Origin of the sequence: Chlamydiifrater volucris (assembly GCF_902806995.1) — a bacterium.
In the GTDB taxonomy this organism is placed as follows: domain Bacteria; phylum Chlamydiota; class Chlamydiia; order Chlamydiales; family Chlamydiaceae; genus Chlamydiifrater; species Chlamydiifrater volucris.
On the sequence record NZ_LR777654.1, the window covers coordinates 403,701 to 634,386 of the forward strand.

The 230,686-nt window shown below is 39.5% G+C and carries 206 protein-coding genes, 8 tRNA genes and 1 other RNA gene (2 of these 215 only partly in view); 103 read left to right on the forward strand and 112 right to left on the reverse strand.

The window, feature by feature from the left end; translation table 11 throughout:
- Window positions 1–3,680 carry the final stretch of a LifA/Efa1-related large cytotoxin gene (locus KJA62_RS01700; protein ID WP_213318315.1) on the forward strand. It extends 6,196 nt beyond the left edge of the window, so 3,680 of the gene's 9,876 nt are visible here — the last part of the coding sequence; its start codon lies off the left edge, out of view; the stop codon is at window positions 3,678–3,680.
- Window positions 3,681–3,809: 129 nt separating this feature from the next.
- Here the strand turns inward: KJA62_RS01700 and KJA62_RS01705 are convergent, their stop codons facing one another.
- Window positions 3,810–5,147: a sodium:solute symporter family protein gene (locus KJA62_RS01705; protein ID WP_213318316.1), complete on the reverse strand. Its 1,338-nt coding sequence runs from the start codon at window positions 5,145–5,147 to the stop codon at window positions 3,810–3,812.
- 399 nt (window positions 5,148–5,546) lie between these two features.
- Here KJA62_RS01705 and KJA62_RS01710 point away from each other — a divergent pair, with 399 nt between their 5' ends.
- A complete protein-coding gene (locus KJA62_RS01710; protein WP_213318317.1) occupies window positions 5,547–6,212 on the forward strand; it encodes a hypothetical protein in 666 nt (221 codons plus the stop codon).
- Window positions 6,213–6,285: 73 nt separating this feature from the next.
- Here KJA62_RS01710 and KJA62_RS01715 read toward each other — a convergent pair whose 3' ends face one another.
- The 6 genes from KJA62_RS01715 to KJA62_RS01740 form a co-directional block, all read right to left on the reverse strand.
- Window positions 6,286–7,281, reverse strand: coding sequence for a hypothetical protein (locus KJA62_RS01715; RefSeq protein WP_213318318.1), 996 nt, complete (start codon window positions 7,279–7,281; stop codon window positions 6,286–6,288).
- Between the two features lie 118 nt (window positions 7,282–7,399).
- On the reverse strand, window positions 7,400–8,242 hold the full coding sequence (locus tag KJA62_RS01720) for a hypothetical protein (protein WP_213318319.1): 843 nt from the start codon (window positions 8,240–8,242) through the stop codon (window positions 7,400–7,402).
- A 76-nt stretch (window positions 8,243–8,318) separates the two neighbouring features.
- The gene (locus KJA62_RS01725) at window positions 8,319–9,542 is read right to left on the reverse strand and encodes an OmpH/Skp family outer membrane protein (RefSeq protein ID WP_213318320.1); all 1,224 of its coding nucleotides are present in this window, start codon (window positions 9,540–9,542) and stop codon (window positions 8,319–8,321) included.
- A 186-nt stretch (window positions 9,543–9,728) separates the two neighbouring features.
- Window positions 9,729–10,625 carry a hypothetical protein gene (locus KJA62_RS01730; protein WP_213318321.1) on the reverse strand — a complete coding sequence of 299 codons (897 nt, stop codon included), beginning with the start codon at window positions 10,623–10,625 and terminating at the stop codon, window positions 9,729–9,731.
- Between the two features lie 99 nt (window positions 10,626–10,724).
- On the reverse strand, window positions 10,725–12,362 hold the full coding sequence (locus KJA62_RS01735) for a DUF648 domain-containing protein (protein ID WP_213318322.1): 1,638 nt from the start codon (window positions 12,360–12,362) through the stop codon (window positions 10,725–10,727).
- 166 nt (window positions 12,363–12,528) lie between these two features.
- Entirely contained in the window at window positions 12,529–13,347 is an 819-nt protein-coding gene (locus KJA62_RS01740; RefSeq protein ID WP_213318323.1) for a hypothetical protein, read from the reverse strand.
- 252 nt (window positions 13,348–13,599) lie between these two features.
- Here KJA62_RS01740 and KJA62_RS01745 point away from each other — a divergent pair, with 252 nt between their 5' ends.
- The gene (locus KJA62_RS01745; protein ID WP_213318324.1) at window positions 13,600–14,304 is read left to right on the forward strand and encodes a queuosine precursor transporter; all 705 of its coding nucleotides are present in this window, start codon (window positions 13,600–13,602) and stop codon (window positions 14,302–14,304) included.
- A gap of 137 nt (window positions 14,305–14,441) precedes the next feature.
- Entirely contained in the window at window positions 14,442–15,560 is a 1,119-nt protein-coding gene (tgt, locus tag KJA62_RS01750) for a tRNA guanosine(34) transglycosylase Tgt (protein ID WP_213318325.1), read from the forward strand.
- On the opposite strand, the gene KJA62_RS01755 is transcribed toward tgt, so the two are convergent.
- Together KJA62_RS01755 and KJA62_RS01760 are read right to left on the reverse strand one after the other, a co-directional pair.
- A complete protein-coding gene (locus KJA62_RS01755; protein ID WP_213318326.1) occupies window positions 15,557–16,003 on the reverse strand; it encodes a disulfide bond formation protein B in 447 nt (148 codons plus the stop codon). The genes tgt and KJA62_RS01755 overlap by 4 nt on opposite strands.
- Window positions 15,996–16,697 (reverse strand): thioredoxin domain-containing protein, encoded by a 702-nt coding sequence (locus tag KJA62_RS01760; RefSeq protein WP_425513828.1) that lies wholly within the window; start codon window positions 16,695–16,697, stop codon window positions 15,996–15,998. Before KJA62_RS01760 ends, KJA62_RS01755 begins: the two co-directional genes overlap by 8 nt.
- A gap of 182 nt (window positions 16,698–16,879) precedes the next feature.
- On the opposite strand from KJA62_RS01760, the gene KJA62_RS01765 reads away from it, so the two are divergent.
- A complete protein-coding gene (locus KJA62_RS01765) occupies window positions 16,880–18,157 on the forward strand; it encodes a hypothetical protein (protein WP_213318327.1) in 1,278 nt (425 codons plus the stop codon).
- 5 nt (window positions 18,158–18,162) lie between these two features.
- Here KJA62_RS01765 and KJA62_RS01770 read toward each other — a convergent pair whose 3' ends face one another.
- From KJA62_RS01770 to KJA62_RS01795, 6 genes are all read right to left on the reverse strand, one after another.
- The gene (locus KJA62_RS01770; RefSeq protein ID WP_213318328.1) at window positions 18,163–18,774 is read right to left on the reverse strand and encodes a hypothetical protein; all 612 of its coding nucleotides are present in this window, start codon (window positions 18,772–18,774) and stop codon (window positions 18,163–18,165) included.
- 11 nt (window positions 18,775–18,785) lie between these two features.
- On the reverse strand, window positions 18,786–19,484 hold the full coding sequence (locus KJA62_RS01775) for an ABC transporter ATP-binding protein (protein WP_213318329.1): 699 nt from the start codon (window positions 19,482–19,484) through the stop codon (window positions 18,786–18,788).
- 37 nt (window positions 19,485–19,521) lie between these two features.
- Window positions 19,522–19,595 (reverse strand) — tRNA-Ile (locus KJA62_RS01780).
- A gap of 3 nt (window positions 19,596–19,598) precedes the next feature.
- Window positions 19,599–19,671 (reverse strand) — tRNA-Ala (locus tag KJA62_RS01785).
- Window positions 19,672–19,769: 98 nt separating this feature from the next.
- Window positions 19,770–20,687, reverse strand: coding sequence for a 5'-methylthioadenosine/S-adenosylhomocysteine nucleosidase family protein (locus KJA62_RS01790; RefSeq protein WP_213318330.1), 918 nt, complete (start codon window positions 20,685–20,687; stop codon window positions 19,770–19,772).
- Window positions 20,688–20,806: 119 nt separating this feature from the next.
- Window positions 20,807–21,502 carry a hypothetical protein gene (locus KJA62_RS01795; RefSeq protein WP_213318331.1) on the reverse strand — a complete coding sequence of 232 codons (696 nt, stop codon included), beginning with the start codon at window positions 21,500–21,502 and terminating at the stop codon, window positions 20,807–20,809.
- A 162-nt stretch (window positions 21,503–21,664) separates the two neighbouring features.
- Here KJA62_RS01795 and kdsB point away from each other — a divergent pair, with 162 nt between their 5' ends.
- The 5 genes from kdsB to pgl are packed head-to-tail and all read left to right on the forward strand — an operon-like array spanning window position 21,665 to window position 26,850.
- Window positions 21,665–22,432: a 3-deoxy-manno-octulosonate cytidylyltransferase gene (gene kdsB, locus KJA62_RS01800; RefSeq protein ID WP_213318332.1), complete on the forward strand. Its 768-nt coding sequence runs from the start codon at window positions 21,665–21,667 to the stop codon at window positions 22,430–22,432.
- Window positions 22,408–24,009: a CTP synthase gene (gene pyrG / locus KJA62_RS01805; protein WP_213318333.1), complete on the forward strand. Its 1,602-nt coding sequence runs from the start codon at window positions 22,408–22,410 to the stop codon at window positions 24,007–24,009. Before kdsB ends, pyrG begins: the two co-directional genes overlap by 25 nt.
- A gap of 2 nt (window positions 24,010–24,011) precedes the next feature.
- Window positions 24,012–24,452 carry a Holliday junction resolvase RuvX gene (gene ruvX, locus KJA62_RS01810; protein ID WP_213318334.1) on the forward strand — a complete coding sequence of 147 codons (441 nt, stop codon included), beginning with the start codon at window positions 24,012–24,014 and terminating at the stop codon, window positions 24,450–24,452.
- Window positions 24,453–24,488: 36 nt separating this feature from the next.
- Window positions 24,489–26,039: a glucose-6-phosphate dehydrogenase gene (gene zwf, locus KJA62_RS01815; protein WP_213318335.1), complete on the forward strand. Its 1,551-nt coding sequence runs from the start codon at window positions 24,489–24,491 to the stop codon at window positions 26,037–26,039.
- Between the two features lie 16 nt (window positions 26,040–26,055).
- Complete coding sequence (pgl, locus tag KJA62_RS01820; protein ID WP_213318336.1) at window positions 26,056–26,850, forward strand: 6-phosphogluconolactonase; 795 nt, start codon at window positions 26,056–26,058, stop codon at window positions 26,848–26,850.
- Between the two features lie 4 nt (window positions 26,851–26,854).
- Here the strand turns inward: pgl and KJA62_RS01825 are convergent, their stop codons facing one another.
- From KJA62_RS01825 to KJA62_RS01835, 3 genes are all read right to left on the reverse strand, one after another.
- Window positions 26,855–27,328 carry a hypothetical protein gene (locus KJA62_RS01825; protein ID WP_213318337.1) on the reverse strand — a complete coding sequence of 158 codons (474 nt, stop codon included), beginning with the start codon at window positions 27,326–27,328 and terminating at the stop codon, window positions 26,855–26,857.
- Between the two features lie 81 nt (window positions 27,329–27,409).
- Window positions 27,410–28,510, reverse strand: a complete 1,101-nt coding sequence (locus tag KJA62_RS01830) for a hypothetical protein (protein ID WP_213318338.1) — start codon at window positions 28,508–28,510, stop codon at window positions 27,410–27,412.
- 128 nt (window positions 28,511–28,638) lie between these two features.
- Window positions 28,639–29,592: a hypothetical protein gene (locus KJA62_RS01835; protein ID WP_213318339.1), complete on the reverse strand. Its 954-nt coding sequence runs from the start codon at window positions 29,590–29,592 to the stop codon at window positions 28,639–28,641.
- Window positions 29,593–29,745: 153 nt separating this feature from the next.
- On the opposite strand from KJA62_RS01835, the gene KJA62_RS01840 reads away from it, so the two are divergent.
- The 3 genes from KJA62_RS01840 (at window position 29,746) to KJA62_RS01850 (ending at window position 32,289) form a co-directional block, all read left to right on the forward strand.
- On the forward strand, window positions 29,746–30,390 hold the full coding sequence (locus KJA62_RS01840) for an adenylate kinase (protein ID WP_213318340.1): 645 nt from the start codon (window positions 29,746–29,748) through the stop codon (window positions 30,388–30,390).
- A gap of 94 nt (window positions 30,391–30,484) precedes the next feature.
- Complete coding sequence (locus KJA62_RS01845) at window positions 30,485–31,342, forward strand: RluA family pseudouridine synthase (protein ID WP_213318341.1); 858 nt, start codon at window positions 30,485–30,487, stop codon at window positions 31,340–31,342.
- A 17-nt stretch (window positions 31,343–31,359) separates the two neighbouring features.
- Entirely contained in the window at window positions 31,360–32,289 is a 930-nt protein-coding gene (locus KJA62_RS01850; RefSeq protein ID WP_213318342.1) for a C40 family peptidase, read from the forward strand.
- Between the two features lie 38 nt (window positions 32,290–32,327).
- Here the strand turns inward: KJA62_RS01850 and rpsI are convergent, their stop codons facing one another.
- The 5 genes from rpsI to rpmG all read right to left on the reverse strand — a co-directional run bounded on the left by rpsI (window position 32,328) and on the right by rpmG (window position 35,737).
- Window positions 32,328–32,735 (reverse strand): 30S ribosomal protein S9, encoded by a 408-nt coding sequence (gene rpsI / locus KJA62_RS01855; protein ID WP_213318343.1) that lies wholly within the window; start codon window positions 32,733–32,735, stop codon window positions 32,328–32,330.
- 14 nt (window positions 32,736–32,749) lie between these two features.
- Window positions 32,750–33,202 (reverse strand): 50S ribosomal protein L13, encoded by a 453-nt coding sequence (gene rplM, locus KJA62_RS01860; protein ID WP_213318344.1) that lies wholly within the window; start codon window positions 33,200–33,202, stop codon window positions 32,750–32,752.
- Window positions 33,203–33,322: 120 nt separating this feature from the next.
- Window positions 33,323–33,991: an ABC transporter ATP-binding protein gene (locus tag KJA62_RS01865; RefSeq protein ID WP_213318939.1), complete on the reverse strand. Its 669-nt coding sequence runs from the start codon at window positions 33,989–33,991 to the stop codon at window positions 33,323–33,325.
- Window positions 33,991–35,520: an ABC transporter permease gene (locus KJA62_RS01870; protein ID WP_213318345.1), complete on the reverse strand. Its 1,530-nt coding sequence runs from the start codon at window positions 35,518–35,520 to the stop codon at window positions 33,991–33,993. The genes KJA62_RS01865 and KJA62_RS01870 overlap by 1 nt, the downstream gene beginning before the upstream one ends.
- Before the next feature lie 58 nt (window positions 35,521–35,578).
- Entirely contained in the window at window positions 35,579–35,737 is a 159-nt protein-coding gene (gene rpmG / locus KJA62_RS01875) for a 50S ribosomal protein L33 (RefSeq protein ID WP_213318346.1), read from the reverse strand.
- 135 nt (window positions 35,738–35,872) lie between these two features.
- Between rpmG and rimO the strand changes: the two genes are divergently transcribed.
- Window positions 35,873–37,279, forward strand: a complete 1,407-nt coding sequence (gene rimO / locus KJA62_RS01880; RefSeq protein ID WP_213318347.1) for a 30S ribosomal protein S12 methylthiotransferase RimO — start codon at window positions 35,873–35,875, stop codon at window positions 37,277–37,279.
- Here rimO and KJA62_RS01885 read toward each other — a convergent pair.
- The 6 genes from KJA62_RS01885 to KJA62_RS01910 all read right to left on the reverse strand — a co-directional run bounded on the left by KJA62_RS01885 (window position 37,245) and on the right by KJA62_RS01910 (window position 40,828).
- Complete coding sequence (locus KJA62_RS01885; protein WP_213318348.1) at window positions 37,245–38,219, reverse strand: hypothetical protein; 975 nt, start codon at window positions 38,217–38,219, stop codon at window positions 37,245–37,247. The genes rimO and KJA62_RS01885 overlap by 35 nt on opposite strands.
- Window positions 38,220–38,239: 20 nt before the next feature.
- Window positions 38,240–39,124: a hypothetical protein gene (locus KJA62_RS01890; RefSeq protein WP_213318349.1), complete on the reverse strand. Its 885-nt coding sequence runs from the start codon at window positions 39,122–39,124 to the stop codon at window positions 38,240–38,242.
- 1 nt (window position 39,125) lies between these two features.
- Complete coding sequence (locus KJA62_RS01895; RefSeq protein WP_213318350.1) at window positions 39,126–40,037, reverse strand: hypothetical protein; 912 nt, start codon at window positions 40,035–40,037, stop codon at window positions 39,126–39,128.
- A 90-nt stretch (window positions 40,038–40,127) separates the two neighbouring features.
- Window positions 40,128–40,210: transfer RNA gene (locus KJA62_RS01900), tRNA-Tyr, on the reverse strand.
- Between the two features lie 28 nt (window positions 40,211–40,238).
- A tRNA-Thr gene (locus tag KJA62_RS01905) sits at window positions 40,239–40,311 on the reverse strand.
- A gap of 58 nt (window positions 40,312–40,369) precedes the next feature.
- On the reverse strand, window positions 40,370–40,828 hold the full coding sequence (locus tag KJA62_RS01910) for an SEC-C metal-binding domain-containing protein (protein WP_213318351.1): 459 nt from the start codon (window positions 40,826–40,828) through the stop codon (window positions 40,370–40,372).
- Window positions 40,829–41,000: 172 nt separating this feature from the next.
- Between KJA62_RS01910 and KJA62_RS01915 the strand changes: the two genes are divergently transcribed.
- The 5 genes from KJA62_RS01915 (at window position 41,001) to KJA62_RS01935 (ending at window position 44,060) form a co-directional block, all read left to right on the forward strand.
- Window positions 41,001–41,768 carry a tRNA 2-thiocytidine biosynthesis TtcA family protein gene (locus KJA62_RS01915; protein WP_213318352.1) on the forward strand — a complete coding sequence of 256 codons (768 nt, stop codon included), beginning with the start codon at window positions 41,001–41,003 and terminating at the stop codon, window positions 41,766–41,768.
- Between the two features lie 177 nt (window positions 41,769–41,945).
- Entirely contained in the window at window positions 41,946–42,785 is an 840-nt protein-coding gene (gene surE, locus KJA62_RS01920) for a 5'/3'-nucleotidase SurE (protein WP_213318353.1), read from the forward strand.
- Between the two features lie 192 nt (window positions 42,786–42,977).
- Window positions 42,978–43,050, forward strand: a tRNA-Val gene (locus tag KJA62_RS01925).
- 2 nt (window positions 43,051–43,052) lie between these two features.
- Window positions 43,053–43,126: transfer RNA gene (locus tag KJA62_RS01930), tRNA-Asp, on the forward strand.
- Window positions 43,127–43,154: 28 nt separating this feature from the next.
- On the forward strand, window positions 43,155–44,060 hold the full coding sequence (locus KJA62_RS01935) for a YitT family protein (RefSeq protein WP_213318354.1): 906 nt from the start codon (window positions 43,155–43,157) through the stop codon (window positions 44,058–44,060).
- Between the two features lie 15 nt (window positions 44,061–44,075).
- Here the strand turns inward: KJA62_RS01935 and KJA62_RS01940 are convergent, their stop codons facing one another.
- Together KJA62_RS01940 and KJA62_RS01945 are read right to left on the reverse strand one after the other, a co-directional pair.
- Window positions 44,076–44,666 carry a flavin prenyltransferase UbiX gene (locus tag KJA62_RS01940; RefSeq protein ID WP_213318355.1) on the reverse strand — a complete coding sequence of 197 codons (591 nt, stop codon included), beginning with the start codon at window positions 44,664–44,666 and terminating at the stop codon, window positions 44,076–44,078.
- Between the two features lie 10 nt (window positions 44,667–44,676).
- Complete coding sequence (locus KJA62_RS01945; RefSeq protein WP_213318356.1) at window positions 44,677–45,555, reverse strand: UbiA-like polyprenyltransferase; 879 nt, start codon at window positions 45,553–45,555, stop codon at window positions 44,677–44,679.
- A gap of 300 nt (window positions 45,556–45,855) precedes the next feature.
- Here KJA62_RS01945 and KJA62_RS01950 point away from each other — a divergent pair, with 300 nt between their 5' ends.
- Complete coding sequence (locus tag KJA62_RS01950) at window positions 45,856–47,037, forward strand: ABC-2 transporter permease (RefSeq protein WP_213318357.1); 1,182 nt, start codon at window positions 45,856–45,858, stop codon at window positions 47,035–47,037.
- 86 nt (window positions 47,038–47,123) lie between these two features.
- Entirely contained in the window at window positions 47,124–48,245 is a 1,122-nt protein-coding gene (locus KJA62_RS01955; RefSeq protein ID WP_213318358.1) for a hypothetical protein, read from the forward strand.
- 19 nt (window positions 48,246–48,264) lie between these two features.
- Here the strand turns inward: KJA62_RS01955 and KJA62_RS01960 are convergent, their stop codons facing one another.
- Together KJA62_RS01960 and KJA62_RS01965 are read right to left on the reverse strand one after the other, a co-directional pair.
- Window positions 48,265–49,236: a dipeptidase gene (locus KJA62_RS01960; RefSeq protein ID WP_213318359.1), complete on the reverse strand. Its 972-nt coding sequence runs from the start codon at window positions 49,234–49,236 to the stop codon at window positions 48,265–48,267.
- Between the two features lie 6 nt (window positions 49,237–49,242).
- A complete protein-coding gene (locus tag KJA62_RS01965; RefSeq protein WP_213318360.1) occupies window positions 49,243–50,127 on the reverse strand; it encodes an L-threonylcarbamoyladenylate synthase in 885 nt (294 codons plus the stop codon).
- A 124-nt stretch (window positions 50,128–50,251) separates the two neighbouring features.
- Here KJA62_RS01965 and KJA62_RS01970 point away from each other — a divergent pair, with 124 nt between their 5' ends.
- Complete coding sequence (locus KJA62_RS01970) at window positions 50,252–50,968, forward strand: alpha/beta hydrolase (RefSeq protein WP_213318361.1); 717 nt, start codon at window positions 50,252–50,254, stop codon at window positions 50,966–50,968.
- Here KJA62_RS01970 and KJA62_RS01975 read toward each other — a convergent pair.
- The 7 genes from KJA62_RS01975 to KJA62_RS02005 form a co-directional block, all read right to left on the reverse strand.
- On the reverse strand, window positions 50,961–51,833 hold the full coding sequence (locus tag KJA62_RS01975) for a hypothetical protein (RefSeq protein WP_213318362.1): 873 nt from the start codon (window positions 51,831–51,833) through the stop codon (window positions 50,961–50,963). The two genes, KJA62_RS01970 and KJA62_RS01975, sit on opposite strands and share 8 nt — an antisense overlap.
- Window positions 51,830–52,450, reverse strand: coding sequence for a dTMP kinase (gene tmk / locus KJA62_RS01980; protein WP_213318940.1), 621 nt, complete (start codon window positions 52,448–52,450; stop codon window positions 51,830–51,832). The genes KJA62_RS01975 and tmk overlap by 4 nt, the downstream gene beginning before the upstream one ends.
- 11 nt (window positions 52,451–52,461) lie before the next feature.
- Complete coding sequence (gene gyrA / locus KJA62_RS01985) at window positions 52,462–54,960, reverse strand: DNA topoisomerase (ATP-hydrolyzing) subunit A (RefSeq protein ID WP_213318363.1); 2,499 nt, start codon at window positions 54,958–54,960, stop codon at window positions 52,462–52,464.
- A 13-nt stretch (window positions 54,961–54,973) separates the two neighbouring features.
- Entirely contained in the window at window positions 54,974–57,385 is a 2,412-nt protein-coding gene (gene gyrB / locus KJA62_RS01990) for a DNA topoisomerase (ATP-hydrolyzing) subunit B (protein ID WP_213318364.1), read from the reverse strand.
- On the reverse strand, window positions 57,372–57,743 hold the full coding sequence (locus KJA62_RS01995) for a DciA family protein (protein WP_213319027.1): 372 nt from the start codon (window positions 57,741–57,743) through the stop codon (window positions 57,372–57,374). Before KJA62_RS01995 ends, gyrB begins: the two co-directional genes overlap by 14 nt.
- Window positions 57,744–57,955: 212 nt before the next feature.
- Window positions 57,956–58,396 (reverse strand): hypothetical protein, encoded by a 441-nt coding sequence (locus KJA62_RS02000; RefSeq protein WP_213318366.1) that lies wholly within the window; start codon window positions 58,394–58,396, stop codon window positions 57,956–57,958.
- 116 nt (window positions 58,397–58,512) lie between these two features.
- Window positions 58,513–60,279: a CT214 family putative inclusion membrane protein gene (locus KJA62_RS02005; protein WP_213318367.1), complete on the reverse strand. Its 1,767-nt coding sequence runs from the start codon at window positions 60,277–60,279 to the stop codon at window positions 58,513–58,515.
- Window positions 60,280–60,434: 155 nt separating this feature from the next.
- On the opposite strand from KJA62_RS02005, the gene KJA62_RS02010 reads away from it, so the two are divergent.
- On the forward strand, window positions 60,435–61,484 hold the full coding sequence (locus KJA62_RS02010; RefSeq protein ID WP_213318368.1) for a class I fructose-bisphosphate aldolase: 1,050 nt from the start codon (window positions 60,435–60,437) through the stop codon (window positions 61,482–61,484).
- Between the two features lie 16 nt (window positions 61,485–61,500).
- Window positions 61,501–62,889: an amino acid permease gene (locus KJA62_RS02015; RefSeq protein ID WP_213318369.1), complete on the forward strand. Its 1,389-nt coding sequence runs from the start codon at window positions 61,501–61,503 to the stop codon at window positions 62,887–62,889.
- A gap of 14 nt (window positions 62,890–62,903) precedes the next feature.
- Here KJA62_RS02015 and KJA62_RS02020 read toward each other — a convergent pair whose 3' ends face one another.
- Together KJA62_RS02020 and KJA62_RS02025 are read right to left on the reverse strand one after the other, a co-directional pair.
- The gene (locus tag KJA62_RS02020; RefSeq protein WP_213318370.1) at window positions 62,904–64,421 is read right to left on the reverse strand and encodes a CT214 family putative inclusion membrane protein; all 1,518 of its coding nucleotides are present in this window, start codon (window positions 64,419–64,421) and stop codon (window positions 62,904–62,906) included.
- A gap of 4 nt (window positions 64,422–64,425) precedes the next feature.
- Window positions 64,426–65,931, reverse strand: coding sequence for a CT214 family putative inclusion membrane protein (locus tag KJA62_RS02025; protein ID WP_213318371.1), 1,506 nt, complete (start codon window positions 65,929–65,931; stop codon window positions 64,426–64,428).
- A gap of 302 nt (window positions 65,932–66,233) precedes the next feature.
- Between KJA62_RS02025 and KJA62_RS02030 the strand changes: the two genes are divergently transcribed.
- From KJA62_RS02030 to KJA62_RS02040, 3 genes are all read left to right on the forward strand, one after another.
- Window positions 66,234–66,833, forward strand: coding sequence for an LOG family protein (locus KJA62_RS02030; RefSeq protein ID WP_213318372.1), 600 nt, complete (start codon window positions 66,234–66,236; stop codon window positions 66,831–66,833).
- A gap of 128 nt (window positions 66,834–66,961) precedes the next feature.
- The gene (locus KJA62_RS02035; protein WP_213318373.1) at window positions 66,962–68,395 is read left to right on the forward strand and encodes a hypothetical protein; all 1,434 of its coding nucleotides are present in this window, start codon (window positions 66,962–66,964) and stop codon (window positions 68,393–68,395) included.
- 121 nt (window positions 68,396–68,516) lie between these two features.
- Window positions 68,517–69,647 carry a coiled-coil domain-containing protein gene (locus tag KJA62_RS02040; RefSeq protein ID WP_213318374.1) on the forward strand — a complete coding sequence of 377 codons (1,131 nt, stop codon included), beginning with the start codon at window positions 68,517–68,519 and terminating at the stop codon, window positions 69,645–69,647.
- Between the two features lie 92 nt (window positions 69,648–69,739).
- Here KJA62_RS02040 and mgtE read toward each other — a convergent pair whose 3' ends face one another.
- From mgtE to KJA62_RS02055, 3 genes are all read right to left on the reverse strand, one after another.
- Entirely contained in the window at window positions 69,740–71,206 is a 1,467-nt protein-coding gene (gene mgtE / locus KJA62_RS02045; protein WP_213318375.1) for a magnesium transporter, read from the reverse strand.
- Window positions 71,207–71,222: 16 nt separating this feature from the next.
- Window positions 71,223–73,310: a tetratricopeptide repeat protein gene (locus tag KJA62_RS02050; protein WP_213318376.1), complete on the reverse strand. Its 2,088-nt coding sequence runs from the start codon at window positions 73,308–73,310 to the stop codon at window positions 71,223–71,225.
- 148 nt (window positions 73,311–73,458) lie between these two features.
- Window positions 73,459–74,532: a hypothetical protein gene (locus KJA62_RS02055; protein ID WP_213318377.1), complete on the reverse strand. Its 1,074-nt coding sequence runs from the start codon at window positions 74,530–74,532 to the stop codon at window positions 73,459–73,461.
- Between the two features lie 111 nt (window positions 74,533–74,643).
- On the opposite strand from KJA62_RS02055, the gene KJA62_RS02060 reads away from it, so the two are divergent.
- The 6 genes from KJA62_RS02060 to KJA62_RS02085 all read left to right on the forward strand — a co-directional run bounded on the left by KJA62_RS02060 (window position 74,644) and on the right by KJA62_RS02085 (window position 82,037).
- Complete coding sequence (locus KJA62_RS02060) at window positions 74,644–75,858, forward strand: dicarboxylate/amino acid:cation symporter (protein ID WP_213318378.1); 1,215 nt, start codon at window positions 74,644–74,646, stop codon at window positions 75,856–75,858.
- Window positions 75,859–75,878: 20 nt separating this feature from the next.
- Complete coding sequence (locus tag KJA62_RS02065; RefSeq protein WP_213318941.1) at window positions 75,879–77,345, forward strand: sodium-dependent transporter; 1,467 nt, start codon at window positions 75,879–75,881, stop codon at window positions 77,343–77,345.
- 87 nt (window positions 77,346–77,432) lie between these two features.
- Window positions 77,433–78,068, forward strand: a complete 636-nt coding sequence (incB, locus tag KJA62_RS02070) for an inclusion membrane protein IncB (RefSeq protein WP_213318379.1) — start codon at window positions 77,433–77,435, stop codon at window positions 78,066–78,068.
- A gap of 26 nt (window positions 78,069–78,094) precedes the next feature.
- On the forward strand, window positions 78,095–78,733 hold the full coding sequence (locus tag KJA62_RS02075; RefSeq protein WP_213318380.1) for a hypothetical protein: 639 nt from the start codon (window positions 78,095–78,097) through the stop codon (window positions 78,731–78,733).
- A 90-nt stretch (window positions 78,734–78,823) separates the two neighbouring features.
- Window positions 78,824–81,595, forward strand: coding sequence for a hypothetical protein (locus tag KJA62_RS02080; protein ID WP_213318381.1), 2,772 nt, complete (start codon window positions 78,824–78,826; stop codon window positions 81,593–81,595).
- A gap of 25 nt (window positions 81,596–81,620) precedes the next feature.
- Window positions 81,621–82,037: a cyclic nucleotide-binding domain-containing protein gene (locus KJA62_RS02085; protein ID WP_213318942.1), complete on the forward strand. Its 417-nt coding sequence runs from the start codon at window positions 81,621–81,623 to the stop codon at window positions 82,035–82,037.
- Window positions 82,038–82,102: 65 nt separating this feature from the next.
- On the opposite strand, the gene acpP is transcribed toward KJA62_RS02085, so the two are convergent.
- The 4 genes from acpP to KJA62_RS02105 all read right to left on the reverse strand — a co-directional run bounded on the left by acpP (window position 82,103) and on the right by KJA62_RS02105 (window position 85,097).
- Entirely contained in the window at window positions 82,103–82,336 is a 234-nt protein-coding gene (acpP, locus tag KJA62_RS02090) for an acyl carrier protein (protein ID WP_213318382.1), read from the reverse strand.
- A gap of 64 nt (window positions 82,337–82,400) precedes the next feature.
- Window positions 82,401–83,153 carry a 3-oxoacyl-ACP reductase FabG gene (fabG, locus tag KJA62_RS02095; protein WP_213318383.1) on the reverse strand — a complete coding sequence of 251 codons (753 nt, stop codon included), beginning with the start codon at window positions 83,151–83,153 and terminating at the stop codon, window positions 82,401–82,403.
- Between the two features lie 12 nt (window positions 83,154–83,165).
- Window positions 83,166–84,092: an ACP S-malonyltransferase gene (gene fabD, locus KJA62_RS02100; RefSeq protein ID WP_213318384.1), complete on the reverse strand. Its 927-nt coding sequence runs from the start codon at window positions 84,090–84,092 to the stop codon at window positions 83,166–83,168.
- A gap of 6 nt (window positions 84,093–84,098) precedes the next feature.
- Window positions 84,099–85,097 carry a beta-ketoacyl-ACP synthase III gene (locus KJA62_RS02105; protein ID WP_213318385.1) on the reverse strand — a complete coding sequence of 333 codons (999 nt, stop codon included), beginning with the start codon at window positions 85,095–85,097 and terminating at the stop codon, window positions 84,099–84,101.
- A gap of 137 nt (window positions 85,098–85,234) precedes the next feature.
- On the opposite strand from KJA62_RS02105, the gene recR reads away from it, so the two are divergent.
- The 7 genes from recR to KJA62_RS02140 all read left to right on the forward strand — a co-directional run bounded on the left by recR (window position 85,235) and on the right by KJA62_RS02140 (window position 94,016).
- On the forward strand, window positions 85,235–85,837 hold the full coding sequence (recR, locus tag KJA62_RS02110; RefSeq protein WP_213318386.1) for a recombination mediator RecR: 603 nt from the start codon (window positions 85,235–85,237) through the stop codon (window positions 85,835–85,837).
- A 181-nt stretch (window positions 85,838–86,018) separates the two neighbouring features.
- Entirely contained in the window at window positions 86,019–88,382 is a 2,364-nt protein-coding gene (gene bamA / locus KJA62_RS02115) for an outer membrane protein assembly factor BamA (protein ID WP_213318387.1), read from the forward strand.
- A 66-nt stretch (window positions 88,383–88,448) separates the two neighbouring features.
- Window positions 88,449–88,970, forward strand: coding sequence for an OmpH/Skp family outer membrane protein (locus KJA62_RS02120; protein ID WP_213318388.1), 522 nt, complete (start codon window positions 88,449–88,451; stop codon window positions 88,968–88,970).
- A 30-nt stretch (window positions 88,971–89,000) separates the two neighbouring features.
- On the forward strand, window positions 89,001–90,071 hold the full coding sequence (gene lpxD, locus KJA62_RS02125) for a UDP-3-O-(3-hydroxymyristoyl)glucosamine N-acyltransferase (RefSeq protein ID WP_213318389.1): 1,071 nt from the start codon (window positions 89,001–89,003) through the stop codon (window positions 90,069–90,071).
- Window positions 90,072–90,691: 620 nt separating this feature from the next.
- Complete coding sequence (locus tag KJA62_RS02130; RefSeq protein ID WP_425513829.1) at window positions 90,692–91,735, forward strand: thiamine pyrophosphate-dependent enzyme; 1,044 nt, start codon at window positions 90,692–90,694, stop codon at window positions 91,733–91,735.
- Window positions 91,728–92,717 (forward strand): pyruvate dehydrogenase complex E1 component subunit beta, encoded by a 990-nt coding sequence (locus tag KJA62_RS02135; RefSeq protein ID WP_213318390.1) that lies wholly within the window; start codon window positions 91,728–91,730, stop codon window positions 92,715–92,717. The genes KJA62_RS02130 and KJA62_RS02135 overlap by 8 nt, the downstream gene beginning before the upstream one ends.
- Before the next feature lie 6 nt (window positions 92,718–92,723).
- A complete protein-coding gene (locus KJA62_RS02140; protein ID WP_213318391.1) occupies window positions 92,724–94,016 on the forward strand; it encodes a pyruvate dehydrogenase complex dihydrolipoamide acetyltransferase in 1,293 nt (430 codons plus the stop codon).
- Between the two features lie 78 nt (window positions 94,017–94,094).
- On the opposite strand, the gene KJA62_RS02145 is transcribed toward KJA62_RS02140, so the two are convergent.
- Complete coding sequence (locus KJA62_RS02145) at window positions 94,095–96,557, reverse strand: glycogen/starch/alpha-glucan phosphorylase (RefSeq protein WP_213318392.1); 2,463 nt, start codon at window positions 96,555–96,557, stop codon at window positions 94,095–94,097.
- Between the two features lie 233 nt (window positions 96,558–96,790).
- On the opposite strand from KJA62_RS02145, the gene KJA62_RS02150 reads away from it, so the two are divergent.
- Window positions 96,791–97,165: a hypothetical protein gene (locus KJA62_RS02150; RefSeq protein WP_213318393.1), complete on the forward strand. Its 375-nt coding sequence runs from the start codon at window positions 96,791–96,793 to the stop codon at window positions 97,163–97,165.
- 14 nt (window positions 97,166–97,179) lie between these two features.
- Here KJA62_RS02150 and dnaA (KJA62_RS02155) read toward each other — a convergent pair whose 3' ends face one another.
- The 3 genes from dnaA (KJA62_RS02155) to lgt all read right to left on the reverse strand — a co-directional run bounded on the left by dnaA (KJA62_RS02155) (window position 97,180) and on the right by lgt (window position 101,976).
- Window positions 97,180–98,562 (reverse strand): chromosomal replication initiator protein DnaA, encoded by a 1,383-nt coding sequence (gene dnaA / locus KJA62_RS02155; RefSeq protein ID WP_213318394.1) that lies wholly within the window; start codon window positions 98,560–98,562, stop codon window positions 97,180–97,182.
- 62 nt (window positions 98,563–98,624) lie between these two features.
- Window positions 98,625–101,015 carry a membrane protein insertase YidC gene (gene yidC, locus KJA62_RS02160; RefSeq protein WP_213318395.1) on the reverse strand — a complete coding sequence of 797 codons (2,391 nt, stop codon included), beginning with the start codon at window positions 101,013–101,015 and terminating at the stop codon, window positions 98,625–98,627.
- 97 nt (window positions 101,016–101,112) lie between these two features.
- A complete protein-coding gene (lgt, locus tag KJA62_RS02165) occupies window positions 101,113–101,976 on the reverse strand; it encodes a prolipoprotein diacylglyceryl transferase (RefSeq protein ID WP_213318396.1) in 864 nt (287 codons plus the stop codon).
- Between the two features lie 90 nt (window positions 101,977–102,066).
- On the opposite strand from lgt, the gene KJA62_RS02170 reads away from it, so the two are divergent.
- Both KJA62_RS02170 and acpS read left to right on the forward strand, forming a co-directional pair.
- Window positions 102,067–102,513, forward strand: coding sequence for a hypothetical protein (locus tag KJA62_RS02170; RefSeq protein ID WP_213318397.1), 447 nt, complete (start codon window positions 102,067–102,069; stop codon window positions 102,511–102,513).
- A 17-nt stretch (window positions 102,514–102,530) separates the two neighbouring features.
- Window positions 102,531–102,899: a holo-ACP synthase gene (gene acpS / locus KJA62_RS02175; RefSeq protein ID WP_213318944.1), complete on the forward strand. Its 369-nt coding sequence runs from the start codon at window positions 102,531–102,533 to the stop codon at window positions 102,897–102,899.
- Window positions 102,900–102,906: 7 nt separating this feature from the next.
- Here the strand turns inward: acpS and trxB are convergent, their stop codons facing one another.
- Window positions 102,907–103,842, reverse strand: a complete 936-nt coding sequence (trxB, locus tag KJA62_RS02180; RefSeq protein WP_213318398.1) for a thioredoxin-disulfide reductase — start codon at window positions 103,840–103,842, stop codon at window positions 102,907–102,909.
- 183 nt (window positions 103,843–104,025) lie between these two features.
- Between trxB and rpsA the strand changes: the two genes are divergently transcribed.
- The 5 genes from rpsA to truB all read left to right on the forward strand — a co-directional run bounded on the left by rpsA (window position 104,026) and on the right by truB (window position 111,046).
- Window positions 104,026–105,813, forward strand: a complete 1,788-nt coding sequence (gene rpsA / locus KJA62_RS02185; RefSeq protein WP_213318399.1) for a 30S ribosomal protein S1 — start codon at window positions 104,026–104,028, stop codon at window positions 105,811–105,813.
- An 83-nt stretch (window positions 105,814–105,896) separates the two neighbouring features.
- Complete coding sequence (gene nusA, locus KJA62_RS02190) at window positions 105,897–107,201, forward strand: transcription termination factor NusA (protein WP_213318400.1); 1,305 nt, start codon at window positions 105,897–105,899, stop codon at window positions 107,199–107,201.
- Window positions 107,158–109,899, forward strand: coding sequence for a translation initiation factor IF-2 (infB, locus tag KJA62_RS02195; protein ID WP_213318401.1), 2,742 nt, complete (start codon window positions 107,158–107,160; stop codon window positions 109,897–109,899). Before nusA ends, infB begins: the two co-directional genes overlap by 44 nt.
- Before the next feature lie 14 nt (window positions 109,900–109,913).
- Window positions 109,914–110,315 carry a 30S ribosome-binding factor RbfA gene (gene rbfA, locus KJA62_RS02200; RefSeq protein WP_213318402.1) on the forward strand — a complete coding sequence of 134 codons (402 nt, stop codon included), beginning with the start codon at window positions 109,914–109,916 and terminating at the stop codon, window positions 110,313–110,315.
- Window positions 110,312–111,046, forward strand: coding sequence for a tRNA pseudouridine(55) synthase TruB (truB, locus tag KJA62_RS02205; protein ID WP_213318403.1), 735 nt, complete (start codon window positions 110,312–110,314; stop codon window positions 111,044–111,046). Before rbfA ends, truB begins: the two co-directional genes overlap by 4 nt.
- Window positions 111,047–111,088: 42 nt before the next feature.
- Here truB and ychF read toward each other — a convergent pair whose 3' ends face one another.
- Window positions 111,089–112,183 (reverse strand): redox-regulated ATPase YchF, encoded by a 1,095-nt coding sequence (gene ychF, locus KJA62_RS02210; protein WP_213318404.1) that lies wholly within the window; start codon window positions 112,181–112,183, stop codon window positions 111,089–111,091.
- A 230-nt stretch (window positions 112,184–112,413) separates the two neighbouring features.
- Between ychF and sctU the strand changes: the two genes are divergently transcribed.
- From sctU to KJA62_RS02250, 8 genes are all read left to right on the forward strand, one after another.
- Window positions 112,414–113,493 (forward strand): type III secretion system export apparatus subunit SctU, encoded by a 1,080-nt coding sequence (gene sctU, locus KJA62_RS02215; protein ID WP_213318405.1) that lies wholly within the window; start codon window positions 112,414–112,416, stop codon window positions 113,491–113,493.
- On the forward strand, window positions 113,493–115,625 hold the full coding sequence (sctV, locus tag KJA62_RS02220) for a type III secretion system export apparatus subunit SctV (RefSeq protein ID WP_213318406.1): 2,133 nt from the start codon (window positions 113,493–113,495) through the stop codon (window positions 115,623–115,625). Before sctU ends, sctV begins: the two co-directional genes overlap by 1 nt.
- Before the next feature lie 36 nt (window positions 115,626–115,661).
- Window positions 115,662–116,858, forward strand: coding sequence for a type III secretion system gatekeeper subunit SctW (gene sctW, locus KJA62_RS02225; RefSeq protein ID WP_213318407.1), 1,197 nt, complete (start codon window positions 115,662–115,664; stop codon window positions 116,856–116,858).
- 18 nt (window positions 116,859–116,876) lie between these two features.
- A complete protein-coding gene (locus tag KJA62_RS02230) occupies window positions 116,877–117,317 on the forward strand; it encodes a CesT family type III secretion system chaperone (protein WP_213318408.1) in 441 nt (146 codons plus the stop codon).
- Complete coding sequence (locus tag KJA62_RS02235) at window positions 117,314–118,963, forward strand: 4-alpha-glucanotransferase (protein WP_213318409.1); 1,650 nt, start codon at window positions 117,314–117,316, stop codon at window positions 118,961–118,963. Before KJA62_RS02230 ends, KJA62_RS02235 begins: the two co-directional genes overlap by 4 nt.
- A 121-nt stretch (window positions 118,964–119,084) precedes the next feature.
- The gene (gene rpmB, locus KJA62_RS02240) at window positions 119,085–119,357 is read left to right on the forward strand and encodes a 50S ribosomal protein L28 (protein ID WP_213318410.1); all 273 of its coding nucleotides are present in this window, start codon (window positions 119,085–119,087) and stop codon (window positions 119,355–119,357) included.
- A gap of 34 nt (window positions 119,358–119,391) precedes the next feature.
- On the forward strand, window positions 119,392–121,125 hold the full coding sequence (locus KJA62_RS02245) for a UbiD family decarboxylase (RefSeq protein ID WP_213318411.1): 1,734 nt from the start codon (window positions 119,392–119,394) through the stop codon (window positions 121,123–121,125).
- 107 nt (window positions 121,126–121,232) lie between these two features.
- Complete coding sequence (locus tag KJA62_RS02250) at window positions 121,233–122,384, forward strand: phospholipase D-like domain-containing protein (RefSeq protein WP_213318412.1); 1,152 nt, start codon at window positions 121,233–121,235, stop codon at window positions 122,382–122,384.
- 50 nt (window positions 122,385–122,434) lie between these two features.
- On the opposite strand, the gene KJA62_RS02255 is transcribed toward KJA62_RS02250, so the two are convergent.
- From KJA62_RS02255 to ltuB, 3 genes are all read right to left on the reverse strand, one after another.
- On the reverse strand, window positions 122,435–122,914 hold the full coding sequence (locus tag KJA62_RS02255; protein WP_213318413.1) for a hypothetical protein: 480 nt from the start codon (window positions 122,912–122,914) through the stop codon (window positions 122,435–122,437).
- A 26-nt stretch (window positions 122,915–122,940) separates the two neighbouring features.
- Entirely contained in the window at window positions 122,941–124,719 is a 1,779-nt protein-coding gene (locus KJA62_RS02260) for a hypothetical protein (RefSeq protein WP_213318414.1), read from the reverse strand.
- 373 nt (window positions 124,720–125,092) lie between these two features.
- Window positions 125,093–125,422, reverse strand: coding sequence for a late transcription unit protein LtuB (ltuB, locus tag KJA62_RS02265; protein WP_213318415.1), 330 nt, complete (start codon window positions 125,420–125,422; stop codon window positions 125,093–125,095).
- Between the two features lie 236 nt (window positions 125,423–125,658).
- Between ltuB and mreD the strand changes: the two genes are divergently transcribed.
- From mreD to KJA62_RS02280, 3 genes are read left to right on the forward strand one after another with little or no spacing between them, the layout of a single operon-like run.
- Window positions 125,659–126,177: a rod shape-determining protein MreD gene (gene mreD, locus KJA62_RS05225; protein ID WP_213318416.1), complete on the forward strand. Its 519-nt coding sequence runs from the start codon at window positions 125,659–125,661 to the stop codon at window positions 126,175–126,177.
- Window positions 126,174–127,055 (forward strand): tetrahydrofolate dehydrogenase/cyclohydrolase catalytic domain-containing protein, encoded by an 882-nt coding sequence (locus KJA62_RS02275; RefSeq protein WP_213318417.1) that lies wholly within the window; start codon window positions 126,174–126,176, stop codon window positions 127,053–127,055. Before mreD ends, KJA62_RS02275 begins: the two co-directional genes overlap by 4 nt.
- Window positions 127,010–128,032: an FAD:protein FMN transferase gene (locus KJA62_RS02280; RefSeq protein ID WP_246481882.1), complete on the forward strand. Its 1,023-nt coding sequence runs from the start codon at window positions 127,010–127,012 to the stop codon at window positions 128,030–128,032. The genes KJA62_RS02275 and KJA62_RS02280 overlap by 46 nt, the downstream gene beginning before the upstream one ends.
- Here KJA62_RS02280 and smpB read toward each other — a convergent pair.
- Window positions 128,010–128,465: an SsrA-binding protein SmpB gene (gene smpB / locus KJA62_RS02285; RefSeq protein WP_213318418.1), complete on the reverse strand. Its 456-nt coding sequence runs from the start codon at window positions 128,463–128,465 to the stop codon at window positions 128,010–128,012. The genes KJA62_RS02280 and smpB overlap by 23 nt on opposite strands.
- 121 nt (window positions 128,466–128,586) lie before the next feature.
- On the opposite strand from smpB, the gene dnaN reads away from it, so the two are divergent.
- The 3 genes from dnaN to KJA62_RS02300 all read left to right on the forward strand — a co-directional run bounded on the left by dnaN (window position 128,587) and on the right by KJA62_RS02300 (window position 131,806).
- The gene (dnaN, locus tag KJA62_RS02290; RefSeq protein WP_213318946.1) at window positions 128,587–129,690 is read left to right on the forward strand and encodes a DNA polymerase III subunit beta; all 1,104 of its coding nucleotides are present in this window, start codon (window positions 128,587–128,589) and stop codon (window positions 129,688–129,690) included.
- A 3-nt stretch (window positions 129,691–129,693) separates the two neighbouring features.
- The gene (gene recF, locus KJA62_RS02295) at window positions 129,694–130,791 is read left to right on the forward strand and encodes a DNA replication/repair protein RecF (protein ID WP_213318419.1); all 1,098 of its coding nucleotides are present in this window, start codon (window positions 129,694–129,696) and stop codon (window positions 130,789–130,791) included.
- Window positions 130,792–130,867: 76 nt separating this feature from the next.
- Window positions 130,868–131,806 (forward strand): esterase/lipase family protein, encoded by a 939-nt coding sequence (locus KJA62_RS02300; protein WP_213318420.1) that lies wholly within the window; start codon window positions 130,868–130,870, stop codon window positions 131,804–131,806.
- Here the strand turns inward: KJA62_RS02300 and KJA62_RS02305 are convergent.
- The 6 genes from KJA62_RS02305 to KJA62_RS02330 form a co-directional block, all read right to left on the reverse strand.
- A complete protein-coding gene (locus KJA62_RS02305; protein WP_213318421.1) occupies window positions 131,796–133,694 on the reverse strand; it encodes a site-2 protease family protein in 1,899 nt (632 codons plus the stop codon). The genes KJA62_RS02300 and KJA62_RS02305 overlap by 11 nt on opposite strands.
- A 22-nt stretch (window positions 133,695–133,716) precedes the next feature.
- On the reverse strand, window positions 133,717–134,865 hold the full coding sequence (dxr, locus tag KJA62_RS02310) for a 1-deoxy-D-xylulose-5-phosphate reductoisomerase (protein WP_213318422.1): 1,149 nt from the start codon (window positions 134,863–134,865) through the stop codon (window positions 133,717–133,719).
- A gap of 154 nt (window positions 134,866–135,019) precedes the next feature.
- Window positions 135,020–136,030 carry a metal ABC transporter permease gene (locus tag KJA62_RS02315; protein WP_246481883.1) on the reverse strand — a complete coding sequence of 337 codons (1,011 nt, stop codon included), beginning with the start codon at window positions 136,028–136,030 and terminating at the stop codon, window positions 135,020–135,022.
- Window positions 135,966–137,306 (reverse strand): metal ABC transporter permease, encoded by a 1,341-nt coding sequence (locus KJA62_RS02320; RefSeq protein WP_213318424.1) that lies wholly within the window; start codon window positions 137,304–137,306, stop codon window positions 135,966–135,968. Before KJA62_RS02320 ends, KJA62_RS02315 begins: the two co-directional genes overlap by 65 nt.
- A gap of 4 nt (window positions 137,307–137,310) precedes the next feature.
- Window positions 137,311–138,102: a metal ABC transporter ATP-binding protein gene (locus KJA62_RS02325; protein WP_246481884.1), complete on the reverse strand. Its 792-nt coding sequence runs from the start codon at window positions 138,100–138,102 to the stop codon at window positions 137,311–137,313.
- Complete coding sequence (locus KJA62_RS02330; RefSeq protein WP_213318425.1) at window positions 138,089–139,069, reverse strand: metal ABC transporter solute-binding protein, Zn/Mn family; 981 nt, start codon at window positions 139,067–139,069, stop codon at window positions 138,089–138,091. Before KJA62_RS02330 ends, KJA62_RS02325 begins: the two co-directional genes overlap by 14 nt.
- Window positions 139,070–139,619: 550 nt before the next feature.
- Between KJA62_RS02330 and ddbA the strand changes: the two genes are divergently transcribed.
- The 3 genes from ddbA (at window position 139,620) to lepA (ending at window position 143,828) form a co-directional block, all read left to right on the forward strand.
- Window positions 139,620–140,120 carry a DNA binding protein DdbA gene (ddbA, locus tag KJA62_RS02335; RefSeq protein WP_213318948.1) on the forward strand — a complete coding sequence of 167 codons (501 nt, stop codon included), beginning with the start codon at window positions 139,620–139,622 and terminating at the stop codon, window positions 140,118–140,120.
- 181 nt (window positions 140,121–140,301) lie between these two features.
- A complete protein-coding gene (gene npt1, locus KJA62_RS02340) occupies window positions 140,302–141,876 on the forward strand; it encodes an NTP/NDP exchange transporter (RefSeq protein ID WP_213318426.1) in 1,575 nt (524 codons plus the stop codon).
- A 140-nt stretch (window positions 141,877–142,016) separates the two neighbouring features.
- Complete coding sequence (gene lepA / locus KJA62_RS02345; protein ID WP_213318427.1) at window positions 142,017–143,828, forward strand: translation elongation factor 4; 1,812 nt, start codon at window positions 142,017–142,019, stop codon at window positions 143,826–143,828.
- 63 nt (window positions 143,829–143,891) lie between these two features.
- Here the strand turns inward: lepA and gnd are convergent, their stop codons facing one another.
- Window positions 143,892–145,334 carry a decarboxylating NADP(+)-dependent phosphogluconate dehydrogenase gene (gnd, locus tag KJA62_RS02350; protein WP_213318428.1) on the reverse strand — a complete coding sequence of 481 codons (1,443 nt, stop codon included), beginning with the start codon at window positions 145,332–145,334 and terminating at the stop codon, window positions 143,892–143,894.
- Window positions 145,335–145,359: 25 nt separating this feature from the next.
- Window positions 145,360–146,598 carry a tyrosine--tRNA ligase gene (tyrS, locus tag KJA62_RS02355; RefSeq protein ID WP_213318429.1) on the reverse strand — a complete coding sequence of 413 codons (1,239 nt, stop codon included), beginning with the start codon at window positions 146,596–146,598 and terminating at the stop codon, window positions 145,360–145,362.
- Window positions 146,599–147,042: 444 nt separating this feature from the next.
- On the opposite strand from tyrS, the gene KJA62_RS02360 reads away from it, so the two are divergent.
- Entirely contained in the window at window positions 147,043–147,348 is a 306-nt protein-coding gene (locus KJA62_RS02360) for a hypothetical protein (protein ID WP_213318430.1), read from the forward strand.
- Here KJA62_RS02360 and KJA62_RS02365 read toward each other — a convergent pair.
- Together KJA62_RS02365 and KJA62_RS02370 are read right to left on the reverse strand one after the other, a co-directional pair.
- Entirely contained in the window at window positions 147,332–148,105 is a 774-nt protein-coding gene (locus KJA62_RS02365) for a FliA/WhiG family RNA polymerase sigma factor (protein ID WP_213318431.1), read from the reverse strand. The two genes, KJA62_RS02360 and KJA62_RS02365, sit on opposite strands and share 17 nt — an antisense overlap.
- A 93-nt stretch (window positions 148,106–148,198) precedes the next feature.
- Window positions 148,199–149,953 carry an FHIPEP family type III secretion protein gene (locus KJA62_RS02370; RefSeq protein WP_213318432.1) on the reverse strand — a complete coding sequence of 585 codons (1,755 nt, stop codon included), beginning with the start codon at window positions 149,951–149,953 and terminating at the stop codon, window positions 148,199–148,201.
- A 283-nt stretch (window positions 149,954–150,236) separates the two neighbouring features.
- On the opposite strand from KJA62_RS02370, the gene KJA62_RS02375 reads away from it, so the two are divergent.
- The 6 genes from KJA62_RS02375 (at window position 150,237) to pgeF (ending at window position 155,330) form a co-directional block, all read left to right on the forward strand.
- Window positions 150,237–150,311: transfer RNA gene (locus tag KJA62_RS02375), tRNA-Pro, on the forward strand.
- A gap of 22 nt (window positions 150,312–150,333) precedes the next feature.
- Complete coding sequence (locus tag KJA62_RS02380; protein WP_213318433.1) at window positions 150,334–150,606, forward strand: 2Fe-2S iron-sulfur cluster-binding protein; 273 nt, start codon at window positions 150,334–150,336, stop codon at window positions 150,604–150,606.
- 158 nt (window positions 150,607–150,764) lie between these two features.
- A complete protein-coding gene (locus KJA62_RS02385; RefSeq protein WP_213318434.1) occupies window positions 150,765–151,100 on the forward strand; it encodes a hypothetical protein in 336 nt (111 codons plus the stop codon).
- 27 nt (window positions 151,101–151,127) lie between these two features.
- Window positions 151,128–152,390 (forward strand): hypothetical protein, encoded by a 1,263-nt coding sequence (locus KJA62_RS02390; protein ID WP_213318435.1) that lies wholly within the window; start codon window positions 151,128–151,130, stop codon window positions 152,388–152,390.
- A 186-nt stretch (window positions 152,391–152,576) separates the two neighbouring features.
- Window positions 152,577–154,439, forward strand: a complete 1,863-nt coding sequence (gene ispG / locus KJA62_RS02395) for a (E)-4-hydroxy-3-methylbut-2-enyl-diphosphate synthase (RefSeq protein WP_213318436.1) — start codon at window positions 152,577–152,579, stop codon at window positions 154,437–154,439.
- A 135-nt stretch (window positions 154,440–154,574) separates the two neighbouring features.
- A complete protein-coding gene (pgeF, locus tag KJA62_RS02400) occupies window positions 154,575–155,330 on the forward strand; it encodes a peptidoglycan editing factor PgeF (protein ID WP_213318437.1) in 756 nt (251 codons plus the stop codon).
- Here the strand turns inward: pgeF and odhB are convergent.
- Window positions 155,327–156,520 carry a 2-oxoglutarate dehydrogenase complex dihydrolipoyllysine-residue succinyltransferase gene (odhB, locus tag KJA62_RS02405; RefSeq protein WP_213318438.1) on the reverse strand — a complete coding sequence of 398 codons (1,194 nt, stop codon included), beginning with the start codon at window positions 156,518–156,520 and terminating at the stop codon, window positions 155,327–155,329. The genes pgeF and odhB overlap by 4 nt on opposite strands.
- A gap of 8 nt (window positions 156,521–156,528) precedes the next feature.
- A complete protein-coding gene (locus KJA62_RS02410) occupies window positions 156,529–159,294 on the reverse strand; it encodes a 2-oxoglutarate dehydrogenase E1 component (RefSeq protein WP_213318949.1) in 2,766 nt (921 codons plus the stop codon).
- A 161-nt stretch (window positions 159,295–159,455) separates the two neighbouring features.
- Between KJA62_RS02410 and KJA62_RS02415 the strand changes: the two genes are divergently transcribed.
- The 4 genes from KJA62_RS02415 to KJA62_RS02430 all read left to right on the forward strand — a co-directional run bounded on the left by KJA62_RS02415 (window position 159,456) and on the right by KJA62_RS02430 (window position 164,224).
- Window positions 159,456–159,896, forward strand: coding sequence for a hypothetical protein (locus KJA62_RS02415; RefSeq protein WP_213318439.1), 441 nt, complete (start codon window positions 159,456–159,458; stop codon window positions 159,894–159,896).
- Window positions 159,880–161,001 carry a radical SAM family heme chaperone HemW gene (gene hemW, locus KJA62_RS02420; protein WP_213318440.1) on the forward strand — a complete coding sequence of 374 codons (1,122 nt, stop codon included), beginning with the start codon at window positions 159,880–159,882 and terminating at the stop codon, window positions 160,999–161,001. Before KJA62_RS02415 ends, hemW begins: the two co-directional genes overlap by 17 nt.
- Window positions 161,002–161,101: 100 nt before the next feature.
- Window positions 161,102–162,643, forward strand: a complete 1,542-nt coding sequence (locus tag KJA62_RS02425) for a hypothetical protein (RefSeq protein WP_213318441.1) — start codon at window positions 161,102–161,104, stop codon at window positions 162,641–162,643.
- 9 nt (window positions 162,644–162,652) lie between these two features.
- Window positions 162,653–164,224 carry a hypothetical protein gene (locus KJA62_RS02430; protein ID WP_213318442.1) on the forward strand — a complete coding sequence of 524 codons (1,572 nt, stop codon included), beginning with the start codon at window positions 162,653–162,655 and terminating at the stop codon, window positions 164,222–164,224.
- A 32-nt stretch (window positions 164,225–164,256) separates the two neighbouring features.
- Here the strand turns inward: KJA62_RS02430 and KJA62_RS02435 are convergent, their stop codons facing one another.
- The 7 genes from KJA62_RS02435 to KJA62_RS02465 all read right to left on the reverse strand — a co-directional run bounded on the left by KJA62_RS02435 (window position 164,257) and on the right by KJA62_RS02465 (window position 171,401).
- A complete protein-coding gene (locus tag KJA62_RS02435) occupies window positions 164,257–166,011 on the reverse strand; it encodes a hypothetical protein (protein ID WP_213318443.1) in 1,755 nt (584 codons plus the stop codon).
- An 84-nt stretch (window positions 166,012–166,095) separates the two neighbouring features.
- Window positions 166,096–166,806: an SAM-dependent methyltransferase gene (locus KJA62_RS02440; protein ID WP_213318444.1), complete on the reverse strand. Its 711-nt coding sequence runs from the start codon at window positions 166,804–166,806 to the stop codon at window positions 166,096–166,098.
- Window positions 166,803–167,735, reverse strand: a complete 933-nt coding sequence (locus tag KJA62_RS02445) for a hypothetical protein (protein ID WP_213318445.1) — start codon at window positions 167,733–167,735, stop codon at window positions 166,803–166,805. Before KJA62_RS02445 ends, KJA62_RS02440 begins: the two co-directional genes overlap by 4 nt.
- 313 nt (window positions 167,736–168,048) lie before the next feature.
- Entirely contained in the window at window positions 168,049–168,609 is a 561-nt protein-coding gene (locus KJA62_RS02450) for a histone H1-like repetitive region-containing protein (protein WP_213318446.1), read from the reverse strand.
- Between the two features lie 154 nt (window positions 168,610–168,763).
- Window positions 168,764–170,257: a leucyl aminopeptidase gene (locus KJA62_RS02455; protein WP_213318950.1), complete on the reverse strand. Its 1,494-nt coding sequence runs from the start codon at window positions 170,255–170,257 to the stop codon at window positions 168,764–168,766.
- Window positions 170,258–170,401: 144 nt separating this feature from the next.
- Complete coding sequence (locus tag KJA62_RS02460; RefSeq protein WP_213318447.1) at window positions 170,402–170,869, reverse strand: single-stranded DNA-binding protein; 468 nt, start codon at window positions 170,867–170,869, stop codon at window positions 170,402–170,404.
- 31 nt (window positions 170,870–170,900) lie between these two features.
- Window positions 170,901–171,401, reverse strand: a complete 501-nt coding sequence (locus tag KJA62_RS02465) for a CesT family type III secretion system chaperone (RefSeq protein WP_213318448.1) — start codon at window positions 171,399–171,401, stop codon at window positions 170,901–170,903.
- Between the two features lie 131 nt (window positions 171,402–171,532).
- Between KJA62_RS02465 and KJA62_RS02470 the strand changes: the two genes are divergently transcribed.
- Complete coding sequence (locus KJA62_RS02470; protein ID WP_213318449.1) at window positions 171,533–173,515, forward strand: alpha-amylase family glycosyl hydrolase; 1,983 nt, start codon at window positions 171,533–171,535, stop codon at window positions 173,513–173,515.
- 7 nt (window positions 173,516–173,522) lie between these two features.
- Here KJA62_RS02470 and KJA62_RS02475 read toward each other — a convergent pair whose 3' ends face one another.
- Window positions 173,523–174,359 (reverse strand): SpoIID/LytB domain-containing protein, encoded by an 837-nt coding sequence (locus tag KJA62_RS02475; RefSeq protein WP_213318450.1) that lies wholly within the window; start codon window positions 174,357–174,359, stop codon window positions 173,523–173,525.
- Window positions 174,359–175,363 carry a Holliday junction branch migration DNA helicase RuvB gene (gene ruvB, locus KJA62_RS02480; protein ID WP_213318451.1) on the reverse strand — a complete coding sequence of 335 codons (1,005 nt, stop codon included), beginning with the start codon at window positions 175,361–175,363 and terminating at the stop codon, window positions 174,359–174,361. The genes KJA62_RS02475 and ruvB overlap by 1 nt, the downstream gene beginning before the upstream one ends.
- A gap of 406 nt (window positions 175,364–175,769) precedes the next feature.
- Here ruvB and dcd point away from each other — a divergent pair, with 406 nt between their 5' ends.
- From dcd to KJA62_RS02500, 4 genes are read left to right on the forward strand one after another with little or no spacing between them, the layout of a single operon-like run.
- Entirely contained in the window at window positions 175,770–176,342 is a 573-nt protein-coding gene (gene dcd / locus KJA62_RS02485) for a dCTP deaminase (protein ID WP_213318452.1), read from the forward strand.
- Between the two features lie 18 nt (window positions 176,343–176,360).
- Complete coding sequence (locus KJA62_RS02490; RefSeq protein ID WP_246481885.1) at window positions 176,361–176,669, forward strand: hypothetical protein; 309 nt, start codon at window positions 176,361–176,363, stop codon at window positions 176,667–176,669.
- A 6-nt stretch (window positions 176,670–176,675) separates the two neighbouring features.
- Window positions 176,676–177,911 carry a hemolysin family protein gene (locus KJA62_RS02495; protein WP_213318453.1) on the forward strand — a complete coding sequence of 412 codons (1,236 nt, stop codon included), beginning with the start codon at window positions 176,676–176,678 and terminating at the stop codon, window positions 177,909–177,911.
- Window positions 177,904–179,118, forward strand: a complete 1,215-nt coding sequence (locus tag KJA62_RS02500) for a CNNM domain-containing protein (RefSeq protein WP_213318454.1) — start codon at window positions 177,904–177,906, stop codon at window positions 179,116–179,118. Before KJA62_RS02495 ends, KJA62_RS02500 begins: the two co-directional genes overlap by 8 nt.
- Window positions 179,119–179,122: 4 nt before the next feature.
- Here KJA62_RS02500 and KJA62_RS02505 read toward each other — a convergent pair whose 3' ends face one another.
- The gene (locus KJA62_RS02505) at window positions 179,123–180,259 is read right to left on the reverse strand and encodes a cysteine desulfurase family protein (RefSeq protein ID WP_213318455.1); all 1,137 of its coding nucleotides are present in this window, start codon (window positions 180,257–180,259) and stop codon (window positions 179,123–179,125) included.
- Between the two features lie 27 nt (window positions 180,260–180,286).
- Window positions 180,287–181,024, reverse strand: coding sequence for a Stp1/IreP family PP2C-type Ser/Thr phosphatase (locus tag KJA62_RS02510; RefSeq protein WP_213318456.1), 738 nt, complete (start codon window positions 181,022–181,024; stop codon window positions 180,287–180,289).
- 435 nt (window positions 181,025–181,459) lie between these two features.
- Between KJA62_RS02510 and KJA62_RS02515 the strand changes: the two genes are divergently transcribed.
- Complete coding sequence (locus tag KJA62_RS02515; RefSeq protein ID WP_213318457.1) at window positions 181,460–182,113, forward strand: CT253 family lipoprotein; 654 nt, start codon at window positions 181,460–181,462, stop codon at window positions 182,111–182,113.
- Window positions 182,114–182,128: 15 nt separating this feature from the next.
- A complete protein-coding gene (locus KJA62_RS02520; RefSeq protein ID WP_213318458.1) occupies window positions 182,129–182,914 on the forward strand; it encodes a CPBP family intramembrane glutamic endopeptidase in 786 nt (261 codons plus the stop codon).
- Between the two features lie 70 nt (window positions 182,915–182,984).
- Here the strand turns inward: KJA62_RS02520 and ffs are convergent.
- The 3 genes from ffs to mutY form a co-directional block, all read right to left on the reverse strand.
- Window positions 182,985–183,079, reverse strand: an RNA gene (gene ffs, locus KJA62_RS02525) — signal recognition particle sRNA small type.
- A gap of 64 nt (window positions 183,080–183,143) precedes the next feature.
- Entirely contained in the window at window positions 183,144–183,590 is a 447-nt protein-coding gene (locus KJA62_RS02530; RefSeq protein WP_213318459.1) for a MazG nucleotide pyrophosphohydrolase domain-containing protein, read from the reverse strand.
- A gap of 162 nt (window positions 183,591–183,752) precedes the next feature.
- Window positions 183,753–184,850 (reverse strand): A/G-specific adenine glycosylase, encoded by a 1,098-nt coding sequence (mutY, locus tag KJA62_RS02535; RefSeq protein WP_213318460.1) that lies wholly within the window; start codon window positions 184,848–184,850, stop codon window positions 183,753–183,755.
- 37 nt (window positions 184,851–184,887) lie between these two features.
- Between mutY and KJA62_RS02540 the strand changes: the two genes are divergently transcribed.
- Complete coding sequence (locus KJA62_RS02540; protein WP_213318461.1) at window positions 184,888–185,724, forward strand: RluA family pseudouridine synthase; 837 nt, start codon at window positions 184,888–184,890, stop codon at window positions 185,722–185,724.
- Between the two features lie 233 nt (window positions 185,725–185,957).
- Window positions 185,958–186,857, forward strand: coding sequence for an enoyl-[acyl-carrier-protein] reductase (locus KJA62_RS02545; protein WP_213318462.1), 900 nt, complete (start codon window positions 185,958–185,960; stop codon window positions 186,855–186,857).
- Here the strand turns inward: KJA62_RS02545 and KJA62_RS02550 are convergent.
- A complete protein-coding gene (locus KJA62_RS02550; protein ID WP_213318463.1) occupies window positions 186,854–187,747 on the reverse strand; it encodes an HAD-IIB family hydrolase in 894 nt (297 codons plus the stop codon). The genes KJA62_RS02545 and KJA62_RS02550 overlap by 4 nt on opposite strands.
- 165 nt (window positions 187,748–187,912) lie before the next feature.
- Between KJA62_RS02550 and fliO the strand changes: the two genes are divergently transcribed.
- The 5 genes from fliO to KJA62_RS02575 all read left to right on the forward strand — a co-directional run bounded on the left by fliO (window position 187,913) and on the right by KJA62_RS02575 (window position 191,202).
- The gene (gene fliO, locus KJA62_RS02555) at window positions 187,913–188,368 is read left to right on the forward strand and encodes a flagellar biosynthetic protein FliO (RefSeq protein ID WP_213318464.1); all 456 of its coding nucleotides are present in this window, start codon (window positions 187,913–187,915) and stop codon (window positions 188,366–188,368) included.
- A gap of 135 nt (window positions 188,369–188,503) precedes the next feature.
- Window positions 188,504–188,980 carry a YbjN domain-containing protein gene (locus KJA62_RS02560; RefSeq protein WP_213318952.1) on the forward strand — a complete coding sequence of 159 codons (477 nt, stop codon included), beginning with the start codon at window positions 188,504–188,506 and terminating at the stop codon, window positions 188,978–188,980.
- A gap of 8 nt (window positions 188,981–188,988) precedes the next feature.
- On the forward strand, window positions 188,989–189,684 hold the full coding sequence (locus tag KJA62_RS02565) for a putative quorum-sensing-regulated virulence factor (protein ID WP_213318465.1): 696 nt from the start codon (window positions 188,989–188,991) through the stop codon (window positions 189,682–189,684).
- Window positions 189,681–190,484, forward strand: a complete 804-nt coding sequence (locus KJA62_RS02570) for an MqnA/MqnD/SBP family protein (RefSeq protein WP_213318466.1) — start codon at window positions 189,681–189,683, stop codon at window positions 190,482–190,484. The genes KJA62_RS02565 and KJA62_RS02570 overlap by 4 nt, the downstream gene beginning before the upstream one ends.
- A gap of 22 nt (window positions 190,485–190,506) precedes the next feature.
- The gene (locus tag KJA62_RS02575) at window positions 190,507–191,202 is read left to right on the forward strand and encodes a nucleoside phosphorylase-I family protein (protein ID WP_213318467.1); all 696 of its coding nucleotides are present in this window, start codon (window positions 190,507–190,509) and stop codon (window positions 191,200–191,202) included.
- 45 nt (window positions 191,203–191,247) lie between these two features.
- Here KJA62_RS02575 and KJA62_RS02580 read toward each other — a convergent pair whose 3' ends face one another.
- The 4 genes from KJA62_RS02580 to KJA62_RS02595 all read right to left on the reverse strand — a co-directional run bounded on the left by KJA62_RS02580 (window position 191,248) and on the right by KJA62_RS02595 (window position 195,961).
- Entirely contained in the window at window positions 191,248–193,272 is a 2,025-nt protein-coding gene (locus tag KJA62_RS02580) for an ABC transporter ATP-binding protein (protein ID WP_213318468.1), read from the reverse strand.
- A complete protein-coding gene (locus KJA62_RS02585) occupies window positions 193,244–194,212 on the reverse strand; it encodes an acetyl-CoA carboxylase carboxyltransferase subunit alpha (RefSeq protein WP_213318953.1) in 969 nt (322 codons plus the stop codon). Before KJA62_RS02585 ends, KJA62_RS02580 begins: the two co-directional genes overlap by 29 nt.
- A 98-nt stretch (window positions 194,213–194,310) precedes the next feature.
- Window positions 194,311–195,519, reverse strand: coding sequence for a hypothetical protein (locus KJA62_RS02590; RefSeq protein ID WP_213318469.1), 1,209 nt, complete (start codon window positions 195,517–195,519; stop codon window positions 194,311–194,313).
- Between the two features lie 139 nt (window positions 195,520–195,658).
- Window positions 195,659–195,961: an HU family DNA-binding protein gene (locus KJA62_RS02595; RefSeq protein ID WP_213318470.1), complete on the reverse strand. Its 303-nt coding sequence runs from the start codon at window positions 195,959–195,961 to the stop codon at window positions 195,659–195,661.
- Between the two features lie 369 nt (window positions 195,962–196,330).
- Here KJA62_RS02595 and KJA62_RS02600 point away from each other — a divergent pair.
- Window positions 196,331–196,404: transfer RNA gene (locus tag KJA62_RS02600), tRNA-Arg, on the forward strand.
- A gap of 10 nt (window positions 196,405–196,414) precedes the next feature.
- Here the strand turns inward: KJA62_RS02600 and KJA62_RS02605 are convergent.
- From KJA62_RS02605 to rsmH, 5 genes are read right to left on the reverse strand one after another with little or no spacing between them, the layout of a single operon-like run.
- Window positions 196,415–197,227 (reverse strand): N-acetylmuramoyl-L-alanine amidase family protein, encoded by an 813-nt coding sequence (locus KJA62_RS02605; RefSeq protein ID WP_213318471.1) that lies wholly within the window; start codon window positions 197,225–197,227, stop codon window positions 196,415–196,417.
- On the reverse strand, window positions 197,142–198,602 hold the full coding sequence (locus KJA62_RS02610) for a UDP-N-acetylmuramoyl-L-alanyl-D-glutamate--2,6-diaminopimelate ligase (protein ID WP_213318472.1): 1,461 nt from the start codon (window positions 198,600–198,602) through the stop codon (window positions 197,142–197,144). The genes KJA62_RS02605 and KJA62_RS02610 overlap by 86 nt, the downstream gene beginning before the upstream one ends.
- On the reverse strand, window positions 198,602–200,542 hold the full coding sequence (locus KJA62_RS02615; RefSeq protein ID WP_213318473.1) for a peptidoglycan D,D-transpeptidase FtsI family protein: 1,941 nt from the start codon (window positions 200,540–200,542) through the stop codon (window positions 198,602–198,604). The genes KJA62_RS02610 and KJA62_RS02615 overlap by 1 nt, the downstream gene beginning before the upstream one ends.
- The gene (locus tag KJA62_RS02620; RefSeq protein WP_213318474.1) at window positions 200,539–200,820 is read right to left on the reverse strand and encodes a hypothetical protein; all 282 of its coding nucleotides are present in this window, start codon (window positions 200,818–200,820) and stop codon (window positions 200,539–200,541) included. The genes KJA62_RS02615 and KJA62_RS02620 overlap by 4 nt, the downstream gene beginning before the upstream one ends.
- A gap of 4 nt (window positions 200,821–200,824) precedes the next feature.
- Window positions 200,825–201,715, reverse strand: coding sequence for a 16S rRNA (cytosine(1402)-N(4))-methyltransferase RsmH (gene rsmH, locus KJA62_RS02625; protein WP_281412401.1), 891 nt, complete (start codon window positions 201,713–201,715; stop codon window positions 200,825–200,827).
- 310 nt (window positions 201,716–202,025) lie between these two features.
- Here rsmH and KJA62_RS02630 point away from each other — a divergent pair, with 310 nt between their 5' ends.
- The 4 genes from KJA62_RS02630 to KJA62_RS02645 all read left to right on the forward strand — a co-directional run bounded on the left by KJA62_RS02630 (window position 202,026) and on the right by KJA62_RS02645 (window position 205,112).
- Window positions 202,026–202,568 carry a DUF5399 family protein gene (locus KJA62_RS02630; protein ID WP_213318475.1) on the forward strand — a complete coding sequence of 181 codons (543 nt, stop codon included), beginning with the start codon at window positions 202,026–202,028 and terminating at the stop codon, window positions 202,566–202,568.
- A 4-nt stretch (window positions 202,569–202,572) separates the two neighbouring features.
- Window positions 202,573–203,010, forward strand: coding sequence for a CDC27 family protein (locus tag KJA62_RS02635; protein ID WP_213318476.1), 438 nt, complete (start codon window positions 202,573–202,575; stop codon window positions 203,008–203,010).
- Between the two features lie 124 nt (window positions 203,011–203,134).
- Window positions 203,135–204,484: a chromosomal replication initiator protein DnaA gene (gene dnaA / locus KJA62_RS02640; protein WP_213318477.1), complete on the forward strand. Its 1,350-nt coding sequence runs from the start codon at window positions 203,135–203,137 to the stop codon at window positions 204,482–204,484.
- Window positions 204,485–204,506: 22 nt separating this feature from the next.
- Entirely contained in the window at window positions 204,507–205,112 is a 606-nt protein-coding gene (locus tag KJA62_RS02645) for a bactofilin family protein (protein WP_213318478.1), read from the forward strand.
- Between the two features lie 9 nt (window positions 205,113–205,121).
- Here the strand turns inward: KJA62_RS02645 and KJA62_RS02650 are convergent, their stop codons facing one another.
- Window positions 205,122–205,730 (reverse strand): hypothetical protein, encoded by a 609-nt coding sequence (locus KJA62_RS02650; protein WP_213318479.1) that lies wholly within the window; start codon window positions 205,728–205,730, stop codon window positions 205,122–205,124.
- A 135-nt stretch (window positions 205,731–205,865) separates the two neighbouring features.
- On the opposite strand from KJA62_RS02650, the gene KJA62_RS02655 reads away from it, so the two are divergent.
- The 4 genes from KJA62_RS02655 to nqrE are packed head-to-tail and all read left to right on the forward strand — an operon-like array spanning window position 205,866 to window position 209,793.
- Complete coding sequence (locus tag KJA62_RS02655) at window positions 205,866–207,377, forward strand: Na(+)-transporting NADH-quinone reductase subunit B (RefSeq protein ID WP_213318480.1); 1,512 nt, start codon at window positions 205,866–205,868, stop codon at window positions 207,375–207,377.
- A complete protein-coding gene (gene nqrC, locus KJA62_RS02660; RefSeq protein ID WP_213318481.1) occupies window positions 207,377–208,342 on the forward strand; it encodes an NADH:ubiquinone reductase (Na(+)-transporting) subunit C in 966 nt (321 codons plus the stop codon). Before KJA62_RS02655 ends, nqrC begins: the two co-directional genes overlap by 1 nt.
- Window positions 208,329–208,973 carry an NADH:ubiquinone reductase (Na(+)-transporting) subunit D gene (nqrD, locus tag KJA62_RS02665; RefSeq protein WP_213318482.1) on the forward strand — a complete coding sequence of 215 codons (645 nt, stop codon included), beginning with the start codon at window positions 208,329–208,331 and terminating at the stop codon, window positions 208,971–208,973. Before nqrC ends, nqrD begins: the two co-directional genes overlap by 14 nt.
- A gap of 7 nt (window positions 208,974–208,980) precedes the next feature.
- A complete protein-coding gene (gene nqrE / locus KJA62_RS02670; protein WP_213318483.1) occupies window positions 208,981–209,793 on the forward strand; it encodes an NADH:ubiquinone reductase (Na(+)-transporting) subunit E in 813 nt (270 codons plus the stop codon).
- Here the strand turns inward: nqrE and KJA62_RS02675 are convergent.
- From KJA62_RS02675 to KJA62_RS02700, 6 genes are all read right to left on the reverse strand, one after another.
- Entirely contained in the window at window positions 209,790–210,080 is a 291-nt protein-coding gene (locus tag KJA62_RS02675; RefSeq protein WP_213318484.1) for a hypothetical protein, read from the reverse strand. The two genes, nqrE and KJA62_RS02675, sit on opposite strands and share 4 nt — an antisense overlap.
- A gap of 91 nt (window positions 210,081–210,171) precedes the next feature.
- Window positions 210,172–210,480: a hypothetical protein gene (locus KJA62_RS02680; protein WP_213318485.1), complete on the reverse strand. Its 309-nt coding sequence runs from the start codon at window positions 210,478–210,480 to the stop codon at window positions 210,172–210,174.
- Window positions 210,481–210,539: 59 nt separating this feature from the next.
- Window positions 210,540–210,902: a glycine cleavage protein H-like protein gene (locus KJA62_RS02685; protein WP_213318486.1), complete on the reverse strand. Its 363-nt coding sequence runs from the start codon at window positions 210,900–210,902 to the stop codon at window positions 210,540–210,542.
- Between the two features lie 23 nt (window positions 210,903–210,925).
- Window positions 210,926–213,031 carry a hypothetical protein gene (locus tag KJA62_RS02690; protein WP_213318487.1) on the reverse strand — a complete coding sequence of 702 codons (2,106 nt, stop codon included), beginning with the start codon at window positions 213,029–213,031 and terminating at the stop codon, window positions 210,926–210,928.
- 97 nt (window positions 213,032–213,128) lie between these two features.
- Window positions 213,129–214,577 carry a phospholipase D-like domain-containing protein gene (locus KJA62_RS02695; RefSeq protein WP_213318488.1) on the reverse strand — a complete coding sequence of 483 codons (1,449 nt, stop codon included), beginning with the start codon at window positions 214,575–214,577 and terminating at the stop codon, window positions 213,129–213,131.
- Window positions 214,578–214,639: 62 nt separating this feature from the next.
- On the reverse strand, window positions 214,640–215,356 hold the full coding sequence (locus KJA62_RS02700; protein ID WP_213318489.1) for a lipoyl protein ligase domain-containing protein: 717 nt from the start codon (window positions 215,354–215,356) through the stop codon (window positions 214,640–214,642).
- Window positions 215,357–215,675: 319 nt separating this feature from the next.
- Here KJA62_RS02700 and KJA62_RS02705 point away from each other — a divergent pair, with 319 nt between their 5' ends.
- The gene (locus KJA62_RS02705) at window positions 215,676–218,210 is read left to right on the forward strand and encodes an ATP-dependent Clp protease ATP-binding subunit (protein ID WP_213318490.1); all 2,535 of its coding nucleotides are present in this window, start codon (window positions 215,676–215,678) and stop codon (window positions 218,208–218,210) included.
- On the opposite strand, the gene mnmA is transcribed toward KJA62_RS02705, so the two are convergent.
- Window positions 218,185–219,273, reverse strand: coding sequence for a tRNA 2-thiouridine(34) synthase MnmA (mnmA, locus tag KJA62_RS02710; RefSeq protein WP_213318491.1), 1,089 nt, complete (start codon window positions 219,271–219,273; stop codon window positions 218,185–218,187). The genes KJA62_RS02705 and mnmA overlap by 26 nt on opposite strands.
- 88 nt (window positions 219,274–219,361) lie before the next feature.
- Here mnmA and KJA62_RS02715 point away from each other — a divergent pair, with 88 nt between their 5' ends.
- Entirely contained in the window at window positions 219,362–220,765 is a 1,404-nt protein-coding gene (locus tag KJA62_RS02715) for a hypothetical protein (RefSeq protein WP_213318492.1), read from the forward strand.
- Between the two features lie 72 nt (window positions 220,766–220,837).
- Here KJA62_RS02715 and KJA62_RS02720 read toward each other — a convergent pair whose 3' ends face one another.
- The 9 genes from KJA62_RS02720 to KJA62_RS02760 all read right to left on the reverse strand — a co-directional run bounded on the left by KJA62_RS02720 (window position 220,838) and on the right by KJA62_RS02760 (window position 228,263).
- Entirely contained in the window at window positions 220,838–222,070 is a 1,233-nt protein-coding gene (locus tag KJA62_RS02720; protein WP_213318493.1) for a hypothetical protein, read from the reverse strand.
- A gap of 101 nt (window positions 222,071–222,171) precedes the next feature.
- Window positions 222,172–222,858: a PTS sugar transporter subunit IIA gene (locus tag KJA62_RS02725; protein WP_213318494.1), complete on the reverse strand. Its 687-nt coding sequence runs from the start codon at window positions 222,856–222,858 to the stop codon at window positions 222,172–222,174.
- Window positions 222,859–222,866: 8 nt separating this feature from the next.
- Window positions 222,867–223,349: a PTS sugar transporter subunit IIA gene (locus KJA62_RS02730; RefSeq protein ID WP_213318495.1), complete on the reverse strand. Its 483-nt coding sequence runs from the start codon at window positions 223,347–223,349 to the stop codon at window positions 222,867–222,869.
- Window positions 223,350–223,354: 5 nt separating this feature from the next.
- Window positions 223,355–223,798 carry a dUTP diphosphatase gene (gene dut / locus KJA62_RS02735; protein ID WP_425513836.1) on the reverse strand — a complete coding sequence of 148 codons (444 nt, stop codon included), beginning with the start codon at window positions 223,796–223,798 and terminating at the stop codon, window positions 223,355–223,357.
- A gap of 35 nt (window positions 223,799–223,833) precedes the next feature.
- Window positions 223,834–224,760 carry an acetyl-CoA carboxylase, carboxyltransferase subunit beta gene (gene accD / locus KJA62_RS02740; RefSeq protein WP_213318497.1) on the reverse strand — a complete coding sequence of 309 codons (927 nt, stop codon included), beginning with the start codon at window positions 224,758–224,760 and terminating at the stop codon, window positions 223,834–223,836.
- A gap of 77 nt (window positions 224,761–224,837) precedes the next feature.
- A complete protein-coding gene (locus KJA62_RS02745) occupies window positions 224,838–225,464 on the reverse strand; it encodes a superoxide dismutase (protein WP_246481886.1) in 627 nt (208 codons plus the stop codon).
- Between the two features lie 70 nt (window positions 225,465–225,534).
- Window positions 225,535–225,699: a hypothetical protein gene (locus tag KJA62_RS02750; protein ID WP_213318499.1), complete on the reverse strand. Its 165-nt coding sequence runs from the start codon at window positions 225,697–225,699 to the stop codon at window positions 225,535–225,537.
- 61 nt (window positions 225,700–225,760) lie between these two features.
- Window positions 225,761–227,644, reverse strand: coding sequence for a phospho-sugar mutase (locus KJA62_RS02755; RefSeq protein ID WP_246481887.1), 1,884 nt, complete (start codon window positions 227,642–227,644; stop codon window positions 225,761–225,763).
- A 67-nt stretch (window positions 227,645–227,711) separates the two neighbouring features.
- Complete coding sequence (locus tag KJA62_RS02760) at window positions 227,712–228,263, reverse strand: DUF5070 domain-containing protein (RefSeq protein WP_213318500.1); 552 nt, start codon at window positions 228,261–228,263, stop codon at window positions 227,712–227,714.
- 450 nt (window positions 228,264–228,713) lie between these two features.
- On the opposite strand from KJA62_RS02760, the gene rnc reads away from it, so the two are divergent.
- On the forward strand, window positions 228,714–229,400 hold the full coding sequence (gene rnc / locus KJA62_RS02765; protein ID WP_213318501.1) for a ribonuclease III: 687 nt from the start codon (window positions 228,714–228,716) through the stop codon (window positions 229,398–229,400).
- On the forward strand, window positions 229,390–230,686 hold the 5' portion of the coding sequence (gene radA / locus KJA62_RS02770) for a DNA repair protein RadA (protein ID WP_213318502.1). The gene runs 68 nt beyond the window's last position; 1,297 of the gene's 1,365 nt are visible here — the first part of the coding sequence; its start codon is at window positions 229,390–229,392; the stop codon falls past the right edge of the window. The genes rnc and radA overlap by 11 nt, the downstream gene beginning before the upstream one ends.

Genomic DNA, 230,686 nt, shown 5'->3' on the forward strand with positions numbered 1-230,686 from the left:
TTTTAGAACAGGGTAGCAAAAATATTGTTGTTAGCTTTCCTGAAAGAGGGATTATCGATTTGTCTGGTAATGGTGTTCTAGGGGATGTTTGTCTGGATTTAAGAAACAATTCACCATTGCTCACAGGGAAGCATTCTTATAACGCTAACCGGTGGATTGGCCACCAGCCAGGTTTATCAGATAGGCAAGTTCGTGAAAAGTTAAGTTATGCCTATAGCATATCTCCAGAAAGAGCATTAGCAAAAGGGCATGCCAATAGTCGTTGGCCCCAAAATATTCCATCTATACCTCCAGGGAATTACCATACAGTTATTGTGGGGTATGGTATTCAATATGAGGCTGTTACCGAAGTAATCTATCTTTCCAATCAAGTAGCATGGAGAGAGGCTGTTATGGAGACAGACTCGTTATATTATAAACCTCCCTTGACAGCTATTTCACAACAAACCACGATTATAGCAGGAGATGAGCCTCTTACCGTATTGCCAGTACGTCTTCTGGATGGAGATTCTAAAAAAGAAAGAAATACTCAGGACGAGAACACCGCAGAGGATGAAGGTGCTACAGAAGATGAGGATGCTCGGGATGATCTACGAAGACGTGTAGAACAAGCAAAATTGTACAAAGATTACAAAATAATTGTTAAGGGGGGATCAGGGGGAGTAATTGTTCAAGTTGGAGGGGCTGGCATTTATGATTTAGAAGGAGATCCAAGAGCTAACAACACCATTTCATTTCGAGCCATACCAGCACCGTACTACGCTGCATTCAATCTTAAAGAGAAGGAATACCAAGAAATACGCCTGGTCGAAAGGGTTGGAAAGAACGAATACAAAATCACCAAGATTTTGAAAGTTCGACAGAGTAATTTCAATACGATTGTTGGATCTGCATCGGAGCACGATTACTTAAGTGGAAACCACGACACAACGTTCTTCTTAAGCCCTATGGGGGCAACCATCTACTCCGGATCGGGTAGCTGTCGATATGACGTACCGGACATTTCAGGCTGTATTATGATTTTTTTGGAAGATAATTCTGTTCAACATAGCATTACACTCCACCAAACTGTTTTCGACATTGTGGCTAAACCGCCGTTTGAAAAACATTATATTCCTATGGCTCTGCTGTTACTTATATTGTCTAAAAAACCGAAACCCAATCCTTTCGTCTCAGGGTTATATATGGGGTATCCGTGGGATTCCTCAACAGAAGATTATGAGAAATGGGTGGATAACGTAGTGGTCAGTTTGGACGATGGAATTGAATTGCGAGCAATGAAAACCCAAGAAGAAGCATTAGTCTTTGGCATTACCAATTGCAACCACTTAAAATGGCAGCAAGCACACCCGGAGGAAGCTGGATACCCTGAAGACATCTTGGAAACTCTAAGGCGTTCGGAGCTTCCTTTTAATAAAACGTTTACCATAGTCAGAAAAGATAGTTCAATTGTATTTGATTTTGAAGATCAAAAGTTTATCTACTATCCTAAGCCGTATGCGCAAATCTCCGTTCGTACTAGTTCCCAATATGATGTAGTTGTTGCAGGAGAAGAGGGGTGTGGTTACATCATAAAATCACTGCCGGGTATTGAATCTAGGAATATTACGATTCAGTTAAAAGGAAGTGTATCGATTGGGGCGATTCTTGATTTTTATTCCTTAGTGATAAGTTCTATAGAAGGTAGATTGCCCTCGGATTCAAATAATACCATGGAATTAACCATTTCTTCTCCTAGATACAGAATTCCTTTGACGCTAACGTGGCCCGGTGAAGTGCCTAGATCAACATTTATAGAAGTTACGGACAGAGTTCATGGAAATTTGGGGAAATGGTACGACATTTTGAATCAAAATCGGGGATCAACACAATCTCTGTACAGACGTAGTATGTTAGCAGCGGACAGAATAGAAAGTGTTGGAAATTTAGATGATACAGTTACTTTACTTGAGCCAGAAAAAGAAAACAATAGTCTCGTCCATATCTTAGGCATAGAAAATAAGGAGGAGACAGAGGTTCAAATTAAGGGAAACATGTATTCGGGAACATTTACAGGAAGCATGGAAAATTTGAGATGGACCACCACAAAGCCTTCTAAAATATTTGAAATCATCGTTCCTCCTCGCAATATCAAGTATCTATCCTTCCAAAGAGGCCGAAAATCCGAAAATATAGTGTTTTATAGTACGATAAAACCATCGATAATTGAGGCGAAAAAACAGCCAATGTCCTTGATATCGAAAGATCAATGGGGGGCGTGTAGTCAAATTAATGTGTATTATACTTCTCTAACACTTGGAGATTTTCGTCGTTATCGTATCAATGATGAGACAGACGCCCTTAGCAGGCAGCTAATGTATGCTCAGGGTTTGGTAAAAATTTATGAACAAGATTTAATAGCAACTTTTTTTTATATTCGTGGAGGCCGCGGAGTAGGTAGTGTTATCTTAAAGTTTAAAGAATTCTTTAATATGTCAATAGGGGAAAACCGAGATTCTTACAAGAATTTGAACGAGCATGTCCCATTAATTAATACAAAATATCGCGACCACTTAGATTTGACATTGGGGTCTGAGAGATTGAATTTAGCAATTTTAGTAAGTGAGTTCCTAGAAACTCATCATGTCACAAGTTTACAACGACACAAAAATGTTCCATACCAATTGGAGTTTCCGCAAAACACATTACGTTTCCCAAATACAAATATTTTTTCGTATACGATTAATCCCAACACTACTAATACTTCAAAAAATGATTTCAACTGGTTGCCAGTGGATACTTCTATCAAAAAGTACGAGTTACCTGGCTTGGCGGTACGGGGTGCTTCGTTGTACCTGGACCCAGTATCCGGAAACTTATTTCTAACCCGTATAAACCGGTTTGGATCGGTTGGGACAGAAGCTCTCCTTATAAAGTTCCCGAATTATAAATGTAAGTGGCGGGAATTTCAAAAAATGATGATACTAGAAAGGAATTTACTTACCGTTTTGAACAGTGAGACGATCTCTAGGTCCGGAATTACTTTTTTTGGGCCATCTGTCCAAAGGATTCGGTTTGATGATATGAACTGGATGAGAGGATTCTCTCGACAGGCCAGCGTCGTTTCAATAGAAGCTGATGTGCATTCAAAAAAAAACCAAGTGGTGCATCTTGATCTTGTTGAAGGTCGAAAGTATCACTCTTTCTTAGATTTGTATGCAGGTGATCTACGAGATCGATTTAATCAATCTGCAGAGGCAAGAACATATGACAACTATCTATTAGCAGAGGCTTTGCACTTATGCGAGGAAAAACAAGAGTGGAAAGTTTCAAAAGATATGTTAAGTGAAGGTGTTGGTTATTATTCTCAAGTATCCTCAACTTGGGTTCAAAAAGAAGTTAAAGAGAATACGCGATTAACGCTATTAGCAAATACTGAAATGTCCTTGATCACATCCCAGGGAGTGATGTTCACAAGACAACAAGAGCGCTCTGGCTTTTTAATACATTATAGAGTGATGGGATTAGATAAAGTGATCGATGACGTTGAATTGTCAACCCAAACTCCAGGCGCATTGCGGTGTAGTCTAAAAACCAACGCTACCATGGTTGTAAGACGCGTCGATAATTCTCAGTACAGTAATAGGAATATTTTTATTGTTGCAGAAATAGTTTCTAAAGAAGAGAAGGATAAGAGCTAAAAATGACAGGCTGTGGGATTTTTACATTTTACTGACAATTAGAGAATAGGAAGCATCAGATTTGTTACGGGTAGCGTGATTCCTGATGGTTTTTTGGCTAACAAATAGTTTAGATTTTTTGCGAAACAATTATTTCTCCGAAGACTTTATTTCTAGCTGAGGTGTAGGTAAGATTTTCCTTATTCCTTCTATTAAGAAAAAAACCAAGAGAGATCCTCCCCAGGCAGTGATTTCTGAGCCGTAGACGTATCCCAGTAAAGAGAGAAAATACACAGTTCCTCCCGTTAAAACAGCGGCAAAAGCGGCAGTTTTGGAGGCCTTGTACCCTAAAAAGCATGATAGCACAGGCACGGATAGGCAACAGACAGATAATCCGTAACCTATTAGTATACAGCGGAAAACGCTCTGTTGAAATGGAATAAATAAGAATGCTGCTATGGGAAGCAGAAAACTACTTAGTTTCGGTTTTTTTCTCAATAGGGGTATATCTGAGTTCAGTAATTGAGATATAGAATTGATAAGAGAATCTGCAGTGGAAAGGATAGCCACAACGATTACGGAGCAAAGGATAGCGGACGTTTTTCCTCCACATACTTGTTGAGTCATTTCAAGAATTGCACTGCCGCCATTGGAGGTGGATGTCATCGCTCTTGCAGTGATGCCCATCCAAATAGGGATTAGCTGAAAGCCGGCAAGTAATATGCCGGCAAGAATTGTAGAAATACTCAAGATTTTCTTGGATCTTGCAGCTAAACAGCGCTGCATCATATCTTGTTCGATAAACATGAAAATAAGGGGCACAAACAATCCTGAAATCAAGCTGCTTTTGGGGAGAGGGGCAGCATCATGCAAGGGAGTAACTATGGCAGTAGTGGGAGAAGAGGCGAGTTTTGCACATACATAAGAGATTGCTGTCATAATGAATAATACTTGGATGACGTCAGTTTTGATGACAGCCTGTAGTCCTCCTTGAGCAGTATACCAAGCGAGCATAATCCACAGGGTCAGGACTAGCCAAGAACCATAGGGTACTGTGGAACAGAGCTTATATAAAGCTATTAACTGTGCCGAAAGTATACAAAACAAGGATCCCACAGAAAGTAGGAAGGCGATACGTCTTAGGTTTGGTGAGGCATAATAATCGCTAAAAACGTCCAGTATAGAGTTATAAGAGCTTGCTGCTAACTTTCTTCCTGGACCAACACCCAAAATAAAGAAGCCAATGACCGTTCCCAATGCCAAGAATATAGCCGAGCATCCATGTTGATAGGCTTCCTCAGATAGACCAATAAGTGAGCCACCACCAATCTGGGTGGCTAGAAAGGTCATAGTGAGGGGAAACCATCCAACATTCCGATTTGCAAGGAAGAATTTTTGATGATTCTGAAAGGAGCTACTTCCTCGAGCAACCAGCAAACATACTCCTTGAAGAATTAGTAAACTGGATAGAAACAAAGCGACGTTCATAGGAGTAGTCCTTGTTTTTTGCCAAGAAATTCTAAGTATAATTTTTATAAAACGAAAGTTTTTTCTAGATTTTGTAAATAAAATGTATAAATAAAACCTTTTATTATCATTTTTCAAATTATTTAATTTTCGTCTTTGGTTTAGGGTTTTCTGAAACGCAACGTCTGATAATCTATATTATGTTGCATATATAGCGGGATTTGAAAAGTAAATGCTTCATATAGAGGAAACTGTTTGTTAACGTTTCTTTATGAATTAATAGTTGTCCATAGAAACCATAGGTCTTTGAGTTTGTAAATCTAAAAATTGATTTTTAATTAAAAAATAAATTAAAATAGACGTGTTTATTTAATTAAATGACTGAAAAGCAATTGGTTTTATTTTAATTTGGGAGTAAAAATGGTTGGAATAATCACTCGTAATACAGCAGACTACGTTGAGCAAAAACGGGTTGAGCTTGGAGAAATAGATTTTTTCTCCCCTAGGGATGCGTTTTGTAAGCCAATTCTAAAGGTGGCTTGGTCTTTATGTAGAGATGCAGCTTGTTTAGCAGAAGCAGCTAAGCAGAATGAGAGAAATCTTCCCCCTCTTCTTGTTAAGGATATTGAAGGGGTATTAATTCAAGCTGGTAGTGTTTTATACGCTTCCTGGGAAGAAGAAGACTTAGGATTTCTTGATAAGTGTTCTGTAATTAACGAATTAAAGGCTGCGGCGGATAGATACGAACAGCTGAAGATAGAACTGGAGGATAGTTTCCACGTAACTCCGTCGAGTACCCCTGGCCGATATGAGAAGCTGCTTAAAGAGCCGACTCAGAATCGCGCCAAAAAAATATTCAGATTGGTGGCATCAGTTATTGCTGTTTTAGCCCCTGTAGTTACCTCGGTTGTTTTGATGGGGCTTGGGGTGATAACTGGAGCTCTGCCCATAGCTTTTGCCGTTATAGTCTGCATGTTCCTAACGCTCTTCCCAGCGATTTGTTTAGTCAAGGAGATATTAGCTTTAAAACATAGCTTAAAAGCGACTTCTGCCAGACAGTCGTTTTTCATTAATAGGACGGCGTAATGAGGTTAATAGGACGGCGTAATGAGGTTATAGTCTCTTAATAAGTAACCCCCTTCTGGGGGTTACTTGATTTTCATGCCGGCGATCCCTTAAACAGCAATTTATTTGCTGGCAGATTCTCTACTATAACTCCCATCTTTTCAGGAGTTCTTTCAGGGCCCATAGGTCGCTTAGGACCCACATAATGCTCCCAGCAAGCCACTTGTATGAAAGTTTTTTCTGATAGAAGTTGTTGTTTTTCTTGATCGCTACCCTTCCATTCCTTTATTTTTTTCTCATAAGAGTCCCTTTTTCTTTGTGCAGCATTTAAAGCTTCCGACTTGGAGGTTGAGTACCCATAATCCCCTAGGGAAGGAGAAGAAAGTATTTTTCCGGCGTAGAAGGTAATTGATTTTCCAGGGAATTTATCCTCCCATTTAATAAATTTTGTTTTTCCGGGGTCTATGGTTTCGAAAAATAGAAATTCCACTCCAAAATCTCGTTTAAAGTCTTCGGCGTTTTTTGTTGTATCCTTGTCGTATAGGCACATCTGCTCGTAAAGATATTGTAACAAAGAGCTTTCTCTCATCCCAAGATCAACGACCAGTCGGGAAGTTATTGATGATTGTTCTTCTGGGGACAATGATGGAGGTTCCAACTTTGAAGTGTCAAGAGATGGGGTATCAGGAACTCTAGGTTCAAGAGGTTCGGGAGCAGTAAGTTCAGGAGAGGTAGGAGTTAATTGAGGCGATGCTAATTTTGGTTCCTCAAACTTGACCCACTCCCCTTTATGGGAATATTTGTAGTAGAAGGCAGTCTTTAGGATGATTTTTAGAGCGAAAGCAATAATTGTCAGAGGTAGAAGTAGGACGCCAACAAAGACTTTAATAATGACTTCTGTGCGAGGAATGGGCAGTTTTTTTTCTTCAATAACTACAGATCCATTTTCGGATACATCTAAAAAACAGATGCATGCAGGAGAAACAGATAGGATTCTGTCTAAAATCGATATACTTTTTTCGAGACATCCACCCTTCGACTCCATGAATTTTGGGGAAAATTGAAAAGTAGTAATCAGAGAAGAAATCATAATAGGCTCCACTTTAAGAAATTAAACTTAGTATTTTCAGTTTAAATCTTGAACGACAACCCCGTAGGGAAGAGATTTCCCAGAGGTTTTAAACAACAAACAAAAAGTTTTGCAAAGATCAAGAAAGGATAGAAAACCTCACATTTAGATTTTCTAAGACAGCTTGTACGCGTTCTTTCTTATCGGATGAAAGTGACTGATATGTCCAGTCACCCGTCTGCAGTATAGGGGCTTTTACAAGCACAGATCTTTCAGAGGCTTTACCTTTCCATTCTTTTAAAGTCATTGAGTAGGTTTTCAATTTTGATTCAAGGAAGAGTTCTCCAGCATAGCACCCTAAGGTAGGAATCGAATCTACGAAAAACACAATGATCCGGTTTGGGAATTTACTTGGCCATTCTATGGACATACATTCTCCCGGATCCATGGTTTTCTTAGATACAAACCTAATGTGGAATTCTTTTTCTAGTTCTTCAAGGGTTTTTTCGCCTGAAGAATGTTTTTCTCGAATTTTCTGGTAGAGTTCTTTCAGGATAAACACTTCTCCATTGCTAAGCTGCGATCCTAGTCGTTGAACTATGCTTCTGTATTCTTTCCGTGAAAGAGGTTGGAGTAATTCTTTGGGTTCTTCGGCTTTCACTTCTACCCACTCTTTGGAAGAGGTTTCCTTGCAATAGAAAGCCATTCTTAGAATTATCCTTAGAGCCAAGGCAATAATTGTTAGAGGGAGTAGGAGAATCCCAATGACAACCTTTGCTAAAATTTCTACCGAGGATATGAGTAGAAGCTCTTCTCTGATGAGGACGTTTCCGGTATCAGACACATCTATAAAACGGATACATCTGGAGGATATTGCCAAGACTCGGTCCAAAAAGGCAAGAGACCTTTCCAGGCATCCCCCATTGCTTTTTTCAATAAATTTGGTGGAGAAACTAAAAGATACTGAAGGAGAATAAAACATAAAAAACCCCATTGCAAGATAACCATTTTAATTGGGTTAGAGGAATTTCAATTGGGTGGCGACCTTCTTGATAATTTTAAATGCGATGCCTTTCTAAGAACTCATTGAGTAGCTTGTGTGATAGAGAGCTTTCCGCAATAACCATTATCTGCTCTCCTAATTGCGAAAACACTGGTTGATAATTCCAATAACCTACTTGCAGTATCTGTTCTTCTCTAAGAAGAGCCTCCCGAGCCTCTTTAGAGCCCTGCCAAAAAGTAAACATACTGGTGTAAGAGGCTACTTTCTTCTCTAACGGGAGGCGCCCTCTTTCGAAGGAAGAATAAAGAACATATCCATCCCCGTTTCTCATTGCTTTAGGATTACGGATAAAGAACCGCTTTCCAGTTAAACCAGGTGTATCAGGGTACTCAAAGATCAAATCTTCTTCAAGACTTAGATCTTTTTCGGAAAGGATAACTACATTAAATTTTCTTTGCAGGTCTTCCTTCGTCTGAATGTCGTGATTTTTAATCGCTTGTTGCTCTTCTTCTAATTCTTGTATGGCCCGATCGATCTCTTGTACTTCCTCTTGTTTTTTGGTAACAGTTGCTGATAGGGAGGATTTTACTTGATCATCTTCAGGCGTAAATTCGGCAACCTTTTGGAGGCGCTCCTCTAACTGTTTTATCTGCATCAAGGTTTCTTCCTTCCTAGCGATCTCTGTTTGCATTTCTTGGCTGATTGCCTCGATTCTCTGTCGCCTAGAGATGAGATCCCGCACCTCAGCATAAAATTTTTCTACCGGCCGCATTTCTTCCTCGGAGAGAGAATTTTTTAGGCGAGTTTTCAATAAAGAGCGCTCTGTTTCAGAAAAGTTCCTGATCGAGACAGAAGGCTCTAAATCTTTAAGAAGCTCTCTCTCTGCTATTTTTTGAGGCGCATCCTTCTTGGAGGATGGAAGTTGCTTTTTTTCTATTTCTGGGGTCGGAGGAGCAAGGTGGACCCATTCCTCGCTAGAAGGTGTTTTATAGCAGAAGGCGGTTCTCAGAATGATTTTTAGAGCAATAGCGATAATTGTTAGGGGTAAAAGAAGAACTCCTATGACGACTTTAGCCAGGATTTCTAGTGAGGAAATTTGAATAGACTCTTCTCTAATTACTGGGATCCCTTTTTCAGATATGTCGACAAACTGGATGCATCTGGAGGAAACAGCTAAGGCTCTGTCTAAAAGAGATAAAGCTTTCTCTAGACTCCCTCCTTGAGTTTTTTGGATAAAAACCGGAGAGAATTTGAATGAAGACACGGAATAAAAATCCATAGTGAACCCCAAATAACAAGAGACACATTATATATTACCACTATTTTTTTAACATTAAAAATGAATAACTTATTTGTTGGTTTTGTTAATTGATAAACTAAAAAATTAGTTTATTTGTTAAGATTTATTAATGTTTTTAAATTTTACTATCCACCTACGTCTTACAAAACTATTAGGTGTTGAAAATTAGCCATGTTTTGGAGCCTTTTTCGCTTTAGCCATTAATTTTTCAAAGAAGATGTCAAAATCTTGGTATACTTCAAAAGAGGTAAGTTTGAGTTGTATTTTGAGAAAATTCTCTACCAAAGAAAGAGTTTCAAAAAAGGCAGAGTGAGTGTTTATCAATAGATCTTTATCTTCCTGTGAAAACTCTATGACTTCTTTTTGAAAAGGTTTTGAGGAGTCGTCGTTGACGGAACTTCGGCTCAACTGTTTTTCTAGGTTTTGAAGGAACAAATTGGTGTCATTACAGATGATTAAACAGGGAGAAGTTGTTTTGGAGGGTGGGAAGATTTTTGTAGAATATTTTTTTTCGAGATTTTGAAGAGCGTCCACAAAGACAAAATGTCCGTCCTTTACCAGGTTGAAGACCTTTTTTGCTAGGGCTTCCTCTTCTTTAATTAGGGTAGACTTCAGTTTTGGGTTTATAACAGGCTTCGAGGTTGATTCTGGAACTTCTTGAGAGATTGCTGGATCTGTGTTTTTTTTCTCTATTTTTGAAAGTTTTTCAGGCTCAAGTTTCTTAGGTTGTTGAACTTCTGATATTTGCTTCCATTCTCTGGATGCGTATTTGTAATAAAAAACACCCTTAAGGAGGATACTCAGGGCTAGGGCTAAAATTGTCAAGGGAAGAAGCAGTATGCCAGCGATAACCCTGGTAACCATCTCCAAATTGGAGATGGAGAACGAGGTTTCTTTAAAGATTAGCACGCCTTCTTCCGTGACGTCCAGTAATTGGATGCATTTGCTGGAAACTTGCAAAATTCTATCCAAGAGAGATAGGGTTTTCTCTAGAACTCCCCCATGAGTTTTATAAATAAACTCTGGAGAGAAACTTAAGGAAGTTATGGGAGAAAATTTCATGTAAAACCTTTTTATTAAAATAGATTTTATCAGCATTTTCTTTTTTGTTCTTAATAATCCAAAATTTAAAGCTTTATTTGTTGAATAATTGCTTGTTGGCTACAAATTACTGCAGGTGCTGGGAGTGAATTTTATTCTAGGGATTCCTGAAGAGGCTGCTGGGAATAGTTCAAAACTATCTATAATTTTGGATGCCTTAAGTATCAAGAAAGCTTGATATAAGACTGATTGATGAAGTTCTTCCGGGGAACAGAGGGAAAGCTTGTCACCTGACTGTGTTTGGTAGAGAAATTTACTAAGTGATATCTCATAGGGCAACGTTAAAGGTTGAAATTCCAAATCCCAGTAGCTTTCTAAACAAGAGCAAGAAAAATGTCTTTCGTTATGTTGTTTTATCTGAGCTTCCTTGTCAATTATGGGAAGTAATTGGGCAAGAGCTTCTACAAGAAGACGGGAATCTTTGAATAATTTCTGTGCAATATTTGTAGGGAGTAAGTCTTCTAGGGCAGGAGATTTTAGCTGTTCCTCTTGGGGATGTTTTTCAAACTCTTTGGGGGTGAGTTGCTTGAGAGGATAGGCCTTCAAAATAGCAGATAAAATTGGATTTACCGCTTCTTGGGGGATATGACGTATTAAATACCCGAACGAAGCCCCTAATCCCCTACCCATTTTTATTTCTTCTAATTTATTAACAATGATTTTGTAGAAACCGTTTTTTGAATTTCTAGATAACAGGAACAAGGGAGAAGTACGATTTTTAGGAAAATAGTCGTAGTAAAGTCCGTTACAATTTTTGATAAAAAGAACCAACTGATGAAGAGCAGGTAACAATTGTTTTGCGGAAACTGCTTTTAGAGGTGTGAACATCGCATGAGATTTTTTTTGAGCGCTTAATTCGACATTTGTAAGGACTAGGAGTCCTTCATTTTGTAGCTTAGATATCGGTCGGCTTGAGCAAGAGAGAGAATCTTTTTCAGGTACCCCTATAAACTTAATTCCTGGGATTTCGATTAAGTCTAAACCAAGATCGTGGCATATTTTTGAAGCTTTATAAAATTGAGATGTGATTTCTAGCGCTTTCGTTTTGCCCTTTTTGATAATTTCTTGGTTAGTATTTACGGTATTTCCTATGGAACAAAATTTGTATTCTGGAAAATCGTTAAGCAGAAATGAAAAACTGTCCCTGTGGCTAGCCTTTGTTTCGGATACCGAGATACCTTTTGCTGTAAATTGATCAACGATACTTTTGTCATCGTGTTCGAAGTTTTTGACCAAGGTTTTTCTGAGGAAATCATGAGCTTCTAGGATTGAGTTTTTTTCATGTCGTGCGAGAGGTTTTGGCAAAGTAGAGGTGCGTTCACATTGTTCTTCAATGGTTGTAATAGGCCTTTGGAGAGTTTTCGAGATTTTATATTTTCTTTCTAAGAGAACTCTTAGTAGAAGTTTAACAGCGAACATGACTATAGGAATGACAATCGTTAGGAAAAGAACAATTTTTAGGCCAAATTCCTTGAGGGAAATATTTTCATAAATCCTAGTACAGGCGAGCTGATTGGTGTCATCTAGGAAAATGAAGGTCTTTTCTCCGCCTAAGAAGAAAAAATTGTCTACAAACTCAACCACACGTTCTAGGAGAGAGAAATTCACCTTGCTACCTCCTGAAGAGCCTATTGACCATTGGAAAGCTAGAGGGACTAGCACTCTGGGTCTTCTCTGTAGATACTGAGAGTGTGACATTGCTATGTAACTGTTAAAGTGTTTGATGAGCAATCCTTGGCTGAAATGGAAAAAATAACAAAAAGGCCCTGGTAAGGTTCCAAGGCCTCAAACGTGTCTGCCAACATGATACCACGACCATGCATTCAAAACACAAAAGATCTCCTAAACTTTTCCAGTTTAGTGCTTATTCTATAGTCGTTATAGGCTTCCCATTGCCTAAGAATGTACTTGTTAAGTAGTCTTGGGCAAAATTGTCTCCCCAAGCAGACTTAAAGGCATCGCTGGTCAAGATCTCCCAAATCTCGTTGAAAGTCTCTGGCTCGGGTAGAATCCCCGGTAGAGTGAGCACCCCAAAAACGTCTGCTGTAGCAGAGAACATGTAGGCGACGCTATACATCGGAACATCCTCCCCTCTAAGTCGTACTACTACGGGAACGAGAGAATGCTTAGGGTAAGACCTCCTGATTTTTGAGAACTGGTCCTTACTTACGAAATACACGATAGCATTAAAGAATCCTTCATCCTCTGACCCATTCTTATGCACCATAGCATTTAGACCGGCATAGCGGTCGGTATTGGCCAGGTCCTCTCCTTCAACTTGGAGATTGTAATTAAAGATTCTTCTAGCTCCTAAGACATCTACAGGGTACTTTTCCAATATTGCAGACTGCAGACAGTCCTCTAGAATTTCAGGTTTCATGAACCTATCGTACATGACAATAGGAAGAGAATTAAATTGAACAGGCAAAAGGCTGCTGGACAACTGAGCCATGACAGAATCCCAAATCTCGTTTGAGGGCGTAGAAGAGCATATGAATTCATCACATTCTACTTTGAATGAGGGGAGGATATTTTTTACCTCCTCAGCGACTTGCTTTTCCGGAACGAAAGATTCGGAACATCCAGAGAGAGCAAAAACGAGGCAACCTAGGGCAGTACAAAGGGAGATATTGAAAAGCTTCCTGTAGACGCGAGTCCTTGTTAAGTTGAGAGTCTTTTTCATGCAAGTACCTAGTAAATTTTTGTTGGATAAGCAAGCTAACATGTTTTTGATTTATTGAGAATAAAAGTTTTATTTTATAGATCTTGGATTTCTGAATTTTAAGGATCTATTTTGGATTTTTGTTTTCGTAGAGTTTGTTGGGAAGCTTTTCCTGTAAAGTACCTTTTCAAGGTGTTCTGAGGGGTATAAAATTTTTTATATAAGGAACGAAACTAAGGATTGGTATACAATAGGATTCTTTGGGGTAGAGTTGTGAACGAAGGCATCTTTTTTATACAGATAGTATTTCTTTTGGCGGCAGGGCTATTTTTCGTGTACCTGGGGAAACTTTGGGTGTCTGCATGGGTAACCTTTCTCACGCTTATATCGAACATCTTTGTTACTAAGCAGGTAACAATGTTTTCCTTGGATGTCACGGCTACGGACGTCTATATCATAGGATTGCTGACGGTTGTTAACCTCTTCAGGGAGTTTTATGGATCAGATGAAGCTAGAAGAGTTTTGCAGATTTCTTGGGTGTTGAGTATTGCTTACCTGATAACTTCCAGGCTTCATGCCGCAATGGTGCCTTCTGTTCACGATCAGTCGCAAGAGCATTTTATTTTTCTTCTTTCCCCGGCTCTTCGGCTCACGATGGCCTCTTTGGGAGCTTTGGTATTATCACAGGTTACCGAAGAGAAGACTTTCCTTCTCCTTAAAAAGGTTTTTGGGGGAAGGTTTTTTGGAGTTCGTTCTGCCGTTTCCATGATTTTGTCTCAGGTTGTTGATACTGTGTTCTTTTGCTTCGTGGGGCTATATGGTTTAGTGGCAAAAGTTGACGATGTAATCATTATGAGCCTGTCTGCGAAAACGCTGGGAATTATCTTGTCTATGCCGATTCTTTCGTTTATGAGGGTTATACTTGCTTCATTAAAGGCCAAGGTGAAAGAGCAGAGTCAACGCGAGATTTCTTCATAGGGGTTCCCCTCCTTTTACTCGCTTTTTTTTTGAAGCTTTTTGTGGTTTTGGGTTCCTGGGTTTTGATGAAGGTGTTTTCGTATTTTTCGAAAATGCTCTTTTCATATAACCTCTTCCTTTTTCAAGTGATAGGTGTTATGGCGTTACGTTTTATAGTCGATAAGAGGTCTAAAAAATCTAGGGCTAGAGTAGGTCGTATAGAAACAGAACATGGGATTATCCATACTCCAGCTTTTGTTCCTGTAGGGACTAATGCTACTTTGAAGGGGGTTGTCGACCACTCCTTCATTGATTTGATGTTTTGTAATACTTATCACTTGATGATTCATCCGGGAATGGAAGTAATGGCTGCTGCAGGTGGTGTTCATAAGTTTATGAATCGAAATGCGCCTATTATTACAGATTCCGGAGGGTTTCAAGTTTTTAGCTTGGCATATGGATCTGTTGCAGAAGAGCTTAAGAGTCGCGGTAAGAGAAAAAATTCTTCCGGGATCCTAAAGGTTTCTGAAGACGGAGTTTTGTTCAGGTCGTATAGGGATGGTAGACACGTTTTTCTGTCTCCGGAAGCTTCTGTAGAGGCTCAGAAAATTCTAGGAGCAGACATCATTATTCCGTTCGATGAGCTATTGCCTTACCACGTTAGCGAAGAACGTTTGCGAGAATCTTGCGAGCGCACATATCGTTGGGAAAAACGTTCTTTGGATTATCATTTGCAAAAACCAGGATATCAATCAATGTACGGGGTTATTCATGGAGGTATCGATCCTGTTAAGCGATTGGAGGGATGCCGTTTTGTTAGCAACAATGCGTTCGATGGTTTTGCCATAGGTGGGAGTGTTGGAAAAAACAGAGAGGAGCTGTTTCGTACCGTGAATTTTACAACTTCTAATCTACCTGAGGATCGACCAGTACATTTACTGGGCATTGGTGATGAAGAATCTATTTTGGGCTTGGTTTCTTGCGGTATAGATTCTTTTGATAGTGCTTTCCCAACTAAAGTTGCTAGGAGAGGTTTTTTGTTTTCGCGTACGGGAGTAGTAAAAATAGAGAAGGCTGTGTATTCCAAAGACTTCTCCCCTGTGGAAGAGGATTGTCCATGCTGTGCTTGCCGTAGTGGTATTTCTAAAGCGTATATGCATCACCTTTTCAAAGCTAAAGAAGTTAATTATTGGATATGGGCATCTGAACACAACTTAGTACATATGGCTAGGTTGATGGAGAAGGTACGCCAAGATATTCTTGAAGACAGAATTTAACGTTTTGAGTCTTTGGATGTTGAAGCCCATAACAGTCCAGCTATTGTGGCGAAAGCTAGTGCTGAAGCCATAGGGATGGTTATAAATTTAAAGACAAAAATTTTAGCTTCACAGGAAACTCTACCACAAAGGTCTAGTTGCATTCCTGGAATTTCTTGTAGGCAAATTTGGTAAAAAGCTATGCAAAAACCTAGTACAGGCAGAGGCAGAACATAATCCTTTATTCCCGAGAAATCTTTGTAAGAAGCTATTCCTAGGATTACGCAAAGAGGAAACAAGCAAATTCTTTGGTAGTGGCACAAAAAGCAAGGTTCTATATTTCTTATGTAGCTGTAATAAATACTCCATAAGGTTCCAATACACGACAACACCCATGCCATATAAAGGGAGTGTGTTCGAAGCTGTCGCAGCCAGAGCTCTAGAGATTGGGGCAGTTTATTCATAGATATCTTTGCCTTTTTCTAGATTCTTTTTCAGGACTCGTATCACCCTACTTATTTCATCATAAGTAGGATCTTCTATGAGCCTTCCTCCGATCACTGCCGTGGGGGTAGCTAACTGTCCATTCATTAGCCCGGTGGCATAGATGTTATTTTGCTTTATAGTTTCCCTATAGACATTGGAAGCAACGCATTGCCTTAATCCTTCAGAATTGATAGTTCTTCCTGAATTTGTGGGTAACTTTTCCGCAAGTTTCCCTAGAACTTCTGGAGTTGCCCAATCCTCCCCTTCTACTTTTCTGTATTTCAAAATTCTGTGAAAATATTCAACAAAAGCTTCTGGGTCAGGTGTTTTGGGGTTGTGGTGAAAAATACACATCAGAGACTGTGCAGCAGGCATAGAACCTTCAATGAAACAAACAGGTATTAACGTAAAAGAAACCTCTCCAGTGTCTATGAACTCTTTCTTTATTTTTGGAAAGACTTCAGTAGAGAATTCCTCACAAGCATGACAGGATGGTTCTTCAAATAGAGTAATATTGATAGGAGCAGCAAGATTGCCTACAGTAGGAAATCTTCTTACGTCTATCTTTGCTCCAATTTTTGGAGGCAGCATAGAATGTTTAATTTTCATCATTAGCCCAGCAGAAAGTAAAAAAATGGCTGCTGTTAGAAGAGTAAGTTTTTTTTTATTCAAGGGAATGCTTCTCTGGTTGATGAGGTTGAATAACGATTACATAGAATATTTTTATAAAAAAAACAATATCGATATTTCCTTGATTGCAACGTTATAAGTAGTAGTAAACTAAGTTTATATAGAAAACTCTTTTCCTTTTATTCGATCCGTTCTATAGAGGAACAAAAGATCAAAGGAGGAAAATGACAATGGATGAGGAGACTTTTTCAAATATTCATCGTCATTTCCGATATTCCCTGCTTAGAATAAATTGTCTATTTGTCTTTTTGGGACTTTGGTGTTTAACTTCTCCATATACACTAGGATATACCTCACAAGCCGTTGCCATTTCAGACACATGTTGTGGCCTTTCTCTTATTCTTCTAGGCTTATTGCTCAGCTGTTGTCGTCCCTTGAGATGTCTAGGAGTTTTTATTGGTGTATGGATAAGTCTATTGGCTACATTTTTGAATACCAATCCGGTTGTTTTTGCCAATGATACGCTATTAGGTTTTGCTATTCTGCTAGCTTCAGTAACTCCGCCTTCCCGACCGAAAGAACTAGACGTTGGACCCACCATCCCTGAAGGGCTGCGATATAACCCTTCCTCCTACGGACGAAGGTTAATTATATTGTTTTTGGTAATGCTATCTTGGATACAATCTAGACATTTGACAGCTTCCTGTTTGGGTTTTGCAACAGCTATAACCCCCTTGGATAGTATAGGGAAATGTAGTCTAGAACTTTTTCGTATTCAAGGATTATTATCTGTTTCTTTTTCCCTTTTTGGCGCACTTATTTTGTCTGGCAGGGAAAAGCGTTGGCACACAAGGCCTCAAGCAGTTCTCGCTTCAGGTTTTGTCCTTTTGTGTATTACTGTACTGACCCTTCTTCCCGTTGCTTTCGGGGGTAATTCTGCCTGGACTTGCCCCTTGTGTACCGTAATGATATTGAAGCAAGCTTTTCTGATAGCCTTTTCCTTTGATGAGATTAAGGCGACTTGTATTTATCTAGCTAAATTATCTCCTAGCAAACAAGGAGGGATATTTAGAGCTTTGTTTAAAGGGTCAGAATTCTATAAAAAAACATTTATCTGGGAAGAAAGATCCTTTGTGCCAAGTTCGAAGCTACTCAAAGAGTCTTTGAAAGGGATTTCGTTTCCAGTGAACTTGATTGCTGTTATCCTGATCGCTTTTGCGTTAGCAGAGACGAGCCAAGTTTTAGGAATTTCCACCCAGATTAGAAATTTTTTGGAAGTTTGTGCTCGTTTCATTATCATATTCTCTATTTTAGCTTTCTCTAAGAGCTTAAGAACCTTGCGATTAATGAATTTAGCCTTCGGCTTCGGAGTTTCTATCTCCCCTCTTCTTTTTGGACTTTCTTATGGTCAGGTAGGGTTTTCTATAATACTTCTTTCAGGCCTCGCCATTATGGCGTTGTCGTTGAGAAAAGGCCGACCTGAACCGGAGATCAAATCTTAAGGGATCTAGGTGTTATCCTTTGGTTTTTGTCGAGGATTAAGGTGTTCCATAACTTCCTGGATTTGGTTAGCAATTTTTTTGCTTAGAGGGTTTGAATTCTCTTTAGAAAAGTTAGTTTGTATATGTTTGAGTAAAGAGAGTTGGTAGGAACGATTTTTGTTCCCTGTTAAAATCTTTTTGTAGATGAAGCGGTCGAATTCCCAATTTGTCAGTGAATTGGGATCTCTTTGAAAGAAATGCTTACGAATCAGTTCTGTGTCAGAGGATATGATTTCAGAAAGGTTCTTAGAAATTATAGATTGCTTTTTGAGAGCTATCCAACCAAGAAGTAATGTGAAGCATGTCAGGATAATTGCAGGCAGCAGTATAGGCAGGTAGATCTCGTATACAGGAGCCGTAGATATGCCTTCGTAAATTGAGGTTATTCCTATGACTCCTAGAGCAATAGACAAACACCCAGTTACACCCGCCATGGCTACTAAAATAGATCCAGACAGGAAATGCTTAGAAGCTTCTTGTTGTTTAAGAAGTTTTTCTTGAGGGGTCAATATACGATGGGAGTTGGTCAAACACGGGGTTGTAAATTTAACGGTAGATGTCTGAAAGTTGATCTTCATGAATTGATCTTCTATAAGAAAAGGTGTTTTAATTCTTGGCGAGAACTTTTTTGACATAAAGATGCGACTGCTTTCACATCGATGGGGTGTATGGAAGTATTTTTTATTACATACAGACTGTCAGAGAGTAGTACAGCCTCGAATATGTCGTGAGTGATCAAAACAATTGTTGTCTTATTATTTTTTGCCAGAGAAACGATTTCTTCATAAAGGTCTTCCTTGATAAGAGGATCCAGTGATGAGAAAGGTTCATCTAGCAATAACACAGGCTTATTGGCCACTAAACACCGAGCTAATTCCACTCTTTGTTTCATTCCTCCAGATAGTTCTGAAGGATGCTTACTTAAGACGTGGGATATTCCTAGGACTCTAGAGGCTTCAAGGATCTCTTCCTCTAGAATGTACTTTCTTTTTTTATAAGGACCCAATTCATTGACGAGCGCGATATTTTCCCTAGCGGTTCTCCAGGGTAAAAGGGCCTCTTTTTGTCTCATATAAGCGACGTGGTTCCTAGTGAGTGGATGGTCATTCCATTGGATAGATCCTTCCAAGGGCTGCAGCAAACCGCATATTAGACGGAATAACGTAGTTTTTCCTATTCCTGACGCTCCCAGGATGGTAGTAATCTCCCCTGGATTTGCGCAGAATCCTGTGCGATGGAATATCAAAGAGTCTACGTAAGAGTAAGTCAAGCCAGAAACAGACAGCATGAATGAGAAAAGAGCAGATGTTGAAGAAAAACCACGTTGCGGTTACCAAGACTTGAACTTGGGACCTCGACATTATCAGTGTCGCGCTCTAACCAGCTGAGCTATAACCGCAAATGGAGACTAGGAGATTCGAACTCCTGACCTTCTGAATGCAAATCAGACGCTCTACCAACTAAGCTAAGTCCCCGCCTTTGAAGCAGATGCCGCAAACGAAAGAAGGAACGATATTAGCGACAAAAAGATTTATCTACAACGAGAATATTTGTTGGGAAGCAAAGTTCGAAGCTACAGGATGATTTCTTCAAGAAGGAGACCCACTAAATTTTGGGCATACATAACTCGTATTTCTTTGAGTATTTTAGCCCAAGATTCCTGGTTGGGGGCTTCTATGGGGTGCGGCTCAATAATGTTGATGCCCAAGCATGGAATTTCATACTCGTGACACACCTGAGCTATAGCACAACCAGAATTATCGAATCCAGTAATTTCAGGGAGGTCTTTTTGTAAAGATAAGAAATATTTTCTGGATAGAGAAAAAGGTTCTCCCGTAGCTATGATGCCTTCCTTGACTGTGTGCAATCCATCTGTGTAGTGTTGTATGAATCCATATCTTTTAAGGAGATTTTCAATGTTGGTTTTTTCCAATTCTAAAAATCTTTTGCTCCCTTTCTTGGCAGAATGAAAAAACATGGGGGAAGTTTGAAATATAGACACTTGATTGTCAGGAGTTTCAAACTTATTTAACATAGGTCTTAGGTCTGCGTCATGATGTATGTATCCCCTGGGAACTAGAACATCAAAAAGGTGGTTTTTAGGGTCCCTAGAATAGCAAGATCCTATAATTAAAACTATATCCACACCTTGTTTTAATATCATATGTGAGGCCGTTATAGCTGCGCCAACTTTTGTTGGCCAAAGAAAGCTGACGATGACTTGTTTGCCTAGGTAATTGCCGGAAAAGTAGGTCCTATTCCCCTCTTGGCTTTGTTTGACATTTGTTAACCATGGAAACAGTCTTCCAGAAAGGTTTTCTTGAGATATTGCGATATCTGGGAAGGAAAATATGATGCCTATACGTTTTAACGGTACAGATTGTTTTTGCTTGAGTTGGGAGTTTTTTTCGAAAACGCTAGTAGGAGCAGCGGCTACGGAGGGAGTTCCTTGCGATGTGAGCAGAGCAAGGATAAGGAAATAGTACTTCATGGTGGTATCGGAGTTAAAAAAAGTCTATACCGCCTTATAAATAAAAAAATGTTTTTCACGGAGAAAAATCCCGGGTAGAATGTGTTCTACCGGGGACGAAAGAAATGAGGTCGAATGGCCTACAAAGAGATTTTTTTCTTGTTTATTGACTGAACTTTAGAGGCTCTGGGTTTCGTGATGTGAAAGGAGCTGGAAAACTGTTGATATTCTTGATCTAATGATTTGGCGTCGTTACTCTTATAAACCATAAACACCTGATATAAAGTATGGTCCACGCAGATTAGTTTTCCCCTGAAAAATATGTCTTCATTACGAATCCAGAATTCCAAAGATTGGTGTCCTTGATGGGTAGCAGATTGCATAAAAAGAACATGGGATTCTGGTAATGCTGAAAGCATGCCAGCGAATCCCTCTTGCAGATTTTGCTCAGGCTTGCCAATATCTATCTTTTCCGGGTAATTCCACACAGAAATGACATAGATAAGGTTTTCGTTGGGTTCTGTGACAAATGTTTCATATCTGATAGTAATATCGGATTGTGGAATTTCAATTGTTTGCCTAGAATATTCTGGCTCTTTAGGTAATTCCACAGAGAATCCTGAGTCTTTATAGTCGTATTTTTTCCAGTCGCCAGAGAAGAATCCAACTAAATCGACAGGGCCTTCCTTCGTGTTTTTCTTAGAGGAGAATAACTCTTTAAAATTATCAAGGAAGGCACTAGCTTTGTCAGCCTCAGAAGCAGAAGTGTTGAGAGGACCTAAAACTAATAGCCCTGTTAAAATAGATGATAGCAAATTGTTTCTCTGAAAGAACATAATAAACCAAAAAAATATAGAAAACCTTTATTTAATAATAACTTTTGAAAATTAATTTTTTAATTTCTTTTTTATAAAGAATTTATTAAAAAGACCTTGTCAACTATCGATAGACTTTGCAATAATCCGCGTTCTTCTTAAGATTTTTTGTGAGGTCGTCTTATGAGCTGTTCGCAACAGTTTGACGATAAGAAAGTTGCCATTCTCCCTGCCCGCTGGGGGAGCTCTAGGTTTCCCGGAAAGCCTTTGGCAGAGATTGCTGGAAGATCTTTGATAAGAAGGACTTACGAAAGCGTCTCTGCTTCTAAAAAATTGGATAGAGTCATTGTGGCTACTGACGATGAAAGGATTTTTGATCATGTATTACAATTTGGTGGTCAGTGTGTTATGACTTCTCGATCTTGTTCTAATGGAACGGAACGTGTCGGAGAAGCTATTCGCCTTTTTTGTCCGGAAGCTGAAATTGTTGTGAATGTTCAGGGAGACGAGCCGTGCATGCCTTCCTACGTCATAGACAAGATGGTTGAAGATCTGGAATCTATACCGGAAGCTCACGTGGTGACCCCCGTATCTATAGGAGCGGATGAGGAAGAGATTTTTACTGAGAGAAAAGTTAAATGTGTCTTTGATCAACAAGGGAGAGCCCTTTACTTCAGCCGAAGTCTCATACCTAGCCAATACAAAGTGAAAACAGATGTTTACATCCACCTTGGAATGTATGCGTTCAGAAGGAAGGCGTTAGAGTCCTATTTAAGTCTGCCTAAGACTCCTTTAAGTCTTTCAGAGGACCTCGAGCAATTGAGAATCCTTGAGAGCGGCGGTAATATCCACGTATGTGTATCTGATGTGAAACCGCCCTCTGTAGATTATCCAGAAGATATCAAAAAAGTAGAGAATTATTTGTTATGTCATTTAAATGCTTGTTCTTGACAGGAGGAGTGGTTTCTTCTCTAGGGAAGGGGTTAACCGCTGCATCTCTAGCCTTGTTACTAGAGCGTCATGGGCTTTCTGTTTCCATGTTGAAGCTGGATCCGTACCTTAATGTCGATCCAGGAACCATGAATCCTTTTGAGCATGGGGAAATTTATGTTACGGACGATGGTTCCGAAGCAGATCTAGACTTAGGACACTATTACCGATTCTCCTCCGTGTTTTTATCCAAGTTGTCCACAGCAACTTCTGGGCAAATTTATGCTAGGGTCATTAAAAAAGAACGAGAAGGTCGTTATTTAGGAAGTACAGTTCAGGTCGTTCCTCATATTACTAACGAAATCAAGGAAGTTATTCGGGATTCTGTGGGTGATCAGAATCCCGACGTTGTCATTATAGAAATCGGGGGAACGGTTGGAGATATAGAGTCTCTCCCCTTTCTTGAAGCCATTAGGCAATTTCGTTATGAGAATGCTCGAGATTGTCTGAATTTTCACATGACTTATGTTCCTTACCTTAAAGCTTCTGGAGAAATAAAGAGCAAGCCTACACAGCACTCTGTGCAGACCTTGCGGGGTATTGGAGTTATCCCAGACGCAATATTGTGTAGGTCGGAAGTTGCTTTATCTGAGGACATCAAAAGAAAAATTAGTCTTTTTTGTAGTGTTCCTGAAGAGGCCGTCTTTAATATTCCTGATGTGGAAGGGTCTGTATATGAGCTTCCTTTGGTTTTAGATGATGAGGCTATTGCTCAATTTGTTATGCAAAGATTAGGGTTCGCCCCTCGCACTAAAGGAGCTGATCTCAGTGATTGGAAGGGGCTGGTTGGGGTCCTAAAATCGCCTAAAGATAGAGTTTCTATAGGTATTGTTGGTAAATATCTCCAACATAAAGACGCTTACAAGTCTATTTTTGAATCTATTACGCATGCGGCAGCCAGTCTTGGATGCGCGGCTAATATTGTTCCTATAGATGCTGACACATTTAATGAGTCTAGTCTTAAAGATTGTCAGGCTTGCCTAGTGCCTGGAGGGTTCGGTAATCGAGGATGGGAAGGTAAAATTCTTGCTGCTAAGTATTGCAGAGAAAGTCAGCTCCCCTACTTTGGGATATGTTTGGGTCTCCAGGTAATGGTTGTGGAGTTTGCTAGAAATGTCCTTGGAATGACAGATGCGGATTCTTCGGAAATGAATCCTCATACTCAATACCCTGTGGTTTGTATGATGAATGAGCAAAATCAAGCATTGGATAAGGGAGGAACTATGAGGTTGGGAGCGTACCCTTGTCTTTTGGAGAAAGATTCCAAAGTATACAAGGCCTATGGTTGTGAAAGTATTTCCGAGCGACATAGACATCGCTATGAAGTTAACGGTAGCTACGAAAAGCAGTTTGCCAGTGCAGGGTTGCGTACTGTGGGAAAATTTTATCCTGAAGGTCTTTGCGAAATTATGGAACTTGAAAATCATGAATGGATGATAGGCGTTCAGTTCCATCCAGAATTTAAGTCTAAGTTAGTCAGTCCCCATCCTTTATTTAAGGCCTTCATAACCAAAGCTATAAACGGTAATCGGTCGTAGTGATGGGCGATCAAAGAGAAGCCTTCTTGTGTCTAGATTATGGTAGGAAACGCATAGGTGTTGCCGTAGCTATGCCTCCATTGTATATCGCTCTTCCTGTGGGGGTTATAGAAAATCAGAAAAATATGAAAGATACTGCGAAAGAAGTCCTAATTCTGGTTAAAACGAGGGGCATTACATGCGTAGTGGTAGGAAATCCTCTCCTTCTAGAGGGCGCAGTTAGCTCTGGTAGTAAGGAAGTTTTTCAATTTAGAGATGTTTTGGAAGATGTTTTGGGTTTTCCTCCCGTTCTTTGGGATGAGAGATTATCTTCTGCTGAGGCTAACAAAATGCTTAAAAGTCGGGATATGAATCGCAAGCAGAGGGCTAAGCAAATAGATTCAGTAGCCGCATCTCTGATTCTTGCTAGTTTTTTAGCTAGTAATGGTTATTCTATGTATTAGCTCTTTGTTAAAAAGTGTGTTAGGTTAAGGTGTATTATGATGTTTCCTATTCCTCCTAGAGAGTTTCCTAATGAAATGCCCCCTTGTGCCTTGGTTATTTTTGGAGCGACGGGGGATTTAACAGCGAGAAAGCTTCTTCCGGCGTTATATAACCTTTCTAGGGAGAATCAGTTGCCAGATCGTTTTGCCTGTATAGGATATGCTCGAAGGTCAAAGGAGCATAAAGATTTTCGCTTGGAGATGCAGGAAGCTGTTTCCATGTACGGTAATCATAAGGAACTAGATGTTCATGCATGGGAAAGATTAGAAAGGAGACTTTTTTATCATCAAGGATTTTTCGACGAGGATAAAGATTATGTATCACTTAAGGACTTTTTAAAGCGAATAGACACAGAGTTTCTTACTGAAGGAAATAGATTATTTTATCTGTCGACTCCGCCAAGTAACTTTCAAGAAATCATTCAGCGACTCAGGAAACATGAATTATTTATTCCTCATGAGGAAAGAAACTCTTGCTGTTCAAAAAAAGATTCTTGGACTCGAGTAATCATAGAAAAACCCTTTGGTCATGATCTGAAAACCGCTAAGGAACTTCAAAAATGTATAGATGACAATTTATGCGAAACTTGTGTCTATCGTATAGATCATTACCTAGGAAAAGAAACTGTTCAGAATATACAGTCAATACGTTTTGCGAATAAAATTTTTGAATCCTGCTGGACAAAAGAGTGTATTGATAATGTTCAAATTACCGTAAGTGAATCTATCGGCATAGGGACTAGGGGCAATTTTTTTGAACAGTCAGGGATGCTGAGGGATATGGTGCAAAATCATATGATGCAACTCTTATGTTTGTTGACAATGGAGCCTCCGACAAGTTTTTCTTCCGAAAGTATCAAAAAAGAAAAAATCCAAGTTTTGGATAACATTGTCCCTTTTTCAGAGTTTGCTCCGTCAGTTTTTCCTGCCGTGAGGGGTCAGTACGGCCCTGGTAAAGTGGGTGGAGTTTCTGTCAAAGGGTATCGTCAAGAAGATTTTGTAGCTCCAGATTCATTAGTCGAAACTTATGTGGCACTGAAAATTCTCATAGATACTCCAAGGTGGCAAGGGGTCCCTTTTTATTTGCGAGCAGGTAAGCGACTAGAAAAACGTTGTACGGACATAGCGATTACCTTCAAAAAGCCTATTCATGGGGATTTTTTTGCTAAGGAAAGGTTGGAGAATGATCTTTTGATTATTCGTATACAACCGGATGAAGGGGTTGCTTTGAAGTTTAATTGTAAAGTTCCTGGCGTTAGCAATCTTGTAAGACCTGTAAAAATGGACTTCAGATACGATAGTTATTTTAAAACTCAAGCTCCAGAAGCTTACGAAAGGTTATTGTGTGATTGTATATTGGGAGATAGGACACTTTTTACAGGAAATGATGAAGTGATAGCTTCTTGGAAATTGTTCACTCCCCTTCTGGAAAAATGGATGACTGATCCTTCTGATGCTGTATTTCCCAACTATGTTGCAGGTTCTTCGGGACCTCGGTGTGCCGATTCTCTAATACGCTCTGATGGTAGAAGTTGGAGGTCTCTATAAATAAAGGAGAAGTAGTATGAGTATTATGGTTAATCTTAACCATAGCAATAAATGGCTGTTGACGAGTAGTGATCAGGAGTTTTTGGCATTTTCGGTAAGAGATTGGATTTCTTGTGCTAATAATTCGATTGAGAGTGAAGGAAAATTCTGTATAGCCCTTTCTGGAGGGACTACGCCTTTAGCGATTTTTTCCGAACTAGTAAAGCAGAAATCCTTAATTTCTGACGTTTCTAAAATATTTTTCTTTTGGGGTGATGAACGCTGTGTTTCTCCCCAATCTTCTGACAGCAACTACGGCAACGCCGTAGCTATTCTTAGGGAGTTAGGAACTCCAGAAGATAATTTTTTCAGAATGAAAACGGAAAATTCTGAGGGAGATACTGATTACGAACGAGCAATCTTGAAACATATTCCTCAAGGGGTTTTTGATTTTATTATGCTTGGAATAGGAGATGATGGACACACCGCCTCTTTATTCCCTCACACTTCTGCTTTAAGCGTTTCAGATCGACTGGTTGTTTTTAATGAGATCCCTCAAAAACAGAGCAGAAGGATGACACTAACCCTCCCCTGCTTGCGAAAAGGTAAGCACGTGGTTTTTTACGTAAAGGGCTGCGGAAAGAAACCTATAGTGAAAAAGCTCTTGGAGAGTAATCTCCAACCCGAAGGAGAGACAAACTCAAGGGAAAAGCTCCCAGCAGAACTCGTCGGAACCGAGGAAAAACCCGTTTTTTGGTTCCTGGCTCCAGACGCCTACGACCTGTCAGATTACGATAAGATTCCCCCTGATAGGAAACTGGTCCTTCCTTGAAGAACTAACTTTTGCTCTCCCCTAAACATGGTTGAGGGGCCTTCTCCTCTAAAGCTGCAAAGGATTCCCTCAAGGGTAAGTTAACGAAGATATTTCCAGTATCAACAAGATGGACTCCTGAGGGACAAGGAACAGAAGGCTTCCTAATGATCCAGTAAAGAGCTATTCCGATGATAGGAACCATTAAGATGAAAGAAGGAACAAAATGCTCAACACTCACCCGTCCCCAGATCCTGTTGTACAAAGGGATATCTGCACAACCACTCTCGCAAGTTCTTCTGTGGAGTAGCTCTTTGACTATGGCATAGACAGTCTTGAGTATGAATATAAGGCTACCCACAATTCCAGAAATGACCGCTACTACAGGAAAAAGCAAAATGTCCAACGTCAAAGCGACGACCCTAAAGATCTTATCTTTGGTCTCAAGAGTTTCAAAAGGTCTGTGACTGGTATATGACAGAGAAATTTGAGAAAACATCTTTACTTTCCAGTTTTTTTCTAAACATTTTACAGGAAAATGTTTTTTTTAAATATAGAATTAATTGTTAATTAATCTTAACTAATTTCTTTCAGAGAAAGCACCGGATTTTTCTAGGTCTTCGTAGCTCGGAGGAGGTGGAAAATTAGAAAAATCCTTAGGCATTGTAGTTTTTATCGGCGGTTCTTCATAAGGGGGCGCCGAGGGAGTGGGACTTTCTTGATCAACAAATACAAAAGTTTGGGAAGGACTGCTTCTTGGTGGCTCGGTGGGACTAGGCGTAAATGCAAATACCGAGGGGGATAGCCTGAAATTTGCAATATTTTCAGAGGACTGTTTAGCGAGTAGGTAGAAACAAAGAGATTTTTCTATGTCCGCAGCGGACTGTTTTCTTGCTCGATTCTCTAAAACTAGCAAGGGAAGGTAAAGAAAACTTACTAAACCAATTAAAGACAGGCCCACTATTGTGAGACAAGACAAGAGGCCTCCTAGATACACCGCTGAAGTGGCAGCCAGAATCGAAGCTATGAGGATAAGGATAAGCCCTGCGCTGAGTACAAGATCTAGAATCCCAAACATGAGTTTAATGCGCATGTAAGACTTTTCCGCTTTATAAGCTTCTTGTGCTGAGGCCAGCATCAGAACTTGTTGGTTTCTTGTATTCCTAATTGATGTAGTGGTGTCCAAAATGAAATTGAGTAATTTTCTAGATCTTTCTGCAGATTTCGCAAATAAAACAATATTTCGAATACCTAGAATGGTAGAGGAGAATAAGAGAAGCACAGCAACGATGACAGCAAAGACTCTATTGGGTTCTACAGATTCTGAATCATTGTAACGTCTTCGTGGACAGTTGAAAAACAGATCAAAGACACATCTTGAACATAAATCTATGTTATACCACTGGTATAAAAGCAAAGGCACGTCTCCGTCCACTTGGTCCCCCCCAGAAGAGAACCTAGGTGCTTCTTGTATGCCTATTCGTAAAGACAAGGACTCAAGATCTCGAGTAGCTTGCGGGCTTTGAGGCTTACTTAAATCTCCCACAACCCTGTTTATATCAGAGCAAACAACAAAATCCTCCGTGAGGAAAGCTCCCATTCGGGTTGTAGCGGATTGTGCTCCTAAAAGCGTTAAGATGGAGGAGCGTATCTCAAAATCTAAGTTGTTTAGTGGACTCATGCCCGGATATTTTACAGGAAATTCTTTTAAAAGAATAAAAGAAAATATCAAAAAGGATCTAATCTTCTTGGATATAAGACGTTCTACGTCTATAGTTTAAGTGCAAACATTCAAGAATTCCTGCTTTCTCATCCTATCCCCTTATCTTCACAAATGGCCTCTTGATTCACCTTCAGAAGGTCTTTTACGAAGGAGTCTTCTTCCGTGAAAGAAAGCAAATGGACAGGAACTTTTAGACTGGCAAGAGACTTTGGAGTATGTTTTGCTAACAAATAGAAACAAAGAGCTTTTTCCAGATCCCCAGAGACTTTTCTTTTGGCATAACTTTCTAGGATCAGTAGAGGCAGGTAGAGTAACGCAGCCACACCAACGATAGAGAGCCCAACAACTGTGATGCAAGACACGACCCCGCTTAAACAAGCCATCGATAATGCTGATAAAATAGGTTGCACGAGAGACAGTAGAACACCAACGAAGAATACCGTTTCTAGAACTCCAAAAAGGACTTTAATGCGTGAGTATGCTTTTTCTGCGTTCAAAGTCTTTTTAGCTGCGGAAACCATTGCCACTTGCTGATTACTCAAATTGGTGGCAGATTGAGTATGGGCTGATATGAACTCTAGAAGAGCCTTGGAGCGTTCCCTAGACTTCGCGAACAAAATGAGATGTCTGACCCCACAGATGATGGAGCCAAACAGCAACGTTGCTACAAGGATACACGACAAGCACCTACCTAAAACCGAACTCCTGAATTCATCTTGAGGCAGGCACAGATCAGCGCATATAGCGAAGAGGCTCAAATGATAAAATCCCTGAAGGTATACGGCCTGGGTGTCGCCAATAGCGTGAGGTTTAAAAGACGGAGTTACCTTTGAACCCACCCGGTTGAGTAGACCAATAAGATCTTGACAAGCATAAGCACTTAAAGGGTTTTCCAAGATTTCAATGACCCTGCGATTGTTGGAGCACTTTACAAAATCCTCAGTTAGACAGGGCACATCACGAGAAGTTGCCGATTTAGCCCCCAGCAAAACGAGGATTGAAGATTGCACAGAAAAATCGGAAATCCCCAGATGCTTCATGAAAAACCAGGCCTCCATATCTTGAAAGGTGGGATTCTACATTGCCTTCAGTTTTTACGAAACTTTTATTAAAAATTTTTAGCAAAATAATTGATGATTATCTTGACAAAAGAGGATTTGTGTTTGAAACTCACCTTTTCTTTCGGGAGTATTATGTTGGAAAATAAAGTTATCATCTTGATGGGGCCTCCGGGCTGTGGCAAAGGTACTCAATCAGTGAGAGTTTCTCAGAAGATAGGGAAACCTCACATAAGTTCCGGGAATTTGTTTCGAGAAAATGTGGCAAAAGCAACTCCTTTGGGAGAAAAGGTTTCGGACTGCATCTCCAAAGGTTTTTTGGTCCCTGATGATCTAGTAATTTCCATGATAGAAGAGCGAGTTAGCCGGCCAGATTGCGAGGCTGGTTATATCATCGACGGGTTTCCTAGAACTGTGAAACAAGCAGAAATTTTTACTCAGTTTCTTTGCACTGAGAAAAGACCCTTTATAGTTCTCAATATTACGGTATCTGATGAGGAAGTTTATGATCGGTTAATTTCTAGGATTACGTGTTCGTCTTGTGGACAAACTTTTAGAAAGGGAACCTTTTCTATGGAAGATAGGTGTCCTAATTGTCGTGGGAGGTTTATTGTCAGGAAGGATGATAACGTCGAAACTATTGAGCAGAGATTAAAAACCTACCGGGAAGAAACTTTTCCTATTATACACTTTTATTCAACGACAGGTAAGCTTGTGGAAGTCGATGGCTCTGGAGACGAAGAGTCGGTGTTTTTCAAGGTTATGAAAAGCTTACAATAATGGCCTCAGTGATGGAGGAATAAATTTTTATCCGTTAATCCCTTTCTTTGGTAGAATGTTCCCTACGTGAATCTTTGTTTCCGAGGGGAAAGTCTTGTCTTCTCTGCCTATAATTGATCTTGTCCAGAGTTTTTATCCAGAGGCGTCCAGAACATCCATTAAAGAGTGGATAAAGCTTGGTAGGGTCTCCGTGAAAGGCGAAATTGTTACAGAGTTTTCCAGACTTTTTGATTCTGGGGAGAGGGTCTTTTTGCTCCCTTTTCGCAAAGAAAAATGTGTCAGTGGCGTCAAGATTATTTATGAAGACCGTAGTTTCGTTGCTATCAATAAACCTCCTCAAATGCTAAGCGTTCCGACGGAGAACCTCAGCTATAGCGCCCTGTTTTTGCTACGTCAGCACTACCAAACCTCGGGGATATTCCCTGTTCATAGGATAGACAGAGATACTTCCGGATTGATGATTTTTGCCAAAGGCATTCGAGCTAGAGAATCTTTCTCGGCACTTTTTGAAAATCACGACATACTCCGTTATTATGTGGCTATCTTAGAGGGCAAGTTAAAGAAAAAGGTTAATTGTTTTGAGAGTCACCTTAAGGAGCTAGAATCTCATAGGGTTATTGTGACCTCTCCGAAAACTGAAGGTGCTAAAAAGGCTATCACACATGTTAGAGTGTTAAAGGAGTCTAAAAAATTTTCTTATGTGTTGGCAAAATTAGAGACAGGAAGAAAGCATCAGATTCGAGTTCATTGTGCCGATGCTGGTTGTCCTGTTGCAGGAGATTCTGTATATGGCTCTGGAGCTGCTAGCTCAAAAAAAATGCTGTTGCACGCATTATCTCTTTCTTTTATTCATCCTTTTAGAAAAATACCTATAAATTTAAGGGTGCCTATTCCTCGATATTTCACTTATTTAGGGTTTCCAGACCCTTCTCAATACTTGGACTCTTTATAGTTTAACGGAGATTTTGTATGGAGAGACTGGTGGTCGCTGCCTCAATTTTTAATCTCTTCTCTGGTGAGGAGAATTTGGAGACTCAATTGGTATTTGGAGAAGTTTTAGACTCCCCTACTTTTTCTCCCCCTAGACTTCCTGTTTATCAAGCTTTGGAGCAGGAAACCTTGGTGGAGGGAGCATATGCTCCTTATCCCGGTTACGGAACGGTTTATGAAATAGACGAATTTAATCCTTTTTTTTCAACTCTCATCCCTATAGATCCAAGTTACAAACCTAACGCTGTGGTAAAGACTTTAGATGCTAAATTGTTGCCATGGGATATACCTCTTCCCTACGGCACTTATTTACAAGTTGATGTTAAGGGCAATGTTTTTCTCCCTTTTCTAAGGGGTATTTTTGATCCTATTTATCAAAAAGTCCTAAGACAAGCGTATTGCTCTTTGGAGCACATAGCTCCTATCCCTAAACAACTCAATATTTGCAATTTACTGCAAGATGCTTACAGTATGCTGGGGATTCCTTACCTCTACGGAGGTAGAACGGCTTTCTGTGTATCTTCAAAGTTTATGGGGTTGGATTGTTCTGGATTTGTTAATATACTATTTCGCGCCCAGGGAATTCGTATCCCTAGGAATGCTTCTGATCAGTATGCTTATTGTGTCCCCGTTTCATCCTTTAAGAATTTGCCTGTTGGAGGATTGATCTTTTTGAAAGAAGAAGGGGTTCTTAACCATGTTATGATTAAATCTGCGCGTGATGAGATCATACATGCTTCCCTCAGTTCTGGTTGTGTGAATGTCATTAAAGACGAAGAAGCTTTCTCTATAGAAAAAGACATAATGTTCCTATCTTGTAAGGATAAAGAAAAAGGAAGCGTTTGGAAAAAGTTTGAGGCCTTATTCGGATTTCCGGCAGAAAAACAAAAAGCCCAGGGACGACGTTGACCCTCGGCTTAAAGACACGTAGATAAAGTAGACAATGACTAACGCTTCGAGAATTGGAAGCTTTTTCTGGCTTTCTTGTGTCCGTACTTTTTCCTTTCTTTCTTTCTAGGATCTCTAGTCAAGTATCCCAAAGACTTTAACTCCTGCTTATTGGCCTCATCTTCTTTTACCAAGGCCCTGGAAATTCCCAGCCTGGTAGCTATAGCTTGCCCCTGAATACCACCTCCGCTTACCCGAATGATGATGTCATACTGGTCTTCCCCTTTCCCGGTTGTTCTGAAAGGCGCTAAGATCATATCTCTTTGAACCTGTATCGGGAAATACTCCTCAAAAGCCCTCCCGTTAATATCGATCCTTCCGCTTCCTGCACGTAGCCTAACACTAGAAACAGCTCGTTTTCTTCTTCCTGTGGCAACAGATTCTTGAATGGCATTAACCTTCGACACAATTTACTCCAATTTTATGCGCTTAGCACGACAGGTTTTTGAGCCTGAAATTCTCTATAATTTCCGCCCTTAATTACCCGAAGAGACTTAATTTGTTTATTACCAAGACGAGTTTTAGGAAGCATTCCTTTGACAGCATGAAAGATAACATAGCCAGGGTTTCTAGCTAGCATATTTTCAAAAGGAACTTCCCTCATTCCACCAATGTAGCCGGTATAATACCGATAAGTCTTTTGAGCCTTCTTGGCTCCGGTAAGCCTAACTTTTTCTGCATTGATGACGATGACACCATCTCCGGAAGAAACGTGTGGAGTGAAAGTAACTTTATGCTTTCCCCTCAAGATCTTAGCTACCTCAGAAGACAACCTTCCTAGAGTTTTATTTGAAGCGTCGATAACGTACCAAGATTTTTTTTCAGCATCACGAGCCTTAAGCATGGTCGTTCTTGTTTCTTTTCTTCTTTCCATTTGTAACCCCTTGGTGATGTCGGGATTATAGAATCTAAGGAATTTTTTTCCAAACAAAAACCTCCTCACGTGGAGTTCAGATTGGAGATAAAATATTCTTTATAGATATTGAAAACCTTCTTAAACGAAACAGCCGTTTTTCAAAATGCATTGCCTTGAGCATTTACCAACAAGATGATTGTTATGAGTAACTAGGATAATGCCTTTGCCCTCAGAAGCAAGTCCTAGTAAGAGGTTATGTATGCTCGAAGAGGTATAGTCATCGAGATTTCCCGAGGGTTCGTCAGCTAACAAAATTTGAGGATCGTTGATCAAAGCCCTAGCTATAGCTACCCTCTGTTTTTCTCCTCCGGAGAGGAGCGCAGATTTTACTTTTAACTTATTTTTTAACCCTACTCTTTCAGCAAGAATCCTTGCTCTTTCTCCAATATCCGGGTTCTTTTTTAGGCTTTTTCCTGAGATAATAGCCGGCATCAAAATATTTGTTTCTACGTTTTCATTTTCCAAAAGATGGAAGTGTTGAAAGATAAAACCTAGGTGCTTATTTCTTATCAAAGGATGCTCCTTAGGAGAAAAAGATCTTCCAAAAAATTGTATCTCCCCGGAAGAAGGTGTGTCTAATGTTCCTAAGATATTTAATAACGTCGTTTTACCATTTCCTGAGGATCCAGTAATAGCTAGCACCTCCCCTTCATACAGGGAAAGGGAAATCCCCCTAATTACATGATAAGTCGTGCCGTGGTTAACGAAAGTTTTACGAATATTTTTTGCTTCCAATAGAGGCATAATTACTCAGATTTTAGTATTTCCGAAGCTTGCATTCTGGCAACTTTCATAGAGGGTATCATTCCTGAAATTGTAGCTAGAATGAGAGTTGTAATTCCTATCACAGTAATAACAAGACTATCTATTTGATTTGGAAGAGCATTTCCAAAAAATTGTTTGTTGAATGCTGAATGTCCTTGTAGTCCCCCTAAAAAATTGACTATAACATCTAGGTACTTAAGAGTAGGTATAGACAATAGTATTCCCAAAATAGCACCTATTCCTCCAGAAATGGCCCCACATATGCCGAATATACGTTTTAATTGTTTTTTAGAGGCTCCAAGAGCTATTAGAATTCCTATTTCCTTTTTTTTATCATTGACGAGCAAAATTAACATGGTGACAACATTGGAACAGGCAACTAGCAAGATGATAAAGGAGACAAAAAGAAACAAAATCTTATCGCTGCTCAGTTGTTCTAAGATTGGAAGAAATTGTTCGTAGTCGTACAAAGAATCCACACTCCAGTAGCGGTCGATATGATTTTCTTTTAGTAAGTGCTGAATTTCTCGTTTAATTTGTCCTATTTTCTTGAACTGGACGAAAAATAAATCAAACCCGTTAGTGATACCGTTTTGAGGAGAAGCTTCTCTTAAGGTAGTATCCCGGATTATCTCTGCCAAATCTTTATCTATGAATATAGTTTTCCCTCCAACGGGAGAGAGCCCAGGATTATAAAACCCAGTGACGACTATAGGCAAGGACACCGGCTTTGTGCTGTTGCCTCTATAAAAAGAAAGTGAACCCGTGTCACCCACCTGGTAACCTGCTTCAGCGTATCTTTTTGGTAGAACAACACCTTTGCCTGAAAACATTGAAGATACAAACAGAAAATTTTCTTTGAAATTTGAAGGTGTGAGATCCAAAGAGCTCAACGTAAAAGATTGATAATCATTAATGGAATAAGGGAGAAGTAGATTTCTTTGAGAAGAGCTTAAATCATAAGAGATGAGTCTAGAAAATCCTCTGAGATCATCTTCCCTATGGCTTGTGTATTTTTCGTCCAGGAGTAACTGCCCAAAAGTTTCTTCAAATTCCTGAAACTCACACCCATACTTAGAGATCAAGGGAGAAAGGACTTCTTGAAGCGACTTAACTGGATCTACGAGCACACCATCGATACCTAAATCTGGGAGGGGAAACCTTTCTGGCAGAGTGTCATCCAAATTTCCATCATATGGGTCTGACTCTATGGAAGAAAGCTTTTCTCCCAACGTTTTTAAAGTGTAATCCGACTTTCCTGAGTAAGAATCAATGTTGTAATAGTAGGAGGAATAATAGCCATCAGAAGGACAAACTTTTATTGGAGAATGCAGTCTTGAAAGATCTTGGATCCATCTCTTCTCTATCCCTCCAATGACGGAAAGGAAGACCACGGACAACCAGACTACTAGGGATATAGTTCCTATGGAGAAAAGAGAAACAAAAGAGGCCGAAAGCCGCTCTTTTCTAGGGAGCAAATACTTAAGTGCCATAGAAAACTCAAACTTCATACATCCCTCGACCTCAAGAGAAGGAGAAGCTAGACTTTAAGTGTGCTCCCCCATTCAACTACTTAGCTTCTTTAAAGATTACGTGTTTACGCAATCTCTTATCATATTTCTTAAGTTCCAGTCGAGCGGGCGTTTTTCTTTTATTTTTTGTGGTCCAAAGAATTTCCGCACTCTCAGTGCTCTTTAGCTTAATAATCTCTCTATTTTTGCTGGCCATTGACGAATCCTTTAAAGAAAGTGACAAATCGCTTACAATCCTAGCTTCATTCATAAAAATAATCAAGGTTCCTTCGAGCTCAAAGGATTTTTGGGAACGGGCTTTTTCTTGGTTTTATTGTAATTTGGGAGCATTATGACTGTCGATGTGAAGCAAATTTTTGATAAAAGACTTTCCGAGAATAGGATTCACTTCATCAGTTTAGGATGTCCAAGAAATTTAGTTGATAGTGAAGTCATGTTGGGGTTGCTTTTGCAGGCCGGCTACGAAATATGTGAAGATCCCTCTGAAGCCGATTATTTTGTCTTAAACACTTGCGCCTTTTTAAAAGCTGCTAGAGATGAAGTCGAAGAGCATTTGAACAACCTGGTAGACGTTAAAAAGCCTACAGCAAAAATTATTTTGACTGGATGCATGGTTTCCAAGCACAAAGAAGCGTTAAGTCCTTGGTTCCCTCATATTCACTATATGCTTGGTTCTGGTAATGTAGAGAGTATTCTAGAGGCTATATCCTCAGAGAAGAAAGGTGAAAAGATAGATGCAAAAAGTTATTTGGAAGCTGGAGAGGTTCCTAGAAGATTGTCTACCCCTAAGCATTATGCATACTTGAAGATTGCGGAAGGTTGTCGTAAGCAATGTTCTTTTTGCATAATTCCCTCTATCAAAGGGAAGTTGAGGAGTAAGCCTTTAGATAGAGTTCTGAGAGAGTTTAGGACCTTAACATCACAGGGTGTAAAAGAGGTTATTTTGATTGCTCAAGACTTGGGGGATTACGGTAAGGATCTTTCAGGAAAGTCTATGTTGGTTGAGTTGCTAGAAATGTTGTTGCGGGAAGAAGGAGAGTTTTGGATCAGACTGTTATATCTATACCCAGACGAGGTTAACGACGACATTATCTCTCTGATGCAAAAAGATCCGCGGCTTCTCCCCTATTTGGATATCCCTATACAGCATATCAATGACCGAGTTTTGAAATCCATGTTTAGGAAGACCTCTGGTAAGGAGATTCGCCTTACGTTGAAAAAATTACGAGAGCAAATACCTGCTATTAAAATTCGTTCTTCGATTATTGTGGGATTCCCCGGTGAGACTGAAGAAGAGTTTCAAGAATTGGTAGAGTTCGTAAAGGAGGGCTTGATCGACAACCTGGGGATATTCACCTACTCCCAAGAGGAAGGAAGTCATGCAGCTACGTTGAAAGATCAAATTCCTGCTAAAGAAAAATCTAGACGGCTTAGCATTCTTTCAAGAATTCAACAAAAGATAGTGGAGGAAAAAAACCAAAATTGGGTTGGGAAAAAGATGATAGCCATTGTGGATGGCTACCATCCAGATAGTTCTTTACTATTGTCGGCACGTTTTTACGGTCAGGCTCCGGAGATTGATAGTTGCATTGTTCTTAACGATGCGAGAAAGGTATCCAGTTTTGGAGATTGGTATGAGGTCGAGATAACAGGTGTTCTTGGTTACGATTTGGTGGGAAGAGTGCTGGCTAAAATCGATGCTTCTAAGGGTCCCATTGAAGAGATGGTAATCTTATAAGGGACCAATCAAACATATGCATTCGGTAGGCTGACCCTATGCATTCTATCCAAAATTTTCCAGGCTGGTCGGCTGATATTACTGCCCCCACTATCCCAGAAGATCGGTAGTTGTAATTAGTCTGTCCGGCTGTTGTCATGTGTCCTATTTTGTGAGTGTAGCCATTATCAAATGTAACTTTTAGTTCGTTCAAACCTCCTCGCCCATTGTCTAACCACGCTCCGTGTTTAGATATCGCTACGCTGATCCGGTAGATTCCTGGTTTCTTAAATGCTAGGTAATAGTTGCGCAGTTTGTTTTCAGAGGTTGTGCCTTTACCATCTTCCAGTTGTATGACGCCATCAACGTTGTATTTTTCTTCATGATTTGTTTCGTAGTTATTCCAGCTAAAATATTGTCCCTTGTAAACGCTGCCTTTTTCTCCTACTGGACCATTACTCCAGGCGGACCTAGTATAAAATGATACTCCATATTTTTTTAATTCCCCGTAAGGCACATACTCTTGGTCTCTTCGGTCAGAAATTCTTGTTGTATCAAATGCTTTGGTTATGTTTTTGTAAAGAATCGTAGAGTTAAGTAAGTTGAGCTTGCCGTCAATATTTATAGTGCCGCTTGGTGATAATTTGATAGCGTCTTTTACAAACACTTCCCGGGCTGTCGTTAAATTCTTTGCTTTTGTTAAATCTTTTGTCAGGATTAGAGAGTCTGTTGACAGGCTTTCTTCCACAGTTAGTGCTTGGGATTTTGTAGCTTCATTTTCTTGTTCATTGATTGTGAGTTCATCTGTTTGTTTGAGTTTTTGTTCAGGTTCAACGGGTTGATTTTCTTTTTCTCCTACTAAAGTTGTAATAGTATATCTGTTGAATGTTGGAAAAGAGATTTTTGTTTTTGATGACTCCTCTTCTCCTGGAAGATTTTCTTCTAGTGGCTGTTCTTCCATGTGACTCCTTGTGTTTTTGATTAATCTTTTTCTGTAAAATCTATTCCCAAAGGAAACCATATGGCACTAAGAGATACCGACTCTAGATACATTTTTCCGTAGATAGAGAACTCTATCCACACGTTTTCTGGATTGTTTTCATCTATAGAAAGTACCGAGAAAACTCCGTACAATGATCTAATTGTGGGGTCATTGGGGCCTAGTCCTCTGCTATCTGTGTAGCTAAGATAAGTGACATCATCTCCCATGCAAAGACTCATTCTTAGATCTTGTTCATCATTTCCATTGTGCCTACCTGCGGATCTGGCTACATTTATGGATACTTGGTATACTCCAACTCTAAGTAAGTGCAATTTATCTTGTTTGAGTAGAAAGCATTTCCCTGCTGATGGAGAATAGTTTTGATTGGTTACTGTCTTTAGTAAAAATGGAAGAGTGTTTAGTTGTTTATCCGGAAAATATTTTCTACCCTGGCTGAAGCTATTCATGGTTTCTACTGCTCTAGTTCTTAGGTATCCCCAAGTCATAACATCATATCTAGCTTTGGGGTGTTGAATATTTTCAAATTTGCATTTTTGTGTGTTATTGCCAGCTGGTAATGAAACCTCTACGTTATCCGACACATTAATATCTTTAAAAGAGGCGTTCTTGGAAGATAAATTACCACCTATCTGAAGCGGACATAAGATATTAGCGTCCTCATCAACTGTCATAGATCTTCCTTGGAAAGAATTTTCCACTGACAAATTTTTTTGAAGATTGAGGGTACTGTCATGTAGAAAGAGGTTTTGTTGCAAGACCCCTGTTCCGTAGTCTGAAGGAGGTGTTTCTTCAATCAAAGGTGTGTAAAATGTGTTTTTTTGTATTGAAGGGATAGGTTTTTTTTGGGTTTTTTTATTTGCCACGTTATTCTCCTTTGTCTATGTCTGGGTAGTAAATGATAGACCATACCACTGATCCTAAGTCGGTGATATTATTGGCATTTCCGAAAGAAAATTTGACGTAGTACGTTTGTTTGGGGTCTATATCAGGGTTTTGAGGTAATTCATTGTCCACGTGTATAATGGTATTCATGGTTCCTTGCATGGAATATCCTCCCCCCGAGTGAAGGATGGTTTGTGTTAGAAATTTTTTATCGCTGTCATGCTTAAATAGTTGGAAAGCTCCACTCCATCCGTTGTTCCACCCCCATCTTTTGACAAGAATCATATCAAACATATAAGTTCCTCTTTTCAGTAATTGAAATCTTTTGGATCCTGGATGTGTAATCTTTGTTGATCCGTTTTCGTTAGAAACATCCACTAACCGAATACAGTTTTCTGCTAAAGGGCTTTTATAAACAAGTCTGCCTCGTCCGATTAAAGGAACTTCATCTTGTTTTGCTCTAACGTGTACTCTTTGGTAAATTTGTGTAGATACAAACATGTACTCGCATGAAGGAGCGTAGAATGCAGGGACTGGAGAAGTATCTTCAGTAGGTCTGGCGACGTTGGTTATTCTGTTGTTATTGAGATTGATAGAAACAGATTGTGTGGTATCAGGAGTTATGGTTATCTTTTTCGCCTCCGTGAGTCCGTTAGTAACTAGAAAGGTTTCGGAGATATTGGCGTTTCCTGAGATAGAGCACTCCTTGGCCACAGAAAGTTGTTTTTTTACGGTAGTGTCATAGGTAGATACGGTGTCTGCCGCTACGTCGCCGTCTATCGTTGTGTTAAAGTGAAAGTGGCAGTCCGTTTTTATAGTTTGTTCTTCGGGAGTTTTTATAAATTTATTAAGGTTTGATCTTTTGTTTTTCTTTAAAAAATTTTTCTTCGTCATATCTTTTAATTTAAATTTTTTTATTAAAAAACTAAATTAAAAGTAATTAGTCAACAGATTATAGAGTTATAGAAATCAGGGAAAAAGGAATGGGGGCGGCTGGATTTGAACCAACGTATCCGTGAGGAGTCGGATTTACAGTCCGATGCAATTGACCGCTATGCGACGCCCCCCAAGAAAAGGAACTCTAACGAAGAGACTTGCTGGAGAAAGGAATTGAACCCTCAACCGTTCGATTACAAATCGAATGCTCTGCCAATTGAGCTACTCCAGCGGGAGGCGGGAATTATGTCAAAAAAGAACCTTTATCACAACAAAAACCGTATGAATTTTTATTCTTTTTCATCTTGTTCAGAGAATTTTTCTTCCGAAGAGGGCTCTGTCTCTGACTGAGAAATTCTATAATCTTGTTCTGTGGGAATAAATTGATCGTCCCCTTGCTCAGACAAGTTTAAAACGCTAAATTGGTGTTTTTGTAGCTTTTCTGAAATTTCCCGCTCTTCTTTTGCCTTCTGTCTTTTTAGGGACTTTTTTCCTTGTGTGAGTAATTTCTCTTTGGTTAGAGAATATTTGTTTGTGGATTTTGTTGTTTGAGACTGTTTCAATTGCTCGGCTGATCGTTGAAATACATTCGCGTAAGAAGGATTATTGGTTGCTAGTTGAGCCGAGAATTTAAACTTACCTTCTGGAGTGTGCCTGGCGACAGCGGCTTCCTTTTTCAAGCAACATTGCTTATACTTCTTTCCTGATCCACAATGACAGGGGTCATTCCTATTAGGTTTTTTAGACATGTTATGCTCCAGTTGGCTGACTTTTATAGTAATTTTTCTACTTAGCGAAAAAGAAAGATACGATAAGAATTGTATTAAGTGCTATTAATAGTAAACTTTTATTCTCTAAAAATTTAAAATGGTCTCCCTTTTAAAGAGATCTTCTTAGACTGAAATTTTATCAAAGCGTTATATGTTCATTCTTCCTTCCCCAGTTTTTTCTCCACCTTGGCCTAAGGTTGGTAAGCGTATAGAAAGTGCTGTTCGAAAGGCTATATACACTTATGATATGCTCAGTAAGACAAGAATAGTTGTGGCTTTAAGCGGCGGGAAAGATAGCTTGACTATGCTTATGATGCTTAAAGCAATTTCAGGGAAAGGTTTTCCAGAACTAGACATTCATGCCATTACAATAGAGGGAAAGTATTCGTGCGGGGCTGAAGTTGGAGGGAAATATCTGGAGAATATATGCCAAAAGCTAAGTGTTCCCCTGCAAAGATTAACCTCACCGTACACGCCCGATGTACCTGAATGCTATTCTTGCTCACAAGTTCGTCGTCGCATGTTATTCAAAGCTGCACAGGAATTGGGAGCTAGTGTGGTGGCCTTTGGTCATCATAAAAACGATGATGCGCAAACGGTGTTGATGAATCTTTTGCATAAGGCTGAATTCGGTGGATTAGCTCCAGTACTAGAAATGGTTCGCTTTGGCATTACTATTATAAGACCTTTGATATTTGTGTCTGAAAAAGATATCCGAAGATTTGCAAAAGAATGTGGCTTTATGCGAATTACTTGTCGATGTCCCGTAATTTCTTTGAGAAAGAAAGCTGAAGACACTCTCAGACTAATAGAAGAGGTTTTCCCTTTAGCTAGACATAATTTGGCTTTAGCTTCTAGGAGTAGAGATGGTTACCAAAAACCCAAGAACAATCTTTTTAATAGCAGTACGGGTCATTAAAGAAGGATCTATAAGAGCAAATCCTAGGTTTGATCGTTTTATAAAGATTTTATGCTTTGTACTTGGTGTGTTTTGTTTGGCTCTCCTTTGCAAGGACGTCCAATAGATTTAAAAATGTTTTCCTCTTGGTCAGATTTTTGATACAATCCTGCAAGAGTGGTTAAAATTGAGAAAGGTATGACAAAAAGATTGAGAATCGTTTTGACTAATGACGACGGAATTTCTGCAGCAGGAATGGCGACCTTAGTAGAGCTTCTTAATGCGGAAGACTTTGCTGATGTATATATTGTCGCTCCCCTCTTCGATCAGTCTGGGATGTCTATGTCTTTTTCGTACCGGTCTCCCATTGCTGTGGAAGCTGTAGATTATAAGCCCCATCCTGTTTGCGGGGCATGGGCAGTAGAAGGCACTCCGGTTGATTGTGCTAAAATAGCTCTCAGTGTTTTGTTTAAAAATGATTTGCCGGATTTGGTTATTTCTGGAATTAATCACGGTGGTAATGGGGGTAAAAATACCTATTATTCTGGCACCGTAGGTGCGGCCATGGAAGCTGTTTTCAAAGGAGTGCCCTCTTTGGCACTTTCGCAAGAGAAGCATATATCCTTTTTCCAGAAAGAGTTGGGAGGGAAGTATGTGCGTACGCTAGCGGAGTATGCTTGTTCTAGACCGTTTTCGGTTCCCTGCGGCTACAATGTTACCTTCCCTTACGTAGAACAGGGTAAAAGTTGGCAAGGAATGGTTCTCACTCATTCTGGTGGTGAATTTTGTGTGGAATCACCGATAGATATGGGAACAATACACAATCGCACTTTTTATTCCTTAAAATCCGTTCGAATGCAAGTGTTCGACAAACCTTCCCAAGAGTTTGAATTTTTAATGAATGGTAAGGTTTCTGTGAGTCCTATAGGTTTGTCTTCTTTGTTTGGAGCAATAACAGAGGAGGCTTTTTCTGTTATGCAAGAAGATTTTAAGGCTTTAATTAACAATAGAATTTCTTTGGGAAGACTGCCTAATTAAAACCTTCTATCTAGGCAACCCTTTGTGTTATAACCATTTAAGAGTGGTTTTTTTCTTTTCTGTTTTTTCGGCTGATTTTTTTCCTTTTTTCGTTTAGAAGGGATCAGATAATTTTTTTGTTTTTTGATGAAAACAGTTGTGATTAAACTATTCTATCTGATAGCCTTTCCGTTTCAGTCTGCTAAGTTTTGAGGATGCGTAGCTCAGCGGTTAGAGCACCTGTCTTACACACAGGGGGTCATAGGTTCAAATCCTGTCGTGTCCATTGCGGGAGTAGTTCAATTGGTTAGAGCACCGCCCTGTCAAGGCGGAAGTTGCGGGTTCAAGCCCCGTCTCTCGCGGTTTTGGTTCTGAGCATAGGCTAGTACGATGTCTGGCATAAAGAAAAAAAAAGCCTATCATTTCAATTTTTTCATATACTTCTTAAAAACGTTTGGTTGGTTTGTTCTTGGCGGTGCTTTGGCTGCGGCTGGGGTGCAGATTATTCTGGTTCCTAGCGAATTGATTGATGGAGGGGTGGTGGGCCTTTCCATAGTTGCTTCTCATTTTCTCGGGCATAAATATTTGCCTGTCTGTTTACTGTGTTTCAATCTCCCCTTTGTTATTTTGGCTTTTAAGCAAATTGGGAAACATTTCGTCATCCAAATGTTGACGGCTGTGATAATCTTTTCATTTTCTTTGTGGCTGATAGATATGCTCCCGGGTTGGCTAGAAATCCCTCCCTTTGTTTTTAAGGGATCGGAAATAGAAACCGTTATAGTGGGAGGATTCGTCATAGGCGTTGGTTCGGGCTTGATTATTCGTCACGGTGGCTCTACAGATGGAACAGAAATCCTGGGAATCATTATCAATAAGAAGCGAGGATTTACAATAGGACAAGTTGTCTTGTTTATTAACTTTTTCATCTTCACATTGGCTGGGATAGCGTATAAAAATTGGCATTCTGCTTTTATGTCTTTTCTGACCTACGCTGTAGCTACTAAGGTCATGGATGTCGTTATTGTTGGGTTGGAGGATACAAAATCAGTTACAGTAATAACGTCCTCACCTAGGAAGATTGGAAAGATCCTTATAGATACTCTTGGAGTTGGTCTCACTTATATTCATGCGGAGGGGGGGTATTCTGGAGAGAAGCGCAGCATGCTGTATATCATTGTGGAGAGGTTGCAGCTCTCTCAATTAAAGGAGATCGTTCACCGGGAAGATCCTAATGCTTTTGTTGCTGTAGAGAATTTGCATGAAGTAGTGAACGGGAGGACAACGGCATCTCATTGAGGTAGTGAAACGACCTTATTCCGAAAGATAGCCTTCCCATCTCTCTTCCAAAGGGGAAGTGACTCCTAAGCAGCTAAGTATTTTACCTACTATAGCGTTCTCCATCTCATCTAAGTTTTTGGGTTTCATGTACCAAAGAGGCAGAGGGGGTGCTATGATGGCCCCGTTTTTAGCTAAAGTAAGCAGATTATTCAGGTGTATAGAGTGTAAAGGGCTTTCCCTAGGTACAATTACCAAAGGTCTTCGTTCTTTGATAGTGACATCAGCGGCTCTCCTCAATAAATTATCTGATAGTCCCATAGAGATAGCTGATACCGTAGCCATACTGCAGGGTACTATAACCATTCCGTCTGTTTTATAAGATCCAGAAGCTATCACACTTCCGATATCGGAATTTTTATGTATGGACAGTAACTCCCTATTCGAAAAGAGTTGTAGAAAGTCGTTTCTATTGGTTACGTGAGGCACTTCGTAAATTACTGTTTGCATAGCCGGAGCTGATAACACTAATTCTACATGATGGTTCAACTGAAGCAAGGCTTCTATAGACTTAACAGCCAAAATAGCTCCAGAAGCACCTGATATTCCAACGACGTATCGCCCCATGATTTACTTCCTAACCAATTAAAGAAAACGTAACAGCTATAAAAAAAGACATTGGGACGACAATATTACCCAAAACGAAGGTTTTGTAAAGGTTTTGTTCTGATGAGACTTGGTATAAGTATATCGTGTATAGAATAGAGCTTAGAGGGAGAACAGATAAGAAGAAAAATATACGAGATGAGCAAAAAGTTAATCCTACAAGAGAGAAACAGATAAAAGATGCTGCAAGTGATATCTGGGCGATTCTTTTAGAACAAGCTCTCCCCCATTTCGCTGGTATGCTATGCAATTTTTCTTTCTGATCGAAATCCATGTCCTGGATGGCGTACATAATGTCGTTGGCCGAAACAACCAGAAAAGCCGAAAATCCGAGTAAAACATCTGAAATCGATATAGAATTTTTGATGATCATGCTTACTATCAGCATAGCTAGCAGATAGATGCAGCCCAGAAAAAAATGACAGAAGGATGACAGGTGTTTTGTATAGGGATATGAAACGATCAATAAAATGGCCAAGAAAGAAAAAATAAAACAATAAATTCCCAGAACAAGACAGAGACAGAGAGAGACAGAAAGAAAGCCTACTACCCACGCCAATGCGTTTTTTGTGGACACCAACCTTTGAGGGATTGCACGTTGAGTAGTTCTAGGGTTTTTGCCGTCAATATCAGCATCAATGACAGCGTTAACAATCATGCCTCCAAATCTGGCACAAAAAAAGGCACCAAGAGCAATGAGAAATGTAGTTAGCATTTTTAGAGAAAGCAAGGAATTTTTATTTAGAGAGTCGCAAGAGAGGAGAGAGAGCTCAGCCTGGGCGAGCAAAAATGGTAGGGAGAACAAAGAAAAAAGCGGCTTAGTTAGATTAAAAAAAACTTTAAGTTTCACGAGAAAAACTCCATTTTTCTATAGGAGGTATATCTGGTAAGGCCATTAAGGAAAAGAAGACTTTTTACGGATGTACGTTGGATCAGAAAATCAATGACGAATCCCTTGAGGATTTCTCTTCCAAGCAATTTTCATATTCATTATTTTGACTTAACGGTTTTAATCTTTGATGTCCTAGTTTACAATATTTTTTTCGAGTTTTTTGTACTTTCACTTCGTAGCACTAACAGACTGCCAGAAGTACTTAGTTTTAATGTTTAGGATGCAATCCTCTAGGTTGGTATTTTAGGTTTTAGAGTAATGAGAGAATTAGATTTCATTCTTCGTCAAACAGTGATGCCCAAGGTCTCTGAAAGGTGTGTGAGCGAAGGCCTCTCCCCTATGTATTGTCTTCAGTTTTCCGAAGTGAGTCAAGAGAAGATGACTTTTGCAGCTTCAGTAATTGCTGTTATTTTGGGAGTCATAACAAACCTTATTTGTGTTTACTTTTTGATATCCAATACTCTTTCTTTCTCTTTTGTAAATGTAGTTTGTATAGGAGGCTTGACTTTAGGTTTGATGTCTTGTTTATACCCTATTTACATGCTTACTGTTCAGGCGTTTTCTAGGACGACAAGATTCTTACAAGCTTCTAATATTTTAAGGCAGGAAATATCGGCTTTTAAAAGTGATGCCGAAAAGACGAAAATTAATCTTGTAGCCAGCGGATCAGGGTGTTTTAATGCTGAAAAAACGATTCACTCCCTCTCTTATGTAAGGATAGCTTTCGCGGCGGTTAGCGTAGTTGTTGGAATTGGATTGCTGATAGCTGGAGTTTGTTTGTCAACAGCTTATGCTTCATTGTTGAGTAGTAATAGCATAGTTGTAGTGTCTTTTGTTTTTGCTGCTTTAGGAGTTTTGTCAATTTCTGGAGGGTTTTCTGCGTTTAAGGTACATATGCTGAGTTCGGAAGCCCTAGGATGGCTGCAATTGCTTGTCTTAGGCAGTTGCCTGCTCTCAGAGTCTAAAACGAAAGATAGTTTGGAAAAACAATTAGAAGAAGCCAACAGTAAACTTTCTGATATGATGCTAGAGAACTCCAAGCAACGCACACAGATTGATTTTTTGGAGAATCAGATAAGAAATATATCTTTCACGGATTCCGTGAAACAACAGGTAGGAGCCGCTCAGTTGTCCTCTTTGCAAAAATTGCGAAAGATAGTTGCTCAAGGTTCATCTTCCCTCTCAGAAATTCTTTCTGCGCTTTCTCACACTTTGTATCCCTCCATAAAAAGGGAGGTTGTTCAAGAGGATGAAGATAGACTCAGAGATTCGGAGGTTCAGAAATATAGTGCTAAAGAAGATATTGTTGATGAAGTGGATTCCATTTCGTTAGATCTCTACTCTGTTGATGTTGATCCAGACGTTTCTGAAACAGAGTCTACGTCCTCCGAAGAAGAATTTATTTTATGTCCGGAGGATACAGATGAAGGCGCGAGTTAGGGCGCTCGTCTTATAATGATTCCTTATAATTGATGTTTTTATTTACTGATGTATAATCTCCCTTTTTTCGTTTTTTAGGGGGTGTGATGATCTCAGAAGTAAATGATTATCAATTCGCTGCATCTGCTTCAGAGAGAATGAGGAGCCCCAAAGGTACATTTGAGTGCAAAGTATTTGGTGATAATTCTCTAGAAAAATTTAGGGTCAGCACATCTATGAAAGTGCTGGCCTTGGGTTTAGGGATTGTTCTTGTCGTTTGCAGTATACTTCTCTTTATCCTATTACCCATTAGTTTTCCCTATTATCTGACAGTGTCTTTTGGGATTGCAGCAAATTCTTTGGGAGTGGTTTTAGTTACAGTGGGTCTCGTATCTTTCGTCATCGAGAAGTATTTTTTTTCAAGAACTTCTGAAAAGTCTCAAGAAGAGCTTGTTCAAAGAGTATCTTACCTAGAGCTTAAAGAACAAGAGCTATTAGAAGAAAAGTCAGAGTTAAAAAGGAAGTATTTTGAAAAGTTTCAAGCACAGTCATCGCAAATTTCTTCTCTTGAAGAAGAAAAAGAGCTATATGCTGCAGAGTTGATTACTCTTCGTGTACGATGCGAGGATCTTTCTCAGAAAAACGTTGATTGCTTACAGAAAATAAGTTGTTTGGAAGATAAGATGGTACGTCAATCTGAGAGTGAAGCAAAGGTTGCAGAGCTATCTGCTTTGGTAGAAGTTTTAGAAACACAAAACAAAGAGCTCGATGATTGTTTGAACTCTCTAAGGACGTCTTACGAAAGAGACAAATCACGTATTCAGAAAGAATTGAATTTATTAAGAGATGAAAGAGTAAAAGAGAAGGAGTCCTCTTCGGACAGGTCTTGTAAAGAACTAGACAATGCTTTATCTGTCATAGAGGAGTTAAGCAAAAAAATAGAACTATTGACAGAAGAAAAGATTCAGCAAAAAAATGCTTCGGATATGGTTATGAAGCATTTAAGCGAGAAAATAACTAAGCTCACAGAAGAGAATTTTACGCTCAAAACAGCTCAAGAGAGTTCTATAGCAAAGGGCGAGACGATGCCAACTCAGGAATCTTTGGAAAAAAGGACAAAAGCAGAGGAACTTAAAAAGATTTCTAGTGGATTAGGAGATAAGGTAAGTGGCATCGTGGGTAACTTATTCAAAAAATCTGATAGTGGTGGCAGAGGCTCTGGATTGTAAGAAAATCCAACCGATGCGTCTAAAACCTTCTTCCTTTTTCTAGGACTCTTTGCAGAAAACTTTTTGCTGTGTTGCACATGATGTCCGTTTGTAATGTTATGTCGGGGACTGCCTTACAAATGAGCTCTTTTATTGCTCCGTAATCAGCAGCATTTTGGCACTCAGGGAAAAACCTATGCTCGTGAGGTGGTGAATAGAAGAAGTCTGCTCCTAAGCATAAATGCTTTATAATGCCCAAATCTGTAGCTTTTTGGAGATGTTTTGCAAGACTTTGGAAGTTCTGTCCAATAAAATCTTTAACCATGCACAGACCTATAACTCCTCCCCTGTTAGCAATTTCTTTAGCATGATCATCTTGAAGATTTCTAGGATGGTTGTGGACAGAAAAAAAATTAGAATGACTAGCTATAGTCATTAGAGTTGGAAGTTTATTAGCAGCGTAGTCGAGAATATCTTCAGTAAGCTTTCCTGATGCATGGCTTAGATCTACTGGAATAGATAGCCGATCTAGTTCTTGGAGAAGGGTTTTCCCATCGTTTGTTAGAGGTTTAGGTTCTAAAATTCCTCCTCCAAATCTGTTAGAAAAGTTCCAGACAAGGCTGACATATGCTAAAGGACCCTGCGCTAACAACAATTCCAGTCTAGCAATGACATTTTGCATTGATTCTTTTTCGTAAGCTATACCAGAGGCATTCTCTATCGATCGAATGATTAGTACGCGGTTGATAAAGGAGTCTTTTTTTGGAAGACGACTGGCATTGTATGTGTGTAGATGCTCGATAAAGGGAAATTTTTCAGGAAGAGAGAAAAACAAATCATTTTGTTTTTTAAGTTTTTTGACAGATTCAGAAGAAGTTTTAGTAAACAATGCGCACACCTGTAATCCCACATTGCCTTCCATTAATTGCTGAGGAGTACAACGCAAAGCTAGATTATTTCCTGTCAAGGAAGGGAGAGAAAGAAGATCGCAATGTAAATCAGATATAATCATAAATGGTTAAGGGCTAATTTTTATAAATCTGTTTGGATAAAGATTTTTAGATAGCGGAGGGAAAAAAGGAGAAATATTTTCGTCATATAGAAAAATGACTTCTTTAGATTGAGAGGAAATAGCCTCTCTCAGTAGTGAGTAATAGTCTTTGGTTGAAAAATTTAAAAAAATTTTTCTTTTAATAGAGGGATTTTTATTAATGTATGTTTTGACGTCTTGGAGATTATTAGAAACGCGGATGCTAACTCCAAATGACTCTGTGTCTCTGTTCGGGGGTTGTATTACTTTGATAGAAGTGCCTAAGAGTTTCTCCAAAGACTCCTTAGGTATAGCCCCTTGTCTCAGGATTATTAGGGGCTCTATAGATAGAATAGTCGACTCCACGCCTAAGGCACACTCCCCCCCATCCAATATCATATGAATGCCTTCAGGGAAGTCAGATAATACCTCTTGAGGCCTGACCGCCGATGGGAAATTTGAGTGATTGGCAGACGTGCCAAGAATAGGGTCTCCTAAGACCTCTAAAAGGGCCACAAGGACTGGGTGATTGGGAACTCTAACTGCCATAGACGCTCCGGTATTTTTACCAGGGAAAACAATTGTTAGAGGTCCTGGAAGAAAATTTTCTGCTACTCTTTGAAAAATATCTTTCAAATGATTGGGCAGATAATCAAAAACTTCTTCTTTACATTTTAGATAGAGGCCCAGAGGTTTTGTTGTAGGTCGTTTTTTTAGTTGGTAAATGCAAGAGATGGCCTCCGAATTAGCCTTTACACATGTTCCTAAGCCATAGACCGTCTCTGTGGGGAAAGCCACGATCCCCCCCTTTTTCAGGATTCTTGCTGCCGCTTCTATATTGGATGGGCTTGGACTTATAAGTCTTGTTTTCATGGTTGCCTGAGGGGACTCCTATCTCCCTGAAGAAGGTGTAGGTTATAGATTAAATAGCATTTTGATTCAATTCTTGACTTCTTTTTATATCAATTCTATCGTTAGCCCTTAATTAGGGATTTTTATGAATTATTCTTTTTTCAGAAAGCAAATAGCAGGCTTGGATGTTATCTTGTGCACAGGTGATCCTGGAGCTCCTGCGGTTGTTATGTGCCACGGATATGGTGCCTGTGCGGACAATTTTACTTTTTTACCGTCGTCTTGTGTGATTGAAGGTTTACGTCCCACGTGGGTTTTCCCTAATGGTATAGAGACTGTTTCGGATGTCCCCTCGGGAAGAGCTTGGTTTCCTTTGGATGTCAAGGAGTTGGATAGATTAATGAACGAGTATCCGGAGGAAGAGAGTACTGATTGTGTTTTAGACCTCTTGTCTTGTTCGAATTTATCCAAGGCTGGAGAATTTTTAACTAACCTGGTTAGAGAATTAAAATCTCAGTATCCCAGGGTTATTATGGGAGGGTTTAGTCAGGGAGCCATAATGTCTGCACACGTGGGGCTTTCGGCTGAGCTGCCCCCTGACGGATTGTTTTTGTTTTCGGGTGCTTTTGTGGGTAATCAGAAATGGGATGTTTACGCTAAGACCCAAAAAAAGAAGGCGCCTTTTTTTCTCACGCATGGAGAGTTTGATGGAGTATTGCCTTTTAAGTTAGGTAAAAGACTGTACTCTCTTCTCAATAAAAATGGTTTCATAGGGGAAATGTTTTCTTTTTCTGGGGGACACGAGATTTCCGAAGAGATTATTCGGAAAATGAAAGAGTATATTGTCCTTTGGTCTAAGTAAGGTTTTTCTGTTTTAGCCTTTCTAGTTGTAAAAAAATCCACTCGAAGCAGAAAGCTTTATTGGAGCCTAGAAGTAGTCTGTCCATGGCTGTTTGTAGTGTCTCTATGACTTCGTGTAGAGGGAGGATGGGTACGTTGAGGAGCTCCTCGTTCTTATAGCAAGAGGTATCTCCAGGTATCCCAAATTGATGAAACACCTTGCTTCTGAAGAGATCTAATAAACCCCGGATTAGCTTTTTTTCTGATAATTTTCCAATGTCAGCATTATTTCCAGATTTCGGTATTGAAGAATCTCCTTTGGGTTTTTCTTGGAAGAAACTAGCAATATCAATCAGCTTTAACGTTCCCGAAGCAAATGCTAGCAAAAACTTTTTCTCTTCAGAATTAAGGTGGTTATATTCCTTACAAGGAACTCTGATAGATCGGGTTCTAGAAACAACAGAAGGGAGCAAAGAATATTTTTTTACGGTCGTGAGAATAATAACAGCATGAAGGGGCGGTTCTTCTAAAGTTTTTAAAAAAGCAGTAATGGCAGGCACGCTCATGCTATCTATGGAATGGAGCACAAAGATTTTTTTCTTTGCTTCGAAGGGCTTAATCCAGATATCTCTTTTAATTTCTCTGACAATATCAATAGATAAATTTGAGGGACGATTATTTCCTCCATATTCCTGAATATCAGGGTGGATAGATCTCTCAAGTTTTATTTTAGCCTCTGGACAATCTCTTAGAATAATTCGGGAAGCGCAGTTGTACGCTGTTGATTGTAGATACTCCAATGATGAGCCATGAAATAATATTGCATGAGGAACCTCTCCTCTATCGATCTCCCTAAAGAATTGCTCTATAGATTCTGTCGAACTCATAATAGAAAAAGAGTGGGGATATAGGACAAAGAGGCTTCAAGTAGCTCTTTCTTTCCTAGAGTAGCGTCTAAGATTTTAATTCTTTCAGGAAATCGCTTAGCTTGGATTAAAAATCCTCTGCGGACTTTCTCATGGTAAGAGAGATTTTTTCTTTCAAATCTATCAAGCTCTTTCTGGTTACGTTTCCTTTTAAGCCCTTCTTCTACAGGGACATCTAAAAGAAAAGTTAGTTGAGGAATGAGGGTTTCTTTCCCCATGAAATTGTAACACAAATCAGAAACATAATTGACATCTAGTTCTCCGGCAAAACCTTGATAGACGATAGTTGAGTCGTGAAATCTCTCGCAGATAACTATTTTATTTTCTCGCAAGGCAGGGAGAATAACCTTTTGTACATGCTCAGATCTGGCTGCTAGAAACAACATTAGCTCCGTAACGCTATTTGGAGGAAAACTATGATTAGATAGAAGAATATCGCGAAGCTCCTCGCCCAAAGGAGTCCCACCCGGCTCTCTTGTGCAAACAACCTCCGCACCTTCGGTGGATAAGTATTTGAATAAAGAAGATGCGAGGGTTGACTTTCCGCAACCTTCGCCTCCCTCAATGGAAATAAATATGGGAAGAGTCATTAGACCTCTACTTGATCCTTTTTATTTGAAGTTTCTTCTTCCACAGAAGAGTCTTCATTTCCTGAAGAAATTTTTTCTATAGCGACTAGTTGATCTCCATCCTTTAAATGAACGAGACGGACCCCTTGCGTTGACCTACCCATCACGCGAACATCTTTCATATTAATGCGGATGGCTTGACCTTGTGCAGACATTAAGAGAATGCTATCGTTATCCGTAACAGGAAGTGCGCCAAGGACGTTGCCATTACGTTCACTAATCAGTATGGAGCGAACTCCCACTCCTCCCCTGTTTGTTTCTCTGAAGCTTTCTACAGGAGATCGTTTTCCAAATCCGTTGTCACAAACGACAAGGATAGAATCAGAGTCTGAAACTATTTCCCCGCTGACTACCCGGTCTTCATCACTTTTTAGAGAAACTCCCTTGACTCCTCTAGCCGTTCGTCCCATAGAACGAACCTTTTCATGAGGAAAACGTACAGCCATTCCTAAGCGGGTAAACAACATAACTCTGTCCGTGTCACTGAGGATTCTCCCAGCAGCAATCAGCTCATCACCATTATCAATCTCTAATGCACGAATGCCTCTCTTCCTAGGATTGCTAAAGGCTTGTAAATCAACCTTTTTAACTACTCCTTTTTTGGTAGCTAAAAAGAGGTAGCCTGGCTCCGAAAAGTTTCTAACTTTTAAGATGGCAGCTATTTGCTCACCAGGCCTGATGCCCTCCAAGAAGTTAATGATTGGCTTGCCTTTAGCTCTACGCTCTCCCTCGGGCAGTTGCCATACCTTCAGCCAGTAGCACTGGCCAAAATTGGTAAATATGAGCAAATAATCTTTTGTGGAGGCAGAATAAACTGCTTTTAGGTAATCGGAGCCTTTTTTCATGTCAAAGCCCGTTACTCCATGCCCTCCTCGACGTTGTTCTCGGAAAACTTTTACAGGCATGCGCTTCACATAATCATCTCCAGATATGGTGATGACCACAGGTTCATCAGCAATAATATCTTCAATATCTTTGATATCCTCTCCAATGGCCTCTATCTGTGTGCGTCTGGGTGTTCCATTAGATTTAACGATGTCTTGCAATTCGTTTCTAATGATGTCTTTGACTAAAGACTCATTTGCTAGAACGCTTCTATAGTAAGCTATCTTTTCTAGCAAATCATCGTGTTCTTTTTTAATTTTCTCAGATTCCAAACTTGTAAGCTGGTATAATCTGAGTTCCAAAATCGCTGAAGCTTGTCTTTCTGTAAAAAGAAACAACTCCATGAGTTTTCTTTTAGCATCTTCTTTACTTTCGCTTTCCTTAATGGCCTTAACGATACGGTCTAAATCTGCTAGAGCTTTGAGATAACCCTCTAGAATATGAGCACGGTTTTCAGCTTTGTTCAACTCAAAACGGGTCCTCCTTCGAATAACTTCCATGCGATGGCGTACCCAAGAAGAAATCATTCTTCGGATATCCATGGTTCTAGGAAGATTTCTATCCAAAGCTAACATGTTAGCTCCGAAGGTAACTTGGACATCCGTGAATTTATAAAGTCTGTTGATAGTAACTTCCGAAGATTCTCCTCGTTTAAGCTCCAGAACGACTCTGATACCTTCTTTATCTGACTCGTCTCTAACATCAGAAATACCAGATAATGTCTTATCATTGACTAGATCAGCAATCTGCTCAACAAGTCTGGATTTATTGACGTTGTAAGGGAGTTCGGTGATAATGATGCTTTCTCGATGACGCTCACTGTCTTCTTCTACTTCCAGCTTAGCTCGCACCCTGATTTTTCCCCTACCGGTTATGTATGTGGACCGGATACCTTCCATTCCACAGATGATGCCTCCTGTGGGGAAGTCTGGTCCAGGCATAACTTCCATAATTTGCTCTATGGGCACGAAGGGATCATCGAGTACCAAGAGAGTTGCCTCTATAAGCTCCTTCAGGTTATGAGGAGGAATGTTTGTAGCCATCCCTACAGCAATTCCAGAAGAACCATTACATAGTAAGTTAGGAAACTTGGAGGGAAAAACTGTTGGCTCTGTCTTGGTTTCGTCGTAGTTAGAAACCATATCAACAGTGTCTTTGTCTAAGTCCTCCATTAACTGAATAGCACTGTGAGTCAATCTGGCTTCAGTGTACCGCATAGCTGCAGGTGGATCTCCATCTATGGATCCAAAGTTTCCCTGCCCGTCTACCAGAGGGTAACGCATAGCCCAATCTTGAGCCATTCTCACTAAAGTAGGATAGATAACCCCCTCTCCATGAGGATGATAGTCTCCGGAAGTATCACCGCAAATCTTCGCGCATTTTCTGTGCTTAGCTCCAGGAGATAAGTTCAATTGCTTCATGGCATACAGAATCCGTCGTTGGGAAGGTTTCAATCCGTCGCGGATATCCGGTAGAGCTCTGGAGATAATAACCGACATAGAGTAGCGAAGGTAACTTTCCTTCATTTCCTCTTCTAGGTTTTTAGGAACAATAATTTCGTTTTCATTAAACATAAATAGCCGCCTCCTAAATGTCCAAATTATTCATTTTAATGGACAAGGCGTGGCTCTCTATGAAATCTCTTCTTGGAGGCACTTCTTCACCCATAAGCATTGTAAAGATATGATCAGCTTCTATAGCGTCTTTTAGCGACACACGAATCAACGTACGTTGATCAGGATTCATTGTGGTATCCCACAATTGATCAGCATTCATCTCTCCCAAACCTTTGTAGCGTTGAATTTCTATACCCTTCCTTCCTAGAGAACGTAGGTAATCGATGAAATCTTTTAATGTATGACCCTCATAAGATTGGTCACTAGAAACTATAGAAAATTTCCTGTTATTGGCTATTAAATAATCTTGAAGCCGCAGTCCATAATGAGATAGCTCTGAATTTAACTTATCCAGTGAATCTCCTTTATACAACTCTATAACTTTAGGGACTTCACTTCCATTGCTCTCCGCCAGAGACAACGCTTCATCTCTTTCTGTTTCGGAGTATAAGTATGTTGCAGAGCGGTTGTTATTGGCACTCATGTAAAATACAGGGTACCCGTCATTTTCCTTATAGGCTTCAAGAAACTCTGCAAAAGGAATAGCTTTTTTTTCTAGGGAGGAAATAAACTGCTCAACTTCCAAAATAACGTTAACTAAAGATTCTAGTTGCTCTCCTTTCAGCTCATTGATGTCACCAAAAGATACACTCGCTTCTTGTACTCCTAATGACAATAAATAGCTGTCCATCTCTTTTTCTGACAGAATATACCTAGAGGCTTTCTTTTTGCTTACCTTGTACAAAGGAGGTTGAGCAATATAGATGCATTCATTTTCTATGAGAGGAGACATGTGGCGATAGAAAAACGTAAGAAGCAGCGTACGTATGTGAGAGCCATCTACGTCAGCATCCGTCATAATGATAATTCTTTTATAGCGTAACTTTTCTAAGTGAAAGTTGTCTTTTCCGATACCACTTCCAAGAGCGGAAATAATTGCCCCAATCTCCTGGTTTTGAAACACTTTTTGCAGACGAGCTTTTTCTACGTTAAGAATTTTTCCTCTGATTGGAAGGATGGCTTGAAATCTACGATCTCTTCCTTGTTTTGCTGACCCTCCAGCAGAATCTCCTTCAACTATATAGATTTCACACTTTTCCGGATCTTTCTCTAAGCAATCCACTAATTTTCCTGGCAATCTAGCGCTGTCTAGAGCACTTTTTCTTAAAGTTAATTCCCTAGCTTTTTTAGCTGCTTCTCTGGCTTGAGCTGCTATCAGTACTTTTTCAACAATAGATTTAGCAATTTGTGGGTTTTCATCAAAGAAGGTAGCTAAAGCCTCGCCGGTAATCTGTTGGGCGACAGATCCTACATCACTATTACCCAGTTTTTGTTTTGTTTGTCCTTCAAATTGAGGATTAGGAACTTTTACAGAAATAACGGCAGTTAATCCTTCTCGCATGTCATCCCCGGTAAGGGATATTTTATCACTTTTCAGTAAATTATTGGCTTTAACATAAGCGTTCAATACTCTTGTAAGAGCTGTAGAAAAACCAGTAAGATGTGTTCCCCCCTGTCTGGTCGGAATGTTATTTGCATAGGAATAAATTAACTCTGAATACCCGCCATTCCACTGTAAAGCTGCTTCAAATTCTATCTCGCCATCGTCACCAGCTCGGCAACCGGAAATATAGATGGGGTCAGAGAATAGACTTTCTTTATTCTCATTGAGGTAAGAGACAAAAGAACTAATACCCCCTTCATAATAGAAAGTAGTCTTTTGAAATCCTTCGTCTCTTTCGTCTTCAAAATGGATTTTAATTCCTTTGTTAAGGAAAGCCAACTCCCTTAATCTTTTCATGAGTATGGACTTATCAAATTCACAAACAGAAAAAATTTGGGGGTCGGGATAAAAAGTAACTTCTGTTCCTCTCTTATCTGTTTCCTGTCCTTTTTTTAGCGGAGTCAGAGGTACGCCTCTAGAAAACTCCATGTGGTGAACGAAGCCATGTTTGGACACGTTTACAATAAATTTTTCTGAAAGAGCGTTTACGCAAGAAACTCCAACACCATGTAGCCCTCCAGAGACTTTGTAACTATCTTTATCAAATTTTCCTCCGGCATGCAATACGGTTAAAACCACTTCTAGAGCAGAAATTTCTCTTCCTAGCTTTTCTGATTCTCTTTGATGTATTTCTACAGGAATCCCTCGGCCATTATCGGCTATTGTAACTCCCCCGTCTTTGAGTACTGTAACAAAGATTTCAGAGCAATGCCCAGCCATAGCTTCGTCAATACTATTATCAACGACCTCATACACTAGGTGATGCAAACCCCCAACGCCTGTATCTCCTATATACATGCCTGGGCGTTCTCTGACAGCTTGTAGTCCTTCTAGAACTGTAATAGCTGAGGCATCATAATTTTTTTTATTTGCATTCATGACCTGTTCCAAAGAGAAAGTGAATTTTCTTAACTGGAGTCTTGGGAGCAATCTCTCTAAGCTGCTCCAACATAGACTTCTGATTTGTTTGTTTCAAAAGCGAAAACAAGGAAGAATTAGAAACTTTTACGAGAAGCTCTTCATCTTGGTATCCGACAGCTGCCGTCATCCCCTCGTACTTAGGGTCCATAACAGAGTGCCATGCTTTGATAAGTTTTTGGGGATTTACCTTCCTTAACCTTTCCAACTCCTCTAGGTACTGCGAAAGGACTTGACTCATATGCTTGATGGTTGTCGCCGTCTTTGATTTTTTTTTCGAAGAAGTTTTGGGATGATTTACTTTAGTTTCTGAGAACATCACTGATTTAGATTTTCGTTCCTTTTTTATTCTTCCGGAAACAAGTCGGCAAGGAAGTTTCGTCCAAAAGAACACTTTATATCGACGAGATAAAAAAAGCAACGCAATAACTAATGCCGAAGGTCGGAGCGAAGGGGCTTGACTAAAACAACCAAGCCCCTCTTCGATTAAAAACAACCAAAAACGAAACTATTAACAGTTTTCAGGCGCGCCTAAGCGCAGGCAAGCAAGTCGTGCAATCCTGCAGCAACAAAATCCAAGGGGAATGAAAGAGAGCATAAGGCAGCGGCGAGAATACAGCCGACGATAGTAAGCACTCCTAAAACAAAATTCACTACGGTAACAACAACCAATGAGATTAATAAAGTTGCTAAATCATAGACAGACGCTAGAATGCCAACCCCAAAGATCTCTAGAACTCCCCTGAAGATATGAGACATGACATTAATTTTACCGCTCATGGTGTCCACACGGGAATATCCACGCTTGTTGTCGAACGTCCTCATGGCATCGACTGCTCGAGATATTCTACGCGCTCCACTAACAGCTCCCAGAACGGGAATAGAACCGATAATATTACTACAAGGCTCCTTAGCCCAAGACTCGAAACCAAAAGCATTAAATGATGGTATAAGAGGTCGGCCTGACGTCATTGTGATCTCCCAGAATTGATCTTGAAAAACGAGGGAAAATTGTACCACGGGAGAATTTTTTTTTTGTACGAAATTATTTTTAGAATGTGGAGCGAGAAGGTGTTCAGAAATCGTTTTTATTTTAAAATATTTTTTCCCAGCTCCTTATTTAAAATAATTTTTTCCAACTCTTTTTCATTAATTCCTAAAGATGAAGAAATTAATTTCAAAGCATTTTTGTGAATAAAACCACATCTGAGCATTCCTAGGGAAAGAATAGAGACGACCTTTTCAAAAGCCTTTTCTCCTCCTCTTGGAAGAATAACTAAAATTTTCTCTTTTAATTTTGAGTTTTCTAGGAAAGCCAGGAGTAAGCAAGATACGTCTGGATGAAATCGAGAAAAGAATTGTTGGAATTCTGAAGATAAATTAGGCAAATTGTTCGCGAAGGAGATGAGTCCTAGTGAATTTTTGGGAAGATAATTTTCTATTTTAGAAAAAAATTGTCTGACTCTTTTCATAAGATTTTGATGTTGTTCTCTTTCAGAGAAAGCTAACGTCAACTGTTTTGCAAATTTTTCGTTTCTTCTTAAATCAGCACAGCACTCATCAAAAGTTAACGAAGGAGAGGAAACATCGTATCTGAGAAGTTTTTTTAGCAATCGATCCACGCTGGGATTCAAGAGACTTATCATTTCCAAATAATTTCCTCTAATGAAGAATTTGTGTATGACCTCATCTTCTTCTAGATGTAGTTTTTGAGAAAGGTTCCTTATCAAGTGGGTCTTCAATTCTGAGTTCTTTGATATTAACCAGCCACTTAGAAACAAATTTGTTAGAGTGAGAAAGTCAATTAAGGCTGCTTTTTTTGATGCAATGTCCGCGTTTGGCTCTAAAATCATCTTTTTTAGAGAAAACAAAGGTTCTAAATAATTTAGAGTTTCTTGTGTTGATTGACTTTTTATGAGGGCCAAGAGGAAAAATACGCCGCTGTCCTCATTTGCTAGGATATGATTAATATGCTTGAGCAGTTCAGAGATCTCAGAGCTTGATCCTATTCCAGAATAAAGGTAGGAGGCTTGGTAGGGTGTGATTAAATCTTGGCCGGAGCTAATTTTTTTTCCTAGTTGATCTATGTTTTTAGAGATCAATAATAGGCTTTGCTTAATCTCCCCCCCCTCTTTTTCTAGATTTCTTTGTTTTGTTTTTTTTTCAGATCTTAGGAGATTTTTGTAGTGACTTAAGTTTTGAGGCGCAAGAAAAGAAGATTCATTCAAATTGCTATTTTTTTTGTTTAAAACTTTTTTGGTTTCGAGTTGTTTGTTTTTTTTAAGGGTCTCTTTATTTACTTCTTTATTTGAAGTAGACGAGGGCATAGATGAATTAGTTTCTACGTTTTGGAGGGAAGATTTTCTTATGGGTGATTCTAGTTTACCTAATATTTCGTCTATTTCTTTCAACTCTTTGCTTATCTTAAGTCTACGCGGTTGATCATTGGATGAATGAGTTTTTGTGAGGTTGGGGTTAAATACTTTTGACTGTTCTTTGACTTGAGTAGTGGATTCTTTTATGAATTTATTATTTATTCGTACAATCTCGCGAGCTCTGAGTAGCATTCGTGTGATCAAGATTGTAGATGTCACTACTGAGATAGACAAAGCTATTGCCGGAGCCAAAATCATTAAGCCAGCGCCGGGAAGAGCGAATTGAAGAGTTACCAGTGTTATTGCTACTAAGATAGTCAGTGCTACCGCTGTAATAGCTATCAGTCTTTCTTTTCTCTGATATTTTTCTAACTCATTAATTGTTAGTTTGTAGTCTTTGTTTGAGATGTTTTTTTCATCCCCTGTCTTGTTTTGAGAATTTTGATTGGAATAATTTGTTATTCTCGAGGTGGGATTCATAATAAAAAAATAATTAATATGGTTAGTTAATTTTAATAATTATTTCTTTTTAATTTAATATTGTTTTAGCTTTTTAAATTAACATGTCAAAGTTTCTTGACAAACAAGACCTATATGCGGAAACTCTGATTTTGTTCTTAACGGAGGTGGGGTATATGCAAAAGATAGAAGATTTACTGGGTGGTGATAGTGATAACTTATTGACATACAGCTGTACAAAGATAAAAAAAGAAAGCTTGACGCTACCTTCAGGAGACTTCGTCGATAGAGTTTTTTCTCAGTCAGACAGAAACAACAAAGTGTTAAGATCTTTACAAACTTTGTTTTCACATGGAAGACTGTCGGGTACAGGCTACTTATCAATCCTCCCCGTCGATCAGGGTATAGAACATTCTGCTGGTGCATCGTTTGCTGCAAACCCCATGTACTTTGACCCTGAAAATATTATCAAATTAGCTATAGAAGGAGGATGCAACGCTGTCGCTTCTTCGTATGGTGTCCTTTCTCTAATGTCGAGGAAGTATGCTCATAAAATTCCTTTTATTCTAAAAATTAATCATAATGAGTTGCTTACCTACCCGAATAAACACAGACAGGTTATGTTCTCCAGAGTAGAGGATGCTTATAATATGGGGGCCATTGCTGTAGGAGCTACAATTTATTTTGGTTCAGAAACTTCTTCTGAGGAAATAGTTGAAGTTTCTGAGTCCTTCGCCTTGGCGAGAGAACTTGGCTTGGGAACAATTTTGTGGTGCTACATAAGGAATGCATCTTTTGTTCACGAGGGAAAAGACTATCATACTGCCTCAGATTTAACGGGCCAAGCTGATCATTTGGGAGCCTCGCTAGGAGCAGATATAGTGAAGCAAAAATTGCCTGAAACACAAGGCGGATACACTGCTATAAAATTTGGTAAAACTGATCCTAGAGTTTATAGTGAGTTGTCTTCAGATCATCCAATAGATCTTTGCAGATACCAGCTAATGAATAGTTATGCGGGTAAGGTTGGGCTCATTAATTCTGGAGGAGCTTCGGGAGATAATGACTTGAAGGATGCGGCGAGAACAGCTGTTATCAATAAGCGAGCTGGAGGTATGGGACTTATTTTAGGGAGAAAAGCTTTCCAGAAGTCTTTTAAAGAGGGAATTAAGTTGCTAAATTTAGTTCAGGATATATACTTAGATCCCTCAATCACTATAGCATAATTCGTTAAGGTAAGGTATGCATTCTTCGAAAACTTCGAAAGGATCTTTAGGGACGTTTACCGTTGGGATGCTTTCTTTAGCTGTTGTTATCAGTTTGAGAAACTTGCCCTTAACAGCTAAACATGGGCTCTCTACTCTTTTCTACTATGTTTTGGCTGTTTTGTGTTTTATGGTTCCCTATGCATTAATTTCAGCTGAGTTAGCTTCTTTTAAACCTCAAGGTATATACGTCTGGGTACGGGACTCTCTAGGTAAATGGTGGGGCTTTTTTGCCGTTTGGATGCAGTGGTTCCATAACATGACTTGGTACCCTGCTATGTTAGCTTTCATTGGCAGCAGTTTGGTTTATAAAATGTACCCCGATATGGCGCAAAACAAACTTTACTTATCCAGCGTAGTTTTGGTGGGGTTCTGGGGGCTAACTTTTTTTAATTTCTTTGGTATTTCTACTTCTGCTTTGTTCAGCACGATTTGTGTTATTGTTGGAACTATTATTCCCGGGATTATTTTGGTAAGCTTAGCTTTATTTTGGGTGTTTAGTGGGAATTCCATAGCTATTTCTTTGAATCCTAGGGATATCATTCCAGATTTCGGTTCGCAGACTTCTTTAGCTTTGTTGGCAGGAATGTTGTTAGCGTTATGTGGACTGGAAGCTAATGCTAATTTAGCTTCGGATATGCGTGATCCTAAAAGGAGCTATCCTAAAGCTGTTTTAATTGGAGCTATGTTGACTTTGGCTATCCTAGTGCTAGGATCTCTTTCAATAGCTGTTGTCATTCCCAAAGATCAAATCAGTTTGGTATCGGGCTTGGTCACGGCTTTCAATTTATTCTTCCAAAAATATAACCTTTCTTGGATGACCATGATAGTCGTTTTTATGACCATAGCGGGATCCCTAGGAGAATTGAATGCATGGATGTTTGCTGGGACAAAAGGATTATTTATCTCCACCCAAAATGATTGTTTGCCAAAAATCTTTAAGAAGACGAACTCTAGAGGTGTGCCAGTCAATTTAATGTTGTTTCAGGCTATTGTTGTGACAGGTTTTTCGGCGTTGTTTTTACTGCTTGGAACGGCAGATATTGCGTACTGGGTTTTAAGCGCTTTAAGCGTTCAAATGTATTTAATGATGTATGTTTGTCTGTTTATAGCTGGCCCTGTTCTTAGAAAAAAGGAACCCAAGGCTGAAAGGATTTTTGTCGTTCCGGGAAAAAACATAGGTATATACATTCTCTCTTTCTTGGGCATTCTTTCCTGCTTTTTTGCGCTTTTCGTTAGCATTTTACCTCCTGAAGGAGTCTCTTATAAGCACTACACCCTGTGGCTTTCCAGTGGTTTCTTGCTTAATTGCTTTATTCCCGTAGGAATTTTTCTTTCACAAAAGAAGAGAGGAAAATCTTTTTAGAAGATCGTATAACGTTAAAATATGTTGGGAAAGAGAAGCTGTAAGATACGATTATTTTTTACAGCGATTGTGAAATCTTCTTCAGATATGTTTGTCCTTTCCAGGAATTTTCTTACTTCTTTCTGAGAGGCTATTCCGAAGTTACTAGTGCCGGAAAATATGGGCGAAGCTATGTTTTCTAGTACCTCTGGAGAGAGTGGAGAATAAACCTTAATGATTTCTTGGAGTTCTTTGCTTTCTCTTATTATTTCTAAAATCAAAAATGGATCAGAAAGGAATTCTTCTAAGTTGTTTTTGATCTCCTCTACAGAGCTAGTGATAGCATTTATTCTAAAAACGGCTTTGCCTAACAGGAGCACCTTACTTGTAGGTAGTTTAAATACTGAAAGCAACTGTATTAGCCATTCTTTTTTTTGAGAAATCTTTCTCTGATCTTCGAGCTTATCACTAGCATACGCTAAGGAATTTATAGTCGTTTTTTTCCTGGAAACTGTCTCCAATAAACTTATCGGGGATAATTCTTCAATAGTGTTAGTCTGAAGGATAAAATTAGCGGTTTCTTTTGATAAGCTCTTTAGGATTAATCCTATAAAATTCCCCGCTTGTAAAAAGGAATCAACCTCTTTTATTTCGGGAAATCTTTGCTTAATAATTTCCTTAGCAGAATCCCTATCATTGAGACTTTTCATTATTTTGCCATAGAGAAAGACATTTGCTAGTCTGAGATTAGCAAGGACTGTTTCCTTTAGAAAATTTTTAGGATTTATCGACTCAGAGAATTTTCGGGTGATACTATTTATTAGAGATATAGAGGGATAGAATTTTTGTGAAGGAGAAGCGAATTCATTACGCCAAAACAAAGATATTCTTTCTCCGTTATGTTCTAAGAAGGTTACGGAGAACTTTAGAAATGCTTCAAGAAATTCTTCTCCATTGCAGTTGCTTATAAGAGAAATATTATCAATGGGTTCCTTAAGATAGACGTAATCTTTAAACAAGATCTCTTTAATAATATTTACTGTGGAGGGCGGCTCCTTTTTTTTGCGTGAAGTAATGCTATGGAAAGCTATCAAAAGATTTTCAATCTGTCGACTTCTATCTGGTTCTGGTTTTTTGTACTCTCCTAAGTGGAGTCCCATAGGAACAAAAAAAGAATTTGGAAAATTGTTTTCAGAAAAATCGGTGTTTCTGTCTTTTTCAAAGATGAGTAGTTTATTTAGGATTTTAGATGGAAAAAACGTTGTAGATTCTAGCTGTTCCAAGCGAGAAGAAAGGATCTTTTTATAATAGCAAATGTAAGAGATAACACCCATGGCAGAGAGTATAAAAGTTGTGAAAAATACGATAGAGACAACTGTAGATACTGGGACAATGAATCCGATAGTTAAACAAAGAAAAGAAAATGTAATCATTCCCAAGATATAAAAAATTGCAGGCAAGATGTAGTCGAGGGACCATTTAGAATAGTGTCTTCTAAGGGAGAATTCGCAAAAAGAAACAGGGGTTTCTTGACTGAGAATCATGTTGATCATTGGACTAGCTTTTAAATAGATTGGGAAATAATAGCTCCAGGAATGTCCCTTCAGATATGGATTTTAGAAAAGATGCTTCATTCAGCCCAAAACGATTGCAGAATAACTGAATATCTTTTTTCGTAAACACCCTGCTGGAGATTCCCCCTAAAATGATAGGGCGAATTAATTTTTTCATTTTTTCAAAGTTGAAACCAGAACTTAAAAAATCTCTAACGAATTCTTGTAATTTTAAATCGGCATTCAAAATCTCCAGAAGTATAGAAGGATTGCTCACAATGGTTTTATGATTTGTTTTAATAAAATCATATAGTCCAACTAAGGCGTCTTTGTTTTTCCAAAGGTTAAAGGCATACAATCTTGACTGAGGAGAAGATAAGGATCTGTAAATCGATAATTTGCTTATCAAGTTTTGTTTAAAAGAAAATAGTTCTTTTCTTTTTTTTTCTCGACTGAATATGCTTAGGTTAAGAACCTCGTTCCGCTTTGCAGAAAGTAATTCCAAATCTTCGGGGTCTCTAAGGAAATTAATAGACAGGGTCTCATCTTTTGCAGATGATTTCTGAATAATAAATTTACACAAATTTCCGGTGAAAAGAGCCTCTTTTAACTCTTTTGATAAGTACTTCGGGTTGTAATTTAATATAGATTCTATAGTTCCCTCCTCAAGGGTTTTGCCCAGAAGCCAAGTGTTTAGGATCCTACAAATGTATATAATGGAATCTTTGAGTGTTAAAGAAGTGTCTTTATTTTTTACAAATTCGTTATGGATGTAGGCAGCTCCTTCAAATATTTTTTGAGTCAGGAGATCCCAAGTTTCTGGATTATCAAAGCAAAAACAAAGGACATCTGACAGTGAATACGCAAGAGAAAAATCCACTATGCTGTCTTTGCATGGTGATAGTCTTGGCGTGATATTTGGCTTGTATGATGAAGGAGCAAAAAGATAGAGAAGCTCTTTTTCTAAACAATCCAAAAAGCCATGGTGCTCGCTTTTTATTAGACTACTGGTTAGGGAGATTTTTTGGGTCAACGCCCTAAAATCCTCTTGGAACATTTTCACTCTTCGCCTTGCTTCCTCTTTTGGGAACAAAGGACTGAGGTAGGGAGAGATAGATATTGTGACAGTATCTAACACTTTTCCTTGTTTGGCGTCTTCAGATTCTCTCAGCAGGAAACTTTTTTGTGAAATTCCCCATTTGATAAGGTCTTTTTGTCTTTGGGAAAAAATAAGTTTAGTTTCATTGAAAGAACTGAATTGCGATAACTCTCTTTTATTTATGAAAAATAATAAAGTGATTCCAAGGAACCAAATAGAAAAAATAGATACAGGGACCGCTATGGAAGCTCCCGTTAGAGGGCACGCGCCCGTGGCTACTAATATGGAGATAACAGTTACGGCAAGGATCGTTAGTGTTTTGAGAACAATCAGGATAATTCGATCTCTAGAAGAAAAAAGAGTGTGTTGGTTGTGAGTGTTCCTTTCAAAGGAACTAAGACTAGGAACCAAAAGAATTCCAACCTACTAAATAATAAACGGCGTAATATACCCTCCGCTTGGATTTTTGTGCAAAAAATAACAATGATCTTAGTAAAAAGTGGCGAAGATCTCTCTGAAGGTAATATTTTCTGTTGTTATTGAGGTTGAAAGTTCTGCTCGCTTCGAACTCTTTTTGTTCTTGCCTTTAAGGTGATTTTTTCTGAGAATCTCTCCCTTCTTGAAAACACGGAAGGTGTCTTTAAGGGAGTTTGCGATTATAGCGTTGCAAGAGGACCGTGGGTTTAAGTGATTTTTAGTCTAATGGAGGACATATGCTAGAAAAAGAGGATGAGGTTTCTATGGGCAGAGCTTTTTTGTCTAATTCTGATCCCCTTATAGCTTTTTTTGGTGGAGATAAGGTTTCTCCCAAGAGTAAGGAGTATTTGTTTGCTCAAGAGTTATCTGAGAAGTTATCCAACGATTGCTTTAACATTGTTACTGGTGGCGGGCATGGCATCATGGAGGCAGCTAATTCTGGGGCTATCTCTGGTTCGGGACTATCTTATGTATTGCATTTTGAGGAATTCCCTTTTAATCCATACTTCTCCCCTGGTTGTATATTTTCTTTTAAGGATCTGTATGCACAAAAACGGGTTATTTTAGAGAATGTCGCAGCTTACATCTTCTTCCCAGGAGGGTTTGGAACGCTTAATGAGCTTTCGGAAGTTATTGCTTTATTTTCTATGGAACAGCTTCTTGTTCGTCCTGTCATTCTTGTGGGCAGTGGTTTTTGGTCCCCTCTTTTGGATTGGATTAGAACACAGATTTTTCAAAACAATTATGCAGATACTAGTGTCTTTTCGCATCTACAGGTTCTAGATGATCAAGAAGCTGTCATTGATATTGTTAAGTCTTTTTTAGATAATTTGTGAAAACGGTTTTTCGTCTTCCATATATCGCTTGAAATCAATGGCTTGCGGGTTGTAAACTTGTGTTTTTGTGTTGGTGGTTAGCCTTTACCAATTATCGTTGTTAATTCTTTTTCAACTTGCTGGGCAAGATGTCTTTTGGTCAAACTGTAAGGTCTAACATACTAAATAATCTTCCGAGAAGTTTTACCCAGTTGCCTGGTGTTTATGGGCTCCAAAGACAAAAAGTTGAGGGAGATAGGCTGACCTTTTTCGTTGTATCTGTGATTGTAGTTCTGGGAGCTATCGTGTCTGTGATTTCTGCCTATGCCCTGGGATTATCTGGACTTTTCACTTCTGTAGCTCCGCTTTATGGAGCTTTATCAGGAATTTCTTTAGGCTTATTTGCCTGTTTAGGATCGATAACTTTTCTCTCCAGGTTAGCGTTATCTCGGATTAATAGTTTTCGAAATGTAAATTCTTTTTTAAGGAAGCACCGATGTAAATTTTCTCATATTGATGATCAGCAGAGAGCGTTTCTATCCTTGCTAAGTCCAACAAATTATGATTATGTGTTAACGCAAAAAAAAGCTTGGACGCATCCTCTTTTTCCTTGCAGAGTTATTTTATCTGCTGGATCTGTAATATTAGGAGTTGGGTTATTAACAGCAGGTGTCTATGTTTTATCGGCTTACCCTGGTAATTTTCTTTCGCATCCATTAGCTTCAATAAGCTTTTCTTTTTTAAGTTCATCCCTTGTTTTTTCCGGGTTATCTGCATTTAAAACGCATTTTTTGCTAGCCGAGGGAGTTAGTAGTTTACAGCTACTGTACCTGAGCCAGTACCTTCTTCCCAAATCAACAAAAAATATTCATAAAGAAAGAGATGAAGAACTTAACGCTTTACGTCTGCAACTATCTAAAGAGAGTTTGTCAAAAGAAAAATTTTTGCGAAAAAAAAACCTTGCAGAGTTTAGGTTAAAAAAGGTCGAGGAAGAACTTCAGGAATGCATGCAGAAGGCCTTATTTGAGGAGGAAAAACAACAGAGTTCGAAGACGAGTATTTCTGTACAGACTTCGGAAGAAAGTGAGGTGTCAGATGAGTCTGAGCAAGAAGATTCAGAATTTTTTGAATCCTTGTCCTTGATTAGCACTGATTCGGAGGAAGAAATTGAAACAAACCCATTATCATTAAAGATGTTATCAAAAGCTAATTCCGAAAAGTCCTCTAATAGAAAAGTATTTTCCACGAGCAAAATAGTTTCTCGGGTAGGTTCTTCTATTCTTTCTTCAGAGTCTAAGCGTCTTTTTCAGCCAGGAAACAGATTGATTTTAACTGGTTTAGGAGCACTTTTTGTTGGGGTTCAAGGTATATGCTATGGAGCTGAAGTGATTCAATTAAAGGTTTCATCCCTGAAATGCTCCAGTAAAGTACAGGAAGCGGGCTCTTGGATTCAAAAAAATAGTAAAATTATTACTGGGGTAGTTCTCGAAATTTTAGAGGAAGAAAAGAAAAATAAGGAAGCTTCATTCTCCTGGTTGCTTTTTAGATTTTTTGGAATCAAAGTCCTCAAGAAGTCGAGTTAATCTTTTATTAAGATTTCTTTAATTATTAATTGTTATTTCTGTTTTTATGTTTTAAATATCTGTTTTTGTTATAATTACTACCTGTTTATGATTTGATCTATCTTTTAGAGGGTAATTAATTATGACCTTTGTAAGAAATGAGTCTAATCTTTCTTTGAATTTTGAGAACACCGAGTCTCTATTTAATGAAGGGGTCGCAAACAAAGGAAGGCCTTTTTCTAGGTCCCTGCTTTCCGTAACCCTTTTGGCTCTCGGAGCTATAGTCATGGTTTCTGGGGTGATAGCTTTAATTCTGTCTTCTCCAGCTATTCCTATTACGGCTTCGGTAATTCTGGGAATCACCTCAATTTCTTTTGGGTCAATCTTATTAACGATATCCGTCATGGTGTTGGCTTCTTCTAAATTATTTGAGCACTTCAACAAAAAGAAGGAAGAGGTTGCTGAGTTGTTGGACAAGATTTCCTTCTTAGAGTGCTCCGAGTGCGAGTTAGAAAGTGCGCTGAGGACAGCTAAGGAGAATGAAACGTCCTTGATGTTGACTTTACAGACGAAAGAGGAATTTATTTCTGAGTTGGAGTCCGGAATATCTTCCAGCAGGGAGCGCATTAAGGGGATCCAAGACCAGTTCGATCTTATGAGATCGGAAAATCATGAGCTAGCTAATAAGCTCAAGATTTCTGAAAAAGTTTTAAAAGAAAAAGAAGAAAAGTTTCTTCAAGAAAACCTAGTCTTGACTCAGTGTAATAGAGATCTCGAGGCTCTTAATAAACGAATTAGACAAGAGTTAGAAAGACAGGTTATTTTATTAGCTGAGCTAAAAAATAAGGAGTTTGAGTTAGAAGAGCAGCTTCTTATTAATAAAAAATCCACCTTGGAAGCATTTAATGCTGACAAAGAGCTTTTAAATTTGGGTTCGAAACTTGTTGATTTATTCAGAGAAAACCATCGATTGAAAGATAGACTAAAATTATTTGACGGGAGTCTAGATTGCAAGAATTTATCACAACTTCCCACCTCCTTTGGTAAAGGTTCAAGTACCACCTCTCCCCTTCCTGTTCCTTCTTTTGTTATGTCTGGAGCATCAGTAGAGACTAGAGGCTTTCTTTCGGAACCTGATAACGCAAGAGTTCCCAATATTTCTGAAAATTACAACGAAAAGGGGTATAAAGAAGAATCCTCCTATCAGCAAGATGAGGAAGAGCAGGGAGAACAGGAGGAAAGTTTACAAGAAGACGATAAGACAGACAGCTAGAAAAAGAGAGAAAAAGGGGAGAAAACTTTTGTCTTTTCTCTTTTTTAAGCTTTGTAGGACCTAACCTTCTGCTTTTGAAAGAGCAGCTTCTCTTAATTAAAGAATACAGCATTAATGACCCCTGTAATGACAAAGAACATAAGCATAGACATAATGTCATTAAGAGCGGTTACTATTGGGCCGGATGCTAGGGCTGGGTCTACTCCTATTCTGACAAAGAAAAAGGGAGATAAAACTCCTAATGTTGTAGCAGTCAATGAGGCTCCTAAAATACCTGTTGCTACAGTCATACCTAATTGAAGATTATTGCCTAGGAAGAAACCAAGGAAGCTGGCTCCGTAAACTATAAGACCACACAATATTCCAAGAATAATCCCAGTTAAAAGGCCTATCCCCATTTCTTTAAAGATAGTTTCTCGTCTCCTGCCGCAAGGGAGGGTGCCAGTAGCCATGCTTCGGACCAATATTGTGCTACATTGAACCCCCACATTTCCAGACATCCCATTGATAAGAGGAATGAAAAACATAATAAGTGATAATAGACCAGGAGCGAGCCTTTGGAAATACGCCATAGCGGAGGCACTGGTCAATCCCGCTAGCAAGGTAAAGAGAAGCCATGGAGCTCTTAGAAGAAACCGTTGGAATACATGGCAGTTGTGATATCCAAGGTCCTCCGTAGTTCCTGCCATTTTTGCAATAGTCTCATCAGCAATATCCTCTATTGTTTCGACGACATCTTCGTAAGTGATAGCCCCTATGAGAAAATTGTCTTCATCAACCACGGGCAAAGCAGCGATCTTATATCTTTCAACGATGTCCACAACTTCTTCTCTTGTGGCATCAGGAAGCACTTTGTGTTCAATTTGATGCATAATCTGCTTCAAAGAGACTTCTGGAGGATTTATAATGAGGCTTCTATCAGTAACAACTCCTTGTAATTCCCCTTTAAAATCTAGAACAAAAACTAAACGAGTAAGATCGATCCCAGGATTATTACGAATACATGATGAGACATCTTGTAAAGTTGTTTCCATAGGAAAGGCAAAAAATTCATTTGTCATCAAGCGTCCGGCAGTATTCCTGCCGTGCTTTTGTAAATCTTTAATTTTCTGCGCTTTTTTTGAATCAATAAGATCTAAAATTCTTCGGTAACGTCTATCAGGGATATCGTCTAGGACCCAAACAGCTTCATCTGGGGGCATTTGTTCTATGAGAGAACATACCTCAGTATCTGAGAGTTTCCGAAAGATAGCCCACCTTGAAGCGGAGTCTGTGTTAATGATGAAGGCAACTTTCGACGAGATGCAAGAAAGATTTTTGTACAAAACGGCTCGAGAAGCCGAAGGAAGGCCAGAAACAGCATATGCTAAATCTATTGGGTTGTATTCAGATACAATTTTAGATACATCATGAGAATGGATATCGGTCGTAGATAAATGGTTAAAAGCTTTTTCCAGTTTGAAGCTCAATTCATCATCAAGATGACCGGTCTTTGTGTCCATGAGATGCGAAAACCCAGAATCGACTTTCTCTTGATCGGTCCTATTCAATTCCCCCATAAACACACTATTCCTGTTATGATTGTTTGCCTCTTAAAGTTGATGAAAATAATTTTTTCAAATTCAACTTACTAAAAATACTATCTTGTTGTATCTGGGACCATGAGATATCGGATCCACAATCTAAGGCCTTTTGAAAAAAGTTTATAGCTCGGTCCTCTTTTCCTAACATCATGTATAGCTTGGATAGAGGATACAATGCCTCTAAACACCCTTTTTCAACGCACCGCACTAGAAATCTTTCAGCCACTGTAGAGAAGCTTCCATCTTTCCCTAAAGAAAGACATAAGTAAGCCCTTCCTAAAAAGAGAAGCATATCCTCATCATCTTTCTTATCTACCCTGTAAGCATTTAAAAGCGCTATAGCCCTTTCTGCGCTTTCGGTGTCACCTAAATTCTCAGATAGCGACAGATACGTTTCCACTAACTCTAAAGTATATTTTGGAGGATATCTAGATTCTTTGTATAGGGAATGGAAGAAATTAAGAGCCTGGTCATACAACTCCCTACTCTTTTTTATAGCTCCCAATTCTCTCAGAGAGATCCCCCAAGACTCAATAATACTCTCTTCTTGAGCAAGTTTCCATGCTTTAGAATAATGCAGCAGAGACTCCTCTAGGAAAATTTCCGTATATGAGACGTCCGGGGTATTCTTTGCTAACAAATACAAGATCTTTCCTCTGTCCCTCCAAAAAATAAAAGCTTCTGGCCTTAGTTTACAAAGTCTTTCTGCTACGGCCAAACCTTTTTTTAATAAGGTAGGGCTTTGCTTCTGCATTCCCCACGCCAGGTACGCATCAAAGAGTCTCTCTAGAATATCAACAGTCTCTTCATCTTCTAGGGCTGTAAGGAAACAAGAAATCGCGACAGAGAACTTTTCATCATCACAATAATATATAGCATCACAAAGTTGGGTGACTCCAAGAGCTGGAAGCAATTTAACGTTTTCAGGAAACAGTTTTAAGGTTGAAATGATCCTATGTCTACTCTCCTGAAACAGCGCAGGTTCCTCCAGGTGTAGCCCTAAAACTGCTATGCCTACAGCAAGTTCCTTAGTGAGTGCCATTGGGTTAGCAGCTTTACTCTTCAAAAAGGATAGCTTATCCAAACCAGATTCGACATATAGAGGATTTTGGCTAAATATACCAAAAGAGATCAACATGCTTCCCCAGAGAAGCCATAGATCTGCATTCGTAGGGTTTTCTTGAGCTATCTCTCTCAGAGTTTCATTAGCATGATTGAAATGCGCAACGGAGTATGTAAGGCGGAATAATTTTTCTAAAGCCACGGCATAGAGATATCTTCCTTGAGAATACAAAGGTGATACTAATGACTTGTTAAAGGTGTAAAAGATTGCATAAGAAAGAATTGTGATAGCTTCCTGGATGGGTTGCGTGCACCCCGTCCTGTCCCCCCAGGCGATTAGCAGCTCTGCATAATTAATCTGGAATAATGGATTCTTGGGATGTAAATGAAGGGCTTTTTCCAGATGCTTCTTAGCTAAAGTAAGGTGCTCTAGCTCTTTGGACAGGAAATATGCTTGTAAAAAAGCTTTGCCCATGATGTTGTAATTAACAGAGCTTTCTGAGATAGAAGGTGTTGCATTTTTTTTAGTATGCTGAAAATGTGAAGAAACGAGAAATAGATCTAGCTGAGGAAAAAAATTTAGTATTTGTTGAATGTTCTGAAACCCTATCAGGGAGCAATTTAGAAAACTTTCTTGTCTTGTTATTTGATAAATTTCAAAACAAGAAGAAGCGTGAATCAAAGTAACGGTTATCCTGTCATACGTGTCAATAGTATTATTGAAGCGTCTTATGTAGTTTTCCGCATGGCGACATACCGCGTGTAGTATTTTAGCATTTTGTAACTTATATCCTAATTCTTGGCCGAGCTTTATAAAGCACCGAAAAAGCTCTTTTTTGTCTAATTTGTCTAGAGTTGAGGATAAGCTGTGAAAAGTCGCTTCCTTTTCTTCCTCCGATACTAAATCATTTTCCACTAAGTTCCGAAGCTCAGAGATAAGAGAAGCAGAAAAGGATTCTGTATCCTCTTGGATTAGAACGTCTTTAAGAGATGTGGGGCTAGAGGCTTCTTTTTTCATAACCTAACAGCAAAATAAGGACCTAAGTAATCTACTAAAAACAAAGGAATTAATAAAGGTTCTTGTTTAATCAAAGAAGATTCAATATCGAGAATAGGTCATATCAGTAAAGTTCCAGTCAAGGTTGCAGAAAGATATAAGTAGTACTTCACATTGGGTAGACAGGTATATTTATGTTTTCAAAAGATTGCGATGAGGGAACAGTAGCAGAAACAATTTGTCCTTTCTCGAAAAGAAACAAAGCCGTTGGCTGTAGGCACCCCATCAAATAGAAGGAGTGCTTGCTTAATTGACCTTTCTTTCCTCCTCCTTCAAAGACGAAGTTTCTTTCAGGTTTAATTAACCATATTCCTCTCGACCGAATGATGTCATCATTCCAGTCTCTTTCCACGCAACTAATAGCTAATCGACCTGCCAAAGGGTCTATAAATGAGTAAAACAAAGATAATAAGTGAGCTGCCCCGTATCCAGGAGCTCTTAGTATGTAATATAATGATCGAGCCTGTTCTTTGAAAATATCAACGGGACAAAAAGTTAGGTCTGATTTTTGACTAGAAGAATGTTCCCTCACCATCTTATAGACAATGTAGAAAGGTATTATGAGGAGTCGAAAGATGTAATAAACTATTTTGACAATTACCTCTACGGGGATGGCAATCATTTGCAAAACAGAATGAGCCAACCTCATCTCCCCCTCTCTAACAAAATAGTACCCGCAAGCTATGCCAGACCCTTCTTTGTCTAATGTTGATGCGTCTATGTAAGTAGAAAAGACTGGGAAATAATGGAGTTCCTTATTGATAGTGTACGCCCTAACATGGGGTAGATGGATCCATTGCCTGCTAGAAAATGGGTTAATTGAGGTGTTTGTGAAAATGTCTCGCTTATGAATAATTTTTGCAAAAATCAGCATAGCTGAAGTTATGCAATAGAAGGGCAAAGCTACGGCAACGATTAGGATGGGATTGGAAAAAGAAAAAGTTGTAGCTGAGATGAGATTGGAGAGTGAAAGAGAAAAAAATATAGCTACAAAAATTGTTAATGAAACTACGCAGAATATCCTAAATGAATAATCTGCTTTATAAGAGTGTCTTTCTCTTGAAGGAAGGGCAGCTATTCTTGGATGTTTTAGGAACGACTGAAACCCGTTGTTCCAGGACTCTCTGTCAGGGAATCTTTCTGGAGTCATGGGAGTATTGTTGGCTGGAATCCTAACGCTCATGATAAAAACAGAAAAGAATCAGGTAATTAAAAAATAGTTGGGTGAGCTATCATACCTTGGTATTTGATTAACAACAAGATGATTAGAGCAAAAGTTAAGTAGTTTATTGAAATGAGTAATAAGCCCCTGAAACAAACGGTATTTTTATTGATAGCTTTTCTTTTTGGATTTTGTTCAGGGTTAAGTGGTATTCCACAAGTTTTTCTTTTTGCAGATATCGTTTCGAGTCTGTTCATGAGCGTCCTTAAACTTGTCGGAATTCCTCTTGTCTTTCTATCGATTGTCTCCACCCTTTCTAGCTTTAAACGTTTGGACGCTGTTCTGTTCTTGGGAAGAAAAGTTTTAATGTACACTCTTTTGACGACCTTAGTAGCTGCTGCCGTAGGACTGGGTTTATACCTTTTACTCATTCATCCTATGAGGCATGTCCTTGCTGAAAATGCGTATTCAGGAAGTGACGTCGGCCTTACGTCCAGATATCTAACTTTTTTTTCTGACGCATTCCCTAGCAATTTTATTAAACCTTTTCTCGAAGGAAATATTGTTTCTGTTTTTATTTTAGCGGCTCTAGTAGGGATCTCCTCTCTGTTTGTCTCGGACTTTGAAAGAGAATTTTTGCATAAATTATCTACTACTTTGTTTTCCATTCTTCTGAAGATAGCCAAAGGATCTGTTTCTTTTCTTCCTGTTGTTATTGCAGCCTTTTCTGTTTTGTTGGCGAGAGACTTATCTTCAGAAAAAACGGTGAAAGGTCTTGTGTGTTATTTGATTTGTGTTCTCTCTGCTAATTTGATACAAGGGCTGATAGTTCTTCCTTTATTCCTGAAAATTCATCAGGTTTCTCCAATCAAAACGATTAGAGGGATGTTTCCTGCTTTGGTAACAGCATTTTTTTCAAAATCTTCTTCCGCAACTTTGCCTCTGACTATGGAGCTTTCTGAAGAAAATCTAAAGATTCGACCAGAAATTTCTAGATTTTCATTTCCGCTGTGCTCTGTGATCAATATGAACGGATGTGCGGCATTTATTCTTATAACAGTTCTGTATGTCTGTCGGGAAAACGGCATATTTATCTCTCTTCCAGAGATGTTTTTATGGGTGGGAATATCATCCCTAGCTGCTATTGGAAACGCAGGTGTGCCTATGGGGTGCTATTTTTTAAGTTCAGCTCTCCTAAGTTCTATGGGAGTTCCTCTTCATCTTCTGGGATCTATTTTACCCTTCTATGCTTTTTTGGATATGGTAGAGACTTCATTAAACGTTTGGTCAGATTGCTGTATTACAGCAATGGTTGATAAATTTTTTTCTCATCACAGATTGAATTGACTTTTTAGGTAATAGGTACTCTGATGAGTAATTCACGTCGTTTTAGTTCCAGATTTGGATTTATTGTTTCCATGATGGGAATAGCTATTGGAGCAGGGAATATATGGAGATTTCCCAGAGTAGTGGCTCAAAATCATGGTGGAGCTTTTTTAATAGCTTGGATAATATTTCTTTTCGTTTGGTCTATTCCACTAATTATCACAGAGCTGTCTTTGGGAAAACTAGTAAGGTCTTCACCTTTTCGAGCTTTTCCTATTCTCCTTGGAAAACGGTTTGTTTGGACAGGAGCTTTTATAACAGTTGTGACTACTTGTATAGCAGCTTATTACTCTGTAGTAGTTGGATGGGGGTTTTCTTATTTCGTTTATTCTATATTTGGATGCTTGCATAAAGGGGCTGATTTTTCCATCTTATGGGAAAGTTATCAAGATAGTTATTGGCCTCTTTTGGCACATCTGTTTGCCATAGGTATGGCATTTCATATAGTAAAGAAGGGAATTGTTAATGGAATAGAGCGTTGTAATAAAGTTTTAATTCCGGTGTTTTTTGTTTGCCTGCTATTTTTTTTGATCCAGGTTTTGTTTTTACCCAAGGCCGTCATTGGAATAAAAGAGTTGTTTTTTACCGATTTTCGGCAGCTTTTTCATTACAAGGTTTGGGTAGAGGCTTTAAGTCAAAATGCATGGGATACGGGCGCTGGATGGGGGCTTTTGTTTGTTTATGCTGGGTTTGCTAAGCAAAAGGAAGCTGTTGTGTCCAACGGTGTAACAACTGCTGTATTAAACAATGTTGTTTCGTTACTTATGGCCATAATCATTTTTTCTGCAGCCTCTAGCTTAAGTAATCAAGGACTAAGTGAACTTGTTACAGGCAAAGGAAGTTCTAGTTTGGGGTTAACGTTCATTTGTCTCCCATTTTTGTTTACCTGTTTACCAGGCCCTATTTGGTTATCGACCATATTTTCTGCTATCTTTTTTCTAGCTTTTTCCATAGCAGCTCTATCTTCTATGATTTCTATGCTGTTCCTCCTATCAAATTCTTTTGAGGATCTGGGGGTTTCTAAAAAAAAATCCGTGACTATTGCTTCATTTGTGATTTTTATTTTGGGAGTTCCATCAGCTATAAGCACGTCGTTTTTCCTCAACCAAGATTATGTGTGGGGCGTTGCTTTGATTATTAATGGATTGTTTATTGTAGCTGCTGCTTACAAGTATGGTTTCAGAAGATTAATAGAGACCTCTATTAACTCTGCCCCTAAGGATATTCGAGTGGGTCGTAAATTCACATGCTTAGTGAAATATGTATCTCCCCTACTTGGGGCTTCTTTGTTATTTTGGTATTTAGGAGAAAGTTTATTTATAAAAGAGTCCTGGTGGAATCCATTTTGTTTAGGAAGCTTTTCTAATATCCTTTTTCAATGGAGCGTTCCTTTAGTGATTTTTCTTTTTCTAACCCTTACATTTTTGAGAAAATTCAATAAAAATTAAGAGTAGACAATAAAGTTTTTTTCTAATAACCTGTCCCCACTTAAATCGATTATTTCTCTGTGTGAACTCTAGAATCATAGGTTTGTTATGACACATACAGCTCCCAATCCTTATGTCTCTGGTCCTTTGCCGGGAGCCCCTGCTCCTTGGGGTCATCATGATCCGTACCAGTACGGAAGTGTGACTTCAGCGCAATATAACGCTTTGTGCGCCGAAATAGCCAATATTAAGTCGTCTTTGGATGACTGCTGTAAAGGGTCTCATGACTCGAAGAGAAGTTTGGATATTATTCGGGATGAATTGGTTGGTGTTAAGAGTATGGCTTTAGAGTTGTTCGAGGAAGCCAGGGATCGTCGTTCGTCTTCTCAAGAAAGTGGAGCGGGGCCCGATGCTTTGCAGGCTACTGTTTACCAAAATAAACCCACCTGTTGTGAGAGCTTGTCTGCATTATTGCTTACAATTATTGCTCTTGTTTCTATCACTGTGTTGGCGTGTTGCTTAGTGGCCGCTTGTGGAGGGTTTCCCTTGTTAATGACCATTTTAAATGCGTGCTCTTTAGGGGCTATAGTTGCATTGCCTATTTTGGCTAGTGTTTCTTCGACGGTTGCTACGTTAAGTATTTTAGCCACGTATATGATTCTAAACGCTCATTCTTATCGTGTTGAGCTTAGTAGAATGGTTCAAGGAGGAGGCTCTGGTAGTGGAGCTGGGCTCCATCTATAGTAACGGTTTTGGGTAGCGGACAGATTATGACATCAGCAACGGGAAATGTAGGTCAGAGCGGGAAAAAGAGCGGTCTTTTCTTAGAGGAGGATGTTGGAGGAGAGGGCTCTTCTGGAGGGATTGTGAGTCTTCCTGTGGAGGCTCTTAACAAGATGTTGAGTGCGGCTAGGCCTGGAGGGACAGGAACGTCGGGAGGTTTTTTTCTTCCTTCCGGAGCGCAAATGACGTCTGGTCTTCCGCTTTGGACCATTCCCTCTCCTGCTGCCGCTGCTTCCCCTGAGGCGCTTATTCAAGAGATTTCTTTGATTCGGTCGCAGTTGGCTCAGCAATCTGCTGAGCTTAGAGCTGTCAAGGAAGATACTTTTTCAATACGAAAAAATTGCCGTTTCTCTAGGCCCCTTCCACCCTCCTCTTCATGTGGCCCTGTATTTTTAGCTGCCCTTCTGCTAGCTATCACGCTAGTTGCCGTGGCAGCGATAGCTCTTTGTGTATTAGGGTTGGTAGGAATTCTTCCCCAAGTTACCTGTTTAATGCAGGGGCAAGCTAATCTTGTTTGGACTATTGTAAGCGCTTCTATAGCGGCTATTATTTGCACAATTAGTGTAATTAGTATCAGTCTTTATGCTTCCAAACAGGTTCGGTATAATTCTATTGGGACGAGTTAATTAAAAACTTTTTTTAAATTCAAATAAAAGTTGTGATTTTATGCTTTTAAACATAAAATAGCTGTGTTTCTTTTTTGGTAGGTGTCAGAGATGCAGAAAGCCGTTCGCCTACTGCTGAACTTAGATTTCGGTGGAGAATTTAGGACTGGGCTGTTTCTTTGTCTGGGTCTTGTTTGGGGAATTGGCTGCTACGGAACCCTCACTCTTTCTGAGGGGCTATTCCTAGAAAATGTTGGCGCGAGCAGGTTGCCTACTATTTATTTTTTCTCTTCCGTGTTTTTGTGTGTTTGTTCAGCGTTTTTTCTTTACAACATAACAAAGAAAAGGCTGTCGTCAACCATGCTCTTTGTTATTTCTGTTGCAGGAATGGCCATCTCTAACATGGTAATGTTAGGTTTTTTCTCGTTTGGTTCTCCTAGTAAACTACGTACGGCATTTTTCGTTTATCGTACTTTGTCTTGGAGCTTAACTGTCTTATCATACACAACTTTTTGGGGATTTACAGACCAATTTTTTGATATCCAGGATGGCAAAAAATATTTTTGTATTTTCAATGCGGTTATCTTTTTAGGAGATGCCTTAGGTAGTGGTAGTATCCCTTGGTTTATTAATTATTTAGGAGTTTCTGGGGTTCTCTTGGGATTTATTACCTGTCTACTTCTTGTTTTCCCTCTAGTGATGTATATATCGAGATCTCTCAATGAGCTTTCCGATGATCACCACCACTACTTGGAAACAGAGTACTTCCCGAATTTCTGGCAGTCTATAAAAATTTGTTTTAAGGACAAGTTCACCTTTTACCTCTTAGCTTTTTACTTCCTTATGCAGCTCCTGGCTGTGACTACTGAATTCAACTATATGAAAACCTTCTCTAAGGTGTTTTCTTCTTCAAATTCAGAGTATGAGTTGGTTTCTTTTCTGGGGACTTGCTCATTATGGATATCTTTAGGGAACATGATTTTTGCCCTGTTTGCATACAGCAGAATTGTTAGAAAAATTGGCGTTAGTAACATTGTTATGATTGCTCCATTGTGTTTTCTAAAATTCTTTGTTTTACTTTTGTTTAAGGATTCATTGGGTATAGCCGTTCTTGGAATGATTGCTAGGGAAGGGGTTACCTATGCACTGGATGATAATAATCTGCAATTGCTGATCTATGGTGTCCCTAATAGAGTGAGGAATCAGCTAAGAATAGCTATAGAATCTTTTCTAGAGCCTGTAGGAATGCTATTTTGCTCGTTTCTATGTTTTTTGCTAAACGCCCAAATTAGATTCAGTTTGTTAATAGCCTTAATTGCTACTATCGTAGGATTTGTCTTGCGTTCAGAGTATTCCAAAGCTATTTTTGTTAATCTTTCTTCGCACGTTGTTTTTTGGGGGAAAACCTTAAAAGGGTGGTTAAAACTAATGGCTCCCAAAGAGAAACGTTACATAGAACGTCTTTTTCTTACCAATTTGAAGCATTCAAATGAGAGAAATCGAATGTTTGCCTTCCAAAACATTCTTGGTATGGGGAATAGGAATCTTCTTCCAAGACTTCTAGAAAATATGAACAAGTTTAGTCTACCGAATAAAATCAAAGCATTGGAGATGCTAAAGAGTTCTGTATGGGCCAAGGATCCTTTGACGATAGGGTTTCTTAGAAGGTGGAATAATGCAATTCCTCACCCAGCAATAAAGGAAGTAATTCATTTATACTTTGCTGATCAGTCTTTTCTTTCTCCCCAGTCCGTACTACAAGATCTGAAAGAAGACAATTGTCCATACAGGTTGTTAGCTGCAATCCTTACAGTAAGGAAGTACTATCTCGAAGGCGAATATAGGATATTAGCTGATGCTTTATTAGAAAATTTGCTAAGGTCTTCGGATGAAAATTCTTTGCTGTTAGGACTGACAGTTTTAGAATTTGAAAGAAATCCTAATAACCTGAAAGTAATTTTTAAATACGCAGAACAATCCTCTCCAGAAATTAGATTAAAAGTCTGCAGGGCTATTAGATCATCTATTCGCCCACATCAGAAAGAGTATTTCAAAATTTTAATGAAAATGCTCAAAGAGCCTATGCATCTTGAAGGTACTATCGACATCATGCATGCACTAGGAATCATTTTAGATTCCTCCACAGTGAGAGAATTTTTATTAACAGCTACTAACTTAAAAGCTAAGGCAAGACGATCTGCTGAGCAGATTATCGCGAACCTTTCCGAGGACACTACGGAAAAGTTATTGGAAATATTTACTGATAACACGATGCATAATCGCACAAGAGTGCTCTGCGCTCGGATTTTAAGCAAGGTTTCTCCTGGTTCTTTGAAGGAGAATGCTTATCATATAGTGAAGACGAAGGTGCAGAAAGCGTGTTTTTACGCCTATCATAAAGAGATAATACGACAGACTTACCCAAAATATGATCTTTCCTTGCTTCATCATACACTTCAGTCTAACTACGACTCAGAGGTGAATTTTATCTTGGAAATACTAGGATTTATCGGAGGTGCTGATAAATCTGATATTTTGACCCGAGCCCTTACGGGAAAAAATAAAAAGACCAGGGCTCAAGCTTTAGAATCTTTAGAAAAATGTTGTGATAGCGGGTTATTCTCTCTAATAGAGCCTTTTACCATTCCTGATGGGGATAGACTTTTAGGTAAGAAATTTTTGAAAATGGGAGGTACTCCCCTCTCATTGAAAGAGCTTCTTCAACACATGGAATCGTCTCCGTCTAGGTTAAATAAACTCACTGCTAGGCAGCTCAAGAAAGAATTGTCGGTTATTGATCCTTCGTATAATCCATCGACATGGCAGCAAACGGAAACTTCCGAGGATGCTATAGTTATAAAAGAAAGTTTTTTCCCCATTTGAGTAGGTTAGTATGACTACATATTCTATGAATCTTATCGACAAAGCTTTCCTATTAAAGAAAACCTCCTTTTTTGGTTCTCTCGATATGGATGTCTTATTGGCTATCGCAGATAGAACTGATAATCTCATATTTAAACCTAAATCAGATATTTTTGAAATAGGCCAGCCAGGGTACAGTCTGTATATTATAGCAGAAGGAATTGTGGTGATTAAGGGAGCAGCTAAGGAAATTATTGATGAACTTAAACCCGAAGAGTGCTTTGGAGAAGAAAGCTTATTTAATAATAAATTTAGGGAGTATTCTGCATCGGCAAAAACCTCTGTGCGAGTGTTAGCTCTTAGCAAGGGTCAATTTTTCAGTGTATTAGAAGAATGCCCTTCAGTAGCGCTCTCAATTTTAGAGATATATTCAAAACAGTTCTCTTTTAGGAGCAGAGGATAAAAAAAAGCTTCAAAATCCTTTGAAGCTTTTACTTGTCAATTAATTTCGATATAAGAAATGGGGAGTTATGATTGTTTAGACTGAATGAATTCAATGACATCCCTGACGGTGCGAAGACCTTCAGCTTCTTCCTCAGAAATTTCGAAATTAAATTTTTCTTCGAAAGTCATAATTAATTCTGTTAAATCAAGACTATCCGCGTTCAAATCTTCAATGAAAGATTTATCAAGGGTCACTTCTTCTTTGCTTACTCCGAGCTGTTCTACAACAATGTCTATGATTTCTTCTTGTAAACTCATTTATAATTCCTTTTCGATTAATTATAATTTCACTCTGCGAAAACCTTCCCTAGGTTCCCCTATATTATGAAGTTATTCCTCCGTCAACAGTTATGACTTGTGATGTCACATAGGAAGACCAAGGTGAAGCTAAAAATAACGCAGCTCCAGCTATATCTTCTACGTTGCCCAAACGGGCTAGAGGAGTCATTTTTATCCAAGAAGCTTTCAGTTCTTCTTTTAATGAAGCAGTCATGTCCGTTTGTATATATCCTGGAGCGATACAATTCACTCGGATATTTCTAGAACCTACTTCCTTAGCTAAGGCTTTAGAAAATCCGATAATTCCAGCTTTAGAGGCTGCATAGTTCGTTTGACCAGGGTTTCCTGTTTTGCCTACGATAGAAGTAATATTTATAATTGAACCTGACCGAGCTTTCATCATATGACGGATTGCTGCCGAGCAAGTATAAAAAACTGAAAATAGATTCGTTTGTATAACAGCTTCCCAGTCTTCATTGCTCATTTTCATAAGCAGGTTATCTCTGGTAATTCCTGCATTGTTGACTAAAATGTCTAGGGCTTCGTAATTTCTTAAGAAGCAGGACATAGCGTCTTGAATCTGTGCTGAAGAAGTCACATCCACTTTGGAATATGAAACGCTACCAACTCCCCCTAAAGCAGATAGTTCCTCAACAGCTTTTTGGCATCCGTTTTCATTGGTTCCCCAAATTTCTACTGTCGCTCCATATTCGATAAAAGCTTTAGCTATGCCAAATCCTATGCCACGACTCCCGCCAGTAACTATGGCTCGCTTCCCTTCGAGAAAATTTTTCATAAGCGCCCTTCATTATTTCATATTCGATAAAAACTTCTCTACGCTTTTTACACAACCTATGCTTTGAGTAGGGTGTGTAACGCCAATTAAACTATTTATTCCAGCCAAAACCTTTCCACAACCTACTTCTAAAAACAAATCGCATTTATCGTCCATGGACAAACATCCTTGATACCAGCGAGTTGGGGAAGTTATTTGTCGAAGCAGTTGGGAACGAAAAACTTCCATAGATTCGCAAAAATCCCCAGAGTAGTTAGAAATCACTTTGATAGGAGTTTCTTGAAGATTTAGCTCCTCAAGATGAGGCACAAGGCCCTCCTCCGCTGAACGCATAAGCGGAGAATGAAAGGCTCCAAAAACATTCAATGGGATAACTTTTCTTGCTCCAATTGACTTGAAAACTGTTATAGACTCGTCAATTTTTTCTTTAACGCCAGATATCACAATCTGAGACGGTGCATTGTAATTGGCTACCCAAACATCTCCGATGCTTGCAGTAGTTTGTTCAACGACTTCCGGAGACAAGCCGATAACAGCAGCCATACCTCCACCGGTTTGCAAACAAGCATCGTTCATCAATTGGCCTCTGATCTTTATGAGAGGCAGAATTTTTTCGAAAGAAGCAGCTCCGGAGGCTGTGAGGGCCGTATACTCACCTAAACTAAGACCGGCCGTACAACAAACATTGATATTGGTAAGCGACTTAATCACAGCTAGGGTAGCTATACCGTGAACGTAGATAGCTAGCTGACTATTGACAGTCTCTAGTAGTGTTTCTTTGGGGCCAGAGAACATTAGAGATGAGAGTTTGAAACCTAAAATGTCATCAGCTTTTTCAAACACCTCAGCAGCAACTGGATAAGAGTTTTTAAGATCTTCTCCCATGCCTACATATTGAGAACCCTGTCCTGAAAACAGTAATGCAACTCCCTTATTCATCCTGCGCTATCCCTGCACTTTATTTAAAACAACAGCACCCCAAGAAAGTCCCCCTCCGAAAGCTACCAAAAGAAGATTATCTTGAGCATTTACAGAGTGTTTAGAAAGCAATTCATCCAAAGCTATTCCAACCGAAGAGGCTGCTGTGTTACCATACTTGCCTACAGTTTTGAAGACTTTTTCTTCATCAATTCCAAATCGCTTGGCTATGGCATCAATAATTCGTTCGTTGGCTTGATGGGGAACCAGCCAATCTAAATCGTCTTCTCGAAGGCCTGCTTTTTCTATGCACTCCTTAGCAGCAGACTCCATACGTCGTACAGCGTGTCTGAAAACTTCTTTTCCCTCCATGGTTATGTAATGAAGATCTTTCTCAAGAGTCTCCTTTGATGCGGGTAGTTTACTTCCCCCTGCAGGAAGACTAAGAAGATCCGCCATGCTTCCGTCAGCGCCTAGGCATACGTTAGAGATGCTTAAAGAGCCGGGTTGTTCTTTCCCGATGATTGCTGCGGAAGCTCCATCTCCAAATAAAACACATGTGTTTCTATCTCTGTAATTAACGAAAGAAGACAATTTGTCGGCTGCTATCAATAATACGTTGCTGTACAAGCCTGATTCAACATAAGCCTTAGCCACAGAGATCCCATACAAGTAGCCCGTACATGCAGCCAGGCAATCAAATGCCGGAATATCTTTCATATTCAAATAATCTTGAGCCAAAGCTGCACAAGCAGGAAAGATATAATCTGGAGCTGATGTTGAAAAAATGATGCAGTCAATGTTTTCTTTCGCAATCCCTGCTTTTCTTATAGCTTGTTCAGCAGCCCGTGCCCCCATTGAGGACGTGCTTTCATTTTTTTCTGCTATTCTTCTTTCTCTCATTCCTGTTCGAGAAATAATCCACTCATCAGAGGTGTCCACTATTTTTTCTAAATCTGCGTTAGATAATACCCTCTTGGGAAGGTAGGAACCTGTTGCTAATATTGCTGCCCTTATCTTTTTCACAAAAAACCATCTAAATAGAAAAAATAGGAGTATACTAATAGAGGAGTTTATACTCTAACCTTTATTTCAATCTCGACGAACTCTACAAGATTTGTTAACCTGTGAGTAGCTCCTGTTTGTATGTGTAAAATAAAATTATGATTAAGTACCCAGAGTATTTGTTTAGGTTGATCTCTGCTTTAAAAAGATTGCCCGGAGTTGGTTACAAAACCGCAGAGAAGCTTGCTTTCGAAATGTTATTGTGGCCAGAAAGTAAGTTGCAAGAGATATCGTCTGCTATTCATGATGTTTCTGAGAGCGTGTCTTTTTGCTCTGAGTGCTTTTGTCTAAAGGAGGCTTCGGAAGATTGTTCTTTCTGCACAGATTCAGACAGGGAATCTGAAAAGCTTTGCGTGGTAGCATCTTGTAAAGATGTTTTTTTGTTAGAAAAGGCAAAAGTTTTTCGTGGTAACTATCATGTTTTGGGATCTTTGCTCTCGCCTATTACAGGGAAAAAACCTGAGCTTATTCGGGTGCAGATGCTAAAAGAAAGAATACAGAAAAAAAACTATAAGGAAGTTATTATCTCTTTTGATGCCACCTTAGAGGGGGATACTACAGCCATGTTTATAAAAGAAGAACTTATGGAATGTGGTGTGGTTATATCCAGGTTAGCCCTGGGAATTCCTATGGGGTTATCATTTGATTACGTGGACTCCGGGACTCTGGCCAGAGCCTTCTCCGGAAGGAATTCATATTAATCTTGCGCTAAAAGCTTTTGTTTTTCTAAGATCTCGCATTTGGCTGGGTTGCTACCCTTCTATTTGGCCCAGCCGGGTGTGAGCGCGTCTATTGTCTGGCAGCAGGTCTTAGGTTTGTTGTTCTGGGGGTTTGCGCCACTTGAAAGTCGCATTGAGTGATTGCTCTATAGGTGTCCCATACATGAAAGATAAGCGTAATTTTTTACTCCTGTTAGTTTTGCTTCAATCTTCCATAACAATGTCTGCAGGGCAGATTGTTGGGGATAATCGTTCGGTGGTTGATAAGGTCGAGATTGTTGTCGAAGGTAAGCGAAGTAAGTCTAGGTGTAAAACTCCTGACATTAAGGTTAAGGAGGGGTCGTTATTTTCTCAGACAGAGTTTGATAAAGACTTAAGAGACTTATCTAAGGATTATGATCGAGTTGATCCTCAGGTTTCTTTTTCGGAGGGAAAGGCCTATGTCAAGGTTGTTCTTGTGGAAAAGCCTGTAATTCGCAAGATAGAGATCATTGGAAATAAAGAGTTTTCTGACTACAAGATCTTGCGCACACTGCAAATTTCTCAGGACGCCCAGTTCGAAAGGGAGAAGTTTCTTAAGTCTTTTGAGATTTTAAGAACGTCCTATCTTAAAAGAGGATTTTTTGAGTCGGACCTCTCGTACGAGCTAGATCACGATGAGAGTCAGGGTGTCATCGACATTAAAATTAATATTAAAGAAGGTGTTTGCGGTAGGATTAAAAAGCTTAAACTTTGTGGTCTGACGAGGTCGGAAAGAAATGATGTCCAGGAATTCATGGTCACCAAGGCTTATAGCCCGTGCTTCAGCTGGTTTACTGGAGCCGGGTTATACCATCCGGAAATGATAGAGCAAGATGCTTTCGGAGTTACGAACTATCTTCAGAACTTGGGTTATGCTGATGCTAGGGTTGATGTGCAGCAAGAGACTGATAGCAAAGGAAATATAATACTTTGTTTTGACGTGCAAAAAGGACCCAAATATAGACTAGGGCATGTTCATGTAGAAGGATTTGCTTGTCTGCCTAAAAAAGCAGTAGAGAAGCAAATGTTGATAGGATCTGGAGATTTGTTTTGCTCAGAAAAGATTTGGACGACTTCCCAAAAAATTAGGGACTTGTATGCGAAATACGGTTACATTAATGCCAATGTAGAAGTTTCTTTCAGTTTACATCCCTCTCTCCCCGTCTACGATGTTTGTTATTCTGTTGTGGAAGGAGAACCTTACAAAGTTGGGTTGATTAAAATCACGGGAAATACAAGAACCAAGCAGGATGTTATTTTGCACGAAAGCTGTCTGTTTCCTGGCGATAGATTTAACAAATCGAATTTAGAGGAAACAGAACAGCGGTTAAGGAATACGGGATATTTTAATAGCGTTAGTGTTTACACGGTTCGATCTCAATTAGATCCCCTAAACGTTTCAGAACAGTATCGAGATATTTATGTAGAAGTTTCTGAGACGTCTACTGGAAACTTGGGATTGTTTTTGGGTTTTAGCTCTTTGGACAATTTGTTTGGGGGGATAGAGCTCTCTGAAAGTAATTTTTATCTTTTAGGTGTTCGCAACTTTCTTAGTGAAGGTTTCCGTTGTTTGCGAGGTGGTGGTGAATATCTTTTCCTAAAGGCAAACTTTGGGGAAAAGGTTACCGACTATACTCTGAAGTGGACAAAGCCTCATTTTCTTAATACTCCTTGGATACTCGGAGTAGAGTTAGATAAGTCCATTAATAAGGCCCTGTCCAAAGATTATGAAGTAGAGACGTACGGCGGAAATGTTAGTACGACATATATCATCACCAAAAATCTTCGTTACGGTTTGTATTATCGGGGTAGTCAAACGAGTTTAGAACGTAAAAATAGACAAGACCAGGTAGGTCCGGATCCCTCGACAAACAAAGGGTTTGTTTCTGCTGCAGGAACTAATTTGATTTATGACTCTGTCACTCCCCCAAGGAATCCTAAGAATGGAATTCGAGCGAATATAAATTTTGAGGTCTCTGGCTTAGGAGGGACTTACCATTTCACGAAGTTGAAACTTTCTGGATCGGTTTATAGGCAGCTAACAAGAAAGGGGGTTTTAAAACTTCGGGGAGAAGCTCAATTTATTAAGCCATTCAGTGATACCACGATTGATGGAGTTCCTATAAGTGAAAGATTTTTCTTAGGAGGAGAGACCACTGTTAGGGGTTATAAATCCTTCATCATTGGGCCTAAGTATTCGGAAAATGAACCTAAGGGAGGACTTACCTCCTTACTTCTCTCGGAAGAGTTTCAGTATCCTTTAGTCACACAGCCGAATGTGAGCGCGTTTGTGTTTATGGACTCTGGTTTTGTTGGTTTAAAAGAGTATAAGATAGATCTTAGAGACTTGAGAGGAAGTGCCGGATTTGGTTTGCGGTTTGATGTAATGAATAATGTTCCGGTTATGATGGGCTTTGGATGGCCTTTCCGACCAACGGAGATATTTGATGGAAAAAAAATCAATGTTACCCAGAGGTTCTTTTTTGCTTTGGGAGGAATGTTCTAAATCAGGTTCTATTGGGTTTGCTGCCTAAAATTGGCTTTTAACAAATTTCTAGATTTTTAGGATTGTATGAGAAAGATATTACCTATCACCCTTCTTATTAGTCTCCTTGGAATTTCGTCTTATGGCAATGATTGCAAGATAGGCTACGTTAGCTTAAAAAAATGTATTGAAGAGTCTGAGCTGGGCAAAAAAGAAACAGCAGAGCTGGAGACGTTAAAGAAGCAGTTTGCATCTAATGCTGAACAGATGGAAAAGGAGCTGTCATCTCTTTACGAAAAGCTTCAAGACGAAGATTACATGGAAAGTCTTTCTTCTTCAGCGACTGAAGAGTTGCAGAAGAAGTTTGAAGAGCTTTCTCAAGAGTATAATGTCTATCAAAATCAGTCTTATCAGCTGCTTAATCAGCACAATTATAGAAGAGTGCAGAAATTGATACAGGAAGTTAAAGTAGCTTCAGAAAAGGTCCGTAAAGAAAAAAGATTACAAGTGATCTTTAATGAAGAAGCTATTTTAGCTACGTCTGAGAGCTATGATGTTACTGATGAGGTAATAAAAGCTTTGGATTCCACAATAGCTTCACACAAATAATTTAACCCTAGTTAGTTTTAAGGATAAAAAATGAAGTCTTGCTACACCTTGAAAGAGTTGGCTGAGATTTGTGGACTGCAGTTACAAGGAGATCCAAAGGTTGTGATCTCTGGTGTAGAAGAGATAGAAAAGGCCCAGGGCCATCAGATTGCGTTTATTGAGAATGAGAGGTATCGGCGTTTCTTAGGCAAAACTCAGGCTGGAGCTATTATCATTTCTCCTCAAGAAGCTTCCAAATCAGTAGGGATGTCCAAAAACTTTCTAATTAGCTCTACCCCCTCCCTCTCTTTTCAGCAAGTCATCGAATTGTTCATTTCTGAAGCTGATAATGGTTTTTCAGGCGTTTCTTCTGAAGCCACTCTTCATGAGACAGTTACTGTGGGAAAGAATGTAACTATAGAACCTCAAGCCGTCCTTAGCAAAGGAGTGGTCATTGGAGATAATTGTTTTATTGGGGCAGGAAGTTTTATTGGCGCTGAAACTGTTTTAGGAAACAATTGTAACATACATCCTCGAGCAGTTATTAGAGAGCGGGTTACTATAGGTAATAATGTGCTCATTCAATCCGGAGCTGTGATAGGTTCTTGTGGTTTTGGGTATAGCCTAGATAAATCTGGGAATCATGTTCATTTGAAACACCTGGGGCGGGTGGTTCTTGAAGATAATGTAGAAGTTGGTGCAAACACCACTATTGATAGAGGGCGATTTAAAGAGACTATCATCAAGCAGGGGACAAAGATTGATAATCTTGTCCAGATAGCCCATCAAGTTGAAGTGGGAAAGCACTCTATTATTGTGTCATTGTCTGGTATTGCTGGCTCGACAAAAATTGGAAATAGAGTTGTTATCGGCGGACAATCTGGTATTGCTGGACATATTTCTATTTGTGACAACGTTATGCTGATGGCGCAAACAGGGGTTTCCAAAACTATATCTTCCCCCGGTGTTTACGGAGGAGCTCCGGCAAGACCTTACGAGGAAATTCATCGAATTATAGCGAAAACCCGCAATCTTCCAAAGATGGATGCCAGGATTTGTCTTCTCGAGCAACAGCTAGAGGATATAAAGCAAAAAGTGCATTTTTTCAATCCTACCGAGTAATCGAAATGTTTTTTTAATTCTCGTATTTAAGAATCGTATTCGTTTTTGAGGGATTCATTTTCGTAAATCATTATAGATGGTAAACTTGAGCCTGCTTTTGATAGTCCTCTAGTTTTCTTTATCAAGAGTTGTAAGCTTATTAGAGTCTCTTCTGTGAGTGACTTGGCTGCTTCGTTTAGTTTGTTAGTCTACTCATTAATATATTTCCCTCCCCCCCCCTATGAAACAAGGTGTTTCTAAACCTAATTCTTCTTTTCAATGTGATAAAAACTATAGTCAAACTCTTGGATTAGTTTCTGGAGTAGCGTTAACAATGCTCGGGATAGTAGGTATCCTATCCACTTGGTAAAAGAAGCTGGGCCTCTCCCTTCTTTGAGAGCGGGAGCATAGTCAGTCGGAAATCTAAATATTGTTTAAAATTATCTTTAATTGCAGAAATATCAAAAATTTTATCCGACAAGGATAAGTTCTAGGGCTATTGTTTCTTTTTTGTCTCTCTCAAAACAGTCTTTTGGCACCGTTAAAAAAAAACTTACAATTCTTCTTAGTGAATTAAACTTGTCTTTTGTCTTTCCGCTTTTTATACTCAGCACTGTTGTTTAAGAGGTTTTTTCTAACGAATGGACAAAACTTGTAGTTTATCAGATATGCCTGCACTCAATGTTTCTTCTCAAGATTCTACAGTAGAAACGGTTCGAAGTGTTTTAGAGAGTTTTGGAGTGCCTGCTTGCTTGGATATGCTCAAAGATATGATGAGAATCAGAGAGTTTGAGACAAGAGGAGAGGCTGCTTATTTGGAAGGATTGGTTGGAGGTTTTTATCATTCCTACAGTGGTGAAGAAGCTATAGCGACGGCAGCTGTTGCCGCGGGTGGAAAAAACCACTACTTCTTCGCTTCGTATCGTTGTCATGCTGTAGCTCTTCTTTTGGGAGTATCTATTCCTTCCATGGCAGCAGAGCTTCTCGGAAGATCTACGGGTTGTGCTTTAGGGAGAGGCGGTTCCATGCATATGTGTGGTCCGAACTTTCCAGGAGGATTTGGCATTGTTGGAGGACATGTTCCTTTAGCTATGGGAGGGGCTTTTACTAGCAAGTATCTTGATCAAGGAAAAGCTTCTCTGTGTTTTATTGGAGACGGAGCTGTAGCTCAGGGAACAGTTCACGAAACTTTAAATTTTGCCTCTTTACACGATCTGCCATTGATGCTTGTTATTGAAAACAATGGCTGGGGTATGGGGACGGCCCTAAAAAAGGCCATTTCTTTGTGCCCCATTGGTGAGAGCTTGTCCTTTCCCTATAAAATAAAATCGGTCACGGTCAATGGATTTGACTTATTTAATTGTTTATTGGGATTCAAGGCTGCTTTTGATTTTCTCCAAAAAGAGAAAAAGCCTTTAGTGGTTGAATGTCTGTGTTCTCGTTTTCGTGGGCATTCTATTTCTGATCCTAATTTGTATCGTTCAAAAAGTGATATGCAAGAAATCTTGAAAAAGGATCCTATCTTGCATGCCAAGGAACTTTTTGTTAAGGCTGGAGTTTTGTCAGAACAAGAGTTTGAAAAGATGCGTAAAGAGTGCAGAGAAGAAGTAGTAGCAGCGTTTCAATCGGCCAAAGAGGCTCCATACCCTTCCCCTGCTCAATTAGAGGAGGGTGTTTATGCATAGAGAAGGCAAGATTTTGACCATCCGTGATGCGATAAGAGAAGCCATTGACGAAGAAATGGAAAGAGATCAGGGTGTTTTCGTTATAGGCGAAGAAGTTGGAGAATACAATGGCGCTTATAAGGTGACCAAGGGGCTTCTGGATAAGTGGGGGCCCAAGCGTATCATAGATACTCCTATTAGTGAAGCTGCGTTCTCAGGGCTAGCTGTCGGAGCTGCTATGACTGGTTTGAGACCTGTCGTGGAGTTCATGAGTTGGAATTTTTCATTTGTAGCCGCGGATCAAATTATTTCTCATGCAGCAAAAATGCACTACATGACCGGAGGTCTTTTTTCCGTCCCTGTAGTTTTTAGAGGGCCAAATGGGGCTGCAGCACAAGTTTCTTGTCAACATTCCCATTGTGTAGAAGCCCTATATGCTAACTTGCCAGGGTTGATTGTTGTTGCTCCTTCAAGTCCCTTTGATGCCAAAGGGCTGCTGAAATCTTCCATACGGAATAATAATCCTGTCCTTTTTTTAGAAAATGAACTCATGTACCACGTCGAAGGTGAAGTTCCTTCAGAAGAATATTTAGTGCCCATTGGTCAAGCCAAGATCATCCAAGAAGGTTCGGATTTGACTATTATAACTTACAGTAGAATGGTGTCCATTGTGAGGGAAGCTGCCGATCAATTGAAGAAAGAAAAGGGTTTATCTATAGAAATAATAGATTTGCGCACTATAAAGCCTTTAGATGTCTCTACAGTACTGTCATCGATTAAGAAGACAAATAAGTGTCTTGTGGTGGAAGAGGGGCATTACTTTGCTGGAATAGGAGCAGAAGTGAGTGCTACAATCATGGAGTTTGGGTTTGATTACCTTGATGCTCCTGTATTGAGGGTGTGTCAAAGAGAAACGCCTATGCCTTACTCATCAGCTTTAGAAGCTGAAACATTACCGAATGTTTCGAGAGTTAAGGATGCCGTTAACAAAATTTTAGGGTAAAAGCTCATGCTGACGTTGTTGAATATGCCGAAACTCTCCCCTACTATGGAGAGGGGAACTATTGTGAAATGGCATAAGAAGAAAGGAGAAGCTGTCAAAGCTGGAGAGGTTCTTTTAGAGATAGCTACGGACAAGGCCGTATTAGAGCATACGGCCATAGATGATGGTTTCGTCAGGGCCCTTCTTGTTAATGAAAAAGATAAGGTTACTGTCGGTTCCCCTATTTTGGTTCTTTCCTCTGATCCTGAAGAGCCATGTGATTTAGAACAGCTTTTGCCCAAGAAGCCAATCAGTGATAGCTCACAGAATCCAGCTAGTAATGAAGTTGTTGCTGATGCGTCCTCCTCAGTTGGCATTCAACAATCTTCCATCACTACGTCTTTTATGACCTTTGCTCCGGAACCAGCTTTAACAATCCCTTTCAGTATTCCGAAAGAGGGTAAAATTTTAGCTTCGCCTTTGGCTCGTTCTATAGCTGAGAAAAAAAATTTAGATTTATCTAAGGTTAGAGGTAGTGGCCCTGGAGGAAGGATTTTAAAGAAAGATTTGGAAAGTGCTCCGCAGAGGGGGCCTCTCGGTTTGTCCTTGTCTATGGAAAAGCCCGTTTATCCAGGTTCTTATGAGGTCGAGGATCTCTCTCCAATGCGAGAAGCTATCTCTCAAAGATTACAAGCTTCGAAAAATTCGATTCCTCATTTCTATGTTAGACAGAAGATTAATGCTTCTGCTCTAATGATATTGAGAAAGCAATTATCAGATGAGGGATTAAAATTTTCCTTTAATGATTTTATTTTAAAGGCTTGCGCTATGACGTTAAGGGAGTTCCCTAACGTCAATACCGGTTTTGATAGTGTAAACAACCAAATTATTAAGTTTTCCACTATAGATATTTCTGTAGCTGTCTCTATAGATAGTGGGTTAATTACTCCCATAGTGAGATGTGCCGATAAGAAAGATTTATCAATTGTATCTTCTGAGGTAAAGAGTCTAGCTAGAAAAGCCAAAGCAGGTAAATTGCAAGATCATGAATATAAGGGTGGGTCCTTTACCCTTTCGAATTTGGGCATGGTAGGCATCACGGAATTTACGGCTATCATAAATCCCCCTCAGGCGGCTATCCTTGCCGTCGGCGGCATGGAACAAGAGGCTATGATAGTTAATGATCAAGTTGTTCCCGGAAATGTTTGTCATTTGACTCTATCCGTTGACCACAGAGTAATAGATGGTATGGAAGCAGCGCTTTTCATGAAACGATTGCAACATTTTCTGGAATGCCCAGCGCTACTCCTTTTGGCATAAACAACTTTTGCCAGGCCGTGTTGTTCTGCAAATTTGGGGTTTCCAGAGTGATGTCAACTGTTGGCCTTTGTTATGCAACTATGACTGGGCTTTGAAGGGCACATGCCAGATGTTACTGGCGTAATCTTTAATGGTTCTATCGCTAGAAAAATATCCCATACCTGCTGTATTATAGATAGACTTTTTTGTCCATTCGGTTGGTTTTTTAAAGAGTTCTGATGCGAATTTATGGGCTTGGTCATAGGAATCAAAATCAGCCAAAACGAAGTATGGATCCCCTTCATTCAACAATTTATCTACAATTGGTTTAAACAAATCTTTCTCGTTCGGAGAAAAGAATCCGTTATTAATAAGATCTAATATTTTTTTTACCTTGAGATTGCTGTTATAAATGCTTTTTGGGTCATAACTAGGCTTCATTGAAGCAATTTCGGATTCTGTAAGCCCGAAAATGAACATATTTTCACTTTTTAGATAGTCTTTCATTTCTATATTGGCCCCATCCATAGTTCCTATGGTCAAAGCTCCGTTCATGGCAAACTTCATATTGCCTGTTCCTGAGGCTTCCATGCCAGCTGTTGATATTTGTTCTGATAATTCGGCTGCAGGGATAATAATTTCTGCCATGGATACTCTATAATTAGGAATAAAAACTACCTTAAGAAAATCTGATGAAGATGGATCACTATTAATAATATCAGCGACGGAATTAATTAATTTAATAATAAGTTTTGCAAAAAAATATCCTGGTGCAGCTTTACCTCCAAAGATGATTGTTTTCGGAGTGGGATTGGGATTAATGTTTTCTTTGATATCCATGTAATCCCCTATTACGCGAAGAATATTTAACAATTGCCTCTTATATTCATGGATTCTTTTTATATGGCAATCAAACATGGAGGAAGGATCAACAGTGACTCCTATTTCGCCAAAAATGCGTCTAGCTAGAGCACCCTTGTTTTTAGCTTTAATGCCCCCCCATTTGTCCCTGAAAGCAGAATCATTGGCCATAGGATGTAATTTTTCTAGAATAGACAAATTTGTTATCCAACCATCTCCCAATATCTCCGTTAATAGGTCTGATAACAAAGGGTTACAAAGGGCTAACCATCTTCTAGGTGTTACTCCGTTTGTGACATTGGTAAATTGACTTTTATTAATGCTAGCAAAGTCGGAAAATAATGTGGTCCGCAGTAGTTCCGAATGAAAAGCAGAAACTCCGTTAACTTTGGCTGATCCAACGATAGCTAAAGTTGCCATACTTATCTGTTTTTCTGTTCCATTTTCTTCTATGATAGAAAGGAATTTTTTCTTTTGTTCATCATTCGGAAAATTTTTTTCGACTGTCTCCATCCATCTGGCATTAATTTCCTGAATAATTTCTAAGTGTCTAGGAAGAAGTTTAGAAAAGAGCCCTATAGGCCAACGTTCTAGCGCTTCCGGAAGGATAGTATGATTTGTATAATTAAAGATTTCTTTGGTCATCTTCCAGGCATTATCCCAAGGCATTTCTTCCCTATCAACCAAAATGTGCATCATTTCAGCTATCCCAAGGGCTGGATGAGTATCATTGAGTTGAATTGAAACTTTTTCAGATAATTTCTCGAGATTTATATACGTTTTAGTATACCTACGAAGAATATCTTGAATTGTTGATGATATTAAAAAATATTCCTGTTTCAATCTTAATTCTTGTCCTTCAGAGATAGAATCGTTTGGATACAAGACCCTAGAAATATTCTCAGACAAGGCAATGTCTTCTATAGCTCTGATGTAGTCTCCATGATTAAAATAACTAAACTCAAATCCTTGAGGGGACTGGGCTTGCCATAACCGCAATGTGTTGACAGTATTGTTGCCATATCCCGGGATAGGCACATCATAGGCCATTGCCAAAACTTCGCTAGTGTCCGTCCATTCTGCTATGTTTTTTCCTCTTTCATCTGTATAATGGACAACTCTTCCGTAAAACTTCACGGGATACAAGTACTCCCCCCTGCATATTTCCCAGGGGTTTCCGTACCTTAGCCATTCATCTGGCGCTTCTACTTGATAGCCTTCAATGATTTTTTGGTGGAAAATCCCGTAATCGTAACGGATGCCGTAACCATAAGCTGGAATCCCTAATGTTGCCATAGAATCCAAAAAACACGCAGCCAACCGTCCTAACCCACCGTTCCCTAATCCAGCATCAGACTCCATTTCAGTAAGTTTATCTAAGTCAAATCCTAACTGTTTTACAGATTCGCGAACTATATCTAAGAGACCCAAATTAAATAAGTTAGACTTCAAACTTTTTCCTAGAAGAAATTCCATGGAGATATAGTAAACTCGTTTAGAATCTTCTTTGTAATATTGGCTTTGAGTTTCTAACCACCCTTTTGCTAGCCATTCCATTACAGTTTCGGATATTGCAGAAAAAATTTCTCTGTTAGAGGCTGTTTCTAGTTGTTGGACAACTCCTAATTGTAATCTGTTTAGTATGGCATTTTTCATACTCTCAACAGAAACAGATGTTCTGTCAAAACTATTTCCTTCCATATCTGAAAATCCCCAATTAAAATAGCCGTGACTTCGTTAGCGTATCTTCTATTTATTAGATTTTTCCATTTATTAATCGGGGAATTTTTTAATGTCCACCATTATCGGTTGGATATTTTTAAGAGAGAAATGATCAAATTTATTAATTATTCTACTTTTATTTAAAAAAATCTTTTTTGTTTTTGGAAAAATTCTTAGACTATACCCTTCTACTTTCGAACAATGGTGTTGTTATGTATGCTCATGGCTTTGGAAGCAACAGAACATCTACAGGAAGACTTAATATAGTTACCATAGAGGATGTTAATAAAAGGGATAGGCCTGTTCCTCGTTATTCTGACCAAGCTGCTAAGGCTTCTCTGGCTATAATGAAAGAGTTGCAACGAGGGTCTTTTGTGGGTACGGGGTTATTTGTCGCTAGCGCTATCTTGGAAAGTGTCTTGTCTTTGTCTTTACTTGTAGTTATGGGGATAACTTGTCCAATGACCAGCTACGGAGTTGTCTTGTCAATGATCATTGCTACAGTAATTTTTGTTGAAGCCATTCTTAGACTAATCATTTCTGCATCAATAAGCGCGTCAGCTGTCCGCAATAGTGATAATGCATAAGCAGCGGACTGTTATTACTCAGGAGGCGTTTCTCCTGAGACGTATTCTAATTCTTTGTGTCCCGAAAAAAGGGATTGAACGATCTCTTTGACGCTTAGGCTTGCCTCTCTGTCTCCAGACTCTAATGCTTTGGATATTAGTCTAATAGATGAAATCACCGTTGAATGATCTCTGGAGAAAAGTTCTCCTATCTTGACATAAGAAAGAGAGAGGTGTGTGCGGCAAAGGTACATGGCTACTTGCCTAGGAAAAACGTACTCTCTGGATTGCGATCTTCCCAAAATATCCTCTGTAGAGATCCCACTGTGATTTGCCACAGACTGTATAATTTTCTGCGGAGTAAGCCTAATTTGCTCAGCTTCGGCTAAGAGGTCTTTCAAGAAATACTTGATATCTTTTTCATAAAGAAGTTGTTGGGAGCATTTTCTATAAGCAACTCGCTTTGACAATAGGCTAAGGGCATGAAGGATACTTTTAACATTTGAAACGAGCTCTTGGATAAGAAATTCTACAGAACTCTCGTGCAAACGAACAAAAAGTTCTTGAGACTTACTGTAAATAAACTTTCTTAAGCCATCTTTAGCTAAAGGTTGCACTGGAATAACAATTCCCCATTCAAATCGGCTTACTAAGCGTTCTTCCATAAATTTGAGATCCCCAGGAGCATGCAAGGAAGAAAGCATAATTAGCTTGCCTTCAGTATGTAAAGAGTTGAACGTGTGGAAAAATTCTTCTTGGGTAGCAGCTTTTCTGGAAAAAATTTCAATATCTTCTATAAAGAGAGCGTCCACTTTTCTATAGAAGGAACGGAACTTTTGCATTTCTCCCGCACGAATAGCTGCAACGAGATGTTCGGTAAACCTTTCAGCTGCAACAAAGAGGACCCTCTTGCCATATTTCTTTAATTCATGTGCCACAGATTGCATTAAATGCGTTTTCCCTGATCCCTCAACACCAAAAAGATAAATGGGATTAAAAGGAAATTCTGTTCCTTCAGGAGATGGTAAGCCAAAATTTCTTAAAATTCGAAAAGCCGGTTCATTTTCTGGCGTTATTAAGAATTTTGCAAATGTTTTATTTTCATCCAACTCTTGGTCTTTAATAGAAAAAAACGAAGATTGCGCATCATAAATAGGAGGTAGTTCTCTTCCCTCTCCGCTTTTTTCCGATGAAGAAATGTGTACCCTAATAGCTTTTCCATTATTGTTTACGAATTGAGCTTTAACTTTATGTCGGATATGTTCTTCGAACCAGGTGAGCTGGAAAGAATCACTGGCTTCTAAGTACAAATTGCAAGCATCAAAACAAGAAACCTTTAAAGAACGTAGCCACTTATCTACAATTTCTTTACCTATCTCTTTATCTTGTAATAAAAGAAACTCTTCCCAAGCTCGCATACTAAACTCTTCTTATTAATTCTTTCCTTATAGCTTGTATAGGCTATAAACCCGAGTTTAAATTATCGAAAATGTCCTCTTTTCTTACTTAAAATGACTTCGTTTTTTATGTGCTTCCTATCCAACACTTTATTTGTGGCCCACTGTTGAGCTATTCCCAAGACAGTTGAAGACAACCAATAAAGGTTCAATCCTGAAGGGAAATTATAGAACATGACAGTAAAGAGAAGAGCCATCATTGTGCCCATGGCTTGTTGCTGTCTTTGTTGCTCAGTAAGTTCTCCTGGTCTAGATGTAGTAGAAAGCTTCTGTTGGGCAAACATGACTATTCCCAAAATTATTGGTAGAAGATGTATTTGATTGCCTATCAAAAAGACAGGTGTTTCCCAAGAAAAGATGACATCCGGAGCTGTTAGATTATCTATCCATCCAGGTATGAAGGAGGCGCCCCTGAGTAAGAAGGAAGATTTTAGTAAATCAAACATAGCTATTAGAAAGGGCAACTGTATCAACATGGGGAAGCAACCCATTAAAGGATTAACTTTATTCTCTTTATACAGAGACATAATTTCTAATTGAGCTCGTTTGGGTTCATGTTTGTATTTTTTCTGGATTTCTTGGATGTATGGAGACAACTTTTGCATACGTCTCATAGAACGTAGAGACCAAGCATTCAAGGGATAAAGGACTATCTTGAGAAAAACTGTCAACAAAATAATAGATATTCCCCAAGATCCTGTGAGAAACTTAAAGAACTTCATTACCAAAAATAGTAGTCTGGCAAAGGGTTCCGAAATGAAACCAAAAATGCCTTTAAAGACTAAACAACTCCTATATTCTGGATTTCCTCCCGATGCATTTCCAAAAGTTTCATCTATCCTAGACAAAGTAGGCTCAGCTAAAGGCCCTGCGTAAACTCTAAATGACGAAGTTTTGTTGTCAGTACTTAAAGGCAATAAAAATTCATAACCGGGGTATTTTGAAGCTGGGTATTGGTTGTTTTTCTTATTTATTAAAGATAACTTTGTTATAGCTGTAGACCCAGGCACGTATACGCTGGCGAAACTTTTTGGGGAAAATCCTAAAGGAGTGATGATTATACCGAAGTACCCATTTGAGTTAAGAACCCATTCAGGGTGGGTACTAGAAGACAACAATATGGAGGACTTGGCTTTAGGTAATTTGATTTTTTCTAACAATCCCTGTCCTTTCTTTATTGTTCGGTACTTTAATGTGGGAACAAAAGCTCCGGACATAATCTCTACTTCAGGAATACCAGAAGTTACCCATATATTTGCGTTGCCATAATGAACATTTATGGCTACATTGAAGCAATATGGTTCATTAATAGGGTCTCTGGGTAAGGAGTAATTTTTTCTTATTTGCCCGTCGCTACTCTCAAGAACTAATTGGTTACTTGTAAATTCTACTACGCGGAAGAATGATGCCACTTGATGATCAAAATTCTCTCCAGACACCAAATTGAAAGACTGATAGCGTTGAGGTAGAGCTTTGTCTGCGTTGTCAAGGCTTCCTCTTCTTAAGAGAGGGTAATAACCACCAACTTCTTCTGCTACTTTTTTCTTGTCAAATCCTATGGAAGAAAAGCCAGGGAATGATGCTTCAGATGGGTTAGCCGTTGCCAGAGCTCTATCGGTCTCTATCTCATTGACAATGCTAAGTTTATTTCTGCCAGAGGCTAAAGGTAAATTAATCCCTTCTATGGCTCCACTTTTTTCCGAGATTACTAACTGAAGGTAATCATTTTGTAAAACATAATGGTTATTAGACCCAATGCCGGTATGGCTATTATTCAAAACCACAGCCCGAGTCATGGGCAAGTCTAAATGGACCAATCTTTCTTCGATAGAATCGTATACACCTAGAGGAAGATAATCGGTTCCGGATCGCCAAAAAACTAAAGATGTTCCTAAGATGGAAAAATCGTTACTGAAAACCCTCCCCTGCTTATACCTCCCGGGGAATACGAAAGGATCCCTGTCATTCCTAAATTCTACAATGAGGACAGGAATTTCTGATTCAACACTAGGAAGAAAAACCTTCCCCATGTCTACGATCGAATTTTTAAAAGCACTATTTTCGTAAAGAAGGACATTAATACCGCGAAAAGCATAACTTTTTCCTAAGTATCCCCAATCTTTCCCTCCGCAAGATAGAAAAGGTTCCGAATTGGAATCGTTGCTCAAGGTAAGCATAGCATTCCCTAAAACAACTGCCTGACGATTTGTACTCTTCTCAGAGTTAGTGTGTTGTTTCCAGGAAACTATTCCTAACCCCGAATGTTCTAACTGTGAAAGAACAGACGTGGTCGTTTCCCTTTGCTTTTCCGCTACTTGCTTGTATCCATTAAACTCCTTATAACCGAAGAAAAGTTGACACCCGATGAAAGAGGCACTAACCAGCCCTACAAATAAAAAAACCCGTTTACTCATCCAAAAACTCTCTAAATCCAAGAAAAGAAAATATCACACTAATGATTTATCACCCAAACAAGAATCTGAAATAATTATTAACCTTTTTCGACAAACTCTATTTAGATAAATAGTTTCGGACAATTAAGTGTCGAAAAACCAAAATAACGCCCAAAAAAAGAAATGGAATAGACAGGACTTGTCCCATGGTTAGCAAAGAATTCTTGGAAAGAACTATTCCTTGGTGAGACTTAAGAAATTCAGAGAGAAATCGAATGAGAAAGATACCTAAAAAAGTAATCCCCGACAAAAGTCCCTTCCCTATTAGATCAAGGTTTTTATAACTTATCTTTTGAAGGATAAAAAATAAAACAAGATAGCTTACACCTTCATATAGCTGGACAGGGTGTCTAGGAATTCCTGCTAGAGAATCTACGGGATTTCCAAAAGCTACGGCCCACGGGAGATTTGTAGGAATCCCTGTTATTTCTTGATTTATAAAATTTCCTAACCTGATCATGAAAGCAGATACTCCGGAAGATACGCAAACTACATCAAGAACAAAGAGGGTACTAAGGCTAGGGATCTTTTTACGGTAAATACGGGTGAATATGGGGATCCAGATTAGTATTCCTAGAACTCCGCCGTGGCTAGCTAATCCCCCGCGCCATACTTTAATTATTTCCATAGGATGTTTTACGTAGTAAGGAAATCCATAACAAAGGACATAACCTAATCTAGCTCCAATCAAAACGAAGAATATAGCGTACAAAATAAAAGCTTCAAAAGCGGCTTGCACATCTTTTTTGTTACAACGATGGTTTGAGGTGTGAAGTGCTTCGGCCGCAAGATGTGCCGCTGAAATATAAGACAGGAACATACCAAAAGAGAACAATACCCCGTACCACGTTAATGAAACGTTCCACTTTTCTGAAAGAACAATGGAGTTGGGTGGATTCCAGAATAAGACAGATAAAATCATCGGAGTATTCCTGCAGAGTTAAATTTTTAAGGAACGAAAAGGAAATGCTGTGTTATAAGCTCTTCGTTTCTTAGCACACCATTTTATACAATGTCTTCTAATAAAGATAAAATTTTAATATCTATCCCAGGATTTCTTTGGTTATTTGGAGGGATTAAATTGACCAAGGGGGCTCTTCTTCTTTTCGTTAATGCTTCTCCTGATGACTTCCCTATTTATGGCCTTTTGGCTGTTTTAGCTATTCTTTTAGGTAAGGTGAAGTTTCGTTTCTGTCTTTACAAAGCAGTTGAAAAGCAGTTGTTTATGGCATGTAGCGTGCCCGATAAGATTTCTGGTAGTGAATTTTTAAGAAACACTTTTTTATCCAAAAAAATGGCAATTATATTTTTTATTGCAGTTTCTTCGGCCGTGTGCTGTGGTCAAATCACACACTTCCCAACGCTATTTTTTATAAGGTTTACTGTAGGGACAGCTCTTCTTAGAGCGGCTTTTGCTTATCTGACACCTATTTCTGCTGGGAGGTATCCTTTGTACTAATGATGACGCTGCAAAACATCTTGGGAATAGGCACAGATATTATAGAGATCAGAAGAGTTCAAAGATCAGTTAATAGATTTAGAGAAAGATTTTTAAAAAAAATCTTTACAGAAGAAGAGCTTTTGTATTGTTTCTCTCTGCAAAATCCCTTCCCTTCTCTAGCAGTTCGGTTTTCTGCCAAAGAGGCTGTAGCAAAGGCTGTTGGAACAGGGATCTCCAAAGAGTTAACTTGGAGGGATATTGAGATTCAAAAAGCGAAAGGCAAGCCGATAATCCGTTTGAGAAGAAAGTTCTTAATCCACGGCAAGACCCCCGAATTCCATCTTTCTCTGAGTCATAGTAAAGAGTATGCTATAGCCACGGCTATAGCATTTATTGCTTTATAATTTTCAATTAATTCAAAAAAGCCTCAGCTTCAAGGGCAGCCATACACCCGCTCCCTGCGGCAGTGATCGCTTGTCGGTAGATTTTGTCTTGAACATCTCCCGCTGCAAATACTCCTTCAACAGAGGTTTTTGTTGTCCCGGGAGTCGTCACTATATATCCTTGGTCATCCAAATTGAGGGCTCCGTTGAGAAAAGCTGTATTAGGCTGATGTCCTATAGCAAAAAATACCCCTCCTGCTTCGAAGATTGTTTTTTCTTTTGATACATTGTTTGTTATTTCTACAGAACGGACGATGCTATCTCCTAGTACAGAGGAAACTTCAGAGTTCCAAAGAATAGTTACTTTAGGATTGTTGTGTAGTTTCTCCTGCATAACCTTGGAAGCTCTCAAAGAGTCTCTTCTATGAACTAAATAAATCTGCTTCCCATATCTCGTAAGAAACAAAGCTTCCTCGGCCGCCGAATCTCCTCCTCCTATGACAAACAAATTTTTTTCTTTGAAAATTGGAGCAGCTCCATCACAGACAGCACAAGCAGTAACCCCTTTTTGCCAAAATCCATCATCCCCTGCTCCAGGAATATTTAATCTTTTGGCGGATGCTCCGGTGGCGATTATGCAAGAATCACAGGTATATACCTCTTCGCCGGAATAAATTTTGAAAGGAAGTGCAGAAAAATCAACAGAATCGACATCCTTAGGTAGGACCCGTGTTCCATATGTCTCCGCTTGTTTCTTCATGGATGCCATAAGTTCCGCCCCAAAGACTCCTTCAGGAAACCCCGGAAAATTTTCTACTTTTGTCGTAGTCATGAGCTGCCCGCCAGCTATCCCTTGTGAAAACCCTTCAAATAAAACAGGTTGTAAAAGAGCCCTAGAGGCATATATTGCAGCGGTATACCCCGCTGGTCCGGATCCTATAATAATAATTTTTGAATGATTCATGCGTTCTCCACAACCAGGTTTAGATAAAGCGTTTGCAAAAATACAAACTTTAAAGAAAATGAAACTATTTTTTAAGGTAAATAGAATAAAAAATTTGTCGAAGAAGGCAGCCCTTGCCTTTTTTAAGGTTTATATTTACACTGTCTCTTTTGACTTTTGCAGTTTTTAGGAGAATAACAATAAATGCCAAAACAATCCGAATATACCTGGGGGTCCAGTAAAATTCTTGACGACGTCGATTTCCTTTCGAGCGATATGCAGGAGTTTGAAAGTCTCCTTTACTCAAATCACGGTATTAAACACGAAGATAACGAGCCTGAAGAGAAGATTTTGCCTGGAGCTATCTTGAGGGGCGTCGTTGTTGATATCAACAAGGACTTCGTTGTTGTTGATGTTGGGTTAAAATCTGAAGGCGTGGTTCCTATGGCGGAATTTGTGGACTCCTCCGAAGGGCTTGCCTTAGGTGCTGAAGTCGAGGTCTATCTGGATCAAGCTGAAGATGATGAGGGGAAAGTAGTTCTTTCTAGAGAGAAGGCCACACGTCAACGCCAGTGGGAGTATATCCTAACTCACTGTGAGGAAGGTTCTATCGTTAAGGGGCAGATCGTCCGTAAAGTTAAGGGCGGATTGATGGTTGATATTGGAATGGAAGCGTTCCTACCCGGCTCTCAGATAGATAACAAAAAAATTAAGAATCTTGATGACTATGTTGGCAAGGTTTGTGAATTTAAGATTTTAAAAATTAACGTTGAACGAAGAAATGTTGTTGTTTCTAGAAGGGAACTTCTTGAGGCAGAGAGAATTTCTAAGAAAGCGGAGCTGATTGAGAAAATTGTTGTCGGCGAAAGGCGTAAGGGAATTGTCAAAAATATTACTGATTTTGGTGTTTTCTTAGACTTAGACGGTATTGATGGACTACTTCATATTACAGACATGACTTGGAAAAGAATCAAGCATCCCTCTGAAATGGTGGAGTTAAATCAAGAGCTCGAAGTTGTGATTCTTAGTGTTGACAAAGAAAAAGGTCGAGTAGCTCTTGGTTTGAAGCAGAAAGAGCATAACCCTTGGGAAGATATTGAAAAGAGGTATCCTCCAGGGAAGCGTGTGACAGGAAAAATTGTGAAGCTTCTCCCCTACGGAGCCTTCATAGAGATAGAAGATGGAATTGAGGGGTTGATTCACGTTTCTGAGATGTCTTGGGTGAAAAATGTAATAGATCCTAGTGAGGTTGTAAATAAAGGTGATGAAGTTGAAGCTGTAGTTCTTTCTATTCAGAAGGATGAAGGGAAGATTTCTCTCGGTTTGAAGCAAACTGAGCATAACCCATGGGATAATATAGAGGCAAAGTACCCTATTGGATTGCAAGTCCAAGCTGAAATCAAGAATTTGACGAACTATGGGGCGTTTGTTGAGTTGGAGCCTGGTATTGAGGGGTTGATTCATATCTCTGATATGAGTTGGATAAGAAAAGTTTCCCATCCCTCAGAGCTCTTTAAAAAGGGAAGTAAAGTAGAGGCTGTGATACTTTCCGTAGATAAGGAAAGTAAAAAGATTACTCTGGGAGTGAAGCAGTTGAGTTCTAATCCTTGGGATGAGATAGAAGAAATTATTCCTCCAGGTTCCGTAGTGACGGGAGTTGTAACTAAAATTACAGCTTTTGGAGCGTTTGTTGAACTGCAAAATGGGATTGAAGGGCTAATTCACGTCTCTGAGCTTTCTGATCAAGCCTTTTCCAAGGTGGAGGATGTTGTCTCTGTAGGAGATTCCGTTACCGCTAGGGTTCTGAAATTAGATCCTGAACATAAGAAAGTTTCTTTGTCTATTAAAGAGCAATCCAACAAGAGTAGCTCTGCTTTCGATAAGGATAACATCGTTATAGAGAATCTTTCCGATAGCGATTCGGATCAAATCATAGATGACGAGGAGGAGCTTTCTTCTGCGAAAAAAGGTAGAAAAAAGAAAACTAAGTAGTTGTATTGTTTTTAGTGCTCGAGGGGCTTACAGCCCTTCGAGTACAGTTTGTTGTAAAATATGTTCCTTACCCAGGGAGACAAATGAATAAAGATCTTGTGGCTATCTTCGATTATATGGAAAGAGAGAAAGGTATCGATCGTTCCACTGTTATTGGGGCTATAGAAGTCGCTTTAAAAACAGCTGCGAAGAAAAGCTTAAGAGATGAAGCTAATGTATCTGTGAATATCAATGCTCGAACGGGAGACATAGAGGTCTTCTGTGAAAAGGAGATTGTGGATGTTTGCAAAAATCCGAGTAAAGAAATTTCCTTGGACAAGGCTAGAGAGTATGATCCTGACTCTGAAATTGGTCAGTATATAGATGTTCCTTTCTTTTCTGAGAGTTTCGGTAGGATAGCGGCTCATGCGGCAAGACAGATAATCAGTCAAAAGTTGCGGCATGCAGAAAGGGATGTTATTTATGAGGAATACCGTCATAGAGTCAATGAAATCATCTCAGGTGTCGTTAAGCGTTTTTCTAAAGGATCAAACCTAATAGTTGATTTAGGTAAAGTTGAAGCGCTCCTGCCTGCTAGATTCTATCCGAAAACTGATAAATATAAGGTTGGCGATAAAATTTATGCTCTTCTTTATGAAGTGCAAGAACTCGATAACGGAGGCGCAGAGGTTATTTTGAGTCGCAGCCATCCGGAGTTTGTCCGTCAATTATTTCAACAAGAAGTGCCTGAGTTGGAAGAAGGAGTTGTTGAGATAGTAAGAATAGCTAGGGAAGCTGGTTACCGAACCAAGTTGGCTGTTCGCTCTACAGATCCTAAAACAGATCCTGTAGGGGCTTTTGTAGGAATGCGAGGGGTTCGGGTAAAAAATATCATTCGAGAATTAAACGAAGAGAAAATTGATATAGTCAACTATGCATCTTCCTCTGTCGAAATGTTGCAAAATCTTCTGTTCCCGATAGAAATCCAAAAAATAGCAATTTTAGAGGATGATAAAGTTATAGCCATCGTTGTTAATGATTCAGATTACGCGACGGTTATAGGGAAAAAAGGTATTAATGCTAGACTCATCAGTCAAATACTTGGATATGAGCTAGAAGTTCAAAGAATGAGCGAGTACAATAAGCTTTTAGAGATCCAACGACTTCAATTAGCTGAATTTGAGAACCCAGAATTGGATAAGCCTCTAGAAATGGAAAATATTAGCAAGTTGGTGATCCAGAATCTAGTGCAGGCCGGATATGACACTATACGAAAGGTTTTGTTAGCTAGTGCTAGCGAACTTGCCGCTGTCCCTGGAATTAGTTTAGATCTTGCTTATAAAATTCTTGAGCAAGTCAGTAAACATGGAGAACATAAAATTGACGAAAAACCTAAAACTGAAGATTAAAAATTCAAAACTGACTAAGGCTGCCGGATTAGACAAGCTTAAAGCAAAACTTGCTCAGGCTGGTTCTGAAATAAAACCTCAAGAAGAGAAAAGTAGCAAAATTTCTCGAAGTAAAGCGGCTAAAGTTGTCCAAGACGGTTTCGATGCAACATCTCCGCTTCCTTCTGCTGAGTCGAATTTTGGAGAAAGCTCCTCTCCTCGCCGTATTCGTGCAAAGTCGAGATCTTCATTTACTAGTTTGGAGGAATCTTCTTCTGTTCCTGATGATTTGCCTGCTTCCTCTTCCGAATCTGAGGTTGTTTTAGAAACACAAGCTGAAGCTTTTCTCGAGATTAATCCCGAATCGACTGCAGAAGAAATGTCTTCGAAAGAACCCGAGTCTCATACAGAAAGTTTTGAAGAAACTGAAAATCCTTCTCAAGAGGATACAGTCGAGGAAGTTATAGAGGTTTTAGCTCCACCCATAGACTCAAACAAAAACGAAGAGGAGGCTGTAGCTCTTGAATCTTCTCCTGATCCAAAGCCGGCTAAAGTTACAATTAAATCGAAGTTTGGTCCTACAGGTAAGCATATTAATCATCTACTGTCTAAGACTTACAGCAAAAGCGTTGACACAGATAAAGCGGATAAATCAGAGAAGTCTTCAGTAAAATCTTCGACCACAGCAAGTACGGAAGAAAATAGCTCTCACTCCCCTATAAAAAAGAGTGAGCCATCCTCCTCTGGGTTTGGAAATAGCAATGGTAGAGGTTTTCTCAGAAAAGACTCAAAAAAGTCTATGCCCGAATTTAGGGATGGCAGAAAAAAATCTACGGAATCTGTTAAGTCTTTTTCCGGTAGAGACCGGTATGGATTAAACGAAAGCAACGATGATGATAAATGGAGAAAGAAGCGTATAAAGCAAAAGAAGTCCTATGAAGATCACGTTGTGCAACGCCCTACTTCTATTAAAGTTCCCCTTCCTATTACAGTGAAAGATTTGGCGGCGGAGATGAAGCTTAAAGCTTCGGAGCTCATCCAAAAAATGTTTATTCATGGGATGACCTACGTCGTGAATGATGTTTTAGATGATGAGACTACCGTTCAATTTATTGGATCCGAGTTTGGATGTACTGTAGAGATTGATCACTCTGAAAAAGAAAAAATTCAAGTAGTTTCTAATTCTGTCAGGGAAGAAATTAGCGGCACACCCCCCGAAAAGCTCAAAACAAGGCCTCCTGTAGTAGCCTTCATGGGGCATGTTGACCACGGAAAAACTAGTTTGATAGATGCTTTGAGAAAAAGTAATATTGCTTCAGGTGAAGCTGGAGCAATAACCCAGCACATGGGAGCTTTCCGTTGTTCTACTTCTGTAGGAGATATAACTGTTTTGGATACTCCGGGACACGAAGCCTTCTCCGCTATGAGAGCTCGCGGAGCCGAAATTTGTGACATAGTGGTTTTAGTAATAGCTGGAGATGAAGGTATCAAAGAACAGACAACGGAAGCTATTCAACATGCTGTAGCGTCTGAGATCGTTGTAGTTGTCGCCATTAACAAGTGTGACAAGCCTAATTTTAATGTTGAAAATGTGTACCGACAATTAGCGGAGTACAATCTTCTTCCTGAAGCATGGGGTGGAGCTACGGCCACAGTAAATACTTCAGCCAGAACTGGGGAGGGTCTCACGGATCTTTTAGAAATGTTGGCGTTACAAGCCGAAGTTTTGGAATTGAAGGCCGATCCAAGTAATAGAGCTAGAGGATTAGTTATTGAGTCTGAGTTGCATAAAGGATTAGGACATGTGGCAACGGTTCTAGTTCAAAACGGAACCCTGAAAGTTGGAGATTCTTTAGTATTCAATGATTGTTACGGGAAAGTAAAGACTATGCATGATGAGCATAACCTTTCCATGAAAGAAGCTTCTCCATCCACGCCTGCACTAATTACTGGACTTTCTGGTATTCCTAAAGCTGGGGACCCATTCGTTGTAGTAAAAAACGAAAAAACAGCTAAGGAAATTATTGAGGCTAGAATTGCTGGAAAACAAAGATTTGCTCTTCAGCAAAAGCGCAATTTATCTTTTGATGCTTTACTGCAAAACAGAAAAGTTTTGAAGCTCATAATTAAAGCAGACGTTCAGGGTTCCGTTGAGGCTCTTGTAAGCTCTATAGCGAAGATAAAATCTGAGAAAGTAAAGGTTGATATTGTCTCCACAGGAGTTGGAGAAATTTCAGAATCTGATATTCGCCTTGCCGCAGCATCTAAAACGACTATACTAGGGTTCCATACTTCGATAGAAAGTCATGCAGAGCCCCTTATTAAGAGTCTCGGAGTCCGAGTAAAGCTGCATGATATTATCTATCATGCCATAGACGATGTAGAAACTATGATGGCAGATTTATTAGATCCTATCACCGAGGAGAAGCCCTTGGGGTCTGCCGAAATTAAGGAAATCTTTAAGTCATCTCAACTAGGTTGCATTTACGGATGTTTGGTTATTGAAGGTAGTGTTGTAAGAAATCAAAAAATCAACTTGGTTAGAGACAAAGAGGTTGTGTGGAAAGGATCCATATCCTCATTGAAGCGAGTTAAAGAAGATGTTAAAGAGGTTAAAAAAGGTCTTGAGTGCGGAGTGCTTCTCGAAGGGTACGGGTTGGCTAAGGTAGGAGATATAATTCAGTGCTATGAGATTATTTATCATCCACAAAAACTATAGTAGCAGTAATCTTTATGACAGAGAGTAGAAGATTGAAAAAAGCTAATGCTTTGCTTAGAGAAGCTATAGCCCAAGTGATCCTTAAAGAAGTTCAACATCCGAAGATTTCTAATGAGTGGGTTACTGTCACTAGGGTTTCTGTCTCCCCTGATATGCATTCGGCCAAAGTATACGTTTCCATTATGCCCAATTCAAAAAATAGTTCAGAGGAGACTTTAGAAGCATTAAATGCCTCTTCGGGGTTTATTGCTTGTAAGGCATCTAGAGGCATTGTTCTTAAGTATTTTCCTGAACTAGATTTTTATCTAGAAGACATTTTTTCTCCTCAAGATCGCGTTGAGGAGCTTTTATGGAGAATAAAAGAAGAAGAAAGGCTATCCCCTCCTGCTTTAGATCAAACAGATGAAGTGTTATGAAATTAGTGACCGATCTTAAAGAAGGCATTCTTCTTGTGAATAAACCCAAGGGGAGGACTTCTTTTAGTCTCATTCGTGCTTTAACAAAACTCACAGGCGTAAAAAAAATTGGCCATGCAGGCACCTTAGACCCTTTTGCTACAGGAGTCATGGTCATGCTTTTAGGAAGAAAATATACTCGTCTGTCAGATAAACTGCTTTTTCAAGATAAGGAGTATGACGCTGTTGCTTATTTGGGCACTACAACGGATTCTTACGATTGCGATGGAAAAGTGGTTGGTAGATCTAAAAAAGTTCCCACTTTACAAGAAATTTTGAAAGCTTCCGAGTCTTTTCAAGGAGAGATTCTTCAGCTTCCACCCATGTTTTCGGCAAAAAAGGTTCAGGGTAGAAAGCTGTATGAATATGCGAGAAAAGGGATTGTCGTTGAAAGGGCTGAGTGTAAAGTACGGGTTTCCTTAAAAGTTATAAACTATGAATATCCTAGGATATTCTTTTCCGTTTCTTGCAGCAAAGGCACCTATATTCGCAGTATTGCTCATGAGTTGGGTAACATGTTGGGTTGTGGAGCTTATTTAGAGGAGCTTTGTAGGTCTCGGAGCGGGAATTTTTTGCTGAAAGACTGTATTGATGGAAACCTTCTTGACAATGAGGGTTTTGATATTACCCCTCATTTGGTAGACGTAAAAGAAGAGCACCTGACATACAGAGACTCTTTGCAGAACCCATAAAGGTTTTTCTTCCTTTTAATTTCTAGCGTCTCTCGATGCTATTTAGTTATGTAGGAACAGTACCACATCTCCATCTTGAACGATATAATCCCGACCTTCAGCTCTTAGCTTTCCATTCTCCCTGGCGCCAGATCTTCCTCCGTATGTAATCATGTCCTCCATAGACACAACTTCAGCTCTTATGAATCCTTTAGAAATATCTGTATGAATAGCAGCTGCTGCATCAGGAGCTTTAGTTCCTCTAGAAATAGTCCAAGCTCGAGTTTCTATAGGCCCTGTAGTGAAGTAAGATATAAGACCCAAGGCGTCATAAGTAGACCGGACTAACCGCGTTAATCCTGATTCTTTCAATCCCAAAGACAATAACAATTCGTTTGCTTCCTCTTTAGGCAATGCTGAAAGTTCCTCTTCCAAACGAACACAAATAGGAATTACAGGAGCCCTTTCTTCAGATGCAATTTTCTTGACTTTCTCCACATATTCATTAGAAAGTTCCCCTAGAGAATCTTCATCAATGTTAGCTACGTACAAGATAGGTTTCTTTGTCAAGAATGGATAAGGTTTTAGCACTTCCCTTTCAATATCACTAAGTTCTAGGGTCCTTACTGGCTGCTCACTTTCTAAATGTTTTAAAACTTTTTCTAGGACAAACAACAGAGCCCCTGGCTCCTTTTTTCCTTTCGCAGCCTTTTCTGCTTTGCCATATATACTCTGAGCAGAAGAGAAGTCAGACAAGATAAGTTCGAGGTTAATAGTCGCTATATCGTCTTCTGGGTCTATCTTTCCTGCAACATGGGTAATCTCAGTGTTTTCAAAACATCTTACCACATGGGCTATGGCATGCGTTTCCCTAACATGAGATAAAAACTTATTTCCCAACCCCTCCCCTGAAGCAGCCCCCTTAACAAGTCCCGCAATGTCCACAAATTTTACATCAGCATAAACGATTTTTTCACTATTACTTATGCTAGCTAACCTGGATAACCTTTCGTCTTTAACGGAAACAATTCCAACGTTGGGATCTATCGTACAAAATGGGTAATTGCATGAAGCTATGCCTGCACCTGTCAACGCATTAAACAACCCGGACTTTCCTACATTTGGAAGACCCACAATTCCACATTCGGTATGGCTCACCCACTACCTCCTTCAGAGATTGATACCGATAAAAATAAAACGAAACTATACACTAAGAGTATATATTATTTCACTCGCATCCTTAGGCTTAATTCCTTTAACAGCGAAATTTTGATAGCCTAGAGGATCAGCTTGTTTAAAAACCCTTCATTAAGGTAACTTCCAGTTTATTCGTTAGTGACTAAAAAGTACGCTACTTTACGACGTATCAGTAGGATATTGGCGCAGTTATGGGTGAAAAAACAGAAAAGGCGACGCCAAAACGACTTAGGGATGCAAGAAAGAAAGGTCAGGTAGCGAAGTCTCAAGATTTTCCTTCCGCGGTTACTTTTATAGTTTCCATGACTACGGCCTTTTATTTGGCCAACTTCTTTTATGAACAATTGGGCTCTTTTCTGTCTTCGGTATTGATACAAGCTCCTACGAATCACGAACCCAGAGTCACGCTATTCTACCTTCACAAATGTTTGCTTTTAATATTAACGACTTCTCTGCCTCTGTTAGGAGTTGTATCTGTTATTGGATTACTGATAGGTTTTTTAATCGTTGGTCCAACATTTTCTACTGAAGTCTTTAAGCCAGACCTAAAAAAGTTTAATCCCATTGATAATCTCAAGCAAAAATTCAAACTCAAAACTTTTATTGAATTGATGAAGTCTGTGCTAAAAATCTTTGGAGCAGCCTTGATATTGTATTTCACGATAAAGGGAAGGGCAGCTCTCCTCATAGAAACTGCAGGGATTTCTCCTATCGCATCTGCCGAGATTTTCAAACAAATCTTATTAAAAGCTACAACATCTATAGGTATTTTTTTTCTCGTAGTTGCTGTAGCAGACCTTGTGTACCAAAGACACAATTTTGCTAAAGAACTAAAAATGGAAAAGTTTGAGGTAAAACAAGAGTTTAAAGACACAGAAGGTAACCCCGAAATTAAAGGCAGAAGAAGACAAATAGCTCAAGAAATTGCTTATGAAGATTCTTCATCACAAATTAAACACGCTAGTGCAGTAGTCTCCAATCCTAGAGATATTGCAATCGCTATAGGATACATGCCAGAAAAATACAAAGCGCCTTGGATTATTGCCATGGGAGCTGACTATAGAGCGAGAAAAATTATAGAAGAGGCTGAAAAATATAATATCCCGGTCATGAGGAATGTTCCATTAGCTCATCAACTTTGGGAAGAAGGAAAAGAGTTGAAGTTTATTCCAGAATCCACGTATGAAGCTATTGGGGAAATCCTCTTATACGTAACCTCTCTTAACGCGCAAAACTCTAACGCTAAAGATCTTAACAAAGACGACGATTGATGAATAAGTTACTAAATTTTGTTAGTAAAACCTTCGGCGGGGAAGCCGCTCTTAATCTAATCAACAAGTCAAGTGATTTGCTGTTAGCTATTTGGATGATTGGCGTCGTCTTGATGATCATCATCCCTCTACCTCCAGCTATTGTGGACTTAATGATTACTGTTAACTTGGGGGTTTCAGTTTTCCTATTGATGGTCGCTCTTTATATTCCCAGCGCGCTACAACTATCTGTTTTTCCCTCATTACTTCTCATTACCACAATGTTTCGGTTAGGGATTAACATTTCTTCCTCGAGGCAGATTCTGCTAAAGGCTTTTGCGGGTCATGTTATCCAAGCCTTTGGGGATTTCGTTGTTGGAGGAAACTACGTTGTAGGATTTATTATCTTCCTAATTATTACAATTATTCAGTTTATCGTTGTCACCAAAGGTGCGGAGAGAGTTGCTGAGGTCGCTGCTAGATTCCGGTTGGACGCGATGCCTGGCAAACAAATGGCGATTGATGCGGACCTTAGAGCTGGAATGATAGACGCTTCTCAAGCCAGAGACAAGCGTGCCCAAATTCAAAAAGAAAGTGAACTTTATGGAGCCATGGACGGAGCTATGAAGTTCATCAAGGGAGACGTTATTGCTGGTATCGTGATTTCGTTAATCAACATTGTTGGTGGGTTAGTTATTGGTGTTACCATGCACGGCATGGATTTAGCTCAAGCGGGTTATGTCTACACTTTACTGTCTATCGGAGATGGTCTGGTATCTCAAATCCCTTCCCTATTGATTTCTCTTACTGCCGGTATTGTGACAACAAGGGTTTCTAGCGACAAGAACACCAACCTTGGAAAGGAAATTTCTTCGCAATTAATCAGAGAACCTAGGGCATTGCTAATAGCGGCTTGCGCTACTTTAGGCATAGGATTCTTCAAGGGATTCCCCTTATGGTCCTTTGCAATGCTAGCTCTCCTCCTTGGATTTTTTGGAATTGTCCTCTTGGCTAAGAAAAATAACGGAGCTAAAAAATCTGCCTCAGGGGCTGCGGGTTCAACCACTGTTGGAGCTGCTGATGGATCTGCAGTAGCTGGCGATAACCCTGATGACTATTCTCTTACTCTTCCTGTTATTTTGGAACTTGGAAAAGATTTATCTAAATTGATCCAGCAAAAGACAAAAAGTGGTCAAAGTTTTGTCGATGATATGATTCCCAAAATGAGGCAAGCTCTCTACCAAGACGTTGGTATTCGTTACCCTGGGATACATGTACGAACAGACTCCCCTTCGTTAGAAGGTTATGATTATATGATCCTTCTTAATGAAGTTCCTTATGTTCGAGGAAAAATTCCTCCTAATCACGTGCTCACTAATGAGGTTGAAGAAAATCTATCCCGTTACAACTTACCTTTTGTTAATTATAAGAATTCTGCTGGTTTACCTTCCACCTGGGTTAATGAAGATGCTAAAGGGATTCTGGAGAAAGCCGCTATTAAATATTGGACTCCCCTAGAGGTGATTATTCTGCATTTGTCTTACTTCTTCCATAGAAATTCTCAAGAATTCTTAGGTATACAAGAAGTAAGATCTATGATGGAATTTATGGAACGGTCTTTTCCTGACTTAGTTAAAGAAGTTACCCGTTTAATTCCTTTACAGAAGCTTACGGAAATTTTTAAGCGACTTATACAAGAACAGATTTCTATCAAGGATCTGCGCACAATTTTAGAATCCTTAAGTGAATGGGCTCAAACGGAGAAAGATACTGTATTACTTACGGAATATGTACGCTCTTCGTTAAAGTTATATATCAGCTTTAAGTTTTCCCAAGGACAATCAGCAATCTCCGTCTATTTATTAGATCCTGAGATAGAGGAAATGATTCGTGGAGCTATTAAGCAAACATCTGCAGGGTCCTATTTGGCGTTAGATCCAGATTCAGTAAACCTTATTCTAAAATCCATGCGAAATACTATCACTCCTGCACCTCCAGGAGGTCAGCCCCCAGTAATGTTGACAGCAATTGATGTTAGAAGATATGTAAGAAAATTAATAGAAACTGAATTCCCAGATATCGCTGTTATTTCTTATCAGGAAATTCTTCCGGAAATTCGTATCCAGCCTTTAGGAAGAATTCAGATTTTCTAGAGTTCTTTTTGCTGTCAACTTCATTAAGGGGGGCTAATGAGTGCATCAGGCGGAGCTGGTGGTCTAGGTGGGGCTGGCGCTGTCAACGTTTCTGCAATAGAAGCAAAGGCTGCGGCAGCTGATGCAAAAGAGGTTGTTGCTAATCAAGAAACTTCTGAAATGAGTATGATTACTGCTAGTCAGGATTTAACTAATCCAGCTGCAGCAACAAGAACTCGTAAAAAAGAAGAAAAGTTTGAGTCTATAGAAAACAGAAAGAAAGCTTCTGCTGGCGAGGAGAAAAAAACTAAGTCTACAGAAGAAAAAGCTGGTGAAGACTTAGCGGATAAAACGGCTGCCAATAACCCTGAAATTTCTGCTAAAGACCTTCGTTCTCTAAAGGAAGGTATTAGTGACGACTCTTCTCCCGAAGACATCTTAGAAATGGTCAATGAAAAATTTTCTGATCCTGTTTCTAAGATGCAGGCTTTGGAGTATTTGGATGTGACGACTCCTGCTTCTCAAGGTGCTCTAAAATCTGCCATTTCCAGAGCTAAAGAACAGTTTTCTAACGAGAATCGACGAGAAATTTCTGGTGGAAAAAACATTCTATTTGCTTCTCAGCAATATGCAGAAGCTCTAAATGTGTCGCCCTCTGGATTACGCTCTTTATACACGGAGGTCACTGGCGACACTCATTCTTGTCAGCAATTACTTGGAATGCTTCAAGACCGGTACACATTTCCTGAGATGGGCAAAGTAACTAGCTTTCTTTTGAATGGCATGTCTGCTGATATGAAATCTTCAGGTCCTTCCATAGCTCCTGCTAAGCTTCAGGTAATGATGAACGAAATTAAAAATCTCCAAGCTGTTCTAACTTCTTTTGATTTTTTTGAAGCTAGTTTTCCTGCCATGGAAAACTCTCTCAAAATGGAGGGAGTTCCTCTACCTTCGGATTTAAATTTTGTAAAAGTTGCTGAAGGATTTCATCGAACTGTTGGAGAAAAATTTCCTTCTATGTCGAAACTACAAAGTGAAGTTCAGGGATTGGTTGGCAACAATATAGAAGCCCAGTCAGCCATTTTAAATTTATTTTTCCAAGGGTTAAACAAAACTTCCCCTAGGCTCTATCAAACGGCAGAAAAAAGAACACAACTAGCGACCGTTATTACAAACACATTAGACGCTATTAATGCCAATAACGATGATTACCCGAAGCCTACAGATTTTCCAAAACCTAAACCATGGTCCTAACCAATTGGAGGCATTTTTATGCAAAGTCAATTTGAGCAACTGATGGAAGAATTAGGAAAGGAAGTGGGTTCTCCTCTCATACCTGATGCTAATCAGGCTTGCAAAATTCGATTTGCAGAAAATGATGTTGCCGTGCAAATGGAAGCTGATGGACCTGATGGAAACATCGCTATTGGAGCTATTTTGGGAAAAGTTCCCGCAAATAATTTTCGAGAAAGGCTGTTTAAGGCTGCTTTATCCGTTAATGCTTCTCACCAATCTGAAGTTAAAGGGGTTTTAGCTTATGGAGAAGTCTCTGAGCAATTATTTTTGTGTGATGTCTTGAATATGCATTACTTGGATGGGAAGAAACTATATGAGTACGCCCTATCCTTTTCCAAGCATGCAGCTATATGGATAGGAGCCGTTAACTCCGGAAATCTCCCCGATCTCCATTCTCTAGGATTGTACAACTTATGACATTTAACAAGGCTTCTTCATTTAACTCCTCCTTAAGAAAAAGCCGCTATGTTTCTGCAACCACTGTCAAATCTCTACTTGAATCTCCATCAAAGTCCCATTGGGAAAAAATTGGGATCAATCATAAAGATGGGGTTTGCGTGCCTCTATTTTCTTTAAAATCAAGATCAAGTTTTGGAATAGGTGAATTTTATGACTTAATTCTTTTGTTTCAATGGTGTAAAACCGTTGGGTTTCAAATTGTTCAATTGCTACCACTAAATGATACGGGGGAAGATACAAGCCCATATAACGCCATTTCATCAGTAGCATTAAATCCCATTTTCTTATCTCTGAATTCATTGCCTGATATTGATAAAGTTCCCTCTTATCATAAGCGGGTTTCTTTTTTAAAGTCTCTGAATAACAACGATTCCGTAAACTACAGAGACGTTAGGAAAATCAAGATGTCTATACTTAGAGAATATTATAATACTGTGGGTAAACATTACGCTAAAAGCGATGACTTATTTCAGAAATTTGTTGAAAAAGAGTCTTATTGGTTAAAACCTTATTCACTATTTAAATCTCTTAGAGAATCCTTCCAAAATCTGCCCATTAATCGGTGGCCTAAAGACACGCTGTGCTACTCTGGTATAAAAAATTTGGAATCAGAAAACTCTTCCTCTGCATTTTTTTTTCAATATCTTCAATACTTATGTTTCCAGCAATTGCTAAAGGTAAGAGAAGAAGCTGATAAGCTAGGAATTCTCATTAAAGGAGATATTCCTATTCTCATAAGTAATGACAGTGCTGACGTTTGGTACTACCGAAATCTTTTTACTTCTTCTGTGTCTGTTGGAGCTCCGCCCGACTTATACAACTTAGAAGGACAAAATTGGAACCTTCCCCTCTACAATTGGGAATCTATGGAAGCAATAGACTACAAATGGTGGAGAGTTCGATTGCAGTATGCAGAAAATTTTTACTCTTTATATAGGCTTGACCACATAGCTGGATTTTTTCGGATGTGGATTATACCCCAAGATGGCCGATCAAGATTTGTTCCTGAAAAAGAATCAGAATTTTTAACTCAAGGAACAAAGATTTTAAAAAATTTACTAGCATTTTCTAAGATGCTTCCTGTGGGAGAAGATCTTGGTGATGTCCCGACCAGCATTCGAGAATCAATGAGAGTTCTTGGCATTTGTGGAACCAAGATACCAAGATGGGAGCGACATTGGGACGCAGACGGGTCCTTCAAACACCCTAACACCTATGAACCTATATCTTTAACATCCCTTTCCACGCATGATTCCGATACTTTACATTTATGGTGGAAGAAAAATCCTACAGAAGCAATGAATTACTCGAAGATATTGAAAATCCGGTACTCTAGACAACTTTCCCCGGAAATACAAGAAAAAATTTTATCCTCATCCCACAATTCTTCTAGTTTATTACATATTAATTTATTGAATGATTACCTATCCTTAGATTCAACTATGGTTTCTAACGATCCTGAAAAAGAAAGAATAAATGTTCCGGGAACTATTTCTGAAACTAACTGGGTTTATCGTTGTAAACCTTATTTAGAGGATCTTTTAGAGAATAATTCCTTTAACAAAAGAATTTCTAGTATTCTCCAGAGACCTCTTTCCAAGTAATTTTTTCTTTCTATATATCTAAAAAACAAGTAGTATTGGTCCCTGGAGATTTCTTCTGTCCTCGGAGGGAGTCTGTTCTGAGAGTTATTTGTAACAAAGTTGTAAGCGAGTCGTCACCGTTATGTCTAGAAGATGCCAAATTACAGGCAAAAGACCCGAGAGAGGTTTTACCTACACCATACGTGGTATTGCTAAGAAAAAGAAAGGGATTGGTTTAAAGGTTACGGGGAAGACCAAGAGACGCTTTCTTCCTAACATTATAAAAAAACGTCTTTGGTCTCCAGAAGAGAATAGATTTTTAAAGCTAAAAATTTCTACCAGTGCCCTTCGGCTAATTGATAAAATAGGCTTGAAAAGAGCTTTATCCGCCAATAAGTCGTCTAAAAATTCTTAGAATTTTTATTTAGCCTATATCTAGGAGAAGGGATATGTCTTTAGACCTTAGAAAGTTCCTGTCCCTTCTAAGAAAGTCTAACCAGCTCATAGATGTCGAAGTCCCTGTAGACCCTAATTTAGAATTGGCAGAGATTCATCGCAGGGTTATCAACGAGGGGGGAGGGGCTCTTTTATTTCATAAAGTTTTGGGATCTCCATTTCCCGTCGTTACCAATCTGTTTGGAACAAGGCAGAGAGTTGACTTGGCTTTTTCTTCGTGCCCAAAAACTATTTTTGAGGACGCGAAGCTCCTGGTGTCTACTCCTCCCTCGGTAGCATCTTTTTGGAAGAGGCGCTCGCTTATTTGGCGAGGATTACGTGCTGGCAAGAGAAAAATGCCATCCTTTTTCTGTCCTTTGAAAAGGATGGTGTCTCCCGATCTGAACAAAATTCCTATGATTAAATCGTGGCCAGAGGATGGTGGGCACTTTGTTACCCTTCCTTTAGTGTATACAAAATCTATCCTCACGGGAAAAGAAAATTTGGGAATGTATCGCCTCCAACGTTTTGACTCCTCTACTTTAGGGTTGCATTTCCAAATTCAAAAAGGAGGGGGGGCCCACCTCCATGAGGCAGAACAACTAGATAAAGATCTTCCCGTAGGCATTTTCATTAGTGGGAACCCTTTCTTAATTCTTTCAGCTATAACACCTCTTCCTGAGAGCATTTCTGAACTTCTGTTTTGCTCCTTCTTACAAAAAAGAAAAATTCGATGGTCTGACTGTGAAGAATCTACCCTACCCATCCTTCATGACGCCGAATTTGCTTTTTTTGGAGAATCAATGAAACACTTACGAAGACTTGAAGGACCTTTTGGTGATCATTATGGGTACTATAGTTTGGCTCATAATTTTCCTATCTTCAAATGCTATTCTATCTACCACCGCAAAAATGCTATCTATCCGGCAACGGTAGTGGGGAAACCTCGTCAAGAAGACTTCTTTCTAGGGGAACAAATACAAGATTACATGTCTCCTTTAATTTCCCTAGTAATGCCCTCTGTCTCTTCTCTACACACCTATGCTGAGGCAGGTTTTCATTGTTTAGCTTCCGCCGTGGTTAAAGAACGATACCATAAAGAAGCTTTAGTCTCCGCTTTTCGGATTTTAGGTGAAGGGCAATTATCACTAACAAAATTTCTCCTTTTGACAAACGTTAACGTGGACTTAAGAGATTTCAAATCTGTACTGACAGTGATTTTGGAAAGAGCTACTCCGCACAAAGACCTTCTTGTTTTTTCTGATACAAGCATCGATACCCTAGACTATACGGGCACCAGTCTGAACAAAGGGTCCAAGGCCATTTTAATGGGACTAGGAGCTCCCAAAAGAAAACTTCCATTAGAGTATCAAGGAACGTCTATACCCGGCATTGTTCATGCAACTCCATACTCCCCTGGATGCCTAGTCTTGCAAGGAGCATCTGATTGCTCTATTCATACGGTACTAGATCACCCTTCTACCAAAGATTGGCCGCTGGTCATCTTAACCGACGATATCCACAAAACTATCGAAAGCCCTCTCTCCTTCCTTTGGCATGTTTTTACTCGATTTGCTCCAGCAACAGATCTTCATGTTCGTATTGATGGTATTTGTTCCCATCGTCCGATGTACACATTTCCTTTTGTTATTGACGCCAGAATGAAACCTCACTACCCCAAAGAAGTGGAAGTAGATCCAGAAACCTACCGACTTGTCTCCTCTCGATGGAGAACTTATTTTTCATAATGATTATGTCAAAAAATATTCCACAAACAAATGTTTTTATAAAAAATTAATAAGAAATTGTTTATCTACAAACAAGAAATTATTAACTTTTAAAAGAAACAAAAAAAATGAAAAACAAAAAAATAAAACCTCTGACTAAATTCTTCTTTTCACTGGTCTTCTTAATAGGAGGAGGTGGGCTTCTACTAGAAAATTCCGACGACCTAAAAACACTAGAGAAATCCAAAGATCCTGTCATATACTCGTCCCAATGCAAAGATAACGTGAGAGGAGTCTTATGTCATTCCATGCGGAAGGCCGCAAATAGTATTTTTGTTAGAATATACAACCTGTCCGATGAATGGATCATCGATACTTTACATAGAAAAGCCTCGGAGAAGGTACCTGTTCGCCTACATTATTATCAGCTGAAAAATGAAAAAAATTTTTCTCAAATCCATCCAAACATTCAGGCCTTTCCTTTTCTGACATCGAACCAGAGGAACTCACTAATGCACATAAAAACTACTGTCGTTGATAATTCAACTGTATGGATAGGATCCGCTAACTATACTGTGGACTCTCTGGACCTAGATTCTAACCTAACTATAGGAATCAGAAGTCATGAATTGAGCGATCTGGTAATCAAAAATTCTTCCGGAACGTGCTTTGTTAACAACAAACAGATTGATTATTTCACTTTTCCAGAAGACTCTGACCGAGGACTCAAACAGATACTAGCTTTAATAAATGATTCAAAAAGATCAATCAAGGTAGGTATGTTTGCGCTTACAGAACCCAGCTTGTTGGGCGCTCTTTATGAAGCTTACAAGAGGGGCATCGATACCCAGATTATCATAGATAAGTCTTATGCTGCACTAACAAAACAGACTCTTACCTCAGAATGTCACTATAGTTCAGACATGCCCATATGGGTAAAGACCTCTAGATACAAGTTACATCACAAATTTGCTTGGATAGATGATTCTATTCTCATATCTGGTTCTGCTAATTGGTCTAGAAATGGCTTTCACAACAATGTAGAGAATATTCTTATACTTCACGACCTAACTTCACAACAAAATAAAAAGATGCTCAATATTTGGAACCACCTTTCAGCAAACAAAACCCCTATGGAAGAATACTTAAAGGTTACAAAAAATTGCTTCGGAGAGATGATCAATAGGGGCGGAAAAAAATCGAAAAACTGTATAGACAAGCGCTCCTTAGCACCTTCTTTAACATTTTTAGAAAACTATTACTCAGACTTAGCCGCATAAAAGATTAGGGCAAAATATGCTCCTAGCATACAAGGAGCATATATAGGGTTTTAATTCTCGTACTTTTGGAAAAACAGTGAGTCCGCCATTTCTAGTAACCCATTGTTTCTAGCTATTACCCAGTATTCTGCAGCTTCTGATATGGCTTCAGCTGCTTTTTTCCCTATGCGAATAGGAGTTTTGTTCTTTTTCTTCCTTACATCCCACACAGAGTAGTGACCATTCGAAGACAACTTTTTCACCTTATGGCCACTTAAAGATTTAAAAATTACGGAATCCAAATGAATATTTTTTAAGGCTGATAGAATAATCTTAGCTTGCTTCTTTTTGCTTATCACACGAAATCTGTGCTTCTTGGATCTACGATCTCCTACATTTTCTACAGAAGATATTAAGGCATGTTTAATAGCTGTTGAAGCTATTTCTTCTACAACTTTTCTGACAGTTTTATCTCCACCTCCGTTAGAAGAATCCCCTTGGGAAAGACCACAAGCTAAAATTTGTCCATATGGATTAAAGTGTATACTCATAAACTGAATAAGACCTTTATTCTAAATTAATTACTATCACCATCTTCCTCAGCTATCTCTTCTACCTCCTCCTCTCTACGTTCTTCTTGTTTTTGACGATCATTATTGTCATCACCAGAATCGTTATGTGCCGAAGCCGCTTCTGGTTTTCCTTGTATAGACATCTTTGAAGATCCCTCTCCATACGGAGTATGTGGTTTCAGTACTAATGCTGGATCAATAGCAACGTTTCTGTACTGATAAATGAGTGGATCAGGAGGTGAGTTGCGGCCAGGAATATCATTAAGTTCTTTGATATATTCTGACTTACTCTTTGGTGGCGGCAGCTGAAAAGCCATTCCTTGACAAGAAGAAAACAAGTATGAAGAACAAGTAATCGCTGATGTTCTCTCTAAAGGTACTTCTGAGGAATTTCGAGAAAAAGAAATGGATCCTCCGCTAACTGCTATTGAATGTTCCAAAAAATTCTCTTCCTTGTACCTAAAGTTTGAGGAACTAGAGTTTGTATTTTCCAAGTGCTCAAAGCGTTGAGAACTCCACGAATCTTCTTTTTTCTCTATTTCCAAAGCATCGTTGTCTACAACCCTGCTACTAAACTTCTTAGATTTGCCGCTTGATTTATGAATATCAAACCCATCTTCTCTTAGGTGAACCTCTTTTCCCAAAACTCCTGAGGAATTTTGTGATCCAGAACCCTTTGGAAGACGAAATTTATAGAATCCACCAGAACTAAACGAAGAAGTATTTCCCACATAAGGAAAACCTCCCGGAGGTATTGCACTTAACAATAATTTTTCTTTAGCCTTTTGATTCTCAATTTGTTCTTTGGTTATTTTTTCTGCCAAATCTTTTTTCTGCTCATTTTCAGACAATTCTTCAACAGCTTCTCCTGTTTCTAACGTTACTTCTTCTCCTCTAGAACTTATTTCTCCAACCCTTTCATCACTGGAAACAAGGTGTCTAGAAAATGACGCAGAAGAAGTGGTTTTTGCATCTGGAAGAACAAAATCTATAGTTCCATCCATACCTAAAAGCGGAGATCTTCGTAGTAAAGAAGAAGTTTCCGTATTGGGATCTATCAATTTGCTGATAGCTTCTCCACCTAACCTCTTCGCTGTCCAAGAGCTATATATTAGCTCGGGGTTATCCGGACGCATAACAGGTTTAGATGAGGAAAACAAAGAAGATGAGGCCGCTACATCCTCTAAAGATATTGACTTGTGATCAAAAATAGGGTTGCTGATACCAAAATCAGACGATATTTGAGTCACATAGGGGTTAAATTCTATCCCCCCCTCTCCAGATCTTGGCATTCCTGAGGCATCCAAATAAAAATCCATCATCCTTGGAGACATATCTGAAGATTTACCGTAGGATTCAGGTATATCGCTGGGAATTAAAGAAGTTCCTTCTCCAGAAGCCTTAGCTTTCTTCATAGAAACGCTCGCTCCCTTAGAGCCAAATCCGGAAAGAAAAGCTTTCATTCCAGATTTCATCTTATTCATAGACTGCTTTAACTTAGAGAAGGCCCCCATTTTTTCATGAGTTTTCTCCAGCTTTCTCTTATTTAATTGAGTTTCAGAAAAATGCTCTAAAGAAGAGGACGATCTTACAACAGCTTCCTGCTTTTTTCCTGTAGCAGCAGCCGAATCTGTTTTGTCAGAAGAGATATCTATGGTATCTATGGTGTCAAGGTGCTCAGCATCATTAACTTCTTCGGAAGATTTTTCTGCTCCGCCCATCATATTGGGATCCCAATTGGGTCCTCCCATAGGGGACATTCCTCCTCCAGAAATTGTAGACATACCCCCTCCGATTAAATAAAAGAATTAACAATAAAAAATAATAAAAACTTCATTATTAATATTTTAAAAACAATGAAAACATTTTATTAAACAAAAAAATATTATATAAAACTAAAAAACAATAGAATAAAAAAACACGAGAGTAAATCCTCTCGTGCAAAAACCATAAAAGACAAAAGAACTCTTAGAAAGATTGCTAAAAACAACGGCTCTATACTAATAGGATTTTTACGAAATCCTGTAGAACCAATGAAACATCTTTTGCAGGTTGTTTTGTCTTGGAATAAAGTTCCATCACAAGTTTTTTTTCGAAATTACTCCTACAAAAGTGTCCTCTTCTTTTGTAGGAGGAAAACCGAATCCTAAAAAAAAGCTATAGTTTAACGGAGTACTTTCCTAAAGTATCTATATCTGAGTAAATGAATCCCTTTTCATGATTAAATATTAGGAGCTTTTCTTGTTTGTTTGTCCTAGCTTTAAGCATCCCGTTTACTATTTCATCAAATTTTCTTGCCTTTTCTTCTAACTCTTTGGAATTAGCTAACTTACTTACAACATTCTTCTTATCGAAAGAGCTTTTAGAAAGCTTCTTACTTGAAGAATTCCTTTTTATGGCGCCCATGGACACTTCCGTTATACTTTGATTTCTAGCTTCAGGATTCTTTTTAGAAGATTTTTTTTTTCGATTTTTCTTTTTCGCCACAAAATAAACCTCAAAAAAAAACTAATTCTTATCTTTATTATAAAAAGAAATCATTTTTTTTGTTTTATCTTTCATAAAGATAAAAACAAAAAAAAAAAAACGAACGAATCACATCCAAATTGAATAATCTATGATTTTTAATTTATTTTTTATATACTACCAAAAACTACTCTAACCCACTGTTAATAAGCATTGTATTGCATGGTAATCAAAAGGGTTAAACCTGGAAAAATCTAATGTACAAACAACCCACTTCAATCAGTTTTTTTTTATCTTTGGCAATATTTTTGATTCTACCTTCCTTGCACGTATTTAAAACACAACACATTAAGCTTTTGTGTTTTGCGCCTTATCTTGCGGCTTCAGCTTACAGTCATAGCAAACCTCAGGTATTGCTAAAATCTATGTTTATAGGCTTTCTTTATGATTGTTTCTCATCCGCAGCTTTTGGAATTTATGCCCTTCTTTATGTCCTCTCTTGTTCAATGACCTATAACTTAAAAAACGTCTTTCTGGAGGAAAAACTATTTTCTGTCCCTCTGATTACAACAATTTTTTCCTTGGTGTTTTCTCTCCTTTCTTATCCTGTTTTTTCTTTATTCCACTTCCATGTGTTCTCTCAAAAACAACTTGTATTTGATGTTAAAAATGCCCTCACAGTGGACTTCTGTTATGCAATAATAATCTACGTCATCCCTTGTCTTATATCTAAGGGAAGTCGTAGAATACTTTCGCTAATAAGGAGATTCTTATGATTTTATACGGACAGCCAGTAGCGGAAAAAATTTTTGAAAAGATTTCCCAGGATATAAGGAAAGCATCTTCGAAACCTGGGTTAGCCGTGATTTTGGTAGGCAACAACGCTGCGTCAGAAGTCTATGTGGGAACAAAGGTTAGACGCGCTAAAGAGTTAGGAATGAATTCTAAAGCCTATAGGCTACCTTCTGATGTAGAACCGTCTAAAGTTCTGGAATTGATACAAACTTTGAACTCAGATCCTGAAACACATGGGATTCTCCTCCAGCTCCCGTTACCAAAACACCTGGATGCTGATGCTATTATTAGCACCATAGCTCCGGAGAAGGACGTTGATGGTTTAACACCGATAAATATGGGGAAGTTGTTAGCAGAAATCCCTGGGGGGTTTATCCCTTGTACCCCAGCAGGCATCGTAGAAATTCTTAATCATTATTCTATACCTATGGAGGGTAAACATGTTGTTATCCTGGGCCGTAGTAATATCGTAGGGAAACCCCTGGCTGCCCTTATGATGCAAAAGCACGCTATGACAAATGCTTCAGTGACCGTTCTTCATAGCAAGTCGGAAAATATTAAAGAGATACTCCTTAGTGCCGATATTATTGTTTCAGCTATAGGTTCACCATTTTTTGTTAAGGAAAATATGGTCTCACCCAAGTCTGTCATAATAGACGTTGGAATTTCAAAAATTCCTGACGACAGCTCTCCTAAAGGCTATCAAATCGTCGGTGATGTTGATTTTAATAATGTTGTGACAAAGTGTTCCGCCATTACGCCCGTCCCTCTCGGGGTGGGTCCAACTACAGTGGCTATGCTAATGAGAAATACATGGGAAAGTTATCAAAGATTAGAGATTTTCGGATTATCATCCTAAAAGGTCTCATCATTACTGTACTCTCCGTTGTTTCCATCAACTCTTTAATTGAAAAGGGCAGGTTACTCGTATTCAAGTATTTAGTAAGACATTCCCCTTACTGCCTCAGTGGGGTAGCAATGACTATTCCTTACAGGGTCCTTATTGGGGAAAATTTGTCTATTAAGCAGAGAAAATTTGTAGATAAAAGAATTAATAAAACCTTCCAGCATATTGATGCCATATTCAACAATTGGAACCCCGCATCTGAGATATCTTCAATTAATAGGGCTCCAGCAAATACACCCATACAGCTTTCTAAAGACCTCTTTTCTTTTATAGAGTTTACTTTAGAAATCTCCTCTTTCACCGACGGGAAGTTTGACCCTACATTGGGAAACCTTAAAACATTATGGATTTCACATTTAAAACGAGGATCTACTCCACCTAAGGATGAAATTGAACTATATCAGCAAGCATGTGGAATTTCCAATCTGACTTTGGACCATCAGAATAGAACTCTTACCAAGTCTTTTCGAGAAACCGGTTTAGATCTGTGCGGTATTGTCAAAGGATATGCTGTAGACAGTCTCATAGAGAATTTTAAAAATATCGGAATTCGTTCAGCTTATGTAGAATGGGGTGGAGAAATAAAAACTATAGGCATGCACCCTTCGGGAAGACCTTGGAAAATATTCTCCATAGCCTCAAATAATCCCCTGGAACTCAAAGAGCAAGCTATAGCTTCCAGTGGAAGCTATCTGCAGAACTGGAGGGTAACTAATGGCAAATACACCCACATTATAGATACCGAAACACTGACACCACTCAAAGAAGGCAGTCAGACAATCACTGCTGTTTCCGTTATCCATGGCTCTTGCGCCTGTGCCGATGCTATAGCGACAGCTATGATGACTTTTCCCTCCAAAGAAAAGGCCTCTCAATGGGCTAATAACTTAGGATTAGAAGTATACATCATCTCGAACGATACTTCATAGCAGCTTCTGCTTCTCTCTTGCGTTCTCTATCAATAATGGCCTGGCGTTTGTCGTGGCTTTTCTTACCCTTTCCACAACCAATTTTGACTTTGGCGAAGCCGTTTTTTAAAAGAATAGCCAAAGGCACCACAGCCAATCCTTTACGAGAAATAAAAGACTCTATCTTGGAAATTTCATACTTGTGTAAGAGCAGCTTTCTAGGCCTCCGCTCTTCGTGGTTGTTGATATTTCCAAACTTATAGGGAGCTATACCCGCTCCAATCAACCAAACCTCTCCCCTTGAAACAGTGACATAGGAATCCGTAAGGCTCCCTCCGTGGTCCCTTAATGATTTGATTTCTGTACCCTTTAAAACAATTCCTGCCTCAAAAATCTCCGTAATCTCATAACTGTGGAAGGCTTTCCTATTTGATACTATCTCTTTGCTACTCATAAACCAATTCAACAAAAAGAAACCAGTATACCAAAAGAAATAATTTTTATTCTTATCCTTGACTTTTGAAAATACAGAAGATTATTTTATGGGATTACCCGTTATTTCACTAGGTACTGAGATGAAGTTTGTTGTATCAAGAAACGAACTGAGCAATCTTATTCGAAGGTTGCAGAATATTGTCCCTCAAAATACTCCCATTCCTATTTTGTCTCACGTACTTATAGAAACTAATAATGATGAGCTAATTTTCACCGCTACAGATCTCACTGTGAGTACCCGTTGCGTAGCTAAGGCAAAAGTACAAGAAAAGGGAGCTCTGTCTATCCCTTCACGTAGATTCTTCCAACTCGTTAGGGAATTAACAGAATCGAGTGTTGAAGTCGCTTCTCTTTCGGGAGAAATGGCTGAGATTGTTTCCGGATCTTCTAGGTTTAAATTACACAGTATGGAGAAGGAGGACTTCCCCATGCTTCCGGACATGAGTAATGCAGTAAGGTTTTCTCTGTCATCAGAAAACCTCAAAGATATGTTTCAGCGCACCAGCTTCGCTGTCTCCAGAGAGGAAAGTCGTTATGTCCTTACCGGCGTTCTTTTGAGGATATCTGCAGGCACAGCTACTCTAGTAGGAACCGATGGCAAACGACTAGCCAAAATAGATGCCGAAGTTTCTATAGAACCCGATTTTTGTGGCGAGTATGTGATCCCTATCAAGGCTGTTGAGGAAATTATCAAGCTCTGCTCTGGGGAAGCTACAGAAGCAACCATTTTCTTAGCTGAAGATAAAATTGCTGTTGAATGCGATAATACCCTATTGATCACTAAATTGTTATCTGGGGATTTTCCTGACTTTTCTCCTGTTATCTCAACTCAAAGCAAGGTGACTCTAGATCTTCATAGAGAAGAACTTATGACACTTCTTAAACAAGTAGCTTTGTTTACAGGAGAATTTTCGCATTCTGTGAAATTTACTTTCACCCCTGGAGAACTCACCTTAACGGCCAATTGCACAAAAGTTGGAGAGGGTAGGGTCAGTATGGCGGTCAACTATGAGGGCGATAAATTAGAAATAGCTTTTAATCCTTTCTTTTTCCTAGATATATTGAAGCATAGCAAAGACGAATCCGTAAGCTTGGGAATTTCCGACTCTTACAATCCAGGAGTCATTACAGATTCCACCAGAAGTCTATTTATTATAATGCCTATGAGACTTCATGATGATTAGTCAATGAGAATCCTAAATCTACGACTTTGGAATTTTAGAAACCATTCTAACACAGAGATTTCTTTTTCTCCTGAGATCAATTATCTTTATGGAAAAAATGCTCAGGGAAAAACGAACCTGTTGGAAGCTATCTATATCTTATGCACAGGTAGGTCTTTCCGAACTTCTCATCTTGCTGAAGCTATTTCTTTCGGTAAAGATAGCTTTTATCTAGAAGCCGAATTCGAAAAAAAAAACTTCCTTCATTCGTTGGCCTTCTGTTTTGATAAGAAAGGGAAAAAAATTCTTTGTGATGGCTCTCCCATCACTACTATTTCGTCTTTAATCGGTAGGTTTCCTTTAATCCTATTCGCTCCCAATGATATAGAAATTATTACTGGACCTCCAGCCAGGCGGCGATCGTTTCTCAATCTACTCCTTGCTCAATCACATCCTATTTACGCTAAAAGTCTTACATCTTACACGCGATCCCTACAACACAGAAACTCACTGCTGCGAAACAGAGATACGAGCACCATATCTTTTTGGGAAAAGCAATTGGCTTCTAATGGAGCTAAACTGGTTACTATGAGATCTACCGCTATTTATACCCTTAATGAATATATGCAAACTTTGTGGCAGTACCCTGGAAAAGATTCTTTTGTTCTAAAATTCAAGAGCTGCATTCCTAAAGAACTAACTGATAACGAAGAAGATATCAGAGAATTTCTTATAGAACTTTTCAAAAAAACATTAGAAAAAGACATCGAATTTGGAGCATCCTCTCAGGGCCCTCACAGAGATGATTTCAGTATACTTGTAGATAATAAGCCTGCCGTCTCCTTTTCAAGCGAAGGTCAAAAACATAGCTTACTAGCAACACTTAAGCTATCTGAACATAAATACTTACAGAAACATCTAGATTCTCTCTTACCTCTGATTTGCCTGGATGACTTGCATGCAGGTCTTGATACTGACAGAGGAAATTACTTATTATCTTTACTTAAAAATACAGGCCAACAATTTATTACTTCTACAAAATCCCCTCAAAATTTAGCTGCCAATTCAAAAAGCTATCTAATAAAAGATGGCTCATATACTGCAACTCCTCAGAGTAATTGAAAAATTTAAAAAAATAATTAATAAACTCATTCTCTTTTAAAAAAACTTATTTAAAATAGTTTTATCGGTGATTGAAATGAGAAAAAGTTTATTATTATTATATTTTGTGTTGACTGGTGTTAAAGCTTTTGGTTCCCAAACAGTTATCACCCCACCTTCTAACGTGCAAGGAATACGAGATACTTCCTTGCAGAAAGAATCTGTAGTTTGTGTTCATGCCTTTTTAAGATCATATAAATCTTTAAAACCCATCAGCCATTCTTTAGAAAAAGATGGATACGATGTATTTATCTGGAACTATGAAACTAGGAAATTTACTCTTCAAAAACATGCAGAACATCTAGTAAGACTTCTCAAAAAGATAGCCGAAATAAAACCCGGAATTCCTATTAACTTTGTCACCCATTCAGTAGGCGGAGTTGTTGTAAGAGTTGCCTTATCCAGAGAGGACTGCCCTAAGGAAGCCAAACAGGGAAGAGCTATATTAATGGCTCCACCAAATGCCGGATCAACATTAGCCAGACGATACCGATGCTTGCCTATAGTACAGGCTGTTTTCGGAGATAATTTAGGAAGACAGCTCTTAACTTACAGTCCACAAAAAATGCTGAGCACTGGGACTATGCCAGAAAATGTTGAAGTTTTGATATTGAAAGGGAATAGAAGCAGTAAATTCCTTCCCTTCAAAATGGAGGGAGAAAACGACGGAAAAGTAAGAAGCAATGAAACATGCCTCAACACCCCTCATTTAGAATACACCATAAACGTCAATCATACCTATATCGTTAGCGATAAAAAATCCATATACCTGGTTAAAAAGTTCCTGAAGGAAGGATATTCCATAGAGGATATTCAAAAAAAACCAGAGGCCATAGAAAAAGTAATCTTAGAGAACAAAGAATCCAGGTTAGTGACAAGACGAAGAAACGACATTTACGTTATCCATTATTTCAGATCTAATATTTGGGGGTTCCCTAAGTTTTATAGGGAACACCCCAAAAAAACTAACCCCTGAAGATTCGATTAATATCCTGGAATGTCAAAAATAGGAAAAAGAAAATTAAAAAGATTATAAAAGGAAATAAAATTTTTTCCAACAACCTGATATTTAATCTCTTTCTCTTTATCATCTCCCAAAAGCTAATTAAAATATAACCGCCATCTAGGGCTGGTATAGGCATGAGATTAAGCACTGCTAAATTCATACTAATTAATCCTATCCAGAATAAAGCCTCTCCTAAACCCAAAGACCACCCAGTATGAAGAACCTGTATAATTCCTATAGGACCTGACAACCATTTCGGACCTAATCGTCCAAGCAATAAAGCTTTAAGAGTTTTTAAAGAATCCTTAACAACACTGGAACATAATACAAAAGGGTTGGGATTGTACTTAACTCCCATATCTTCCAAATGAACCCCCAAAGATAGCCGCTGCTTCTCTAGTTCTATTCTTTCTATTAATAAATTTTTCCTATTTTTATCCTTAATTTTCGCTGCCCAAGCGTATTGTTTGTCAAAAAACTCTTTGGGTAACAACTGCTCCCTTTTTAAAGGCTGGATTCCAGAAATTAAACGCATCCTTCCATTTCTCTCAATTGGATTTGCTGTTCCTATGGAATCTACTAAAGGTTTCATTGAATCAAAATCAAAGGAAGATATGAACATCTCATCCGCTGAAGTGATAGAAGGATTTGCAGTTCTCTCCTCTGGAGAAAGATTTTCTACTATCAAAGATATCTTATGATCTTGAAGAAGCCTCAATAGATCATAGTTTCTTGATACTGGAACTCCATCAATAGCAATAATCCTATCCCCAATTTCTAAAGGTGAACTTTCTTCAGGCAAAGAAACTTGAGGATCTATCGAGAATAACTTTCCCTCGACGTAACAGTGAGCATTAACAACGTAAGGGAGCACCATTAATGATTTCCACTTACCTTTTAGGCCTATTTCATACTGGGAATCTATTAACTCATTACGAACATACGAGCTCATCTGTAAGCTACCCGCAGCTACCCGAGGACAACGAATAAAAAGATCCTTATCCCCTCTTCGCACCTTAAGGAAAGCATATGATTGATTGAGAATCCGTGATAACTGTAATTGGGAAAACAATAATTCTCCATCAATCCATACCAATCGATCCCCTACTGACAGAGAAGAATCTTTTAGGGGAGATTCTTGTAACAACAAACTGTCCCTATCTACATGACTAAAGGAGTTTTTTCCAAAAATAAGATAGCTAGCTCCAGAAATAGGCAACATCCCCTGCTCATCATCAGAAGAAACAGCTCTAAGGGAAAAGAGCTTCTTAGTACCTCCAAGATACCCAGGCCTCTCTACAGATAAATCCCACCTACCCTCCAACAAGGAAGCTGAAACACAGTCTTTAACCCCAACATATTCCGATCCATTACAGGTAAGAATACGATCTCCTGGAAGCAACCCTTGAGAAGCAAGTGACGAAGCTGGGTTTACCCAACCTACAATTTTAGTAAATTCTGAGAAATCTTTGTTACGCCCCCCCCATAACCAAAGAAAAGAAAAAACCGAGAAAGCCAAAATGATATTAGCCAAAGGTCCTGCTATAAGAACAAAAATTCGCCTCAGTGGAGACTTACTATAAAAACCTCCTGGAACGTCATAAACTGACTCAGGTTTTTTTTCTTTATCAAATCCTGGATCCATTCCTTTGATGCGTACATAACCACCAAAAGGGACCCATCCTATCCTCCATTCTACTCCTCGGATACGACGCTTCCATATAGCTGCTCCAAAGCCTATGCTAAAACTTTCTACAGTCATTCCCATCCACCTAGCAGCAAGAAAATGTCCTGCTTCATGAACAAGAACTAGTACACCCAAAGCTATAGTCGCCAGAAGAAAATACAGAACAGTCATTGATAATACATCCTTACAGTTATCATGCTTGAGAAGCCAGGAGACCAGCCTCTTGGTCCACCTCTAAAATAGATTCTAAAGAAGAACAAGGAATAGGGTTATGCGAATCCATAAGATCCGATAATTTTGTTGTAATCTGCTTCCAAGAAATTTCTCCTCTTAGGAACCGATTCACAAGAACTTCATTAGCTGCATTAAAAAAACAAGGCATAGAAAGACCCTGCTGGATTGCCCTTTTTGCCAAAGAAAATCCTAAAAATTTTGTTTCATCTATGGGAGAAAAGTCCAGAGAAAAAGGCTCTTTAAAATTCCAAAAATCAAAACTCCCTCCCTTTCGTCCTTCATCAAGGGTCAGTACATGTTGAATAGGATATAACATGCTAGGACGGTTCATAACCATATGAACATGCCCATCGATCCACTCCACCATCCCATGAACACTGCTTGACGGATGGATCACGGCTTCAAGTTTATCAGGAGCACAATCAAAAAGCCAACGCGCCTCTATCAACTCCAATCCTTTGTTGACCAAAGTAGAGGAATCCACAGTAATTTTTGGCCCCATAGTCCAAGTTGGGTGATTCAGAACGTCTTTAACGGAAACTTCTTTCAAATCATCCAAAGTCTTGTTTAAAAAAGGACCTCCAGATGCTGTGAGAATAACTCTTGACACTTCCTCTAGAGGCTTTTCTTGAAGACACTGAAAAATAGCATTATGCTCGCTATCTACGGGCAACAACCTGGCTCCCGTCTGCTTAACTAAATTCCTAACAAGTTCTCCAGCGCAAACCATCACTTCCTTATTAGCTAAAGCTATAGTCTTCTTTGCTCGGATAGCGCTCAAAATAATTGGAAGTGCAGATATCCCAGAAGAAGCAGCAACTAAAACATCAACCTCTCTTTGAGCAACAATCTGGGATAATTCATCTTCATTAGAAAGAACTGTTACCCCACAACTAGAAAACTCCCTGGATAGAGATTTTGCAACCTCTTTGGAAGCAACATAAACAATTCTGGGGGCAAAAATCCTGATCTGTTCTCTCAATAAACTTGTTTTACTACCCGCTGCGGATAAAAGAAAAACAGAAAACGATCCCGGAAATCGTTTCACTACTTCTAAAGTTTGTGTTCCAATACTCCCAGTAGAACCTAAAATAGCAAGACTCTTCACTAACCTATCCCTAAAAAATCGTAAAAAAAGATCATAATGCTAGGGAATAGTATTGTCAATTCTAGTTTCACTAACTAACTTTTTAGAAGTTCCTTTATTTCCTGTTTTCAAAACAAAAGGAATAAAAGAGCGTTTCCAAAATAAAATAAGATTATTACCCCAATGCGCGAAATAGATGTTTACTCCGTGCAAAGAAATACATCCTCTTGCTCCCTGCTATAGAAAAATAAAACAATACAAATAACAAAACGGAGATTCCAGCCGTAGAGAACCCTAATCCCCAACAAGTTAAAATAGACCTAGAGATAGCTGGAGAAAGGATTGCTACCAGAGAAGAAAAAACAACAGACCAAGATAACATTCCTAGTAGCGATTTCGCTAATATCTTCGCTATCAACCCTGGGAAAATAAGGAAAGCTAAAGCCATTAAAACTCCCACAGCCTTAAAGGCTGCCACTAATGTCATAGCTATCTGTATAGTAATAAGATGGTTTAAAAATTTAGTTGGAAACCCAATAGTTATCCCAAATAAAAGATCAAAACTTAATACCTTTAGCCCTCTAAAAAACACCATGGTTAACAACGCATTTGTTGTCGCCACATAATAAGCTAAGTTTATATCATCCAGAGACAAAGCATCTGCACTCCCCATGACTAACTCTGTGCCGATATGGGCATTTTTAGTGAGAAAAACCAGCAAAATCAAGCCACAAGAAAATAATAGAGAGAAAGTAAATGCTACTCCAGAATCCTCCGAAACAGAAAAAACATCCTTCATCACTCGGACAAGCAACCCCGTCAGTAGAGCTGTCAACAAGGCTGCAAAACTTAATGTTGCAATAGACAAAGACAATGTTCTAGAAAAAAGAAAAGCACACACCAAACCAAATATGATAGTATGAGACAAAGCATTTCCGAACATCGCCATATTTTTAAGCACCAAAAAAGATCCTATAAAGGCACCAGAAATGGCTAATCCCAAAAACACTAAGACTTGAACTTCATCGATATAAATAGAGGACCATAGTTCCCAGGAAAAAACCCTAGAAATAAAAATTCCAAAAAACTCAAAAAAACCTACCCCTTCGTAAGGAGACATATTAGCAACCTTTTCTATTTCTATGCTTTGGTATAATGCTGTTATGAGGATCAACTTTAGGATCATTCAGCATTTTAGTTAACTCTAACTCTAATTCATCAGTGAGAACATGCTCCATTTCCTCAGCTAACGCGTGAACATCATTTTTAGAAAAATCTAGGGAATCTACCATGTATACTTCCCAAAGTCGATGCCGTCTAATCAAGCATTCTGAAAGTTCTTTGCATTTTTCTGTCAGGCAGAATTTCCCTCTGCCGCACCTTCTTAAAAGCTTTTTTAAAAGGAAAAATCTTATCCAAAGTTTTGGATGTCTCCTACTGCCAAAATACTCACAAAACCTCGCATGGTTTTTGATATCTTCGCTACTTAGCTCTTTTTGTCCCTCTGAAGAGGCGTACCATAAAGCTTTCAAAAAATGCTCGTAAGAAAGTCTCCAACGAAACGACAACCTACGATAAAGGCAAAAAATGGCTCCTCTACTAGGAGAAAAAATCAGTCCTAAAAAGACAAAAATACCAGAAATCAATACTACCAAAGGTCCTGTGGGAAGAATAATTTCTCTACCCTCAGAGGAGTTGAAAGAGAAAAAGACGGATAAAAAACTACCTAAAATACCTGAGATAGCCCCAACTCCAACAGAAGTCCATAAAATAATTCCCAAATCATCCGTAAACTGCCTAGAAGTGAGAGCTGGAGCAACAAACATGGCTGAAATTAGTATAATCCCCACACTGCGTACTCCAACAACAACAACGAAGGTAATAAAACACAGCGTTACCAAAGATATAAGCTTAAAAGGAATTCCACATGTCTCCGCAAAATCTTTATCAAAAATGGAGATCATTAGTTGGCGACGAAATATGAGTAAAAACATTCCAGATAAAACAAACAGAACTCCAGCCATAATTGCATCAGAATCTTTTAAAGTTGCAGCTTGGCCATAAAGGTAGGTGTTTATTTTATTATATAGCGCGGGAAAAGAATCTTTGACGCACCCGGAAAGAATCACTCCAATAGCAAAAAACAAAACCAAAATAAAGCACAAGGCAGAATCTCTGTTCATTTCTAAACGAACTTCTAAAAAAAAGACTCCACAGTAACCAATGATAGCAAAGATAACCCCACACAAAAAAATCCAAAACAAAGAGTCACTGAAGAAGAACGACTGAGAAACAAGTATCCCCACTAACAATCCAGGATAAGCCGCATGCGAAAGAGTTTCTGGGAGCATAGACTTCTTGGCTAGCAATAAAAACACCCCCCATAAAGACGCCGTAGCACAAACTAAAGCTACGGAAAGACAACTAGAGAGAAAGATATCGCTGAATAAAACACTTAACATAGTTTTAAATTTCTCCTGAGCGCCTCTCCTTGGACAACTTTAACGTTCTATCAAAAAGATCTGCATTTCTACCAAAGGCCTGCTTAATTGTTTCTGAACTAAAACAATCTTGAATGGAGCCCGCGGCTACAAGCCTTTTGTTTAAAAGAATAACAGAGTCAAAAATCTCTGGAACTTTCTCCAAGTCGTGATGGACGACAACAACTGTTTTACCCATTGATTTCATTTGTTTTAGAATATTTATTGCAGTCTCTGTTGAAGCAACATCAATAGCTGAAAACAACTCATCCATGAAATACAAATCTGCTTTCTGCATTAAGGCTCTAGCTAAAAAAGCTCTCTGCTGTTGTCCCCCAGATAATCTACCTATCTGTCTATCACAAAATTTTTCTAGGCCTACCTTAGCAATTTGCTCCATAGCTTCATTGCGATCACCGCGACTTATTCTGGAAAATAGTCCTTTTCTTCCGTAGGCACCAGTAAGCACTAATTCTTTCAAGGTTATAGGAAAATCCCAATCAACAGATGCCCTTTGAGGCATATAACTAACCTTTTCTCTGACTTTTTTAAACTTTTTTCCAAAAAAGGATACGGACCCAGAAAAACTTTTGATCAACCCTAAAGAAGCTTTAAGCAAAGTACTCTTGCCTGCCCCATTAGGACCCAATATCGCTACTAGACTACCAGAAGAGACAGAAAACGAAACATCATAGAGAACTGGCGAATGTTCGTAATTCACACACAAATTACGTACATCCCAAACTACATCTTTGTCTATTGAATTAAAAGTCGGCAACCTTACCTCCTAATTCTTCGGTAATCAAAACAATGTTATGCTTAAACATGTCAAAGTATGTACCGCCAACGGGAATATTATCACTATAGATGGGGCGCTTAGATAACCTCAGTGGGTGCTTTTTCTTTAAACAAGATACTATTTTCTTCAAGGAATCCTGGCTTAGAGATTCTTCTGGGAAAACGACCTCCACGCAATGCTCACAAATGTAGTCAGCTACCCTAATAATATCCCGAATTCCTATTTGTACTTCGGGAGACACTCCTTCTGGGGAAGTACATCTCTTTCTCCAGCTACCATCTTCTCTCTCCTTATCTATAGCAAGATACGAATATGAAAAATAATTAAATGCACTATGACCCGTAACTAAAAACCTCTTGTTTAAAGGAACCGACCCTATAGACTGTTTTGCCCATGCATCTAACTTATCCATGGCTTCCAACAAATTATCCGCATTTGAAAAGAACGTCGATGATAATTCCGGGTAGATTTTTGACAAAGACCGAGCTATCTCGTGAGCTACATGCTTCCAAATACCCACATCTAACCAAATATGGGGATCCATAACTCCTTCCTCACAAAGGACTTTAAATTTTTTTTCTTCAGCCAGTCGATCCCCTAAACTAACTACTTTAGGATTACCCTCTAAGAGTTTTCTCATACTTAGCGTATGCTCTAAACCCAGCCCGCAACAAAAGATTAAATCAGCACCAGCGATTTTATCACTATCCCCTTTGACTATTTCGTACGAATGAGGATCTAGTTCTCCGTTGATTAAAACATTACATTGAACACTATCTCCAACCACGACCTTAACACAATCGTGGATCATCCTATTTGTGGATAGAATGTAAGGAGTCCGACTCTGCTTTTGCTTAGAAGAACTTTGCGAAGAGCAACCTGTAACCGCAATCACTAAAGCTGCTAACATTAAAAAAGCACCGATCGTAGAAAGAACTCTTTTCATATAATTCCCAATCCAAAGCTTAAACGAAAAACATAACAAACCCTCTCATCAATAACCAAGGAATAAAAGAATTTGTTGTTCGGAGAGCTTACAAAAAATAAAAATTCCCAAAAATCAAAAAAAGCATTCAAGGGAATAATTTGGAGATATCCTCTTTCTCGTTTAAGGTTAAATAGAATCAAAAAGTTAAAGCTTAAAAAGCAAATCTTTTAAAGCCATCTTCTCATCACGAGAAAATATAAAATATGAATCGAATGAAAATATTATGGTAGAATAAATTATCAATTTTATAGATAATCAGATTCCAAAAAGATTTTAATGGAATGTTTTTTGGTTTAGATCTACTATCATCAAAAATTAGACAAGAACTAGGAAATTAATTGTTTTTTCAAATTGAATTCAAATTACACAAGATATAGAGTTAAAATCGACTCTTTAGCTTTAAATTTCGAATGATTAGTTTGGAAAGGCAAGTCAGAGGGATCTTTAAATTAAAGAACAAATACTCCCCAATTTAGTGTATCATTTTGCAAAGAATAAGGTGATTATGATGGCCGTCGTTGATCAAGCTACGAAAGAAGAGACAGAAAAATTAATTGAAAAAGCGATTAAAAAAGTTAATGGCAGTAGGGAAAACGATCTTTGCAGATACCTTCCTGGCCCTGCTGGTGGTTACATGCACCACTTTACATTAAGAAAAATGAAGGCATCAGATCCAGAACAGTTGCATAAGATGCTTAAAGATTTTATCATCGGATCAGACATGCCAAGGGCTATTGAGCCGAAACCTCGAGCCCCTAGGGGATCTAAAAAGAAAAGAGACTTTGTTAGCTTTACAAAAAACGATATAGAGCGAGTTTTAGAACTGGCTAGACAAGTTGGAGATAAAGATTTATTAGCGAGATTTAGCCCCAAACGACCTCTGCCTTCCCTAAAAAGGGAGTTAATTCGTTCTATTAGGAACGGTGTTGTAAGCTTTGATTTGTGGAACGCCTATGTGGAAGCCGTAAAATCAGCTAATGCGTCTGAAGCAGCCGCTTCTTTTGTTTAAAAAATAATCTTTATAGGGGGTTTCTAAGAGGGAGCCCCTTAGTTGCTCTCTGTTTGTCCCTTTCTTCTTGTCAATAGCAGAAAAAACTGCTATACTTATTCCCTTGAAAAATTGAGTTTCTAAACTACTATTTAAATAAATCAACTAAACTAAGTTAATTAACGTATTTCAGAGGGTAATTATGACGACGACAACGGAAAAACCTTTTGGAAAATTGCGTTCTTTCATTTGGCCCATACATAAGCATGAGTTGAAGAAAGTTTTGCCAATGTTCCTTATGTTCTTCTGTATAGCTTTTAACTATACCATTTTAAGAGACACAAAAGACACTCTTATAGTCACGGCACCAGGGTCTGGAGCAGAAGCTATTCCTTTTATCAAAGTATGGCTGGTTGTGCCTTCCGCTGTCCTTTTCATGATTATTTACGCAAAACTCAGTAATATCCTTAGCAAACAAGCACTATTTTACGCGGTTATTTCTCCGTTTCTCCTCTTCTTTGTCTTGTTCCCTGTTGTGATCTATCCTTTCAGAGAGGTTTTACACCCAACTACTTTTGCTGATTGGTTGTTATCTGTGTTACCTCAAGGGTTAAGTGGCCTTGTAGCAGTTCTAAGAAACTGGACTTTTGCCATGTTCTTCGTCTTAGCAGAACTTTGGGGAAGCGTCATGCTATCACTGATGTTTTGGGGTTTTGCTAACGAAATCACAAAGATCAGCGAAGCAAAAAGGTTCTATGCTTTGTTTGGAATTGGAGCAAATCTTGCTTTACTAGCTTCAGGAAGGTCTATCATTTGGGCTTCCAGAATGCGTAGCGCTGCTACCGCAGGACAAGATCCATGGACTACCTCTTTGTATCTGCTAATGGGTATGGTCTTAGCTGCTGGTATCGTTATTATGGGGTGTTACTGGTGGATCAACAAAAATGTTCTAACAGATCCTAGATTCTATAATCCTGAAGAGCTTAAAAAGTCTAAGAAATCTAAGCCGAAAATGAGTTTAAAAGAGAGCTTCTCCTACCTTCTCAGGTCTCCTTATATTCTTTCCTTGGCTGTCTTGGTAATATGTTATGGCGTTTGCATAAACTTGGTTGAAGTCACTTGGAAGAGCCAATTGAAACTTCAATATCCCAATGCCAACCAGTACAGCGAATTTATGGGACACTTCTCCTTCTGGACAGGAATTGTCTCCGTAATGGTTATGTTGTTTATTGGCGGAAACGTTATCAGAAGGTTCGGTTGGTTAGCAGGTGCTCTGGTGACTCCAGTAATGATTTTGATTACCGGTGCACTTTTCTTCGCGCTAGTAATTTTTAGAGACCAAGCTACAGGATTGGTTGCTATGCTTGGAACAACTCCACTTATGATGGCTGTCATTGTCGGCGCTATCCAAAATATCCTTTCTAAATCCACGAAGTATGCTTTATTTGATGCCACAAAAGAAATGGCTTATATTCCTTTGGATCAAGAGCAAAAAGTTAAAGGAAAGGCTGCCATCGATGTCGTGGCTGCTCGATTTGGAAAGTCTGGTGGATCCTTAATACAACAAGGGCTTTTGGTAATTTGTGGAAGCATCGGAGCGATGACCCCTTACCTTGCTGCTATACTATTCGTGATTATTGGCTGCTGGGTCGTTGCTGCCTCCAAACTTAACGTGCTTTTCCTTAAACTTACTGCTTCTGAAGAAGAGGGTTCTTCTGAACAAGAACCTACTGAGGCTAAGGAGAGTGTCGTTGCCGTTGAAAACGCCTCTTCATAGAAAGGCTCGTCTTTCTATGAAGACAATTCCTCAAAGCTCAGGGAATACTCCCTGAGCTTTTTTTTTGCTGCCCCTCTGTATTGACAACTTATAGATCCAACTCATAACATTGTCCTTTTTCTGATCTAAAGAGGGATACATTGAAAGAGTATAATATCGAGAATATTAGGAATTTTTCTATAATAGCCCACATTGATCATGGAAAATCTACAATAGCCGATCGCCTGCTGGAAGCGACTCAAACCGTTGAGGAGCGGGAGATGAAGGACCAGCTTCTAGATTCCATGGACCTGGAAAGAGAACGGGGCATCACTATCAAGGCGCACCCCGTCACTATGCGTTACGTTCACGAAGGTGTAGAGTATGAAATAAATCTTATAGACACTCCGGGGCACGTAGATTTTTCTTACGAAGTATCTCGTTCTTTATCCGCTTGCGAAGGCGCGTTGCTTATTGTCGACGCAGCGCAAGGAGTACAAGCCCAGAGCTTAGCTAACGTGTACCTAGCGCTCGATCGAAATCTAGAAATTATTCCCATCCTTAATAAAATAGATCTACCAGCAGCAGATCCGGAGGAAGTTAAACGGCAAATTAGAGATTACATAGGTTTGGATACGACAAATGCCATTGCTTGTTCAGCAAAAACAGGTTTAGGAATTTCTGATATTTTAGAAGCTATCATAGCTCTTATTCCCCCGCCTTTGCCTCAAGATCCAGGTGCTCCTCTGAAAGCTTTGGTATTTGATTCTCACTATGATCCTTATGTAGGGATTATGGTTTACGTCCGCATAGTAAGTGGGGAGATAAAAAAAGGAGATAAAATTATTCTAATGGCTTCTGGGAACACTTCCCATGAAGTGCTTGGAGTTGGAGCCTTTATGCCCGAAGCCACTTTGATAGAAGATTCTTTAAAACCAGGCCAAGTTGGGTACTTCATTGCCAATATTAAAAAAGTAAAAGATGTTAAAATTGGAGACACCGTAACAACCCACAAGAATCCAGCCAAGGAGCCTTTGGAAGGGTTCAAAGAGATAAACCCCGTAGTTTTTGCTGGAATTTATCCCATAGATTCTTCTGATTTTGACGCACTGAAAGACGCTTTATCTAGATTGCAGCTAAACGATTCTGCATTGACAGTGGAACAAGAAAGCAGTCATTCTTTGGGGTTTGGGTTCCGCTGCGGATTTTTAGGGCTGTTACACCTAGAAATTATTTTTGAACGCATAATGCGAGAATTCGATATCGATGTTATCGCTACTGCTCCTAGCGTCGTTTACCGGATAGTCTTGAAGAATGGAAAAGTTTTGGAAATCGATAACCCGACAGCCTACCCCGATCCAGCAACTATCGAACACGTAGAAGAACCCTGGGTCACGGCACATATTATTACTCCTCAGGAATATCTAAGCAATATTATGAGTCTCTGTCTGGATAAGCGGGGATTATGTTCGAAGACGGAAATGCTTGATGATAATCGCCTGATACTCACCTACAGCCTTCCTCTAAACGAAATCGTTTCTGATTTTAACGATAAATTAAAATCCGTTACCAAAGGATATGGTTCTTTTGACTATCAGCTCTCTGATTACCAAAAAAGTCCTATTATTAAGCTCGAGATTCTCGTCAACGATGAACCTGTGGATGCTTTCTCCTGCTTAGTGCATAGAGACAAAGCAGAATCTAGAGGGAGAAGCATTTGTGAAAAGCTAGTAGAAGTCATCCCCCAACAACTTTTCAAAGTTCCCATTCAAGCGGCAATTAATAAAAAAATTGTCGCCCGAGAAACTATTCGAGCTTTATCCAAAAACGTTACAGCAAAATGCTACGGTGGGGACATCACTCGAAAACGAAAGCTTTGGGAAAAACAGAAAAAAGGAAAAAAGCGTATGCGCGAATTTGGAAAAGTATCTATTCCAAATACAGCCTTTATGGAAGTACTAAAGTTAGACTAGCCTTTGGCATGCAAACAGAGAGCGGGGGAAGATCCTGCTCAAAATGCTTGGGATCTCTCTCCATTAGACTAAGTTGGTTTCCAAGTCCCCACTCCAGTCGGTGTGATAAAATTCTCCTCTCGGTCTGTCCACTCTTTCGTAGGAATGAGCTCCAAAATAATCCCGAAGCCCCTGGATGAGGTTAGCTGAAGAGTTTGAGGTAGTATATCCATCAAAGTAGGATATAGCTTCTGATAAACAAGGAACAGGAATTCCCGAAAGAACTGCTGCAGCAACGACTCTTCTCCATCCACTATCTGCTTGTTTTAGCGCACTCTGGAAGAAAGGATCCATGATTAATGAGGGAAGATCCGGGGACGAAACAAACGCATTTTTTATATCTTGTAAAAATACACTTTGTATTATGCATCCACCACGCCATATCAAGGAAATTTCTCCCAAATCTAAATCCCAATCAAACTTTGTTGAAGCCTTTTTTAGCAAGGAGAACCCCTGAGAATAACTAATAATTTTGGATGCGTAAAGGGCATGGAAGCAATCTTGCAAAAATTCCTTTTTTGAGCCAGAAAACTCCAGGTCTGATTTAGAAAATGCTTCCTTTGCCAAGATTCTTTCTTCTTTCATTCCTGATAAATATCGGGAAAATACAGCTCCTGTAATCAAAGACAAAGGAACGTCTGCTTGCAGAGCTTCAATAGCTGTCCACTTTCCTGTTCCTTTTTGTCCAGCGACATCCAATATGGAATCTATTATGGATCGATTATTTTTATCTTTAGCTGCCAATACTTCTGATGTAATACGAACTAAATAACTTTCTAATTCACAATTATTCCAATCGTCAAAAACTAAAGCTATTTCATCCGAAGACATTCGTACATAATCTCTCATCAGTCCGTACAACTCACTGATAAGTTGCATATCTCCATACTCTATACCATTATGGACCATCTTGACATAATGCCCTGCTCCCCCACTACCTATCCAAGAACAACACGGCTTCCCATCTTGCGATTTAGCAGCAATAGAAAGAAATATAGGTTTGATAAATTCCCAAGCCCTGAAATCTCCCCCAGGCATAATTGAAGGACCGTTACGAGCCCCTTCTTCACCTCCGGAAATACCTGCTCCAACAAAAAAAATCTGTTTGGATTTTAACTCTTTGAAACGCCTTTCTGAATCCAAAAAATAACTATTACCACCATCGATGATAATATCGCCTTCTTCCAAAAAAGGAAGCAGAGCATTGATAGTGTGATCTACAGGATCTCCAGACTTAATCATCAGTAATATCTTTCTTGGACGTTCTAGAGAACTGACAAACTCTTGCAAAGAATAAAACCCCTGAATACTGGAACCCAGCACCTCGGGATCCTCTAAAAACTCCCTTGTTTTCTCCTGACTACGATTATAAACAGAAACAGAAAACCCGTGATCTCGCATGTTTAGCACTAAATTCTTTCCCATCACAGCGAGACCTATTAGTCCGATATCAGATCCTTTTGTCATTTAAAGTCCTTTTTTTACTGAAAAGTCAAATTACGACTAACACTGACCTTTTTTTTCTTCCTCTAGACACGACTATATACTTAGAGAAAACAATATCTTCAGGAGAAACAACTTCCTCACTACTGGACAACACCCTAGAATTAATATATAAACCCTTCTGATCCACTAGTCTTCTTACTTCGCCTTTAGAAGTGGCTATTCCTGTATGCACTAAAAGATCTGCCCATTTTTTTCCAAAAATATCAATCCTTGACACCTCTATCCCAAAGCCAGTGTCTACAAGTACCGATAATGAATCTTCAGTAAATTCTGAAACCCTACCAGGAACCATAGCTTGAGTGATACTCATTGCTGAGGATACCCCTGCGTCTCCATGCACAATCCTAACAACTTCCTGAGACAAATATGCCTTCACTTGCTCGGGATTCTCTTTTAATTTTAACAGAAGAACTTCTATCTCCTTATTTTCTATCAAAGTTAACAGCTTAGCCACCTTAGGCATCTCTGCATCCTCGAGACCATATATATACTGGTACAATTCATAAGGAGAGGTTTTATTAGCGTCTAACCATACGGCTCCTTTTTCCGTTTTGCCTAACTTATTTCCCTGACTATCAGTTAATAAAGGATATGTGAAGCCATGAGCTTTTTTTGCTAAATTTTTTCGAATAAAGTCTATACCTGCCGTAATATTTCCCCACTGGTCACTACCTCCGATCTGTAGGAAGATCCCCTTTTCTCTGAATAAGTGATAGAAATCATAAGCTTGCAATAGCTGATAACTGAACTCTGTAAAGCTCATGCCTTCGTCCGAACGAAGGCGTTGCTTAACACTGTCCTTAGCTAACATATTTCCCAAGCGAAAATGCTTAGCCACATCTCTCAAAAAATCCACTAAGGGCATCTCCCCTAGCCAAGAAAAATTATCCACTATCTCAATGTCAGGAACAAACCGTTGCAGAGCCTTCTTTAAAGAGTCTGTATTTTCTTCTACCGTCTTCTTATCAAGTAGGACTCTCTCAGTACTTTTCCCTGAGGGATCACCTATCATACCTGTCGCTCCTCCAATGAGCGCTACAACTCTATGACCAAACAACGATAATTTTTTTAAAGCAAGTATTCCTGCTAGGTGCCCAACGTGAAGGGAAGAGCCTGTTGGGTCAAAACCTAGGTAAGCGGAGACGGGGCCTGACACCTCTGATAATCCTTCAGAAACATCAACAACCGAACCCCGGTCCTGCATATAAGTGAGGAAATTCTTCATAAAAATTACAGCAGATAAAAATATAGATCTTAAAGTCCTTTCCCATAATATTCAAGAACTGAACTAGAACATAAGAAATCTACCCTAGAATTATCATTCGTCACTGCTGTTGATTTTTCTCACAGCTAAGAATAAATTTTAAAATCGACCCATCTTAATGGATTTTTGTTAACTTATCCCTTTTCTTTACTTTTTTACCAACTCTCTAGATTATTATGTCCTCTATGTACGGGCAGACTTTCCTTGGAGAAACTATTAGTTTTTTCTATGTAAATAGAATTTTGTACCAAACTGTCAATTTAATCCTGTAAATTGTCACAGATCCAGTTTTTACATCAAAACTAAACAAAAGAAAGTAATGCTTGTCAAAAAGGAATAAGGTAACTCAATCAAGAATCACTTTATATTCAAATTATTTGTTAAGATACTAAAAGGACTTCCTTTATGAAGATATCATCTGGGAACACCCAGCCACTTACGCTATCAGCACATGAGGAACTTTCATCTGTACCAAGTTCCCGTTTTTTCAACACCGAAAAGGTCAATACTCTAGGATATATCATTTTAGCAGTTTTAGCAGTCGCATTGTTAGCCAGCGTTGTAGCTATGGTGCTAACCAAAGATATAACGTTCACTATTGTGCAGTCCATCCTAGGCGTAATGTTAGCTTCCATTGTAGCTATGATGAAAACCCCATTACCCGGGAACTCAGCACAAAGGCGATTTTATCAGATTACAAAAAATTCTTAAAAGCAGACCTTAGGCGGAGTAATGCTTTAGAATGGATTTGAGATACCCTAGATTCGCTGACACCTAGAATGTTTCCGATTTCTTTCAGCATTAAATCTTCATAGTAGTACAGGACCAAAACTTGCCGTTCTCTCTCGTCTAAATTCAGAATAGCCCCGGCTAGTAATTTCTTTCTTTCTTCTTTTTCTGCCGCCTCAAATCCCGTCATCGCTTTTTCATCAACAAGTCTATCTTCGAGGCAAAAGCCTCTATCTTCTGCATCATTGCAAGATCGGTCTTCGTGGATGGAAATCATTAGGGAAGTTTTTGCCAACTGGTACCATTCTGACAATTCTTCTTGTGAGATCTGAAGATGCTTACAAAGTTCAAAATCTGTAGGCTCTCTACCTAGGCTTGCCCTTAAAGAATCAATAGCTGAAGACAAGAGACCAGTCTTCTTGTGAACACTACGAGGAACCCAATCCTGTTTTCTTAGATCATCAATAATTGAAGCTTTGATTAAAAAGGATGCATAACTTTCAAACTTAGGGCTTTTTTCTGGATTAAACTTCTCTACTGCCCTAACCAATCCTTCGACACCTGCTGCATAAAGATCCTCATTATGAATATGGCTAGGGAAGCCTGCAGACAGCTTATGAACGACGATATTTACCAAATAAAGATAGGACTCAATTAAGAAATCTCTATCCACGATAGCTCTTGTCTCAAGGTATCGCTTCCATGGTTCAGAAAGTTCTGGGAAATCTTGAGTTTTCACAATTTCTCTTTATTTTTCTATAAATAAGAGAATAGTTAAAAAAAATTTTTTAAACAACACCTTTAGAAGAGAGTTATAATCAAAAAATATAAATTATAATAAAACTTTTTCGGAAACCGTTCCTAAAGAACATATCTCTATGTCCTTAGGCAATTCATCATAAGAAAGAATCAAAAGATCAGGAAACTTGTGCTCTATTATCTTTTTCATTTCTACGCGAGACTCACTACCTGTAACTACAGCACGAACCTCTTTCTCTAAACTGTGCAATAACGGCTCTCTAAATAATTCGTCAATTTCCTCCAATATCTTTTGACAAACAGAAGGATTTTTCTCAGGATAATCACACCCAATGAGTTGTTCTACGTAGGGATCTACTGTCACGACATGAATCTTTTTCTGTTTCCCAAGGATACTTCGCCCCACTCTATCACCTAAATGTTTACGAACATGTTCCACTACTCTATCTAAAGAAACCTTGTTACTAGGAAGAGAAGAGAGAGAATCAACGATATAAGGAAACAAATGCAACGAGATACCATCTTTAAGGAGAGATTTGCATACCACCATTAAAGAATCTCTGGAAATTTTCATAGGGATAATTTCATCAGAAAAAATTCCCCATTGAGCTTCAGTTCTCACGAGCAACTCTTCTATAACTCTGGCATTTACACACTCATGTGCCAAAGAGGACATTTTTCTATATAGAGAATCTTCAACAAATCCATCTAAATCAAAAATAAAATTAAAAACTTGTAAAAACGCTCCTGAATTATTACTTCGAATTATACGGATATTTTTTGGAAAATGCACTCCCAACTCATTATAAATCCTCAGAGCTGTAAATCTGTAATTTCTCTTAATGTCATCTTCTCTCATATCAGCGATAGGAAGGTGCAATTCCACTTTAGGCTCACTTTCCAATTGGTCTTTATGAGCTAACTTTAGCCCAATCAATAGCAGAACAGACCCAGACAAAAAGGTAGGAGTAAAAGGAACTCCAGGCAAAAAAGCAAAAAGCAGCATAGAAAACGATGCTGGGAAAAATATCTTAGAATGCTTTTGAAGATCTTTAGTAAAGGAATGCACAAAAGTTTTTTGTTTGCCGACCTTGGATATTGTTGTTGCTGCCCCCACTGAAGTCAGTATGGCTGGGATCTGTCCGACTAAACCATCTCCTAAAATTACAAGCCATAGTTTATCAAATGTTAAAGATGAGAAACTTAGCAAGAAAGGAACAGAGAAAACATTTACTGCCAATATAAGCAGAGCTATAACGGCATCTCCTTTTACAAAGCGAAAAACGCCTTCCATGGAAGAAAAAAATTCGCTTTCTTGAATTACTTCTTCTCTAAGATTTTCTATAGAAGCAAAACTTTTCCTTCCAGAATTTAAGGACATATCTAGGGCCATTTGCTTCCCCGGTAGAGCTTCTAAAATAAACCGAGCCCTAACTTCTGCTATACGTTCTCCACCTTTTGCTATCAGAAGAAAGTTCATAAAAAATAAGATGATTAAGACTGCTGTACCTGCAATAATGCTATCGGAAGCTAAAAATTTTCCCAGAGAGGTGATCATAGGACTAGCTTCTCCGGAAGATAAGATTAATCTCGTGGAAGCGATGTTTAATCCTAAACGAAAAATCGTTAGATAAAATAGCACCGAAGGATAGGAAACTAAATCTTTATCATTCCTAGCAGACAATGCCCACAGAAAAGCAATCAATGAAGAAGAAATCCCTAGACACAAAAAACTATCCAGAAGAAGCGGGGTCATTGGAAACAGGGATGTAGTGACCACTAGTATAGGAAGAAGCAATAACCAAGACTCAAAACTCTTGTTTTTCACGAAATACCTAAGAGGGGTTCCTACTACCGAATCCTTACCCTAACCTATCGATTCACATCAACAATAAAAGCTCTATTTCTCCTCTCTTCCCCTTGATTACTACTCTATTTAGCAGGCAAGTATACAATTCCCAGTGACATCCACAAAGGCAAGTAATGCCAAATAAAGATTTGTATACATATTTCTAAAGCAAATATTCTAAATTTATTTTTCTGAAAAAACACAATCTTTGCTTGTGGAGTATAAAGATTTATGATAGATTCCCCGCTTTCTACTTCTCTTTCGGAGTATAGCGCAGCCTGGTTAGCGCGGTTGCTTTGGGAGCAATAGGTCGGGGGTTCGAATCCCTCTACTCCGATATCTTTTTTCTTGGAGATTTTATGGCTAAATTGACGATTGTTTCGGGAGATGATTCTGAAGAGTTTGAGTTGGAAGATGGCGAGGGAATTTCTGAGGTTTGCGAAGAAGCTGGCGTCCCGTTCGCTTGTACGGAAGGGGTTTGTGGAACCTGTGTCATAGAAGTTCTTGAGGGGCAGGAGAATCTTTCCGAGTTCACCCAGGAAGAGAAGGACTTTCTCGGTGATGAGGGTGGTTGCGAGCGGCTGGCTTGCCAGTGTAAGATTCGGCACGGTAAAGTGAAGGTCACCTTTTAGGGCAGCTTTCTTTACGTCCTTTTATTTCCTTTAATCTCTGGCTTTTTATCAAAAATTATAAAGAAAACTTTATAAAAAAGATAAAATCAAATCTTTTTTGTTAAAAACAAAAAAAATCGGTATAATTACCACTGTAGTAATTTGATTTTGTTAGTTTTATGAAGGTTTTTAGCAATAAAAATACCAGCAGTTTACAAACAGATTCATCGGTTCCAGGCCAACCCGATATCGCACGAGAGAATTGTTCGAGGAAAAGGGTGCTTTCTGCAACCAAGAGGTTCTTTCTAGAGGTTCTCCCGAAATTAGCCATCATCTCCCTCGTAGTACTGTCTATGAGTTTGGCTATTGTCTATTGTTCCGTTGGCACGCTAGTTGGAGCTATTAGTTTGGGGTATCTTATGTTATCCTCTGCCATCGCTGGAATTTGGATCTCGAAAAAAATGCATAAAAAGGAATCGGAAGCGACGGCCGCCAAAGTTCCTACCCATTCCTAAAATCACGCAATAAGGAAGCATTTCGTTATGAGCAATAATATACAACCTGGAGCACATCCTGGTTCTAGGGATTTTGGATTACCGCTAGGAGAAAACGTTGCGGAAGATTTCCTATCACAAGGGAATTCTTCTTCTGTTTCTAAAAGCCGCCTATCCTCTCTGCTTAAAACAGTCAAAAAGGACATTTCGGGACCTAAAGATACTCGCCTGCAAGCCAGGATTGCTTTACTTGTTGTAAGCATAATAGCTATGTTAACTTTTATTGTAGGATTTGCCTCTTGCGTGATATTTGGTCTGCCTGCTCTGGCCGTAATTCCTCTGGTTGCCGGAGCAGTGTTTATTAGCTCTATCATTTTGCACAGGAGCCTATGTTCCTACAGAAAGACTATTCCCTCTGTACGTTCTCCTTCTCCGACAACCAAAGTCCCTAAGCCGTCTTCTACCCCTAAAAAGACTCTGCCAACAACTCCACTTTCAGTAGTAAGGGAAGAGAAAAAAGTACGAACTCCTGCTCTCGATGAAAAAATAACAAAAACACCCCTATCAGCTCCAACTCCTAAATCTCATTCAGTATCAACCCCAAGATCTAAGACTACTAGCTCTTGGATAAAGGTGGACCTTCCTCCGGGATGCTTGGCTAAGGAGGCCTTCTGCTGGGCTCATAAAGATATACCAAACTTAAAACTTGTATCAGCAAAATATTCTATAGATAGCCTAGCTGTACAAAAGAAATTTTTGACAGAATCGTCCGTTATCGTCAATTCAGCAAACCCGACAATGTATCCTGGCGGTGGAGGCACTAACAAAGCGATATCCCTTAAGGTAACCCCAAAATCCTGGGATTCTAGCAAACAGTCTGCAGCCTTATCCTCTACTCCCCTCCATGGTCCACTGAAGGTAGGGGAATTCCGAGCTGGCTTTTGGGAATCTAAAGTTTTTGTGGAAAGCGAAGTCCTGACAACACCTACTCTTTTAGGGCAACTTTTGGGACCGGAGGCTTCCTCTTCTTCTATCAAAGGAGATGAGGGAATTGCTTCACATATTGTTGAAGAAGCATACTTTAACTGTGTAAAAGCTTGCCTCCAGCGTGGGTGCTTGATTATCCAAACACCCCTTATCTCATCTGGAATATATGCTCAAGGAGCCAAAGACTCTTTGGCATGGCAAAAAATGTTGCGCACAGCTATGCTCTCCGGAATAACGAGAGCCACGAAGACGACTGAAACTAAAAGCGAAGTGTTGATTATCATTGTAGATGTGAGCACACCTCCTCTAAGGCTTGGGTCCTAGGGAGAGAGGGCTTGAAGGGAGTTTTCGTTCCTCTTGCGAGTGAACAGGCTGTGAATTTTATTAGGGTTGGCTCTTATCTTAGATACTATCGTTATTCTTTTTCTTAATATGTCTGCAGAGGTCTTGGCAGAGGTTGGCATTGCCTAAGAGACCACTTCTTTAAAACCATCAAAAGGAAAAGTCACTATGCTTAAAGGCACGTTGTCCCCCGTAAATACCCATCGTCGCAAAACTAGATCTGTAAACGTAGGCCATGTCCAAGTAGGCAGTGAGCATCCGATTCGTGTTCAATCGATGACAAACACTGCAACTGATGATGTTGAAGGAACTGTGAAGCAGATCTTAGATCTAGCTGAGGCAGGCTGTGAGATTGCCCGAGTCACAGTCCAAGGTATGAAAGAAGTTAAGGCTTGTGAAAAAATTAAAGAGCGCCTTGATGCTCTAAAGTGTTCTATTCCCCTAGTTGCTGACATCCACTTCTTCCCTCCCGCTGCTTTACATGTGGCGGACTATGTGGATAAAGTTCGTATCAATCCAGGCAATTATGCAGATAAGCGCTACTTATTTGAAGAAACAAAAAAATGGTCTGACAAGGATTTTGAAAGAGGATTTGAAAGAATTAGGAATAAGTTTCTTCCTTTGGTCAATAAGTGCCGGTCTCTGGGAAAATCTATGAGAATCGGGGTTAATCATGGCTCTCTATCAGAGAGAATTCTTCAAAAGTACGGAAATACTCCTTTGGGCCTCGTAGTATCTGCTCTGGAATACACCCAAATATGTGTAGAAGAAAATTTCCACGAACTCATTTTTTCCATTAAGTCCAGTAACGTTGTTGTTATGACAGAGTCTTATCGTCTATTAGCTAAAGAACTTGATGCCAGAGGGTGGCATTATCCCTTGCACCTCGGAGTTACTGAAGCTGGAATGGATTTGGAAGGCTCTATTAAATCTGCAACGGGAATAGGCGCCCTCCTGATCGAGGGCATAGGCGATACTATACGCTGTTCACTGACAGGCCATCCCGTCGTAGAAATGCCCACGTGTAATGAGATATTAGCTAAACTAGACCAATACCACAAAAATATAGAAAACCAGCCAAAGCATAGTTTCTGCCCACCCAGGGAAGGGTCTCAAAAAGATACTCTAGAGATCTATGATCAAGAAAGCTCTCCTACCATCTTTCCTTTATTTCTTATTATCAATGCGCAGCAAGTAACGAGTTCTTTCCTTTCAGATCTGGGCATTATAAAAAAAATAGATGGATATAAGAAAGCAACTACTTCTCCGGACGCCATTATAGTAGAGTCATCTATCTTGGACAAACTTCCTTTGTCTGTGCTTCAATCAGTCGGAATTCGCGTGTTTACAAAAGAAGATTTTGTTTCCGCATCCGGGGATTTTCCTGGAGAGTGGCCACGAACCCTATCAATGGCCACTGATAAACTAGTATTTTATCCCTCGGAATCCAAAATTACTTCCGTAAGAGAGTTTCTATCTTGGAAGGCGGCTGCACGCAACTTTACCTCAGTGTTTTTGGCGATGGAATACCCTGTTGCAAAAACTCCCTTAGAACTCGCTGTTTCTGCGTCTATGGATCTCTCTTCTTTTCTTATAGACAACCAAATTCAAGGAGTTGTTTTAGATGCTCCTTTCATTTCTTTACCATTGATGAGAAGGATAGGGTTCTCAATTTTACAGGGAACCAGAAAGCGTTCTTCTGCAGCTGAAATGATTTCTTGCCCATCGTGTGGACGTACGCTCTTTGATCTCCCCTCCGTAACTGAAAGAATACAATCTCTTACGTCTCATTTATCGGGATTAAAAATTGCTGTCATGGGCTGTGTGGTTAATGGCCCTGGAGAGCTGGCCGATGCTGATTTTGGCTTCATTGGATCAAAGCCTGGTCTCATTGACCTGTACGTCAAACATACCCCTGTTCGAAGAGACATCCCCATGGAAGAAGCTGAGGAAGCACTTATACAGTTGCTAAAGGAGCACAACGTATGGGTAGAACCTGAGCATGAAACAAAAGAAATTAATGAGGATTAAAAATGTTTCAATCAATTGGCAATCAAACTCTTTTATTTTTATTATAAAATATAGGTTCTCAAACAAATCCGAAAATAGCAATATTGCTTCGGCTGCCTTCTACTCCCAAAAACACGTGCGCTAGGAGAGTGTCCCATGATCAGTTCGCAAGAAAAAGATGGTTTCCGTTACTTCTCTGTCTCTTCGCTCAAAGAGTTCCCTATAGATGTCAAAATCTTTCCTAAACAGATCCGGACCTCCAGCTCTCCTGTGCAGACAGACTACATAACCCCTGAGGAAATGTTAGCTTTATGTCCGGGAAAATTTTATAGAAGTTTACATCAAAGTCACAGCACGACAGTTCGTGAAGCGGAGCTTATCTGCTCTCCCTTCTCCATAGGGGATGCCATGTATACAAGTACACCAGGGATATCTCTCCTTATCAAGCACGCAGATTGTCAAGCCACGGTATTTTATGATAAGCGCAAACACGTCATAGCCAATGTGCATTGTGGATGGAGAGGATTGGTTGCGGGGATCTACACGGTGACTGTCAATGCTATGCGGAAAAGGTTTCTCTCTAATCCAGAGGATTTAGTGGTCTTCATTGGCCCTAGTTTGGGCCTTAATGCTTCGGAGTTTCTTTCCTACAAAGAAATTTTTCCTAAATATTTTCAGAAGTTTATGTCTCCTGGTTGTCTTTTTGACCTTAAGGCTATAGCTAAATTACAAATTAAGAACCTAGGAGTTCCCGAAAGTCAGATACATGTGTCAGACATTTGCACCTATTCTTCTAAAGATTTCTTTTCCTACCGCAGGGGCTGCAAGGAAAACCCATGTCAATCAAGAAAAAAATCCCCTAGAGACCCTTACATAGGGAACTGGACGGCTGTTACATTAAAACCTGTTTAGTCCAGTAATACTTCGGGCATTTCCAAAAGTTCTTTGACTTTTACAAGGAAGGTTACGGCTTCTTTGCCGTCAATAATGCGATGGTCATAACTCAATGCCACGTACATCATTTCCCTGATGGCTACTTCGTTGTCTATAACAACCGGCCTTTTTTCGATCTTATGCATACCCAGTATCCCTACCTGAGGAGGGTTAATAATTGGAGTGGATAGAAGTGATCCATAAACCCCTCCATTAGTTATAGTAAAGCAACCACCTTTCAGATCGTCTAAAGACAGCCCTCCTTCCCTGGCTCTAGTGGCAAGGTTAGCCAAGGTCTTCTCAATATCTGCGTTAGTAAGAGAATCACAATTCTTTATCACAGGAACTACCAGCCCTCTGTCAGTTCCTACAGCAACAGAAATATCAAAATATTTACGATAAACAATGTAGTCCTCGTCGATATAAGCATTAAGTTGAGGAACTTCCTTTAAAGCTGCAACAACAGCTTTGATGAAGAAAGACATAAACCCTAATTTTATTCCATGCTTAGCAACAAATTCCTCCTGTTTTTCCTTACGCAAAAGAATAAGCGCAGTCATGTCGATTTCATTGAATGTTGTCAACATGGCTGACTCCTGAAGAGCTTGCACAAGCCTTTTAGAAATAGTCTTTCGTATACCACTCATACGCGTTCTTTCTTCTGCAAGGTCCTCCGTGTCCTGAGAAAGATTCTTCAAAGGAATAAAATTCCCTCTTTGAGGCGGTAGGTCTTGTATTTTAACAGACTTTTGATCGGATACATCACTATTAAAAGGTATGACTTTATCACTTCCTTCTCGAAAATCCCCTGGGCTAGAAGCAGTTAGTGAAAGATCAACCTCTTTATCAGAGAAACCTCGCTCTGAAGATACTTCTGAAGAAGTTACAGATTCTGTGATGTGTGTTTGTTGTTGAGAAGGACTTCCAGCTTCCCCCTCGGAATATAATTTTCCTACAATTGCTCCTACAGCCACAACATCACCTTGAGAAACTTCCCAGGAAATCCTTCCAGAAGATGGGGAATAAATTTGCTGATTTAATTTATCGCTCTCGATTTCTAGTATCCCCTGGTTTTCTTGAACAAAAGAGCCCTCGGAAACAAGGAGAGCAGCAATTGTTACTTCACTAATAGATTCGGCTATATCTGGAATTTTTATTTCTATAACCATTTCCCCTCCTACTGTTCCTTTAACGAAAATAGTCTCTCCATTAAGGTGTCTAACTCTTGCTTACTCAACCTGGCAGACCCTGTAGCTGTAGAAGAGCTTCTTGGTCTACCTACAAAGAAGAGTTCTTCCTTTAAAAAATTTTTTAACGACATGTATATGTAATCGTACGCTCCCATATTAATAGGCTCCTCTTGCAACCAAATATACCTGGAGACCCTAGGATATTTAGTTACAAGAGATATGAGCCTGGTCATATCCAAAGGATACAAACTCTCTATACGGATACAAGCAAATTCCCCTTTCCGACTAGATTTATTTAAAGCCTCTAGATAATCGTAGTAAATTTTACCAGAACATAGCACCAACGTCGTTGCAGCAGTATTTTGTTCATCATCTTCTAATAACGTTTGGTAGCCAACCGGATCAGAAAACTCCTCTATTTTACTTACACACAAAGGATGCCTCAATAATCCTTTAGGGGTAAATATTACCATAGGAACAGGCAATCTACTTTTCATGTGTTGTCGGAGGGCCCTGAAATACTGTACAGGAGTGGAAGGATATATCACTTTAAAATTCCATTCTGCTGCTAAGGAAAGGTATCTTTCTATTCGAGCAGAGGAATGCTCAGGCCCCTGTCCCTCATACCCATGAGGAAGCAATAACACCAAATTGGAATGAAAATCCCACTTCTGAATCCCCGAAGAGATGTATTGGTCAAAAATAATCTGAGCGCCATTAGAAAAGTCTCCAAATTGAGCCTCCCAAAGCACTAGCGTGGATTCTGCACTCGCAGCATATCCATATTCAAAGCCCAGAACGGCATACTCAGAAAGCGGTGAATTATACAATTCTACTCTGCCTTGATCAGGACTTAAACATTCCAAAGAGCAGTATCTATTCCCATTCTTAATATCTACCCAAATCAGTTGGCGTTGACTGAACGTTCCTCTAGGAGAATCTTGTCCTGATAACCTCAACGAATACCCATCAACGAGCAAAGAGGAAAAAGCTAAAGCTTCCGAGGTCGCCCAGTCAAGCTCTCGATTAGCTATTAGCATCTTCCATCTTTTTTCCTGAAGAGCACTTATCTTTCTGTGTGGAGAGAAGCCTTCCGGGATACCTAGCAACTTGTTACACAGAAATTCTATAGATTGAGATGTCAATGAAGTGTCTACCTCTGCGAGAATTTCCCCCTGCGATAAACGATCACAAAATCCACAAGAAGAAATTGGAAACTGCTCCACCTCTTTATCTCTAGAAAAAATGTCATACTCTTTTTTCAAAGTTGCACGTACAGACTCTTCAATAAAGGAGAGTTGATTGTCTAACTCTTGACCAAAAGCATGTATCAATTTTTCACGAAAGAGTTCTCTGACTGTAGGTTGTTGAGAAATGCCTTGATATAAACTAGGTGCAGTCACAGAAGGATCATCACTTTCATTATGTCCGTGCTTTCTATAGCAGCAAAGATCTATGATAACATCACAACCAAAGTTATTTCGGACATCCAAAGCAAAGGATATTGCTAACATAGCAGAAGGGATATCGTTGCCATTAACTCTAAACACTGGTACCCCTAACATTTTGGCAACATCCGTGCAATAAGGAGTAGACCTAGACTCTTTAGGCATGGCGGTAAACCCTATACCGTTGTTGACAACAATATGCAAACTTCCTGAGGTAGCATACCCAGGGACAGCACTCAGCTGCAACGTTTCATAAACCACTCCTTGACCAGAAAAAGCTGCGTCCCCATGTATTAAAACAGCTAAAGTTTGCTTTTCTTCTAGGGTTGATTGTTTTTGTTTAGCTAAAACTACACCTTCAACGACAGGATCTATAGACTCCAAGTGACTAGGATTGGGCAGAAGCGTTAAACGAACTTCTTTACCATCTACCAACTTATTGTGCACATATCCTTTGTGGTACTTCACGTCACCTACATTATCGACTCCTCTGTAGCTGAAGTTATCCTCAAACTCCATAAAGATGTATCGACTAGGTTTAGACATTACGTTTGTAAGAACATTCAGACGCCCCCTATGACTCATACCAAAAACATATTCAACAATAGGGCAATTTTTTTGAGAGCCGCTCCCAACACTCACTAGATACTCAAGCATAGGAACTAAAGCTTCCCCCCCTTCAAGAGAGAATCTTTTTTGCCCAGTGAATTTTACGTGCAGAAACTCTTCAAAAAAACTAGCTTTGCAAATATCCCTATAGCTTTCTAAAAGGTCTTCTTGAGAAAAAAGCCGGGAAGTTTTTTCCATCAAGTTCCACACATGTTCCTGAACTTCTGGAGAGCATGTAATAGTTTCCACCGCCAGTGGACCACAGTAAATTTCTTCCAGCCTCTCCATCAACCGCTTAGCAGACACTTTCTTTTCAGAAAGCAATCCGAAAGAAGAGACCTCATCATTCAAGTTCAAAGGATTCAATTTCTCAGAAAGAAACGAAGAAGGCGTATAAGATGTCAACGGAGACACACGGCTCTGTAGGTATCCATAGGATCGATAGACATTTATCAACAATTGGCCTCTTTTTTCCGCCAAAAGCTCATTTATCTCCTTGGAATCAACAGCACTCTTATCTTTCAATTTTTCTTCCAAATAAGAGCTTTCTGACCAAGTAGCAATTCCCATCTGATAGCCAGAAAAAAAATGCTTCCATGACGAATGAATAGGCTCCCCCTGAAGAAACTGCCCATACATGGACTCTAACCAATCACTTTCTACGAAATTCCCTTGCTCCCAAAATTCATGATTCATATGATGCTTTCTCAAAGACGCTAATTCAGTGTCTCGACTCATACCAAATTTTTCTTTATTCAAAAAACAAAGTTTGTGGTTGGCTGCTTTCTACTCTGTTGAAAAAAAATTGGCCAAGCGAGTACATCGTCTTAGTGACTAAACAAATGGAAAATGTCCGAATGAAAAGCGAACGTTTGAAAAAGTTAGAATCTGAACTCAACGATTTGACCCAGTGGATGCAGCTTGGCTTAGTCCCCAAAAAAGAAATAGATCGCCATAAGGAAGAGATCCGTACTCTAGAAATGAAAATTCAAGAGGAAAAAGAGCGTTTGCAGCTTCTGAAGGAGAGTGGCGAAATTGAGGAATATGTCACCCCAAGACGAAATGCAGCAAAGACTGTCTATCCAGAAGGCCCAAGCATTTCTGATATAGAGTTCGCTGACACAACCGATACCGAAATCGATATCGAAGCTGGGGAAACTGTGGAGCTTGACTTATCGGAAGATGAACGAGAGGATAATAATATTGACCTAGATTTCGTTGATGATGAAGATCCTTTCAGCGACAGAAATCGATGGAGAAGAGGCGGTATCATAGATCCAGATGCCAACGAGTGGTAAGCGAGAGCTTTCGGTATATATTCATATTCCCTTTTGCCTTAAAAAGTGTCATTATTGTAGCTTCTATACTATCCCTTATAGGGAGTCCCTTCTCTCTCCGTATACTGAGGCAATTCTTCGTGAAGGCAAGAAAAAGTTCTCTTTGCTCCAGGACGAATACCGAGTGGTCTCTCTGTTTTTCGGAGGGGGGACTCCCTCTCTACTTCCTCCCCACCATATAGCCTCTATCATAGAAACTTTTGCTCAAGATGCTCAAGAAATCACTCTAGAAGCCAACCCCGAAGCTTTATCTACACAATTTGTTCGAGATATTCAATCAGCAGGCGTCTCTAGAGTAAGCATTGGAATACAAACCCTTAATAATTCCTTATTACCTACATTAGGAAGAACTCATAACGCAGAAGCAGCTATACGATCAGTAGAGACTTGCTTAATGGGCAATATTCCTAACATATCTTTGGATATGCTCTACGGACTACCAGATCAGTCGCTGGATACTTTTTGCCAAGATATCGCTGCTATAGCCAAACTACCTATCACCCACACCTCAATATACAACTTAACAATAGATCCTCATACCGTATTCTACAAGTACAGAAAAAATATCCTTTCTAGAATAGTCAATGAAGAGACATTAGCCGCCATGAGCATCAAAGCAAAGGCGATATTGGAGACTGAAGGATTTCATCAATACGAAATTGCTTCATACGCTAAGAGAGGATTTTTAAGCATACACAATATGGGTTACTGGACAGAGCGTCCTTTCCTTGGATTAGGAGTTTCCGCTTCACAATATTTAAATCATATTCGATCTAAAAATCATTCTCGGCTATCCCGCTACATGCGCGCCATTTTTCAAGACCTGCCTCTGGAAGAATTTTCTGAAACCTTAACTCCAGAAGAACGCATCAAAGAGTCTCTCTGCCTACGCTTACGAACAACCCAAGGGGCTCGCCTTTCTGATTTCCCGCCAAAGCTATTCTTTCTATTAACAAAGAAATTCCCCGATTCCTCTTTCTTTACTCAAGAAGGCGGTTTCTTTCGTTTAACTCCCAAAGGCTTCCTTTTTCATGATACTATTGCCTCAGAAATTATGAATTTTTAATCACAAACAAAACAATAAAACTAATTTTATTTTTGAATTTACTTTTAAAAAGTTTTGTTAAAAATAAAAATTATTTTTAATAAAAATTTAAAATTCAAAAATGAAGAAAACAAAAAAAACAAGCCAAACAAATACTCGATCCATAGCTCCTAAAAAAGGAACTATCCAAATTAATGCTCAGGAAGCTTCTTTTAATAACCCCTTGAGCATGAATGGACAAAAAATAACTAATTTAGGAGATCCAGAAAATGATGGTGATGCCGTTCCATACAGCTATCTAAAAGAAAATTTCACAGTAATTGGAGAAGATAATAACACCTACCTTCCTATTTCAGGAGGAACCATGTCGGGTCCTATTGACATGGAACATCACAAAATATACCAACTTAAAGCTCCAGAAGTACCGAAAGATTCAGAAACTACTCCAAATTCACCTGTTCAAAGAGAGGGAGAAAATCCTGAAGACACTTCAAAAAATGCTGTGAATATAGAGTATCTAAAAAAAAGCTGTGAACCTCTAAGAAGTAATGAAAAAATCAACAAAAGTACAGAACAAATCAATAACCTAATCAACAGAGTTAATAACATTAAACATATAGTTGGATTCGTTAGCTCTAATGACGATTCTTCAACCTCTTCAAAAGCTATTCTCCCTGGGGGAAATTACGTGCCTACGTCCGGGGGTGAGATGACTGGAAGTTTGGATATGAATCAAAATACAGTGACAGGATTATTCACTGAACCTAAGGAGAATGATGAAGCTGTATGCAAGCAATACTTAGAACAAAATCTCCTAACTATGGCGAAAACAGAGCCCCAACCAGAAGCAAAGACAGGAGAAGAAACCAATACAATTACTAATAAACTGATTGGCAATTTGGATATGAATAAAAACTCCATATTGGGAGTGACCCAGATTAATGACATCTCCAATAAAGAGAAGTATTCAAATGGAGCCAGCACGGCGACATTAAAAACAGCTTTATCCAAGTATACCCATCCGTTTATGTCCGGATCCATTTCCACAGACTCGTCAAAAATAACAACGTTAAATATCAACGAGAACTTTATCTGGAACCCAGAACGCACAAAAATTATTAGATCAAAGTCCGCTGATATCTTCTTTCTGCTCAATGAGGATTCGTATCCCTCTTTCGAAACTACCCAGTCTACTAATTCAAAGTCTATCGCTTTACTAAACAGAGGATTATTTTTGTTAACATGGTCGGGGTTCTATGCTTCTGAAATAAACTATGAAGATAACCTTTTTCTCTCTGTTTTTCTTGTTTATCGTCCTTATACTCCGCCAGAAAATCCTACTGTTCCTCCTGAATCAGGTCCAACTATGTTTGCTGCAGAAATTGATAACGCCGTTAAAACTAGAGTATTTTCTTGTAGAGCGGTAGGTCGCAGCACATCTTTTTTTTGCCAAATCCCTTTGGATATCGACAAAACTTATTCCATCCAAAATAGTAAGCAAGAATATTTCTTGGAACTATTTCTTGGTGAAATTCCGCCAATTACGGAAACCTCAGAACCTTCTCTTCCAGAAAATCACGAAAAATTAATAAAAATCTCCCCTAAGCAGAAATCAATATCCGCATCTCAAATAAATTGGCAATTATCTGTCTTAAACTTTTAAGGTGTTGCTATGAAAAAAAGAAAAAAAAATCGTTCTAGCCAAATAATTGAAACTTTTCCGATAAATTCTCATTTCGTAGAGGCCAACTCAACAAATATTTCTCTACACAACCCCTTGAGTGTAAAAAATAAAAAAATCACTAGATTAGGAGAACCTCTGTATAGCAATGATCTAGTATCATGGGGATACTTAAAGTCGAAGTTCTTGGACAAAAATGATAAAGAAACAGGTTACCTATCCACAAAAGGAGGTAGGATGAACGGAGAAATAAACATTGGAAACTTTTCAATCAAAAAAGTACAATTCCCTATGGAAGACAAAAATGCTCCTAGAACCATCGAACAACTACCAGACAAAGAGAAAAACTCAGCTATCAACGCTGCTAGCGTAATAAATACCGTAAGCGCTATTGAGAATGATTCCTATCTTAATCAAGTCGAAAATACTATCCGTGAATTAAACCCCAACATAGAAAAACTAGAAAACCTCCTAGGAATAAAGTCACCGCCAGAACCTGACAATGAAACATCCTCACCCCTAGAAGGGATGACATTGGCTATATCAGATCCTGGCCTGAAAAGGGTATCCAAAACCAATAGTTCACAAATTGACATGGAGCTACATGCGACTACCAAAGCTAATGAAACTATAGAAATTCCATACGTAGCAGTAGCTGGAGATAAAATGTCAGGAAATTTAGATATGGGGGGTAAGTCTGTACGGGGACTTCCAATGTCACCGCAAAAAGAATTTGATGCAGCTTCTTTGGGTTATCTAAGAACAAAGTTTGCTTGTGGAGGATGCATCATGAGAGGAAATCTTTCTCTTTCAAAAAAATCTGACAATGCTACACCAACTTATTCAAAAATGTCTGGAAGTATTATCAACTTAAAAACTCCTACAACTACGGAATCTCACTATGCATCAAATCTAGAGTTTATTAAACAGAGACTTCCTGGACCAAAATTCTCATTCATGTCCGTGATTAATGAAGGAATAACCTACATACTTGAAAATGGGCTTTTCAACTGGGGAGTAGGCGTCAATAACCAATCTCCAGATATTTACAAATACACTTCCGCGCTTGGAACAGCACTACAACTGAGACCAAACGTATTTTACACTCTCTACTGGACAGCCATTGTCTCTATTAACCTACCCGAAGAAATCAAAAATGAATCGAAAAAAAAAGCAAGCAACAAAGTCCTTTATGACATTGCACCCACAGAGACAACCAGATCATATGGAAAACTTACATTAAAGCTAATGGCACCCATAATTCCTGAGAAAACAAAAGATGCGAATAAAAAACGCTCCCCAGACCCTGACACAGGCGAAACTGCACCAATTCCAGAACCTGAACCAGACGCAAGCATAATTGCAACTTATCCAATAAACGAATGCTCCATTTCTCTTTCCTGCCAAATTCCTATTCCTCCTACCTCCCTAAATTCATCTCAAACCGAGAGAAATTCTGGTATTTATTCGCTATACCTTGAATTTGATTCTAGTGTAAAAATAGAGTACAGTAATTGGAACCTATTGGTTAGACCATTTCCTCTAAACTATACTCCTTCTTAAAATGGCAAGGGATCCTACGATCCCTTATCGTTTTACGCAACCATTGCACGATTGCTCTCTATAGAGCTTTGATTTTCAGAAACATCTTCTATATAACTAATCTGCCATAAAGCCTTTCCTAAAGAGGTTGTACCATCCAAAGAGATAAGAACCCTGGCTTCTGATCCTATATTCCTTTCTTCTTGAATTCCAAGGTAGCTAGGCTCAACGTATACGAGGACAGTAACTGAGGCTGATCCCTCGGGCTCTAAGAAAAATTTAGCTAAAACATCCCCTACAGATTCTCCAGAATTACCAATTAAACTCAGTGTACATTCTGAATCAATCCTCGTCTGATCGGTTGTAATGGAAGAGATGGTGAGGGTTAACAAATAAACTCCAGCTTTTTTTATTTTAAGAGTTTCTGGGAATTCTGTCGAAACTTCCCAATAATTAGAACTACCAGAAGAACCAACACATTTCTCTAAATCATTGTAGACAAACTCTTTGCCAAAGAATTGCCCTGACTGATCTTTTATATTAAGACCGCAACATAAGTAATTTAGTGTGTATTTTCGTTCAAAAGACCTTATAACACTTGAAACCGATACCAACGATGAATCATCTAATTCATTTTCAATAAAAAATTTGGAAAAATCAGACCCTTTTATTTCTTCTTCTACGTTCAACCCATCCAAGCATTCAGAAAGCATCTCCATTGGATTAGGTGAAGCATCTGTAGTTATTAATGAATTATCTATTTTTAAATTAGTAATGCTGTAGTTGTTAGCATCAATATCACCTAAAACTGTTCCGCCACTTAAGGGAAGCTTACCAAGCATAAGATCTATACATCGTCTAGTCACAATGTCTGTATCTTTCTCTGGGGTCTTGATATTAGTTATTGTAGGATTCCTTATAGGCTCCGTAGGAACCTCTTCCTCAGCTTCAGTTCCATCGCCAACCTCTTCACCATTTTCATTTCCTATACCTTCCTCTGCGTTACCACTAATCACTTCTTCAGAATCATCACTTCCTTCTCCAGAACCTCCATTTCCTCCACCCTCTGGAACATCATCCACGGGACCACCAACAAGATCTTGATCAATAAAAACAAGATCTCCTGTCATTGTACTTTTTCCATCCCTTAAAAGAAGTTTACATGTTTCTCCATTTGGAGTTGTAATTTCTCCATTTTGAAACCCTAAATCCTTGATCAATTCATCCATCCCATTTTCTTTCAAAGTCTGAAGTTCTTTCTTAGCAGACAACCAAGACCCAGCATAATCAAGAACTGCTGTCTCAAGAGCAGCTCCAGAAGCAATTGCTGTTGGTTCTCCTGAATAGTAATAATCATCTATTCCTGTAATCCCATTATCTCCCATGTCTATGTCACCTTGCATAGTTCCACCCTTCAGCATCAAACACTGAATATTTGATGCATATTCTGGACGCAAAAGAAGATTCTTAGTATCTGCCAGTCGAACAGCATCTCTTGAGTACGTTCGCACCTCCTCATCCGCAACTCCTGATCTTTCCTCATGTTCTAATTCAGTAGGAGCTCCTACATTACTCACTCGAAGAAAATTCATATTAATATCAACATAAGATTCGACTGATTCGTCTGTCGTGACAAAAAATTGTTCTGGAGTATTAGGTTCCGGAGGAACAGGATCTCCACCTTCGCTCCCTGAATCTGTTCCATTTGCACCTTCTTCTGTTGATTGTTGAATATCCAATTTTCGCGAGTTTTCTTTAAAAGAGGCGTCAAGCAGAACACTCTCTTCAGAATCATTTTTGTTGACCATAATGTAAAAACCTTAATTAATTTTATAAAAACAAATACAAAAATTAATTAATTTTTAAAACAAAGATCAAAACAAACAAAAAAATTAAAAAATATGAAAAAGAAAAATAGTAGGTGTTTTGGATATACGTTCACATACATTATCCAGATCCTTATAAGATCGCCATTGCCCTACAGAACGAGTGCACACAAACTCATTCTCCGTGGATAAATCCGAAGCCACGCAGAGAAGTGACTGCGTAGGCAAAAACGCTATAGCTGTTCTAAAAGTGTGGACATTTCTATAAGGAGCCTCAATAAAAATCTTTGTTTCTCCTTTTGTCCTGGTGGCAGACGCAAAAATTTTTTCTCTATCCTTAGGGGATTTGGGTAAATATCCTAAGAAAGAAAAAGTTTGTCCAGGAAGACCTGATAACATTAAGGACAGCGTTATAGAACAAGGCCCAGAAAACCCTTGTACTGCAATACCACACTCTCTTGCTCTAGCAACAAGAAGAGCACCCGGATCCGCAATACATGGCAACCCCGCATCAGAAACAATCCCCCAATTTTCGTTGTTCTCTATGATAGGCTGCAAATAAAAGTCGTAATCCTTTTTACTAGAAGGTTTTTTCGGAAGAATCGCGAGAGGAACCTTATGAATCTCAGGTATCCCCCATAATCTCAAAAAAGATCGCCCTCCTTTATCACTTTCTGCAATAAGTCCATTGATTTTTTTAACCGCCTCTCCCATAGAAGAAGGCAAATCTGAGACTCTTCGACTACCTAAAGTATTTGGGAATAAATACAAAGTCACTTTGTCATCCTTGTAATTAGCATTGACATTACAACGGAAGGTTCAACGCCACTTTTTATCTGACCCTCAGCATAAAAAAGATATGCTAAAGTTTGAACAAGAGCCTCCTTTCCGAACTCCACGTAGATAGCAAACTTCTTATCGCTACTACTTACCTTCTCATCAAAATACTTAAGACCAATTAAGCACTGACTGCGCAAAAAAGCTATTAATCCTAAAGGCTCCTCACCTTTATCACAAAGAGACCGGTAAGCCCTTGCTGCTGTCACTCTAGCCCCTTGAAATAAGGCATTTCTAAAGACCCATAACGACAGTTTCTCTTGATAATCTGTAAACGTATTAACATCAGAAGCCTCAAGATGTTGCTTATCTCCTATAGCACAAAGAAGCTTCTCAAATTCCTGTTTCACTCCGTGAAACTCCATATCCCCGCAACGGGAAAGAAAAAGTTGAAGAGTAGAAGACAAACAAGTAATCTTCCTTTCACTTAATATCTCTTGAAAAACCTTGATAACTCTTTTCTCTTTTTCAGAAGACCATTCTCCAAAAAGACTTAAAGAGGCAAAAAAAGGGCCAGTATTGCCCTCCAAAGACTCATAAAAAGCTTTTTTAGCTGTAAAAAGGCACAAAGACACTGCTCTATTGGGTCTTTGTGCGTATTCAAGAATATAGGCTACCGTGGGTTTGGGTAAGCTTTCAGCCTTAAAAATAGCTATAAATTTTGGTGTAGCAAAAAACCCATAACTTTCCGTGAAACTAGTTATAGAATCCACAGAAAGCCCGTCCCCGAAGAATACCTTGCAATCCTTAACTCCTAGAGAATCTAAAAGAATAGACTCTTCCCCTTCTATGTTCCCTCCTATTAGAAAAACCGGAGGAATTTCCTTTATTTTCTCTAAAGAAGTTTTACCTTTTGATATTGCTGTCACAACTCTCTATTCCTTAGCAACTTTCTTAAAAAATATTCCCTCTGAGAACATATTAAACGTGGACCCTTTGACCTTAAAAACACTCCAAAACCTTACAGGATCATCCAAAGATCCAAACACTCAAAGACACTTTCGACTACGCTTAAAGGATCTAACAAAAGGCAAATATCCTCACCAAGGAGGATAATTTTTATAACTTATTAAATTCAACGCCTTTAATTGATACTAATCTCAGTGTATATTTTATAATTCAAAAAAAAAACGGTAAAGACAAAGTCCTTACCGTTAGAAATCATAAGACCTATATCTAAAATTACTTAGACATAAATTTTATTAATTGTTGACGCCAGCTGTGAGCTGTTCGTACTCTTTTTCCAGAAGACTTTCTTGTCGACTTGGAAGAGCACATTTTTTTGGAACCAGCTTTAGCAGCAGACTTCTTACAAGCAGCTGTATGCTTATGTTTTTTTGCGCAAGAAACTGTGTGTGAAACCTTTTTAGCAACAGGCTTCTTAGCAGCTACTTTCTTCGTAGACTTACGAACAGTCTTCTTAGTAGATATTTTTTTTACTGTGGACTTACGAGTAGAAGCTTTTTTTACAGCAGGCTTCTTAGTAGCTACTTTCTTTACAGACTTACGAATAGTCTTCTTAGTAGCAGCTCTTTTTGCTGTGGTTTTTCTTGCAGTAGATTTACGAGTAGAAGCTCTTTTTGCAGCAGGCTTCTTAGCAGCTACTTTTTTCACAGACTTACGAACAGTCTTCTTAGTAGCAGCTTTTTTTGCTGTGGTTTTCTTAGAAGCGGGCTTCTTGGCAGCTACCTTTTTCACTGTAGCTTTCCTGGCCGTGCTTCTTTTCTTTTGCACTCCTAGCATTTTTCAATTCCCCTAATTAGAAAGGTAATTACTTACACAATCTATCGACAAGAAAAGAAAAAACTTTAAAAAAAACAAAAAAAATTAAAAAAAAGAAAACCCCTCACAATTATAGAAACTACTTTTGCAAAGGGTCATAGATATCATTTTGATTTTAGGAAATTAGACTTTCTAGATATGAAACCAATAAACGAACTCCAAATCCCGAAGCATATTTAGGAGTGAATTCCTCTTCTTTTTCTCTGTACGCTGTACCTGCTATATCAAAATGGGCCCAATCAACTTTTTCACCGACGAAGCGCTGCAAGAATAGAGCTGCAGTAATAGCCCCGGCCCTATTGTTGCCTATATTTTTCATATCTGCAATATCCGAAGAAATTGCTTGATTATACCCGTTAACTAGAGGCATTCGCCAGATACTCTCTGATGTCTTTTCGGAGGCTATAGCTAATTTTTCAGCCAAAATATCATTGTTACAGAAAAATCCCGACACCTTCTCCCCTAAAGAAACAACCATAGCTCCTGTAAGAGTCGCAAAATCTATAATACGAGTAGGTTTCAATTTTTTTTGAGCATAAGTAATTGCGTCTGCAAGAATTAACCTCCCTTCTGCGTCAGTACTTCCGATTTCCACGGAAAGCCCTGACATACTAATGTACACGTCTCCCATCTTGTAAGCCTTGCTTCCTATAGAATTTTCCGTAGCAGGAATGACCGCCGTTACATTTAACGGAAGAGCGAGTGAAGCCACGACCGAGACTATCCCCAAAACCGTTGCAGCACCTGCCATATCTTCCTTCATTGTTAACATAGCTTTGCCAGGCTTCAAATCCAATCCTCCGGAATCAAACGTGACTCCCTTACCCACCAAGACAGTGCAATCTTTCGAACTGGGCTTACCCTCGTATTTGATGATTATCAATCTTGGGTCCACAGAAGCTCCTTTAGCAACCGCAGCAAACAACCCCATACCCTCCTTGAGAATAGCGGCTCTATCTAAAACCGAAACTTGAAGCCCTGGGATAACTTTCCCTAACCCTTTAGCTGTGTTCGCTAGATATTCCGGCGTAACATCATCAGCATTACCGTTTACTAAGTCCCTAGTTAGATACACCCCATCAAAAACTGCTTCCGCCTTCTCATATATGGGCTTCGCTACATTAGCTACCACACCAACTAAACATACCTTCTCTATTAACGGATCTGCTTTTTTCACGATCTCCCCGTATTGGGGCAACAAATAATTTAAAGAGAGAATCCCTTCGCAAGCACTTTCTATAAAATCATCACAAGAAATAGTACGTAAGGAGGAAACTGTCGGCAATATGATGTTAACTATGGCACAGGCATTCTTCCTTAACACTTTTGTTAGTGAAGAATATGTTTCTAAAAGCTTATCTTTGCTTAGTTCTGCCTCATCACCTAATCCTAAAAAAAAGATCTTAACTTCTTTTTGGCCTGAAGCATAAACGAGATGCACGTCACTTCTCTTCGCCAAAAATCCAGCTTTTAGTGCTGGAGCCACTACCTCCTGTAGAGAATCATCAAGAGCTGCCGCACACTTCGTCACTCCGTTAACGGAGTAAAAAGGAATGACCAAAGCATCAGCTTTATTTCGTTTAGACAAAACCGGTTGAGCACAGAACAAACCCGCCACGACTATCTCCTAACATTTAGCTAAAAAACACAAAGGAACCCTGCACTGCCCTCCGAAGAAACAAACTAGGAAAGCCACCACAAGGTCTCAAGAAAAAAAAAACTTAATCCCCATCAGAGAAAGAAAAACTGCTCCTTAGAAAGGAACATCCTCACAAACGTAATCCTGCTCCTGGCTACCGGCGTACATCTCTTTGTCAGAAATCGCCTCGCTGTCCAAGGCTTCTCCATCAAAACCGACTGACATATTACCCTCAGCCGTTGAAGGAGCGCTTTCTCCTTCTCTAGCCTCAGATTTACCAAAGGGGCTGAACTTCAAAGAGTCCACACTAATGACCATTGAGGACTGAGGGTTACCATCTCGACCCATATAACTCTCAAGAGAAATATCCCCGGCGACAATAACCGCTGATCCCTTTTTAAGGTAAGGAAGCATCTTGTCGTAACGATCACTCCAGATATTGCACTTACACCAAACGGTCTCGTCTTTGGCACCGTTTCTGCTCCTGACAGCGAGTCTAAGAACTATCACTCGCTTACCCTTAGAAGTCATCCTCTCTTCGGGATCAGCACCCAAATACCCAGCAAAATAACCAAACATCATAGCGCTGCTACTCCAGTAAAATTACAACCAGTTACGCACGAATTCCCGAAGGAGGAGGCTGCATTCCACCACCTGCTTGAGGCATCTGTGGCATAGTGTCCACGGAAGGCTCCCTTCCTGCAGCGATATCACCACAGACCGTCCTCCACTTCACCACAGTCTCTATAAACAACTGAGCAAAAGCCTTCAACAAATTGGTTTCAGCGTATTTCATATCCAAAACACAATGCATCAGTATCAGCTGTTCTTTAACGGCAACACCTACACCTCCACCAGCCATTTGCCCACCCAACATGGACCCTTCCAATAGCTTTTCGTAGAGAGCAAGCTTCCTTTGTGGATTGTCTGGCAACCCATCCAATAGTGGGGAATAGATGTAAAGTCTATCAGAGTGCTCTTCGTAAGTAAGATGCAAAGAGAACTCCCCATCAACGAACAAAATGCATGTGTTATTCTGATCAAAAGCAACGTCGGGCAGCTTTAATTCTTTAGCAAAATTCCTTAGATTTTCCTCTGCATTTTGCCTTGACATGCGGAATCTCCTTTTAACAATTTATTCGAGGCTAAAGTTAACATATTCTCTTATTTGTTAGGAAACGAATTCGCCTTCAAAAACCAAAAAACACCTTGTTTTTTCTTTGTTGTTTTGTTATTCGCATCCAAATGAATACTTTCTTTTATGACCCTAAAAATCCTCCTCTAGGCTGCAAAAAGATTGGATATGAACATTTTTCCTTTTGTGTACCCTCTACAAGCGCTTCTCAAATACATTTGGTTTTAAGTGATCATCAAGGAACTATCCTGAAAGAAGTTCCCCTAAACCTCTTAAACACAGAAAAAAAACTTTGGCATGTAGAAGTCGATGCTATTCCAGAAAATTGCCTGTATGGATTTCGATTAACTACGAATAAAAATTCTGCGCATGAGGTTATTTCGACATACGTTGCTGATCCATACTCAACAACATTGTCTACTCCAGAAATTTTCACAGAAACTCTCAAAAGGTATCATTATACCTTCTCTCATCTCCCTACAGAAGAATACTTTAATTGGGAAAACGACACTCCACCAGCAATCCCTAGCAATGAAACCATTATCTACGAAGTCCACGTGCGATCTTTTACTAACCATGACTCATCAAGAACTTCATCTCCTGGAACGTTTTCTGGTTTTGCAGAAAAAATCCCTCACCTGATAGAACTTGGAGTAACAACAGTTGAGCTGCTTCCTATTTTTGAATTTAATGAGCGTGACCACCCTTTTTACACTCTTTCTGACAATAGGTTGTGCAACTATTGGGGTTATGCTCCTGTTAACTTCTTTTGCCCTTCCAGAAGATATTCTAAATATTCTGAATCACCAAGTTACGCTTTTAAAGATTTTGTTAAAAAACTACATAAAGCAGGCTTAGAAGTCATTTTAGATGTCGTCTTCAACCATACTGGATCAGAAGCACTCACTCCCTTCTCCACCTTAGACAAGGTAGAATACTATATCACTGATCCTTTAGGACAACACACTAATTACTCTGGCTGTGGAAACACTTTTAACTCCAACTCAAACCTTTCTATTCATTTGATTATAAATAGCTTGAGATACTGGATAAATGAATTTCATGTCGATGGATTTAGATTTGACCTAGCTTCTTGCTTATTACGATCCACCTCTGGAGAACTTGTAAAAAATTCACCTATACTCGACCGCATTTCTAAAGATCCCATCATATCCAAAGTAAAGTTAATAGCTGAACCATGGGATGCAGCAGGAGCCTATCACCTGGGTTTTTTCTCTTCTACCTTCGAAAGATGGAGTGAATGGAATGGAGAATACAGAGACTCTGTGAGAGCTTTCCTAAATGGAGACAAAAATGCCAAGGAAAGGTTTGCTACATCCTTTACGGGTTCTCCGAACATCTTTAAATCTCCTTATAACTCCATAAATTTTGTAACCTGCCATGACGGATTTTCTTTGAGAGATCTTGTAACTTATAATGAGAAGCATAACGCAGACAACGGAGAAAATAATCAAGATGGGTCTTCTGCAAATTACAGCCACAATTTCGGAATAGAGGGGCCAACAGATGACATTGAGATTCAAGTGATTAGAAACCGGCAAATAAAAAATTTTATGCTTACTTTAATGCTATCTCAGGGGATCCCTATGATACTATCTGGAGATGAATACGGTCACTCAGGCAATGGCAATAATAATCGCTGGTGCCATGACTCTACTCTGAATTATTTCTTGTGGAGTGCACTGGAAAAATCTACGGAATTATTAGATTTCACGAAAAAAATCATATCTTTGAGAAAAGATCTTCGAGAACTTTTTATGGAGGAAGTTCCAAAAAAATTTATATGGACAGAAGAAGATGGGCAACCAGCAAACTTTACTAACCCAGGCCTCTTTTTGGCTGTTACAATTCCCCTCCCCGACTACTGTGTAACCTTAGCCTTTAATAGTAGTAAGGAGAAAAAATTATTTAAAATACCGGAAGCGGAACATAAATTTCCAAGGCTTATAAAAATCCTAGATACCGAACATGGGTTTTTTGAAAACAGAGATACCACGCTGAAAACGAAAGAACAAACCCTCTCTCCTCACACTATAGCAGTTTACAAAAGCGTGAGAGAGAGCGGGATGTGATAAGAAACTAAGAAACAGTAACCATCGCTAATGATTCGATATCCTCTCCGTCTCTCCAAGAATCGATAACAACAAAATCTGCCTGAGGATAAAACTTTTCTAAAATTTGCCTAGCATTAAGACCTTCGACAGCCAAATGCTCAACACCATTTTTTAGCAAAGCATCCGCGTCAACACTAAGTCCTTCCTCATTGTCTAGAACCAGCCGGCAGGTCCAATCTACAGCTTCCTCTACTCCAAAACTCCTGCGAGTTACGCCATATCCTCCATACCCTTCCCTAGAAGCCATAAGGTGCCAAAAGCAGTTTTCTCCAATGCTTAATAATTTTTCATACAAAGCCGTTCGCTCCAAAATAACGCAAGCCGAAAGAGCTTCTTTATCTAAGGGCGAAAGGTATTTTACAGAGAGCACGGACTTTAAATAATCCTCTACAGTTAACTCATTCGTTACCACTATACACCCTCTACCAGTCTTATGAATATACACTGATCCCTTGTACTGTATGCCATTAACGAATAACGATGCCCCTTCATCCAGGGGCTCTACTTTCAAACAGGAGACCCCAGGATACTCTTCTCCCCAACGAACACCCTCGTATAATGCGTGCACGGCACTTCGTTTACCCTGAAAGCTCGTTTGCAGAATCCTTCCATTACCAAAAACTCTATGAGCTCCCTTAGCTTCCACTAAGGCCGTCGTACTTTCTTCTACGACCAGCACTCGAACTTTAGGCTCTTGATCAATACCTTGTTTAACAAATTGATCAGAGGCTGTAATTTCTGCTCGCAGCACCTGAGACGAAAACAACAAAAGACTGATCACCAGGTGTTTTAAAGTTCTCACTATCCCTCTCCCCTAATTTTCTTTCTTCTCTTCTTCAGATGGCGGTAAGCTACGTCAGTAACACAACGACCTCTGGAGGTTTTTTTTATCAACCCCTTCAAAATCAGAAAGGGCTCATGGACCTCCTCCACCGTACGAACATCTTCCCCGACAGCAATAGCCAAAGTTTTAATCCCTACGGGACCACCTTGATAAAAATCAATCATGGTGGTAAGAAGCTTAACATCTATCTCATTTAAACCCCAGTCATCTATCAATAACATAGCTAATGCTTTTTCGGCTACGCTACGATTAATAACGTTACCGTTCCGCATTTGCGCATAGTCACGAACCCAGCGCAATAAATTATTTGCCAATCTTGGCGTTCCTCTGGATCTAGAGGCGATTTCTAACAACGCATCTTCGTTAGCTTTAACATCCAAAAGCCCTGAAGAGCGATTCAAGATTTGGAACAAATACTCCGTGGAATAGTAATCAAGCTTCCCCATGAAAGCAAACCGGGTACGAAGAGCTTCGCTAATCATTCCCAACTTTGTGGTTGCTCCCACAAGAGTGAATGGAGCTATATCTACCCTAACCGATCTAGCCCCTGGCCCCGAATCAATAGTGACATCGATCTTAAAATCTTCCATGGCTGAATACAAAAACTCTTCAGCCACAGAACTCATCCGATGTATTTCATCAATGAAGAATACATCACCTAGCTGAAGATTTGTCAAAAACCCCAGAAGATCTGAAGGTTTGGACAACTGAGGACCAGACGCCGTGATAAGCCCACCGTCAAGAGTTTCTGCTATGATATGTGCCAAAGAGGTTTTACCCAGCCCTGGCGGACCAAAAAATAAACAATGACCGGGAGGCTCTTTCCTTTGGATCGCTGCGTGCAAAAAGACATCCAACCGCTCTTTAAGCCTGGGTTGACCATAAAACTCCTTAAGCCCCTTAGGCCTTAGAGAAAACTCAAACTTTTTATCTCCACAAAAAACAGCTGTTCGCTCATCCATACAAAACTAACCAATGGCAGTCTGATAAAGCTTTTTGATAAATACCTTTCACCTTCTTAGCAACAAAGAAAGCTTTTGTTTCGAACTTTTCTGTCTCTTATACAACAACCAGCAGCGAGGAGAAGTATTCCCTTTTATCAGAAGAACCTAAAAAAATCTCCAAAAGATCTTAGGGGTAAGCAGAAAAAATTCACCAGAAGTTTTACTCTAAATAAGTTTCACAAGCAAGATTATCCTAACTTCTCTTTCGTCAAAACATGGAAAACGAGAACAATCTTCAGAATTTTTAGCTTTTCCTATGGAATTATGTAGAGAATATGTAAGATTGCTTGAAGACGCACGGGTGGGCCTTTTTGGTTTTGTCTCGGTCGACTCTGCCAAAACGAAATATTGAGGACGTAGAACTATGAGTATTAAAGAGGATGAGTGGATTCGCCGAATGGCTCTTGAACACGGCATGATAGAGCCTTTCTCTGACGGTCTAGTGAATGTGGATACTCGGACTGGAGAGAAGCTTATTAGTTACGGACTTTCTAGTTATGGCTATGACTTACGCATTTCCAGAGAATTTAAAGTTTTCACTAATGTATATAACTCCGTTGTTGATCCTAAACAGTTTTCGGAAAATACCTTTATCTCTATTGTTGACGATGTGTGTGTCATTCCTCCTAATTCCTTCGCTTTAGCCAGAAGTGTGGAGTATTTTCGTATTCCTAGGAGTGTATTGACCATGTGCATAGGCAAATCTACCTACGCTCGCTGTGGGCTTATTGTAAACGTTACTCCTTTTGAGCCCGAATGGGAAGGATACGTAACTATTGAAATTTCTAACACAACTCCCCTCCCAGCAAAAATTTACGCCAACGAAGGCATAGCTCAAGTACTGTTTTTTGAGGCTGACAACGAATGTTCCGTTTCCTATGCTGAAAGGAACGGAAAGTACCAGAAACAACAGGGTATTACCATTCCTTTCGTCTAAATGAAAAACTTTTCTCTAATGAAGGCTCTTTTTGAAGAATGTATCATCAATTCTTGGTGGGTCGTTCTTCTTTTCCTTGTAGGAATGTTTATTTACGACAGAGCTATCCGAAAGCTATCTGAAGAAGAGACTCGGTTGAGAAATCGTTTGTGCTCCCTCGAAAAGAAAATCTCCCATGCCCAAGAATTGAGAAGCGATCTCATTTTGCGCATAGAAAACCGCTCTCGGCCCGAGGCCGTTGAAATGATATTGATGGAAAGGCTCGGATTAATTCCTAAGGGTTATATAAAAGTTTGTCCCCGACCTTCTGCTACAGGTCAAGAGTAAAAGACTATGATGCATTTTCTTCTTGTCGGTTTATTAGTAGGGTTTACCCTATGTTCCAGCTTCTTTTCCTTGTCTCAAATAGCTTTATTTTCCCTACCTTCGTCACTAATATCGCACTACAAACGCTCTCACAACAAACCACTAAGGGCCATAGCCTCCTTGCTTTCACACCCGCATCATCTTCTAATAACCCTTATTTTTTGCGATATTTTTGTGAATATTGCTATTCAAAACTGTACGGCGATCATTTTTAGAAATTATGAAAGCAGAATAATTAATGTTGGGGTTCCTCTAGTAATCACTCTAATCATAGGGGAAATTCTACCAAAAGCTATAGCTCTTCCTTATAACGTTTCCATATCCAAAGCCATCACACCTGTTATTAATTTCATCCGCATTCTTCTCCATCCTATCCTAAATTGGATGATTATCGGAGTTAACCAATTAGTACAGCTCCTAGTATCATCCAAACAATCCGACACTGTTAATCCCAAAGAGCTTAAGGAAGTATTACAAAGCTGCAAAGATTTCGGGCTTGTAAGCCAGGAAGAAGGTCGCTTGATTCACGGCTACTTATCACTTAATGACTGCAGTGTCAAAGAACGAATGAAGCCTCGACATGAAATTCTTTTCTACGACATTAACAAGCCCATAGCAGAACTTTACTCCTTGTTTGCCGAGAAAAGATGTTCTTTAGTTCCTATTTGTAACGATAATATCCAAAATATTCTGGGTATTTGTAGTGCTAAAAGTTTAGCCCTTAAAGAAGATCCTATTTCAACAATAAGAGAAGTGTTACAACTTACCAAAAAACCCTACTACATTCCCGAAACAATATCAGCCAAAACAGCACTCTTTCATCTAGTTTCACATGATGAAACCATGGGAATTATCATTGACGAATATGGCTCAATAGAAGGTCTTATTACCAGGGAGGATTTATTCGAAGTTGTAACAGGCGAAATCATTGATCAAAGAGATGAAAAAATTTTATACACTCAATCAGGGAAAGATGTGCTTATTGCTGCTGGCAACCTGGAACTTGTAGACTTTAATGAAATTTTTAACATCAATCTCCCAACAACAAGTAACGTAGCTACTATCGGTGGTTGGCTAACAGAACAAATAGGCACAATTCCAACCACAGGTACAAAAATTGTTTGGGAAAATCTTTCTTTTCAAATCCTTGATTCAGCCCCTAACCGTGTTAGAAGAGTCTACATAAGGAAGTTGCATGACTAATTCCCCCTATTTTTGGTTAACCTTGAATATAGGATGTATCCTAGTTCAAGGGTTTTACTCTATGATGGAAATGGCTTGTGTATCCTTTAACAAGGTGCGTCTGCACTACTATTTAACGAAAAACCATAAAAAAGCTAATTACATTAATTTCCTCATTCGGCGTCCGTATAGGTTATTTGGTACAGTCATGCTTGGAGCTAATATAGCCTTGCAGCTAGGTTCTGAAGCTTCTAGGGAATGCTATGCTGGATTTGGTATTTCGCCCGATTATGCCCCTTTGACTCAGGTGTGCATCGTTGTTATTTTTGCCGAACTTCTCCCTTTGACTATTTCTCGGAAATTACCAGAAAAGATAGCCTTGTGGGGAGCTCCTATCTTATACTATTCTCACTACTTATTTTATCCTTTCATTCGATTCATAGGAGTACTAACGGAAATTATCTACTACTTTTTAGGAATAAAAAAAGACAAATTAAATAGCACTTTAAGCAGAGATGAACTACAAAAAGTTTTAGAAACACATCATAAGGAACACGAATTTAATGTAATAGCCACAAATATCTTTTCTCTAAGCACTACAAATGCTGGAGAAGTAATGATTCCTCTTTCCCAACATCCTATGCTCCCTGCCACTTCCTGCGTAAGTGATTTTGTACGCACTTTGCGTAATCACGCCATAGATTTTGTCCCTGTATACCATGGAGAGAAAAGTAATATTATAGGTATAGCTTTCCCTAAAGATTTTATTAATAGTCCTACCTCTCAGCTCCTCAGGGAGCATTTACATTCTCCCTGGTTTATCACTGAGAAAACCAAGCTTATTCGTATCCTAAAAGAATTTAGAGCTAACAAAAGAAAAGTGGCCTTAGTCTTAGGAGCTTCTGGGGAGCCTCAAGGATTATTGAGTTTAAATTCCATTTTCCAGACGATCTTTAACACCTCGGATATAGCCAGAAGGAAGCCCGAAGCATCCAGAGTTATAGAGCGTACCATACCCGGAAATACTAAACTAGAGGATCTAAAAGAGGAGCTGGGTCTTCCATTAACACGTTACGGATGCGAAACCATAGCCCAATTAGTCATGCAATCACTAGACGCTCCAGCAGAAGAAGGGGCCTCTGTTATCATTGATAACCTCTTGCTAGAAGTTAAAGAAACAACGTTGTCCGGCATTAAAAGCATTGCCATCAAAAATTTGTTCTCATAACCACTTAGAAGCCACCGTTACACAGTTGGTCACGCATTTTTGTTGCTATTGACGTGATTAATAACGAAGCCTCCTTAACTTCTTGTAGGGTATTAAAACGCCCGAAAGAAAAGCGTAAAGAAGATGCTGCTATTTCCTGATCTATACCCATAGCAAATAGAGACTTAAAGGCCGTAACAGCCCCTGAAGAACAGGCTGTACCATAGCTGGCTTCTATTCCATGCAAATCCAAGGCAGCTCTCAGTATCTCCCCTTCTAAAGGAGGAAAAGCGATTGTAGATATATTGGGCAATCTGGAAATGTTCGAACAATGAACTATCGATCCCGGATAATTTTCTAGTATCTTATGTTCAAAAGCATCCCGTAATTGTTGTAAATGCAAAGACACATCAGCAATATTTTCTACGAGATATCTAGCTATAAAATCCAAGGAAGCTATTCCCAAGATATTTTCTGTTCCAGATCGAATATTCCCTTGCTGACCACCTCCAAGAAGCAGAGGGTTTAACCTCATTTTAGGATTCACAGCTAGAACCCCTATTCCTGACAAAGCGTGCATTTTATGCCCACTAAAACATAGAGCAGTCACTCCATTAGGAACACTTATTTTTTCCTTACCCACGATCGCTGTGGCATCAACGATAAGCATCAACTTTTTAGCAAAAGCAATTTCTGCTATTGATGAAATATCCGTTTTTGCTCCTGTTTCCGAATTAGCCCATCCTAATACGATCGCTACAGTGTCATCGCTTATGGCCCCTTCAATCTTTGAGGGAGTGATCACACATTCCTCTTTCCCGGGATCAAGATAAGAAACCCGTCTTGAAGGAAGTTTTTTGAGTGGTTCTATAACTGCTGGATGTTCCAGAGAGGATGTTATAATATGACCTGCCGGTACGGAGTTTAGGATTAGATTTAAAGACTCCGTAGCCCCAGAAGTAAAGATTATTCTAGAAGGAAACTGCAATAATGTCTGCACACTACTCTCGGCCTTACGAACCAAAGATGCAGCCTTCCTTCCCGAAGAATGCATGGCAGAAGGGTTAGACAAGAAATCCTTCCGAAAAAACAGCTCCTCCAAATAAGGAAGAAGCTCGGGATCAGGTGGAGTCGTTGAGCTATTATCCAGATATGTAGGCAAAAGAGGTCCTTACAAGTTTATGGCTATTTAAACCACTTGAACGAGAACTACAGTAACGTTATCAACTCCGCCATGACTGTTTGCCAAGGAGATCATCATATTCCCTGATTCTTCTAACTCATCGTGGGAAGACAACACTTCGCATAGCTCCTTATCCGATACCATGTTAGTCAACCCGTCAGAACAAAGAAAAAATATATCCTCAGGTTCGTACTCTATTTCACGGATATCGGGTGTCAAATTAGGTTTTGTTCCTAGCACATTTGTCAAAATATGACGGTAAGGATACACCTTTTCTGATTCTTTAGAAAGACCATAACGAGAGCACAGACGATTTGCTAAAGAGTGATCCTCTGTAAGCTGAGACAAAATCCCCTGTCGAAATCGGTATATTCTACTGTCTCCAACATGGAGAATATATGCTCGATCTTCTTTAAAAAACAAAGAACTCAACGTTGTTCCCATTCCCTTTAGTGCACCATCCAAGCAAGAATACTTGTATACCCAGTCATTGACTCTACTAAGAATATCTAACAAGTGATCCTTGGTATACGACCTACGATCTATACCAATCTTTCTGTTTTGCTCCTCAAATAAACTCATTAGCTGCGAAACAGCTTCCTTGGACGCCACCTCTCCTCCTGAGCACCCGCCGATACCGTCCGCTACAGCAAACAATCCCATCTCCGGATCTGCTTGCCAAAAATCCTCATTTTTTACTCTAGATCGGCCTATATCGCTAGCCCCGAAGCATCTAAAAGCCATACCCCCCCTACCTCAGATATAAAGGTTTTGTACTATGAATCAAAAACCCATAAATAGAAATCACCGTCAAAGAAAAAAAATCGGGTTTCAAAGATATATTTTTTAAGACGCTTCCCGTATAACAAAAAATTTCTATTCTATTAAAGAAAAGATTGTAACAGATCCTAGAAGATAAAAATCTTGATAGCTAAAATCCACTCCGTGTTATTAAGAAAGTGATCTTCAAATCGCGAAAATGAGGGAAAAATGCGCATACGTTTGTTTATAGCCTTTATATCACCGATACTTCTTATGCCCGGATGCACTCTTATCCCCAAAGAATGCTATAGTAACAAAGCCCCCATCATTACAAAACATGTTGTAAACGTATTGCAAAAAAGCCCTTTAGAAAATTAAACTCGCGAATTATTCACAATACCAGAAGGTTTTTCAATTATGAAAAGAAGGTTTATCGTAGGCATTCTTATTTCGACACTCTCTATGGGCTTGGGGGGATGTATCTTTCCTTCTGGAAATGGTGTTTATAATGCCAAACTTTATACAACAGGAAGCAAGGCCAAAGGAGTGGTTGCTATGCTCCCCGTTGCCGTTAACCCGAGAAATCAAGGAGGAGATGTCCTTCCATGGAGTCTTAGAGAAGAATTTACAGAGGAGCTGGTAAAAAAACTTAGCCTTTCGGATAGGGTTTTTCTAATCAAGCACAATGTCTCCAATAGAATAGCCTCCGATTTCTATTCCCCCATGCCAAAAGCGATTCCTGTAGAGATTACTAGCCAGTTCCTCCCAGCAGAATTTGTTATAGCAACAGAACTCATTGACCATTCAACAGTTAGCGATGCTTTAAAAAATGAAACTGTTTGTGCCTCTATGAGAGTTCGAGTCTTTGATATTCGGCATAATCGTTCTACTCTCGTATACCAAGAAATTATTGAGGCCAAACAGCCTATTCCACAGTCTGCCTCTGATTACTCCCGTTATGGATGGCGAACCTCACATTTTGAATCAACTCCTATGGGTCTAATGCATGGTCGTCTAATTAGAGAAATTGTGGCCAGAGTAGAGGGGTACGTCTGTGCTAATTACTCGTAATTAATGGATTAGAAAATGCCTGTCTGGCTATTTCTCTTCTGGACGCTACTAGCTCTCTTAGTTTTTAGGGGGAATTTTCTTTCTTTGCCTAAAGGCTCTTTTCGCATTTCCATCACAGGGCTTCAGTTGTCAGGGGCCTGTTTGCTGTATTTATTTTCAGGAGTATCTATAGCTGTACTTTCTTCTTCTGGGGACGGAAAAGAACCTTCCCCATTTGCACAGGGAGCTTTTATTACTTTAGTCCTTGTTGTTTACTTGGTATCCCTTCCAAAACGAACTATTCATACAATCCTTTGGGCTGGGAACCCGGCGAAAAGCTCTCCAAAAACGCTTCTTAGCACTACACTTAGAGCTTGGATTCTTGCTGTTCCCGTCACACAAATATCTTCCCTAGTACTTTCCAAAGTGCTCATCACAATATTTGGTGAAAAATTATTGATACCTCAAGCTATTGCCAAAGAAGTCCAGGAAGGATTAGCAACACCACAGGTTTCCTCCTTATTGCTTGCCTTTTCTGTGGCCATTTTACTCCCAATCTCTGAAGAAATTGTTTTTAGAGGTTTTTTACAAAACTTTTTGAAAAAGAAGCTTTCCGTAAGGAATAGCTTGATCCTATCATCAATCTTCTTCTCGCTAGCACACATAGAAAATTCTTTAGGAAGCCTTATTTTTGTTCCTGTGATCTTTATTTTATCTCTGATGATTGGATTTGTTTACGAAAAGGAGAGAAGCCTGTTGGCCCCCACGCTGCTACACGCTCTGTACAACAGCACTCAGCTCATATTTTCTAAATGGCTCTGAAAAAGGGTGTCTTCACTCTAAACAATCTTAAAAAATTCCTTTTCATTGAGCAAAAAACACAAAAAGCCGGAGCGGAGAGTTACCCCTAGCACGACAACTTCCGCTTATGGCTGCTACCTTCCGGTCCTGACCAGGTTCACGGCTTCGGCGTCTAGGGAGTCCCCGCTCCGAGAGAGGATTCTATTTCTTTTTAGAAATTCTATTCAACGGTAATTCTTTATTTCTTTAATTAACAATTATTGGATTGAGAAGGTTGACTACATTCCTGTTTTTTGGCCTCTTGCCATATTCTCTCAGCATCTTCATGAGAAATAGAGGCAAAGGAGCCGTCAAAAAGGAAAGGAGCTCTCCTATGTAATTTTTTTATAGCTTCTTCAGCAGGCAAATCTTTTGGGAAGAGTCCTTCCCTTTGAGCTAAAAAACATAAAATAAGGGACAGACTCAGAACATCCCCCATCTCAGAAGCAACCTCATTGGAAGATTTAGCTGCTAAAATAGCCTCCTTTAGTTCTTTAATTTCTAGTTCTAAATGGTCCATGACAGAAAAAAGAGTTTGTCTCTTAGACCAAATACATCGCCCCTCTAGGACCATTAAGGAGATCATAGAAATCAGATCATTTATTGAACTTTTAGCCTCTTCCACAGTACAAACCTCAACTAACCTAAACCTTCTCAAGCAAAAGCTACCCCCTCTATTCGGGAATAGCTAAACAACAAACCACCACTGCTTCGAAGTTATTTCACGATTCTTGAACGAAACAAACCCTAGAGCTGAAAGATCCAAATACTCTACCGCTTCGCTGGGGATTTTATTTAAATAATTGTTTTCTTGCAAAAATTAAAAAATTAGAGGCATATCTTCTAAATGCTGACGGAGAAGGTAAAAAATTTTCTTATGCCCAGAAGACAACGGTAATTTAGCTATTTGATCCAACCCATAGTGAGAAAATATTGGTGAATATGATGACGTCTTCAAAAGCACAGGATATAGCGACGCTTTATAATTCGTAAAAGATTGCTGCAGCGAAGGCAACAAGCCAACGAAAGTCAACTCCGTCTCCGATAAATCTCTGCATAACGAACACATTCTATCTATGTCTGACAGCAACTCTCTATCAGAAAACTCGATATAGGGAAACTCAAAAAGGTCCCTCATAATTTCCCCCTTTCCTCGTTTAATGAGACAGTACTCTCCTCTGCAGTTGATAAGAAAAACGCAACGAGCTATGGAAAGTATTTTTTTCCTTGCTAAGCGATTGGGCAAACTTGCAGTTTCTCCGCATTCAAAGGCCTTACAAAAAGATTGCAAAGGACAAGAGGTGCATATAGCTGTTTTTTTACAGACACAAGCTCCAAGTTCTATCAGAGCTTCAGAAACTTCTTGAGGGTTCTTTTCTGGCAAAAAATCATTAGCTAAACGTTGAATTTCCCTGTGAGTTGATGGATTGTCAATAGGTTCTCGGAGACAGAACAACCGACTAAAAACGCGAAGAACATTTCCGTCTACAGCAGCCACACGCTGCTTAAAAGCGAAAGCTAGAATAGCATTAGCCGTGTAAGGACCTATGCCTGGTATCTTGATTAATTCGTCATATGTAGAAGGAATCTCTCCATTAAAGTTTTTTATTACTATCTCGGCGCCCTTTTTGAAAGATCTTACTCGAGAATAATACCCTAGACCCTCCCACATTTTAATAAGATCCTCTTCAGAACTACTGGCTACATCCTGCAACGACGGATACCTTTTCATCCACCGATTAAAGTAGTCGACCACAGTCTCTACTCTTGTTTGCTGAAGCATGACTTCTGAAATCCAAACGGAATACGGGGAAATATTCTTCCTCCAAGGCAGATCTCTTTTGTTATCGAGAAACCAAATTCTTAATCTTTCTGGGGCAGATTCTTCCTCAAGAAAAGAGTTTAGTGTTTTCTTCATAAAATTTTTCTCCTAAAATACCCCTTTGGAAAAGCTTATGAATAAAATTATCATTAAAGTAAAACAACCCTCCAAGCTGCTTTCTCTTGTAAAGGAGCAGCTCACGCCCTACCCTTTCGCTAAAGCTGATGATTGTCTCCGCTTTCACCATTGTCGAGTTAACAAAACGGTGGAGCGTTTTGGATCTCGACGATTACTCCCTGGAGACATTGTCTCCATCTCTGTTGCAGATCTTGCCGAGCCTAAAATAGAAAATATCCCAATCTTATTTGAAGCAGAAGGTTACACAATCTATCATAAACCAGTGAGGATTTCCACAGAACGATTAGTAGAACTCGCTCAAGGGATCGTTGTACACCGATTAGACAGGGATACGTCGGGCTGTTTGATTGTAGCTAGGACGCAATCCTGTGCGCAACTTTTGCAAAAATTATTTAAACAAAGGAAAGTTCAAAAGCAATATATCACTGTTACGGAAGGCTCCCCCCAAAGACTTTCAGGAATCTTGAAAACCTTCACCAAAGTTTTACATCGTCGTCAAGGTGCTCTCATCATGGGTAATAGCAAGGACGGTTTGGAAACAATTACTCAGTGGAAAGTTTTGCAATCTACAACTAACTATTCACTGATACTTTGTTCCCCTATCACCGGTAGAACACATCAGATACGTCTCCATATGAAAACACTGGGATGCCCTGTAGTTGGCGATATAGACTATGGATCAAGAACGCCCCCCGAAAATGTTTTTCATCCTCTCCTTCATTCTCTATCCATTCGATTTTTTTGCCCTATCACTCAAAAAAAAGTACACACGCATTGCTCTCAAACTTTTCCTTCCTTGTCCTCCTTAGAATTTTTAAAGAAAAATCCTTAAAAACTAGAAGACTGATTGGAGAATTCGCTTCCCTCCCTCTTTCTCCATCGTAAAAAAACTGAAAATCTGTTAGCTTTGGCCATTGCATCAATTGCAGGTGGCGTTTGTGAAAACTTATTTCAATAGTTGGCTGTGAGTTTCTAATTTCCGATTTAGCCCGTTTTCGGGTGTTAGTTCGAGATGAACCTTGATGGGAAACTAGCCAAGAAAAGTTATTAAACGGAGGAGATTTCGTGCTGAATATAGATTTAAAAGGCAAAGTTGCTTTTGTTGCTGGTATTGGTGATGACCAAGGTTACGGCTGGGGAATTGCCAAACTTCTCTGCGAAGCTGGAGCTACAGTCCTTGTAGGCACATGGGTCCCTATATACAAAATTTTTCAACAATCTTGGGACATGGGTAAATTCAATGAAAGCCGCAAACTCTCGGATGGGTCTCTCATGGAATTTGCTAAAGTTTATCCTTTGGACGCAGGCTTCGATACCCCTGAAGATGTTCCTGCAGAAATCATGGAGAACAAGCGCTATAAGGAGATGACTCATTTCACAGTTAGCGAAGTAGCAGATTTAGTTGCAAAAGATTACGGCAAAATAGATATCTTAGTCCATTCTCTAGCCAATGGTCCAGAGGTAACAAAACCTCTCATTGATACCAGCCGAAAAGGTTATTTAGCAGCTCTCAGCGCTTCCTCATACTCTTTTATCAGTCTGCTCTCTCACTTTGGCCCCCATATGAATAAAGGCGGAAGTACAATTTCTCTTACCTACTTAGCTTCACAAAAAGCTATCCCTGGCTATGGGGGAGGCATGAATTCTGCAAAGGCTGCTTTGGAGAGTGATACGAAAATTCTGGCCTGGGAAGCAGGTAAACGATGGGGCATCCGAGTAAATACTATATCAGCGGGACCATTAAAGAGCCGCGCAGGCAGAGCTATAGGATTTATCGAAAGAATGGTTGACTATTACTTAGAGATGGCTCCCATAGCCGAACCTATGACAGCTGAACAAGTAGGCGCAGCAGCAGCTTTCCTGGCCTCCGACCTGGCTAGCGCCATAACAGGAGAAACTCTTTACGTCGATCATGGCGCTAACGTTATGGGAATAGGTCCTGAAATGTTACGTACGCGTGATTAAACGGTCTCTTTGCACCTCTCCGCATACCTAGCCTCCCCCTCTTCCCAGGCAGCCAATATACCTAGTGAAGACGCTGGGGGAGCTAAAAAGTCCGCTTGGCTATGCATATGTGCTGGAGCCGAGCTCATAACTATCTTGAAATCCCCCCTGTCAATGAGGTCTATATCGTTGGCGTCATCTCCTGAGGACATGATGAAAGGTTTTTTGCCCTCGTATAAATTTTCTACGACGGTGTCTAAAACTTTGCCCTTAGATGCACTCCCATGAGTGATATGCACTAGAGCATATCTATGATCAAAGGGCCATCGAATGAGTGTTACCATTAGCTCTTTTCCTATAACTGGATGGTCGAAAAGCTCGTTGTATACTTTCTCTACGTCCTCTTTCTTACCCATAACTTTGGCAGCAGCAAAATGGGAGAAAGGATACTCCTTACTCAAGGAGTCTACTTCAAACAAATGATTATCAATGTCTTTTTCTGAAAAATAAGTTTTCTCTACAATCTTGGCAAACTCAGCAATGGAGTCAGGAGACCGTTTTCGATAATACTTGTCCTTTCTTTCGGCTCCAGAGCCGGCGGTAAAGATTACTGGATGCGAATAGACTACGGATTCTATAAGCTCCAAATAGGAAGCTTCTATCATATTGGACAAAATCACCCTGTTCTCCAACGACGACCAAACACTGGCTCCGTTTTGACATCCTAACAAATAAGGAACCTTAATATCTGATAAAATTTCTCTAGCATAAGAGAAAAATCTACCTGTGATAAAGAAAATGTCCCAATTATTTTTGTGCAATCTGTGGATAGCTTCACAAACTTCCGGCTCTAAACTTTTTGTCCCCACCGTAATCGTGCCATCAATATCCGTAACCATCAATTTTTTCATACACTTCTCCCCAAGTACCATTTAATTCCCTTCTGCCACCGGCTTTAAAAACTAGCAACTAGCAAACTCTATCCTTGTCCTTTTTTCAAAGGCTTGCTTATGATCCGGTTATTTAGTTAATGCACCTTTAAAACCATTATGTCGAGAAATATACTTTCCTTTTTTGTGAACAGTGCCGTTGATATGGCCGAAACTGCTCAAGAAGCCCCTTTAAAAGAATTTCTTCCTTTAAATATGCGCTCAGAGTTATTCAAAATGCTGTTTTCTCTTGTTATACTCTTAGGAGCCTTTGGCGTTTGCATTTGGGCCTTTAAAAAGCTTTTACGTAATAAAACCTCAAGGTTAGGATCTTCTTCAGCCATAAAAATTTTAGACAAACGCGCACTTACGCCTAAGTCCTCTATCTACCTTGTTGAGGTGGCCAATAAAGTCCTCATTCTTTCTGAGTCTAATGACTCCATTTCCTTGCTTTCAGAGTTTCCACCCAATACTGACATCCTAGAACTGATGAAATCCCGGAAAGACTCTCAGCCTCAATTATCGCCCAAAGACTTCATTTTAAAAGCCATCCAAACAAAAAAACCACCTCAAGAATCACCCAGAAATACTCCTATTCCCTAAAACCTTGCAGTAGCAATAGTTTTAATGAATTCCATCATTGTCAGTACGTCATTTCCTTATCTTGAATAATTATATTCCATGAAGTTACACTGAGCCCTTATGAGCGACCAGAGAAAAATAAGAAGGAACGGCTAAATTATGACATGGATCCTTAATCAAAATAACCTAATAAGCTTTCTAAAGGAAAACAATTTTACTCCTTTTGAGGAAACTACCAGCCGGCTTTCTTATATTAACTTAAATGCCGATGATCACGAGATCCCTTTATTTTTTGTCATTCGTAACGAAGGAGAGATTTTACAGTTAATTGCTTATCTCCCCTTCCATTTAAAGGATTCTGAAACCCAAGCTACAGCTCGTTTGCTACATCTTTTAAATAGGGATCTAGACATACCTGGGTTTGGTATGGATGAAGAGCAAGGCCTTATGTTCTATAGATTAGTTGTCCCATGTCTCAACAAGCAGATAGATAGCAAACTTCTGCTGGTGTATATTAATACTGTCCAACTCGCTTGCGACAGCTTCTCTCACGCTATAGGGTTAATTTCTTCTGGATCTATGAATCTGGATGAGTTACAGCGAGAGGTAAGAAAGGAAAATCATCCTAAATAAGTTCGTCTATGACCCTCCATTTTATCTTTTATGACACTGAAACTACGGGAACAAACGTAGAAAAAGACCGAGTGATCGAAATAGCTGCCTACAATCCAGAAACTGATGAGTCATTTGTCTCTTACGTGAACCCAGGAATTGTGATTCCTCAAGAAGCCTCCAACATTCATGGAATCACTAACGAAGTTGTGGAGCAAGCTCCGGAATTTCCCGTTGTTATAGAATCGTTCATAAATTTTTGCGGCGGAGATGCCGTGCTAGTGGCTCACAATAATGACAGCTTCGATCTGCCCTTACTTGAGAGCGAGTGTCTAAGACACTCTATCTCCCTACCCAAATATGCCTCTATAGACTCCCTGAAATGGGCAAAAAAATACCGCCCTGACCTTCCTAAACACAACTTGCAATATTTGAGGCAAGTGTACGGTTTTTCAGAAAATAGAGCCCACAGGGCTTTGGATGACGTGATTATCCTGCACAAAGTCTTCTCTGCAATGGTTGGGGATCTCTCTCCTTCTGCAATTATAAACTTATTAGCGGGAAACACCAATCCTAAGATGTTCAAAATGCCTTTTGGAAAGTACAAGGGGAAAAAATTGACAGAAGTCCCGGCTTCTTATATCCAGTGGCTTCAGGATCAAGGTGTTTTTGAAAAACCTGAAAATAAAGAAATCAAACTTGCAGTTGAGGCGCTTAATTTATGACAACAACTGATAATACATTGTCTGCCGCCTTCTCCCCTTGCCCCAACGATATTTTCCTGTTCCGCTCTTTTCTCAGGAAAGAAGAGGGATTCGATATCTTATCTGATGCTATCCAGGCTGATATTGATGCCCTGAACAGTATGGCTTCTCGACACGAAATTCCTCTGTTAAAAATCTCTGCAGCTCACTATCCCTCCGTAATAAAGAACTACCAGATGCTGCCAGTAGGGGCTGCCGTGGGATTTTCCTGCGGCCCTTTATTAGTGACTAAAGCTTCTACTCCTCAATCTGATATCAAGTCCGTTGCTGTTCCCGGAATACACACTACTGCTGCTGCTTTGGTACGTATTTTTTATCCGTCACTAAAACTACTTGTCGTCCCCTATGACAAGATCTTGTATGCCATTGAAGAAAATATTGTTCATTCAGGGGTGATTATTCATGAAAGCAGGTTCTCTTATGATAAGAGCACTTTCTGCGTTGTTGAAGATTTAGGATTGAAATGGGAAAGGTTAACCTCTCTTCCCGTTCCTTTAGGATGCTTGGTAATATCCAGAAAAGTTTCAGAGTCTGAACGACTTTTGATCACCAAACTACTGCAAATATCCCTAAACCAATCTTTAAATCAAAAAAAAGAAGACGCTATATCACTCGCTCTCGAATACGCCAAAGAGAATGATCCCTCAATTATAGAAAGGTTTTCAGAAGTTTATATCTCCCAAGAAACTCTTATTCTTTCTCCTATAGGGGAGAAGGCCTTTACCAAGTTATGGGACCATACCTCTTCTCTTACCAAATGAAAAACTCGGAATAGACCGTATTATGTCCCATTATCTTGTTATTGTTGCCGATATAAGAGAAATTCAGGCCTTTCTAGAAGCTGAGGAGGCTATCCCCATACATGACAACGTATACCGAATATCTTTTGACTCATTCTCTGTTGACATTCTCATAGCTGGGTGGGGAATGGACGTCGCTGTTAGCACTGTTAAACAATGGCTAAAACGATCAGATATTTTTTATGATTTTTGGATCAACATAGGCATAGCCGGAGTTTCTTCACAGCAGAAAGCCTTGAGTGAAACTTATTCCATAGCAACTGTAAAGAAAATTATAGACCGTTCCTCTTTCCCCTCCAGTTACGCAGAGAAAAATCTACTCCCCTCTATAGACCAAAGTACAAAAAACTTATGGATTATTGATCCTTTAACTCCTCAGATTTCTCCTCGTCACCTTTCTATTTTTCCATCGGCATCCTTATACACAGCTTCAAAACCAGTAAATGACGGGCTTAATGATTCTTTTGAACTAATAGATATGGAAGGCTATGGTCTAGCTGCGCTCGCCAAAGATATTGGAGTTTCTATAACGTTAATCAAAATTACTTCAGACTACGCGAACGCCGCAGCAAGTCTATTTATTTATATACACCTGCCAGAACTGTCAGAAAAAATCAAAAAGAGCCTGCACCAGGCTTTATTCTTCTTAGAAAACACGCCTTGCCTTTGTGTGCATTGATCAACAAAACCCGACCTATTCAAAAGGATATATCCCATCTTAATCTTACTCTGCCAACGAAGAATATACTACCTCTTCTGCAGCGCTACCAGGAGCATCCATGACTCCACTTACAGAATTGGAGAGCAACCACATCTCCCTAAATCCTGAGCAGGTTTGTAATAGTTCTTCTTTAGTCCCTTCAGCAATTTTTCGACCATTCTCGATATATATAATTCTGTCCACATGCTCCAAGGTAGATAGTTTGTGAGCCACAATAATTTGTGTACAATTTCCTTTAAGACTACTGACAATTTCTTTGATATAATTCTCACTAACAGCATCCAACGAGGAAGTAGCTTCATCCAACAACAGTATAGAGGCCTTTTTCAATAATGCTCTAGCTATTGTCAGCCTTTGCTGTTGTCCTCCAGAAAGGTTTTTACCGGATTCTTCTAAAAGTGAGTGTATTCCGTCAGGCATCTTACCAACAAATCCCGAAGCATGAGCGTCCCTGAGGGCTTCTAAAACTTCATCTTCACTAAAAATTTTTCCTAAAGATAAGTTGTTAAACACTGAGTCGTAGAAAAGAAAAGGTTTTTGCGGAACACAAGCTATATGTTCCCTTAGGGAGCTTATATCATAATTGGTTATGGAACAACCATCTATCAAAATATCTCCAGAATCTATTTCATAAAGTCTGGGCAACAATTTTATGATGGTTGACTTACCAGATCCTGTAGGTCCTACAATACCGATGGATTCTCCTTTTTTCACAGAGAAAGTAATGCCCTGCAAGACAGCATCTTCAACATCAGAATCTTCTTTGTAGCTAAAGAAGACATTTCGAAATTCCAGCACTGATCGCATCCCGGTGAAATTCTTCTGCGTCCCCTTATCATCTTGTTCCTTACAAAGGTTTATTACCTCAAAAAATCTTTCAGCTGCTGCGCACCCTTTCATAATTTGTGTGTTTTCATCTGCAAACTTCTTAATAGGTTCGTATACAAGATACAACAGACCACAAAAAACCAATAAATCTGAAGGTGTAATTGCAAAAACATACAACCCTACTAGCATCACTGCAGCTAAAAACAAAGAAGCTGCAGCGTGTAATATGGGTCTTGGAGCTATTCCATAGCGCGCACTTTTCTCCTCTAATTTAGCAACCTTTTCATTATGCGACCCATATTTTTGGAGAGAAAACTCCTCGGTACAAAACAACTTGATAGTCATTATTCCAGACAAAAAATCAATCAGAACCGATGAGAAATTCGATTTGTTCACCTGAACATTGCGTGCTATGGACTTAATCTTTTTGGCTAAAAAAACCACAGGCAAAACAAGAATGGGAAATCCTAAAAATACTGTAAGCGAAAACTGCCATGATATTGAATAGCAGATGGCAAGCGTTAAAAGAAAAGTTGCTGGAGCATGCACATAATTGATAAACAATGAGTTTACAGCTTCGGCTATTTGTTCAGAATCCATGGTAATTCTACTACTCAAATTTCCAATGCCGTACGAATGAAAAAAAGACATCGGTAATTTCTGCAAAGCCGAGAAATACTCATACCGAAGGTCTTTACTTACCCTTATAGAAATGAGCATTGTTAAATAACGAACAAAAAATAATGTGATAGCCTTAAACAAAGCAACTAAAGCCAGAACACCTATCAAACGATAAAAACTTTTATAGGAACTAGACGCCTCAGAGAGCTTCAACCAACTGTCTACCGTTGAAGCAATTTTTTTGGTTATGGAAGATCTCTTAGATGCAGGGGCATTTTCTGCCAGGTACGCGTTAGCTTTGGAAAGAGTTATGGACTTATCTCCAGCAGCGATTTTATCAAAAGATTCCAAAAGACTTTCTTTATCAATTTCTTTTGGAATAGTTGCCAATTTTGAGGTCTCGCCTGCTTCTTTTTTACCAAACAACTGGAAAGCGTCAGGACCAGTTTTGACAATGACCCCCAGAGAAAGGATTTCCGCCTGAGAAGCCAAGGAATATCCCACAATAGATAATAAAGAGAAGCCAAGCAGAACTAGGTGCTTTTTACGCCTAAGGACTGCCCTTAGCAGTAGCTTCATAAATGCCTATATTACGAAATTTTCGGTATCGCTTTTCTAATAGTTCTTCCAAAGGAAGATCTTTTATCTGATTCCATTGAGAAAGGATAAAATCTTTGACATTTCTATATGCTGTTTCTGGATGGTGATGCGCCCCACCTATAGGTTCTTTTACCACAGCATCGATAATCGAAAAACCAAGAAGATCTTCCGCATGCATCTTCAGCATAGCCGCAGCTTCGCTATTTTTTTTTGGATCTTTCCAAAGAATAGACGCGCACCCTTCTGGAGATATCACTGAATAATATGAGTGCTCCAACATCCCTACCACGTCCCCTACGCCCATGCCCAAAGCTCCACCCGAGCATCCTTCACCTATAACGAGAACTATGATAGGGGTGGCTAATCTGGACAGTCTAAATAGATTATAAGCTATTGCCCGACCCTGTCCCCTTTCTTCCGCTGTAAGACCTGGATAGGCCCCTGGAGTATCTAGAAGAAAAACTACGGGAAGCCCAAATTTTTCAGCCATTTCAGCTAACCGTAAAGCTTTGCGAAAACCTTCGGGATTTAACATGCCAAAATTCCTATGAACCCGAGAAACGGTATCATGCCCCTTCTCTTGTCCAATGATCATAAATCTGGTGTTCCCTATTCTAGCCAAGCCGCCTACGACAGCAGGGTCTTCCCTGAAGGTTCGATCACCACACAACTCAACAAAATTCTCGCAAATAGCTTCAATGTAGTTGATAGATCGAGGTCTTGCTGGATGACGACAAATTTGCACCCTCTCCCAGGGAGTCAAGTCAGAATAAATCTTCTCTTTCAATTTATCTAAACGTTTTTCTAATTTCTGAATCTCGGATGAAGATAGAAGGGAATTTTCCTTATTCTTCTCCTTAAACTGTGCTATGGTCTTTTCGTATTCAACTACCTGTTTCTCATGGGGCAGCAATTCCATAAAAGATTCCGACATTCCCTAGTTAAAAAAAACATAATTTTAATACAAATAATTCTTAAAAACAATTAAATAAAACACTTTTAATAAAGGCTCTTCCTTCAAATTCTCTCTACTCTGCCTTCTATTTTAGATTCTTTGTAAGAAACATTAACTAAAAAATCAGCCCCCCAAAAATCAGGACCTCCATTTAAAGAAAATATTTTAATATCGTCACACGCCGACAAAAAAGTCAACCTAACACCTTCTCTTGCCCCACGAATGATTATCGAAGACATTGGCCCGCGGTAAGAATCTGGCGCGGTCGCCCGGAGAGCCGGCCCCCCAGAAACAGAACATGTTTTACCTTTAAAGAACAAAGAAAAGGTATGCAAGGAAGACTCCATCATCATAGACTCAAACGTAAAAAAATTCTCTGAAACTATAACTTTAGAGGAAACATGTGGACCTATGCCAGAATCTGTAAAACTCTTATACCTAGACCTATTTGAGGATAATTTGGAAGCCCTTGAAACAAAAGATGCCTCAATAAAATCTTCCCCCTCACGTATCGAAAAACTCTTAGCTAAAGACGCTAGCCCAAAACCATGACAGAGATCTATTTCCCCTTCATGAGGCCCATAAGTAATTACCCCAGTGTCCCCTATAAGAAAAGCCCCCATCCCGCTCTTGCAACCCGAGGCTGCGATAAAGGCCGCAGAAGAAAGAGACCTCCTCATCCAAAACCCTAATTCTTTATCCATGAAGCTGTACTCAGAAAAAGGTTTCTTATCCATCTGATACAAAAATGATTTCGAAACCCGGGTAACCTCTTTCTCTCTGTAATTTCCCCCTTGAGTCCACAAAGAAGGCAAGACTCTCTCTTCATGAGTGAAGAGAGATTGCTGAAAAGGAATCATTGACTTAGCCCGTTCCCGAGCTTCGTCGTAAAACTCTCCTATCTTTAACAATAACAACCCGAGCTCTGCGTGCTCTCCAGGATAAGGAAGCCCTCCCCAAGAAAATCCTCCATAGCGAAACAGCTTCACTGCTCCAGATTCAAAGGAATCCAAACCAAGGAACGAAAAATCTAAATTTACACCTTCTTCCAAAGAAGACAACATGTATGCGGCAGCAGCTATTTCATGAGCTTTTAAAACAGGATGCCTCTTAAAAAGATTTAAAACAGATCTTCTTTTGCTTTCGTTATAATAGGCCCCAAGGAGAACCCTGACACTCTCCTCAAAACTACAAGAAATCAACTGATTTACAGACAAATCACATAAAGAACTCAGAGTCAATGACCCATGAGTCTCTGGCTCTTGAAACACTGACTCTCGAGTCCTTGGCTCCATCTCTCAAACAATTCACATGACGCTTAAAAAAAACGTAAGATAACTGACGAACCTCTTAAGGTCAAGCTTCCGAAAAAAAGACAGAAGCCTGACCGAAGCTTATACTATTTTTCAACTAGGAAGATTTTGCTGGGGTTTCGATAAGTTTTTTCATCTTTTTCCCTGGAGTAAACTTAACAGCTCTTCTAGCAGGAATGTGAATAGGTACAGCAGCATTCTTTGGATTTCTACCAATTTTAGGCTTACGTTCCACAACTTGTAGGACTCCAAAATCTCTGAACTCTAAACGATCTCCCTTTGCTAGAGCGTCAGTCATCTTATCCAAGAAGTTTTGTATCACCATTCTCACGTGGCTAGGGTGGATCTTTTGATCCTGAGAAATCGTTGATATCAGTTTCTTCTTAGTCATAGTAGCCATAAGCTCTGCCTCCTATTAAACGCTCCTGCAACAGCTATTGTTAAGATAGCGCGAATTGTCCATGTTTGAATTATAAGCGTATAATAGCCATCCAACTATTGGATTCAAGTTATTTTTTTAAAATCTAAAATCTTTTCCCCTTCCAAAGACAAAAACCTCAGCAAACGACACCAAAAACAAAAAAACATAAGTAACACGAAAAGAAGATGATACAAAAGACTCGCAAAAAAAATATAGGCACTCCTTGCTACCTGACAAATATCAAGACAATATATTTCATTTTCATAATTTTATGACCAAAAACAACTCCGCAATAAAGCAATTTAGGTGACTCCTTAATGAATTTCTGCTAGAGTAGTTACCTTTTGAGTCCTCGTAGCTCAGTAGGATAGAGCGGTTGCCTCCTAAGCAGCAGGCCATGCGTTCGAATCGCATCGAGGACGATTCTACGTGCTACCTTTTGGTCGTTTTAGTAACAACCTTTCCTCCACCCAAAGAGGTGGCGGCGGATTTGGTTGCTGGTTTTTCTAGAGAAACCTTTTTGTTTCCCCTCATTCCTAAATAAGCATGTATACCCTCTGCTATCCCTTTGGCCAAGCGCATTCTGTATCTACCATCCAATAGACACCCCCTTTCTTTGGGATTCGACAAAAAACCTGTCTCCACCAAAACAGCCGGCATCGTCGTCTCCCTGATGACAGCAAAATTGCCTACCTTAACCGCGCGAGACTTTAATGAACCACTTCTTTCCATCGCTTGCATGATTTGCTTACCTAACTCTTCTGATTGTCTGACTCTTGTTGCAGAAGCTCCCTTGCCATTGTAGAAGTATACCTCCGTGCCGTAAGCGGCGGTATTGGACGAATGATTGCAATGAATACTTACAAAAACATCTGCTCGACCAGAATTTGCCAAAGAAGCCCGACGATAAAGGTCCACGAAAACGTCTGATGTCCTCGTCATAATAGGGCGATACCCCATGCGTCGCAAATAATTTTGCGTAGCCACAGCCAAAGATAACGTTAGCTGCTTTTCTTCATAAAAAGGATTCTTTCCCGAAGTTCCTTGATCCTTGCCGCCATGACCCGCATCGATATAGATGACCTCAGACCGAGCTCCTCGTTGCGAGATGGCTGGATTACCCAAGCAAACAATAGGCAAAAATAAAAAGACTAACGCGTTAACAACTAGAGGCAATTGCAGCAAGAACCTCCTCCTTATCATCGAAAACAATCGTACGATGCTTAAAAATCTGATATGTCTCATGCCCCTTACCAGCAACGAGAACAATATCTTTATCCGAAGCAATAGACAAAGCATATTTTATTGCTTGTTTTCTGTCGATTTCGACACAGAAATTATCCTTAGAAAATCCGGAGCAAATTTCTTGAATAATACCTGCAGGATCTTCTGTACGAGGATTATCTGTTGTAACCACAGAAAACCCGTACTTCTCAGCAACTTGAGCCATTACCACACGCTTACCTTTATCTCTATCTCCTCCACAGCCAAAGACAATAATAATTCTTCCCCCTGTCGGAAGAAGAGACTTTAAAGCTACAAGAACATTCTCCAAAGCGTCCGGAGTATGAGCATAATCGACAAAAACAGGACAGGCACCGCCATCTATCCTCTCGAGACGCCCACGAGGAGCTTGACTAGTTTTCAGAATATATACAGCTTCCTCTAGAGAAAAACCAAAGTCTTCTACAGCTACGCAAAGAGCAGCTAGAACATTGTACACGTTGTGAAGACCTACTAGAGGCACCTTAGCTAATACTGATTCTCCTTTATACGAGACAGTAAAACAGGTCCCCTCGCTGCTTAAAACAATATTAGAAGCCGTCAAATCACAAGCATTTTCTATACCGTAGAACATAACCCTGGCTTCGGTTAAGGAAGCATATTTTTTAGCATACGGAGAATCACCGTTAAATATCGCCAAACTATTGGAGCTTAAGGAAGAAAACAACAACCCTTTAGCCTTCACATAGTTATCCCAAGTTTCGTGAAAATCCAAGTGATCCAAAGTCAAATTAGTAAAAATCGCAGTATGGAAAGGGATGTTTAATAATCTATCAAGAACCAAGCCTATGGAAGAAACTTCCATAGCCACGTTTTGAAGGCCATTCTTCACCATTTCACCCAGATACTTATATATTGAAGAAGCATCTGGCGTCGTCAAATCCCCCATTACTTTTTGAGCCCCTAAAACATATCCTAGAGTCCCCAAAGAACCACAAGGCGAGCCCATAGCATCAGACAAATGCTTAACTAGACTAACAACAGTAGTCTTTCCATTAGTGCCTGTAACGCCTACGATATGCATCTTTTTCTCCGGATAGCCATAACACTTTGCCGCTAACAAAGCCTCTATCAAGACAACTTCCTTAGAAACAATCTGCACAACGTTTAAAAAAGGATTATAAACTTCAGAAACGACGGCAACAGCGCCATTCTCTACTGCTTGCTTGGAAAAATCATTTCCATCAAACTTAGCCCCTTTCTTAGCTATGAAAACATCTCCATACCCCACAACCCTAGAATCTACAACAATGTGCCGAACTTCGATCCCCGAACAACTGCCATGAAGAACATATTCGACCTTTCCCAAACTTTTGAGCAATTCTGTCAGCTTCACTACCGATTCCACTCCTCAAATGACCGCTTCAAAGACTCCACAAACTCCCGACAGCCGCTTCCTTCTTTATCTGGAGAGACCCCCAGATAGGGAAGAACCCTTGAAGCTATCGCAGAAAACACAGGAGCTGCACAACGTCCACCCATATAGTTCTTCGTGCCATCCTCTAAGACAATATGAGCCGGATCATCAATAGAAACAAGCAAAACAAACTTAGGCAAAACATTTTTATCAAAATTAGCAGGAGAAAAACCAATAAATGAGGATATATGCCGATTCTTACAGTATTTACCCTCAAAAATTTTTTCTGAAGTGCCAGTTTTCCCTCCTGAAGAAAAATGTTTCATAGAAGCCCTAACCCCTGTTCCTCCTGGCAAAGTCGTTAAGCTCATAGCCCTAATAAGCTCCGAAACAGTACCATCAGAAAATAATTTTTCGGCTCCTCGCTCCTTTCGAATAGTATAACGCCTTCCCGTAGGAGTGCGAATCTCCTTAACAAGAGTAGGCTTCACTAAATACCCTCCATTTAATAGGGCAGAATAAGCAACAGCCATCTGTATGCCCGTTGCCATAATATTGTAGCCCATGGCTAACGAGTACGGTGTCGATAAACTCCACTCCGGACTTCCATTGGAATGAAAACGGTTAGGCGAAGGAACCATCCCTGGCGCTTCGGCAGGAATTTCCACTCCTGAAACTCCACCAAACCCCAGTGATAACAACTGCTTTCTATACCAATCCACTCCAAGTCTACTGACGATCCTATCGGCTAATTGAGCCATGTAAACATTAGATGATTTCTGGATAGCCATGTACATATTCAATCGCTTTCTTGGAGTGATGTCCTTTAAGGGCTTATTAGCTCTTCCCGGGAAAATAGTCCTAGTCACATCGATAGGATCTTGAGGAGAAAACAAGGGCTTCTCTCCTCTGCTTATCAATTCTTCATTGCCTTTCAAAGCCAAAGCAACAGTGATAGGCTTCATGATAGACCCAGGTTCAAATACATCACTAACTACGGACACTTTGGTATATTCAATCTTCTCTTTGTCATTGAAGTATTCTTTGTAGTCACCTGGATTAAAAAAAGGGTATTGAGCTAACGCTAAAATTTCCCCTGAGTAAGGGTCCATCATTATGACACGCCCCCCTTTAGCTTGTGCTGCCACGACCCCTTTTTCTAACTCTTCCTCTGCAATCGTTTGTATATGATGATTGATAGTAAGGAAGATATCAGACCCATCCCTTGGCATCTTAATCACTCTATCCAAATCAAGCCTGTTTAACGGAGACCTAAGTAATTTTCTCTCACCAGACTCTCCTTCTAAAACATGATTAAAATAAGCCTCAAGACCTCCTGTAGGGAAGGCTTTTCCTGTTTTTTCATCTTTGACCTCCCTTATGGTATGCAGAACTTGACCAAGAAGTTTCCCAAATGGGTAAGATCGCCGATAGTCTGTTACAAAATAAATTGCGTTAGAGGGAATCTTGCATTTTGCAGCAAATGGACGCCACCAACTCAATACTCTTTGTTTGCACTCCTTATCTTGCCAGGAAAACACTTTACGACTGCGAGACCTCTTATTCATTTCAGAAAGAATCATCTTTGTATCACCTTCCCCAACAAGAGACACAAGATGATCGGCTATTTCTTTCTTGTAAATGTCTGGTATAGATGCTGGATCCAAGAAAACATGAAATTTCGTCAAGTCAAGAGCTAAAGGACGAAAATCCTCTTCTTTGCTTTGATGAGGTAGAGCCGAGGCAAAAAAAGTCCCTCGACGAAAAGGCTCTTTAACACGGAATTCATGTTGCATAGAAGCCTCAGAAGACCATTTGTCTCCACTAATAATTTGGATCTCGTAATAGCGCGCTATCAGTAGAGAATAGAGAAAGAAAAGCCCTATCACAATAAAAATTAATCGCTTTTTCTTTATCATCCGGCATCAAGAAAAACTAAAGAATCGATGGTCGGGTAGTGTAACCCTTCATATTCTGGAAGTGAAGCAATTTCCATTAAATTCTCTGAACTTTCATATCTCTCTATAATAAAAGATAGGGAAACATTTTCTTCTTCTAGTTCTCTTAGATCTGCGGATGTTCTTGGAATAGCCAAACGAACCTTAGTAATCTCATTTTGTTTGTTCACATAAGAATACATGAGAATCGCTGAGAACAAACAACACGCAGCCAAACGAAAGAATAATAACTTATGCATCAAATCAACTTTTCTCAAAACACCGCAATTTTGCTGACCGAGACCTCGGATTTCTCCGAACTTCCTCCCTAGAAGGCATGATTACCTTCTTGGTGACGACAAAACCCACCCCCTTCTTTTCCGCCTCCCTAAAAAAGTTCTTTACAGGACGATCTTCTGAACTGCAAAAGGAAATTATGACCATCCTACCTCCTGGAGAAAGGACATCCGTGGATAGAGAAAGCAAAGAATTCAGCTGTTCCCATTCGTTATTCACATAAACACGAAGCGCTTGAAAAAGCAATGTTAAAGGATGGATTTTTTTTCTTAATCTGTAGGAAGGAAAAACTTTTACTGTAGCTTCTTTCAAATCATTGACTGTCAAAATCTTCTTCCTTTTTCGATAAGCAACTATGGCTTTGGCTGCATTTTTCCACGAAGGTTCTTCTCCATACAGACGAAAAATATCCCCTAACTCCTTTTCTGTCCTACCATTTAGTACGTCTGAGGCTGTCTCCCCTCTTGAGATGTCCATACGCATATCCAAAGGAGCATCCCAACGAAAACTAAATCCTCGATGAGGATCATCTAGTTGCATGGAAGACATTCCCAAATCTGCCAACAATCCATCAATACTGTTGCTTTTTAAATGATCTCTCAGCTCCGAAAAAGAAGCTTTGCACAGGGAGACTCTGTTGGAAAATTTCTCCAAACGTTGAGATGATATCTCTAATGAGGAAGCATCCCTATCAAATCCCTTGTACTCTTTAATGCTAGTGAATTCTGTCAAAAAAGCTTCAGCGTGCCCTCCAGCTCCTACGGTTACATCACAAAAAACTTCTGGACTCTTCAAAGAAAAACAATCCAGACATTCTCTGACCATTACCGAAACATGAGGAAATTCTGTCGAATTCACGTAAAACCTTTGCCTAAATAAACAAGAACTTCAAAAAAGACACACCTGGCATATTAGCGTCAAAGTAGACTTTTTGAATAACGAGTGTACTTAATAGGATAGGATTTGAAAAGAGAAAACAAATCTTTTCATTACTATCTATCACATCAAAAACTAAAGAAACAATTTAATTTCCATAAAAACTAAAACAAAAAACTATAACACCAAAAACAAGATGTTGACTTTTTCTATCCTGAATATATCATCTAGTTTTGTGTGACCGAAAGTTTGAAAACAAAAACCTCCAGAATTCTTATAGAGCAGGTGCGTCGTGGTTGAAATTTTTAATTATAACACCTCAGTATATGAGAGATATGCATCCGAAACAAAAATTATCAATGACTTTCGCAAAGAGTTAAATCTAGATGCCACCTTTATTCGGGACGTTGCCGGTCATACCAGGATTTTAGATTTCACTCCTAAACCTTCAGCATTGACAACTCTCATGGGATTGGATCAGAAGACCCAATGGGCGTTCTTTTCCCCTCCCCCAGGGTATTTTAAACAACGTTTTTCCACTCCTTACATTGCACCTTCGCTAGGGTCTTCCGATAATCAAGATGCTGATATGGAAAAAATTTCTTCTTTTCTTAAGATCTTGACTAATGGAAGATTTGACTACAAAAGCCGGGTCAATGGATCCTTCGATCAGCAAAACCCTGGTGACCACGAAGACGATGAAAATGACGAAGAGGAAGATCCTAAAATCCAGGAAGGGAAAACCCTTTTGAAGGCTTTAGATTTTGGTGTAAAGTCTTCCAATGTCATGATCGACTACATAATTTCTCGTATTTTCCAATTTGTTCAAGGGTAAGGTTATGATCGATAACGAATGGAAAGCTATTTTAGGATGGGAAGATGACCACTTGGAAGAACTTCGGATTGCTGGGTACTCCTTTTTGCGACAAGGTCACTACAAGAAAGCCTTACTATTCTTTGAGGCATTAGTTATTTTAGATCCTGTCAGTGCCTATGATCACCAAATTTTAGGAGCCCTTTATCTACAGCTGGGGGAAAACCAGAAGGCTCTTGAAACACTAGATAAGGCCCTGCGCCTCAAAGGCGATCATCTTCCAACACTTATTAACAAGACGAAAGCTCTTTTCTGTTTGAACAGAACAGCTGAAGCAGCTGCCATTGCCAATTATCTAAAGACATGTCCAGATTCCGTCATAGCCAATGATGCCGAAGCTTTGTTAATGAGTTACGTTAAGAAAGATAGTCAAACTAAGAAAGTTCCTGTTCTTTCTGCCTAACTCTTTTTCACAAAATTATTGATTGCTTATCAAGCCCAGTGGTACATTGGCATTTCCGTTCGCTTGGAAGTCTTATACCTTTGCGGGCGAGCCGACCTTCGTATTTTTATCTGAAGAGAGTATCATGTTAACTTGCAACGAGTGCAGCACCTGGGAGCAATTTGTCAACTACGTCAAGACACGTTGTTCAGACACAGCTTTCGAGAATTGGATAGCTCCCATCCGAGTTTTAGAAGAAACTTCAACTCTAATACGTCTTGAAGTTCCAAACATTTTCGTCCAAAACTATCTCTTCGATAATTACAAAAAAGATCTTTGCTCTTTTGTTCCTGTAAATGCTGACGGGGAACCAGCTCTTGAATTTGTGGTGGTTGAAGCTAAGAAAGTTTCCATTTCTACCAGCGAGTCCGCACCTGTTACGAAGAATCCTTTTCAAGAAGAACTCTCTAAAGATTTCGAACTAAAACTCAATTCTTCCTACAAATTTGACAATTTTATTGAGGGTCCTTCTAACCAGTTTGTAAAATCAGCAGCTGTAGGCATCGCCAACAAACCAGGCAAGTCCTACAACCCCTTATTTATTCATGGTGGTGTAGGTCTGGGTAAGACGCATTTGCTTCACGCTATCGGGCACTACGTTCGCGAAAATCACAAAAAGCTTCGCGTTCACTGCATAACAACAGAAGCTTTTATCAATGACCTTGTACACCACTTAAAAGCTAAGTCCATAGATAAAATGAAAAATTTCTATCGCTCGTTAGATCTGTTACTAGTTGACGATATCCAGTTTCTTCAAAATCGACAAAATTTTGAGGAAGAGTTCTGTAATACTTTTGAATCTCTCATCAATATGAGCAAACAAATTGTTATCACTAGCGATAAACCACCCAGCCAATTAAAACTCTCAGAACGTATAATAGCTAGAATGGAATGGGGTCTCGTGGCTCATGTAGGAACTCCTGATTTAGAAACTAGGGTGGCTATTTTGCAGCACAAAGCTGAACAAAAAGGCCTGTCCGTGCCCAGCGAGGTAGCTTTCTTCATAGCCGATCGCGTGTATGGTAATGTACGTCAGCTGGAAGGCGCCATTAATAAACTAACTGCTTATTGTAGAGTCTTCGGTAAGCCTATAACAGAAGAAATTGTTCAGGATACTTTAAAAGAACTTTTTAAAGCTCCAGCAAAACAAAAAGTATCCGTAGAAAGCATTCTGAAAAGTGTATCAACTGTATTCCAAGTAAAAACACAAGATTTAAAGGGAAATTCTCGGACAAAGGAATGCCTATTAGCTCGACAAGTTGCCATGTATCTCGCAAAATCCTTGATCTCGGATTCTCTTTCTGCTATAGGGTCCGCGTTCGGAAAAACTCACTCAACAATTTTATATGCCTGTAAAAATATTGAACAACGTATCGCTGAAGACGACACTCTAAGACGACAAATAAATATCTGCCGCAGTAACATAGAGGCTTAATTTACTAAGAATGGAGAGACGTATGTTTCGGAGAACGACAAAAGGGTCTTTTGAGGATGTAACCACTCTGTATGAGGAGGATCCTTCATTAAGAAAAAAATTCTCTCCACATTATCAACAGGAGAATCGCATAGATGCTGCGGGATTGTATGAAGCTCCAAAATCTGTGGACACCACTTCCCACGCTTCAGTGTCTCCTATGGCTCAAGAGGAAACGACAAAGTGGTGTCCTTCGCCAGAAGAATCTGTTTCCATGTCTTTTAGGGAAGAACCAGAAACAACTCTAGGTGAAGGCGTGTCATTTAAAGGTGAATTGGTTTTCGAGAAGTTACTTCGTATTGATGGAACTTTCGAGGGCAAACTTGTCTCCGCGGGGAAAATCATCGTAGGCCCCACAGGCAAAGTAAAAGCTGATATTGATCTTGGAGAGGCCATCATTGAAGGCGTTGTAGAAGGCAATATTACAACCAGAGGAAAAGTTGAAGCCCGAGGTGAAGCCGTTATTATCGGAGATATCTCCGCCTCTTCGCTCTGTGTCGATGAAGGTGTTTCTATTACTGGTTACGTGTGCATCTCTCGCCCAGAATCTCCAAACACAGAGGACTCCAGTGATCAACAAATCTATTAGACAATAAAGTCAAAATATTGAAAGGCAAAACATATTTGTTTCAGAAAATTTTCTGAGTTTTTTGATGAGGAGCTTTTTCTCTTTTTCGGAAAAGGCTTCCGAACACACGAGCACTAATACTTTTTTCTTCTGTGAAATTTGATGAAGATTCTTTCGACGCAGAAAGAAAATTTTCCCTTCTGCGCCGTAATTTTTGGCAATCTGCTTCGTAGCTTGCCTGACAAGATCCGAAACTCCTCTCCAGTTGTGTGTCTCCACTCCTACAACAACTTCCGGATAAAAGCCTTCCATATTCACTCTGCGAATCATTGCTTCTATTAAAAAGTTTTGAGCGACTATTTTTCCCCTGCAAGCACTGAAAAGCATACGTCGTAGTACAGGAGAAAAAAGGAACATAGACCTCCAAAAACAAGACCTAAACGGTGTCAAATAACATGCACACTCAGATCCTTTAATTACTTCGGAAAAACATTGTAAACAACGTCCTTTCGAAGAAATGAACTGGAAAGATGCGAGGCAAGAAGGACATACAATATCCTCGCTACTCAAACGACATCCATAGCAAGTAACTGGGAAAAAAAAACGTATAAGATAAGACAATAGAGAAAACTTTGTCATTAGCATCCCTGACTCTATAATAGCGCCTAAAGGCCCCTTAATAAAAAAATCATTGGAAATTTCTATTTCTAAAATCCGAATAATTTGTTACGTTGTTGTTGTTTCTTTAGATAAAAGATACCGCATATTCGTTGCATGTTACGAAGATTTTTGGACTATTCGTTTCGTTTTGTTGAGAAAGACAAATTTAAGAAGTTTTTCCCTGTAGTAGATGCCTTAGACACGTTCTGCTATGAACCAACTCACCCTTGCTCTTCTCCACCCTTCATCAGAGACTCTGTGGACGTCAAACGGTGGATGATTATAGTCGTTTTTGCATTAATGCCAGCCATTTTTATGGCTGTTTGGAATTCGGGTTTGCAGCAAGTGGTCTATCTCTCAAAAAGTGCAAATCTTATGCAAGAGTTTATACTCTCCTCTAAAACCTTTTGGGGAGCTTTTTCTTTTGCTCTTCATCAGGGGATTTTTCTAAAGATTATACTCAAAGGTTTACAACTTTTCATCCCTTTGGTTGCTATTACTTACATAGTCGGAGGAACGTGCGAAGTCCTTTTTGCTATCAAAAGGAAACATAAAATTGCCGAGGGTTTGCTCGTCACAGGTATCCTCTATCCTCTGACTTTACCTCCTACAATTCCTTACTGGATGGCGGCCCTGGGAATTATTTTTGGTGTCGTTTTTGCTAAAGAGGTTTTCGGTGGCACGGGAATGAACGTTTTAAACCCTGCTCTTTCTGCACGAGCTTTCTTGTTCTTCACTTTCCCTGGTCGCATGACAGGGGACGTGTGGGTTGGCGGGGATCCTTCCTCCATCAAAAATAGTTTACATATCATGAACACAGACGCTCACAAGGCTATTTTCGATGGATTTTCCCAAGCCACCTGCTTGCAGACACTAAGCTCCACATCCTCTCTGATCAAACGTATTCATGTGGATACCATCGCCACTAATATCATGGAGACCTCTTCAGTTCCTACGATAGAATTTATCAAAGAGAAATTCGCTTTATGGAGTGAAAATCATCCTGGCGCTGTTTTAGGAAAATTATCCATTACTCAGCTGCAGGAGTTTCTTTCTACCCCCCTTTCTGAGGGAGGCTTAGGGATGCTTTCTTCTCAATTCGATTCTGCCTACGCAGCTACAGATCTTATCTACGGGACCGGCAAGTTTTCTTCCTCAAGCCTTTTCTGGGGCAATATTTTAGGAGCTTTTGGGGAGACTTCAACCTTTGCTTGTTTACTAGGGGCCCTCCTTTTAATCATAACAAGAATTGCCTCCTGGAGAACGATGTTGTCTTGTGTCCTAGGAGCTTTTCTTACAGCCTGGCTCTTCAAGCTAGGAAGTATTCTATTCTTTGATGGCTATGGCGCCTGGGCGCCGGCAAAATTTTTTATTCCTGCCTATCGGCACTTGTTTATGGGTGGACTAGCCTTTGGTTTTATCTTCATGGCTACAGATCCAGTGTCTTCCCCATCTATGAAGCTGGGCAAATGGCTTTACGGAGCATTCATAGGATTTTTGACAGTGTTTATACGTTTAATTAATCCCGCATATCCAGAAGGAGTCATGCTAGCTATCCTATTGGGAAATGTGTTCGCTCCTCTATTTGACCACTATGCTATACGGAGATATCGAAAGAGAACGTAATGAAAAAGTTAGCCGTTAACAGCACCAAATACACTGTTCTTTTTATTCTTAGCATAAGCCTGTTTAGTGGGATTCTTCTTTCTATCCTAAATTTAGTGCTTACTCCTTATAAAGAACGGGCAATTCTCTTTGATAGAAATAAACAAATGTTAATGTCTGTCAAAATATTGGATTGTAAAAGCCGTTTCCAAGTTGCTGGGAAAAAAGGTTCTTTCTCCCCGGCAATCTATAACAAAGAAACCCAAGTATTAGAGAAAGCTAAGTCCCCCACACATCCCGTATCTCCGCTCACTTTAGAAGCTTTTTCCACTAGATTTGTTCGTCCTTTCTTTGCTGATAGATCTGGAAAAATTTTTTCCCCTGAAGAAAAAAATATCAACATTACCAGCTTTGAAAGAGAGTTTGCTGATTCTCACCTGTTCTTACAGCCTCTACTCCTTTTCTATGCTGTCCTAAAAAATTCCCCTAAGATAGGTGCTATGACTAGTCAGCAAGTCATAGATGATCCTTCTGTGATAGCTTCTTTGATTATTCCCATCTCTGGTTTTGGCTTATGGGGGCCCATATACGGTTTTCTGGGAGTTCTTAATGACGGGAACACTGTGCTAGGAACAACGTGGTATAAGCAGGGTGAAACCCCTGGATTAGGAGCTAACATATCTAGCCCTTCGTGGCAAGAGCAATTTTTCGGAAAGAAAATCTTCCATGTGGTCTCTCCTGATATTTCAGATCTAGAGAAAGTTACCATGGGACTCGAAGTTGTTAAAGGGAGTGCAAAAACTGTTTATGGAAACTCACCTAAGTTTTACTCCGCTGTAGACGGGATCTCTGGAGCTACATTAACCTGTAACGGAGTAACAGAAGCTTTTGAGCGCTCCCTTCTTCCTTATCGAGGACTTCTATTGTTTTTTAATCATTTGCAACAAAGTAATTCTAAGGGCATGAGCAAAAATGGTAAATCCTAGACGATCATACAAGAGTTATTTCCTCGATCCCCTGTGGAATAATAACCAAATCTTAGTTTCTGTCCTGGGAATATGCTCTTCGTTAGCAGTAACAACAACCCTAAGTACCGCTATTACCATGGGAATTGCTGTTAGTTTTGTTTCTGCATGTTCTTCTTTCTTTGTATCTTTGCTACGCAACTACACCCCTAACAGCGTAAGAATGATCACGCAACTCATTATTATTTCATTGTTCGTCATAGTTATAGACCAATTTCTACAAGCTTTTTTCTTTAATATTTCTAAAACTCTGTCGGTTTTTGTAGGCTTGATTATCACTAATTGTATCGTCATGGGTAGGACAGAAAGCATGGCTAAAAATGTCCCTCCAATTCCTGCTTTCCTCGACGGTCTTGCATCAGGTCTCGGTTACGGTGGAGTTTTAATTTCTGTCAGTGTTATTCGAGAATTTTTTGGATTTGGCACACTTATGGGTTTCCAGCTCATCCCCTTATCTTGGTATGCTTCAGATGCTCATCCTAGCGCATATCAAAATATGGGTATAATGGTCCTAGCTCCTTCCGCATTTTTTATTTTGGGAACTATGATTTGGTTAATGAATATCTACAGGTCTACTAAAAATAAGGGATGATAACAGCATGCTAATGGGAGATTATTCTTGGTTGGGACTTTTTGGAATTCTTATCCAAGCTATATTTATTCAAAACATTCTGCTGTCGAACTTTTTGGGCATGTGTAGCTACTTGGCTTGTTCAGCTAAAGTATCCACTGCTAACGGGCTGGGAATGTCCGTAGCATTAGTATTAACACTGACGGGAAGTATAAACTGGCTAATACATAGTTTCATCACAGGGCCAGGAGCTTTCTCTCGGTTTTCTTTTTTACCATCCACGCTAATCTCTATTAACTTATCCTATTTAGAGTTTATTGTATTTATCGCTGTTATAGCTGCTTTTACTCAGCTTTTAGAAATTATTCTAGAAAAGATCTCCCATAGCCTCTACTTGTCCTTGGGCATCTTTCTCCCTCTCATAGCCGTTAATTGCGCAATTCTTGGGGGTATTTTGTTTGGGATTACTAGGAATCTTCCATTTCTTCCAATGGTCGTCTTTTGCTTTGGCTCTGGTGTTGGCTGGTGGCTGGCTATCGTACTACTCGCTGCTATCAACGAGAAACTTACTTATTCCAATATTCCTCAAAATCTCAAAGGCATGGGCATAGCCTTCATCACAACAGGCTTGATGGCCATGGCCTTCATGGGTCTAACGGGTATAGAACTGACAAAGCCTTCTATAGAACCAGAAAAAGCCCAAGAGAGTACAGTCTCTCTCTTTTATAAAAAACCCGCTTCGCCTAACGAACCCTCTAGGTTATCTAAAATTCAAAAAATGCTGACCCAAAACGCGAAGAGAAAACCCGCGCAAAAGACAGTCAGCGACAAACAATACTAACTCAAACATCTAAGCATCAAACACTTGCGAAGAAAAAGAGCCAAAGCCACGCCGGCAATAAAGAACGACACGACAACCATAGCTCTTAAACAGAAACCAACCGCAACCCCGAGGAGAAACATTACTAAAAACAGATAGAATAGAGTAACCAGAAGGGCTATCGCGAAACTCCCCACACGGAAAACCACTCCTTGATCCCTCCTTAAGGAAAGAGCCTCAAGCAAACCCTCATTTGGCAAGAAGACGGAGCCAGGAACATTTGTTATATTACCACTTTCAGCAAACATAAAACGGCAAATACCAATAGAGTCTCACACTACTCCCTTTCCCAGTCTCCGTTCTTCAATAATCCAACTCTGGGACAGCTTTAACTCCCTCTTAAGACTGCGATTTCTTTTCTACCAGTAACGACCGGGCTCTCTGACTAGCTAAAAGAGCAGCTATCGAAAGTCCCAATAAAACCACAGACGAAAGCATAGCAAAAACTAACGCCATAGTCTGCGTCGACACTGTAGAAGCCACAAACAACCCAAAGGCAAGCAAAGCTATCGTCATAACACTCACTAACGAGGCCACTAAAGAAAGATTCCTTGCTTTGCTAGATAAAGTCTTCGCCGAAGTCGTCACAGTAGCAACAACCGTCGCCGAATTTTCCAAACTTTTCGAAGTAGAAACTGGAGAAGTCATAAACCAACCTCAAAAAACTTGCAAGAGTGTACTAAAGAACAGAATTTTTTCTCAAAGACTCAATCACCAGAAGACTCATACTTTTCTCTGGAAAGAAAGTTATCAGGATTAAAAGATTTTGTTAACTTTAAAACCACTAACCAACCCTCACCCTCAGGACTAGAGTTGATAAGATCTGTATCCTCCTTCAGGGCCTCATTAATCTGTAAGACAACTCCTTCCAAAGGTGTAAGCACCTCTATAGCAGCCTTTGACGACTCTAAAAGAGCTAAAACGTCTCCGCTTTTCAGTTGCTTTTCCAAGGAAGGAAGGTCTACGTGTATAATCTCCCCCAAATTTTTTTTCATAATAATGCTTAATCCCATCTTCACGACATCTGAGTGTATGGGAGAAATCCAAACATGATTTTCTGAAAAATACACCTTTCCTCCTACTTAATCATCCGTTATCTTTTGCATACCAAACTGACAAGGTAATCCCCTAAGACCTCATTAGCAAGCTGTTTTTCGACTAAAGTTAATTGCTCTACTTCTTCTACAGACTTTCCCTGAAATGCTTCATGAACAACGTAGTAGTAAACTCCCTCTTTGTCCCTTACCTTCACTGGAGAAGAATTACCTATGTACTTCTCCATTTCTGAAAAAGTATCAGGAAAAGGTGGATCCGTGCGATACACCTTCATGTGAACTTTTTCTGGCAACCAGTTAATAGTCCCAGTACGAACTGACCCCATTCGATGTTCTTCCAAAATTGGTGACATTCGTTTCAAAATTCGAACGCTCTCTTTATCTTCTTGATAACGCAACGACAAAACTTCTAAAAGTTCCTGCATAGGCGCTAATCCTTTATGATCAGCTACGATTGTTTTCAAGATATCCTTGCGGAAAGCTTCTTTAAAAGAGACTATCTCCTCCTGATCGAAACGTTCTTCTACTTCAAATGCGTAGTAAATATTCCCATCCTGGGTAAAGCAAGGAATGCTATCTGCTTCCATTAGCACCTTTGAAAGTGCCGCTCCATCTGAAATACCTTCTAAAGAAAAATCTTTTCCAAAAGAAAGGAAAATCTCTTTTTGAATTTTCTCTTTGCTTGCAAGGACTTTCGCTACCTCATGCGGTCTGGAACGAATAATTTCTTTCTTAGAAAAGTTATCTACCTTCGAACGAGTTTCTGCATCCAAAGTTTTCAAATCAATTTTGAAAGAAGTAGAATCTTTGTCAAAGTTATCTGAAAAGTTATTGAAAATTGCAGGAAATTCTGCGGACAAAACAGCACTATTCTGAGGATCCCTTTGCCAATCTCTAATTTCGGATACAGATAATTTCGGCTCCATCTCTTTGGCAGATGATATAGAAGAGTAAGAAACAATAAAACGCCTTCCAACCAATCTACTCTCTTTAGCTTTCACACTTTTCACTGGTAGATAATAGGATGGAATATCTAAAACATTCTTGCTTGGAATGGCTGTTAATCGTAAGTAAGTTTCAAACGCCTCTAAGTCCGCCCTAGAATGAAATATCAGCTCTTTGGGAAACCGATAACAATCTAAAAGCATATGATCTTTGCTCTTAGCAAAAAACTCCCTAAACGGCTCGTAATCAAACGAAAACGACCCTTTAACTTGATTTAATCCCCTTTGAAATTCAATGATATATTTGTATGCAACAAGAAACTCTTTTAAAGGGACGTTGTAAGCCGACAAATAACAAGAAATAAAATTATCCAGCGATGAGCAATCTTTTTTACCAACAAATTCATAAGCTTCCTTTGCTCTTATAAGAAACTCTCTTTCCACCTCTTTTTTGGAAACCGACAATCCTTTACTTTCACAGAAAGAAGCAAACTTAACCACAACTTCCGATAACGCATTTATAAATGGAGTTCCAAACCAATCAGAAACATTGCTATACCCAAACAGTTTGAAGGTCTTATCCTTAGCTGCTAGAGGGTCGTGAGGAAGAGCATAGGTTCGACGCCTATATTCTGCCATGTCCCGAAGTAAGGTGTATGGGAATCTTTTCTCTTCAGCAAATAAAGAGACCCTCGCTTCATAACCCTCTTTAGAAGAAGGATTTTTTATACTCTTGAATTTATGAAAAGCCAGTGATAACGTCGGAGCTGAAGATTTCCATATTTCCTCTGAAGAAATAAATGGTGCATCAAATCTACGATAGGGTTTGTACTCAATCTCTTTAGCAAAAGCAGGGAAACCTTCCTTAGAATAAGTGGCTAAAAAAAGCGCCTCTCCAATTTTTGAAGTCAGTATCTCTCTAGTAACAAAGTTATCATTGAGGAAATTCCATCCCGTCGATCTACCAGAAAAAGGTGTTGACTCCCTAGCTAGATAATTAGCAATTATATGCAAAGTCCTATGTGAAATCTTTATCCCTTCTGGAGTCACAAGGGCCGTCCCTCGTCTAACCGGCACCATATCTCTCTTAGAACTATTACGCCCTAGGTAACTAAGCGAGACTCCAAAACCAGAAACCCCCATTGCAGCAACCATTAGCACCACAACAAACTTCCGGTTCTTATAGAAAAAAGACAACACGAACTCCCTCCGCAATAATACTCTATAGGAATGCCGAGTGTAATCTATGAGCAATAATTAAGAAAAGGAATGCTGCTAAAAAACGAAGAAAACGTCTTTATGCGGGCATAAAATTCAATTGCAAAGATCCCAAAATATAGTAGGTCGGGTCGAAATACCACTCCATGGCCTGCTCACAAGTAATACGTCTACTTAGAGATCTATCTTTCTCAAAAATTTTACCTGCTTTTCTAGCAAACTCTTTGGAACGGATCACTATAATACTTTCATAATCTATATCGTGACTCTTCTTACAAAAATTGTAGCTACCTATGACAAAGATCTCATCATCCACCAACATGCATTTTTTATGTAATTGAGTCTGGTATAAATCAAACTCATAAACAGACACGGGGAACGGCTTAGTTTGCATGCATTGTTTCTTTCCCCAAAGCGGAAAATCTCTTCCATACATCATAGGGATGTACCTCATACGATTTCCCCAAGCATAATTCATTGTAAGCTGCGGACTGTTTTCATGAGAACCATTAGAAATAATTTCCAATTTAACCCCTCGTAAAACAGCATTGATGACGGAGCTAAAGATGGAAGGGACGGGAATAAAATACATTTGGCTTATCTTGACGGATTCTTTTGCTTCATTGATGAGATTTTTGTACTCTAGCGTTATGGGGTTGCCGTTTCCATCGTTAGGGCCACTAAAAATTACTTTAACATTCCTTGCTTCAACTTCAACTAGGTCAGGAGAAAACTCGAATTCCTTAATAAAAATTTCTTCCAGAGGTTCTTGAACACCAGCCCCTACGCTAAGGTTCTGTAAAACTTCCGGATCCGAAGAAAATTCGTTCGCATCAAAAAATTTTTGCATTAAACAATCTTGATTCTTTTTCCACATAACGAAAGATTTATGAAATTCTTCGCGCAATTTACTTCCTAAAGCAACACTTCTGCCAACAACATCTTGATCCCTAAAAGCTAAAGGTCTAGACATCCCACCTATCTGCAATCGGGGAGAATCCACTACCTCAGGAATTTTATCTCCTTCAGTGCACATAAAATCTTCAAAGTTTGTTCCCCCAATAAAGAAATATTTACCATCAACAATTGATAACTTTACGTGCATTTCTATGACATTCGGATTTAGAATCGTCGAAGAAGGGATCCATCCAGTGAAAACGCATTGAAAACGCCCTCCCGTCTTCTTAGATAAAGACTCTATTAAATCTTTTTCTTCTTTGAAAAGAAAGATAGGCTGCAGCATCAAAAAAGCCCTAAATTCTGGTTCTACAGAAAAACGCTCTTCCAAAACTCTAAGAATTTTCAGCAAAACCTCTCCCCCAGCCAAACATAGTCCTAACTCGGCACTATATCTAGCCTTCTCCAAGGCTTTCAAAAGAATTTCAAATGTTTCTAACCCATTATCACAAGGAAGAAATCCTATAGTATCTACATCTTCTTGATTCAAATTTTCTATGCCTTCTACGACCACAACTTGTCCCGCAAAAGAGTCTAGGAAAGAAAATTGAGAAAAGACGAACGCGAACACAAGTGCTCGATGAAAAAATTTCTTAAAAACAACTGCAAACAATTGCATCGTCTCACTCCTTCCTAAAAGTCGTCCCAATGACAAAACTCATAAATAAAAGCGTCTCGCAAAGACCTTCGAGCCTCCTCCAATAGAGAACCCTGCTTATCATTACCTAAAAAGTAAAAAGAACTCTCCTGAACCCTTCCCCAAATAAAATCTAAGACATCCTCCTTGAGCAAAGCTTGATAGAACTCCCTACACCTCCCCGACAAAAACACTGTCCCCTGATGCAAAAAGCCCCTCGAAGTAGTTCTCTGAGCAGCTCCCCCAATTTTTTGCCCCTGAAAGATAACATCATAACGAGAAATTTTCGCCATACAAAAGTTCATATTTTTTCTTGATTCCCCACTACCTTGCATGGAAAGATCTCCTGAAAGACCAAAAGCTCTCTGAATACTTTTGACAACTAAGGTGTTCACTACGCGATAATTATCTAAAACGTTCTCCGAAAACAGTGGATGCGAGGCAGAAACTAATAAAGAAAAGGCAAAATCTGCATCATGAAACACCACACCTCCTCCTGTGGGGCGCTTAGCAAGATCTATGAGAGAAAAGGCCTTAGAGATAAAAACATCTTCAGGATTAACAAAATACCCACAAGTTACTGGCAGTAAATGCTTCCAACTGTAAAGGTGTAATAGAATCTTGGTCCCTTCTAACGAGTGCAAAAGGCGAGCATCTATAGACATATTTTCCTTAGAAGAACTGCTTCCAGAATCAAAAATTTTCCTTTTCATGAACAATTCACCTACTAAGGTTGATAATAGAAAAAATACAATCTATATAACCACATCCCCGTCATTATGTAAAACTTGGTTAAAAACATCCCTAGAAGCCTTTCTCAAAGAGAATTCCTAAAGAAATATTTTTTAAGAAAAAACTTTGAATAAAAACAAAAACAATTTATCAACTGTTGAATAAAAACACAAAACAATAAACAAAATAACAATAATTATTATAATTGTTTTTCAAATTGTTTGTTTTAAAAGTATGGTTGCATCATTATGATGAATATCGTATATGCTTGTTGAAATTGGATCCTAGGTTTAGGTTATTATGTTTGAGAAGTTCACGAATAGAGCAAAGCAAGTTATCAAACTAGCAAAAAAAGAAGCCCAAAGGCTAAATCACAATTACCTTGGCACTGAACACATCCTTCTTGGCCTCCTGAAACTGGGTCAAGGGGTTGCTGTAAACGTCTTACGCAACATGGGCCTAGACTTTGAATCGGCTCGACAAGAAGTTGAAAAATTAATTGGCTATGGCCCAGAGATACAGGTATACGGTGACCCTGCTCTCACGGGGAGAGTAAAAAAATCTTTCGAGTCTGCCAATGAAGAAGCTGCTGTTCTAGAACACAATTACGTAGGCACTGAGCACCTTCTCCTAGGCATTTTGAATCAAACAGATGGCGTGGCTCTCCAAGTTTTAGAAAGCTTACACATTGACCCTAGAGAAATCCGTAAAGAGATTCTAAAAGAGTTAGAAACCTTCAATTTACAACTTCCTCCGTCGTCTTCTCAAGGGCGAAGTTCCTCCCCTAAATCCTCTATAGGATCAACGATCAGTATGGAAAAAGCAGACAAGCTGTCTGCACTCAAGGCCTATGGCTACGATCTTACAGAGATGTATAAAGATGCCAAATTGGATCCCGTCATTGGACGCTCCTCCGAAGTAGATCGTCTTATCTTAATCCTTTGCCGAAGACGAAAAAACAATCCTGTCCTTATTGGAGAAGCTGGGGTGGGGAAAACTGCTATTGTTGAAGGATTAGCTCAAAAAATAGTCCGCAACGAAGTCCCTGACACTATCAGAAAAAAGCGTTTAATTACGCTTGATCTGGCACTTATGATTGCTGGAACTAAGTACCGTGGTCAGTTTGAAGAACGTATTAAAGCTGTTATGGACGAAGTCAGAAAACATGGCAATATTCTCTTGTTCATAGATGAGCTACACACTATCGTGGGTGCTGGCGCTGCTGAAGGTGCTATAGACGCCTCTAATATCTTAAAACCAGCTTTGGCTCGAGGTGAAATACAATGTATTGGAGCTACTACTATTGATGAATACCGTAAGCATATCGAGAAAGACGCTGCCTTGGAACGTCGTTTCCAAAAAATCTTAGTCAATCCACCCAGTGTTTCAGAGACTGTCGACATTTTGCGTGGATTGAAGAAAAAATACGAAGATCATCACAACGTTTTCATCACAGAAGAAGCATTGAATGCAGCAGCGGCTCTATCTGATCAGTACATTCATGGACGCTTTCTTCCAGATAAAGCTATTGATTTGCTAGATGAAGCTGGAGCCCGCGTCCGTATGGCCACCATGGATCAGCCTACAGAATTGATGAAATTAGAATCCGAAATAGAGAAGACCAAGCAAGCTAAGGAGCAGGCTATTAGCACCCAGGAATACGAGAAAGCTGCTGGACTTCGTGATGAAGAAAAAAAGCTTCGTGAAAAACTTCAAAATATGAAGTCTGAGTGGGAAAATCATAAAGAAGAACATCAGTTCCCTGTTGATGAAGAAGCTGTGGCTCAAGTTGTGGCTCTACAAACGGGGATTCCTGTTTCCCGCCTCACCGAAGCCGAGAGTGAAAAACTCTTAAAAATGGAAGAAATCCTTAAGAGCAAAGTCATTGGTCAAGATCAAGCTGTAGAAAGTGTTTGTCGAGCTATTCGTAGAGGTAGAACAGGAATCAAAGATCCTGATAGACCCACAGGGTCGTTCCTATTCCTTGGACCTACAGGAGTTGGCAAGACACTATTGGCTAAACAAATCGCTATGGAAATGTTTGGTGATGAAGAAGCTCTTATCCATGTCGATATGTCTGAGTACATGGAAAAATTTGCTTCCACCAAAATGATGGGATCACCTCCAGGATATGTCGGACATGAGGAAGGAGGCAACCTTACAGAGAAAGTTCGTCAAAGACCCTATTGCGTGGTACTTTTTGACGAAATAGAGAAGGCCCATCCGGATATCATGGATTTGATGCTTCAGATCTTAGAACATGGGCGTTTAACAGACTCGTTCAGAGGACAAGTTGATTTTCGTAATGCTATCATCATCATGACCTCCAACCTTGGGGCAGACTTGATTAAGAAAAATGGTGAGATCGGTTTTGGTTTCAAGTCTCCTTTAGACTACAAGGTCATGCAGGAAAAAATTGAAAACGCTGTAAAGAAACACTTGAAACCAGAGTTTGTTAACAGATTGGATGCTAGTGTCATCTTTAAACCTCTTGAACATGATGCTATATCTAAAATTATCCATTTAGAGATCGATAAGCTAGATTCTCGACTCAAAAAGTATCAGTTAGCCTTAAACATTCCTGAAGACGTTATTTCCTTTTTAGTGAATAAAGGACATTGTCCAGAAATGGGCGCTAGACCCTTGCGTAGAGTTGTTGAACAATACTTGGGAGATCCATTAGCTGACATCTTCATGAAAGAGCCCAGCCGAAAAGAGTCTAGGACTTTACAAGCGAAGCTCGCTGAAGATAAGGTGATTTTTGAAAAAGAACCCGAAAAAACAGGCCAAGCAACAGGGAGTTCTGAAACTATAGAATCCCCGGTGGGATCATAGCGACGTCTATGGTAGCTCCCCCTAGGCAAATATCCCCTTCATACATGGCGATCGTTTGCCCAGGGGTTACAGCCTTTACGGGTTTATCGAAGATGACCCGTAAACCTCCATTTTCTAAATGTACTTCACATTTTTCATCCTCACTACGATAGCGAATTTTGGCAGTGCAAACAAAATGATTGCTATTAGGAAGAAGAAACCAATTAGGATTTTTAGCTGTAAGTTCTTTTCGATATAGAAACGGACTATCCTCGCCTTCTGTCACGTAAAGAATATTTTTTTCCACATCTTTTCCAGCAACATATAGGGGGCTTTCTCTTCCTCCAATATCTATGCCTCTCCGTTGACCAAAGGTATAATAATGCAATCCTCTGTGAACACCTAGTACCTTTCCAGAATCAATGTCTACAATCTCGCCAGGCTTATCTTGGATATACCCACCCAGAAAAGATCGAAAATCCCTCTTACCAATAAAACATATCCCTGTACTGTCCTTTTTGGAAGCCGTAGGCAACCCCGCTCGCTCTGCAATTTCTCGAACTTCGGACTTTTCCATAGCCCCTATTGGAAACAGAACTTTGTGCAAAGCTGCTTCTGGGGTCCCTGATAAAAAATAACTTTGATCTTTTCTCCTATCTTTTCCCCGGGCAAGCAGGACTTTCCCCTCTCTTCTTACTAGCTGACAATAATGACCTGTAGCCAAAAAGTCTGCCGATAAACCCATGGCTTTCTTTAGCAACAAATCAAACTTGATCTCCCTATTGCAAAGAACATCAGGATTTGGAGTAATTCCCCTAGAATAACCTTCCAGAAATTGCGAGAAAACTCTATCCTTGTACTCCCTTGAGAATGAAACTGTATAGTGAGGTATGTTTAGCGCGTCACATACGTCTGCGACGTCCCGGTAGTCATTGGCAGCATTACATCCCTCCTCGGAGTTTTCTTCGTCCCAGTTCTTCATAAATAAACCAACGACTCGGTACGAAGTGCGGGTCTTGAGCAGATAGGCAGTTACAGAAGAATCAACGCCACCAGACATGGCGACGACAACTGTTTTTGGCATAAAAAAGAAAACAAAGATTTTTAAAATATGAAAAAAAATTAAAAGATCATAATATTTCCACCGCAGATTAATTTGCAAATCAATAATTATGCCCATAATTCAGCACTGCAACACAATCCCTGAAGATTCTTATTTGTGCAACACAATACAGTTGGAGCCCTCGGAAGATATTCATCAGTCAGTGTTGCTCATAAAAAATAAGTCTGACTTTTATGCCAGCAATCAAGAAATTTCTTTTAGGATAGCTCTAATAGCTCAGGTCGGCGTTACGGTGTTAGGTATATGCAATACCATCATAGCTCTGACCATCCCTTCACTCATGTTTGCTCTTTTAAGTGCTAGTGTTATGATTTTATCTGCGATCCTGGTGGCCACAATAACTTCAATGTTAAAAATGATCTGGCAGCTCCCCCAAAGCATGGACACTACCTTGAGAACCATTACTAAGGAGACTAGCATTTCCCCCGGATTGCAGATTTTGCTAAATGCTGATAAACACTCACTTACCAGCTTAAAACAAGTTAAAGAAGAATCCAATCTTGTTAAAAAGGAGGTTAATAAACACAGAAAGCTCTTTCACCTCCTCCAAAGTATTGCTCTGATGCCTGATAGGCAAGTCTCAGAACATCTAGAAAATATTCAAAACCAAAATCATCTAATCGCTGCCAAGCAAAAGGTCTCCTTATCCCTTCTAACCAATATCGTTGATAAGGTACCTCAGCTTCCTATGACCTCTGGGAAAGAGGAGATTTCTCCTATCAATCTCCAAAATGAAGAAACTTCTTCAATAGCTTCTTTCAATACAACAAAAACTAATTTTTCTACATCTTTCTCCATCCCCTACAAAACCTCTAATATTTTAACTCAGTGGAGCTTAGATCAAGAAGCTTTATCAAAAAAAATTACATACTCGTTTTTATTATCTCTGCTAGTAGCAAGTCTGTCTACGGTCTCTTTGGTTCTTTCCATACTTTGCAGCCATTGGTTTTTGCTTACCTTTTCCATCGCAACTATTTTAATCACTTTTGGTGTTATGCTCTCGCTGGGATTGCCTTTAAAAAATCAATCTTCGGGAGTTATCCTATCTAATGAAATCCAAGAAGATCTCATTCAATACACAAAACTTTGCATTGATAATAGCAATGCAAATTTACAAGAACTAACTAACAAGCAGATGGATATCCTGGAGCGAAGGCGAATCCAAATGAATGTAATTCCGACAGAAACACAGCTGTACCAGGAGGAAATAGAACTACTAAAAAGACAAATTGTGGAATTAGAAAAAGTCATCTCTACAAACGAGAAAAAAAATTTAGCCCAAAAAAAATGTCAACTCTGGGGGCAAATGAGAGATATAGTCCTCAATCGGGAATCAGAAGATATGGCAGCTCAAGAATTTCTAGGAACATTCGATGCCACAAACTTCCCAACGCTGACTCCAAAAAAGGTGCAGACAACAGCACAGAAGAAGCGACGAAATTCTATCGGATGAAGCAAGGAATCGCGAGAATACAAAAGTCACCCGCGTTTATACAGAACGCGAGCGACTTTCAATTCTCATAACTTAAAAATTAAAAGCAGGTACTGGATTCGCAGCAGCCGCAGCGCCAGGGACCCCAGGGACCCCTGCTCCGCCACCCGTTCCTGGGGTGTTGTTCTCTGTTGAATTTGAATCCGAAGCATTAACTATGATAATCCCAGAAATAATCATAGCTAGCACAGTCATGACCATTGTACAAACAGAAATTCCTCTGTGCGCTCTTCGTTTAGTCACACAGGAAGAACAAGGCCACTCTGCTTGATCACAGCGAAAACGCACCGCCTCGTAGGGACTCAAATTCGTCCTCATGCTATTGTCCTGGTCTGAAGAACTGTTTCCTCTATCCAATGGAATACGAACCTCTGTGCGAGAAACTCTTCTTGGAGCTTCCTCCTTCACTTTACTTTGCTGAGATTTTCTTTTCTCATCTCTATTTTTCTTAATTGCAGCAGCTCTTTCCTTATCAAATCGTAAGGAAGAAGTAACAGAATGATTTCTAGGCACCCTAGACTGCTCTGCTTTAGTTAAAGCTGCTTCGCGGGCAGACTTCCTTTTACTCACTCTCTTTGCTCGAGCCAAAGACTCTATCATTTCCTCCACCTCTTTTTTGGAGTACTCTTTGTCCTCAGAACAAATACAAGGTTGGTCTACCCTTTGAGACCGATTCCCTCCATGAATCAAAGATTTTCTGGGCTGGGAATTCATTTCTTTCTTATCTCTGACTCTACGAGCTTGGTCCTCGTTCAAAGCTTTGTTCACAACCTTAAATGGATTAGTTAACTTTAAGGATTCTCCACCCTCTTTCTTAGCCTTCTTACCCACTTGCGCATCCGCCGCACAAGAACCAGAGGATGAAACAGAAGCCGCTTGCGAGGACCGCTCTTTAACATCAGAGACATCCCCACCCCCTTGAGTTTCCGCGGGGGACGACTCTATTTCCACTCCGTTCAACACCTTTACTGAGGAATCCTCCCCACGCTCAACGCAAGTAGTGGCCTTACGTCTAGTGTCTCTACAAGAAGACCCTTTGAACGGCTTTTCTGGTTTGACATTTTTCGAAGTAACTTTCTTGCCCAAGAAACTCTGACTTTTCCACAAGTCATCGCTTTTCGCTGATGATTTCCTACTCTTTCTACCTACGGAACTCTCTGCTACCGAGGCAATATTATTCGAAGAGACCGCGGCAGAACCAATACTGTGAGAAAAGGTTAGCAAAATGGACAAAACCGCGAAATGCGAAATACTCTTAGGACTCATGCTGCAAAATTCTCCTGGGTCAGCCTATGAAACCACCATAACAACAAAATGTTTTTTTAGACAACTCGGATTGATACTCTTTTCTTGAATTATGCAAAGCACTAACGAGTATTAAACTCCCAGGTTTTGATAAAGGAAAGCAGCTGCTCCTTGCCAGGAAGAGATTTAAGAAACTCCCTGGCCTTTAGATCCATTCCTAAATGTACAATTTTATTAATAAGATTGAGATGAGTCTTGTCACTTCCCGCAAACAAGAAAAATAAAACGTCGACAGGCTTGTTATCCAGTGCACTGTAATCAATAGGCTTTCCAAGAAAAACAGCTACAACAACATCATAGTAAGGGCTTATTTGAAACTCCCTAGTATGAGGGATAGCTATACCCTGACCTATCCCAGTAGACATCATATCCTCTCTTTGACAAAGAAGCTCGAAAAGCACCTGCCCATCAAAAGAAAACATTTGAGCTACCTTGCCAGATACCTGTCGGAGGACATCTTCCTTACTATCGGCGGCAACAGCACTGAGAACTCCCCCTTTATGGATAGCCTTGTACAAAGAGTATCTTAGAGAAAGATCTCTCATCAACCCCTCTTTAGAAGACTGATTCTCAAGAGCTTCTTCGACTATATCTCCGTTATAAAGAAGCCAATTCTCTAATTCTTCGCGGCCAAACCGACATTCATCATTAATATTATAACCCGGAATTTTACCTTCCCTGACCCAACCATGTACCGTTTGCTCTGAAACATCTAAAAGATCCGCTATTTCTGAAACACTCAAATCCATGGCGTCACTCAAACTCCACTAACTAATTTTATAATTTCCTCAGCCGTTCCAACCTGTAGCAATTGCTGCCTTCTCCAATCATCCTTAAGAGTAAGCGTAAGCCCCGACAACAACTTGAGGTACAGCTTCTGCTGCGCATTTTCTGGAGCTCCAACAAGGAACACGAACCGCACTGGAGCACCATCAATTGCATCCCAGAATACCCCTTGAGAATGAATCGCAACAGCAACAAAAAATCCCGAACAATCGGAGGTTTTACCGTGAGGAATGGCGACACCCATCCCGATGCCCGTAGACATAATGCCTTCCCTGTCCACAATGGTTTGAAAGAAGGCGTCTCTATCCTTCAAAAGACCCGCGCTTTCCGCGAGCAGAGTAAGGTCCCGAAGAACCTCATCTCTAGACATCCTGTCCGAGAACATCACCAACCGAGGCGAGAGGAACGACTCAAGAGAGAACCCAACCTCCTCCTCTAAAACACAGCCAGTCATACCGCTTAATCAACTCCAGTATGTCCGAACCCCCCATCACTTCTTTCGGTAGCCTGCAAAGCTCCTTCAGCTTTGCAGAGCTCAGCTCGGCTAATAACTACAAAAACCCCTTGAGCGATACGCATTTCAGGCTCTATAACAAATTTTTCCTCACCCAAGTTAATGAGAAGAATCTGAACCTCCCCTCGATAGTCAGAGTCTATAGTCCCCGGAGAATTTAGCACCGTTATGCCGTGCTTTAGAGCTAAACCACTCCTGGGACGTATTTGCAGTTCAACCCCAGGAGGCAACTCAAACCGAAGACCTGTCGGCACCAACAACCGCTTTCCTGGAAGCAGTTCCATAGGACTAAAAATAGCCGCCCTGAAATCTACTCCTGAAGCTCCAGAAGAAGCGTACTCCGGCAAAGCCACTTCCTTCTCCCCAACACTCTCACAAAGAACTTTTATCATAAGACACCCCGCAGAAAAGCGACCATGATTGTTTATTCTTTTTCATCTGTCAATAAAAAAAACTCTTTAATTTTTTCAGAAAGATCGCTCTTTTTGTTGGCCCTACCACCAACATACTCCGCACTAGAGAAATAATCTAAGAATCCTTGTAAGCATGCCTTCATTTCTCTTCTTTCGACAATCTTATCAATCATCCCATGTTCTAATAAAAATTCTGAACGCTGGGCCCCTTCAGGCAAATCTTCACCTATCACCTGGGACACCACTCTGGGACCAGCGAAACAAATCAGCGCCTTAGGCTCTGCTATAATAATGTCACCTAAGGAGGCAAAAGAAGCCGTCACCCCTCCAGAAGTAGGGTTAGTTAAAACAGATATAAACAACAAGCCTGCTTCGTGAAGCTTCGCCAAAGCAGCAGAAGTCTTTGCCATCTGCATCAAAGAAAAAACTGATTCTTGCATCCTTGCTCCACCAGAAGCGCTTACAATGATTACAGGCAAATTTTCCCTTATAGCTTCTTCTATCAACCTAGTTAGCTTCTCTCCAACTACTGCTCCCATGGAGCCAGCCATAAAGTTGAAGTCCATAACTCCTAAAGCCACGGGAAAACCAGCTATCTTACATAGTCCTGTAAGAATCCCTTCACTTTCTTCATTATCCTTTCTAGCCTTACTCAGTCGATTTTGGTAAGTCTCCGTATCAGAAAAATTGAGTGGATCTAAAGATCTGAGATCGGAGTATAAGGGGTGCCAAGTCCCACTGTCAGCAAGTAGTTTTACCCTTTCTAAAGCTGACACACGGTAATGGTAAGAGCACTTAGGACAACAGTTGTAGTTTTGTCCAAGTTCATTAGCATGAATCATCTCATGACAATGGGTGCACTTTAACCACCCACTAAAACCATCTGCTTTTGTTTTCTGCACTTTTATTTTTGGTTTATCAGAAGAAAATAAGCGCACGAGACACCCAAATTAAAAAATAATTAAGAAACCATTTTAAGTTATTTTTAACACTTAATCAATTAAATTAATAATTCTTAATTTGATTGATCTAAAAAATTAATATACCTAGACTCCACATACTTCCAGTTAAACACCTTAGTAATGGCTTTCAAATAATCCATACGTACATTTTTGTATTGCAAATAGTAGGCGTGCTCCCAAACATCAACCCCTAAAAGAGGGACTAATCCCGTCGTTCCTTCTAGAGGATCTTGGTTGGCTGTTTGTTGTAAAGTCAAATTTTTTGTTTTCGGACAGAGAGCCAGCCATGCCCACCCGGACCCTTGGATAGGAGCCGCAAACTCTATGAAACTCTTCAGAAAATTATCAAAATTTCCCCATCGCGCCTCAAGAGCTCTTAACAATGCCTTCTGTGGAGGAACACCCCCATTAGCTTTCTCCGGAGATAACATCTCCCAGAAAAGTGAATGATTGATGTGCCCACCCCCATTAAACCGCAACGCAGGAGCTAAAGAAATTAACGAGGTGACTTCTTGACTGCTAAAGGAAATGTCCATCTTCTTCAAGGCATCATTTAGGTTGTTAACGTATCCTTGATGATGTTTGAGATGGTGCAGCTGCATAATCTCAGCACTAATAACTGGTTCTAAATCTTCATATTCATAAGGCAACTCTGGCAACCGAAACTTCATCAATTCCATAACTCTTCTCAATATTAATTATCTAAAATCTTCTACAGAAGCTCAGGCACACCCGTGACGAAAATCTCTTTTAAGAATACCTGATAGATTCCGTTCGAAAATCCAAAACCAATCGCAATGCCCTTCCTAGACTGGACCAAGTACCATCCCCTGAGGACCTAACGATCATAGCGTGACCAAAAGCTTCTTTACTGGCTGAAAAACTCAGGAAAGTTACTATACAACCCGCACGCATATCCGTCTAGGGCCAAAACAGAAACATTTCCAAGGAATAAAAATAATTATCATGGGAGGGACTAAAAGAAATCTAATTCCTCTTTGACTGCGTCAATAAAAGTATTCAATTCTCTTTCTGCAGCTAGCTTTCTAGACAAAATCTCGTTTACCAAAGATGTTTTATTTGAATAGCGAACAACTACTTCAAAATATACCTTCATCTTCGGCTCAGTCCCAGAAGGTCTAATAACTAACCAAGAGCCATCCAAGAATTGATAACGCAGGATATCCGCCTTACCTATCTGCAAAGGATACTCCCCTCCAGAGAGAACATTTTTACCTTCCCTTTGCAAGTAATCCTCGAAATTGCTAATAGTTTTTCCTCCCAAAGAGCCCCGAGACGCTCCTTGAGCACGTAGAGAACTTAACACTTCTTGCATCCTTTTCTGACCCTGACTGTAGGAAAAATCTACAGATATTGTCCTATTGAGAAAATAACCGTACTTTTCGTAAAGAGACAAAAGGAACTCAACAGGAGTTCTATCACGAAGTTTTTCCTGTAAAGCTAGCTCAGAAAAAGTAGCACTAGCAACCGGGGCGTCTTTATCCCGCACATGGCTACCATAAAGATAACCATATGATTCCTCCGCTCCAAATAAGTAGCTTTCCGGGCCTAACGACCACTCTTCTATCTTCTCTCCGATATATTTAAAGCCTGTGCGGACATTAACAATATCTACACCATAATTCTTTGCTATTTCTGCAAGCATTTCTGTTGTTACTAAGCTCTTAACAATTTTGTAAGATGAATTTAATGGCTGAGATTGACCTTTCAAAATATGCTCAGCCAATAAACATGCTATAGCATTTCCATTGAAAATGAACGGTTCACTATTCCACATACAAGCCACCCCCAAACGATCTGCATCAGGGTCAGTAGCAAAAAACAAATCCGCAGACTCTTCTTGCATTTGTTTTAGCCCCATAGATAATGCTGAAATTTCTTCCGGGTTAGGAGAAGTTACAGTGGGGAAATTTCCGTCTAATATTTTTTGCTTTTCTACTAAAGCACAAGAAAAACCCCAATCAGAAAGAATCTTCGGCACAATGGGGAAACCTGATCCATGCAAATTGGAATAAACGATACGTAAGATATGGCCCGAAGAAAAATTATCTTTTGGGTGTAACTGTAAAGAACGAACAGCTTCTAAATAAGCTCCATCAAATTCCACATCAATCAACTCCACTCTCTCGTATAATTCTTCACGAGTAAGCGAAGCAATCACGATATCGCCATTCCCTGTTAATTGATTTACTTCCTCCATAATTTCTGCATCCGCCGGAGCAACAACTTGTCCTCCTGTATGCATGTAAACCTTGTACCCGTTGTACTGTGGCGGATTATGAGAAGCCGTGATCATAACACCAGCTGCGCAACTTTTGACTCGAACACCAAAAGAAATTAACGCAACTGGACGAGGGTTCTTGAAAAGAGCTACCTTTATTTCGTTGGCTAGTAATACCTTAGCAACCTCCTCTGCAAATTCTTTCGAATTGTTACGACTGTCAAAACCAATAATAACTAAAGGATGCTCACTACGTTTTCTCTTAGTTAAATAATTGCATAGTCCTTGGGTAGCCTTCCGAACATTAAAGAGGTTCATTCTGTTGGAACCTACACCAACTATACTTCGAAGCCCCCCAGTACCAAAAACCAACTGTTTTCCGAAGGAATCTTCCAGAGCTCGAGGATTCGTCCTTAACGAATCTAAAATCTGGTCTTTAATCTCCTGAGGAAAATCTCCGTCCAACCAACTAAGTATATTCTTTTGTGTTGAGGGGCTAAGAGATTTCAAAATATCAGCAATATCGGGGGGCAGCATAAACAATCGTTCCCAAAACGAAATAGAAGCAACACCATAAATAGCGACAAAAACAGTGTTAATCAAGGAAAATCTTGGCATCTATAGGTAAGAAAAAAACTAAAAGACACTCATTCTTAAATAGAAAGCAACACTCTATCAATAGAGATTACTTGAACAACGGTGAAGCAGCATTTGATCCTCGATCCGAAAAAGCTAAACAAAGGGCTGCTTCTCCGGGGAGCAAGAAAGACATATTTTCTGGCAAAGAATCACTAAAATATATTCCGCAACACTTGTGTTCCAAAGAGTTCAAATACAAAACCAGATAACAGTCTGCGCTGTCACTCTTTAATGTTCGTTGCAATTTGCCGCTAAGGCTCAAGACATCATTCGAACTTCCTTCATCGCTGCTTATGGAATAAAAAGACCCTTGCTGAGCGTTTTCAACAAACAAATCTCCAACAAGTGCTAATGAAGATCTCCCTGATAGTTCAACCGCTATCTGTCCCAGTTTTCTCTTTCGCAACAAAGCAACGATCTCTGGCAATAAACGATAGATGTCTTGGGAAAATCGAGGATCATTATTTTTATCTTTCAAATGCTTGCGAATACCCTTGAGTAGAACCAACCCCTCTTCTTCAGAGATCAAATCTTCAAATAATATATACCCAGACCGACGAAAAAACCTTTTTTGTTCAAGATGAATGGTAATCCGCATAGACCACGACCAGAAAAGTTCTAAGGAATGAAAATTTTATAGACTTTATACTCTTTATTGACTATAAAAAGTTCGTCTTCAGCAACTTTCAAACAGCGAGAAGCCTTTGAAAAGGGTCAAAAAAAAGACATTGGCAATGAAATTTTACAAGTTTGACAATCTTTTTTTGGCTATCCCTTGTTCTTCGTAATGAAAATAATTTTCTCGTAAAAACTACTTTAAGCGCTTCCTTAAGTAGTTTTTGATCCGTGAGAATGTACAAAACTGTACCTTGCTAAAAGGCCTTTGGTGTAAAAGAATTTCTGAATCCCCTTAATCCTCTGGAGAGCTCTATCCCCTTGATCGAACACCACAACTTTCCCAAAAAGCCTCCCGGTGACCGGAGGGGTGTTTTTGAAGCTATATGGTCTTCGTTTTTAGTCGAAAGTAACGCAGAAAGAAGAGAACGCTATGACTTTCAACCTCGAAGAAATAGAAAAACGCTTGGGTTTTTCCTTCACCCAGCCCGACCTGCTAAAAACAGCCTTTACCCATCCTTCTTACAAAAATGAGATGCGAGGGGAAATTTCTGACAACGAGCGACTAGAATTCCTTGGAGATTCTATCCTGAACCTTATTGTCACCGAACACCTTTTTCTCCTCCTTCCCAATATGAACGAGGGCTCCTTATCCACTATACGGTCCGAGATGGTCAATGCACAATCTTGTTACAGGTATACGGAAATGTTGGGAGTCGGAGACTTTCTACTCATAGGTAAAGGAGAAAAAAAACACCCAGAAAGAGGAAAGCCTTCTGCCTATGCCAATTTATTTGAAGCTATCCTGGGAGCAATATATTTAGATAGTGGGCTATCACCAGCAAGGAGAATTACAGTCCCTCTACTGCCACCTTTGCACGAAATTCTAACTCTTGCTAAAGGAAACCCAAAAAATTCTTTGCAGCAAATTGTGCAAAAACAATTTTCCTCCTTGCCTGTTTACCAAATCCAATCCATAACTAGAAACGGGCTTTCTGAGTACGAGGCTGCCGTGTACGTTCAAGAAACTCTTATGGGCATAGGATACGGAAGTTCAAAAAAAGAAGCTGAAAAACAAGCGGCAAAGAATGCTCTGGAGTGTCTGGAAAATGAAAGTTAAAACTCGGTGGTATTGCACAAATTGCGGGGAGGAAGAAGCTAAATGGAGTGGGCAATGCCCTCAGTGCCAGGAATGGAACACCTTCGTAGAAAAGACAGTCGCCCCGTCCTCATTAAATTCTGCATATGTTTCTCAAAGTTGTTCTATACCTCCTGTTGCCCTCGACTCTGTTGTTCATGACAACACCACAAGAATTTTAACGGGCATAGAAAGCCTTGATAGGATGATGGGAGAGGGAATTGTCAAGGGCAGTCTTACGCTTATAGGCGGAGATCCAGGTATAGGAAAATCGACTCTCTTATTGCAAATCTCTCATCGATTAGCGAATCAATCTTTGAAAATTCTTTATGTCTGCGGGGAGGAGTCTGTCCTTCAAACTTCCTTAAGAGCAAAAAGGTTAGAAGTATCTTCCTCTAATATTTTCCTCCTTTGCGAGACTAACCTGGAAGCTATTCAGCAACGAGTGCGGGAATTATCTCCTGACATCCTTGTCATAGATTCTATACAGATACTATTCTCATCCGAAATAGCTTCTTCTCCAGGCTCTGTAGCCCAAGTACGAGAAGTCTCCGCTCGCTTAATGTACTTCTCCAAGAGAGAAGAACTAACTACTTTCATTATTGGCCATGTCACAAAATCTGGAGAGATCGCTGGTCCCAGAGTTCTAGAACACCTCATGGATACTGTCCTATATTTTGAGGGAGATAGTGATCGGCAATATCGCATGATACGCTCTGTGAAAAATCGGTTCGGTCCCTCTAATGAATTGGCTATCTTTTCTATGACTGACAGCGGCCTCAAAGAGATAATAAACCCATCCGGAATGTTTTTGAAGGAAAGAGATAATTCTTGTTCAGGCTCTTCCGTTACGCCTATTATAGAGGGGTCTCGCACTTTTCTTGTGGAAATTCAAGCCCTAGCAACAAAAAGCCCTTATCCTAATCCAATGAGAAAAACTACTGGATTTGATTCTAACAGATTTTCTCTGCTCCTTGCTGTCTTAGAAAAACGAGCCAACGTACGCTTGTACAACACCGATATTTTCATTTCAGTAATAGGCGGACTTAAACTTACTGAACCTGCTGCCGACCTGGCAGCTGCTCTGGCCATTCTGTCTTCCTTTTCAAGTAAAATTATTCCTGTCAATATGGCATTTCTAGGTGAACTCGGCCTTAATGGAGAAGTTCGAAGCGCTGCCCATATAGAAAAACGACTAAAAGAATGTTTGCTGATGGGGTTCTCTCGAATTGTTATCCCTCATAGACAACTTTCCTCTTTGCCTGAAA

Bases quoted from the DNA above. Each gene is read 5' to 3' on its own strand.
- gyrA (WP_213318363.1), bottom strand. From the start codon at position 54,960: ATGTTTAATGAAAACGAAATTATTGTTCCTAAAAACCTAGAAGAGGAA.
- KJA62_RS02080 (WP_213318381.1), top strand. From the start codon at position 78,824: ATGCAGAAAGCCGTTCGCCTACTGCTGAACTTAGATTTCGGTGGAGAA.
- KJA62_RS02620 (WP_213318474.1), bottom strand. From the start codon at position 200,820: ATGCATAAGTTATTATTCTTTCGTTTGGCTGCGTGTTGTTTGTTCTCA.
- KJA62_RS02585 (WP_213318953.1), bottom strand. From the start codon at position 194,212: ATGGAATTGCTGCCCCATGAGAAACAGGTAGTTGAATACGAAAAGACC.
- KJA62_RS01950 (WP_213318357.1), top strand. From the start codon at position 45,856: ATGAGAGAATTAGATTTCATTCTTCGTCAAACAGTGATGCCCAAGGTC.
- KJA62_RS02430 (WP_213318442.1), top strand. From the start codon at position 162,653: ATGAAAAAAAGAAAAAAAAATCGTTCTAGCCAAATAATTGAAACTTTT.
- ruvB (WP_213318451.1), bottom strand. From the start codon at position 175,363: ATGGATGAGCGAACAGCTGTTTTTTGTGGAGATAAAAAGTTTGAGTTT.
- KJA62_RS02085 (WP_213318942.1), top strand. From the start codon at position 81,621: ATGAATCTTATCGACAAAGCTTTCCTATTAAAGAAAACCTCCTTTTTT.
- KJA62_RS02050 (WP_213318376.1), bottom strand. From the start codon at position 73,310: ATGAAAAAAGAAGCCTCTAGCCCCACATCTCTTAAAGACGTTCTAATC.
- sctW (WP_213318407.1), top strand. From the start codon at position 115,662: ATGAGTGCATCAGGCGGAGCTGGTGGTCTAGGTGGGGCTGGCGCTGTC.
- KJA62_RS02230 (WP_213318408.1), top strand. From the start codon at position 116,877: ATGCAAAGTCAATTTGAGCAACTGATGGAAGAATTAGGAAAGGAAGTG.
- rpmG (WP_213318346.1), bottom strand. From the start codon at position 35,737: ATGGCCAGCAAAAATAGAGAGATTATTAAGCTAAAGAGCACTGAGAGT.
- dnaA (WP_213318394.1), bottom strand. From the start codon at position 98,562: ATGCGAGCTTGGGAAGAGTTTCTTTTATTACAAGATAAAGAGATAGGT.
- KJA62_RS02255 (WP_213318413.1), bottom strand. From the start codon at position 122,914: ATGAGTATACACTTTAATCCATATGGACAAATTTTAGCTTGTGGTCTT.
- tyrS (WP_213318429.1), bottom strand. From the start codon at position 146,598: ATGAAGAATTTCCTCACTTATATGCAGGACCGGGGTTCGGTTGTTGAT.
- KJA62_RS01915 (WP_213318352.1), top strand. From the start codon at position 41,001: ATGTTCATTCTTCCTTCCCCAGTTTTTTCTCCACCTTGGCCTAAGGTT.
- nusA (WP_213318400.1), top strand. From the start codon at position 105,897: ATGAATAAAGATCTTGTGGCTATCTTCGATTATATGGAAAGAGAGAAA.
- recF (WP_213318419.1), top strand. From the start codon at position 129,694: ATGAGAATCCTAAATCTACGACTTTGGAATTTTAGAAACCATTCTAAC.
- KJA62_RS01795 (WP_213318331.1), bottom strand. From the start codon at position 21,502: ATGTTCTTTCAGAGAAACAATTTGCTATCATCTATTTTAACAGGGCTA.
- trxB (WP_213318398.1), bottom strand. From the start codon at position 103,842: ATGAATCATTCAAAAATTATTATTATAGGATCCGGACCAGCGGGGTAT.
- KJA62_RS02615 (WP_213318473.1), bottom strand. From the start codon at position 200,542: ATGATAAAGAAAAAGCGATTAATTTTTATTGTGATAGGGCTTTTCTTT.
- yidC (WP_213318395.1), bottom strand. From the start codon at position 101,015: ATGAGTAAACGGGTTTTTTTATTTGTAGGGCTGGTTAGTGCCTCTTTC.
- KJA62_RS02010 (WP_213318368.1), top strand. From the start codon at position 60,435: ATGCAAAAGATAGAAGATTTACTGGGTGGTGATAGTGATAACTTATTG.
- KJA62_RS02750 (WP_213318499.1), bottom strand. From the start codon at position 225,699: ATGCGTGCGGGTTGTATAGTAACTTTCCTGAGTTTTTCAGCCAGTAAA.
- KJA62_RS02055 (WP_213318377.1), bottom strand. From the start codon at position 74,532: ATGAGCGTTAGGATTCCAGCCAACAATACTCCCATGACTCCAGAAAGA.
- gnd (WP_213318428.1), bottom strand. From the start codon at position 145,334: ATGACAAAAGGATCTGATATCGGACTAATAGGTCTCGCTGTGATGGGA.
- KJA62_RS02490 (WP_246481885.1), top strand. From the start codon at position 176,361: ATGAAGGCTCTTTTTGAAGAATGTATCATCAATTCTTGGTGGGTCGTT.
- fabG (WP_213318383.1), bottom strand. From the start codon at position 83,153: ATGAAAAATTTTCTCGAAGGGAAGCGAGCCATAGTTACTGGCGGGAGT.
- KJA62_RS02390 (WP_213318435.1), top strand. From the start codon at position 151,128: ATGAGCAATAATATACAACCTGGAGCACATCCTGGTTCTAGGGATTTT.
- KJA62_RS01975 (WP_213318362.1), bottom strand. From the start codon at position 51,833: ATGAGTTCGACAGAATCTATAGAGCAATTCTTTAGGGAGATCGATAGA.
- KJA62_RS02495 (WP_213318453.1), top strand. From the start codon at position 176,676: ATGATGCATTTTCTTCTTGTCGGTTTATTAGTAGGGTTTACCCTATGT.
- KJA62_RS01910 (WP_213318351.1), bottom strand. From the start codon at position 40,828: ATGTCTAAAAAACCTAATAGGAATGACCCCTGTCATTGTGGATCAGGA.
- KJA62_RS02575 (WP_213318467.1), top strand. From the start codon at position 190,507: ATGTCCCATTATCTTGTTATTGTTGCCGATATAAGAGAAATTCAGGCC.
- KJA62_RS01705 (WP_213318316.1), bottom strand. From the start codon at position 5,147: ATGAACGTCGCTTTGTTTCTATCCAGTTTACTAATTCTTCAAGGAGTA.
- KJA62_RS01825 (WP_213318337.1), bottom strand. From the start codon at position 27,328: ATGTTTTCTCAAATTTCTCTGTCATATACCAGTCACAGACCTTTTGAA.
- KJA62_RS02730 (WP_213318495.1), bottom strand. From the start codon at position 223,349: ATGACTGGCTGTGTTTTAGAGGAGGAGGTTGGGTTCTCTCTTGAGTCG.
- KJA62_RS02315 (WP_246481883.1), bottom strand. From the start codon at position 136,030: ATGATCCTAAAGTTGATCCTCATAACAGCATTATACCAAAGCATAGAA.
- KJA62_RS02015 (WP_213318369.1), top strand. From the start codon at position 61,501: ATGCATTCTTCGAAAACTTCGAAAGGATCTTTAGGGACGTTTACCGTT.
- pyrG (WP_213318333.1), top strand. From the start codon at position 22,408: ATGTCATTTAAATGCTTGTTCTTGACAGGAGGAGTGGTTTCTTCTCTA.
- KJA62_RS02460 (WP_213318447.1), bottom strand. From the start codon at position 170,869: ATGATGTTTGGTTATTTTGCTGGGTATTTGGGTGCTGATCCCGAAGAG.
- smpB (WP_213318418.1), bottom strand. From the start codon at position 128,465: ATGAGTAGCAAAGAGATAGTATCAAATAGGAAAGCCTTCCACAGTTAT.
- KJA62_RS02075 (WP_213318380.1), top strand. From the start codon at position 78,095: ATGACATCAGCAACGGGAAATGTAGGTCAGAGCGGGAAAAAGAGCGGT.
- KJA62_RS02755 (WP_246481887.1), bottom strand. From the start codon at position 227,644: ATGCCAAGATTTTCCTTGATTAACACTGTTTTTGTCGCTATTTATGGT.
- KJA62_RS02550 (WP_213318463.1), bottom strand. From the start codon at position 187,747: ATGAAAAAATTGATGGTTACGGATATTGATGGCACGATTACGGTGGGG.
- ispG (WP_213318436.1), top strand. From the start codon at position 152,577: ATGCTTAAAGGCACGTTGTCCCCCGTAAATACCCATCGTCGCAAAACT.
- zwf (WP_213318335.1), top strand. From the start codon at position 24,489: ATGATGTTTCCTATTCCTCCTAGAGAGTTTCCTAATGAAATGCCCCCT.
- incB (WP_213318379.1), top strand. From the start codon at position 77,433: ATGACACATACAGCTCCCAATCCTTATGTCTCTGGTCCTTTGCCGGGA.
- KJA62_RS02580 (WP_213318468.1), bottom strand. From the start codon at position 193,272: ATGAAGCTACTGCTAAGGGCAGTCCTTAGGCGTAAAAAGCACCTAGTT.
- KJA62_RS02030 (WP_213318372.1), top strand. From the start codon at position 66,234: ATGCTAGAAAAAGAGGATGAGGTTTCTATGGGCAGAGCTTTTTTGTCT.
- rbfA (WP_213318402.1), top strand. From the start codon at position 109,914: ATGACAGAGAGTAGAAGATTGAAAAAAGCTAATGCTTTGCTTAGAGAA.
- KJA62_RS01965 (WP_213318360.1), bottom strand. From the start codon at position 50,127: ATGAAAACAAGACTTATAAGTCCAAGCCCATCCAATATAGAAGCGGCA.
- nqrC (WP_213318481.1), top strand. From the start codon at position 207,377: ATGAAAAAGTTAGCCGTTAACAGCACCAAATACACTGTTCTTTTTATT.
- KJA62_RS02040 (WP_213318374.1), top strand. From the start codon at position 68,517: ATGACCTTTGTAAGAAATGAGTCTAATCTTTCTTTGAATTTTGAGAAC.
- pgeF (WP_213318437.1), top strand. From the start codon at position 154,575: ATGATCAGTTCGCAAGAAAAAGATGGTTTCCGTTACTTCTCTGTCTCT.
- KJA62_RS02250 (WP_213318412.1), top strand. From the start codon at position 121,233: ATGAAAAACAAAAAAATAAAACCTCTGACTAAATTCTTCTTTTCACTG.
- KJA62_RS02700 (WP_213318489.1), bottom strand. From the start codon at position 215,356: ATGAAAAGGAAAATTTTTGATTCTGGAAGCAGTTCTTCTAAGGAAAAT.
- tgt (WP_213318325.1), top strand. From the start codon at position 14,442: ATGGCGTTACGTTTTATAGTCGATAAGAGGTCTAAAAAATCTAGGGCT.
- KJA62_RS01765 (WP_213318327.1), top strand. From the start codon at position 16,880: ATGACAATGGATGAGGAGACTTTTTCAAATATTCATCGTCATTTCCGA.
- mreD (WP_213318416.1), top strand. From the start codon at position 125,659: ATGTACAAACAACCCACTTCAATCAGTTTTTTTTTATCTTTGGCAATA.
- KJA62_RS02705 (WP_213318490.1), top strand. From the start codon at position 215,676: ATGTTTGAGAAGTTCACGAATAGAGCAAAGCAAGTTATCAAACTAGCA.
- mnmA (WP_213318491.1), bottom strand. From the start codon at position 219,273: ATGCCAAAAACAGTTGTCGTCGCCATGTCTGGTGGCGTTGATTCTTCT.
- KJA62_RS02005 (WP_213318367.1), bottom strand. From the start codon at position 60,279: ATGAATCCCACCTCGAGAATAACAAATTATTCCAATCAAAATTCTCAA.
- KJA62_RS02510 (WP_213318456.1), bottom strand. From the start codon at position 181,024: ATGGCTTTTAGATGCTTCGGGGCTAGCGATATAGGCCGATCTAGAGTA.
- KJA62_RS02415 (WP_213318439.1), top strand. From the start codon at position 159,456: ATGAAAAGCGAACGTTTGAAAAAGTTAGAATCTGAACTCAACGATTTG.
- KJA62_RS02725 (WP_213318494.1), bottom strand. From the start codon at position 222,858: ATGGATTTGAGTGTTTCAGAAATAGCGGATCTTTTAGATGTTTCAGAG.
- KJA62_RS02060 (WP_213318378.1), top strand. From the start codon at position 74,644: ATGAGTAATAAGCCCCTGAAACAAACGGTATTTTTATTGATAGCTTTT.
- KJA62_RS01970 (WP_213318361.1), top strand. From the start codon at position 50,252: ATGAATTATTCTTTTTTCAGAAAGCAAATAGCAGGCTTGGATGTTATC.
- KJA62_RS01710 (WP_213318317.1), top strand. From the start codon at position 5,547: ATGGTTGGAATAATCACTCGTAATACAGCAGACTACGTTGAGCAAAAA.
- KJA62_RS02150 (WP_213318393.1), top strand. From the start codon at position 96,791: ATGTATGCTCATGGCTTTGGAAGCAACAGAACATCTACAGGAAGACTT.
- KJA62_RS02000 (WP_213318366.1), bottom strand. From the start codon at position 58,396: ATGACGTCAGGCCGACCTCTTATACCATCATTTAATGCTTTTGGTTTC.
- KJA62_RS02385 (WP_213318434.1), top strand. From the start codon at position 150,765: ATGAAGGTTTTTAGCAATAAAAATACCAGCAGTTTACAAACAGATTCA.
- KJA62_RS02465 (WP_213318448.1), bottom strand. From the start codon at position 171,401: ATGTCAAGGCAAAATGCAGAGGAAAATCTAAGGAATTTTGCTAAAGAA.
- KJA62_RS02135 (WP_213318390.1), top strand. From the start codon at position 91,728: ATGCATAGAGAAGGCAAGATTTTGACCATCCGTGATGCGATAAGAGAA.
- KJA62_RS02360 (WP_213318430.1), top strand. From the start codon at position 147,043: ATGAAGATATCATCTGGGAACACCCAGCCACTTACGCTATCAGCACAT.
- npt1 (WP_213318426.1), top strand. From the start codon at position 140,302: ATGACGACGACAACGGAAAAACCTTTTGGAAAATTGCGTTCTTTCATT.
- KJA62_RS02645 (WP_213318478.1), top strand. From the start codon at position 204,507: ATGTTTCGGAGAACGACAAAAGGGTCTTTTGAGGATGTAACCACTCTG.
- lpxD (WP_213318389.1), top strand. From the start codon at position 89,001: ATGAAGTCTTGCTACACCTTGAAAGAGTTGGCTGAGATTTGTGGACTG.
- KJA62_RS02020 (WP_213318370.1), bottom strand. From the start codon at position 64,421: ATGATCAACATGATTCTCAGTCAAGAAACCCCTGTTTCTTTTTGCGAA.
- KJA62_RS02520 (WP_213318458.1), top strand. From the start codon at position 182,129: ATGCCTGTCTGGCTATTTCTCTTCTGGACGCTACTAGCTCTCTTAGTT.
- KJA62_RS02565 (WP_213318465.1), top strand. From the start codon at position 188,989: ATGACCCTCCATTTTATCTTTTATGACACTGAAACTACGGGAACAAAC.
- KJA62_RS02140 (WP_213318391.1), top strand. From the start codon at position 92,724: ATGCTGACGTTGTTGAATATGCCGAAACTCTCCCCTACTATGGAGAGG.
- odhB (WP_213318438.1), bottom strand. From the start codon at position 156,520: ATGGTTATAGAAATAAAAATTCCAGATATAGCCGAATCTATTAGTGAA.
- KJA62_RS01995 (WP_213319027.1), bottom strand. From the start codon at position 57,743: ATGTTCTCAGAAACTAAAGTAAATCATCCCAAAACTTCTTCGAAAAAA.
- dnaN (WP_213318946.1), top strand. From the start codon at position 128,587: ATGAAGTTTGTTGTATCAAGAAACGAACTGAGCAATCTTATTCGAAGG.
- KJA62_RS01735 (WP_213318322.1), bottom strand. From the start codon at position 12,362: ATGTCACACTCTCAGTATCTACAGAGAAGACCCAGAGTGCTAGTCCCT.
- KJA62_RS02330 (WP_213318425.1), bottom strand. From the start codon at position 139,069: ATGAAAAGAGTTCTTTCTACGATCGGTGCTTTTTTAATGTTAGCAGCT.
- infB (WP_213318401.1), top strand. From the start codon at position 107,158: ATGGAGAACATAAAATTGACGAAAAACCTAAAACTGAAGATTAAAAAT.
- pgl (WP_213318336.1), top strand. From the start codon at position 26,056: ATGAGTATTATGGTTAATCTTAACCATAGCAATAAATGGCTGTTGACG.
- KJA62_RS02470 (WP_213318449.1), top strand. From the start codon at position 171,533: ATGAATACTTTCTTTTATGACCCTAAAAATCCTCCTCTAGGCTGCAAA.
- nqrE (WP_213318483.1), top strand. From the start codon at position 208,981: ATGCTAATGGGAGATTATTCTTGGTTGGGACTTTTTGGAATTCTTATC.
- truB (WP_213318403.1), top strand. From the start codon at position 110,312: ATGAAATTAGTGACCGATCTTAAAGAAGGCATTCTTCTTGTGAATAAA.
- KJA62_RS02245 (WP_213318411.1), top strand. From the start codon at position 119,392: ATGTCTTTAGACCTTAGAAAGTTCCTGTCCCTTCTAAGAAAGTCTAAC.
- KJA62_RS01725 (WP_213318320.1), bottom strand. From the start codon at position 9,542: ATGGATTTTTATTCCGTGTCTTCATTCAAATTCTCTCCGGTTTTTATC.
- KJA62_RS02595 (WP_213318470.1), bottom strand. From the start codon at position 195,961: ATGGCTACTATGACTAAGAAGAAACTGATATCAACGATTTCTCAGGAT.
- KJA62_RS01960 (WP_213318359.1), bottom strand. From the start codon at position 49,236: ATGATTATATCTGATTTACATTGCGATCTTCTTTCTCTCCCTTCCTTG.
- hemW (WP_213318440.1), top strand. From the start codon at position 159,880: ATGCCAACGAGTGGTAAGCGAGAGCTTTCGGTATATATTCATATTCCC.
- KJA62_RS01830 (WP_213318338.1), bottom strand. From the start codon at position 28,510: ATGAGTCCACTAAACAACTTAGATTTTGAGATACGCTCCTCCATCTTA.
- KJA62_RS02635 (WP_213318476.1), top strand. From the start codon at position 202,573: ATGATCGATAACGAATGGAAAGCTATTTTAGGATGGGAAGATGACCAC.
- KJA62_RS02235 (WP_213318409.1), top strand. From the start codon at position 117,314: ATGACATTTAACAAGGCTTCTTCATTTAACTCCTCCTTAAGAAAAAGC.
- KJA62_RS02300 (WP_213318420.1), top strand. From the start codon at position 130,868: ATGAGAAAAAGTTTATTATTATTATATTTTGTGTTGACTGGTGTTAAA.
- KJA62_RS02450 (WP_213318446.1), bottom strand. From the start codon at position 168,609: ATGCTAGGAGTGCAAAAGAAAAGAAGCACGGCCAGGAAAGCTACAGTG.
- KJA62_RS02655 (WP_213318480.1), top strand. From the start codon at position 205,866: ATGTTACGAAGATTTTTGGACTATTCGTTTCGTTTTGTTGAGAAAGAC.
- surE (WP_213318353.1), top strand. From the start codon at position 41,946: ATGACAAAAAGATTGAGAATCGTTTTGACTAATGACGACGGAATTTCT.
- KJA62_RS02380 (WP_213318433.1), top strand. From the start codon at position 150,334: ATGGCTAAATTGACGATTGTTTCGGGAGATGATTCTGAAGAGTTTGAG.
- KJA62_RS01940 (WP_213318355.1), bottom strand. From the start codon at position 44,666: ATGGGGCGATACGTCGTTGGAATATCAGGTGCTTCTGGAGCTATTTTG.
- KJA62_RS01840 (WP_213318340.1), top strand. From the start codon at position 29,746: ATGTTGGAAAATAAAGTTATCATCTTGATGGGGCCTCCGGGCTGTGGC.
- rpsA (WP_213318399.1), top strand. From the start codon at position 104,026: ATGCCAAAACAATCCGAATATACCTGGGGGTCCAGTAAAATTCTTGAC.
- KJA62_RS01740 (WP_213318323.1), bottom strand. From the start codon at position 13,347: ATGAAAAAGACTCTCAACTTAACAAGGACTCGCGTCTACAGGAAGCTT.
- nqrD (WP_213318482.1), top strand. From the start codon at position 208,329: ATGGTAAATCCTAGACGATCATACAAGAGTTATTTCCTCGATCCCCTG.
- KJA62_RS01775 (WP_213318329.1), bottom strand. From the start codon at position 19,484: ATGCTGTCTGTTTCTGGCTTGACTTACTCTTACGTAGACTCTTTGATA.
- sctV (WP_213318406.1), top strand. From the start codon at position 113,493: ATGAATAAGTTACTAAATTTTGTTAGTAAAACCTTCGGCGGGGAAGCC.
- acpP (WP_213318382.1), bottom strand. From the start codon at position 82,336: ATGAGTTTACAAGAAGAAATCATAGACATTGTTGTAGAACAGCTCGGA.
- rnc (WP_213318501.1), top strand. From the start codon at position 228,714: ATGACTTTCAACCTCGAAGAAATAGAAAAACGCTTGGGTTTTTCCTTC.
- KJA62_RS02650 (WP_213318479.1), bottom strand. From the start codon at position 205,730: ATGACAAAGTTTTCTCTATTGTCTTATCTTATACGTTTTTTTTTCCCA.
- mgtE (WP_213318375.1), bottom strand. From the start codon at position 71,206: ATGGGGGAATTGAATAGGACCGATCAAGAGAAAGTCGATTCTGGGTTT.
- KJA62_RS02260 (WP_213318414.1), bottom strand. From the start codon at position 124,719: ATGTCTACAATTTCTGGAGGAGGAATGTCCCCTATGGGAGGACCCAAT.
- KJA62_RS01935 (WP_213318354.1), top strand. From the start codon at position 43,155: ATGTCTGGCATAAAGAAAAAAAAAGCCTATCATTTCAATTTTTTCATA.
- KJA62_RS01870 (WP_213318345.1), bottom strand. From the start codon at position 35,520: ATGAAGTTTGAGTTTTCTATGGCACTTAAGTATTTGCTCCCTAGAAAA.
- KJA62_RS01715 (WP_213318318.1), bottom strand. From the start codon at position 7,281: ATGATTTCTTCTCTGATTACTACTTTTCAATTTTCCCCAAAATTCATG.
- bamA (WP_213318387.1), top strand. From the start codon at position 86,019: ATGAAAGATAAGCGTAATTTTTTACTCCTGTTAGTTTTGCTTCAATCT.
- KJA62_RS02425 (WP_213318441.1), top strand. From the start codon at position 161,102: ATGAAGAAAACAAAAAAAACAAGCCAAACAAATACTCGATCCATAGCT.
- mutY (WP_213318460.1), bottom strand. From the start codon at position 184,850: ATGAAGAAAACACTAAACTCTTTTCTTGAGGAAGAATCTGCCCCAGAA.
- KJA62_RS02760 (WP_213318500.1), bottom strand. From the start codon at position 228,263: ATGCGGATTACCATTCATCTTGAACAAAAAAGGTTTTTTCGTCGGTCT.
- KJA62_RS02720 (WP_213318493.1), bottom strand. From the start codon at position 222,070: ATGAGTCCTAAGAGTATTTCGCATTTCGCGGTTTTGTCCATTTTGCTA.
- gyrB (WP_213318364.1), bottom strand. From the start codon at position 57,385: ATGAATGCAAATAAAAAAAATTATGATGCCTCAGCTATTACAGTTCTA.
- recR (WP_213318386.1), top strand. From the start codon at position 85,235: ATGATTAAGTACCCAGAGTATTTGTTTAGGTTGATCTCTGCTTTAAAA.
- rplM (WP_213318344.1), bottom strand. From the start codon at position 33,202: ATGGAAAGAAGAAAAGAAACAAGAACGACCATGCTTAAGGCTCGTGAT.
- KJA62_RS02540 (WP_213318461.1), top strand. From the start codon at position 184,888: ATGAATAAAATTATCATTAAAGTAAAACAACCCTCCAAGCTGCTTTCT.
- dnaA (WP_213318477.1), top strand. From the start codon at position 203,135: ATGTTAACTTGCAACGAGTGCAGCACCTGGGAGCAATTTGTCAACTAC.
- KJA62_RS01730 (WP_213318321.1), bottom strand. From the start codon at position 10,625: ATGAAATTTTCTCCCATAACTTCCTTAAGTTTCTCTCCAGAGTTTATT.
- KJA62_RS02745 (WP_246481886.1), bottom strand. From the start codon at position 225,464: ATGGAATTGATGAAGTTTCGGTTGCCAGAGTTGCCTTATGAATATGAA.
- ruvX (WP_213318334.1), top strand. From the start codon at position 24,012: ATGGGCGATCAAAGAGAAGCCTTCTTGTGTCTAGATTATGGTAGGAAA.
- KJA62_RS01850 (WP_213318342.1), top strand. From the start codon at position 31,360: ATGGAGAGACTGGTGGTCGCTGCCTCAATTTTTAATCTCTTCTCTGGT.
- KJA62_RS02305 (WP_213318421.1), bottom strand. From the start codon at position 133,694: ATGACTGTTCTGTATTTTCTTCTGGCGACTATAGCTTTGGGTGTACTA.
- KJA62_RS02680 (WP_213318485.1), bottom strand. From the start codon at position 210,480: ATGACTTCTCCAGTTTCTACTTCGAAAAGTTTGGAAAATTCGGCGACG.
- sctU (WP_213318405.1), top strand. From the start codon at position 112,414: ATGGGTGAAAAAACAGAAAAGGCGACGCCAAAACGACTTAGGGATGCA.
- rimO (WP_213318347.1), top strand. From the start codon at position 35,873: ATGACTGTCGATGTGAAGCAAATTTTTGATAAAAGACTTTCCGAGAAT.
- KJA62_RS02170 (WP_213318397.1), top strand. From the start codon at position 102,067: ATGTCTTCTAATAAAGATAAAATTTTAATATCTATCCCAGGATTTCTT.
- KJA62_RS01770 (WP_213318328.1), bottom strand. From the start codon at position 18,774: ATGAAGATCAACTTTCAGACATCTACCGTTAAATTTACAACCCCGTGT.
- KJA62_RS01835 (WP_213318339.1), bottom strand. From the start codon at position 29,592: ATGAAGCATCTGGGGATTTCCGATTTTTCTGTGCAATCTTCAATCCTC.
- KJA62_RS01720 (WP_213318319.1), bottom strand. From the start codon at position 8,242: ATGTTTTATTCTCCTTCAGTATCTTTTAGTTTCTCCACCAAATTTATT.
- KJA62_RS02275 (WP_213318417.1), top strand. From the start codon at position 126,174: ATGATTTTATACGGACAGCCAGTAGCGGAAAAAATTTTTGAAAAGATT.
- KJA62_RS02320 (WP_213318424.1), bottom strand. From the start codon at position 137,306: ATGTTAAGTGTTTTATTCAGCGATATCTTTCTCTCTAGTTGTCTTTCC.
- KJA62_RS02570 (WP_213318466.1), top strand. From the start codon at position 189,681: ATGACAACAACTGATAATACATTGTCTGCCGCCTTCTCCCCTTGCCCC.
- ddbA (WP_213318948.1), top strand. From the start codon at position 139,620: ATGGCCGTCGTTGATCAAGCTACGAAAGAAGAGACAGAAAAATTAATT.
- KJA62_RS02130 (WP_425513829.1), top strand. From the start codon at position 90,692: ATGGACAAAACTTGTAGTTTATCAGATATGCCTGCACTCAATGTTTCT.
- KJA62_RS02035 (WP_213318373.1), top strand. From the start codon at position 66,962: ATGTCTTTTGGTCAAACTGTAAGGTCTAACATACTAAATAATCTTCCG.
- KJA62_RS02675 (WP_213318484.1), bottom strand. From the start codon at position 210,080: ATGTTTGCTGAAAGTGGTAATATAACAAATGTTCCTGGCTCCGTCTTC.
- KJA62_RS01755 (WP_213318326.1), bottom strand. From the start codon at position 16,003: ATGAATAAACTGCCCCAATCTCTAGAGCTCTGGCTGCGACAGCTTCGA.
- KJA62_RS02280 (WP_246481882.1), top strand. From the start codon at position 127,010: ATGGGAAAGTTATCAAAGATTAGAGATTTTCGGATTATCATCCTAAAA.
- KJA62_RS01790 (WP_213318330.1), bottom strand. From the start codon at position 20,687: ATGAAGTACTATTTCCTTATCCTTGCTCTGCTCACATCGCAAGGAACT.
- rpmB (WP_213318410.1), top strand. From the start codon at position 119,085: ATGTCTAGAAGATGCCAAATTACAGGCAAAAGACCCGAGAGAGGTTTT.
- KJA62_RS02500 (WP_213318454.1), top strand. From the start codon at position 177,904: ATGACTAATTCCCCCTATTTTTGGTTAACCTTGAATATAGGATGTATC.
- fabD (WP_213318384.1), bottom strand. From the start codon at position 84,092: ATGAATAAGGGAGTTGCATTACTGTTTTCAGGACAGGGTTCTCAATAT.
- KJA62_RS02120 (WP_213318388.1), top strand. From the start codon at position 88,449: ATGAGAAAGATATTACCTATCACCCTTCTTATTAGTCTCCTTGGAATT.
- lgt (WP_213318396.1), bottom strand. From the start codon at position 101,976: ATGATTTTATCTGTCTTATTCTGGAATCCACCCAACTCCATTGTTCTT.
- kdsB (WP_213318332.1), top strand. From the start codon at position 21,665: ATGAGCTGTTCGCAACAGTTTGACGATAAGAAAGTTGCCATTCTCCCT.
- KJA62_RS02515 (WP_213318457.1), top strand. From the start codon at position 181,460: ATGAAAAGAAGGTTTATCGTAGGCATTCTTATTTCGACACTCTCTATG.
- KJA62_RS01895 (WP_213318350.1), bottom strand. From the start codon at position 40,037: ATGACGAAGAAAAATTTTTTAAAGAAAAACAAAAGATCAAACCTTAAT.
- KJA62_RS01955 (WP_213318358.1), top strand. From the start codon at position 47,124: ATGATCTCAGAAGTAAATGATTATCAATTCGCTGCATCTGCTTCAGAG.
- KJA62_RS01885 (WP_213318348.1), bottom strand. From the start codon at position 38,219: ATGGAAGAACAGCCACTAGAAGAAAATCTTCCAGGAGAAGAGGAGTCA.
- KJA62_RS02145 (WP_213318392.1), bottom strand. From the start codon at position 96,557: ATGGAAGGAAATAGTTTTGACAGAACATCTGTTTCTGTTGAGAGTATG.
- KJA62_RS02715 (WP_213318492.1), top strand. From the start codon at position 219,362: ATGCCCATAATTCAGCACTGCAACACAATCCCTGAAGATTCTTATTTG.
- KJA62_RS02605 (WP_213318471.1), bottom strand. From the start codon at position 197,227: ATGAGACATATCAGATTTTTAAGCATCGTACGATTGTTTTCGATGATA.
- KJA62_RS02435 (WP_213318443.1), bottom strand. From the start codon at position 166,011: ATGGTCAACAAAAATGATTCTGAAGAGAGTGTTCTGCTTGACGCCTCT.
- KJA62_RS02410 (WP_213318949.1), bottom strand. From the start codon at position 159,294: ATGAATCATGAATTTTGGGAGCAAGGGAATTTCGTAGAAAGTGATTGG.
- dcd (WP_213318452.1), top strand. From the start codon at position 175,770: ATGAGTATTAAAGAGGATGAGTGGATTCGCCGAATGGCTCTTGAACAC.